Source organism: Bacillus sp. SIMBA_031, assembly GCF_046535225.1.
GTDB lineage: Bacteria > Bacillota > Bacilli > Bacillales > Bacillaceae > Bacillus > Bacillus velezensis.
On the sequence record NZ_JAWRXC010000002.1, the window covers coordinates 112,229 to 342,914 of the forward strand.

The 230,686-nt window shown below is 45.6% G+C and carries 236 protein-coding genes, 1 other RNA gene, 12 pseudogenes and 5 other annotated features (2 of these 254 cut by a window edge); of the genes and pseudogenes, 44 read left to right on the top strand and 205 right to left on the bottom strand.

All coding sequences use genetic code 11. From position 1 onward, the window contains the following. Positions 1-269, top strand: the final stretch of a protein-coding gene (gene nhaC / locus SB724_RS07330) for a Na+/H+ antiporter NhaC (RefSeq protein ID WP_410570633.1). Its footprint begins 1,096 nt before the window's first position; 269 of the gene's 1,365 nt are visible here — the last part of the coding sequence; its start codon lies off the left edge, out of view; it ends in the stop codon at positions 267-269. 75 nt (positions 270-344) lie between these two features. Here nhaC and SB724_RS07335 read toward each other — a convergent pair whose 3' ends face one another. From SB724_RS07335 to rpmG, 3 genes are all read right to left on the bottom strand, one after another. Next, positions 345-518 carry a hypothetical protein gene (locus SB724_RS07335; protein ID WP_007408311.1) on the bottom strand — a complete coding sequence of 58 codons (174 nt, stop codon included), beginning with the start codon at positions 516-518 and terminating at the stop codon, positions 345-347. A gap of 70 nt (positions 519-588) precedes the next feature. After that, positions 589-1,143, bottom strand: a complete 555-nt coding sequence (locus SB724_RS07340; protein WP_410570636.1) for a 5-formyltetrahydrofolate cyclo-ligase — start codon at positions 1,141-1,143, stop codon at positions 589-591. 78 nt (positions 1,144-1,221) lie between these two features. Beyond that, a complete protein-coding gene (gene rpmG, locus SB724_RS07345) occupies positions 1,222-1,371 on the bottom strand; it encodes a 50S ribosomal protein L33 (protein WP_003153056.1) in 150 nt (49 codons plus the stop codon). Positions 1,372-1,717: 346 nt separating this feature from the next. Here rpmG and SB724_RS07350 point away from each other — a divergent pair, with 346 nt between their 5' ends. Both SB724_RS07350 and SB724_RS07355 read left to right on the top strand, forming a co-directional pair. Continuing rightward, positions 1,718-2,071, top strand: coding sequence for a hypothetical protein (locus SB724_RS07350; RefSeq protein WP_003153047.1), 354 nt, complete (start codon positions 1,718-1,720; stop codon positions 2,069-2,071). Then, entirely contained in the window at positions 2,068-2,532 is a 465-nt protein-coding gene (locus tag SB724_RS07355; RefSeq protein ID WP_007408308.1) for an endolytic transglycosylase MltG, read from the top strand. Before SB724_RS07350 ends, SB724_RS07355 begins: the two co-directional genes overlap by 4 nt. A gap of 99 nt (positions 2,533-2,631) precedes the next feature. On the opposite strand, the gene pstB (SB724_RS07360) is transcribed toward SB724_RS07355, so the two are convergent. The 9 genes from pstB (SB724_RS07360) to SB724_RS07400 form a co-directional block, all read right to left on the bottom strand. Beyond that, positions 2,632-3,414: a phosphate ABC transporter ATP-binding protein PstB gene (gene pstB, locus SB724_RS07360; RefSeq protein ID WP_410570638.1), complete on the bottom strand. Its 783-nt coding sequence runs from the start codon at positions 3,412-3,414 to the stop codon at positions 2,632-2,634. 11 nt (positions 3,415-3,425) lie between these two features. Then, positions 3,426-4,232, bottom strand: a complete 807-nt coding sequence (gene pstB / locus SB724_RS07365) for a phosphate ABC transporter ATP-binding protein PstB (protein ID WP_044802551.1) — start codon at positions 4,230-4,232, stop codon at positions 3,426-3,428. An 18-nt stretch (positions 4,233-4,250) separates the two neighbouring features. After that, complete coding sequence (gene pstA / locus SB724_RS07370; RefSeq protein ID WP_007612597.1) at positions 4,251-5,135, bottom strand: phosphate ABC transporter permease PstA; 885 nt, start codon at positions 5,133-5,135, stop codon at positions 4,251-4,253. Then, the gene (pstC, locus tag SB724_RS07375) at positions 5,135-6,064 is read right to left on the bottom strand and encodes a phosphate ABC transporter permease subunit PstC (RefSeq protein ID WP_012117997.1); all 930 of its coding nucleotides are present in this window, start codon (positions 6,062-6,064) and stop codon (positions 5,135-5,137) included. Before pstC ends, pstA begins: the two co-directional genes overlap by 1 nt. A gap of 48 nt (positions 6,065-6,112) precedes the next feature. Next, a complete protein-coding gene (locus tag SB724_RS07380; protein ID WP_410570641.1) occupies positions 6,113-7,015 on the bottom strand; it encodes a phosphate ABC transporter substrate-binding protein in 903 nt (300 codons plus the stop codon). Between the two features lie 155 nt (positions 7,016-7,170). Beyond that, positions 7,171-9,318 (bottom strand): penicillin-binding protein 2A, encoded by a 2,148-nt coding sequence (pbpA, locus tag SB724_RS07385; RefSeq protein ID WP_410570643.1) that lies wholly within the window; start codon positions 9,316-9,318, stop codon positions 7,171-7,173. Between the two features lie 101 nt (positions 9,319-9,419). Next, the gene (locus SB724_RS07390; RefSeq protein WP_007612614.1) at positions 9,420-10,709 is read right to left on the bottom strand and encodes an MFS transporter; all 1,290 of its coding nucleotides are present in this window, start codon (positions 10,707-10,709) and stop codon (positions 9,420-9,422) included. 119 nt (positions 10,710-10,828) lie between these two features. Then, positions 10,829-11,434, bottom strand: coding sequence for a superoxide dismutase SodA (gene sodA / locus SB724_RS07395; RefSeq protein ID WP_410570645.1), 606 nt, complete (start codon positions 11,432-11,434; stop codon positions 10,829-10,831). A 165-nt stretch (positions 11,435-11,599) separates the two neighbouring features. Continuing rightward, entirely contained in the window at positions 11,600-12,082 is a 483-nt protein-coding gene (locus tag SB724_RS07400) for a DUF456 domain-containing protein (protein WP_015240226.1), read from the bottom strand. 161 nt (positions 12,083-12,243) lie between these two features. Here SB724_RS07400 and SB724_RS07405 point away from each other — a divergent pair, with 161 nt between their 5' ends. The 3 genes from SB724_RS07405 (at position 12,244) to ispG (ending at position 14,650) form a co-directional block, all read left to right on the top strand. Next, a complete protein-coding gene (locus SB724_RS07405; protein WP_012118003.1) occupies positions 12,244-13,005 on the top strand; it encodes a DUF1189 domain-containing protein in 762 nt (253 codons plus the stop codon). Positions 13,006-13,096: 91 nt separating this feature from the next. Beyond that, on the top strand, positions 13,097-13,399 hold the full coding sequence (locus tag SB724_RS07410) for a LysM peptidoglycan-binding domain-containing protein (RefSeq protein ID WP_025285006.1): 303 nt from the start codon (positions 13,097-13,099) through the stop codon (positions 13,397-13,399). 132 nt (positions 13,400-13,531) lie between these two features. Next, positions 13,532-14,650 (top strand): flavodoxin-dependent (E)-4-hydroxy-3-methylbut-2-enyl-diphosphate synthase, encoded by a 1,119-nt coding sequence (ispG, locus tag SB724_RS07415; protein ID WP_410570939.1) that lies wholly within the window; start codon positions 13,532-13,534, stop codon positions 14,648-14,650. A 34-nt stretch (positions 14,651-14,684) separates the two neighbouring features. Here ispG and SB724_RS07420 read toward each other — a convergent pair whose 3' ends face one another. Next, positions 14,685-15,062 (bottom strand): DUF308 domain-containing protein, encoded by a 378-nt coding sequence (locus tag SB724_RS07420; RefSeq protein ID WP_087920773.1) that lies wholly within the window; start codon positions 15,060-15,062, stop codon positions 14,685-14,687. Between the two features lie 133 nt (positions 15,063-15,195). Here SB724_RS07420 and SB724_RS07425 point away from each other — a divergent pair, with 133 nt between their 5' ends. Further along, entirely contained in the window at positions 15,196-15,777 is a 582-nt protein-coding gene (locus SB724_RS07425) for a nucleotidase (RefSeq protein WP_007408297.1), read from the top strand. Positions 15,778-15,807: 30 nt separating this feature from the next. Here the strand turns inward: SB724_RS07425 and zur are convergent, their stop codons facing one another. Continuing rightward, positions 15,808-16,218, bottom strand: coding sequence for a zinc uptake transcriptional repressor Zur (gene zur, locus SB724_RS07430; protein ID WP_003153018.1), 411 nt, complete (start codon positions 16,216-16,218; stop codon positions 15,808-15,810). Positions 16,219-16,341: 123 nt separating this feature from the next. Beyond that, positions 16,342-17,223: a YitT family protein gene (locus tag SB724_RS07435; RefSeq protein ID WP_007408296.1), complete on the bottom strand. Its 882-nt coding sequence runs from the start codon at positions 17,221-17,223 to the stop codon at positions 16,342-16,344. Positions 17,224-17,341: 118 nt separating this feature from the next. Between SB724_RS07435 and SB724_RS07440 the strand changes: the two genes are divergently transcribed. Next, positions 17,342-17,596, top strand: coding sequence for a DUF2624 domain-containing protein (locus tag SB724_RS07440; RefSeq protein WP_410570649.1), 255 nt, complete (start codon positions 17,342-17,344; stop codon positions 17,594-17,596). 32 nt (positions 17,597-17,628) lie between these two features. On the opposite strand, the gene SB724_RS07445 is transcribed toward SB724_RS07440, so the two are convergent. Together SB724_RS07445 and SB724_RS07450 are read right to left on the bottom strand one after the other, a co-directional pair. Beyond that, a complete protein-coding gene (locus tag SB724_RS07445) occupies positions 17,629-18,522 on the bottom strand; it encodes a deoxyribonuclease IV (protein ID WP_410570651.1) in 894 nt (297 codons plus the stop codon). Between the two features lie 11 nt (positions 18,523-18,533). Further along, positions 18,534-19,850 (bottom strand): DEAD/DEAH box helicase, encoded by a 1,317-nt coding sequence (locus SB724_RS07450; protein WP_410570653.1) that lies wholly within the window; start codon positions 19,848-19,850, stop codon positions 18,534-18,536. A 165-nt stretch (positions 19,851-20,015) separates the two neighbouring features. Between SB724_RS07450 and vrrA the strand changes: the two genes are divergently transcribed. Both vrrA and SB724_RS07460 read left to right on the top strand, forming a co-directional pair. Beyond that, positions 20,016-20,711, top strand: a complete 696-nt coding sequence (gene vrrA / locus SB724_RS07455) for a VrrA/YqfQ family protein (protein ID WP_410570655.1) — start codon at positions 20,016-20,018, stop codon at positions 20,709-20,711. A 122-nt stretch (positions 20,712-20,833) separates the two neighbouring features. Continuing rightward, complete coding sequence (locus SB724_RS07460; RefSeq protein ID WP_029326068.1) at positions 20,834-21,778, top strand: 4-hydroxy-3-methylbut-2-enyl diphosphate reductase; 945 nt, start codon at positions 20,834-20,836, stop codon at positions 21,776-21,778. Positions 21,779-21,798: 20 nt separating this feature from the next. On the opposite strand, the gene SB724_RS07465 is transcribed toward SB724_RS07460, so the two are convergent. The 25 genes and pseudogenes from SB724_RS07465 to rpsU all read right to left on the bottom strand — a co-directional run bounded on the left by SB724_RS07465 (position 21,799) and on the right by rpsU (position 44,782). Continuing rightward, positions 21,799-22,920, bottom strand: a complete 1,122-nt coding sequence (locus SB724_RS07465) for a Nif3-like dinuclear metal center hexameric protein (protein WP_015240228.1) — start codon at positions 22,918-22,920, stop codon at positions 21,799-21,801. Then, positions 22,913-23,617 (bottom strand): tRNA (adenine(22)-N(1))-methyltransferase, encoded by a 705-nt coding sequence (locus tag SB724_RS07470; protein ID WP_265972408.1) that lies wholly within the window; start codon positions 23,615-23,617, stop codon positions 22,913-22,915. The genes SB724_RS07465 and SB724_RS07470 overlap by 8 nt, the downstream gene beginning before the upstream one ends. Positions 23,618-23,742: 125 nt before the next feature. After that, entirely contained in the window at positions 23,743-24,105 is a 363-nt protein-coding gene (cccA, locus tag SB724_RS07475; RefSeq protein ID WP_003152999.1) for a cytochrome c550, read from the bottom strand. Positions 24,106-24,454: 349 nt separating this feature from the next. Then, positions 24,455-25,576: an RNA polymerase sigma factor RpoD gene (rpoD, locus tag SB724_RS07480; RefSeq protein WP_003152998.1), complete on the bottom strand. Its 1,122-nt coding sequence runs from the start codon at positions 25,574-25,576 to the stop codon at positions 24,455-24,457. Between the two features lie 192 nt (positions 25,577-25,768). After that, entirely contained in the window at positions 25,769-27,580 is a 1,812-nt protein-coding gene (gene dnaG, locus SB724_RS07485; protein WP_007408290.1) for a DNA primase, read from the bottom strand. A 21-nt stretch (positions 27,581-27,601) separates the two neighbouring features. Beyond that, entirely contained in the window at positions 27,602-28,108 is a 507-nt protein-coding gene (locus SB724_RS07490) for a YaiI/YqxD family protein (protein ID WP_007612647.1), read from the bottom strand. Between the two features lie 255 nt (positions 28,109-28,363). Beyond that, positions 28,364-29,176, bottom strand: coding sequence for a pyruvate, water dikinase regulatory protein (locus SB724_RS07495; protein WP_003152991.1), 813 nt, complete (start codon positions 29,174-29,176; stop codon positions 28,364-28,366). A gap of 25 nt (positions 29,177-29,201) precedes the next feature. Then, positions 29,202-29,840: a transcriptional regulator CcpN gene (ccpN, locus tag SB724_RS07500; RefSeq protein ID WP_003152989.1), complete on the bottom strand. Its 639-nt coding sequence runs from the start codon at positions 29,838-29,840 to the stop codon at positions 29,202-29,204. 100 nt (positions 29,841-29,940) lie between these two features. Continuing rightward, positions 29,941-31,980, bottom strand: a complete 2,040-nt coding sequence (gene glyS, locus SB724_RS07505; protein WP_410570659.1) for a glycine--tRNA ligase subunit beta — start codon at positions 31,978-31,980, stop codon at positions 29,941-29,943. Then, positions 31,973-32,860 carry a glycine--tRNA ligase subunit alpha gene (glyQ, locus tag SB724_RS07510; protein ID WP_003152984.1) on the bottom strand — a complete coding sequence of 296 codons (888 nt, stop codon included), beginning with the start codon at positions 32,858-32,860 and terminating at the stop codon, positions 31,973-31,975. Before glyQ ends, glyS begins: the two co-directional genes overlap by 8 nt. Before the next feature lie 301 nt (positions 32,861-33,161). Continuing rightward, positions 33,162-33,929 (bottom strand): DNA repair protein RecO, encoded by a 768-nt coding sequence (gene recO / locus SB724_RS07515; RefSeq protein ID WP_265971268.1) that lies wholly within the window; start codon positions 33,927-33,929, stop codon positions 33,162-33,164. A 36-nt stretch (positions 33,930-33,965) separates the two neighbouring features. Continuing rightward, a complete protein-coding gene (locus SB724_RS07520) occupies positions 33,966-34,109 on the bottom strand; it encodes a YqzL family protein (protein ID WP_007408286.1) in 144 nt (47 codons plus the stop codon). A gap of 155 nt (positions 34,110-34,264) precedes the next feature. Beyond that, positions 34,265-35,170 (bottom strand): GTPase Era, encoded by a 906-nt coding sequence (gene era, locus SB724_RS07525; protein ID WP_007408285.1) that lies wholly within the window; start codon positions 35,168-35,170, stop codon positions 34,265-34,267. Beyond that, positions 35,151-35,561 (bottom strand): cytidine deaminase, encoded by a 411-nt coding sequence (locus tag SB724_RS07530; protein ID WP_003152976.1) that lies wholly within the window; start codon positions 35,559-35,561, stop codon positions 35,151-35,153. Before SB724_RS07530 ends, era begins: the two co-directional genes overlap by 20 nt. Positions 35,562-35,684: 123 nt before the next feature. Beyond that, complete coding sequence (locus SB724_RS07535) at positions 35,685-36,059, bottom strand: diacylglycerol kinase family protein (RefSeq protein WP_015240233.1); 375 nt, start codon at positions 36,057-36,059, stop codon at positions 35,685-35,687. Continuing rightward, complete coding sequence (gene ybeY, locus SB724_RS07540) at positions 36,040-36,513, bottom strand: rRNA maturation RNase YbeY (protein ID WP_003152973.1); 474 nt, start codon at positions 36,511-36,513, stop codon at positions 36,040-36,042. The genes SB724_RS07535 and ybeY overlap by 20 nt, the downstream gene beginning before the upstream one ends. Next, the gene (locus tag SB724_RS07545) at positions 36,514-38,646 is read right to left on the bottom strand and encodes an HD family phosphohydrolase (protein WP_007408284.1); all 2,133 of its coding nucleotides are present in this window, start codon (positions 38,644-38,646) and stop codon (positions 36,514-36,516) included. A gap of 80 nt (positions 38,647-38,726) precedes the next feature. Then, positions 38,727-39,686: a PhoH family protein gene (locus tag SB724_RS07550; RefSeq protein WP_007408283.1), complete on the bottom strand. Its 960-nt coding sequence runs from the start codon at positions 39,684-39,686 to the stop codon at positions 38,727-38,729. Further along, positions 39,650-40,874, bottom strand: a pseudogene (yqfD, locus tag SB724_RS07555) (sporulation protein YqfD). The gene SB724_RS07550 and the pseudogene yqfD overlap by 37 nt, the downstream one beginning before the upstream one ends. A 17-nt stretch (positions 40,875-40,891) precedes the next feature. After that, entirely contained in the window at positions 40,892-41,173 is a 282-nt protein-coding gene (gene yqfC / locus SB724_RS07560) for a sporulation protein YqfC (protein WP_003152966.1), read from the bottom strand. Positions 41,174-41,229: 56 nt separating this feature from the next. After that, complete coding sequence (locus tag SB724_RS07565) at positions 41,230-41,664, bottom strand: hypothetical protein (RefSeq protein ID WP_410570663.1); 435 nt, start codon at positions 41,662-41,664, stop codon at positions 41,230-41,232. Between the two features lie 27 nt (positions 41,665-41,691). Continuing rightward, entirely contained in the window at positions 41,692-42,684 is a 993-nt protein-coding gene (gene floA / locus SB724_RS07570; protein WP_174738115.1) for a flotillin-like protein FloA, read from the bottom strand. Between the two features lie 24 nt (positions 42,685-42,708). Further along, positions 42,709-44,025, bottom strand: a complete 1,317-nt coding sequence (locus SB724_RS07575) for an NfeD family protein (protein WP_410570665.1) — start codon at positions 44,023-44,025, stop codon at positions 42,709-42,711. A gap of 122 nt (positions 44,026-44,147) precedes the next feature. Beyond that, positions 44,148-44,594, bottom strand: a complete 447-nt coding sequence (locus tag SB724_RS07580) for a GatB/YqeY domain-containing protein (RefSeq protein WP_007408278.1) — start codon at positions 44,592-44,594, stop codon at positions 44,148-44,150. Positions 44,595-44,608: 14 nt separating this feature from the next. Further along, complete coding sequence (gene rpsU / locus SB724_RS07585) at positions 44,609-44,782, bottom strand: 30S ribosomal protein S21 (protein WP_003152957.1); 174 nt, start codon at positions 44,780-44,782, stop codon at positions 44,609-44,611. A 171-nt stretch (positions 44,783-44,953) separates the two neighbouring features. On the opposite strand from rpsU, the gene SB724_RS07590 reads away from it, so the two are divergent. Continuing rightward, entirely contained in the window at positions 44,954-45,880 is a 927-nt protein-coding gene (locus SB724_RS07590) for a Na/Pi symporter (RefSeq protein ID WP_265971263.1), read from the top strand. A gap of 39 nt (positions 45,881-45,919) precedes the next feature. Here SB724_RS07590 and mtaB read toward each other — a convergent pair whose 3' ends face one another. The 12 genes from mtaB to gpr all read right to left on the bottom strand — a co-directional run bounded on the left by mtaB (position 45,920) and on the right by gpr (position 59,840). Further along, positions 45,920-47,275 (bottom strand): tRNA (N(6)-L-threonylcarbamoyladenosine(37)-C(2))-methylthiotransferase MtaB, encoded by a 1,356-nt coding sequence (gene mtaB / locus SB724_RS07595; RefSeq protein WP_045208275.1) that lies wholly within the window; start codon positions 47,273-47,275, stop codon positions 45,920-45,922. Next, on the bottom strand, positions 47,275-48,045 hold the full coding sequence (locus SB724_RS07600; protein WP_410570669.1) for a 16S rRNA (uracil(1498)-N(3))-methyltransferase: 771 nt from the start codon (positions 48,043-48,045) through the stop codon (positions 47,275-47,277). Before SB724_RS07600 ends, mtaB begins: the two co-directional genes overlap by 1 nt. 22 nt (positions 48,046-48,067) lie before the next feature. Then, a complete protein-coding gene (gene prmA / locus SB724_RS07605; RefSeq protein WP_014418413.1) occupies positions 48,068-49,003 on the bottom strand; it encodes a 50S ribosomal protein L11 methyltransferase in 936 nt (311 codons plus the stop codon). Positions 49,004-49,026: 23 nt separating this feature from the next. Next, positions 49,027-50,154 (bottom strand): molecular chaperone DnaJ, encoded by a 1,128-nt coding sequence (gene dnaJ / locus SB724_RS07610; RefSeq protein ID WP_003152895.1) that lies wholly within the window; start codon positions 50,152-50,154, stop codon positions 49,027-49,029. Positions 50,155-50,340: 186 nt separating this feature from the next. Continuing rightward, a complete protein-coding gene (dnaK, locus tag SB724_RS07615) occupies positions 50,341-52,179 on the bottom strand; it encodes a molecular chaperone DnaK (protein ID WP_007408273.1) in 1,839 nt (612 codons plus the stop codon). 24 nt (positions 52,180-52,203) lie between these two features. Continuing rightward, entirely contained in the window at positions 52,204-52,779 is a 576-nt protein-coding gene (gene grpE / locus SB724_RS07620) for a nucleotide exchange factor GrpE (RefSeq protein ID WP_003152892.1), read from the bottom strand. 59 nt (positions 52,780-52,838) lie between these two features. Then, positions 52,839-53,870 carry a heat-inducible transcriptional repressor HrcA gene (gene hrcA / locus SB724_RS07625; protein WP_003152889.1) on the bottom strand — a complete coding sequence of 344 codons (1,032 nt, stop codon included), beginning with the start codon at positions 53,868-53,870 and terminating at the stop codon, positions 52,839-52,841. An 80-nt stretch (positions 53,871-53,950) separates the two neighbouring features. Next, positions 53,951-55,090 carry a radical SAM family heme chaperone HemW gene (hemW, locus tag SB724_RS07630; RefSeq protein WP_410570672.1) on the bottom strand — a complete coding sequence of 380 codons (1,140 nt, stop codon included), beginning with the start codon at positions 55,088-55,090 and terminating at the stop codon, positions 53,951-53,953. A gap of 59 nt (positions 55,091-55,149) precedes the next feature. After that, a complete protein-coding gene (lepA, locus tag SB724_RS07635; protein ID WP_045208281.1) occupies positions 55,150-56,985 on the bottom strand; it encodes a translation elongation factor 4 in 1,836 nt (611 codons plus the stop codon). 132 nt (positions 56,986-57,117) lie between these two features. Continuing rightward, on the bottom strand, positions 57,118-57,456 hold the full coding sequence (locus SB724_RS07640; RefSeq protein ID WP_007408270.1) for a YqxA family protein: 339 nt from the start codon (positions 57,454-57,456) through the stop codon (positions 57,118-57,120). A gap of 16 nt (positions 57,457-57,472) precedes the next feature. Further along, positions 57,473-58,666: a stage II sporulation protein P gene (gene spoIIP / locus SB724_RS07645; protein WP_265971259.1), complete on the bottom strand. Its 1,194-nt coding sequence runs from the start codon at positions 58,664-58,666 to the stop codon at positions 57,473-57,475. Positions 58,667-58,733: 67 nt separating this feature from the next. After that, positions 58,734-59,840 carry a GPR endopeptidase gene (gene gpr / locus SB724_RS07650; protein ID WP_007408268.1) on the bottom strand — a complete coding sequence of 369 codons (1,107 nt, stop codon included), beginning with the start codon at positions 59,838-59,840 and terminating at the stop codon, positions 58,734-58,736. A 202-nt stretch (positions 59,841-60,042) separates the two neighbouring features. On the opposite strand from gpr, the gene rpsT reads away from it, so the two are divergent. Next, positions 60,043-60,309, top strand: coding sequence for a 30S ribosomal protein S20 (gene rpsT / locus SB724_RS07655; RefSeq protein WP_003152876.1), 267 nt, complete (start codon positions 60,043-60,045; stop codon positions 60,307-60,309). A gap of 16 nt (positions 60,310-60,325) precedes the next feature. Here the strand turns inward: rpsT and holA are convergent. Next, positions 60,326-61,367, bottom strand: a pseudogene (holA, locus tag SB724_RS07660) (DNA polymerase III subunit delta). A 39-nt stretch (positions 61,368-61,406) separates the two neighbouring features. Next, a pseudogene (locus SB724_RS07665) lies at positions 61,407-61,558 on the bottom strand (hypothetical protein). A 40-nt stretch (positions 61,559-61,598) separates the two neighbouring features. Here SB724_RS07665 and SB724_RS07670 point away from each other — a divergent pair. Then, the gene (locus SB724_RS07670; protein WP_003152870.1) at positions 61,599-61,733 is read left to right on the top strand and encodes a YqzM family protein; all 135 of its coding nucleotides are present in this window, start codon (positions 61,599-61,601) and stop codon (positions 61,731-61,733) included. Positions 61,734-61,751: 18 nt separating this feature from the next. On the opposite strand, the gene SB724_RS07675 is transcribed toward SB724_RS07670, so the two are convergent. The 3 genes from SB724_RS07675 to SB724_RS07685 all read right to left on the bottom strand — a co-directional run bounded on the left by SB724_RS07675 (position 61,752) and on the right by SB724_RS07685 (position 65,354). Continuing rightward, the gene (locus SB724_RS07675) at positions 61,752-64,103 is read right to left on the bottom strand and encodes a DNA internalization-related competence protein ComEC/Rec2 (protein WP_410570675.1); all 2,352 of its coding nucleotides are present in this window, start codon (positions 64,101-64,103) and stop codon (positions 61,752-61,754) included. Continuing rightward, positions 64,104-64,673, bottom strand: coding sequence for a ComE operon protein 2 (locus tag SB724_RS07680; protein WP_003152868.1), 570 nt, complete (start codon positions 64,671-64,673; stop codon positions 64,104-64,106). Between the two features lie 66 nt (positions 64,674-64,739). Continuing rightward, on the bottom strand, positions 64,740-65,354 hold the full coding sequence (locus SB724_RS07685) for a helix-hairpin-helix domain-containing protein (RefSeq protein ID WP_410570677.1): 615 nt from the start codon (positions 65,352-65,354) through the stop codon (positions 64,740-64,742). Between the two features lie 58 nt (positions 65,355-65,412). Between SB724_RS07685 and comER the strand changes: the two genes are divergently transcribed. Next, positions 65,413-66,234 (top strand): late competence protein ComER, encoded by an 822-nt coding sequence (comER, locus tag SB724_RS07690; RefSeq protein WP_012118027.1) that lies wholly within the window; start codon positions 65,413-65,415, stop codon positions 66,232-66,234. A 68-nt stretch (positions 66,235-66,302) separates the two neighbouring features. On the opposite strand, the gene SB724_RS07695 is transcribed toward comER, so the two are convergent. The 8 genes from SB724_RS07695 to SB724_RS07730 are packed head-to-tail and all read right to left on the bottom strand — an operon-like array spanning position 66,303 to position 71,308. After that, complete coding sequence (locus SB724_RS07695) at positions 66,303-67,040, bottom strand: class I SAM-dependent DNA methyltransferase (protein WP_265971256.1); 738 nt, start codon at positions 67,038-67,040, stop codon at positions 66,303-66,305. Beyond that, entirely contained in the window at positions 67,037-67,393 is a 357-nt protein-coding gene (gene rsfS, locus SB724_RS07700; RefSeq protein WP_007408260.1) for a ribosome silencing factor, read from the bottom strand. Before rsfS ends, SB724_RS07695 begins: the two co-directional genes overlap by 4 nt. Positions 67,394-67,416: 23 nt before the next feature. Further along, a complete protein-coding gene (gene yqeK, locus SB724_RS07705) occupies positions 67,417-67,971 on the bottom strand; it encodes a bis(5'-nucleosyl)-tetraphosphatase (symmetrical) YqeK (RefSeq protein WP_061860724.1) in 555 nt (184 codons plus the stop codon). After that, positions 67,961-68,530, bottom strand: coding sequence for a nicotinate-nucleotide adenylyltransferase (locus tag SB724_RS07710; RefSeq protein WP_007408258.1), 570 nt, complete (start codon positions 68,528-68,530; stop codon positions 67,961-67,963). The genes yqeK and SB724_RS07710 overlap by 11 nt, the downstream gene beginning before the upstream one ends. 10 nt (positions 68,531-68,540) lie before the next feature. Beyond that, positions 68,541-68,831: a ribosome assembly RNA-binding protein YhbY gene (gene yhbY / locus SB724_RS07715; protein WP_003152858.1), complete on the bottom strand. Its 291-nt coding sequence runs from the start codon at positions 68,829-68,831 to the stop codon at positions 68,541-68,543. After that, on the bottom strand, positions 68,825-69,667 hold the full coding sequence (aroE, locus tag SB724_RS07720; protein ID WP_003152856.1) for a shikimate dehydrogenase: 843 nt from the start codon (positions 69,665-69,667) through the stop codon (positions 68,825-68,827). Before aroE ends, yhbY begins: the two co-directional genes overlap by 7 nt. Before the next feature lie 19 nt (positions 69,668-69,686). After that, positions 69,687-70,787, bottom strand: a complete 1,101-nt coding sequence (gene yqeH, locus SB724_RS07725; protein WP_254003298.1) for a ribosome biogenesis GTPase YqeH — start codon at positions 70,785-70,787, stop codon at positions 69,687-69,689. A 2-nt stretch (positions 70,788-70,789) separates the two neighbouring features. Next, complete coding sequence (locus SB724_RS07730; RefSeq protein ID WP_007408254.1) at positions 70,790-71,308, bottom strand: YqeG family HAD IIIA-type phosphatase; 519 nt, start codon at positions 71,306-71,308, stop codon at positions 70,790-70,792. A gap of 357 nt (positions 71,309-71,665) precedes the next feature. Between SB724_RS07730 and sda the strand changes: the two genes are divergently transcribed. Further along, a complete protein-coding gene (gene sda, locus SB724_RS07735; protein ID WP_003152850.1) occupies positions 71,666-71,806 on the top strand; it encodes a sporulation histidine kinase inhibitor Sda in 141 nt (46 codons plus the stop codon). Between the two features lie 132 nt (positions 71,807-71,938). Here the strand turns inward: sda and SB724_RS07740 are convergent, their stop codons facing one another. The 3 genes from SB724_RS07740 to SB724_RS07750 all read right to left on the bottom strand — a co-directional run bounded on the left by SB724_RS07740 (position 71,939) and on the right by SB724_RS07750 (position 73,684). Further along, entirely contained in the window at positions 71,939-72,073 is a 135-nt protein-coding gene (locus SB724_RS07740; protein WP_254894354.1) for a hypothetical protein, read from the bottom strand. Between the two features lie 75 nt (positions 72,074-72,148). Next, positions 72,149-72,880 carry an SGNH/GDSL hydrolase family protein gene (locus SB724_RS07745; RefSeq protein WP_045208461.1) on the bottom strand — a complete coding sequence of 244 codons (732 nt, stop codon included), beginning with the start codon at positions 72,878-72,880 and terminating at the stop codon, positions 72,149-72,151. Between the two features lie 69 nt (positions 72,881-72,949). After that, positions 72,950-73,684, bottom strand: a complete 735-nt coding sequence (locus tag SB724_RS07750; RefSeq protein ID WP_007612700.1) for a polysaccharide deacetylase family protein — start codon at positions 73,682-73,684, stop codon at positions 72,950-72,952. A 234-nt stretch (positions 73,685-73,918) separates the two neighbouring features. Here SB724_RS07750 and SB724_RS07755 point away from each other — a divergent pair, with 234 nt between their 5' ends. Beyond that, complete coding sequence (locus SB724_RS07755; RefSeq protein WP_410570682.1) at positions 73,919-74,545, top strand: TVP38/TMEM64 family protein; 627 nt, start codon at positions 73,919-73,921, stop codon at positions 74,543-74,545. A 38-nt stretch (positions 74,546-74,583) separates the two neighbouring features. Here the strand turns inward: SB724_RS07755 and SB724_RS07760 are convergent, their stop codons facing one another. Together SB724_RS07760 and SB724_RS07765 are read right to left on the bottom strand one after the other, a co-directional pair. Continuing rightward, positions 74,584-74,961, bottom strand: coding sequence for a GNAT family N-acetyltransferase (locus SB724_RS07760; RefSeq protein ID WP_101669818.1), 378 nt, complete (start codon positions 74,959-74,961; stop codon positions 74,584-74,586). Next, positions 74,927-76,177 carry an MFS transporter gene (locus SB724_RS07765; protein ID WP_410570684.1) on the bottom strand — a complete coding sequence of 417 codons (1,251 nt, stop codon included), beginning with the start codon at positions 76,175-76,177 and terminating at the stop codon, positions 74,927-74,929. Before SB724_RS07765 ends, SB724_RS07760 begins: the two co-directional genes overlap by 35 nt. 458 nt (positions 76,178-76,635) lie before the next feature. Between SB724_RS07765 and sigK the strand changes: the two genes are divergently transcribed. After that, positions 76,636-77,358, top strand: a complete 723-nt coding sequence (gene sigK / locus SB724_RS07770) for an RNA polymerase sporulation sigma factor SigK (RefSeq protein WP_007408248.1) — start codon at positions 76,636-76,638, stop codon at positions 77,356-77,358. Between the two features lie 61 nt (positions 77,359-77,419). Here the strand turns inward: sigK and SB724_RS07775 are convergent. The 6 genes and pseudogenes from SB724_RS07775 to SB724_RS07800 form a co-directional block, all read right to left on the bottom strand. After that, positions 77,420-77,605 (bottom strand): annotated as a pseudogene (locus SB724_RS07775) (DUF2634 domain-containing protein); the annotation flags it as partial. A gap of 100 nt (positions 77,606-77,705) precedes the next feature. Further along, positions 77,706-78,404: an aspartate/glutamate racemase family protein gene (locus SB724_RS07780; protein WP_410570687.1), complete on the bottom strand. Its 699-nt coding sequence runs from the start codon at positions 78,402-78,404 to the stop codon at positions 77,706-77,708. A 94-nt stretch (positions 78,405-78,498) separates the two neighbouring features. Continuing rightward, positions 78,499-78,768, bottom strand: a complete 270-nt coding sequence (locus SB724_RS07785; protein ID WP_265972406.1) for a DUF2577 family protein — start codon at positions 78,766-78,768, stop codon at positions 78,499-78,501. A gap of 55 nt (positions 78,769-78,823) precedes the next feature. Beyond that, positions 78,824-78,942 (bottom strand): annotated as a pseudogene (locus SB724_RS07790) (recombinase family protein); the annotation flags it as partial. 139 nt (positions 78,943-79,081) lie between these two features. After that, positions 79,082-79,224, bottom strand: a pseudogene (locus SB724_RS07795) (class II fumarate hydratase); the annotation flags it as partial. Continuing rightward, positions 79,214-79,321: a winged helix-turn-helix transcriptional regulator gene (locus SB724_RS07800; RefSeq protein ID WP_076982971.1), complete on the bottom strand. Its 108-nt coding sequence runs from the start codon at positions 79,319-79,321 to the stop codon at positions 79,214-79,216. The gene SB724_RS07800 and the pseudogene SB724_RS07795, both read right to left, overlap by 11 nt. A 217-nt stretch (positions 79,322-79,538) precedes the next feature. On the opposite strand from SB724_RS07800, the gene SB724_RS07805 reads away from it, so the two are divergent. The 3 genes and pseudogenes from SB724_RS07805 to SB724_RS07815 form a co-directional block, all read left to right on the top strand. Continuing rightward, on the top strand, positions 79,539-80,381 hold the full coding sequence (locus SB724_RS07805) for a sialate O-acetylesterase (RefSeq protein ID WP_410570689.1): 843 nt from the start codon (positions 79,539-79,541) through the stop codon (positions 80,379-80,381). After that, on the top strand, positions 80,378-80,905 hold the full coding sequence (locus tag SB724_RS07810; protein WP_007408246.1) for a PadR family transcriptional regulator: 528 nt from the start codon (positions 80,378-80,380) through the stop codon (positions 80,903-80,905). The genes SB724_RS07805 and SB724_RS07810 overlap by 4 nt, the downstream gene beginning before the upstream one ends. Positions 80,906-81,407: 502 nt before the next feature. After that, positions 81,408-81,526: pseudogene (locus SB724_RS07815) on the top strand (sigma factor-like helix-turn-helix DNA-binding protein); the annotation flags it as partial. A 3-nt stretch (positions 81,527-81,529) separates the two neighbouring features. Here SB724_RS07815 and SB724_RS07820 read toward each other — a convergent pair. Together SB724_RS07820 and SB724_RS07825 are read right to left on the bottom strand one after the other, a co-directional pair. Continuing rightward, positions 81,530-81,658: pseudogene (locus SB724_RS07820) on the bottom strand (recombinase family protein); the annotation flags it as partial. Positions 81,659-82,037: 379 nt separating this feature from the next. Next, positions 82,038-83,273, bottom strand: a complete 1,236-nt coding sequence (locus SB724_RS07825) for a cytochrome P450 family protein (protein WP_410570692.1) — start codon at positions 83,271-83,273, stop codon at positions 82,038-82,040. A gap of 456 nt (positions 83,274-83,729) precedes the next feature. Here SB724_RS07825 and SB724_RS07830 point away from each other — a divergent pair, with 456 nt between their 5' ends. Then, on the top strand, positions 83,730-84,290 hold the full coding sequence (locus SB724_RS07830; RefSeq protein WP_265971243.1) for a TetR/AcrR family transcriptional regulator: 561 nt from the start codon (positions 83,730-83,732) through the stop codon (positions 84,288-84,290). A 162-nt stretch (positions 84,291-84,452) separates the two neighbouring features. On the opposite strand, the pseudogene SB724_RS07835 reads toward SB724_RS07830, so the two are convergent. The 3 genes and pseudogenes from SB724_RS07835 to SB724_RS07845 all read right to left on the bottom strand — a co-directional run bounded on the left by SB724_RS07835 (position 84,453) and on the right by SB724_RS07845 (position 86,154). Continuing rightward, positions 84,453-85,127, bottom strand: a pseudogene (locus SB724_RS07835) (response regulator). Positions 85,128-85,163: 36 nt separating this feature from the next. Further along, positions 85,164-85,478 (bottom strand): sensor histidine kinase, encoded by a 315-nt coding sequence (locus tag SB724_RS07840; protein ID WP_410570694.1) that lies wholly within the window; start codon positions 85,476-85,478, stop codon positions 85,164-85,166. Further along, a complete protein-coding gene (locus tag SB724_RS07845; protein ID WP_265971242.1) occupies positions 85,426-86,154 on the bottom strand; it encodes a sensor histidine kinase in 729 nt (242 codons plus the stop codon). The genes SB724_RS07840 and SB724_RS07845 overlap by 53 nt, the downstream gene beginning before the upstream one ends. A 203-nt stretch (positions 86,155-86,357) precedes the next feature. Here SB724_RS07845 and SB724_RS07850 point away from each other — a divergent pair, with 203 nt between their 5' ends. The 3 genes and pseudogenes from SB724_RS07850 to SB724_RS07860 all read left to right on the top strand — a co-directional run. Beyond that, positions 86,358-86,513: a hypothetical protein gene (locus tag SB724_RS07850; RefSeq protein WP_265971241.1), complete on the top strand. Its 156-nt coding sequence runs from the start codon at positions 86,358-86,360 to the stop codon at positions 86,511-86,513. A 3-nt stretch (positions 86,514-86,516) separates the two neighbouring features. Next, complete coding sequence (locus tag SB724_RS07855) at positions 86,517-86,687, top strand: hypothetical protein (RefSeq protein WP_265971239.1); 171 nt, start codon at positions 86,517-86,519, stop codon at positions 86,685-86,687. A gap of 543 nt (positions 86,688-87,230) precedes the next feature. Next, positions 87,231-87,686, top strand: a pseudogene (locus tag SB724_RS07860) (SMI1/KNR4 family protein); the annotation flags it as partial. A 424-nt stretch (positions 87,687-88,110) separates the two neighbouring features. Here the strand turns inward: SB724_RS07860 and SB724_RS07865 are convergent. The 5 genes from SB724_RS07865 to SB724_RS07885 all read right to left on the bottom strand — a co-directional run bounded on the left by SB724_RS07865 (position 88,111) and on the right by SB724_RS07885 (position 93,478). Continuing rightward, positions 88,111-89,025, bottom strand: coding sequence for an LCP family glycopolymer transferase (locus SB724_RS07865; RefSeq protein WP_410570697.1), 915 nt, complete (start codon positions 89,023-89,025; stop codon positions 88,111-88,113). Positions 89,026-89,101: 76 nt separating this feature from the next. Then, positions 89,102-89,938 (bottom strand): polysaccharide deacetylase family protein, encoded by an 837-nt coding sequence (locus SB724_RS07870; protein WP_265971235.1) that lies wholly within the window; start codon positions 89,936-89,938, stop codon positions 89,102-89,104. A 274-nt stretch (positions 89,939-90,212) separates the two neighbouring features. Then, positions 90,213-91,325, bottom strand: a complete 1,113-nt coding sequence (locus SB724_RS07875; protein ID WP_410570942.1) for a WD40 repeat domain-containing protein — start codon at positions 91,323-91,325, stop codon at positions 90,213-90,215. Continuing rightward, positions 91,322-92,770 (bottom strand): HAMP domain-containing sensor histidine kinase, encoded by a 1,449-nt coding sequence (locus SB724_RS07880; RefSeq protein WP_265971233.1) that lies wholly within the window; start codon positions 92,768-92,770, stop codon positions 91,322-91,324. The genes SB724_RS07875 and SB724_RS07880 overlap by 4 nt, the downstream gene beginning before the upstream one ends. A gap of 3 nt (positions 92,771-92,773) precedes the next feature. Further along, entirely contained in the window at positions 92,774-93,478 is a 705-nt protein-coding gene (locus SB724_RS07885; protein WP_080130360.1) for a response regulator transcription factor, read from the bottom strand. Positions 93,479-94,218: 740 nt separating this feature from the next. Here SB724_RS07885 and SB724_RS07890 point away from each other — a divergent pair. The 3 genes and pseudogenes from SB724_RS07890 to SB724_RS07900 all read left to right on the top strand — a co-directional run bounded on the left by SB724_RS07890 (position 94,219) and on the right by SB724_RS07900 (position 96,174). After that, positions 94,219-94,701, top strand: coding sequence for a stress response protein YvgO (locus SB724_RS07890; protein ID WP_265972402.1), 483 nt, complete (start codon positions 94,219-94,221; stop codon positions 94,699-94,701). 139 nt (positions 94,702-94,840) lie between these two features. Beyond that, a pseudogene (locus SB724_RS07895) lies at positions 94,841-94,973 on the top strand (phage terminase large subunit); the annotation flags it as partial. A 313-nt stretch (positions 94,974-95,286) separates the two neighbouring features. Then, entirely contained in the window at positions 95,287-96,174 is an 888-nt protein-coding gene (locus tag SB724_RS07900; RefSeq protein WP_410570700.1) for an AraC family transcriptional regulator, read from the top strand. A 196-nt stretch (positions 96,175-96,370) separates the two neighbouring features. Here SB724_RS07900 and SB724_RS07905 read toward each other — a convergent pair. The 10 genes and pseudogenes from SB724_RS07905 to SB724_RS07950 all read right to left on the bottom strand — a co-directional run. Beyond that, positions 96,371-97,009, bottom strand: a pseudogene (locus SB724_RS07905) (isocitrate/isopropylmalate family dehydrogenase); the annotation flags it as partial. A 259-nt stretch (positions 97,010-97,268) separates the two neighbouring features. After that, the gene (locus SB724_RS07910; RefSeq protein ID WP_263612078.1) at positions 97,269-97,805 is read right to left on the bottom strand and encodes an ATP-binding protein; all 537 of its coding nucleotides are present in this window, start codon (positions 97,803-97,805) and stop codon (positions 97,269-97,271) included. A 164-nt stretch (positions 97,806-97,969) separates the two neighbouring features. Continuing rightward, entirely contained in the window at positions 97,970-98,188 is a 219-nt protein-coding gene (locus SB724_RS07915) for a hypothetical protein (RefSeq protein WP_031378922.1), read from the bottom strand. A gap of 98 nt (positions 98,189-98,286) precedes the next feature. Then, complete coding sequence (gene tet / locus SB724_RS07920; protein WP_410570703.1) at positions 98,287-99,663, bottom strand: Tet(L)/Tet(K)/Tet(45) family tetracycline efflux MFS transporter; 1,377 nt, start codon at positions 99,661-99,663, stop codon at positions 98,287-98,289. Positions 99,664-99,696: 33 nt separating this feature from the next. Beyond that, a complete protein-coding gene (locus SB724_RS07925; protein ID WP_134816631.1) occupies positions 99,697-99,759 on the bottom strand; it encodes a tetracycline resistance efflux system leader peptide in 63 nt (20 codons plus the stop codon). Between the two features lie 112 nt (positions 99,760-99,871). Further along, complete coding sequence (gene satA, locus SB724_RS07930) at positions 99,872-100,393, bottom strand: streptothricin N-acetyltransferase SatA (protein WP_029326061.1); 522 nt, start codon at positions 100,391-100,393, stop codon at positions 99,872-99,874. 161 nt (positions 100,394-100,554) lie between these two features. Next, positions 100,555-101,055 carry a DinB family protein gene (locus SB724_RS07935; RefSeq protein ID WP_265971226.1) on the bottom strand — a complete coding sequence of 167 codons (501 nt, stop codon included), beginning with the start codon at positions 101,053-101,055 and terminating at the stop codon, positions 100,555-100,557. A gap of 217 nt (positions 101,056-101,272) precedes the next feature. Next, positions 101,273-101,551 carry a DUF2651 family protein gene (locus tag SB724_RS07940; RefSeq protein ID WP_307773981.1) on the bottom strand — a complete coding sequence of 93 codons (279 nt, stop codon included), beginning with the start codon at positions 101,549-101,551 and terminating at the stop codon, positions 101,273-101,275. A 231-nt stretch (positions 101,552-101,782) separates the two neighbouring features. Continuing rightward, a complete protein-coding gene (locus SB724_RS07945; protein ID WP_410570706.1) occupies positions 101,783-102,586 on the bottom strand; it encodes an HAD-IIB family hydrolase in 804 nt (267 codons plus the stop codon). Between the two features lie 32 nt (positions 102,587-102,618). Next, positions 102,619-103,431: a Cof-type HAD-IIB family hydrolase gene (locus SB724_RS07950; RefSeq protein ID WP_410570708.1), complete on the bottom strand. Its 813-nt coding sequence runs from the start codon at positions 103,429-103,431 to the stop codon at positions 102,619-102,621. A 235-nt stretch (positions 103,432-103,666) separates the two neighbouring features. Here SB724_RS07950 and SB724_RS07955 point away from each other — a divergent pair, with 235 nt between their 5' ends. Further along, positions 103,667-104,392, top strand: coding sequence for a MurR/RpiR family transcriptional regulator (locus tag SB724_RS07955; RefSeq protein WP_410570710.1), 726 nt, complete (start codon positions 103,667-103,669; stop codon positions 104,390-104,392). A 95-nt stretch (positions 104,393-104,487) separates the two neighbouring features. On the opposite strand, the gene manA is transcribed toward SB724_RS07955, so the two are convergent. From manA to SB724_RS07985, 6 genes are all read right to left on the bottom strand, one after another. Further along, on the bottom strand, positions 104,488-105,435 hold the full coding sequence (gene manA, locus SB724_RS07960; RefSeq protein ID WP_410570712.1) for a mannose-6-phosphate isomerase, class I: 948 nt from the start codon (positions 105,433-105,435) through the stop codon (positions 104,488-104,490). A gap of 14 nt (positions 105,436-105,449) precedes the next feature. Further along, a complete protein-coding gene (locus tag SB724_RS07965; RefSeq protein WP_410570714.1) occupies positions 105,450-107,408 on the bottom strand; it encodes a fructose-specific PTS transporter subunit EIIC in 1,959 nt (652 codons plus the stop codon). 152 nt (positions 107,409-107,560) lie between these two features. Then, entirely contained in the window at positions 107,561-109,513 is a 1,953-nt protein-coding gene (manR, locus tag SB724_RS07970; protein WP_410570716.1) for a mannose transport/utilization transcriptional regulator ManR, read from the bottom strand. A gap of 229 nt (positions 109,514-109,742) precedes the next feature. Continuing rightward, positions 109,743-110,660 (bottom strand): MBL fold metallo-hydrolase, encoded by a 918-nt coding sequence (locus tag SB724_RS07975; RefSeq protein ID WP_410570718.1) that lies wholly within the window; start codon positions 110,658-110,660, stop codon positions 109,743-109,745. A gap of 46 nt (positions 110,661-110,706) precedes the next feature. Further along, positions 110,707-111,189 (bottom strand): Cys-tRNA(Pro) deacylase, encoded by a 483-nt coding sequence (gene ybaK, locus SB724_RS07980; RefSeq protein WP_038459314.1) that lies wholly within the window; start codon positions 111,187-111,189, stop codon positions 110,707-110,709. Between the two features lie 67 nt (positions 111,190-111,256). Then, entirely contained in the window at positions 111,257-112,141 is an 885-nt protein-coding gene (locus SB724_RS07985) for a LysR family transcriptional regulator (protein WP_410570721.1), read from the bottom strand. A 124-nt stretch (positions 112,142-112,265) separates the two neighbouring features. On the opposite strand from SB724_RS07985, the gene SB724_RS07990 reads away from it, so the two are divergent. Next, the gene (locus tag SB724_RS07990) at positions 112,266-113,474 is read left to right on the top strand and encodes an MFS transporter (RefSeq protein ID WP_265971218.1); all 1,209 of its coding nucleotides are present in this window, start codon (positions 112,266-112,268) and stop codon (positions 113,472-113,474) included. 149 nt (positions 113,475-113,623) lie between these two features. Here SB724_RS07990 and SB724_RS07995 read toward each other — a convergent pair whose 3' ends face one another. The 7 genes from SB724_RS07995 to SB724_RS08025 all read right to left on the bottom strand — a co-directional run bounded on the left by SB724_RS07995 (position 113,624) and on the right by SB724_RS08025 (position 120,594). Beyond that, complete coding sequence (locus SB724_RS07995; protein ID WP_410570723.1) at positions 113,624-116,785, bottom strand: bifunctional cytochrome P450/NADPH--P450 reductase; 3,162 nt, start codon at positions 116,783-116,785, stop codon at positions 113,624-113,626. A gap of 27 nt (positions 116,786-116,812) precedes the next feature. Continuing rightward, positions 116,813-117,379 (bottom strand): TetR/AcrR family transcriptional regulator, encoded by a 567-nt coding sequence (locus SB724_RS08000; protein ID WP_014418456.1) that lies wholly within the window; start codon positions 117,377-117,379, stop codon positions 116,813-116,815. A gap of 209 nt (positions 117,380-117,588) precedes the next feature. Continuing rightward, positions 117,589-118,128 carry a class I SAM-dependent methyltransferase gene (locus SB724_RS08005; protein ID WP_265971216.1) on the bottom strand — a complete coding sequence of 180 codons (540 nt, stop codon included), beginning with the start codon at positions 118,126-118,128 and terminating at the stop codon, positions 117,589-117,591. A gap of 172 nt (positions 118,129-118,300) precedes the next feature. Next, a complete protein-coding gene (locus tag SB724_RS08010; protein WP_265971215.1) occupies positions 118,301-118,456 on the bottom strand; it encodes a hypothetical protein in 156 nt (51 codons plus the stop codon). Between the two features lie 172 nt (positions 118,457-118,628). Continuing rightward, positions 118,629-118,769, bottom strand: coding sequence for a YrzI family small protein (locus SB724_RS08015; protein ID WP_003152787.1), 141 nt, complete (start codon positions 118,767-118,769; stop codon positions 118,629-118,631). A gap of 389 nt (positions 118,770-119,158) precedes the next feature. Further along, the gene (locus SB724_RS08020; RefSeq protein WP_007408225.1) at positions 119,159-119,959 is read right to left on the bottom strand and encodes a formate/nitrite transporter family protein; all 801 of its coding nucleotides are present in this window, start codon (positions 119,957-119,959) and stop codon (positions 119,159-119,161) included. A gap of 266 nt (positions 119,960-120,225) precedes the next feature. Beyond that, positions 120,226-120,594, bottom strand: coding sequence for a Na-translocating system protein MpsC family protein (locus SB724_RS08025; RefSeq protein WP_007408224.1), 369 nt, complete (start codon positions 120,592-120,594; stop codon positions 120,226-120,228). A gap of 306 nt (positions 120,595-120,900) precedes the next feature. On the opposite strand from SB724_RS08025, the gene fdhF reads away from it, so the two are divergent. Both fdhF and SB724_RS08035 read left to right on the top strand, forming a co-directional pair. Continuing rightward, a complete protein-coding gene (fdhF, locus tag SB724_RS08030; protein ID WP_087920802.1) occupies positions 120,901-123,843 on the top strand; it encodes a formate dehydrogenase subunit alpha in 2,943 nt (980 codons plus the stop codon). Positions 123,844-123,860: 17 nt separating this feature from the next. Next, complete coding sequence (locus SB724_RS08035) at positions 123,861-124,352, top strand: helical membrane plugin domain-containing protein (protein ID WP_130570754.1); 492 nt, start codon at positions 123,861-123,863, stop codon at positions 124,350-124,352. Between the two features lie 39 nt (positions 124,353-124,391). On the opposite strand, the gene SB724_RS08040 is transcribed toward SB724_RS08035, so the two are convergent. The 5 genes from SB724_RS08040 to SB724_RS08060 all read right to left on the bottom strand — a co-directional run bounded on the left by SB724_RS08040 (position 124,392) and on the right by SB724_RS08060 (position 128,178). Continuing rightward, complete coding sequence (locus SB724_RS08040; RefSeq protein ID WP_007408222.1) at positions 124,392-124,622, bottom strand: YrhC family protein; 231 nt, start codon at positions 124,620-124,622, stop codon at positions 124,392-124,394. 83 nt (positions 124,623-124,705) lie between these two features. Further along, positions 124,706-125,848 (bottom strand): bifunctional cystathionine gamma-lyase/homocysteine desulfhydrase, encoded by a 1,143-nt coding sequence (locus SB724_RS08045; protein ID WP_410570728.1) that lies wholly within the window; start codon positions 125,846-125,848, stop codon positions 124,706-124,708. Position 125,849: 1 nt separating this feature from the next. Beyond that, a complete protein-coding gene (locus SB724_RS08050) occupies positions 125,850-126,773 on the bottom strand; it encodes an O-acetylserine dependent cystathionine beta-synthase (protein ID WP_410570730.1) in 924 nt (307 codons plus the stop codon). 47 nt (positions 126,774-126,820) lie between these two features. Next, on the bottom strand, positions 126,821-127,516 hold the full coding sequence (mtnN, locus tag SB724_RS08055) for a 5'-methylthioadenosine/S-adenosylhomocysteine nucleosidase (RefSeq protein WP_007612774.1): 696 nt from the start codon (positions 127,514-127,516) through the stop codon (positions 126,821-126,823). A 20-nt stretch (positions 127,517-127,536) separates the two neighbouring features. Then, positions 127,537-128,178: a class I SAM-dependent methyltransferase gene (locus SB724_RS08060; protein WP_088461162.1), complete on the bottom strand. Its 642-nt coding sequence runs from the start codon at positions 128,176-128,178 to the stop codon at positions 127,537-127,539. A 183-nt stretch (positions 128,179-128,361) separates the two neighbouring features. Here SB724_RS08060 and SB724_RS08065 point away from each other — a divergent pair, with 183 nt between their 5' ends. Further along, a complete protein-coding gene (locus SB724_RS08065; RefSeq protein ID WP_265971206.1) occupies positions 128,362-128,565 on the top strand; it encodes a YrzA family protein in 204 nt (67 codons plus the stop codon). Between the two features lie 39 nt (positions 128,566-128,604). Here the strand turns inward: SB724_RS08065 and SB724_RS08070 are convergent, their stop codons facing one another. From SB724_RS08070 to SB724_RS08130, 13 genes are all read right to left on the bottom strand, one after another. After that, positions 128,605-129,321 (bottom strand): YrrS family protein, encoded by a 717-nt coding sequence (locus tag SB724_RS08070; protein ID WP_014418462.1) that lies wholly within the window; start codon positions 129,319-129,321, stop codon positions 128,605-128,607. Positions 129,322-129,384: 63 nt separating this feature from the next. Beyond that, positions 129,385-131,139 carry a peptidoglycan D,D-transpeptidase FtsI family protein gene (locus SB724_RS08075; protein WP_410570733.1) on the bottom strand — a complete coding sequence of 585 codons (1,755 nt, stop codon included), beginning with the start codon at positions 131,137-131,139 and terminating at the stop codon, positions 129,385-129,387. Between the two features lie 53 nt (positions 131,140-131,192). Next, positions 131,193-131,666, bottom strand: coding sequence for a transcription elongation factor GreA (greA, locus tag SB724_RS08080; protein WP_003152766.1), 474 nt, complete (start codon positions 131,664-131,666; stop codon positions 131,193-131,195). Positions 131,667-131,919: 253 nt separating this feature from the next. Continuing rightward, positions 131,920-132,555, bottom strand: a complete 636-nt coding sequence (gene udk / locus SB724_RS08085) for a uridine kinase (RefSeq protein ID WP_003152763.1) — start codon at positions 132,553-132,555, stop codon at positions 131,920-131,922. A 6-nt stretch (positions 132,556-132,561) separates the two neighbouring features. After that, positions 132,562-133,830 (bottom strand): peptidase U32 family protein, encoded by a 1,269-nt coding sequence (locus SB724_RS08090; protein WP_007612788.1) that lies wholly within the window; start codon positions 133,828-133,830, stop codon positions 132,562-132,564. Positions 133,831-133,847: 17 nt separating this feature from the next. Next, positions 133,848-134,777, bottom strand: a complete 930-nt coding sequence (locus SB724_RS08095) for a peptidase U32 family protein (RefSeq protein WP_007408214.1) — start codon at positions 134,775-134,777, stop codon at positions 133,848-133,850. 6 nt (positions 134,778-134,783) lie between these two features. Continuing rightward, positions 134,784-135,437, bottom strand: a complete 654-nt coding sequence (locus tag SB724_RS08100; protein ID WP_007612793.1) for an O-methyltransferase — start codon at positions 135,435-135,437, stop codon at positions 134,784-134,786. 151 nt (positions 135,438-135,588) lie between these two features. Next, positions 135,589-136,680, bottom strand: a complete 1,092-nt coding sequence (gene mltG / locus SB724_RS08105) for an endolytic transglycosylase MltG (protein ID WP_410570736.1) — start codon at positions 136,678-136,680, stop codon at positions 135,589-135,591. 110 nt (positions 136,681-136,790) lie between these two features. Next, on the bottom strand, positions 136,791-137,072 hold the full coding sequence (locus SB724_RS08110; protein WP_003152751.1) for a DUF1292 domain-containing protein: 282 nt from the start codon (positions 137,070-137,072) through the stop codon (positions 136,791-136,793). 13 nt (positions 137,073-137,085) lie between these two features. Next, complete coding sequence (gene ruvX / locus SB724_RS08115) at positions 137,086-137,502, bottom strand: Holliday junction resolvase RuvX (protein ID WP_003152750.1); 417 nt, start codon at positions 137,500-137,502, stop codon at positions 137,086-137,088. 8 nt (positions 137,503-137,510) lie between these two features. Continuing rightward, positions 137,511-137,777, bottom strand: a complete 267-nt coding sequence (locus SB724_RS08120; RefSeq protein ID WP_012118070.1) for an IreB family regulatory phosphoprotein — start codon at positions 137,775-137,777, stop codon at positions 137,511-137,513. A gap of 84 nt (positions 137,778-137,861) precedes the next feature. Beyond that, positions 137,862-140,498, bottom strand: coding sequence for an alanine--tRNA ligase (gene alaS, locus SB724_RS08125; RefSeq protein WP_410570738.1), 2,637 nt, complete (start codon positions 140,496-140,498; stop codon positions 137,862-137,864). A gap of 80 nt (positions 140,499-140,578) precedes the next feature. Further along, positions 140,579-140,786: a binding site (T-box leader), on the bottom strand. A 43-nt stretch (positions 140,787-140,829) separates the two neighbouring features. Further along, on the bottom strand, positions 140,830-141,891 hold the full coding sequence (locus SB724_RS08130; RefSeq protein WP_007612803.1) for an AI-2E family transporter: 1,062 nt from the start codon (positions 141,889-141,891) through the stop codon (positions 140,830-140,832). Between the two features lie 220 nt (positions 141,892-142,111). On the opposite strand from SB724_RS08130, the gene SB724_RS08135 reads away from it, so the two are divergent. The 4 genes from SB724_RS08135 to SB724_RS08150 are packed head-to-tail and all read left to right on the top strand — an operon-like array spanning position 142,112 to position 145,070. Continuing rightward, complete coding sequence (locus SB724_RS08135; RefSeq protein ID WP_265971197.1) at positions 142,112-142,840, top strand: amino acid ABC transporter ATP-binding protein; 729 nt, start codon at positions 142,112-142,114, stop codon at positions 142,838-142,840. A 20-nt stretch (positions 142,841-142,860) separates the two neighbouring features. Then, entirely contained in the window at positions 142,861-143,688 is an 828-nt protein-coding gene (locus tag SB724_RS08140; RefSeq protein ID WP_007408208.1) for a transporter substrate-binding domain-containing protein, read from the top strand. Positions 143,689-143,744: 56 nt separating this feature from the next. Then, positions 143,745-144,395 carry an amino acid ABC transporter permease gene (locus SB724_RS08145; RefSeq protein WP_265971195.1) on the top strand — a complete coding sequence of 217 codons (651 nt, stop codon included), beginning with the start codon at positions 143,745-143,747 and terminating at the stop codon, positions 144,393-144,395. A gap of 18 nt (positions 144,396-144,413) precedes the next feature. Then, on the top strand, positions 144,414-145,070 hold the full coding sequence (locus SB724_RS08150; RefSeq protein ID WP_032873869.1) for an amino acid ABC transporter permease: 657 nt from the start codon (positions 144,414-144,416) through the stop codon (positions 145,068-145,070). A 35-nt stretch (positions 145,071-145,105) separates the two neighbouring features. On the opposite strand, the gene SB724_RS08155 is transcribed toward SB724_RS08150, so the two are convergent. The 8 genes from SB724_RS08155 to cymR all read right to left on the bottom strand — a co-directional run bounded on the left by SB724_RS08155 (position 145,106) and on the right by cymR (position 151,871). Then, complete coding sequence (locus SB724_RS08155) at positions 145,106-145,237, bottom strand: YrzQ family protein (RefSeq protein ID WP_003152741.1); 132 nt, start codon at positions 145,235-145,237, stop codon at positions 145,106-145,108. 21 nt (positions 145,238-145,258) lie between these two features. Further along, positions 145,259-145,450 carry a hypothetical protein gene (locus SB724_RS08160; RefSeq protein WP_003152738.1) on the bottom strand — a complete coding sequence of 64 codons (192 nt, stop codon included), beginning with the start codon at positions 145,448-145,450 and terminating at the stop codon, positions 145,259-145,261. A gap of 12 nt (positions 145,451-145,462) precedes the next feature. Continuing rightward, the gene (locus tag SB724_RS08165) at positions 145,463-145,921 is read right to left on the bottom strand and encodes a PRC-barrel domain-containing protein (RefSeq protein ID WP_025649674.1); all 459 of its coding nucleotides are present in this window, start codon (positions 145,919-145,921) and stop codon (positions 145,463-145,465) included. 118 nt (positions 145,922-146,039) lie between these two features. Further along, positions 146,040-148,418, bottom strand: coding sequence for an SF1B family DNA helicase RecD2 (gene recD2 / locus SB724_RS08170; RefSeq protein WP_017418224.1), 2,379 nt, complete (start codon positions 148,416-148,418; stop codon positions 146,040-146,042). 18 nt (positions 148,419-148,436) lie between these two features. Continuing rightward, the gene (locus SB724_RS08175) at positions 148,437-149,057 is read right to left on the bottom strand and encodes a tetratricopeptide repeat protein (RefSeq protein WP_265972401.1); all 621 of its coding nucleotides are present in this window, start codon (positions 149,055-149,057) and stop codon (positions 148,437-148,439) included. A gap of 87 nt (positions 149,058-149,144) precedes the next feature. Continuing rightward, entirely contained in the window at positions 149,145-150,260 is a 1,116-nt protein-coding gene (mnmA, locus tag SB724_RS08180) for a tRNA 2-thiouridine(34) synthase MnmA (protein ID WP_012118077.1), read from the bottom strand. A 36-nt stretch (positions 150,261-150,296) separates the two neighbouring features. Continuing rightward, positions 150,297-151,436, bottom strand: coding sequence for a cysteine desulfurase family protein (locus SB724_RS08185; protein ID WP_265971193.1), 1,140 nt, complete (start codon positions 151,434-151,436; stop codon positions 150,297-150,299). Between the two features lie 18 nt (positions 151,437-151,454). Beyond that, positions 151,455-151,871: a cysteine metabolism transcriptional regulator CymR gene (gene cymR / locus SB724_RS08190; RefSeq protein ID WP_003152730.1), complete on the bottom strand. Its 417-nt coding sequence runs from the start codon at positions 151,869-151,871 to the stop codon at positions 151,455-151,457. Positions 151,872-152,065: 194 nt separating this feature from the next. Between cymR and SB724_RS08195 the strand changes: the two genes are divergently transcribed. After that, positions 152,066-153,334, top strand: coding sequence for a replication-associated recombination protein A (locus SB724_RS08195; RefSeq protein ID WP_029326053.1), 1,269 nt, complete (start codon positions 152,066-152,068; stop codon positions 153,332-153,334). Positions 153,335-153,449: 115 nt separating this feature from the next. On the opposite strand, the gene SB724_RS08200 is transcribed toward SB724_RS08195, so the two are convergent. From SB724_RS08200 to SB724_RS08220, 5 genes are all read right to left on the bottom strand, one after another. Further along, a complete protein-coding gene (locus SB724_RS08200) occupies positions 153,450-154,214 on the bottom strand; it encodes a tRNA threonylcarbamoyladenosine dehydratase (RefSeq protein ID WP_044801633.1) in 765 nt (254 codons plus the stop codon). Between the two features lie 71 nt (positions 154,215-154,285). Beyond that, positions 154,286-154,477, bottom strand: a non-coding RNA gene (ssrS, locus tag SB724_RS08205) — 6S RNA. Positions 154,478-154,539: 62 nt separating this feature from the next. Then, on the bottom strand, positions 154,540-156,318 hold the full coding sequence (aspS, locus tag SB724_RS08210) for an aspartate--tRNA ligase (RefSeq protein ID WP_007408199.1): 1,779 nt from the start codon (positions 156,316-156,318) through the stop codon (positions 154,540-154,542). 14 nt (positions 156,319-156,332) lie between these two features. After that, on the bottom strand, positions 156,333-157,607 hold the full coding sequence (gene hisS / locus SB724_RS08215) for a histidine--tRNA ligase (protein ID WP_224182143.1): 1,275 nt from the start codon (positions 157,605-157,607) through the stop codon (positions 156,333-156,335). 63 nt (positions 157,608-157,670) lie between these two features. Continuing rightward, positions 157,671-157,901 (bottom strand) — a binding site (T-box leader). A 60-nt stretch (positions 157,902-157,961) separates the two neighbouring features. Further along, entirely contained in the window at positions 157,962-158,132 is a 171-nt protein-coding gene (locus SB724_RS08220) for a YrzK family protein (protein WP_003152722.1), read from the bottom strand. Positions 158,133-158,262: 130 nt separating this feature from the next. Between SB724_RS08220 and SB724_RS08225 the strand changes: the two genes are divergently transcribed. After that, on the top strand, positions 158,263-159,825 hold the full coding sequence (locus SB724_RS08225; protein ID WP_410570745.1) for an N-acetylmuramoyl-L-alanine amidase family protein: 1,563 nt from the start codon (positions 158,263-158,265) through the stop codon (positions 159,823-159,825). A gap of 25 nt (positions 159,826-159,850) precedes the next feature. Here the strand turns inward: SB724_RS08225 and dtd are convergent, their stop codons facing one another. The 8 genes from dtd to SB724_RS08265 form a co-directional block, all read right to left on the bottom strand. Beyond that, complete coding sequence (gene dtd / locus SB724_RS08230) at positions 159,851-160,294, bottom strand: D-aminoacyl-tRNA deacylase (RefSeq protein WP_007408194.1); 444 nt, start codon at positions 160,292-160,294, stop codon at positions 159,851-159,853. A 12-nt stretch (positions 160,295-160,306) separates the two neighbouring features. After that, positions 160,307-162,511 (bottom strand): GTP diphosphokinase, encoded by a 2,205-nt coding sequence (gene relA / locus SB724_RS08235; RefSeq protein ID WP_003152716.1) that lies wholly within the window; start codon positions 162,509-162,511, stop codon positions 160,307-160,309. A 157-nt stretch (positions 162,512-162,668) separates the two neighbouring features. Continuing rightward, a complete protein-coding gene (locus SB724_RS08240) occupies positions 162,669-163,181 on the bottom strand; it encodes an adenine phosphoribosyltransferase (protein WP_003152714.1) in 513 nt (170 codons plus the stop codon). Between the two features lie 5 nt (positions 163,182-163,186). Next, positions 163,187-165,547, bottom strand: a complete 2,361-nt coding sequence (gene recJ / locus SB724_RS08245) for a single-stranded-DNA-specific exonuclease RecJ (RefSeq protein WP_410570748.1) — start codon at positions 165,545-165,547, stop codon at positions 163,187-163,189. Between the two features lie 55 nt (positions 165,548-165,602). Further along, on the bottom strand, positions 165,603-165,929 hold the full coding sequence (locus tag SB724_RS08250; protein WP_014418528.1) for a LapA family protein: 327 nt from the start codon (positions 165,927-165,929) through the stop codon (positions 165,603-165,605). Positions 165,930-165,992: 63 nt separating this feature from the next. Continuing rightward, positions 165,993-166,490, bottom strand: a complete 498-nt coding sequence (locus tag SB724_RS08255; RefSeq protein ID WP_101670095.1) for a cation:proton antiporter regulatory subunit — start codon at positions 166,488-166,490, stop codon at positions 165,993-165,995. Between the two features lie 130 nt (positions 166,491-166,620). Beyond that, a complete protein-coding gene (secDF, locus tag SB724_RS08260; protein ID WP_410570750.1) occupies positions 166,621-168,840 on the bottom strand; it encodes a protein translocase subunit SecDF in 2,220 nt (739 codons plus the stop codon). A gap of 36 nt (positions 168,841-168,876) precedes the next feature. Next, complete coding sequence (locus SB724_RS08265) at positions 168,877-169,173, bottom strand: post-transcriptional regulator (RefSeq protein ID WP_003152702.1); 297 nt, start codon at positions 169,171-169,173, stop codon at positions 168,877-168,879. A 114-nt stretch (positions 169,174-169,287) separates the two neighbouring features. On the opposite strand from SB724_RS08265, the gene spoVB reads away from it, so the two are divergent. Next, positions 169,288-170,844, top strand: a complete 1,557-nt coding sequence (gene spoVB, locus SB724_RS08270; RefSeq protein ID WP_007408188.1) for a stage V sporulation protein B — start codon at positions 169,288-169,290, stop codon at positions 170,842-170,844. A 7-nt stretch (positions 170,845-170,851) separates the two neighbouring features. Here the strand turns inward: spoVB and SB724_RS08275 are convergent, their stop codons facing one another. Continuing rightward, the gene (locus SB724_RS08275) at positions 170,852-171,508 is read right to left on the bottom strand and encodes a DUF421 domain-containing protein (protein WP_224182138.1); all 657 of its coding nucleotides are present in this window, start codon (positions 171,506-171,508) and stop codon (positions 170,852-170,854) included. Between the two features lie 166 nt (positions 171,509-171,674). Between SB724_RS08275 and SB724_RS08280 the strand changes: the two genes are divergently transcribed. Continuing rightward, positions 171,675-172,061 carry a TIGR04086 family membrane protein gene (locus SB724_RS08280; protein WP_003152697.1) on the top strand — a complete coding sequence of 129 codons (387 nt, stop codon included), beginning with the start codon at positions 171,675-171,677 and terminating at the stop codon, positions 172,059-172,061. Between the two features lie 51 nt (positions 172,062-172,112). On the opposite strand, the gene yajC is transcribed toward SB724_RS08280, so the two are convergent. The 13 genes from yajC to nadB all read right to left on the bottom strand — a co-directional run bounded on the left by yajC (position 172,113) and on the right by nadB (position 183,031). Continuing rightward, a complete protein-coding gene (yajC, locus tag SB724_RS08285; RefSeq protein ID WP_007408187.1) occupies positions 172,113-172,373 on the bottom strand; it encodes a preprotein translocase subunit YajC in 261 nt (86 codons plus the stop codon). Between the two features lie 30 nt (positions 172,374-172,403). After that, a complete protein-coding gene (gene tgt, locus SB724_RS08290; protein WP_014305500.1) occupies positions 172,404-173,549 on the bottom strand; it encodes a tRNA guanosine(34) transglycosylase Tgt in 1,146 nt (381 codons plus the stop codon). Between the two features lie 27 nt (positions 173,550-173,576). Beyond that, positions 173,577-174,605, bottom strand: a complete 1,029-nt coding sequence (gene queA / locus SB724_RS08295; protein WP_003152692.1) for a tRNA preQ1(34) S-adenosylmethionine ribosyltransferase-isomerase QueA — start codon at positions 174,603-174,605, stop codon at positions 173,577-173,579. Between the two features lie 25 nt (positions 174,606-174,630). After that, positions 174,631-174,831 (bottom strand): DUF2905 domain-containing protein, encoded by a 201-nt coding sequence (locus SB724_RS08300; protein WP_003152687.1) that lies wholly within the window; start codon positions 174,829-174,831, stop codon positions 174,631-174,633. Continuing rightward, entirely contained in the window at positions 174,824-175,828 is a 1,005-nt protein-coding gene (gene ruvB, locus SB724_RS08305; protein WP_003152685.1) for a Holliday junction branch migration DNA helicase RuvB, read from the bottom strand. The genes SB724_RS08300 and ruvB overlap by 8 nt, the downstream gene beginning before the upstream one ends. Positions 175,829-175,838: 10 nt before the next feature. Next, the gene (gene ruvA, locus SB724_RS08310; RefSeq protein ID WP_007612848.1) at positions 175,839-176,444 is read right to left on the bottom strand and encodes a Holliday junction branch migration protein RuvA; all 606 of its coding nucleotides are present in this window, start codon (positions 176,442-176,444) and stop codon (positions 175,839-175,841) included. Between the two features lie 135 nt (positions 176,445-176,579). Further along, complete coding sequence (locus SB724_RS08315; protein ID WP_410570754.1) at positions 176,580-177,089, bottom strand: BofC C-terminal domain-containing protein; 510 nt, start codon at positions 177,087-177,089, stop codon at positions 176,580-176,582. A 131-nt stretch (positions 177,090-177,220) separates the two neighbouring features. Beyond that, positions 177,221-177,340 (bottom strand): hypothetical protein, encoded by a 120-nt coding sequence (locus tag SB724_RS08320; protein WP_007612850.1) that lies wholly within the window; start codon positions 177,338-177,340, stop codon positions 177,221-177,223. Positions 177,341-177,471: 131 nt separating this feature from the next. Further along, positions 177,472-178,065, bottom strand: a complete 594-nt coding sequence (locus SB724_RS08325) for a YhcN/YlaJ family sporulation lipoprotein (RefSeq protein WP_014721606.1) — start codon at positions 178,063-178,065, stop codon at positions 177,472-177,474. Between the two features lie 147 nt (positions 178,066-178,212). Next, the gene (gene safA, locus SB724_RS08330) at positions 178,213-179,403 is read right to left on the bottom strand and encodes a spore coat assembly protein SafA (protein ID WP_410570756.1); all 1,191 of its coding nucleotides are present in this window, start codon (positions 179,401-179,403) and stop codon (positions 178,213-178,215) included. 127 nt (positions 179,404-179,530) lie between these two features. After that, positions 179,531-180,634 carry a quinolinate synthase NadA gene (gene nadA, locus SB724_RS08335; RefSeq protein WP_072589414.1) on the bottom strand — a complete coding sequence of 368 codons (1,104 nt, stop codon included), beginning with the start codon at positions 180,632-180,634 and terminating at the stop codon, positions 179,531-179,533. 1 nt (position 180,635) lies between these two features. Further along, positions 180,636-181,484 carry a carboxylating nicotinate-nucleotide diphosphorylase gene (gene nadC, locus SB724_RS08340; protein ID WP_410570759.1) on the bottom strand — a complete coding sequence of 283 codons (849 nt, stop codon included), beginning with the start codon at positions 181,482-181,484 and terminating at the stop codon, positions 180,636-180,638. Continuing rightward, complete coding sequence (gene nadB, locus SB724_RS08345) at positions 181,466-183,031, bottom strand: L-aspartate oxidase (protein WP_265971180.1); 1,566 nt, start codon at positions 183,029-183,031, stop codon at positions 181,466-181,468. Before nadB ends, nadC begins: the two co-directional genes overlap by 19 nt. Before the next feature lie 106 nt (positions 183,032-183,137). Between nadB and SB724_RS08350 the strand changes: the two genes are divergently transcribed. Both SB724_RS08350 and SB724_RS08355 read left to right on the top strand, forming a co-directional pair. Then, entirely contained in the window at positions 183,138-184,289 is a 1,152-nt protein-coding gene (locus SB724_RS08350; protein ID WP_072589417.1) for an IscS subfamily cysteine desulfurase, read from the top strand. Next, positions 184,286-184,828 (top strand): transcription repressor NadR, encoded by a 543-nt coding sequence (locus tag SB724_RS08355; RefSeq protein WP_039063359.1) that lies wholly within the window; start codon positions 184,286-184,288, stop codon positions 184,826-184,828. The genes SB724_RS08350 and SB724_RS08355 overlap by 4 nt, the downstream gene beginning before the upstream one ends. Positions 184,829-184,853: 25 nt before the next feature. Here SB724_RS08355 and pheA read toward each other — a convergent pair whose 3' ends face one another. From pheA to SB724_RS08455, 20 genes are all read right to left on the bottom strand, one after another. After that, entirely contained in the window at positions 184,854-185,711 is an 858-nt protein-coding gene (gene pheA, locus SB724_RS08360) for a prephenate dehydratase (RefSeq protein WP_003152668.1), read from the bottom strand. Positions 185,712-185,724: 13 nt separating this feature from the next. Then, positions 185,725-186,168: a transcriptional regulator ThrR gene (thrR, locus tag SB724_RS08365; RefSeq protein ID WP_007408173.1), complete on the bottom strand. Its 444-nt coding sequence runs from the start codon at positions 186,166-186,168 to the stop codon at positions 185,725-185,727. A 53-nt stretch (positions 186,169-186,221) separates the two neighbouring features. Next, positions 186,222-187,508 (bottom strand): GTPase ObgE, encoded by a 1,287-nt coding sequence (obgE, locus tag SB724_RS08370; RefSeq protein WP_007408172.1) that lies wholly within the window; start codon positions 187,506-187,508, stop codon positions 186,222-186,224. A 31-nt stretch (positions 187,509-187,539) separates the two neighbouring features. Then, positions 187,540-188,118 carry a sporulation initiation phosphotransferase B gene (locus SB724_RS08375; RefSeq protein ID WP_259424333.1) on the bottom strand — a complete coding sequence of 193 codons (579 nt, stop codon included), beginning with the start codon at positions 188,116-188,118 and terminating at the stop codon, positions 187,540-187,542. Positions 188,119-188,435: 317 nt separating this feature from the next. Further along, a complete protein-coding gene (rpmA, locus tag SB724_RS08380; protein ID WP_003152662.1) occupies positions 188,436-188,720 on the bottom strand; it encodes a 50S ribosomal protein L27 in 285 nt (94 codons plus the stop codon). 12 nt (positions 188,721-188,732) lie between these two features. Then, entirely contained in the window at positions 188,733-189,074 is a 342-nt protein-coding gene (locus SB724_RS08385; RefSeq protein WP_012118103.1) for a ribosomal-processing cysteine protease Prp, read from the bottom strand. Positions 189,075-189,076: 2 nt separating this feature from the next. Then, positions 189,077-189,385 carry a 50S ribosomal protein L21 gene (gene rplU / locus SB724_RS08390; RefSeq protein ID WP_003152660.1) on the bottom strand — a complete coding sequence of 103 codons (309 nt, stop codon included), beginning with the start codon at positions 189,383-189,385 and terminating at the stop codon, positions 189,077-189,079. 13 nt (positions 189,386-189,398) lie between these two features. Then, positions 189,399-189,472: a sequence feature (ribosomal protein L21 leader region), on the bottom strand. 58 nt (positions 189,473-189,530) lie between these two features. Next, positions 189,531-190,397 (bottom strand): M50 family metallopeptidase, encoded by an 867-nt coding sequence (locus SB724_RS08395; RefSeq protein ID WP_103526720.1) that lies wholly within the window; start codon positions 190,395-190,397, stop codon positions 189,531-189,533. Beyond that, the gene (locus SB724_RS08400) at positions 190,390-191,193 is read right to left on the bottom strand and encodes a peptidoglycan DD-metalloendopeptidase family protein (RefSeq protein ID WP_410570763.1); all 804 of its coding nucleotides are present in this window, start codon (positions 191,191-191,193) and stop codon (positions 190,390-190,392) included. The genes SB724_RS08395 and SB724_RS08400 overlap by 8 nt, the downstream gene beginning before the upstream one ends. 127 nt (positions 191,194-191,320) lie before the next feature. Then, on the bottom strand, positions 191,321-192,124 hold the full coding sequence (gene minD, locus SB724_RS08405) for a septum site-determining protein MinD (protein WP_003152655.1): 804 nt from the start codon (positions 192,122-192,124) through the stop codon (positions 191,321-191,323). Between the two features lie 2 nt (positions 192,125-192,126). Further along, a complete protein-coding gene (gene minC / locus SB724_RS08410) occupies positions 192,127-192,807 on the bottom strand; it encodes a septum site-determining protein MinC (RefSeq protein WP_003152653.1) in 681 nt (226 codons plus the stop codon). A 53-nt stretch (positions 192,808-192,860) separates the two neighbouring features. Next, entirely contained in the window at positions 192,861-193,379 is a 519-nt protein-coding gene (mreD, locus tag SB724_RS08415) for a rod shape-determining protein MreD (RefSeq protein ID WP_007408167.1), read from the bottom strand. Further along, positions 193,376-194,239 (bottom strand): rod shape-determining protein MreC, encoded by an 864-nt coding sequence (gene mreC / locus SB724_RS08420; RefSeq protein WP_007408166.1) that lies wholly within the window; start codon positions 194,237-194,239, stop codon positions 193,376-193,378. The genes mreD and mreC overlap by 4 nt, the downstream gene beginning before the upstream one ends. Before the next feature lie 30 nt (positions 194,240-194,269). Beyond that, a complete protein-coding gene (gene mreB, locus SB724_RS08425) occupies positions 194,270-195,283 on the bottom strand; it encodes a cell shape-determining protein MreB (RefSeq protein WP_003152647.1) in 1,014 nt (337 codons plus the stop codon). Positions 195,284-195,374: 91 nt separating this feature from the next. Then, a complete protein-coding gene (radC, locus tag SB724_RS08430; RefSeq protein WP_007408165.1) occupies positions 195,375-196,070 on the bottom strand; it encodes a RadC family protein in 696 nt (231 codons plus the stop codon). 31 nt (positions 196,071-196,101) lie between these two features. Further along, positions 196,102-196,671 (bottom strand): Maf family protein, encoded by a 570-nt coding sequence (locus tag SB724_RS08435; RefSeq protein ID WP_012118105.1) that lies wholly within the window; start codon positions 196,669-196,671, stop codon positions 196,102-196,104. A 140-nt stretch (positions 196,672-196,811) separates the two neighbouring features. Further along, the gene (locus SB724_RS08440) at positions 196,812-197,813 is read right to left on the bottom strand and encodes an SPOR domain-containing protein (RefSeq protein WP_410561366.1); all 1,002 of its coding nucleotides are present in this window, start codon (positions 197,811-197,813) and stop codon (positions 196,812-196,814) included. 126 nt (positions 197,814-197,939) lie between these two features. Next, positions 197,940-198,692, bottom strand: coding sequence for a prepilin peptidase (locus SB724_RS08445; protein WP_044801615.1), 753 nt, complete (start codon positions 198,690-198,692; stop codon positions 197,940-197,942). A 139-nt stretch (positions 198,693-198,831) separates the two neighbouring features. Further along, a complete protein-coding gene (locus SB724_RS08450) occupies positions 198,832-200,124 on the bottom strand; it encodes a bifunctional folylpolyglutamate synthase/dihydrofolate synthase (RefSeq protein ID WP_410570766.1) in 1,293 nt (430 codons plus the stop codon). A gap of 58 nt (positions 200,125-200,182) precedes the next feature. Continuing rightward, positions 200,183-202,825, bottom strand: coding sequence for a valine--tRNA ligase (locus SB724_RS08455; RefSeq protein ID WP_014418550.1), 2,643 nt, complete (start codon positions 202,823-202,825; stop codon positions 200,183-200,185). A 58-nt stretch (positions 202,826-202,883) separates the two neighbouring features. Beyond that, positions 202,884-203,105 (bottom strand) — a binding site (T-box leader). Between the two features lie 172 nt (positions 203,106-203,277). Here SB724_RS08455 and SB724_RS08460 point away from each other — a divergent pair. Next, a complete protein-coding gene (locus tag SB724_RS08460) occupies positions 203,278-203,469 on the top strand; it encodes a hypothetical protein (RefSeq protein WP_007612879.1) in 192 nt (63 codons plus the stop codon). Positions 203,470-203,483: 14 nt separating this feature from the next. Here SB724_RS08460 and ysxE read toward each other — a convergent pair whose 3' ends face one another. From ysxE to hemA, 8 genes are all read right to left on the bottom strand, one after another. Next, entirely contained in the window at positions 203,484-204,506 is a 1,023-nt protein-coding gene (gene ysxE, locus SB724_RS08465; protein ID WP_410570945.1) for a spore coat protein YsxE, read from the bottom strand. Positions 204,507-204,539: 33 nt separating this feature from the next. Continuing rightward, entirely contained in the window at positions 204,540-206,339 is a 1,800-nt protein-coding gene (locus tag SB724_RS08470) for a LysM peptidoglycan-binding domain-containing protein (protein ID WP_410570768.1), read from the bottom strand. Positions 206,340-206,471: 132 nt separating this feature from the next. Continuing rightward, complete coding sequence (hemL, locus tag SB724_RS08475) at positions 206,472-207,761, bottom strand: glutamate-1-semialdehyde 2,1-aminomutase (RefSeq protein WP_032873800.1); 1,290 nt, start codon at positions 207,759-207,761, stop codon at positions 206,472-206,474. A 28-nt stretch (positions 207,762-207,789) separates the two neighbouring features. Further along, entirely contained in the window at positions 207,790-208,764 is a 975-nt protein-coding gene (gene hemB / locus SB724_RS08480; RefSeq protein WP_015240312.1) for a porphobilinogen synthase, read from the bottom strand. Positions 208,765-208,769: 5 nt separating this feature from the next. Then, positions 208,770-209,549 (bottom strand): uroporphyrinogen-III synthase, encoded by a 780-nt coding sequence (locus SB724_RS08485; RefSeq protein WP_265971164.1) that lies wholly within the window; start codon positions 209,547-209,549, stop codon positions 208,770-208,772. Further along, positions 209,539-210,480 (bottom strand): hydroxymethylbilane synthase, encoded by a 942-nt coding sequence (gene hemC / locus SB724_RS08490; RefSeq protein ID WP_007408155.1) that lies wholly within the window; start codon positions 210,478-210,480, stop codon positions 209,539-209,541. The genes SB724_RS08485 and hemC overlap by 11 nt, the downstream gene beginning before the upstream one ends. Positions 210,481-210,514: 34 nt before the next feature. Beyond that, positions 210,515-211,345, bottom strand: a complete 831-nt coding sequence (locus SB724_RS08495) for a cytochrome c biogenesis protein (protein WP_007408154.1) — start codon at positions 211,343-211,345, stop codon at positions 210,515-210,517. A 7-nt stretch (positions 211,346-211,352) separates the two neighbouring features. After that, positions 211,353-212,720 carry a glutamyl-tRNA reductase gene (gene hemA / locus SB724_RS08500; RefSeq protein ID WP_003152628.1) on the bottom strand — a complete coding sequence of 456 codons (1,368 nt, stop codon included), beginning with the start codon at positions 212,718-212,720 and terminating at the stop codon, positions 211,353-211,355. 193 nt (positions 212,721-212,913) lie between these two features. Between hemA and SB724_RS08505 the strand changes: the two genes are divergently transcribed. Next, positions 212,914-213,405 (top strand): hypothetical protein, encoded by a 492-nt coding sequence (locus tag SB724_RS08505; RefSeq protein ID WP_101670110.1) that lies wholly within the window; start codon positions 212,914-212,916, stop codon positions 213,403-213,405. A 32-nt stretch (positions 213,406-213,437) separates the two neighbouring features. On the opposite strand, the gene yihA is transcribed toward SB724_RS08505, so the two are convergent. The 13 genes from yihA to ilvB form a co-directional block, all read right to left on the bottom strand. Continuing rightward, positions 213,438-214,025 carry a ribosome biogenesis GTP-binding protein YihA/YsxC gene (gene yihA, locus SB724_RS08510; protein ID WP_007612895.1) on the bottom strand — a complete coding sequence of 196 codons (588 nt, stop codon included), beginning with the start codon at positions 214,023-214,025 and terminating at the stop codon, positions 213,438-213,440. Next, positions 214,022-216,346: an endopeptidase La gene (gene lon, locus SB724_RS08515; RefSeq protein ID WP_410570772.1), complete on the bottom strand. Its 2,325-nt coding sequence runs from the start codon at positions 216,344-216,346 to the stop codon at positions 214,022-214,024. Before lon ends, yihA begins: the two co-directional genes overlap by 4 nt. 198 nt (positions 216,347-216,544) lie before the next feature. Continuing rightward, positions 216,545-218,203 (bottom strand): ATP-dependent protease LonB, encoded by a 1,659-nt coding sequence (lonB, locus tag SB724_RS08520; RefSeq protein WP_007612897.1) that lies wholly within the window; start codon positions 218,201-218,203, stop codon positions 216,545-216,547. A gap of 149 nt (positions 218,204-218,352) precedes the next feature. Beyond that, the gene (gene clpX / locus SB724_RS08525; RefSeq protein ID WP_007612899.1) at positions 218,353-219,615 is read right to left on the bottom strand and encodes an ATP-dependent protease ATP-binding subunit ClpX; all 1,263 of its coding nucleotides are present in this window, start codon (positions 219,613-219,615) and stop codon (positions 218,353-218,355) included. Between the two features lie 271 nt (positions 219,616-219,886). Next, complete coding sequence (tig, locus tag SB724_RS08530; protein ID WP_003152618.1) at positions 219,887-221,161, bottom strand: trigger factor; 1,275 nt, start codon at positions 221,159-221,161, stop codon at positions 219,887-219,889. 216 nt (positions 221,162-221,377) lie between these two features. Beyond that, positions 221,378-222,382 carry a DNA damage checkpoint antagonist DdcA gene (ddcA, locus tag SB724_RS08535; protein ID WP_410570774.1) on the bottom strand — a complete coding sequence of 335 codons (1,005 nt, stop codon included), beginning with the start codon at positions 222,380-222,382 and terminating at the stop codon, positions 221,378-221,380. Positions 222,383-222,499: 117 nt separating this feature from the next. Beyond that, on the bottom strand, positions 222,500-223,099 hold the full coding sequence (gene leuD, locus SB724_RS08540) for a 3-isopropylmalate dehydratase small subunit (RefSeq protein ID WP_007408146.1): 600 nt from the start codon (positions 223,097-223,099) through the stop codon (positions 222,500-222,502). 15 nt (positions 223,100-223,114) lie between these two features. Beyond that, positions 223,115-224,533, bottom strand: a complete 1,419-nt coding sequence (gene leuC, locus SB724_RS08545) for a 3-isopropylmalate dehydratase large subunit (protein ID WP_265971158.1) — start codon at positions 224,531-224,533, stop codon at positions 223,115-223,117. A 49-nt stretch (positions 224,534-224,582) separates the two neighbouring features. Next, positions 224,583-225,680, bottom strand: coding sequence for a 3-isopropylmalate dehydrogenase (gene leuB / locus SB724_RS08550; protein ID WP_410570776.1), 1,098 nt, complete (start codon positions 225,678-225,680; stop codon positions 224,583-224,585). 20 nt (positions 225,681-225,700) lie between these two features. Continuing rightward, positions 225,701-227,257 (bottom strand): 2-isopropylmalate synthase, encoded by a 1,557-nt coding sequence (locus SB724_RS08555; RefSeq protein WP_007612906.1) that lies wholly within the window; start codon positions 227,255-227,257, stop codon positions 225,701-225,703. Beyond that, the gene (gene ilvC / locus SB724_RS08560; RefSeq protein ID WP_003152600.1) at positions 227,244-228,272 is read right to left on the bottom strand and encodes a ketol-acid reductoisomerase; all 1,029 of its coding nucleotides are present in this window, start codon (positions 228,270-228,272) and stop codon (positions 227,244-227,246) included. Before ilvC ends, SB724_RS08555 begins: the two co-directional genes overlap by 14 nt. A gap of 22 nt (positions 228,273-228,294) precedes the next feature. Beyond that, positions 228,295-228,813 (bottom strand): acetolactate synthase small subunit, encoded by a 519-nt coding sequence (gene ilvN / locus SB724_RS08565; protein ID WP_003152598.1) that lies wholly within the window; start codon positions 228,811-228,813, stop codon positions 228,295-228,297. Then, the gene (gene ilvB / locus SB724_RS08570; RefSeq protein ID WP_410570779.1) at positions 228,810-230,534 is read right to left on the bottom strand and encodes an acetolactate synthase large subunit; all 1,725 of its coding nucleotides are present in this window, start codon (positions 230,532-230,534) and stop codon (positions 228,810-228,812) included. The genes ilvN and ilvB overlap by 4 nt, the downstream gene beginning before the upstream one ends. 119 nt (positions 230,535-230,653) lie before the next feature. After that, positions 230,654-230,686: a binding site (T-box leader), on the bottom strand (it continues 219 nt past the right edge of the window).

Here is a 230,686-nt window from a genome sequence, read left to right on the forward strand (position 1 = left end):
TTGCGACAGGTGAGCAGTACTTGTCGATTTTAATTCCGGGTCAATCTTATAAACCTTTATATGACAGGCTCAGCATTAAGCGGATTCACCTCGCGCGGTCGCTTGAGGACGGCGGAACATTGATCAACCCGCTGATTCCCTGGGGAGTAAGCGGCGCTTTTATGGCAAGCGCTTTAGGGGTTTCCGTCATCGACTACCTGCCGTTTGCCTTTTTCCTGTACATTTCTCCGATGGTCTCAATTCTGCTCGGTTTCCTGAAAAAAAGCTGACAATACGAGAAAACCTGCCGTTTTTTACCGGCAGGTTTTCTTATGCAAAAAATCCCGCTGAAAAACGGGATTTGTTTAAAATGCCTGCTGAATGAATTTGTTTCTGATAAACGGTATTTTTAAAAAGAAATGAATGAATGACCGTCTTATCCCCGGCTGGCTGAGCACGCTGTTCATCAGACGGTAGCGGTTTTGGTAAACGGCTAAAACAGATACGGCGCATAATGAGTAGATCAACAATTTTTTCATCTTATCCCTCCTGCCCCTATCGTTTGTCAAACAGCGAGAATTATTCCGGTGCAAGAAGTTTTTTATGCGATTAAGCGATGGTTTCAGATTCAGTCACGATCATATCGACCGGAATATCGTGGGGCATGCGGGGAATGCTGTCTGTCAGCTGGCAGTCAAAGAGAATCGACACGGTACGGCCTTTATAACCGGACAGGTACCGATCATAATATCCTCCGCCGTATCCGATTCTGAAGCCTTCCCGATCAAAAGCCACGCCGGGCACAATCACAAGGTCAATGTCATTTTGGGCGGCTTTTTCCGTCAGGCTCTCGATCGGTTCACTGAGGCCCGCATAAACGGTTTCCAGCTGATCATACGCAGAAAATGTACGGAACTCCATCGCTCCCGTCTGCGGAAAGCATTTTGGGATACAGACTTGTTTTTTCTCTTTCCAGGCCTGTTCAATAATCGGCCGTGTCGGAATTTCCAGGCGTGTCGAGATGGTAACGGCGATCACGCGGGCCTGTTTCCATTCTTTTGAAGAAAACAGTGTTTCACGCATGCTGCGGCATTTTTTCTCCCATTCACTTTCTGTCATGTCAGAAAGCTTTGCTTTGATATCGGTTCTGATTTGTGCTTTCACGTTTCTCAAACCTCCCTGAAAGACAAAAAAGCCAGAACTTTATTGAAAGCTCCAGCTTTTTCCGCTGTTTTAAACAGCTTATTTTGTTTCACGGTGTAACGTAGATTTTTTATCACGTGGGCAATATTTTTTAAATTCAACGCGGTCCGGATTATTGCGTTTGTTCTTTTTAGAAATATAGTTACGCTCACCACATTCAGTGCAAGCCAAAGTAATATTAACGCGCATTATTTTCCCTCCAAACTAAATATCATTTACTTATTCAGACTTATATATAATACCACTATAATGGACGGAATGCTAGAGTGATTTACATGAAATGTTGTTTAAGTGCAGAAAACATCAGTTTACGCTTCTGATCCTCTGAATGAGCTTGCGTCAGATGAAGGGAAAATATGACGAAACAGGACAAAAAAGGGCTTTCTGATGCGAAATCTATAGAGAAATAACCGTTTGCTCCCCGAATAAAAAAGATTTTCTGACAAAATTCCGTTTTTTTCTCTATTTCCTTTAGAATGGCGGCGTTTTATGGTATAAAAAAGAAGGGCAAATTAATAATAGAAGGTGATGAAACGTGGAAATTGCTATTATTGCGTTGTTTATCGTCAGTATAGCGCTTATTGCATTCTCATATTCTCAAAGAGATCCGATGAAAGATGTGGAACAGGAGCTTGAAACGCTTCAGCTTTCCGCCATGCAGGAAATTTACAAGCTGAAAAAGAAAATGACGGTGCTTGAAGAAGAATTGCTGGAAACCAACCTCGTGATCCGCAAAGCCAAAAGCAGCGGCATTAACCAAAAAATCGCCAAACAAATCATTTCAAAATATAACAACGGAATGTCTGCGGAAGCCATCGCAAAAGCGGAGCACGTGTCTGTCGAGGACGTCAATACCATTATTAAAGATAATGAGAAGGTGCTCGTATGACAAAACGGGGCATTCAGGCTTTTGCAGCAGGCATGATTTTAGCGACGGCCGTCCTCGCCGCTGTCTTCTACTTGACTGACCATGACCAGGCAGCCGCCGTTAAAACCGAAAAAACAGCATTGACAGAAAAAGAAGTAAACAGCTACCTCGACGATCAGCAAAAAGTCTCCGTCAACCGGGATGACTATCAAAAACTGCTTGATTCTAAAGAAAAATCGTTAAACAATGACCAAAACACAGACGCCAAAAAGAAAAAAGTAACATACAAACTGACGATTAAAGACGGAATGAGCACTGCTGATGTATCATCCATTCTTGAAAAAGAAGGGATTATTCCTTCAGCGAAGGACTTTAATGATTACGTCATTGACGCAGGCTACCATAAAGAAATCCGCGCCGGCCATTTCAAAGTCGACTCAGATATGAGCTTTAAAAAAATCGTTAAAACATTAACCCGCTAAAAAAGCTTGCAGGCATCGTCCATTCAGATGGATACGGCCGGCAGGCTTTTTTAATAAGCAATATAAAACGGACCCGGTCAATGGCCGGGCCCGTTTTTTTCATCCGAATTTTCCGGTGATATAATCATTTGTTTTTTGATGATCCGGCTGAGAAAATATTTTGCCCGTATCGCCCCACTCTACCAGTTCGCCCATATAGAAAAACGCGGTTTGATCAGAGACCCTCGCAGCCTGCTGCATGTTGTGCGTCACAATGACGATTGTATACTTTTCTTTCAATGTCAAAATCAGCTCTTCTATTTTCCGCGTGGACACGGGATCAAGAGCAGACGTCGGTTCATCCATCAGAAGGACGTCCGGTTTTGTGGCGAGCGCCCTTGCGATGCACAGCCGCTGCTGCTGACCGCCTGACAGTGAAAGCGCCTGCTGGTGAAGGCGGTCTTTCACTTCATCCCAGAGCGCAGCTGCCTTTAAAGATTCCTCGGCGATTTCAAGCAGTTTCTTTTTATTTTTTTCGCCGTGAATTCTCGGACCGTACACGACATTCTCAAATATCGACTGGGGAAACGGATTGCCTTTTTGAAACACCATACCGATCTGTTTTCTTAACTCTGCCGCATCCGTCTTTTCTTTCAGCAGATTGCGCCCGTTATAGATCATGTCGCCTGTCACTTTGACATTCGGGGCCATTTGCAGCATTAAATTTAATGTTTTAATAAAAGTGGATTTCCCGCAGCCGGACGGACCGATGATCGCAGTTACCTTCCGCTCCTCAAAACCGATCGTAATGTCTTTTAAAGCCTGATGGGCTCCGTACCATACGTTCATGCCGTGAATATCAAATAAATTATGTGTGTGCACCGCTTCCTTCACAAGGCTCACAGTCCTTCCCCCTATCCGAACTTTCCGTTAATGTAGTCATCTGTCTTTTGCGCTTTAGGACTCGTGAAAATTTGTTCTGTCTGCCCGTATTCCACCACTTCCCCGTTTAAAAAGAAAGCCGTTCGGTCAGACACCCTAAGCGCCTGCTGCATGTTGTGCGTAACGATAATAATCGAATAATCTTTTTTCAGTTCTGTCAAAAGCGTCTCGATTCTGGCGTTTGAAATAGGGTCCAGAGCTGAAGCAGGTTCATCTAAAAGAAGCACGGCAGGTTTCATCGCAAGCGTACGGGCGATGCAAAGGCGCTGCTGCTGGCCGCCTGATAACGACAGAGCCGATGAATGAAGCCGGTCTTTGACTTCATCCCAAAGCGCAGCCTTCGTTAAGCTTTCTTCGACCGCATCATCCAAAACGGCTTTTCTGCGTTCACCCGCATACTTCAGCGCATGTGTGATGTTATTGTAAATGGATTTCGGGAATGGATTCGGTTTTTGAAACACCATACCGATCTCCCGTCTGAGAGACACGACATTAATCGCTTCCCCCAAAATATTCAGCCCTTCATAAAGAATCTCTCCCTCGCTTCTTGCCGAAGGAATGGCATCGTTCATTCTGTTAATCTGTCTCAAAAATGTTGATTTCCCGCAGCCGGACGGACCGATCAGAGCCGTCACCGCATGTTTTTCAATATCCATGTTTACATCTTTAACCGCTTGTTTTTCACCGTAATAAATTGATAGATGCTTCACTTCCAAAATTGAAGACTCCGGCGAACGCTTTGTCTGTTCCGCTTGTTCCCTGATGATGTAATCAATCATGTTTTCGCCTCTTTCCGATTAATTTGCCGTAAGCTTTTTATAAATGACAGACCCGAGCCATCTTGCACAAAGGTTAAACAAGAGCACCGAAATCACCAGCACCGCCGAGCCGCCGTTTGCAATCGCTTCGGCGTCAGGGATGATTCCCTGCGTATTGACACTCCATATATGAACCGCCAGCGTCTCAGCCGGCCTGAAAATGTTGAAAGGAGATGCTTCAGAAAACGGATTTAAATCGGTAAAATTCAGCCGCGGCGTTGTCAATCCCGCTGTAAATAACAATGCGGCCGCTTCTCCGAATACTCTTCCTGATGCGAGAATGGCTCCGGTTAAAATCGAAGGAATCGCACTCGGAATCAGCACCGTTTTGACGGTATGCCATCTCGATACGCCTAAAGCGAGAGAAGCTTCTTTCAGCTCCTTAGGAACTGCAGTGAGCGCGCCTTCTGTCACCCGGACCATAACGGGAAGGTTAAAGACCGTTAATGCGAGCGCGCCTCCGATAATCGTGTAGCCCCATCCGGTCAGATTTACAAACATCAGCATGCCGAACATCCCGATGACAATGGACGGAAGCGAAGACAGCACCTCAATACACGTTCTGATAAAATCGGTGATTTTATTTTGGGGCGCATATTCAGCCATAAAGACGCCGCCCCCCACACCAAGCGGTATCGTGATCAGCATGGTGATAAACAGAATGTAAAAGGAGTTAAAAAGCTGATCCCGTATTCCGCCGCCTGACGCAATGGCGCTCGATTTTGACGTAAGAAAATGCAAGGAGATTTCAGAGACGCCGTGAATGAGAATGTACAAAAACAATCCTGCCAAAATCGCCGCGATTACAGCGGCGCATAACCCGAATACACCGGTGGCCAATTTATCCGTTATTTTCCGGTTCATTACACTTTCCTCCTAGATGACAAGTAGCGTATGAGCAATATAAACAGAAACGACATGATGAGAAGAACAAGCCCCATAGACCATAACGTATTATTTTCAATACTGCCGTATGTGGTATGGCCCATGTTTAACGTGATAATCGTCGTTAATGTTCCCGCCGTATCAAGCAGGCTTTCCGGCAGAAGCTTTGTATTTCCGATAACCATCTGTACGGCGAGTGCTTCTCCAAACGCTCTTGCCATCCCGAGCACGACAGCGGTCAGCAATGTCGGAAACGCCGCCGGGATAAGCACCTTTCTGATTGTCTGCCACCTCGTCGCACCAAGCGCATATGAACCGTCGCGAAGATGTTTCGGAAGTGACGCAAGCGCATCAGCGGAAATCGATGTAACAGTCGGCAGAATCATTACCGAGAGTACGATCGTTCCCGCCAAAAGGCTGTGACCCGTTCCGCTTGATTTAAATGAGCCGATAAACGGAACCAATACTGTAAGACCTATGAATCCATAAACGACGGACGGAATGCCGACAAGCAGCTCAATGACCGGCTGCAGCACCTTTTTTCCCCAAGTCGGCGCAATTTCCGTCATAAACACGGCACCCGCAATACCGAGGGGCGCCGCGATCAGAGCGGACAGAACCGTGACCGCAAATGATCCGAAAATAAAAGGCAGCGCGCCGAACTCAGGTTTTGCCTGAGTTGGATTCCAATTCAGACTTGTTAAGAACTCAATCGGGCTTACACCATTTACAAAAAAAGATTGCAGCCCCTTTATGCCGAGAAAAATTGTGATCGCCGCTGATGCCGCAATGATAATCGCGGCACACACAGACACAATCACCCTTCCGCGGACTTCATCCATTTGCCTGTTTTGTTTTGAGCTTATTAAGCGTTCGCTTACAGACTCTTTTTCTCTGTGATTTATCATTTGTTTACACTCCTATAAGGAAGAAGAGGCGGGGAGCCCGCCCTCCCCTCAGCTTTGCTTGCCGTTTGCGTCACGTGTGACTTTCATATCAGAGATCGGAATGTAGCCCTGATCTTTTACGATACTTTTCTGTACTTCATCGCTGTTCATATAGTCAAGAAACGTTTTTGTAAGGCCTGACGCTTCACCTTTCGTATAAGAGTGCTCGTAAGCCCAAATCGGATACTCGCCTGTGACGACGTTTTTCTCTTCCGGTTTGATGCCTCCGATCGATAAAGGCGTTACTTTATCATCGTTTATATAAGAGAATGCCAGATAACCGATAGCTCCCGGCGTTTCCGCAATGATTTTTTTGACTGTATTGGAGGACTCCTCTGTAATGCCCTCAGCAGGATCTGCTCCGTCAAGCGCGTATTTGACGAACGTAGCGCGCGTTCCTGATGAATCAGGACGGTTCACAAGTGTAATTTTTTGATCTTTACCGCCAAGCTCTTTCCAGTTTTTAATTTTTCCTGTAAAGACGTCTGTCAGCTGTTTTTTGGTTATATCCTTTACGCCCGCACCGGGGTTGACCGCAGCCGCCATCGCCACTACCGCGACTCGGTGGTCTTTTAGGGCTTTTGCATCAATGCCTTCTTTTTCTTCAGCAAAGACATCTGAGTTGCCGATTTGCACTGCCCCTTCAGACACTTGCGAAAGACCTGTTCCTGAACCTCCCGCTTGCACCTGCACATCAGCATCCGGATGTTTTTCCATAAACTTTTCCGCCGCTGCCAGTACTAACGGCTGCATGGCTGATGAACCAGAAATGGTTAAAGAACCTGATGCTTTTTTATCCTCACTTGCAGATTGACTGTCTGTCTTGCCGCTTTCCTTTGCATTTCCGCATGCTGCAGCAACAATCATAACAGCAGCCATCAGAAGCATAAGCATCCATTTGTTTTTTTTCATTTCCTGAATTCCCCCTGCATTTAATGTGTAATTTGTCCTACAGGTCTAGAGTAAAGGGTTCTTGTAAAATGCGTATAAATCAAGTGTTAAGGTTTTGTAAATCCGGATGTTTTTTTGTATAAAAAAAACGCTCACAGATTGTGAGCGTTTTTCTGTTAGTGATTTGTATTGCCGTTTTCAGCGTCTTCCTGAATTTTATCTTCGTTTTTCTGCTTCGTATTATTATCTTCTTGTTTCTTTTTCAGCTCAAAGTATTTGTCCAGAGCTGCTCTTCCTATATCATCCGTAATCGAATATCGATCGCTGTAATTAATATAGGCCCAAGGAACGACTACAGAAATAGCCACTTCCGGATTATCTGCAGGTGCATACGCGACAAGAGTCGTGTTATATGTTGCTTCACCCGTCTCTGATTTGTCCGGACCGTCATAGAAAGATTGCGCGGTACCCGTTTTACCGGCAGGACTGTAAGTCGCAGTCGCAAAATCAGTTGCGGCTGTCCCTTTTGTCATGACGCGTCTGAAACCTGCCTGCACTTCTTTAATGTCTGCATTATTCATATCAATCTTGTTCAGTACTTGGGGCTGAACAGACTCTACAACGGCTCCGATTCCTTTTTTCGAATCAGGCTGCCTGACCTCTTTTACAAGCTGAGGCTTCAAACGATAGCCTCCATTGGCAATTGTAGATACATACTGCGCCATTTGCAGCGGCGTAAACGTATCATACTGTCCGATGGCAAAGTCTAACAGAAGACCGGAAATTCGCTGTGACCCTTGGTACCCGGTCGCTTCATTCGGAAGATCAATCCCCGTCTTAACTCCGAGTCCGAACTGATTGAAGTAGTATCTGAAAGTATCGAATGCCTTCATATCAAGCGGCAGGGACTGGCCTTTTTTGTACTCCCCTTTACCGACGGCAATCGCCGTTTTGAACATGAACACGTTTGATGATTCCTGAAGCGCTTTTTGGATATCTACGGGACCTAAATTCGTCCATGATTTTTTCGGGTTTTTACTTCCCTTGAAATACATAGGTTCATCCTGAAAAACGGTGTTCAAATTAATCGCGCCCGTCTGCAGTCCCGTCAACACCGTCGCTCCTTTGACCGCCGATCCCATTGCGTAGGAGGAAGTCATTGCGCCGAGGGCATAATCATTAATTTTGTACTTTCCATGGTCATTCGTAATCTGTTTGCCGGCCATCGTCAGCACTTCTCCGTTTTTCGGGTTCATCATGACGACGAAGGCCCGATCAAGAAGCTTCGTGCTCGGTCTCGCTTTTGCCGATCTTAAATTTTTCTCAATGATTTTTTCAACGGATTTCTGCAGGTCCATATCAATGGATAAAACAAGGTCTTTGCCGGCCTGTCCTTTTGAAATCACTTTGCTGCCCGTGACATTTCCGGATGAGTCGGTTAAGTTCTGCACTTTCTCTTTTTGACCCTGCAGCAGGCTTTCATATTGATATTCTAAATAGCTTTTTCCGACCCTGTCATTCCGGCTGTAGCCGAGTGACAGATAGTGATCCAGCAGGTTGGACGGAAGACCTTCGTTCGAACTGGATACACTGCCGAGCAATGTCCGGATCAGGCTTTTATAAGGATAAGACCGTTCCCAGTCAGACGTCACGTCAACTCCCGGCAGTTCATCTAAATGTTCGCTGACGACGGCCATTTCTTTTGCCGACACCCCTTCATTTTTGATGTATTGAGGCGTCAGGGAGTAGCCTGAATCCATCTGCCTTTTGATCGCAAGGATCTGCATGTCTTTTGAAGTAAGCTCATTCAGCTGTTTGTCTGTGATGCGTTTCAGCTGAAGCTGGTATAAATCATCGTCAGACAGTTTTTTGTCTTCAGCTTTTTGCTTTTCTTCGGCCGTAATCAGTTTTTTCGCTTCATCAGGCCTCGTTAACATCCAATAGTCTTTTTTATCCCGCTCAGTCACCTTTTTGGTGCTTACCTTAATCATACCCGACAGTTTTTTTGCGATTTTTAAACGCTGTGCCTGGGTGGTTGAGGCTGAACGTGTATATGTAATCGCATTTAATGCTTTATTCGTTACGATGGGATTTAGGTTCCGGTCGTATATTTTCCCTCTCGGAACCGCCGTGCTGACCTCAGACTCCTCCTGCTTATTGGCGGCGTTTTTATAATCATCACCCTGAACGATCTGCTTGATGCCAAGCTCGACGATAATCCAAGTGAAAATAAGAAACGCGGCCAAAAACAAAAAATTAAGCCGGATCGGCAGTGATTTTTTCTTTTCTTTGTTTACAGCTATTTTCTTTTTATTTCTCCTCATGACATCACCTTTTCTTATTTACAGAAAGAAATGACACCTTCTGTTCAGGTGCCATTTTTCATTCTAAAGGTTTTTTCGATATTTTTCTACAGATAACCCTTTTATCTTTCTCCTTTTATAAAATTCGGTTCCGCCGCCTGTTTTTGTCGGTCTTCTTCTACTGTTTCATCAGAAGTTTCCGTATCCAGTTTGATGTCTTTTATAAAGTAATAAATCAGCGGATGGCCGGCTCCGAGCAGCACGAGCGCCGCCGGTATTCCCACTTTTTCCTTGAATAATGTAACGATTACAAGGAAACAAAGGATGGAAACGATCCGGCCCGCATTTAAAAATAACTCCCTGAGCACAATGTATTCAATTCTGGCTTTTCTGGCAAGCCGCGCCCGGCCTATCACATCATATGTAAGCGAGACATACGGCACGAGCAGAACTGGATAGCCGATCGCAATAAACACTCCGTACAAAAGGAGCGTCGTGAAGCTCATTTTAAAAATGATGAGAAACAGGGCGCCGTACAAGATCAATCCGCCGATAAGAATCGCCTTTTTCCGCGCTCTTTTTTTGATGAGCCTTGATGCAAAATAATAGGCAAAAAAAGAAACCGCGGAATTGACGAGGCCGAATGTTCCGAGCGCCAGCTCACTGTTTGTCGCAATGAATACAAATACGCTGATTAAAAAAACAAAAATCCCTTCTCTCAAGCCTTGAAAAAAGTGCGCGTTGGTAATCCGGCGCCAATTCAGATTCGTGTGGCGCTCATCAAAAACTTTTTTCAGCATAAACCGGCCTTTCGACTCCCTCCGCTTCAGAAAAAAGCTCATGACCACGGCAAGGGCAAATAAGCCGAGCGACAGGCTGAAAATGATTGTATAACCCGTATTGTTTTCAAGTCTTGAAATGACATATCCGGCCACAATCGGACCGATCATGCCCGCCGATGAAGACAAAATGCCTAAAAACCCGTTAAAAAAATCTCTCGTTTCCGGTTCCGTGATTTCGAAAGTCAGCACATTAAAAGCTAGCCAGTAAAAGCCGTATCCAACTCCGAGCACGGCCCCTATCAAAACGAGACGGGAAGCCGCAGTTTCTCCGGCAAGCAGCACACTTAAATAAAAAGCGGCCAAAAAGATAACGCCGAACCTGAGAATAAACACCCTGTCAATTTTTTTAGCCAGCCGGCCAGCCAGCAGAAAGGTAATCGGCTGCATCGTTACGACCGACAAATTGTATATGGCCAAATCAATAAATTTTCCCGACTGCTTCCACAAATACACGTTGACAAATGTATTTGACAGCGCGATGCCCAATGAGTAAAGGCCGCCAATCGTCAATAACAGCAGCAGCCCTTTATTTATTTCGATGTCGCCGATAATTTTTTTTATTTTGCTCATCATTGACTCCCCTTTACTACACATTAGTTTGTCTCACTCAAACTGAGATATGTAAAAGGAATCAAAGTCAATAAAAAAACAAGGCCTCCCGCGGGAGACCTTGTGATCATTCAACTCAATTATTTTGCTTCGCTGTAAAGACGGGCAACTTCATCCCAGTTCACAACATTCCAGAAAGCTGAAATGTAATCAGGACGGCGGTTTTGGTAGTTCAGGTAGTAAGCGTGCTCCCAAACATCAAGACCGAGAACAGGTGTTTTACCCTCTGAAAGCGGTGAATCTTGGTTTGGCGTGCTTGTAATTTCAAGTTTGCCGTTGTTTACAACGAGCCAAGCCCAGCCTGAACCGAAACGGCCTGCAGCTGCTGCCGCGAATTTTTCTTTGAATTGATCGAAGCTTCCGAACGTGCTTTTGATCTCTTCAGCAAGCTCATCAGTCGGTTCGCCTCCGCCGTTCGGAGATAAAAGAGTCCAGAATAAAGAGTGGTTTGCATGTCCGCCGCCATTGTTGCGGACTGCCGTGCGGATGTCCTCCGGCACTGCGTTCAAATCAGCAACAAGCTCATCTACAGATTTCTCTGCAAGCGCTGATCCTTCGATCGCTTTGTTGAGGTTTGTCACGTATGTGTTATGGTGCTTCGTATGGTGAATCGTCATCGTTTCCTTATCGATATGAGGTTCTAAAGCATCATAAGCGTAAGGCAATTCTGGAAGTTTGTAAGCCATAATTTTTTCCTCCTTTAAATATATGTACTGAAATGCCGCTTAACGCGAACTTTTCTAATCTCAATGTAACAAAAGAAAGCGTGGTAATCAATGAAAAAGCTCACAATCCGGCGATTCCAGCAGACATATTACACTTTATCCGTTCACGGCCGAAATTAAACCTTTCTAAAGCACCGTCCATAAGAAATATCCGATCATAAAGAGCTGAATGACGCCTTTTGCCGCCACGCTTGTTAAAAAGCCGATTAACGAGCCGAGCCCCACTTTTGCCGCGGACTTGATATCCTTTTGATGAACAAACACCTCAGCGCAGAGAGCACCGATAAACGGGCCTAATATAATGCCCGCCACGGGAATAACGAAGGGCCCGATCAATAATCCGATCGTGCTTCCCCAGATTGCCGCCCTGCTTCCTCCGTACCTTTTAACGCCAAGTAAATTTGACACATAGTCAGCTGCGAATAAAACGGCCGCAAATACCGCCTCAATGAGCCAAAACAGGTAAGAATAAGGACTGAAGGAAAACAAAAATCCGTAGAGAAGAAAACCGGCCACAATAAAAATAACGCTTGGAATCACCGGATATACAAGTCCGATAAAAGCAATGACGAAGACCGCAATGATAATCAGCCAATACAAAACACTCATGACAAAAACACCCTCCTTTGTTTTGCGGGCGATCACCGCTTCCCGCTTTATCTTATTATGTATGATTCCTTATCACCGCTTTAAATACTCTCACTTGTGTTCATCCCCTGTGAACGATACAATAAGCAACATATACCAGTTTAGGCTAGGAAGTGAAGAGGTTGAACATATTTACGGCTTTATTGAAAAGTACATACTCTCCGGCGGATATTGCAAAAACACGGTTTCAGGGGATAGGAAAAGCGATCCTTTATGTATTTTTGCTGTCTGTCCTTTTTACGCTGCCAAGCGCTTATTACCTTTGCTCCGGCACCGTAAACTCAATGAACGGTTTCAAAACCGTGTTAAAGAAAGATTTCCCTGATTTCAGCATTTCAAACGGAGAATTGCAGACGAAAGCTTCCGCCTCTAAGGAAACGGAAGCGAACGGCTTTGTCATCGTGTTTGATCCGACAGATGCTTACGGCGCGAAACAAATAGCGGCGAAACAAAACGCGATCGGCATTTTGAAAAATAAAATGGTGCTTGCTGTAGACGGACAGGCGACAGAAATGAATTATTCGCTGATGCCTGCTGATATCACAAAAAAAGAAATCATATCAGCATTAAACCAAAATAAAACAATGATCGTCACCGTCCTGTCCGTTTTGCTGTTCATCATGACAGCGGCCGGCAAATTCATTGAAGTATCATTTCTCGCCGTCATCGGCCTGATATTGAAAAATGCGCAAAGAAAGACATTGAATTACCAGCAGCTCTGGAAGCTTTCGGCTTATTCCATTACACTTTCGACCATATTCTTTACGATCATGCGCGCGCTTGTTATTACAGTGCCGAGTGAATTTTTAGTGAATTGGTTTGTAAACTTTATCATCCTTTTCCTCGTCTTAAAAGAGATACCGCCAAGAAAAACAGCTGTGTAACAAAGACTGCCCCCGGCGGTCTTCTTTTTTGTCATGAACAAAATGGGACAAGCATACAATGAAGTAAAAATGTATGCGGGAGGCGGTTGGAATGAAGCGGCTTACTTTTGTATTCGGCAGTTTATTTGTGATATTCATTATCTTTTACGATCTTAAAATCGGCACGATCCCTTCTCAAGACCTTCCAGCATACGCAGCGGCGGCACAGCCAGCAAAACAGGAAGCTTCATACAGAACGGTTACGGTCAAAAAAGGCGATACGGTGATGTCGATAGTCGGCGCACATAAAGCGCCTGATGATATTGCACAAGATTTTGAAGCGCTGAATCCGAATGTAAAAGCAAACGCCATTCGGGCAGGCACCGCTTATAAATTCCCCGTCTACCGCAATTAAACGTTAATTTCTTGTCAGTTCGGCAAATACACTGTTACAATATAACATGTAAATAGAAGTTGCCTGACATGTAAAAGGCTCAGCCTGCAAAAGCGGTAACTACAATTAAGGAGCGATTGACAAGTGAGTGAAATCACACATCGTACAAAAACGCGTCCCGTCAAAGTGGGACCTTTAACAATAGGCGGAAATAACGAAGTCGTTATTCAGAGTATGACGACGACCAAGACACACGACGTAGAAGCAACAGTTGCGGAAATCAGCCGTTTAGCCGAAGCCGGCTGCCAAATTGTCCGGGTGGCATGTCCGGACGAACGCGCCGCTAACGCGATTGCCGACATCAAAAAACAGATTTCCATCCCTCTCGTTGTCGATATTCATTTTGACTACAAGCTTGCATTAAAAGCAATTGAGGGCGGCGCCGACAAAATCAGAATCAACCCGGGTAACATCGGCCGGCGCGAAAAAGTGGAAGCCGTCGTAAAAGCGGCGAAAGAAAAAGGTATTCCGATCCGGATCGGTGTAAACGCGGGTTCTTTGGAAAAACGCATTTTAGAAAAATACGGCTATCCGACTGCTGACGGAATGGTTGAGAGTGCGCTTCATCATATCAAAATCCTGGAAGACCTTGACTTTCATGACATCATCGTCAGCATGAAAGCGTCTGACGTCAATCTCGCCATAGAAGCATACGAAAAAGCGTCAAAAGCATTTGATTATCCGCTCCACCTCGGAATTACAGAATCGGGCACGCTGTTTGCCGGAACGGTAAAAAGCGCGGCCGGACTCGGAGCGATTTTAAGCAAAGGAATCGGAAACACGCTCCGGATCTCTCTGAGCGCCGACCCGGTTGAAGAAGTAAAAGTAGCCAGAGAACTGCTGAAATCATTCGGTCTCGCTTCAAACGCGGCTACGCTTATTTCATGCCCGACATGCGGACGGATCGAAATTGATCTCATCAGCATCGCAAATGAAGTGGAAGAATACATTTCTAAAGTCAAAGCGCCGATTAAAGTAGCGGTTCTCGGATGTGCCGTTAACGGACCGGGTGAAGCAAGAGAAGCCGATATCGGGATTGCCGGCGCGCGCGGCGAAGGACTTCTGTTCCGCAAAGGCCAAATCGTCCGCAAAGTCCCTGAAGAAACCATGGTCGAAGAGCTGAAAAAAGAAATTGACAAGCTGGCAGAAGAACACTACGCAAAGCTTGAAGCGGAAAAAGCAAAAGCAGAACAAGAAACACAAAAAGCTTGACGGATATTCCGCCAAGCTTTTTTTTTGCGTTGTGTTAAAAAAACGGTGTAATGAAGATGCCGAGCACAAGGGAAACAATACCGATTCCCATCGCCCATCCGCCTAAAGCGCCTGCTCCTCTTCTTCTGGCGATATAGCCGACGATAATGCCGCATGCCCCTAATAAAACAGGGAGCACAAACAGGGAAATGATAGAAATAGCCAATGCTGCATACCCTATCCCCCGGCCTTCACTTACTCCGTCCCGGTTATCATCACGGTCTGCTGCCCGGTCAGAAGCACGATATGGCTCTGAGATTTCAGCCGCTGTTTCTTCTGAATAAACATCACGCGTGATATCGGTTCCTTCCGATCCATGATCCACATAGTAGTCGTTGCCTTTTCGATTTTCGTAATCGTATGCCACCTTCAATTCCCCCTTTTTCTTTTATGAAAGGAGCTTTTTTAGTTTCCGCGTTTTTTACGGATTCATGTTTGCTAAACTTTTCTGGTATTGTTAATTGTTTATGTTACACTTGAAGGGATGAATTTATAGGAGTGTGGACATGTTACGGTTAGGTATAGATATTGACGGCACAGTTACGGCACAGGATACATTTGTCCCTTATTTAAACCGCTCATTTCATCTTTCCATTACCTTGGATGATATGACTGATTATGATCTGACGAAGCTTTTGAACATTACAGACGAGGAATTTTGGGAATGGATGAACGTTCATGAAGCAGCCATATATAAAGAAGCGAAGCTCGCGGAATTTGCCAAGCAGGCACTGGACGGACTGAAAGAAGAGCACCGTCTGATCTACATTACGGCAAGACGCGGCCACTTAGAAGATGTTACGCTGGACTGGTTTGCAAACCGGGACATTCATTACGATCACATTGAGCTTGTCGGAGGCCATCACAAAGTGGAAGCCGTCAAAAAACACGGCATTGATTTATTTTTCGAAGATCACCACGGCAATGCGACAATGATCGCAAAAGAAGCAGGCATTCCGGTTATCCTTTTTAACTCCCCATATAATCAGCTCCCCATCGATTCCAATATTATCAGGGTGCAGAATTGGCTTGAAGCCGTCGCCTGGATTAATAAAAACAAACACAGCTTCCAGCATGTCAAAAGCTGAAAAAAACCTCCTGTATAAGCAGGAGGTTTTTTATCGGCACGCCGGACAGGTGCCGTAAATTTCAAACTTATGGCCGCTGATTTCATACCCTTCCAAATCATCGTGCAGCTTATCCATCGGACAGGACTCAATTTCCTTCGTTTTCCCGCAGGTTAAACAGATAAAATGGTGATGATGATGGGTATAAGAGCATGTAAAACGGAACAGTTTTTCTCCGGAAAGCTCCGTCGTTTCCAAAATGCCGAGTTCTTCATATAACGAAAGATTTCTGTATATGGTATCAAAGCTCAGACCCGGATAGTCGTCATTTAATGCGGCAAGCACGTTTTTGGCGGTCAGATATTTATCAGAATCAGCAAAAAGCTGCAGCATGTCTTCTCGCTTACTCGTATATTTATACCCTTTTTCTTTCAGCAGGTTCAACGCTTCTTGTACGTTCATGAGGACCTCCCCTTTACAACACGGTATCGCTCCAAAAAGAAAATGGCAGCTGTCTGAACAGCAGGCCATTTTCTTATGATGTATCAAATTATACCTATAAAATGATGAAAAGTAAATGAAAGCCTAGTGAATCGCGGTTTTGAACTTACCGCCTCTCGTTTCATGGGTATTCATGATCGTAATAAAGGCGTTTTTATCAATTTCAAACACAATGGATTTCAATTTAGTCACTTCAAGCCTTGTCACGACCGCGTAAATGACTTCTTTGGTTTCATCTGTATATCCGCCTTTTCCCTGAAGCTTGGTGGTTCCCCGTCCAAGCCGGTGCAATATAGCATCTGAGATCTCAGCATATTGCTCTGCAACAATAATGACCGCTTTTGTTTCATCAAGCCCCTGGATGACGGCGTCAATCGTTTTCATGGCAATATAATAAGTCATGAAAGAATACATTGCCTGCTCCGGACCGAACACAAAACCGGCCCAAATGAAAATAAACACATTGATGAGCATAACGAATTCCCCGACTGAAAAGGGCAGCTTTTTCGTGAGAAGGATACCGAGGATTTCAGTACCGTCCATCGAGCCTCCGTTTCGGATGACAAGGCCTACCCCGAAACCGAGCAAAAGCCCGCCGAATACCGTCGCCAAAATAGGCTGGGTTGTAATGGCCTCCACATGGTGCAATGAGGATTCAATCAGCGCTAAACCGACGATTCCGATAACAGTAGAGATGAGAAATGTTTTTCCGATATATTTATATCCGAAAATCATAAATGGAATGTTGAGTAACACAACGAATAAGGCGAAATTGAGGAGGGGATTGGACATAAAGAGGTGGTCTAAAATTAATGAAACACCGATAATGCCTCCGTCGATAAAATTATTAGGGACCAGAAACAATTCAATACTTACGGCGGCTGAACCCGCCCCGATCAGAATCATAATGACCCTGAAGATAAAGTGTAAAAATGATTCTCTTTTATGCTGTTTATTTGGGGTCATAAAATCTCCTTTCCTATAATAACTATTTTAAACAGTAAGCAACTTTATTTTACCATTAAAAGCTGTAACATTTTAATGATCTGCTCAATACATTATGTCTAAAGAGGTGAAAGTATCGATGATTTTAATACAAAGAATTATTTTGCAGCGGCTCAATCAAGTCACTGCGGACGATCTGCTGAAATATTCCAAGCAATACGGAATCAGCATTACAAGAAGTCAAGCGGTTGAGGTAGCGGCTCTGATGCACGGAAAAAACATTAATATTTTTGATGAACAGGAGCGGCTGCGCCTGCTGAAAAAAGTGGAAACGATAACCTCAAAAGAAACGGCGCGGAAAGTTGACGAACTTTTCAATCAATTCTCAGGGTAAGAAAGGAGGGACACCCGCCCCTCCTTTCTTTCTTATTGAGCTGATATTTTTTCAAGAAGCTCCTTATCAAACTGCTTTTCTTTCAGCATTTCGATTTCAAAACGGTACGGCGGCTTCTTATTTTTCTTGTCTTCGCCTACATACGGTGTTTCGAGGATTTTCGGAATATCGGCAAGCTGCTCGTGATGAACGATGTACTGCAGAGCGTCAAAACCGATCTCTCCGAACCCGATATTTTCATGGCGGTCTTTCCGGGCGCCTTTAATATTTTTACTGTCGTTAACATGAAGGACTTTTATCCGATCGATGCCGACGATTTTATCAAACTCGTTAAGAACACCGTCAAAATCATTAGCGACATCATACCCGGCGTCATGGGTGTGGCAAGTGTCAAAGCAGACGGATAGATGTTCATTATGCGTGACTCCCGCAATGATCTCGGCCAGCTCTTCAAAGCTTCTCCCGCATTCTGATCCTTTGCCCGCCATTGTCTCCAGCGCAATCTGCACGTTTTGCTCGGGAACAATCACTTCGTTTAAACCTTCAATGATTTTTTTGATGCCCGTCTCAGCCCCAGCTCCGACATGCGCTCCTGGATGAAGCACGATCTGTCTCGCGCCGATCGCTGCCGTTCTTTCAATTTCAGAACGCAGAAAATCAACGCCCAGCTCAAATGTTGCCGGATTTGTCGTATTTCCGATGTTAATGATGTACGGCGCATGCACGACAATCTCGTCGATGCCGTTTTCCTTCATATGGGCGCGGCCCGCTTCGATATTCAAGTCTTCAATTTTTTTGCGGCGCGTGTTTTGGGGAGCGCCCGTATAGATCATAAATGTATTCGCCCCGTACGAAACAGCTTCCTTGCTTGCGGCAAGGAGCATATGTTTTCCGCTCATTGAGACGTGTGAGCCTATTATCAGCAACCCGATTCCCCCTACTTTCCTCTGTTAGATTTGTTTCTTCTCTGCTTCTTTTTAATTTTTTCCATTTCGTAGCTCATTTTCTTTTTATAGCCCGGCTTTACTTTTTTCGGCTTTTTCACGAGGCGTTTCGCAATTTGGTCAGCCTCATTTGCCGTCTTTTTGCGATTTTTACGGCGGTGGCGGTCATCGCCTTTCTTCCATTCGCCGTTTACAAGCTCCGCATAGTCAAACACAATGCCCATCTTTTCGAGTCTTACGAGCGCATCTTCGTCAGAAAGCTCATAAATGGTCAGTGCTTGGCCTGATGAACCGGCGCGTGCAGTTCTCCCGACGCGGTGAACATAAAAATCCAGATCGTCCGGAAGCTCGTAGTTGATGACGTGGCTTACGCCTTTAATGTCAATTCCTCTAGCCGCAAGGTCTGTCGCAATGACATAAGTGAACTCCAGATCATTAATCTGCTTCATTACCTTTTTGCGCTCACGCGGCGTTAATCCCCCGTGCAGAAGACCGACCCTCATTCCTTTTTCAGTCAGGTATTTCGCAATATGGTCAGCCGTGTTTTTCGTATTTGCAAACACAATGCCCAGATAAGGATTCAGATGAGACATCATATCAAAAAGCAGTTTGTCTTTATTACGCTGTTTAGAAGGAACCAACACATGTTCAATCTTTTCGGCTGTGATTCTTTTCGGCTCAACATGCGCGTACTTCGGATTTTCCATATACTTTTTCAAAAACGGCTTCAGCTTTTCCGGAATCGTAGCTGAGAACACTAGCATCTGAAGTTCTTCCGGCATACGGGATCCGATGTAATCAACGTCTTCTAAAAAGCCCATGTCAAGCATCAGATCAGCTTCGTCAATGACGAGAGACTGCGCTTTATAGACGTTCAATGCCTGCGCCTTAATCAGATCCGCGATCCGGCCCGGCGTTCCGACGACGAGATGAGGCTGTGTTTTCAGCTTATCAATTGATTTTTGCTTGTCCGTCCCGCCGATGAAGCATTTTGTCCGGATCGGCTCATCTTCCGCACCCTGTGTGATTTTGAGCGCTTCCTGATGAATCTGATTGGCAAGCTCTCTCGTCGGCGCCGTGATAACAGCCTGTACCGTATCAGAACCCGGATCAATCCGATTCAGAATAGGCAATAAATAGGCGTGGGTTTTCCCCGTCCCCGTCTGAGACTGCCCGATCACGCTTTCGTTTTTCAGTACGGCAGGTATCAGACGCTTTTGAATATCTGTCGGTTCATAAAAACCAAGGCGGTGAACTGCATCTATAATAAACGGTTTTAAGTTGTATCCATCAAATTTAGTTTCTTTCATTTTTCCCAGCTCCTTAAAGCGGCACATTCTGTGTCCATCATCACATTATAACCGATTTTACTTAAAAACACCATGTCTTGGGGGAATCCTGTTTTCGAGACAGAAAAGCAAATGCCCCCTCCGATGCATATTGTAATAGCAGAGAGACAGAAAGGAGGTACAAGTATGTTTCCACAGCAGCCGATGAGAAATATGGCGCAGCAGGGACGGCCGTTTATGAATCCGCGTATGATGATGGGAGGAAGACCGGCATTGCCGGGCCGGCAGCTGATGCAGCAGGGACGGCAGCTTTTCCCTCAGCAGCAGATGGCCGGAGCGGGCTTGAGAAACGCAGGCACGGGCGGCGGAGGGGGCTTAAAAGGGATGCTTTCCCGTTTTTTACCCGGTTCAGGAGGAGGAAGCGCTGCCGCGTCGGCACCGGCGGCGGCCAGCGGAGGAGCAGGTGCAGGACTGCAGGGAATACAGAACCTGGCAAGTCCGGCATCCCTGTCGAGCATGCTCGGCAACGTTCAGAAGGTGCTCGGCGTGGCGCAGCAGGTTACGCCGATGATCCAGCAGTACGGTCCTTTAGTACGGAGTCTGCCCGCCATGATGAAGCTTTACAGCCAATTAAGCAGCAGTGATGACGAGAATGAATCTGACGAGACAAAAGAAACAGACGAACAGGACAAAAAGGATGAAGCTGAAAAAACAGATGAAACAGAAGATGAAACCAAATCAGACGCCTCATCCAAAACATCAAAGAAGACGTCTGAAAAAGCATCCGCTTCAAAAGAAAAAGACGCCGCACAGGCGGACTCAGCGGAACAGCCGCGTCCAAAAAGAACATCGGGCAGATCAAAGCCGAAATTATATATTTAACATTCTTTGATATCTCACGAAAGATTAGCTATAATGAGATCAGAAGAATGCAAGATTTGAGCCGTTTAACTACGGCTTTTTATATTGCCTCTACACTCACTTTTGATAGGAGGACATCTACATTGGACGTTATCAAAATATCGCCGCGCGGCTACTGTTACGGCGTTGTTGATGCCATGGTCATAGCCAAAAACGCGTCACTCGATAAAACACTGCCAAGACCTATATATATACTGGGAATGATTGTTCATAATAAGCATGTCACAGATGCGTTTGAGGAAGACGGCATTTACACGCTTGACGGCACAAACCGTCTGGAGATTTTAAAGCAGGTGGAAAAAGGAACCGTTATTTTCACGGCTCACGGGGTATCTCCGGAAGTAAGAAAAGCCGCTGAGGAAAAAGGGCTTGTTACGATTGACGCCACATGCCCGGACGTCACGAAAACACATGACTTAATCCGAAAAGTAAAAGCTGAAGGCTATCACGTCATATACATCGGTAAAAAAGGCCACCCCGAGCCTGAAGGAGCCGTCGGCGTCGCTCCTGAAATCGTTCATCTCGTTGAAACAGAGGAAGACGTGAGAAATCTCGATATTCAGGCTGAGAAATTAATCGTTACAAACCAAACGACAATGTCCCAGTGGGACGTCCACGATATTATGGAATCAGTCAAAGAAAAGTACCCGTACGTGCAATACCATCAGGAAATCTGCCTGGCCACACAGGTTCGTCAAGAAGCTGTATCAGAGCAGGCAAAAAAAGCGGACTTAACCATTGTTGTCGGTGATCCGAAAAGCAATAACTCCAACAGACTGGCGCAAGTGTCAGAAGAAATCGCCGGAACAAAAGCCTACCGAATCGGAGACATCAGTGAACTGAAGCTCGAATGGCTGAAAGACGTCAATACCGTCGCCGTTACCGCAGGCGCATCAACACCGACACCGATTACAAAGGAAGTCATCCGCTTTTTAGAGCAGTTTGACCACAACGATGAATCGACATGGCAGCTTGAACACAGTGTGCCGCTTAAAAAAATCCTTCCGAAAGTAAAAATAAAAAACTGAGGCCCGAGGCCTCAGTTTTTTTATAAGAAGGTAAATGGGTTTGTATCTGTTTCGGAAGCGAAAATGCGCACATCATAGTTTTTCTCTCCGGCCATTGCCGTAAGCTTCTCAGCCGTGCCTTTTCTCATGATCTTTTCAGCATAATGCCCCGGGTCCACGACGTTTAATCCCATCATCATCGCATCATGCGCTACATGGAAATAAAGATCGCCCGTCACGTAAACATCTGCACCCTTCCGCTTTGCCTGATAAATATATTTATTTCCGTCACCGCCAAGAACCGCGACTTTTTTCACCTTGCTGTTTCGCTCTCCGACCATCCGGACTCCGTTAACGTCAAACTTTTCTTTCACAAACAGCGCAAACTCTTCAAGCGTCATATCTTGCTGAAGTTTTCCGATGCGGCCGAGCCCTTTTTCAAGCGGAGACTGCTCCACCGGATAAATATCATATGCCACCTCTTCATACGGATGGCTTTTTTTCAGCGCTTTTACGACGGTTTTCTCCATACTTGCCGGAAAAACGGTCTCAAGTCTCACTTCATGGACGAGCTCCAGTTCTCCCGTCTGTCCGATAAACGGTTCTGCCCCGTCCAGCGGCTTAAAGCTGCCGATTCCCTCAGAGGAGAACGCGCAATGGCTGTAATTGCCGATATGTCCCGCTCCGGCGTTGCCAAGTGCAGTTCTTACAGCTTCTTCATAGTCTTTCGGAACATATACGGCAAGCTTTTTCAGCGGGTCCGAATATGTCGGGACGAGCACCTCTGTGTCTGTCAGGCCGAGAGCTTCGGCAAGCAGATCGTTCACACCGCCGTCCGCTACATCAAGATTCGTATGAGCCGCATATACGGCAATATCATGCTTTATACATTTCTCAATCAGTCTTCCGCCAGGCTGATCAGTGGTGATCTGTTTAAGCGGCCGAAAAATCGGCGGATGGTGGGCGATAATTAAGTCAACTTTTTTCTCAATGGCTTCATCTACCGTTTGTTCCAGAACATCCAATGTCACCATGACATTTTTCACCGGCTTATTCAATGTACCGATCTGCAGACCGATTTTATCTCCTTCCACCGCAAAAGCCTTCGGTGAAAATTGTTCAAACAGCTGGATGATTTCCTGTCCGTTCACATGTTTAGGCATGTCCGATTACCTCCTTCAGCAGAGAAATCCGCTCTTTCAATTCAGCTAATTTTTCATAATTTTCATGCTTTGCGCTGCGGCTGATCTGTTCATAAATTTGTTCAGTATGCTTAAGTTCCTGGCTCCATTTCCGAAGAAACACTTCATTCCTCTCTTTTAATAAAAACGGACCCGCAAGCATTCCGGCAGCCATCGGCACGTCCCGATACGGCGCATCACGGTCGCCAGTTTCCGCAACGAGGATTTCATAACACTTTCCGTCTTCTTCGAGAATCACTTCATCAATCAGTTCATAGCCTTCCTGATACAGCCACTCTCTTATATGAACGGCATGAATATTCGGCTGCAGAATCAGCCGTTCACGCCCCGTCAATTTCGTTTTTCCGGACTCCAAAATATGAGCGATCAGCGCTCCGCCCATGCCAGCGATTGTAATGGCGCCGGCTTCTCCTTTTTCAAGGACGCTCAGCCCGTCACCTTTCCTTACGGAGATAAGAGTGCTTAAGTCCAGTTTTTCCACCTGCTGTTTGGCGGATAGAAACGGTCCGTCTGTAATTTCACCGGCGATTGCCCGGCTTGCCAAATGATTCAAAACGGCATAGCAAGGAAGATACGCGTGGTCCGATCCGATATCAGCAACCAGGGCACCCGGAGGGATATATTCCGCCACAGACTGCAATCTTTTAGATAACTTCATTTCATTCACAATATCACAACTTTTCTCAGGTTCTTTTTCCTTTACTATCATATAAAAAAACCGCCCGGAATCCAAGCGGCGGATAGAGTTTTTCATATGTCTTTTATATAGGGACCGGTAAAGCTTTATTTAATGTCAGAAACCCATTTTGCCATGTCATCCAGCTTTTCGGCCGGCACAAGGCCCGCGGGCATCCCGTTGCCGCCTTTTTCAATTTTTGTTTTAATCTCAGCGACATCTTTTCTTTTGCCGACGCCTTTTAAGTTCGGCCCTGACACACCTTCATAGTTTTCCCCGTGACAGGTGATGCAGTTCGCTTTATAAATCTCTTCAGGTGAAGCGTTTGCAGTTTCCTTCTCGGCATTTTTGCTTTCACCGCCGCTTGCGATCTGATGCGCATCTCCATTGCCTTTTACAGCTAAAAAGAAAGTCAGCCCTATTCCCAGCACTGCAATGAGCAAAAAAGGAATCAGCGGATTCCACTTCATATCTCCATCCCCCTTTTTCATTCTCCCCCTATGTAAACACTTCTAATTCTAACTTATTTTTACAAAAAGTAAATGGTCTTGCTCAGCAATTTCAGTGATTTCACAATTTATACAAAAAGAAAAATAACTGTTTTGTTTATCACAAAATTATCTTTATTCTATTGTATAATGAATTGTATACGCTTACAATAAAGAATATAAATAAACTTATCTCATTTTCCCCCTTTCAGGACATGCCGCATTTTTTCCGAACTCATTTGCAAAACATATGCTTATCCAGTAAAATAAAGGTATATTATCCATATATCTTATACATAAAAAAGAACGGATCAAAAAGACCCGTTCCATTCTATTCGAGAAAATCCTTCAGACGTTTGCTTCTGCTCGGATGTCTCAATTTGCGAAGCGCTTTTGCTTCAATTTGGCGAATACGCTCTCTCGTTACTCCAAACACTTTGCCGACTTCTTCCAAAGTTCTTGTGCGTCCGTCATCCAGACCGAAACGGAGACGCAGCACGTTTTCTTCACGATCTGTCAACGTATCCAGCACATCTTCCAGCTGTTCTTTTAAAAGCTCATATGCCGCATGATCCGACGGAGATGTCGCTTCCTGGTCTTCGATGAAGTCACCGAGATGTGAGTCGTCTTCTTCACCGATCGGCGTTTCTAAAGAAACAGGCTCTTGAGCAATTTTTAATATCTCACGGACTTTTTCAGGCGTAAGATCCATGTCTTCAGCAATCTCTTCCGGTGTCGGCTCTCTGCCAAGATCCTGAAGAAGCTGACGCTGAACCCGGATTAATTTGTTGATGGTTTCCACCATGTGAACCGGGATACGGATTGTTCTCGCCTGGTCAGCGATGGCGCGTGTAATCGCCTGTCTGATCCACCAAGTCGCATACGTACTGAATTTATATCCTTTACGGTAGTCAAACTTCTCGACTGCTTTCATGAGACCCATGTTTCCTTCTTGGATCAAGTCTAAGAAAAGCATGCCGCGGCCGACATACCGTTTAGCAATGCTGACAACTAAACGAAGGTTTGCTTCAGCCAGTCTGCGTTTAGATTCCTCGTCACCCTCTTCAATTTTTTGAGCGTAGGTGATTTCTTCTTTAGCAGAAAGAAGATTTACCCGTCCGATTTCCTTAAGGTACATGCGGACTGGATCATTGATCTTTACACCAGGCGGTACGCTGAGGTCATTAAGGTCAAATTCTTCTTCGGCTTTGGCAAGCTGTTGAATATTAGGATCTTCCGTTTCTTCATTTTCACTAATTAATTCAACACCTTGTTCTCCTAAAAATTCATAATACTCATCCATTTGGTCTGATTCAATTTCAAAGCTGGACATGCGTTCAGCAATTTCTTCATATGTTAAAACGCCACGTTTTTTTCCAGTTTCAGTAAGCTGCTCTTTTACCTGGTCTAATGTAAGTTCTGTTTCTGTTTCGTGGGTTTGTTTATCAGCCATTATGGATCCCTCCTTCCAAAGCTTGCAACGAATTCTAAAAGCGGTATGTTTCTTATCCGCCCCGGAAGCCTTCTCTCTTTTTCAGCATGCAGGGCTGCGGATAATAAATGACAATTCATGATGAGGTTAAGCGATCTATTTGCTCCTCCGCAAGGAATCATTGCCAATCAGAACGCAAGCCTCTTTTTGGTGTTACTTTAATGATCGGTTCAATGCAACAATTTCTTGAGCCAGAGACGCAGCTTTCACGAAGTCTTTCTGCCTCTCCGCATCCGCTCTTTCTGCTTCTTTTTCCTTTATCATTGACCATTTTCGGTGATCCAACACTTTTTTTACGTAATCGGATAACTCGGCCTCTGAGAGCTCCTCGTTTACTTGGAGCATCCCTATATCTGAAAGCAGCTGGCTGATTTCCTCATCCTGCATTCTCGCCATAAGATGCTGCGGCGTCATGTCAGCGCCCTCTTCATATACAGCGTACAGGTATGCTGCCAGCGCACGATGTCCGTCAATGTTAAATTCAAAGCCGACACGCTCAATCACTTTCTTTATGACGTTTCGGTCTCTCAGCATATGAGCGAGCAGAAGTCTTTCCGCGTTCTCATAGGCGGGACGGAGACGGCGCCGTTTCGCTTTTGTCGTCACCCGGGCCCGTCTTGTCTGCGGTTCGGCGTTTTTGTCGCCGGGGGCGTTTTGTCTGGCGTAGATGGAAAGCTGTTCCGTCAAAGATTCTACCGAAAGAGAAAATTCTGAGGCGAGCTGCTTCACATACATTTCCTGCTCAAGCGACCCGGAAAGAGCGCTGATTTCTTTCAGCACCTCTTTCATGTAAGCGAGCCGGTCTCCTTCGTCAGATAAGTTTTTCCCTTTGCGGAAATACTGCATTTTAAAAGCCATGACCGTAACGCTTGCATCAATGATGTCGGTCCGGAATTTTTCTCCGCCCCGGGTTCTGATATAATCATCAGGATCAAGCCCGTCAGGCAGCATGCTTACTCTTACCTTACAATCGGCTTTCTGGAGCAGGCCGGCCGCTTTCAGCGTAGCTTCGTACCCGGCTTTATCCGAATCGTAGCAGAGAATGACCTCCTGAACATTTCTTCTGAGGATTTTCACATGCTCTTCGGTGAGCGACGTCCCCATTGTGGCGATACTTTCTTTTACGCCTGAGCTGACGGCGGATATGACGTCAGCGAATCCTTCAAACAGAACGGCTCTCTCCTCTTTCCTGATCGGCAGGCGCGCCTTATGAAAGTTATACAGCAGCTTAGATTTATGAAACAGCGGCGTTTCCGGGCTGTTCATATATTTCGGCTGCTGGCTTCCGAGCGCCCTTCCTGAAAAAGCCGCCACGGCTCCGTGGTGATCATGAATGGGAAACATAATTCTGTTTCTGAAACGGTCAAAATACCCGCTGCCGTCTTCCCTTCTGATCAGCAGACCCGCTTTTTCCATCAGTTCTTCCTCAAAACCGCGCTTTTTCAAGAATTTCGTCATGAAATCCCAGGAATCCAGCGCGTAGCCGATTTCAAACTCATCTATGAGCTCTTTCGTAAAACCCCTTGATAAAAGGTAATCTAACGCTTCCTGGCCTTCCTTTGTATTTATTAGCAAATGATGGTAAAATTTCTTCAGAAGCTCGTGGGCTTCCGCCATCTTCTGCTCTCCGGAAGATTCAGGCCTGGATGCAGAGTGAATCGTTATATCATCAGGGAAATCAATCTGATATTTATCCGCAAGGTGAGAAACAGCTTCCGTAAATGAATAGCCTTCCATCTGCCGTAAGAAAGAGAAAACGTTCCCGCCCGCACCGCATCCGAAGCAATGAAAGATCTGCTTATCGCTGGAGACGGAAAACGAGGGCGTGTTTTCCCCGTGAAACGGACAGAGCCCAAAGTAGTTGCGGCCTTGCTTTTTCAATTGGACATAATCACCTATGACTTCAACAATGTCTGCTGACTGCTGCACCTGATTAACTACTTCATCTGGTATGCGGTTTCCCATCTTATAACACTCCGTCGTACATTATTCGATGCTTTGATTTGAAATCCCTTCATCATTCGACAGGATTTTTTTAAGCAGGGTAACAAATCGATTCCGATCTTCTTTATTTAATTTTTTAGGTCCTTTGGAATGAATGCCGCTTCTTCTCATTTTGCCTGACATATGACGGCTCATCAGAGCGAAGTCAATCGTGTCTTCAGTATAAGAACGGCCCCTTTCCGATAAGACGGCAATATTTCTGTTCAGCAAAAGAGATGCTAAACCGATATCCTGCGTGACTACGACGTCTCCCGATCTCACATGGTTTGCGATATATAAATCTGCCGCTTCTTTATGAGGATCAACGTATACCCAGTTCTCGTCTTTGCTTCTGGAAAGCTGGTAGTGTTCAAATGATGCGACGAAAATAACCCGAACGCTGTATTGCGATGCAATGAGCATTATTTCCTCTTTTACGGGGCATGCGTCTGCATCGACAAAAATCGTCTTTTCTTTTTCATTTAGAAGACTAATTCTCCATCCCTCCATCAATCTCCTGCATAAAAACAAGCGAAATCGCATATGCTCCATGACTGCGGATCTATTTTGAGCTTTGTCGAAAAATTTCCGGGAGTTATTCTTGACATCTTACCCATAATAGTTTATTCGTATCACACGAAGCTTAAACCTAAAAATAAACATTTTATCACAATTTTTTATTATAATACAAACTTCGTGAAGATGCCATCCTTTTTGTTTATTCCCTATTTGCATACCCAAAAACCCAGGATAAAGCGTCCTGAGTTATCGGCCCTTTGTTTTGAGATGATGAATGATGTTCGCTGTTTCCTCGACCGCTTTATTCGAAACGTCAACGACTTGGCAGCCGATCCGGTCCACGATTTTCTCAAAATACTCCAGCTCTTCTTTAATTCTGTTGATATTGGCGTAAATGGCTTTGTCATTTAAGCCGAGAGATTTTAACCGTTCTTTTCGTATATGGTTCAGTTTATCAGGGCTGATTTTTAAGCCGATGCATTTTTTCGGATCAACGCTGAACAGTTCTTCCGGCGGATCGACTTCAGGAACGATCGGCACATTGGCCACTTTCAGACGCTTATGGGCAAGATATTGTGATAATGGGGTTTTAGACGTTCTGGATACTCCGAGCAGGATGATATCGGCTTTTAAAATGCCTCTTGGATCCCTGCCATCGTCATATTTGACGGCAAACTCGATCGCCTCGACCTTTTTGAAATAATCTTCATCAAGCTGGCGGACGCGGCCCGGTTCATATTTGGCGGTCAGACCGTAAGCCGATTCCATTTTATCGATGAGCGGACCGATAATATCGTAATACAGCACATTCGCTTTTTCCGCTTGTTCAACCAGGTATTTGCGCATTTCAGGAACAACGAGCGTAAAACAAATAATGCCGCCGTCCGCTTTGGCGAGAGACACGACTTCATTAATGGTGCCGATATCTTCCACATAAGGTATTCTTCTGATATGCGTATCATCGGCTGAGCCGTTAAACTGGCTGAGCGAGGCTTTTACAACGAGTTCGGCGGTTTCTCCGACTGAGTCTGATACTACATAAATGATGCGATTGTCCATGTTATCCCCCCGTTAGTTTTCAAGCTTATATGATTTCATTTTCTGATAAACTGACAAGTATCTTAGTCATATTCGTTTTGGTAAACCGGCCGATGACCTCAAAGCCTTTATCCGTATCTTTAATAACGGGCAGGGCATCGATCTGTTTTTCAATTAAATACTTGGCGATGTCCATCACATAATCGTCACGCCGGCAGACGGCGATATTCGGCATTCTTGTCATGATAATATGAACCGGTATTGAGGCAAGTTCCTGCTGGCCGATGCTCGCCCGCAGCAAATCTTTGCGTGACAGCACACCGACTAAGACAGCATCACGATCTACGACAAATAACGTGCCGACATCTTCTAAAAACATGGTGCAGATGGCATCGTATACCGAGACATTCTCATTGATGACAACAGGGATCGATTGAAAATCTTTCACTTGCAGCTTTTTCAGTTTATCCGCAAGCAACTGATTTCCCGTTTTCCCCGTATAAAAATAACCGACCCGCGGACGGGCCTCTAAGAAGCCTGACATGGTGAGTATGGCCAAGTCCGGCCGCAGCGTAGCCCTCGTTAAATTGAGCTGTTCTGCGATATGCTCTCCGGTAATCGGGCCGTTTTCCTTTACAATCTGTAAAATTTGTTCTTGCCGTTTATTTAATTCGATCGTACTCACCACCTTTATGGAAGGGTTTCTTTATCTATGTTTTCATTCTGTGATGTTTATGTAAAAGGGGAAAAGACGATTGCCGATCACACAGCAACCGTCTTTTTCTTTATTTTACAATAAGATGATTCATATTAGCAAAAGACTTGATCACATCTGCAAGAGCGGTCATTTGCGCTAAACGGTTGGTTTTTAATGCTTCATCGTCCGCATTTACCATCGTGTGATTAAAGTAGTCTTCAATCGGCTCCTTTAATCCGCTGAGCACATCAAGCGCCTGTTCATAGTTTTTGGAGGCAAAGCTTTCCGCGACACTGTCTTTTGTTTTTTGATAAGCGTCAAACAGCTTTTTCTCCTGTTCATTTTCAAACAGATCCGGCTTGATATCGCGGCTCTCGCCTTTTTTGCTGATAGAGATAACCCGGCCGAGTGATTCAGCCGTTTCTTTAAAGCCGGGTGCGCCGAGGTGCTTCTCAAGCACTCTTGCCTTATGAACGGCTGCATACGGCTCAAGCTCTGTGCTGTCCAGAACGGCTTCAATAACGTCATGACGGATGTCTTCAGCGTTTAAGACGTATTTCAGACGCTGTGTAAAGAAATCATGGAGCTCATTTTCTTTTTCCGTTTCTGTCAATGACAGCAGCTCTTTAAACGAAATGCCCCAATTGCGGTCGATCAGAATGGAAACGATGCCGCTTGCCTGACGGCGCAATCCGTACGGATCCTGAGAACCTGTCGGAATTACGTCAATGCTGAAGAAGGAAGCAATCGTGTCCAGTTTATCAGCTAAAGCCACGACCGCGCCGGTAAAGGTTGAAGGCACTTCTCCCCCGGCCGCTCTCGGCATATAGTGCTCATTGACAGCGGCAGCGACGGCATCATCTTCACCGAGCATGCGCGCATATTTTTCTCCCATTACGCCTTGAAGCTCAGGGAACTCATAGATCATATGTGTAACCAGGTCAAATTTAGAAATCTCTGCGGCGCGCTTCACAAGTTTTTGCGACTGTTCATCCGCTTTCAGACGGACAGCAAGTTTGCCCGCAATGGCGGCCACTCTTCTTACTTTATCTCCAAGGGAGCCGAGCTCTTCATGGAAAACGATATTTTCCAGTTTCTTCACATTTTCATCAATGTTCAGCTTTTGGTCTTCTTTGTAGAAGAACGCAGCATCTGAAAGCCTTGCTCTCAGCACTTTCTCGTTTCCGCGGGCAACATTTTCAATTGCATGGCTGTTCCCGTTTCTTACCGTAATAAAATGAGGCAGCAGATTCCCGTTTTCATCTTTTACCGGAAAGTAGCGCTGATGCTCTTTCATTGTTGTTACAAGCACTTCTTCAGGGATAGAAAGAAATTCGGATTCAAAAGATCCGTAAAGCGCTGTCGGGTATTCCACCAGATGGTTGACTTCGTTCAGCAGATCCTCATCGATCGGAATATTCCATTTCTTCTCGGCCGCAAGCGCGTCCAGCTGGCTTTGGATCATTTGTTTGCGTTCTTTCGGGTCAGCAATGACGCTTTGTTCTTTCAGCAGCTTTTCGTATGATGCCGGTGCATCAACGGATACTTCTTGGCCGAGAAAGCGGTGTCCCTGCGTGTTCCGGCCCGTCTCTACATTTGTGATTTCAAACGGAATGACATCTTTTCCAAAGAGAGCGGCAATCCATTTGATCGGACGGATATAGCGCAGATCCTGCGTGCCCCAGCGCATGTTTTTCGGAAAATGCATTCCGGCAATCAAATTTTCCAGCTGCGGTAAAAGTGTTTTCGTCTCTTGTCCCGCCTGGAATTTTTGAACGAAGACATATTCCGTGCCGTTTACATCTTTTATATACAGGTCATCCACTCCGGCGCCTTGGCCTTTTGAAAATCCGATAGCGGCTTTTGTCCAGTTTCCGTCAGCATCCTGAGCGATTTTTTTCGCCGGGCCTTTTGCTTCTTCCTGAATATCAGCCTGTTTTTCTGCTACGTCTTTTATATATACTGCCAGACGTCTCGGCGTATTAAAAAGTTTCACTTCGCCGTGGGCGATATTTTTTTCAGCCAGCCACTCGGTCAGCTTTTCACCGAGCTGCACCATGCTGTCATGTAAAAACCGCGCCGGCATTTCCTCGAGTCCGATCTCTAAAAGCAAGTCTTGTTTACTCATGGGAAGAGCCCTCCTCTTTAAGCATTGGGAACCCTAATTTTTCCCTTTCTTCATAATACGTTTTTGCCACTTTTCTCGCTAAGTTGCGGACACGGCCGATATAACCCGTCCGCTCCGTCACCGAGATCGCGCCTTTTGCATCGAGCAGATTAAATGTGTGAGAGCATTTCAGCACATAATCATAGGCCGGATGCACGAGCCCGTTATCCATTTGTCTGATCGCTTCTTTTTCATAGGTGCTGAACAAATGGAAAAGCATATCCACGTCAGATGTTTCAAAAGTATAAACGGAATGCTCATATTCAGCCATCATAAATAAATCTTTCACAGTAAATCCTGACGTCCATTCAAGATCAAAGACGTTTTCTTTATCCTGAATATATGACGCGAGACGTTCAATACCATATGTGATTTCAACGGATACCGGTTTACATTCAATTCCGCCCACCTGCTGGAAGTATGTAAACTGAGTAATTTCCATCCCGTCAAGCCATACTTCCCAGCCGAGACCTGCACAGCCTAAAGACGGGTTTTCCCAGTTGTCTTCTACGAAACGGATATCATGTTCAAGCGGGTCAATGCCAAGCGCACGCAATGAATCAAGGTAAAGCTCTTGAATGTTATCAGGCGACGGCTTGATAATGACTTGGAATTGGTGATGCTGATAGAGCCTGTTCGGGTTTTCACCGTACCGTCCGTCCGCAGGCCGTCTGGACGGCTCAACGTAAGCCACTCTCCACGGTTCCGGCCCGATGCTTCGTAAAAATGTATACGGGCTCATTGTGCCTGCGCCTTTCTCCACATCATACGACTGCATGAGCACACAGCCTTCATTCGACCAGTGCTTCTGCAAGGTTAAAATCATATCTTGAATGTTCATTTCAAGCACCTCCACTTTCTCCATTCTTTTACAAGTGCGGCGGCAACCAAAAAACTCCCGTCTCTATGCTTGCCGGCCGCAAACATAGGGACGAGAGTTCTCCCGCGGTTCCACCCTAGTTGCTGAGGATGTGAATCACTCAGCCTCTTTTTAAAGGGTTGCTCGAGAATGCCTTTCGTTGCGCGCTCATCCTTAGCTTACACTGCCCTAAGGTCGCTTGTATGAGTTGGACGCAAGTACTTCTTTCTGTCACTGCAACATATTTTATAATAAATGATCATATAAAAAGATGGGCAGAATGTCAACTTTTGTTTTCATCCAAAAGGTTCTTCATGCTTTCCATCTGATCTAAAAACCGTTTTGACTTTAAATAAAGTCCTGAATATTCCTCGTAATACAGATCAATGACCCGTTTAATTTCGTTTTTGGTTTCCTGTTTTAACGAGACGCTGCCGAGCCTTCCGATATCAAAGTAATAAAAAAGCCTTAGCAGCCTTGCCGTTTGCGGCGACATCGGAACTCTGTACGGATCCTTTTCAAAGCAGCGGTGGCAGATAAACCCGTTATCTCTTATCGAAAAATGAAACGTCCCTTCCCCGCTTTTGCAGTGGACACAATGATTCAGCTCCGGATACAGCCCCATGACGCCGAGCATTTTCATCTGCACGATGGAGGTGATCACGTCCGGGTCAGTCCCGTCATTCAGCCTCTTAAAGGATTCGAGAATCAATTCGAATAAATAGGGGTTCGGTTTCTTCTCTTCCGTTCCTTTGTCAGTGAGTTCAGCGATAAAAGCGGCATACGCCGTCAAAAATAAATCTTCTCTGATCGTTCTCATGCTGAGAATCATTTCACCCTGCTGGAGCGTGCCGAGTCCGGATGTTCTTTGCATTAAAAATGACCCGTACAAAAACGGCTGGCTGACTGCTGACAGCCGGCTGGCTGACTTCCTGGCGCCCCTTGCCATGACGCCTATTTTGCCGTGTTCCCTCGTCAGCAATGTCACGATTTTATTCGTCTCCCCGTAGTCATTCGTACGGAGCACGATTCCTTCACATTTAGTCAGCATTTCCGCACCTTCCAACAACGGGAGGGGCCAAGAGGTTTACAAAATTGGAAAATCAATTCGGGCTAGCTCATCTTCCGGTTCTTCGGGTCTTTCCAGGTTCTCTTTTTCCAGTTCTTTAAAAAGAAGGTACGTATCAACACTTCCTGTTTGAGAAAATACGTTCCAGGTAAAATTCAACACAAAAAACCCACCTTTCATCATTAAACTAGCTGTGCAATCCAAATTCTTACCCTTATCTTGACCTGATGTCCTCCTTTTCATGTTAAACAAATTTTGCTAACGAATCCCTGCTTCTGTGAGGTAATCTCACACCTCAGGCATGCGCCTTAGATGAATTAATATTCATCCTCTTTAAAGCCGAAATCACGCAGCTGAGACATTTTATTCCGCCAGTCCTTCTGCACCTTCACCCATAATTCCAGGTAAACGCGTGAGCCCAAAAGAGCTTCAATATCAGCCCGCGCTCTTTTGCCGACTTCTTTCAGAAGCGCTCCTTTTTTGCCGATGACAATGCCTTTTTGAGAATCCCGCTCGACCACAATGGTGGCGGCGACATGGACGGAGCCGTTTTCCTGCCCTTTAATGGACTCGATGGCGACAGCGATGCTGTGCGGCACTTCTTCCCTTGTCAGATGGAGCACCTTTTCCCTGATCAGTTCAGAAATAATGAACCGCTCGGGATGGTCAGTCACCTGATCGCTCGGATAGAACTGAGGCCCTTCCGGTAAATACGCTTCAATCTGCGCGAGAAGGGTTTCGACGTTGTTCCCTTCCAAAGCTGAGATCGGCACGATTTCCTTAAACGGATAGCGCGTACGGTACTCATCAATTAAAAGAAGCAGCTGGTCAGGGTGGATCTTATCAATTTTGTTTACGATCAGAAAGACCGGCGTGGACGTCTGTCCGAGCTTTTCAATGATAAACTCGTCGCCTTTTCCGTACCCTTCTTCGGCGTTAATCATAAATAACACCAAGTCAACTTCTTTCAGCGTATTCTGCGCCACTTTCATCATAAAGTCGCCAAGCTTGTGCTTTGGTTTGTGAATGCCCGGTGTATCAATGAAAATGGTCTGCGACGTGCCGGTTGTCAGCACCCCTTGGACTTTATTTCTTGTCGTCTGGGGTTTGTCGCTCATGATGGCGATCTTTTGACCGATGACCCTGTTTAAAAAGGTAGACTTTCCTACGTTCGGTCTTCCGATGATAGATACAAATCCTGATTTAAAGCTTTCGTTCGTCATGTAAATCCTCCGATGAAAATGCGCCCGGCAATAATTCTTCCGCAGTCATTTCTTTTATTTGTCCTTGTAAGTTGGTCAGAATAACAAGCATATCCTTTGAGCACAGCTCGGAAATTACTTGCCTGCAGGCTCCGCAAGGCGAAACCGGTCCCGGAGTATCCGCAGCCACGGCGAGCATCGCAAATTCCGTATCCCCCTCGGAAACAGCTTTGAATATCGCCGTGCGTTCAGCACAGTTGCACATGCTGTATGCCGCATTTTCAATGTTGCAGCCTCTGTACACTTTTCCGTCTTTGGTAAGAAGAGCGGCTCCCACTCTGAAATTTGAATACGGCACATACGCTGTGTCCCGCGCTTTTAATGCTTCTGCAATCAATTCTTGTCTGTTCATGTGTACTTAATTCCTCTCTTACCTTTATCCTGTATGATACCGCTGTCACTTTTATTTTACATAATTATGATTGGTTTTTCACGCCCATTTTTGGCAATGTAAAATAATTGTAAGAATCTTCTGCTAACATATCTTCGGCAAGAAGATGAGTAAACCAATGATACACGATATCACGGCAAAGACGCAAACGGCTCCGGCGGCCGCGTCCTTTGCCGCTTTTGCGAGCGGGTGATACTGATCGGTAACTAAATCCACAACATGCTCTATTGCCGTATTTAAAAGCTCCAAAGCAAGCATTCCTCCGATCAGCATCAAAACAACGGCCCATTCGGCTGTGCTCAGCCCGGTGAGAAAACCGCAAACGATAACGGCGCAGGCCGCGGTAATATGAAATTGAAAATTCCGCTCTGACCGCGCCGTTTTCCAGATTCCCCTCCATGCATGGACAAAGCTCTTCAGGAACCTGCTCCACTCGTTTTTATGATCTCGTGAGTCCATACTCATCCAGCAAATCCTTTTGCTTTGAAAACATTTCTTCCTCTTCTTCTTTTGTCATGTGATCATAGCCAAGCAAATGCAAAAAGCCGTGCACGGCCAGAAAACCGAGCTCTCTCATAAATGAATGGCCGTACTCTTCCGCCTGCTCTTTCGTTCTGTCTGCGCTGATGATAATATCTCCTAAAACAGGCGGCATGTCGGCGCCTACGATTTCAACCTCATCTTCGCCTTCTTCTTCAAGCGCAAACGAAATGACGTCAGTCGGAGTGTCTTTTCCCCGGTAGTCTCTGTTGATTTCTCTGATTTCCTCATTTGTCACAATCGTGACCGATACTTCAGCCTGGTCCTGAACGCCTTCTTTTTCCGCCGCGAATTGGAGCAGCTTCTCCACTTCTTGGAGCGCATCAGCTGAGACGCTGTTCGTTTCATCAACAATATCTATGAGTAAACCCATTTATTTCACCTTCTTCGTAGCCTCCGGATATTCAATCCGGGAGTGGAAAATTCCTTTTAAAGTCGCACATAGTGTTTTTGCGATCGTATCCAGTTCTCGGAACGTGAGATCACATTCTGAGAATTGTCCGTCCTGAAGCTTATCGGATATAATTCCCCGCACCAGTTTTTCGATCCGCTCGGGATTGGGATTATGCATGGAACGGACGGCGGCTTCAACGCTGTCGGCCACTGAAATAATAGCCGCTTCTTTCGATTGCGGCTTCGGCCCCGGGTAGCGGAACTCTTTCTCTGTAATCTGGTCGCCCTTTTCTTTCGCTTTATAATAAAAGAATTTTAAAAGGGACGTTCCGTGATGCTGCTCCGCGATATCCACAAGCTCTTTCGGAAACTTATAGCTTCTGAGCATATTCGCACCGTCTGTCGTATGTGCGATAATGATATTTTTGCTGAGCTGCGGAGACAGCTTGTCATGCGGATTATCCATATTCATCTGATTTTCAATAAAATATTGCGGACGTTTCGTTTTGCCGAGATCGTGATAATACGCTCCGACCCGTGCTAAAAGACCGTTTGCCCCTACGGCTTCACAAGCCGCTTCCGACAGATTTGCCACCATGACGCTGTGATGATATGTACCGGGTGTTTCCGTTAAAATCTTTCGAAGCAGGGGATGATTCGGATTAGACAGTTCAATCAGCCTCATTGTTGAAAGAATGCCGAATCCCGTCTCAAAAAACGGCATCAGACCGATAATCAAAACGGATGAAGCAAGTCCCGAGACGACCCCCATCAGCATCAGCGTTCCGATTTCAACCGGTGACAGCGCCGTATTTTGTATTAATAAAAGCGACAGCACGATAATCATATTAATAAATGAGACGAACAGTCCCGTCTGCAATATTTTTGATCTCGCATTATGTTTTCCCAAAAACAGAATGCCTGAAATGCTGCTGATTAAATAGTAAATGCCGATGACGTAATTAAATGTTCCCGTCACACCCTGATTAAACATCATACTGCCGCAGATCGCCAGAATGATGCTTCCTAAAATGGCGAGCCTTTCATTGAGCAGCAGCCTGATTAAAATCGCGCCGGCGGCGATCGGCACAAGATAGCCGATATTGGTGTATTCAATCTTCTGAAAGAGACTGACGACTTCCATAATGACGAGAATAAGCGTTGTAATGATAGAAAACAACAAAAGAGATTTATTTTTCAGCTTAAGCTCCTGCTGCTGTTTCTCAAAATAGTAGACAAGCGTGGCGATAAACAGCCCGATCATCAGAAGCAGACCGCTGATCGGTTTTAACAGGTTGGAATTATTCAAAAGACCCGTCAGTTCAAGCTTCCTGTATACTTCCCGGTCGATCAGGTCATTCTCTTCCACGAGAACCTGTCCCTGTTTGATCTGTACCGGCTGGACGCTGTCTGACGCTTCCTGGCGTTTTTCATCGGTCGCTTTCGGATCAAATACGTAATTCGGGATGACCGCGTATTTTCCGATTTCAGTCGCAGCCGCTAAATATTTTGACGGCACAGAAGCGCTTTTCAGCTCTTTTGCGACCTTATCCTTCGCTTCAGCAAGCTTTTCAGAAGGAATTTCACTGCTCATCACCGTATTCACCGCGGTAATAACGGAATCCCTCACAAATGAGAAATCTTCATTGTTTGCATGGAGAAGCGATTTAATGGCATCTTCCGAGACGGATTCATTGACATCCTGTGTCAGCTTGTTTTTCACCGATTTTACCAGTGATTTTTCCGAAGGTGACTTTTTGTCTTTTTCCGCATCTTTTTTCACTTCGCCGATGCTGTCAAAAATGGAAGTGATCAGGTCAAGCCGGTTGTCGGTATAGCCTTTTTTCAGAGTGTATTGATCTTCCACCGCATCTTCGGCCGCCTGCTTTTTCGATTCCGTCGCCTGCTGATCTTCCACTGTGGCGGGCGCGTAAATCGTCTTATCACTGACTGCAAACAAATCCAAATTAAGTGATTCAGGTTTTACATGAATAAAGAGCAAACCAAACATGATCGCTGAAAGCAGCAGGTACAGCAGCACATGGGCTGAGCGGGCATGTCTGAAACTGCGGAACCGTTCCCGGGCGCTTTTGCCCTTTCCCTTCTTTTTCAAAACAAGAACCTCCTCCCTGAAACATCAGGAACACATCATATAAAAATGACCCGATAACGGGAGATCGGGTCATTTTTGCATTACTTTTGCTTATCATAAGCTTCAATAATTTTTGCAACAAGCGGATGCCTGACCACATCTGTCTGGTCAAGTTCAATCACGGAGATGCCGTTTACGTCCTTCAGCATATCCTTCGCCACTGCAAGTCCCGATGTGACGCCTTTCGGCAGGTCAATTTGGCTTACGTCGCCCGTAATGATCATTTTAGAGCCAAAACCCAATCTCGTCAAAAACATTTTCATTTGAGCGGGAGTGGTATTCTGGGCTTCATCAAGAATCACATACGCGTCGTCAAGCGTCCGCCCTCTCATATAGGCAAGCGGGGCGATTTCGATAACCCCTCTTTCCATAAGACGCTCCGTATGGTCGCTTCCGAGCACATCATGGAGCGCGTCATACAGCGGGCGCAGATAAGGATCTACTTTTTCCTTTAAATCTCCGGGCAGAAAACCGAGGCTCTCGCCGGCTTCCACAGCGGGTCTTGTTAAAATGATTTTTTTAATGTGGCCGTTTTTTAAAGCGTGCACCGCTTTTACGACCGCCAAATAAGTTTTGCCGGTTCCCGCCGGCCCGATGCCGAACACCATGTCGTTTTTCTTCATCGCCGCCACATATTCTCTTTGGCCGATGGTTTTGACACGGATCGGTTTGCCTTTTGCCGTTTTCGTTATTTCCTCTTCATACATGCTTTCAAAATAGTCCAGTTCATCTTTTTTTGCCATTTTCACGGCATACAGCACATCACGTTCCGAAATCTCGATCCCCTTGCGAATTAAAGTAAGGAGCGAGCCCAATAATCTGTCAGCGATCTCAAATGTTTCATCATTCCCGGAAACGTAAATGGTTTCACCGCGTGTGATGAGGCTAATGCCCAGATCCTTCTCCATTAAATGTAAAAAGGCATCTTGGCTGCCGAACAAAGAAAGTGCTTCGTCCGGGCTTTTCAGTTTGTGATTAATCGCAAGTAAATGTTCTGCCATTCTTTAGTCTCCCTGAACAATAGGTGTGGTTTGAACGATATCTTCTATAACTTGGTAGAGAATAATCAACTTTACTTTACCATTCTCAACGGATTGGTGCAAAACTTTTTCACTTTCCACCTCTCCGCTGCCGTTTAATCGCTTTTCTACATCTTGTCTTCCCATTTTGATACCGGCCTGAACCGCTTCGCCTTTCGTATAAGTCCGCACGGATGTTTCACTTTCTCTTGTCTGTTCTTGAACGTAAGAAACCGGAAGCTTCATTCCCAGAAATTGAAACGGATGCTTTTCTTCCTCTGTTTTCGGATGTTTCAACGGCTTCTCATTAAATTCAAAGCCCCAAAAAGGCACGCCCCATGATCCGAAAGACAGCTTGTGCTTCGTCCTTACTTTACCCGTATATAGCGTAAATGATGTTTCAAGAGGCACGGTTACTTCTGACTTGTACCATGTTTCTCCGTAAATTTCCGCTTTTGAGGCGACTTTCCGGTCTTCATTTCCGATCAGTCCTGAGACGAGGAGCTGTCCTTTGTCAACATGATCGTTCACAAAAGCCATCGGCTGCCCCTTTTGCACGAACATCCTTTTGATGACCGCCTTCTTTTTGGCAACGATATGGCGGGGGCTCACGTACTTTTCTTTTGTCGGTTCGTTTTTTTCGACCACTTTCATATGAAGGGCTGTCCCGTTCAATTCCACACCGACCCACGTAATATTATCGATACCGTTTGTTAATGATTTTTGAATTTTCTCCGGCGTCATCATTAAAAATTGCAAACGGCCTTTTTTTACACCGATTTCTTCAAGGTGCTTTACCATCTGATGCTCGGTCTCTGGCTTGGCCCCTTTAATATCAATTTCCCAAATCATGTTGGACAAAAGAAACAATATAACAAAAAATATCACAAATCCCGCAGTGAAACCCAGATTTAATTTTGATTTGAGAAGCAGAAAGGGAAGACCCTTTCTTTTTGTAAAGCTTGCTTTGCATTCATGTTTTCTGATGACTCTTCTGAAAGCATGTACATCTTGAAGCTGAATCATCAGCAGAACACAGTCTTGCTTTTTTTTCACCGCAAAGATGGCGATTCCGTTTCTCGTGCATTCATTCAGCAGCCGTTCAATCCCTTTTCCTTTGACTTCCATTTGGACTTTACCCGAAAAAAATGACAGCCATTTGTTTTTCACATTATTTCCCCCCGGCTTTATGAATCGACATATCGTACGTGATCTATCGTGCCTTCCAAAAGGATTTCCTCAGGAAGGATTGCCTTAATGACCAAGTTTTTTCCTGATATGATACACTGCCCCTGCTTGAGCATCAGCCTGACTTCTTCTTCGCTGAACAGCAGGAGGCCTCTGTGATTCTCTATGTAGATATGAAGTCTGCCGACCATCGTAATACGAGGCAGATCCATCATAACGTCCGGGGGAATTTCCAATGCTCTTGTCAGCCATGCCTTTACACGATTCTTTCTTTGCCCCATAAAAAAAGAACCCCCTTTCATCTCATATGTATGATTTGAAAAGGGGTTCTAACACTTTATTTTTTACCGATGTTCCGCATGGTCCGGTGCGGTTTTTTTGCACGGGGCGGACCCAAAACCTCACTGAATATAATGCCTTGGACCGCAGTTTCTTTATTTATTTTGAGGGCTGATTTCTTCAGAGACGCGTTTCGTGCGCGTGGGGATGCCAGCTTATGTTCAAGCCCGTTAAACATCTGCTCCGTCTCCGCTAGGCGCTGTTCAGCTTCCCTTCTTTTTTGCTCAAAAGGGTTCTCTTCTGAAACGGCAGGCAATTCTTCCGCTTCCGGCTTATGCTCTTTCTGCGGCTGTTTTTGATCCTGCTTTTTTGCCTGATTTCCGGGACGTGTACCCGGCGGACGTTTATCATCTTTGTTTTTCTTGCCGAATATTGCCGATATAATGCCGATGACGGCGGCAATGACGAGCGGATTTGTCAGAATCTCGTGCATATAGCGGCTCCCTCCTTAATAGAGAGGTTATTGTTGGTCTTCATCTTGCTGGTCATTCGTCAGCTTGCCGATAGAATCCCTCATGTCCGTATCCGCGTCGATATTTTTTATGTTCATATAGTCCATGACGCCGATGTTTCCTTCACGCAACGCTTCTGCCATCGCAAGCGGCACTTCGGCTTCTGCTTCCACGACTTTCGCACGCATTTCTTCTACGCGAGCGCGCATTTCCTGCTCTTGGGCGACCGCCATGGCGCGGCGCTCTTCGGCTTTGGCCTGCGCAATGTTTTTGTCTGCTTCTGCCTGATCCGTCTGAAGAATCGCTCCGATGTTTTTGCCGATATCAACGTCGGCGATGTCAATCGAAAGAATTTCAAATGCGGTGCCTGAATCCAGCCCTTTGCCAAGTACGGTCTGCGATATCATATCAGGGTTTTCAAGCACTTTTTTATGATTCTGTGATGAACCGATTGTCGAGACAATCCCTTCTCCGACACGGGCGACAATCGTCTCTTCTCCCGCTCCTCCGACAAGGCGCTCGATATTGGCCCTTACCGTGATTCTGGCTTTTGCTTTTACTTCAATTCCGTCCATGGCGACACCCGCGATAAACGGTGTTTCAATGACCTTCGGGTTGACGCTCATCTGTACGGCTTCCAATACGTCACGCCCGGCCAGGTCAATGGCTGCGCAGCGTTCAAATGTCAGCTCAATATTGGCGCGCTGTGCCGCAATCAGGGCATTGACCACCCTGTCGACATTACCTCCGGCCAGATAATGGCTTTCGAGCTGATTTGTTGTTGCGGCAAGGCCGGCTTTGTGCGCTTTAATTAACGGATTGACAACGCGGCTTGGTATGACGCGCCGCAGCCTCATCCCGACCAAAGTAAAAATGCTGATTCTGACTCCTGCCGCAAGCGCCGAAATCCATAGCATCACCGGTACAAAGGTGAAGAATATGGCTAACACAATAATGGCAGCAGCAACTAATGCTAAAATCGCCAAACTTGACAGTTCCATCTAATTCCTCCTCAAGGTTATCATCTATATTTCTCTCACGACAATGCGTGAGCCTTCCGCTTTCACTACTTTCACCTGTCTGTCTTTTTCAGTGAATGATCCTTCCGAGACGACATCCAGACGTTCATCATCAATAATGACGGTGCCTGACGGTCTGAGGGCTGTAGCGGTAATGCCGACTTTTCCCAACAGTTCCGTCCGGTTCTGATTTGAAACATAACCGCTCTCCGTGCTTGTTGAATCAGTTAATATTAATTTTTTAAAGAATTTCATTCGTTTCCCCAACACCCTTGTTAATATGATAAAGGCTGTAATAGACACAGCAATGGCGATCAAGAGAGAAACCGCCATTACGGTAAAGCTGCCCGCAGCGAGAAAGAGGCTCGCGATGACGCCTGCAATACCGATAAGACCGATTATGCCTCCGGGCAGGAATATCTCTAAAAGGATAAAAACGAAGCCCGCGCAAAATAAGAATACGCTGTCATAGCCGGCGAATCCGGCAGCGATATGCCCGGTGAAAAACAGCAGCATGGCCGTCAGTCCGACGGCACCCGGTATCCCGAGGCCCGGCGAGAACAATTCAATGGTCAAACCAAGCAAAGCAAGCGTTAATAAGACGGGGACAACAAACGGATTTGTCAGCCATCGGCCCAGTTTGCCGACGAAACCTTCTTCTGCATGGTGAACATCCGCTTTGTCAAAACCGAGCTTTGTATATAAAGCATCAAGGTCTGAAACCGTGCCCTCCGAATATCCGACTTCCTTAGCTTTTTCAGCTGTCAGTGTCAGCAGTTTTCCCTTTGGGGCGCCCGCTTCCTTTGCATTAATGGCGGGATCTGCCATGGCCAGGGCGTATTTCGGATTTCGGTTGTTTTTAACCGCTGCGTCCTCCATTTCTGCATGCCACAGTGATTGGGCCTTTTTGTCCGCCGCGTTTCCTTTTCCGTCGATGATGGCTGCGGCACCCATTTTTCCGCCCGGCGCCATATAGATTTCATCTGCCTGAAGCGCTATATACGCTCCCGCAGAAAGCGCCCGTTTATTAACGTAAGCGGTAACAGGCACATCCGCGCGGCCGATGATATCCGCAATATCCAAGGCTGATTGAACGGCGCCTCCCGGTGTATTGATGTCAAGAATAATGTGTGACGCGCCGGACTCCTTCGCTTCTTTGAAAGAACGCGATAAAAACGAGGCGAGCCCCTGTTCGACATTTTTCTCAACCGGGATGACATAAACCGATGGGTGATCAGCTTTCGCGTTCAATTGAACCCCTAATAAAGATAATACAAATAAGCCCAATAGAGCAACAGCAATTCCGGTTTTTTTTCGGAACAAGGCAAATATACCCTCCTTCCCGTTTCGTTCTTCTTTATATACGTAACAAATGTACTTTAGTTTCATTTTTTTATGTATAAAAAAAGACATCTCTCAAGGAAAGATGTCTTTTTTCTTGTCAATTAAGATAATTGACTGCTGACAAGTCTGTTAATTACGCTGCCGTCAGCTTTACCTTTTACTTTAGGCATAATAGCACTCATCACTTTGCCCATGTCCGCTTTGGAGCTCGCACCGACTTCAGCGATGGTTTCATTTACGATTGTCTGCAGCTCTTCTTCAGAGAGCTGCTTCGGTAAATAAACTTCTAAAATGTCCAGCTCTTTTTGAACTTTATCTACTAAATCTAAACGATTAGCGTTTGAAAATTCATGGAGGGAGTCTTTACGTTGCTTAAGTTCACGAGATAGGACAGTAAGTTCCTCATCCTCGGTCAAACTGTCTTTCTTAAGCTTAATTGCTTCGTTTTGAAGTGAAGCTTTCACCATTCGAACGACAGTCAGTTTGTCTTTCTCACGGCTTTTCATATACAGCTTCATATCTTGGTTAAGTCGCTCAAGAAGACTCATAAATCCACCCTCTTTTAGAATTTGCGTTTTCTAGCAGCTTCTGACTTTTTCTTGCGCTTTACGCTAGGTTTTTCATAAAATTCGCGCTTTCTTGCTTCTTGCAAAGTACCTGTCTTTGATACACTGCGTTTGAAGCGACGAAGAGCATCTTCAAGCGATTCGTTTTTTCTAACGACCGTTTTTGACATTCTCTTTCCCTCCCTCCGAATACACCAATCGACTACCTTTAAAAAGATACATATATAAACATGTACTTTGACATTATAATATAAGCCATCAGTCAGGTCAACTAAGCGAGCTCACTTTTCCGTCATGAATAAGGCTGCTTGTCTATATAATGATGGAAAGGGGTGTTTCGTTTGATTATACTGATTCTCTTTACCGCACTTATCCTGGTTTTTTTACTCGGAATGAGCCTGCTCAGGCAGGGGCTGATCGCATTAACGTATTCAAAAATTGAGAAAAGCCTGCTCTTATTTACCGACCACCCTTTGAAAGCTTTTCTCATAAGCATCGTGTTCACTGGTTTTCTTCAGAGCAGCTCAGCCTTCATGGTCATTGTCATCGGCTTTGTCAGTGCGGGCGCTTTATCTTTTAAACGGACCATTCCGATGATTCTCGGCACGAATGTCGGCTCAACGTTTACGACGGAGTTTTTAGCCATCAAGATGGATGTGCTCATTTGGGTGCTTTTTATCGGAGGCCTTGTGTTTATCCTCCTCCGTAAATATCCGTTCAGGCAGATCGGCATAAGCTTCCTCGGTCTCGGCATCATCTTTTTTTGCATCACATGCTTCAGCCGGCTCGCCGTTCCGCTGACAGAAATGAAGGCGGGGGCGGAGGTTTTGCGACATGTGAATGATTCGAGCTGGTCCGCTCTTTTTATCGGTATGATATTGACCGCAATCATTCATTCAAGCTCCGTCTGCATCGGCATTTTGATGAGTTTTATGAACGAAGGGGTGATCGGCATTGAACAAGCGGTCAGCGTCGTTCTGGGATCTAATATCGGGACATGCGTCACGGCCGTCATGGCTGCTGTTTCAGGCGGTTATGCCGCCAGACAGACCGCCGGTGCTCACGTTGTGTTTAATATTCTCGGCGTGCTGCTCGTATTTCCCTTCCTGTCCGCATCAGCAGGTTTTACGGAGCGCCTGTCTGATGATCCCGCGCAGATGATTGCGCATTTCAGCCTGTTATTTAACGTAGTCACCGCCCTATTGTTTCTGCCGTTCACACATTTGTTTTACCGGCTGATTGACAGGCTGATTCCTCCGAAACCTTAAAAAAACCGATGCGGGAAGGCACCGGTTTTTTTAAATATGTTATGAAGACATGCGCATGTTTCGGGTCATTTCATCCTCAACGACGCGGACGAATTGTCCTTCGTTATACGGATAACCCGCTTTTTGAATTTTGACTTTGACAAGTTTGCCGATTAGATCTTCCGTGCCTTTGAAGACGACTTTCATGTAATTGTCCGTATAGCCGACGAACATGCCGTCTTCATCAGACTCTTTAAACGCCTCTTCCGGAATGATTTCCAGAACCTCTCCTTCATAATCGGAGGCGTATTCTTTGGCAAGCTGGTCAGACAGCGCGATCAGCTTATGCACCCGTTCGTTTTTCACGTTCTCGTCAACCTGGTCTTCCATTCTGGCCGCAGGTGTTCCGGTGCGTTTGCTGTAAGGGAATACGTGAAGCTCTGAAAACTTATGTTCTTTAATGAACCGATATGTTTCCATAAATTCTTCTTCCGTTTCACCCGGGAAACCGACGATGACATCAGATGTGACGGCCAGACCCGGCAGCGCTTCTTTCAGCTTATTTAAACGGTCCGCGAAAAATTCCATCGTATATTTGCGTCTCATCCGTTTCAGAACGGTGTTTGATCCTGACTGAATCGGGATATGAAGGTGGCGGACGATTTTATCAGACGCATCCAGCACTTCAATTACTTCATCAGTGATTTGGCTTGCTTCAATAGATGAAATTCTGATCCGCTTCAGTCCTTCTACACGTGTATCAAGCTCGCGGAGAAGCTTGGCGAAATTATAATCTTTCATATCTTCGCCGTAGCCGCCCGTATGAATCCCCGTCAGGACGATTTCTTTATAGCCGGCATCCACCAGCTGCTGCGCCTGTTTAATGACTTCTTCCGGATCGCGGGAACGAAGCAGGCCGCGCGCCCAAGGGATAATGCAGAACGTACAGAAGTTGTTGCAGCCCTCTTGGATTTTTAACGACGCTCTTGTGCGGTCAGTAAAAGCGGGAACATCCAGCTCTTCAAACACGCGTGCTTTCATAATATTGCCGACGCCGTTGATCGGCTGGCGCTCTTCCCTGTACTGCTCAATGTAACCAAGCATTTTTTCACGATCCTGCGTGCCGACGACGATGTCAACACCCGGGATGGCCATAATTTCTGCCGGAGAGGTTTGCGCATAGCACCCTGTTACGCAGATGACGCCGTCAGGATTTTGGCGGATCGCCCGTCTGATGACTTGACGGCTTTTTTTATCTCCCGTGTTTGTTACCGTACATGTATTAATGACATATACATCTGCTGTCTGTTCGAATTCTTTTCGTTCATAACCCGCATCTTTAAACAGCTGCCAGATTGCTTCTGTTTCATAATGGTTGACCTTGCAGCCAAGGGTATGAAAAGCAACAGTTGCCATTACTGATCACCTCTTAATAACTCTGTATGATAGGAAACTGCGCTTAACGCGTAAAGAGGCGCAGTTTCAGTCCGTAAAATTCTCGGTCCGAGGCCGCATAAGACGGCGCCTTTTTCTGAAAGCTGATGAACTTCAGACTCGGTCAGACCGCCTTCAGGGCCGAATACGATTAAAAGAGACGAACCTTGCGGAAGGCTTTTGAGCTCCGCGGCGAAAGCGCCCGTTTCTCCCTGCTTTGATGACTCCTCGTATGCAACGACACATTTATCGACATTCTCCGTCATTTCAAGCAGCTGCCGGAACGTATGAACGGTTTTCACTTCGGGAATTTCATTGCGGTACGATTGCTCCGCCGCTTCCTTCGCGATTTTCGCCCATCTCTCCCGTTTTTTCTTTGCCTTTTTGTCGTCTAGCTTAACGACGGATCTGGCGCCTTGAAAAGGGATGAACATACTTGCCCCCAGCTCGGTCCCTTTTTGGATAATCCATTCAAGCTTATCGCCTTTCGGAAGGCCGCTTGCGATCCTGATCTTCAAAGGCAGTTCACGGTTTTCACCCGTCCACTCAGCAATGCTGCATGATATATGATCTTTAGAAACCTCTTTAAGCAGGCAAAACGCTTCATGGCCGTCTTTCGAACAGCAGATAATCCGGTCTCCCGCACTCATTCTCATGACGTTCGCTATATGGTGGACGTCTTCCCCCGTGATTTGAAAATCAGGAGTTTCGTCCATCTCCTGCTTCGTGAGCTCGATAAAATATCGTTGCATACGCTGTGACACCTACTAACTGTTATTTTTTCGCGATGATGCTGACCCAATCTTCCATAGACAGAATTTCTATGATGGTAAAGCCGGCTTTTTCCAACGCTTCTTTTACTTCCTGTTTTTTCTGGCCGATAATGCCTGAAGTAATAAAATGGCCTCCGTCTTTGAGCAGGTCGTACGCCTGTGATGTAAAGCGGAGAATCACTTCTGCCAAAATATTTGCGACAATGACATCATGTTCGCCCGTGATGCCGTCTAACAAATTGTTCTGCTTCACTTCGGCCGTATCACTCACTTTGTTCAATTTCACATTCAGACGCGCGCTTTCAACAGCGACCGGATCAAGGTCATACGCATGAACCGATTCGGCCTCAAGCATGGCGGCCGCGATGCTTAAAATTCCTGAACCGGTGCCGACATCAATGATACGGTCGCCTTTTTGAACGATACGCTCAAGCGCCTGAATGCACAGAACTGTTGTCGGATGCGTTCCCGTACCGAATGCCATACCCGGGTCCATTTCGATAATCAGTTCATCTGTATGAACAGGTGTATACGTTTCCCATGTGGGAACGATCGTGAACTTTTCAGAAATTTTCACAGGATGATAATACTTTTTCCAAGCTGTCGCCCATTCTTCTTCATTAACTTCAGAAATGGTGATTTTATTTCTGCCCAAATCAATGTCGTACAAAAGCAGATTATTAATCGTCTCTTTAATGCCGTCCACCGTTTCGCCGAGGAAACTGTTGATCGGCAGATACGCTTTGACAATGACACCCTCATCGGGGTAATCATTGGGGTCGAGCTGGTAGATTTCCCCGTAAACATTCTCACGCTCTTTCATTAAATCAAGCGGATCTTCGATGACAACCCCGCTCGCACCAGCTTCATGCAAAATATTTGAGATGGGTTCGACCGCTTCATGTGTTGTGTGAATGCTGATTTCGGACCATTTCAAAACTACCAACTCCTATCCAATCATTACTCGCCTTTAAATGCGCGTTTTACTTTGTCAAAGAAACTCATTTCTTGTTCATCCGGCAGGTTTCCGCTGACTTCAGCGAACTCGCGGATGATGTCTTTTTGTTTATCTGTCAGATTCGTCGGTGTGACGACGCGGACGACAATGTGCTGGTCGCCTTGTCCGTAGCCCCGGACGTTCTGAACGCCTTTGCCTCTTAATCTGAATTTCGTGCCGGTTTGTGTGCCGGCAGGTATTTTCAATTTCACTTTTCCGTGAAGCGTCGGCACTTCCACTTCGTCTCCGAGTGCCGCTTGGGCAAACGTTAACGGCATTTCGCAATAAATATCGTCTCCGTCGCGCTCAAAGAACTCGTGGGCGCGCACATGGAATACGACAAACAGATCTCCCGCAGGCCCTCCGTTTACGCCCGGTTCACCTTGGCCCGGAACGCGCAGCTGCTGTCCGTCATCCACACCGGCAGGAATCGTGACATTGATTTTTTTCCGTTTTTTCACTTTGCCCGTGCCGCCGCAGTCAGAACACTTGTTTTTGATGATTTTTCCTGTTCCTTCACAGTGGTGGCAGACTCTTCGGTTAACCACTTTGCCAAACGGCGTGTTCTGTTCGACGTTCAGCTGGCCTGAACCTCCGCAGTGCGAGCACGTATCCGGCTTTGTTCCCGGCTTCGCGCCAGACCCTTTACATGTTTCGCAATTCTCTTCGCGCGGAATTTCAATGATCGTTTCTTTTCCGAAAGCCGCGTCTTCAAATGACAGGGTCATTGTATACTGCAGATCCGCGCCTTGCCGCGGCGCATTCGGGTCACGGCGTCTCGTGCCGCCTCCGAAGATGCTTGAGAAGATGTCATCGAAACCGAAGCCGCCGAAGTCTCCGCCGCCTCCGAAACCGCCGCCGAATCCCTGGTTAGGGTCTGTATGGCCGAATTGGTCATATTGAGCGCGTTTTTGGTCGTCTGAGAGCGCTTCGTACGCTTCTTTTACCTCTTTGAATTTTTCATCTGCTCCGGATTCTTTATTGATATCAGGATGATATTTTTTTGAAAGCTTCCGATAGGCTTTTTTGATTTCATCCTTTGAAGCGCTCTTACTTACCCCAAGCACTTCATAGTAATCACGCTTACTCATCTCGCTTCACTCTCCCGAATTTCTCACATAAATTAGATTGTATCATTTTGAATTATGTTTTTTCAATTCCTTTTATCCCGGGCAAGAAAAAAAGTCAAAGCCAAGAGATGCCTGACTTTGACTTTCTGTCTGTTGAATCAGAATATGCTGTGTGTTCTTCCGCCTATAGCCTATGCGGGAAAGAACTTATTTTTTCGTTTCGTCGTCTTTTACTTCTTCGTACTCCGCATCGACAACGTTGTCATCCGCTTTTTTACCTTCAGCGTTTGCTCCGCCTTCAGCCTGCTGCGCTTTCGCCGCTTCTTCGTAAAGCTTCATAGAAAGCTCTTGAACGATTGTTTGAAGTTCATCTTTTTTCGCTTTGATGTCTTCAATTTCGTTTTTCTCGATAGCGGCTTTCAGCGCATCTTTCGCGTCGTTTGCTTTTTTCACTTGCTCTTCGTCCACTTTGCCTTCCAGATCTTTTAATGTTTTTTCCGTTTGGAACACAAGCTGGTCAGCTTCGTTGCGGACTTCGATTTCTTCTTTTCTCTTCGCATCAGCGTCAGCGTTTTCTTCCGCTTCTTTTACCATGCGTTCGATCTCATCATCAGAAAGACCTGAAGAAGATTTGATTGTAATATTTTGTTCTTTTCCTGTGCCTAAGTCTTTCGCTCTTACGTTTACGATACCGTTTTTGTCAATATCGAAAGAAACTTCGATTTGCGGTACGCCGCGCGGTGCAGGCGGGATATCAGTAAGCTGGAAGCGGCCGAGCGTTTTGTTGTCGGCAGACATCGGGCGCTCACCTTGAAGAACATGGATATCAACAGCAGTTTGGTTATCAGCTGCAGTTGAGAATACTTGAGACTTGCTCGTCGGAATTGTCGTGTTGCGGTCGATCAGTTTTGTGAACACGCCGCCCATTGTTTCAATACCGAGAGAAAGCGGTGTAACGTCAAGAAGAACAACGTCTTTTACGTCTCCCGTGATGACGCCGCCTTGAATTGCAGCACCAAGCGCTACAACTTCATCAGGGTTTACGCCTTTATGCGCTTCTTTACCCGTTTCTTTTTTGATTGCTTCCTGTACGGCAGGAATACGTGTAGATCCGCCGACAAGGATAACTTTGTCGATTTCGCTCGCAGAAAGATCCGCATCTTGAAGAGCCTGACGGACAGGAGCCATTGTGCGCTCAACAAGGTGAGCGGAAAGCTCTTCGAATTTAGCGCGGGTCAGTGTCAGCTCAAGGTGAAGAGGACCTGCTTCTCCCGCCGTGATAAATGGTAAAGAAATTTGTGTAGATGATACGCCGGAAAGATCTTTTTTCGCTTTCTCAGCCGCATCTTTCAAACGCTGAAGCGCCATTTTGTCTTTTGAAAGATCAATCCCGTTTTCTTTTTTGAATTCTGCTACGAGATGATCGATGATGACTTGGTCAAAGTCGTCCCCGCCAAGACGGTTGTCACCGGCAGTTGAACGGACTTCAAACACGCCGTCGCCAAGTTCAAGAACAGATACGTCAAACGTACCGCCGCCAAGGTCGTAAACAAGAATTGTTTGGTCTTCGTCCGTTTTATCAAGTCCGTATGCAAGCGCTGCTGCAGTCGGCTCGTTGATAATACGCTCTACTTCAAGACCGGCGATTTTACCGGCATCTTTTGTCGCTTGGCGCTCAGCATCGTTGAAGTATGCAGGAACCGTGATAACGGCTTTTGAAACTGTTTCACCGAGGTAGCTTTCAGCATATGCTTTCAGATGCTGAAGGATAATAGCTGACACTTCTTGAGGCGTGTAGTCTTTTCCTTCGATTTCCACTTTATAGTCAGTACCCATATGGCGTTTAACAGACATGATTGTGTTAGGATTTGTGATTGATTGGCGTTTCGCCACTTCCCCTACTTGGCGCTCGCCGTTTTTAAATGCAACGACTGACGGAGTCGTACGGTTTCCCTCAGCGTTGGCGATGACTGTAGGCTCTCCGCCTTCAAGCACTGCCACACATGAGTTTGTCGTACCCAAGTCAATTCCGATTACTTTACTCACTTTGAATTACCTCCTGCTATGTAGTTATTGATTCACTTTTACCATTGAAGGACGGATGACGCGATCCTTCAGTTTGTAGCCTTTTTGCAGTTCTTCGATAACAATATTGCTGCCGAAGTTTTCATCTTCCACCTGCATGACGGCTTGGTGAAGGTTCGGATCAAATTCCTGACCGACAGCTTCGATGGCCTCTACGCCTTCTTTTTCAAGTGCGTCCATCAGCTGGCGGCGGACCATTTCCATACCTTGCAGCAAGCTTTTTGTCTGCTCGCTTTCAGCTTCTACCTGTAACGCCCGTTCAAAGTTGTCGAGAGCCGGAAGGATTTCCGTTACGACGTTTTGAGAACGGTATTTCTGAGCAGCTTCCATTTCAAGGCGGCTGCGTCGTTTATAGTTTTCAAAGTCTGCTTGAACACGCAAAAGCTTGTTTTCTTTTTCATCAAGCAAACCCTGCAATTCATCAATTTGGTGCTGAAGGGCTTCTTCCTGACCTGCCGTTTCTTCATGCTGCTCTTGTGAAGCGGCTTGTTCTGCCTGTTCTGTCACTTCTTCTTGTTCTGCTGCTTCAACCTGTTCTGCGGTTTGTTTTTCTTCTGACATTGTGTTCACCTCCCTCAAATGCTGTAAAAAGATGACTGAAAATGATTGCCAAAATTCCCTTATTCATCATACAAACTTGTGAATGCTTTTGACAAGTCCGAAGTCACGTGCTGCAGCAGGCTGACGACTCTTGAATAATTCATGCGCGTCGGCCCGATAATCGCGATTGATCCGATCTGTTTCGTATCAACTGTATAGGTGGCCGTGATTAAGCTGCAGTTTTCCATTTCTTCGTAGTCGTTTTCTTTCCCGATTTTGATTGAAATCCCGGCTTTTGATGACTGAAACAGCTTCAGAACATCCTGCTCTTTTTCAATTAAAGATAAGAGCGAGCGGACCCTTTCAATATCATGGAATTCCGGCTGATTCAGCATGTTGATCTTTCCGCCGAAAAACAATTTCTCAACGTGTGCCGCCGGATGGAATGTGGAGCGGAGCGATTCAAGTATGCTGTCATAGTTGGCGATATGCTGCCTTAAATAGGTGACAACCTCTTTGAAAATGCGCTCATTCAGTTCGTCCATCGGCACGCCCGCTAATCGATCGTTTAATATATTGACCAGTTTTTCAATATCGGCCAAATCTACTTTAGCCGGGAAATTGATGGTGCGGTTTTCGACATGCCCCGTGTTCGTGACGAGGATGGCGACCGCCTTATCCGGCTGGATCGGAACGATTTGAATCTGTTTAAGATAGTTCTCGCTCAGCGTCGGCCCGAGGACAATCGATGTGTAGTTTGTCAGATCGGACAGGATTTGCGCTGATTTTTGGACTGTTTTTTCCAGCTCGAAGATTTTTTCTTTAAATATCGAGTGAATTAAATCCAGATCGGTTTTTGTCAGCTTGACGGGTGACAGCAAATGATCGACATAATACCTGTACCCTTTTTCCGACGGAATCCGTCCTGAGGATGAATGGGTTTTTTCAATAAAGCCCAATTCCTCCAAGTCAGCCATCTCGTTTCTGATCGTTGCAGAGCTGAATGTAATCTCGTCTTTTTTTGAAAGAGTTCTTGATCCTACAGGCTGCGCTGATTGTATAAAATCATTAATGATCACTTGCAGGATCAACAGCTGACGATTTGTTAACATCATCATCACCCCTGTTAGCACTCAAGGTCAGCGAGTGCTAATTCTATATCAAAAGTAACAAACCAAAAGAAAAATGTCAATTATAACTCACCCAAAAAAGCGCCAAAAACCTCATTTCCTAATAATTTGCCCTCATGCGTTAATGCAACCGATTCTTCCGTGTCACAGATCAGGCCTTTTTCGGTTAAATCTTTGAGAACATCGGAAAACAGTTCGTCGACCGAGCGTCCGAATTTATCGAGAAAAGCTTGCTTTTGTACGCCGGACATTTTTCTGAGACCGAGGAACATTTCTTCTTCAATCTGCTCCTCACGTGTCACCTCGTGCGTGTCACGATAAGGCAGCCCCTTTTCTTCGATGAGCTGCATGTAATGTTTCACAGGCCCGGCGTTGACGGTGCGCGTGCCGCTGATATATCCGTGAGCGCCTGCGCCAAAACCGAAATACTCTTCATTGCTCCAATACGTCAGATTATGCTGCGACTCGTATCCGGGCTTTGCAAAGTTACTGATCTCGTATTGACGGATGCCCGCTTCACTCATCTGCCTCATGACCGTTTCATACATCTCGGCCTCTTGTTCTTGCGCCGGGAGATGCAGGCGGCCTTTTTGCATTAAATTATAAAACACCGTTTTCGGCTCTACGATCAGCGAGTAAACGGAATAGTGCTCCGCATCAAGAGACAAAGCCGTTTTGACGGAATTGTCAAGATCGGCCAGCGTCTGCCCCGGCAGGCCGAACATCAAATCAAGACTGATGTTGCCGAAGCCGAGAGCCCTCGCACGTTCAAAGGAAGTGAATACGTCCTTTTGTTTATGCACTCTGCCGATTTTTTGTAAAAGCTCATCTTCAAAGGTTTGAACACCGAAGCTCAGCCGGTTGACACCGGCATTTTTCATGATTTTTAATTTTTCCGGGGACAAATCATCCGGATTCGCTTCCGCGGCAAATTCTATGAGTCCGTCAGAAGGCTTCAGCACGCGGTGAATGGAATCCATCAATTTTTCCAGCTGGACGGGTGAGAGCGATGTCGGCGTGCCTCCCCCGATAAAGATCGTACGGAGATCAGGGCGTCCCGTCCGTTCTATTGTATTTATCATTTCCTTTTCGAGTGAGTTTAAGTACTCATCGACAGGCTGGCTCTGAATAAAATATTTATTGAAATCGCAATAGTGGCAGATATGCTCACAAAACGGAATATGAATATAAGCTGATTTCATTTTGAAACACCTTCTTCTTTACAGAAAGAAGCCGCAGCGCGGGACTGCGGCGGCTTCCGTTATTTTTTCGGGCTGTCATCCATTTTAAGAACGGCCATAAACGCTTCCTGCGGCACTTCTACTGAGCCGACCTGCTTCATCCGGCGTTTTCCTTCTTTTTGTTTTTCAAGAAGCTTCCGTTTCCGCGAGATGTCTCCTCCGTAACATTTTGCAAGGACGTTTTTCCGCATGGCCTTAATGGTTGAGCGGGCCACGATTTTCTGTCCGATCGCTGCTTGAATCGGTACTTCAAAGTGCTGGCGCGGAATGAGCTCTTTCAGTTTTTCTACAATTACTTTTCCGCGTTCGTACGCGTAATCGCGATGCACGATAAATGAAAGGGCGTCGATTTTTTCTCCGTTCAGCATAATGTCCATCTTGACAAGTTTAGACGGTTTGTAGCCGATCAGTTCGTAATCAAAGGACGCGTAGCCTTTTGTGCTTGATTTCAGCTGATCAAAAAATTCATATACGATTTCCGCTAATGGCATGTCATAGACAATGCTGACACGATTTGCGTCTAAATATTGCATGTCGATAAAATTGCCGCGTTTTCCTTGGCAAAGCTCCATCACCGCACCGACATAATCGTTCGGCACCATCATTGTCGCTTTTACATAAGGTTCTTCCACCCGCTCTATTTTTTGGGGATCAGGCATGTTTGACGGGTTATCCACGATGACCTTTTCGCCGTCCGTCATATATACGTCATAAATAACGCTCGGCGCGGTCGTAATAAGATCAATTTTAAATTCCCGTTCAATCCGCTCTTGAATGATCTCCATGTGAAGCATTCCTAAAAAGCCGCAGCGGAAACCGAAGCCGAGGGCTTGTGACGTCTCCGCCTCGTATTGAAGAGATGAATCGTTCAATTCAAGTTTTTCCAGAGCCTCGCGCAAATCATTATATTTGGCTGTGTCAATCGGATAAAGTCCGCAGTATACCATCGGATTGAGTTTGCGGTAGCCCGGAAGCGCTTCTGCCGCAGGCTTAACCGCGCTCGTGATCGTATCACCGACACGGGTGTCGCCGACGTTTTTGATTGCGGCTGTCAAATAGCCTACGTCACCGACTGTCAATTCGTCAGCCGGCTGCGCTTTCGGCGTGAAGACGCCGACTTCGATGACTTCAAACTCTTTTCCGGTTGCCATCATTTTAATTTTCTGGCCCGGTTTGACCGTTCCTTCTACGACTCTGATATACGCGACGACTCCGCGGTACGCGTCATAAAGCGAGTCAAAGATGAGCGCTTTCAGCGGAGCTTCCGGGTCTCCCGCGGGAGCCGGCACTTTTTCTACGATCTGTTCTAAAATGTCTTCGATGCCGATGCCCGCTTTCGCTGAAGCGAGGACGGCGTCTGAAGCGTCAAGGCCGATAACGTCCTCAACCTCTTGACGCACACGTTCTGGCTCTGCGCTCGGAAGATCGATTTTATTAATGACAGGAAGAATCTCAAGATCATTATCAAGCGCCAGATAGACGTTCGCCAATGTCTGCGCTTCTATTCCCTGAGCCGCATCAACAACGAGAATCGCGCCTTCGCAGGCAGCCAGGCTTCGCGATACTTCATATGTAAAGTCGACGTGTCCGGGCGTGTCGATGAGATGGAATATATATTCTTCTCCGTCTTTTGCTTTGTATTTCAGCTGAACGGAATTTAATTTGATGGTAATTCCCCGTTCGCGTTCAAGGTCCATTGAATCAAGCAATTGTTCTTTCATTTCCCGCTGGGTGATCGCCGATGTTTTTTCTAAAATCCGATCCGCCAAGGTCGATTTGCCGTGGTCTATGTGGGCGATGATGGAGAAATTCCGGATTCTTGACTGCCTCTCTAAACGCTTTTCTTTATCTGTCACAATCTATCACTCCTACTATTAAACGCAAAATACACTAGCTTAGATTATATCAATAGGATTGTAAACATTCAATTAAAACAAGAAAGAGAAAAGCTTCCTTTAAGGAATCATCCGCTTTTCTCTTCATCAATGCTAACGGTTCAGTTTCGAAACCCACTCATACATCGCCTGCGCCGAGTCTGTCACGGTATTTGAAAGGGTTTCCCCGGCTTTTGAAAACAAGTTGAAGGTTTCCGCCTGTTCCAGCTGTTTTTGTTTTTCTTCCAGATCTTTCGCAGTAACGGTTTGCCCCAAAATGGAAGCTTCTTTTTCCTGTCCTTCTCCGCCGCCGAGCGTGAATGCTCCTTTTAAGGAGGGATCTTTGTATCCTTTCATATCAAGCATTCCGCTGTTTGCCTGCTGCATGCCGAACAATACGCCGAAAAACATGACAATGGCGATCAGCAGGCATTTGCCGGTAAAACGGATCATTCGAATCACCTGATTTCTATTGTTTTTTCTTCTCTCCTGATTGCGAGCTGACCTTTTCTGCATCCCAGTACAGTTCGCTGAACACATCGGCCGCGGCATCTGATGCGCGCCTCAGTTCTTCAAGATTGTTATCCACGCCCCCGAATTCCAGCAGAAGCGACCGGTCGTTTAAATCTTGGTTGTACACTCCATTATCTCCCGGAGAGCCTTTTGATAAAACACCGACGCTTAAGCCGGGGTATTTTTTCTCCATCAGCTTATGAAGTTCACTTGCGAGTTTATAGTTTTCTTCAAAATTAGCGCTTTTTTTGCCGACGACGATGGCGACTCTGGCATAGCTTTTTCCTTTGATGTCGGCTGTCGTATTTTTCTTGCGGCGGGAATCCCGGTGAATGTCTATGGTATATTGCAGGTTTTTATTTTTGGTGAGCGCGCTTTTTACGACCGGCCTTGATTCGTCGTAGCTTCGTGCATAATTTAAGCCGTCTTTGTTCAGGCGGGCCTGAATGTCGGTTTTATCTACGGTCGCTCCTACACCTTGCGCTTCAAGCGCTTTTCCGAACATATCTCCGACAAGCGTGACATTGGCCTTCGAATGGCGGGCGTTATCCGGATTTGTTTCCCCCTTTAACAGAGGAAGATAGGATTCGGTATTATGAGTGTGGTAAATAAAAACGACTTTTTTGCTGCCTGTTGAATGTTTCGGCGGCGCCGTTTCTTCTTTTTTCGTTTTGTTTTCGATTTCTGCCAGGTTCACTTCTTTTTCTTTTTCCATCACCTTTGACGGCGGCGGAGATTCAGCCGGCATATTCGTATAATCCGTCCCCTGCCCCGCCAGAAGGATCTCCGTATCATATTGGGCAAATCCCGGCAGCTCACGTCCCAAGAAACTCCGCGGGTCTTCCATATTAATGCTTGTCGCCAGTTTTAAGGAAAGCCGGGACAGCTGAAAAGAGTCTTTTTCAGGAAGCTCTGAGGCGAAATAATGATTTTCCATGCCGAGGAGGTGTGCAAACGCGTCACCCGGAAGTTCTCCGGCAATTCCGTGAAGAGAATCCGAAGAAAGCCTCAGTTCAGGGCGAAGCGATGTGAGCACACCCGATAATACGAAAATAACGATAAGGCTTGTCATAAACAAAAACATGCCCTTGAGCGCATTTCCACCGTTTACTGCAACGACAATTTGACGGTTTCTGCGTTTTTTTCTCATGATTTGAATCCCTCCAGCGCTTGTCTAGTAATTACTCTATGAACAAGCTAGAGGAGGTAGAACCATTTTAATGATTATAAGAACCTTTGTTATCTTGTGACACTTTTTCATGAAGGGCGGTGTTTAACCCGTTTGCAAGCACGTTCGCCATATCATCAATAAAGGTGTCAATCTCCTTCGGCGTGACCATCAGATTATGGCCGAGCGGAGAAAGCACTTCGTGAATCAGCTGGCGTTTTTCGTTTTCGTCCAGCGTGCCGACAATACCGAGAAAGGATTGGCGTTCTTTTTCTCCGGGAAGGTCTTCGTCTGTCAGCACCTTCTTTTTGCCGAAGTTCATTCCGGCGGGCACCAGAGATCTTGACGGGCTGTCATCTTTCATCTCTCTGCCGAAATGTTTTAATATATAATCCACCGTATCGCTTGCGATCGTAACCGCATCAACAACAGTCGGTACCCCGATTGCGATGACGGGAATGCCGAGCGTTTCCTTGCTTAATTCTTTTCTCTTATTGCCGACGCCTGATCCCGGGTGAATGCCCGTATCAGAAAATTGGATGGTCGTGTTCACCCTTTCAACGGCTCTTGCCGCAAGAGCGTCTACCGCGATCACAAAATCCGGCTTTGATTCTTTGATGACACCTTGAATAATATCGCTCGTTTCAATTCCCGTTAATCCCATCACACCGGGAGCAAGCGCGCTGACCGGCCTGTACCCTTCCTGCACATTTTCAGGCTGAAGCCTGAACAGATGCCTTGTCACAAGAAGGTTTTCGGTCACGAGAGGGCCGAGCGCATCCGGCGTCACATTCCAGTTGCCGAGACCGACGATCAAACAGCTTGCATCCTTTGGAATCTTTAATGCCGATAGATAGGCGGAAAATTCCTCGGCAAACACTTCCGTTACTTTTTCCTGCATGTCAGAGTCGTGTTCCCGAACCCCTTGAGCCTCGATCGTGACATAGCGTCCCTGCTTTTTCCCCGATAGCTCGGCGCCTTCTTTGGTAATATCGACGGTTCTGACTTTAATGCCGCCCTTGTCGCGTTCTTTTTCAATAAACCCGTTTATTTCTTTTTTCTGACCGGCTTGTCCGTCTTTTACTGCCTGTTTCGTTTCTACCGCTAAATCCGTCCGTATCAGAAATTGATTGACATCCAGTTCGTTGTTTTTCACAGGGAAGACCTCCTTCAATCATCGTGGTACATAGTGTGGCCATTTACAAAACGAATCATGCGAATTTACCCATCAACGAAAAATACTTTACATTTATATTGCAATCTAAAGTTCTGTTTGATAGAATACAATTTGTTCTATTGTGAAGAAGATTTAACCTTAAGACACTGTGCTACAGGTTGTATCTTAGGAGGTGAAACACATGCCAAACATTAAATCAGCGATTAAACGTACAAAAACAAACAACGAACGCCGCGCTCATAACGCGACAATCAAATCTGCTATGCGTACTGCAATCAAACAAGTTGAAGCTTCTGTTGCTAACAACGAAGCGGATAAAGCGAAAACTGCTCTTTCTGAAGCAGCGAAACGCATTGATAAAGCAGTGAAAACAGGTCTTGTACACAAAAATGCCGCAGCTCGATACAAATCTAGACTTGCGAAACAAGTGAACGGACTTTCTGCATAATACAAAAACGATCCCTTTAACGGGGATCGTTTTTTTCATTCAGTCCGGAGAAGCTCAAGGAGAAAGAGCTCCAGCAAAAGCTGCTTGTCCTTTTTCCCCGTTTTCATTTCATAATCCATCACTGCGAGTCTTTCTATAATACGCCGCAGCTCTTCTTCAGAAAAAAGCCTCGCCTGATCCATCGCCAGCTTTACCCGGAAGGGGTGGACCTTTAAGTTGGAAGCGATTTGCTTTTGGCCGTATCCTTGTCCTGCAAAATACTTTGTCTGCATAATCAGACGGAATTGGTTGGCGATCAGCGCCATAATTTTGATCGGTTCTTCGTTTTGTTTTAAAAGATCATAAAATATTTGAAGACTTTCCGTCCGTTTTCGGTTCACGATTTTGTTGATCAGCTCAAAAATATTCTGCTCCAAACTTCTTGCGACGAGCTCCCGGACATCTTCAAGCGTGATCTCATGTCTGTCACCGGTGTAGGCGGAGAGTTTTTGTATTTCCTGATATATGGAAGACAGATGGCCGTTTGCAAGCAGAACCAAATGCTCGGCAGCTTCTGTATCGATCGTTTTATTTTCGGATTTCGCCAGATTAATCGTAAAATCAGTCGTCTCCTTTGCATTCAGCTCCTTAGCTTCAATCATAAGGGCTTTTTGCTTCAGCGCTTTCGTCAGCTTTTTCCGTTCGTCCAGCTTCTCATACGGAGCCACAATCACAAAGACCGTGTAAGGTGCAGGCTCCTTCAGATAAGTCTCCAGAGCGGCTGTATTATGCTCTATTTTTTCTTTCTTTTTTTCCCCTGTTAAAAAAGACGGGTTTTTTACGATGACCAGCCGCTTCTCTCCCATAAACGGAAACGTTTCCGCATCGGTTACGGCCTGGTCAAGCGGATCTTCTTCAAGATCAAAAACAGACAGGTTAAAATCCTTTGTCTCCTCATCAACGACAGCTTGTCTGATCCGGCTGACAGTCTCTTGGAGCAGATACGTTTCTTTTCCGTATAAGCAATAAACGGAGCGGACATCCCCTTTTTTCAGGGCTTTCCAAACATCAAATACCATGATCGTATGACTTCCTCTCTTTCTTGATCCCCTTCTATCCTAAATTGAGTTCGGCAAATAGTAAAGAGGAAGCTTTAAGGACAGCTTCCTCATTTATAATAAACGCCTGATTCACAAGCTCCCGGGTCTGCTTGTAAAAAGGCGATAATCACAAGAACAGAAAACGTTACCATCACTTCTAGATTTTTCAAAACAATTCCAGTATACTTAGGGAAGTCAGGAGGGATGAAATTGAATGATTTTGAAAAAAACGTTCAAAGCAAACGAAATGATGCTGTTGACTCAGCTGTCGGTTTTGTCGTGTCCTTCGGATTTTTCGCCTTTTTGTTCGTGATGGCAACAGCCATCCATCTTATCGGCTCTTAGCCGCATTCCGGGCTGCTGTCAATCGGCAGTCTTTTTTACTTCTTGCGCCCTGGTTTCTTCTATATCATATGGAGGAAAGACGGAAAACGTTCCGGCGCCTTTTTTAAATCTGTATTGAATCGTTCCGCTGACATCGGTGCGAAGCACATTGACAGAGTACGCCTTCAAACGATCCAGCACTTCTTCATGCGGATGATGGTATCGATTCTCTTTTCCTGCTGAAATCAGCGCTGCTTCCGGCTGAAGCTGCTTCAAAAAGGCTTCACTCGTTGAGCTTTTGCTGCCGTGATGACCCGCCTTCAATATATCAGCCTTCAGATTCGGATACGTTTTCAGCACTTCCGTTTCGCCGTCCGATTCTAAATCTCCCGTCAAAAGCCAGCTCACTCCGCTTAAAACCGTCCAAAGCACCAATGACGAATCATTTTTACTCCTTCCGTCAGACGACTCCGGAGACAGCACCTGAAACTGAAGATCACCGGCTGTAATGGTGTCGCCCCGCTTTGCTTCGGCAACGGGAATGTTGTTTTCTTTCGCCATATTTAATATGTTCTGATCTTTCGGTTCTTTTACGAATCCCACGGGGACAATTAACCGTTTGACTCTATGATTTTTGATTAACACTCCGGCTTCCCCGATGTGATCTTGATCCGCATGGGTTAAAATCAGCGCATCCAGCTTTTTCACCCCTTTTCCGTTTAAAAACGGAATCAAAACCTTCTCGCCGATAGAATACGGGTGGCGTTTTTCTTTCCATGATTCTCCGGGATAAGAAATCACTCCCCCTGTATCAACCATTACGGTCCCTTTGCGGTGCGGCGCGCTTATAAACAGTGAGTCTCCCTGCCCGATATCAAGCATATCCGCTTCTCCCCATGGACTGAAATACGGACGGCATATTAAATAAGCCAAAACCGTGCAGAAAAAAAGAGCCGATTTCCTGAGTTTTAAAAAACCTCCCTTTTCCAAAGCCGCAAAAAGCGTAAAAACGGAAACCGCAAGCAGAAGAAGGGAAACAAAGTCAGGCTTTGACACAATCATAGTAAATAAATCAACGGATGCCGCATATGTAATGAAATCATGTACAGGCTTCATCACAAGGTCGAACATATCAAACAAACATTCTCCCATCTGCCTTGAAAGTAAAAGAAGAAGGAAACCGATGACAGAAACCGGAATGACAAATAACGTATAAAATGGCACCATCACCATATTCATCGGAAAACTGACAAGTGAAATCTGCTGAAAATGATAGAGAAGAAACGGAAGTGAGCTGAGCTCCGCAATGAATGAAGCCATCGCAAGCCCGGCAAGTCTGCTTTTCCCCGCTTTCTTTAAAATGGAGGATGACAGAATTAAAGAGGCGCTTACCGCAAAGGAAAGCTGGAAGCCCGCCTGCCAAAGGAAGTAAGGATTAAACAGCAGGAGCATCAGATAAGACAGGGACAATGCAGCAGAGGAATGAATGCCGCGTTTAACAAGAGTTCCGGCGATATAAAATCCCAGCATGAGGGATGCGCGCAATACGGATGGAGCGGCACCGCTCAGCAGCGTATACACCGGCAAAAACAACAGCAGCAAAATTCCCGCTTTTTCTCTTGTCAGCCCGATTCTGATCAGAGCATAAAATAATCCCGCCGTAATAAGACCGACATGCATTCCGGAAATCGCCATTAAATGAACGACTCCTAAATTTTGATATGCACTCAGTATATCGTCCTCTATAGAAAATTTTTCACCTAAGGTCAGCGCTTCAACAATTCCGGCGGAAGATTCAGGCACGTGATTCCGAATGATCGAAATCAAATTTTTTCTGATGTTCAGCAGTTTAAACAGCGGCTGTTTGGATTTTTCACACTGCTGAATGGAAGTCACGGAAAATAACCAGTGAATCTGCTGAGAGTAAAGATATTCCTTATAATCAAAACCTCCAGGGACCGTCGCATGTGCAGGCTGTTCCAGAGAGCCTGTAAACGTGCAGCGCATCCCCGGTTCAAGCTGTTCAATGAGTCTCTTTTCCTCAAGAGACCGGATTTTGTACGAAGCCGCCCATTTTTCCTTGTCATGTGTACGGATAACGGCTGACATTTTCGCTCCGTCAACCTTCGGAATATTAGTGATGACGGCCTGTTCAGTATAACTGCCGGCCTGATACCGCGTTACATTCGCAGCGTCACAAACCGTATAAAGAAAGAAATAAAGACAAAAAGAAACGAGGCAGACGATAACCGGAGCATGCTGCTTTGTTTTTACGATAATAAAGAGAAGATACAGAAGAAAAAGGAGCAGAACCCAGAAGATATGAGCGGCGGCAATTCCCGCAGTTGCAGAAACCGCCGCCAGAGGCAGAAGAAGGTATTTATATTTCATTTATACGTAACTGGTAAACAGCTCATTGGCCTGTTCATGAATTTTTTTCAGTTCATCTGCCTTAACCCCCGCATCAGATAATTGCTGAATCAGACCTGCTACAAAAGACAATTTTTCGCGGTTTTTCAGATCGATGATCATTTCATCAAGTTCGACCTGCTCCACCTTGACTCCAGCTTGGCTGAACAGCTCTTTTGCATAAGGCTGTGTTTTGTAATCTTCGGCATAATAAACCGTTTTGATGCCTGCCTGGATAATTGATTTGCAGCATTGAATACAAGGATAATGCGTCACATAAATTTCGGCGCCCTCCGTCGGAACACCGAACTTAGAACATTGCAGAATCGCATTCATCTCTGCATGTATGGTCCGCTGGCAATGATTATCTATTAAAAGGCATCCTTCATCAGCGCAATGGACGCCGCCGGCGATTGAGCCGTTGTATCCGCCGGCAATCATCCGCTTATCTCTGACTACGGTTGCCCCGACTGACAGTCTCGGGCATGTGCTTCTCAGCGCCAGCAAATGGCTTTGCGCCATAAAATATTGATTCCATGAGATTCGTTCCACAAGTGTTCCCTCCAAAAAGTCTTGTTGCTTTTCTAAGTTTACATAGATTTAAGCAGAACCGTCAATTCACTTTACTGTAATGGAAGTTTTTATCCGCTCAAATGACTTTTCTCCAAAGCCTGATACATTCATCAAATCTTCAGCAGTCTGAAACCGTCCTTTTTCTTCTCGGTAGGCGATAATCGCTTCCGCTTTTTTCTGCCCCACCCCGGAAATCGCCTGAAGTTCGTCCAGAGATGCCGTATTGATATTGACAGCTGCATTCTCCTTTTCACCCACTGCTGTTTTCGGGCGATTCTCCTCTTCGCCTTCACTCGGAATATAAACAATCGTCCCGTCCTGCAGCTGCTCTGCTAAATTAACGTTCAATTCATCCGCCTTTTTCTTCAGGCCGCCGGCTTTTTCAATGGCTTGAGTCACTCTGTCTCCCGCTTTCATTTCATACACGCCGGGATTTCGGACCGCGCCTTTCACATCAATCATAATCTTGTCGTCTGCGGTGTCTTTTTTGTCCGCGACGGATGCTGAGGCTGTTTGGCCGAGCACGGACTGCTGTTTGACCGGCTCTTCCTTTTCAGAACGAAACAGCCAAATGCAGATAAAAACCGCCCCTGCTACAAGACAAGCGCCCAGAATTTTCAGGTTCCGCCGCAGCCGCTCCGTCATCATCGCTTTCGTCATATTGCATTGCCTCCCCGCATAAGGTTTAGAGGATTAAGGGAAAAAGGAGGGGAATTCATTGAAAATAGGCTTTATCGGCACCGGAAACATGGGAACGATCCTGATTGAATCGTTTATCGAATCAAACGCTGCCGATCCCTCACATATCACCATCACAAACAGAACAATCGAAAAAGCATTAAAACTAAAAGAACGTTTCAGCGGCATCCATGTCACCGAGGATCAGGAAAAGCTCGTACAGGAAAATGAAATAATATTCATTTGTGTAAAACCGCTGGATATATATCCTTTGCTGAAGAAACTCACACCGCATTTACGGAAAGATCACATTTTAATCTCCATTACCAGTCCCGTTCAGACGGATCAGATTGAACATACGGTTCCGTGTCAGACGGCCCGCGTCATTCCGAGCATTACGAACCGCGCCTTGGCCGGCGTCTCGCTTGTTACGTTCGGCAAAAGCTGCAGCGAGTCTGCAAAAGCGGATATTCAAACGCTGTTCACTCATATCTCAAAACCTGTAGAAATCAGCAGCGGCATTACAAGAGCGGCGTCAGACATTGTCAGCTGCGGGCCCGCTTTTATGAGTTATCTCGTTCAGCGCTTTATTGACGCGGCAGTGGAAGAAACGGACATCACCAAAGAAGAAGCAGTGATTATGTCGACGGAAATGCTTGTCGGTCTCGGAAAGCTTCTGGAAACAGGGCATTACACGCTTCCCGCCTTGCAGGAAAAAGTATGCGTAAAAGGCGGCGTCACCGGGGAAGGACTGAAGGCTCTCGAAAGCGGTGTTCAGGATATGTTCAACCGTGTCTTTCAGCGTACACATGACAAATACGATGAAGATATATCGTTAGTGAAGAAGCAATTTCACGTGTAACTGAGTATGCCATAAAGTGCTTTATCTCGCCAATCGCAAAAAACGCATTTTAAAAACCATCGTTCCGTTTAAACGATGGTTTTTGGTTTGCCTGCCGTGAAGAAAAGACGTTCAGACTCTGTTGAAGGAGGCCGGTCTGTAAAATCAGCCGTCACCTTCTTCAGTTCAAATCCGGTCTCTGCAAGCATTTGTTCATATTCTTCAATGTAAAATGTTTTTTGCTCATGCGTCTCGTCATAACGGTCATAAGATTGTCCGTTCCATACGAAAAAGGACATATCATGGATGACAGAAAGCTCTTCATCGCCGGCAAAGCTTTGCCAGATATAGCTGATCTCCTCATCCTGATCCGCATGGGTGCTGTCCGGAAAAAGCTCCGTCATTTTATATGGGGAATGGACGTCAAACAGAAGCAGGCCGTCCTCCTTCAAAACTCGAAAAACACTTTTGAAGGTGCTTAAGACATCATTTTTCGTTTTTAAGTAATTTAGGGAATCACAGCAGATGACTACAGCATCAAACTGTTCTTCAAAACCGGAAAGCTCTCTCATATCCTGCTGGAGAAAAAGAATCGGCTTTCCCGTTTTTTTCTGCTGGGCACAGCTCAGCATATCTTCACTCAAATCAATCCCCGTGACTTCGCAGCCTTTTTCAGCAAGCCTGATGGATATCTCTCCTGTTCCGCAGGCAAGATCAAGCACCCTTCCCTTTTCCGGAAGAGACGCTTCGATCCAGCCCGCCCATTCATCATACGGCGCATGTGACATTAACTCGTCATATACGCCGGCGAAGCCTTGGTAAATCATGAGTTCAAGCCGAGCTCAAGCTCTGCGAGCGGCGCGTCGCCCCATAGCTTTTCAAGATTGTAGTAGCTTCTTTCATCTTTATGGAAAACGTGGACAATAACATCGCCGAGATCAACTAAAATCCAGCGGGCCTCATCAAACCCTTCCATCTTTTTGACATCAATGCCGTTTTCTTCTGCCTGATCTTTAATTTCACGCGCAATTGCCTGAACCTGCTTATCAGAATTCCCGTGGCAGATTAAAAAGTAATCCGCTATAAGTGAGATTCCTTCCATGTCCAGCGCTAAAATATCTTCTGCACGTTTATCGTCGCATGCTTTTGCCGCGATTTTTAATACGGAAGCTTGATTCATTCTTCAAATTCCTCCTGTCAATTTTAAGACACCAGCCAATTATAGGTTGCAAACGTCTCCGGAAAGACCGGCTGGTTTTTTTTCATCAGAAATATCATTGTATTTTTCATTGCTTGTATGAGCGCTTCGTTCAGATCCGTTTCCGCCAGACGGCGCACCTCTTCCACTCCGGGAAAATGGCGGCCGGGTTCAATGTAATCCGCAACGTAAATGACTTTGTCTAAAAGCGTCATTCCGGGACGCCCTGACGTGTGATAGCGGATTGCATCCAAGATCTCAGGATCAGTGATCCCCGCTTCTTTCTCAGCCAAATACGCTCCCACAGGGGCATGCCACAGCTCGGCATTGTAATCCAAGAGCTCAGCCGGCATTTTTTCCCGCACGATGATCTGCTTCATTTCTTCTTTCGGCCGGAATTTCGCATAATCATGAAAAATGGCCGCCATTTCCGCTTTTTTCGGGTCTGCTCCGAACCGGCCTGCGAGAATAACCGCCGTATCTGTCACGCCGATTGTGTGGATGTAGCGATGCTCGGTCAGCTGTTCTTTGACGCAGGCAAGTGCTTCCTCACGATTCATATAAATCATTCTCCTCTATATACTGCCTCACTTTATCCGGCATTAAGTATTGCGTCGGCTTTTTTGCTTTGAGACGTTCTCTCAGCATCGTTGACGAAACGTCAAATTCCGGAACGTCGGCAAAAAGCAGCGGGTACGGGGTCTCAATATGATACCCCGGACGCCGCACTCCGATAAATTGAATGAGCGTGAGCAATTCGTCCAGTTTGTACCATTTCGGCAGATATTCAATCATATCCGCCCCGATAATAAAGAAAAGCTTGTCGTTCGGGTGCCGCTCCTTCAGTAAACGGACAGTATCATAGGTATAAGAAGGGCCTTTCCGGTCCATTTCCGCAAGCTCAAGCTTAAAGCCGGAATTCGAGCTGATGGCAAGCTTCAGCATCTCCACCCGGTGCCGGCTGTCTGTAAAGTCTTCATTCTGCTTATGCGGAGGGATTTTATTGGGCATAAACCAAATCTCATCGAGCTCCGCCTGATGAAGGACTTCATTAGCCATCAGAAGATGTCCGTTGTGCGGAGGGTCAAATGTGCCCCCGAATATTCCGATTTTCTTCATGTTAACCACCTTACGGAAGCTCGATTTGTTTATTTTCCTTTGATTCCTTATACAATACGATCGTATTTCCGATCGTCTGCACCAATTGTGAGCGGCTGCCTTTCACAAGGGCTTCTGCGACATCATTTTTATCGTCTTCGCAGTTTTGAAGCACGCTGACTTTAATCAGCTCTCTTGCTTCTAAAGCCTCGGCAATCTGTTTCACCATGTTTTCGTTGACTCCGCCTTTTCCCACTTGAAAAATAGGCGTTAAGTGATGCGCTTTTGAACGCAAAAACCGTTTTTGTTTTCCTGTTAACATTGTGTTCCTCCTAGTTTTCCTTCAACAATCGCTCTCATTAAGCCGCTGTCAGGCTCCTGTTCCGTCCACAGCTTGAAAGACAGTGCGGCCTGTTCCACAAACATGCCGACACCGTCAAGGGTTGTTAAACCTCTTTTTTCAGCTTCTTTTAAGAACGCCGTTTGAATCGGGTTGTATACGATATCACAAACGATGGCGCCCGTTTTGGCCCGTTCCAATGAGAGCGGCACGGCATCCGTTTTCGGATACATGCCGACAGATGTTGTATGAATAATGACGTCATATTGTTCAAGCTGATTTTCAGCTTCTTTTAAAGTAAGGGCGCGTTTCTGCTGAAAAGAGGGAGCAGCCGCAATCAGACTTTCTGCTTTTTCCGGCGTGCGGTTGCAAACGTCAAATTGTTTCGGCTCTCTGCGGACGATCGTCGTAAAAATCGCTCTTGCCGCTCCTCCCGCCCCAATCATAAGGATGGAGAGCTCTGATATCGGTTTGTCCAATACTTTGACTAAGGATTTATAAAACCCATCTCCGTCAGTATTATACCCGATGAGCCTGTCTCCCTCTCTTTTGACGGTATTTACGGCCCCGAGTACTTTCGCGCTTTCATGTATTTCATCCAGATGCTCCATGATCGCGACTTTATGCGGGACTGTGACGTTCACTCCGCAGATGCCAAGCGCCTTGATTCCGTTAACGGCGTCCTTGAGATGATGAGGTTCCACCTGAAACGCAAAATACTGCCCGTTGATGTTCTTATCTTGCAAAGCCGCGTTATGAATATCGGGTGACATTGAATGCCCGATCGGATTTCCGATTACTCCGTACAATTGTTTCATGCTCCCTCTCCCCTTCTCTCTATATTAATGAACGGCGGACAAATACGTGTACGCCTTTCGGAGCGTATGCCGTTATTTTTTTATCTGCTTGCTGCACCGTGACCCAGCCGAGACCGGAAAAAACGATATCCGTCTTTCCTTCTTTAATCGAAAACGTGTGGGGCGTAAGCTCCGGAAATTCATCCAAATGATCTTTTCCGGGCGGGGTAAGCAGTTCTCCCGCATGCTTTTCGTATAAGGCATCAGCATTTTCAAGCTTTGTTCTGTGAATCATCAATTCATTCGGCATATAGCAGACAAACGCCGTTTTATCGCCTGATACATAGTCAAACCGGGCAAGCCCGCCGAAATAAAGCGTTTGTTTTTCATTCAGCTGAAAAGTGCGCGGCTTCAGTTCTTTTTTCGGTGCCAGCACCTTTAAGTCACGCTTGTCCACGTAATGCGCCATCTGGTGATGGTTAATGATTCCCGGCGTATCATAAAGCGCAGATCCGTCATCGAGCGGGATTTCAATCGCGTCAAGTGTCGTGCCCGGAAATTGAGAGGTGGTAATAATATTCTCTTCCCCTGAGACCTCTTTAATAATCCGGTTGATAAATGTGGATTTGCCGACATTGGTACAGCCCACCACATACACATCGCGGCCTTCGCGGTAATGTTCAATGGCGTCAATGACTTCCTTCATCCCTTGTCCGCGGGAAGCGCTGATTAAAAAGACATCAAGGGGTTTTAAGCCGTATTCTTTCGCTTCGCGTTTCATCCATTGAACGAGGCGTTCCCGTTTTACGGATTTCGGCAGGATATCGGCCTTATTACCGACAAGAATAATCGGATTACCGCCGACAAAGCGGTTCAGCCCGTTTATCCAGCTTCCGTTAAAATCAAAAATATCAACGACTTTGACAATAAGAGAGTCAGTATCGCCGATTGTGTGCAAGATATTTAAAAAGTCATCATCCGTTAATGAAACATCTTGAATTTCATTGTAATTTTTCAGTCTGAAGCAGCGCTGGCAGATGACATTCTCTTTCGTGAGCGATGCCTTTGGCGCGTATCCGAGACCTTGTTTATCCTCGGTCTGGATCGTTACTCCGCAGCCGATGCAAACAACCTTTTCCATTTCTAATCCTCCCACTGAATATGGCCTTTACGTTTCAAAGAACTCAATATTCTCCGTTCAATCCGGCGGTTAAAGCGCGTCATGACTCCGTCAGAGGAAGCGACAGGCACGACGAGGATCGTATGATACCCGTTTCTGTTTCCGCCGAGAACATCAGTAAGCAGCTGATCGCCGATGACCACACAGTCTTCTTTTTTCAGATCCATGCTGCTGACGGCTCTTTTAAAGGCGCGCCCCATCGGTTTTCTTGCCTTATAAATAAACGGTATGCCAAGCGGCTCCGAGAATAATTTCACTCTTCGTTCATTATTATTGGAGACGATCGTGACTTTAATGCCGTGCTCCTTCATTTCTTCAAACCACTCGATTAATCGAGGTGTCGCACTCGGTCTGTCCCACTCCACAAGCGTGTTGTCAAGATCTGTAATAATCCCTTTCACATTGCGTTCTTTGAGCTTTTCCGGTGTGATATGAAATATATTTTTCACAAATTCGTCAGGTAAAAAAAACTTTTTTAACAAAACCCGCACCCTTCCTTTTCTTTCTATCATCTATATGTCGAAACCTGTCAGATTTAAAAACAAAGTCGGACTCAGTAAAAAAATTTCGACAAAAATTGGGTTTCTTCACCAGTTGTGGATAAAATTACACACATTATCCACTCTTATTACATCCGGATTTATCCAGATTATAAACAAGATACTAACAAGTTATCCACTTACGAGTGTGGATAACAGAACGATTGTTCTTATTTGTATTTCATGGTAGATTAAAGATAACCTCACCATGATTGAAACGCAACCTTCCATCATATGCTTGCGTCTGATGATTGATTACAATTGTAAGGAGGTGCCACTCCCATTAATTGGGTCCCCGGCATGAGAAAGCTTTCTGATGAATTACTAATAGAATCTTATTTCAAAGCCAATGAAATGAATTTGAGCCGTGAATTTATCGAGTTAATTGAAAACGAAATCAAAAGAAGATCGCTCGGACACATTATTTCCGTTTCTTCTTAAACAGAAAAAAGTTCCCGGGCGAATTTCCTTTTTTTACTCAGATGACTGATATTATATCACTTCGGTTATGCGCATTACTACCACTTTCAACAAAAAACACCCCTAAAATAGAGGTGTTTAAGAGGACGGCTGCTATATATTGAACCAATACAGACCGCCCAGGACGAGAATGACGACGAGCAGCACAACAAAAAATGCGTACCAGTACCCCGCATTCACCCGAGGAGGCGGGCATACAGGATGTTGCGGAGGGAAACCGCGGTTCATAGCAATCGCCTCCAAAAAGATGTTTTTTCTACAGCCTATGAAGCAGAAGCAAAACGGTTTAGGCAGCTGACGGCGTCAGCGTTCCAAAACCCGCCCATTTTTTATGCCTTCAATTAAGATTCTGGCGCCTTTTGGCGTCATATGATTTCCGGAAGGATCTATCAGTCCGGATTGGATCAGCGCCCGGTCTGTATCTTTGCCGCCGTCCGCGCGTATAAAGTGTTTCCAGTTATCCACCAGCGGCACTTTCAACTCAGCTGCAACCTGCCTCGTAACGCTGTTATAGGAATTATGCCATTTTCTCGCACCGCCTTTTTCTTTAAAGGCTGAGGCTTTATATCTCGAATAGTAATAGAGATGATGCGTTCCGTTTCCTTCTATAACCGGGATGCACGTCATTAAAATCGGCTTTATGCCGTGATTTCTGCTTTCGTTTATGAAATAAGTCAGGTTTTCTTTAAACCGTTTCTTTGATACCCGCGGCTGATCGCCCGTCAAAATGCCCGCATCATTTGTTCCGAACATGATAAATAAATATTGGGGCTTACGCTCCAGCACATCGCTTTGAAAGCGCAGGCGCGCATCCTCAGTCGTCTGGCCGCCTATTCCCGCATTTATAACCGTAAGACGGCCGCGTTCCGCTGTTTTTAAAATATTTACCCACTGCTGCGCCTTCGGATAATCACGATAATCCCAGTTGGAACCGCGCGTATTGCTGTCGCCGAATGCGACAACACTTTTTTCTTTGCCCGCGGCGCATCCTGATAACAGACAGATTATCGTAATAAAAAGAACAGCAAACTTCATTTTCTCTCCCCCCAAACCTTACCTCCTATGGTACACATCTCTTTGGCGGCTTTCAACGCGGCGCTCTCTTTACTGGATATGAAAAGGACCGGAATCCTGTCCGATCAAATCCGAAACCTTAACAAACGTGTAGCCCTGCTTTTTCAGCTTGGGAATGATTTCTTTCAAAGCCTCAACCGTCTGGCGCCGGTTTCCTCCGCCATCATGCAGAAGAACGATATCTCCATCTCTGGCATGTGAAACAACGTGCCTGACGATTTTTCCTTTCCCGGGCCTTTTCCAGTCTCTCGGGTCTTGGTTCCATGACCACATGATGATATGATAGCCCTCTTTTAAGATGCTTTTGAAAGCCGTATGATTCAGCGACCCTCCCGGCGGGCGGAATAACTTGTCTCCTTCCGGCTGAAGCGATGTGATATGATGCGCGGAGCTGTGAAGCTCTTGTAAAATGTCTTTGCGTTTCAGACGGTGAAAATAAACATGGTTCATCGTATGGTTGCCGATTTCATGCCCTTCTTCAACGATGCGTTTTGCCGTTATGGGGTATTTGTCTATACGGCTCCCGACACAAAAAAAGGTTGCTTTAACATTGTGCTGTTTCAGCACGTCTAACACAGCCTCCGTATAGACAGGATGGGGGCCGTCATCGAAGGTTAAAGATAGTTTCTTTTTTTCAGACCTTATATCCCAGTACACGTTTCCCGTTTTCTCCATGTCACTTCTTTTTAAAGATTTCGCATCGGCGGACACGGCAGTGAGACTCGTGAGGACGCATATCATGATGATCAGATGAAAGCATCTCAACGTTTACACCTCCAGTAAACACTACTGTTAACGTGTCCCCTTTTATAAAAAATCATTCTCTGCATCAAATGATGCACATCACCCGCTTCCCGCTTGTTTTTGTCCAAATCCGGGTGCAGCCTTTTCTCATCAAACGGCAAATGCTGATAAACAAATACGCTTATCGGACAGCTTATTTTAATAGAAGGAGATAGATTTGTGCTGTATACTAAATGAAAAGAGGTGAACGTGCAGATGATAAAAAAGGGATTCAGTCTTGCCGTCATCATTGCTGTCGTGATGATCGGCTTTATGCAAAAAGACGTCTGGCTCAGCATGATTCGCGCGGGCGGCATGTACGCCGTGCTTATGAGTATCCTTCTGGTCGCAGCTGACGTATTTTTTCCGATCGTTCCATTCGCCATTATCGCGGCCTTAAACGGAGCGGTTTTCGGGATTGTAAACGGGGTGTGGATTACATTGTCAGGCGCGATGCTCGGAACAATGGCATTGTTTTTTCTCGTCCGTTACGGATTCAGAGACTGGGCCAGAAAAAAGCTGATGGCTTACCCGGCCGCAGCCCAATATGAAGATTCATTTCATCAGCACGCGTTTACGGCGGTGCTTTTCGGGCGGCTGATTCCGATTATACCGTCGCTTGCCATGAATACCGTCTGCGGGCTGAGTAATATCCGATGGCCGATCTTTTTTTCTGCGTCGGTGCTCGGCAAAATTCCGAACATTGTGATCGTGACCGTCGCAGGCGCTTCATTTACAAGCAACAAACTGCTGTCTTTCGGGATTTACGGAATGTATATGCTCGTCTTAATGGCGGTCATTTATAAGAAGTTTCCCGGACTTTTAAAAACAACGAAAAAATGAAGCGCGTACCGCCCCCTATTCCGGCGGTACGGCTCCTCTCATTCTGAACCGACCACTACCATATTTTTCTTTCTGTAAAATGACAAAGCCGCTCTGAAAAACTGCCTCACGTATTGATGCAGTTTCGTTCCGCAACCCCTTCCCCTCTGCTGCTCAGTCATATAGTAAAGGTGCACATAACCGATTTTTTGGCTGCGGTAAAATTTGATGGAAGCTTCAAGCTGTCCGATCGGCTGCCCGTTATGAAAAAGCAGCATAAAACCGTCGGGAAAGCATTTGATTTGGGATGACAGCCACCTGAGATATTCATCCTTATTAAAATGATCCGCCGTGCCAAAGCTGACGAAAAACGAATCCTCACGAAATGAAACGGCCGTCTCTTTATGTTTGTTTAAATTGATCCGCTTGAAATACATCAGGAGTCCTCCTTTTTGCGGCCGCAAATAAGAACGAGCATAAAACGGCTGCCAACGCCAGCATAACAGCAGTGCCTGCGATGACGATGCCGCGGACGGAAGAACTGACAGAAGCCGCTCCGAAAACCGCCGTTACTACTATAATGAAGACGGCTTCGATTAATGAATAAAAGCTCCCCACTCTCCCCATGATGTCCACCGGAACATTCTTTTGATAAAACGTCAGAAAGCCTGTATTGGCAAACGCCAGAAAAAAAGCGAGAAGGAAAAATCCGAAAGCAGCCGTCCAAAAAACGTCAGAAAACGCATAAATCATATATCCGGCCGCTGTGAATAAAGAGCCCATTCCCATTAATAAAGAAGCCGGTATTTTAAAGAACACATTGACAAGCGCCCCCGCAATAATGCCTGCCCCTGAGACACTGACGAGAAAACCGTAATCGGCATCAGTCAGCTGAAGAACCTCTTTTGCAAAAGCGGCTTCAAGCGAATCAAGCGCGGATAGCATAACGTTCATGACCAGACTGAATAAAAAATAAATGATCATGACGTTTCGCGCCGTTCGGCTGAAGCGATAGACGAGCTTCCAATCTTCTTTGTAAACTGCCAAAGAAAGCTTCTGTGCGGGAGAATGTACGTGAGGCTCATTTTCAAGGTTCGGCAGCATCATCGTGATGAAACCGGACAGCACTAAAGCCGCCGCATTCAACCAAATCGCAAAAATCGGCGTGCCGACGATAAAAAGCAGCCCGGCCGCAGCCGGCCCGAGGAGAAAAGCCCCTGATTCCGACAAAGCCCTTAGTGAATTGAATCGTTTTCTCCTTTCAGCCGGAATAAGCATCGTCACATACGCCATGGAACACGGACGAAACATCGCATTGGCCATTTGAATCAAAAACACGATACAATAAATGGAAAACAAAGACCGTACAGTAAACATCAGCGGCAGAACGGCAATGAATGCAGCCCGGATGAAATCAAGCGACATCATCATATTCCGTTTGTTACACCGGTCGATGATGCTGCCAGCCCACCCATTTGTCATCAAAACAGCCGCAGGCCTGATCAAATAAAGGATGGAAACCGCAAAAGCAGACTCCGTTTCTTTTAAGACAATAAGATTAAGAGACAAAAAATAAATCCATTCACCAATATTTGCTATCCCGATTCCGGTTAACAGAAGCATCGGGTACCGCCAAGACTTCAGGTTTTTCATCTTATCCCTCCCTTAGAAATAAAAAACGCCCTCAAGACAATAAAGTCTTGAGGACGGGAAACAGCCCGCTATGCCACCTCAATTCGGTTTGGTGCCGGCCTTGCCGGGTACAAAGCTTACTCGGTAACAGGAGTATCCGCCGCATCATCCTCGTTTTTCATGATTCCGATGCGAAGCTAAGAGGTTTGTTTCAACACATCCATTCATACTCCTTCACAGCTCCCGGAGCTCTCTGTCATGAATGATATCTGTCTACTCGTCTCTTCAGCGCTTTTCAGTTATGTTCTTTTCGCCCTTACTTTTTTTAACAATATACAGGCTCAATCAGCAAAAATCAAGAGGCTGTAAGAAATAAAACCCGATTTTGATTAATTTCCCTGTACAGACACAAACAGCCCTACCGACACATACAGTTACATATAGGCGATTGCCTACATAACTTTGTGGAGGTGAGGACGGTGACAGGTGTTTTTGCAGCGCTCGGGTTTATTGTGAAAGAACTTGTGTTTTTAGTATCATACGTGAAAAATAATGCCTTTCCACAACCGCTCTCAAATAATGAGGAGAAAAAATACTTAGACCTTATGGCTGAAGGAGATGAACACGCCCGCAACATGCTGATCGAACATAATCTCCGTTTAGTCGCCCATATTGTGAAAAAATTCGAAAACACGGGAGAGGACGCAGAAGATCTGATCTCCATCGGTACAATCGGGCTGATCAAAGGAATTGAAAGCTATTCAGCCGGAAAAGGCACGAAGCTTGCCACATATGCCGCACGATGTATTGAAAATGAGATTTTAATGCATCTGCGCGCATTGAAAAAAACGAAAAAAGACGTCTCCCTTCATGATCCGATCGGCCAGGATAAAGAAGGGAATGAAATAAGCCTGATCGATGTCCTCAAGTCGGAAAGCGAAGATGTGATCGACACTATTCAGCTCAACATGGAACTTGAAAAGGTCAAAAAATATATCGACATTTTAGACGACCGCGAAAAAGAAGTCATCGTCGGCCGCTTCGGGCTTGATTTAAAAAAAGAAAAAACGCAGCGCGAGATCGCAAAGGAGCTCGGCATTTCAAGGAGTTATGTGTCGCGGATTGAAAAACGCGCATTGATGAAGATGTTCCATGAGTTTTATCGAGCGGAAAAGGAGAAGCGGAAGAAGAAGGGAAAGTGAGCGAAAAGCCGGATCTGACATCCCGGCTTTTTCTAATATATCTTTTTCAATCATGACTTTAAACAGAATATGCGTAGCGCTCAGTATGAAGGGATAAATATACAAACTGTTTAATCGCGTCAAGGCCTGTGAAGAATTCATTTGTGATACGGCCATTTTCAAAATCTATTTTGTAGGTTTGAGAGGTCCCTATGACTTCGCTGTCATCTTCAATATCATCAAATTCAATTTCTGAGAAAAGGGACATGATAAGATCACTCCTATAACGTTCCTCCATTTATTGATTGAATGAACCATAATAAAAACCGCTCCTAAAGAGCGGTTTTAAAATATAAGAAATAATCATTCTAAGAAAAAATTGAAAGGGATTTATTTACTGCTTTTTGAGCATGGATTAAAGTCGTATCAAATAATGGCACTTTTGAATCCTCTGCCTTTACTAATAGTCCAATTTCAGTGCATCCAAGAATAATTCCTTCTGCTCCTCTATCCACCAAATTATTTATGATCTTCTTATAAATGTTTTTGGAAGACTGTTTAATTTCACCCAGACATAGTTCTTGATAAATAATATTATTTATTAATTCTCTTTCATCATCATCAGGAACAATGACATTAATATCATGAGACGCAATACGTGATTTATAAAAATCTTGTTCCATCGTATATTTAGTACCAAGCAATCCTACTGAGCGAATGTCTTGTCTAATAATTTGTTCTGCAGTTGCATCGGCAATATGCAAAATAGGTATAGTGATCATTTCTTGGATATATCCAAGAACTTTATGCATAGTATTTGTACATATTACAATAAAATCTGCACCTGCTTTTTCTAATGATTTTGCAACTTGACCTAAAGCTTCACCTGCTTTATCCCAAGCTCCTATGGATTGATAATGTTCAATTTCCTTAAAATCAACACTGTATAAAAGGCATTTTGCCGAGTGAAGCCCTCCTAACTTCTTTTTTATTTCTTCATTGATAATTCGATAATACTCAGCTGAAGATTCCCAACTCATTCCGCCAATAAGACCAATAGTTTTCATAACCCACCTCGGATGAAATTTTTCAAAATATTATAGTTATTCTATAGCATAGATTAGGTCTTTACAATTATTTATTTTTTCAGGATTATTATCATTAAATTTTATCGAGAATAAAAAATGATTGTCCGCCTTTTAAGGAGAAAACCATCAAATTCTCACCCATTTTCAGTTCTTCATCTTCTCCAGAGCGCAACCGTTTAGGAATAATAATCAAATCAGCAGGTATTATTAATTTGTCATTTTCATTAAGCCTTATTTCAATAGATGAAACGGAAATCACTTCAGCCGGCATAATATCCACCGGTGACTCACATTCAATAAAGTCAGAATATAGAAAAAGAGATGTGACAGTTATGAAAATCATTTTTCTCATTCGTTACTGCATTTTGATATCAAATGACTTGACTTATAAGTCTTTAACTTGCGTCCTCTCTCAAACGATTCAACGCCGGACGCTCTAAAAAGCTCCTCAGAAAATCCTTCACAGGCATATTTCAGTCCCTGCTTTCTTTATGTAGACCTCGATCTGGCTGCCGATGCTCGAGCCCTTGTTCCTCGGTTGATAACCTTACAGCTAATGGCTATCATCCTGAAGTTTGTCCTACTGAGGTGATTTTCAACGGTGGAAAAAAGAAAAACTAGTTACTGATTAGTAACTAGTTTTTATCTTAAAAGATTCAAATATTAGGTTTCAGATTTTCTGGTTTAACCATCTCATCAAATTGTTCTTCCGTTAAAATGTAAGTTGCACGCAGTCTTTTTAGCATTAACCCTTCCTTATGAACAAACTTGGAATTTTCGAATAATTTTCATACCCGATAAGGTTCTAATTCTCTAAGTTTTCGTATCAATATCCTCTGTGTAATCCATGGGATTAACCTTTTAAGTTCATTAATCCTAACTGTTTTATTAGACAAAGCTTACAGATCGAATTTCATGGCGCCTATCGATTTTGCAATTTCTGGATCTTGGTACGACCCGAAAAGACTTTCTCCTTTATCAAGGGTGGAAATTTTTTCGATATCCTCTAAGCTCAACAAAAAAATAAAACCTAGTTGAAACTTTACAAGACAAGCTGAATGGACTATAGTCTAATTAGACTAAAATATTGATGTAAAGAAGTGAAAAAATTAGATGATAAAGTCTTTTTTAATGTTGGGGCAGTCGAATATGGCGGGCCGTGGATTTTTGAATGAAGTAGACCCTATCTATAATGAAAAAATTAAAATGCTGCGCAATGGACAGTGGCAAATGATGACAGAGCCGATTAATTACGACCGTCCGGTTTCCGGCGTTGGCTTGGCGGCATCTTTTGCAGATGCTTGGTCGAAAGCTCATCCCGATGAAGAAATTGGCTTGATCCCTTGTGCGGAAGGTGGCAGTTCATTGAATGACTGGCATCCGGAAGGCATCCTTTTTCAGCATGCTTTGTCCGAAGCCCGCTTCGCCCTCCAGTCCAGTCAAATTTGCGGAATCCTTTGGCACCAAGGTGAGAGTGACAGTTATCGTTCGCTGCATGAAACTTATTACGAGAAATTAACTCTTATCATCGAGACGCTAAGAAACGAGTTGAAACTTGATGAGGTACCGTTGATTATTGGAGGGCTTGGTGACTTTCTTGGGAAGACTGGTTTTGGACAGCACGCGACTGAATTTCGACAGGTTAATGAACAATTGCTGCGTTTTGCCAATGAACAACATAATTGTTATTTTGTTACTGCGACAGATTTGACTCCGAACCCTGATGGCATTCATTTAGACGCAGCTTCACAACGCAAATTCGGTTACCGCTATTTCGAGGCTTTTTCGAAAAAGCACCATATCCTGAAACCCATTTCGGGAGAGGAGCAATCACTGAAAGTGAATGGTGACTATTCTAAAACAGAACAGATTTACCTTCATAGTATGGATTTGGCTTCGGGTAAAATCACGTACGCGGAATTTGAGGCGCGGATGGCGAAGGTGATGAAACCATGATTCCCTTACTTATCCTTGGCTTGCTCATCCAAAACCCCGGAGCTCACGGCTATGAACTTCTGGCTTTAATGGAAAAACGTCATTACAAATACATTGTTAACTTCACGAAAGGTTCATTTTATTACAATCTGCAGCAACTTGAAGAAAAGTGTTTGATTGAACAGATTCAGCAGAAACCCTCAACCAGCGGGCGTGAAATCCGTAACTTTAACGTCACAGAATCGGGAAGGGCAGAATTCGAGAAATTAATGATCAAATACGGGACCAAATCGGAATATGTGAACCTGCAATTTTATGGGGCGTTACTCTTTGCTGATGAATTCGATAAAAATAAATTACTGGATCTGATCCAATCACAAATCGATCAGACTAAAACTCGAATCGAACTCCTTGATGAATACCTGTCCATCACTCAAGAAATTCCCGGCACAATCAATTACTTTCGCCGTATGAACGAAAATTCCCGTTCACATCACTTGGTTAATTTAGAGTGGTTCGAAAAATTGAAAGCAGAAATAGAGTGAGCTATTGCATAATAAAAAATGCAATGTTACATATATAAGAAGATGAGTTACCTACATATAAAACCTGTGTCGCAGATATCTAGTAACATCATTGATACAGGTTTTATACTCCTTCTTTAATTAAACCAGTAATAGGGTTGTCAACACTTGCCCCAAACAAGAGCAAGTGAATCTGCTGCGTGTTCTTCTTTTTTCAATCCTTCGTATTAATAACCACTTTTTACACCTATTTAGTATTCAAATAAGTCAACTGATTTTTCTCCTTCTTCCGCTAAACTGCTGCTTTCGTCGAATAAGTAAAAGTGATCTCCCTTAAAGAGGAATCACTTCCTCTAATTGAACAAGCAGTGAAGGTGAACATCGTTCTCGACATAACTAAAATTTTTTATATACCTCTGCGTAAGCAACTTTCAATTGATTGATATTAAACCCCTCCAACAAGAAAACTCCGTTTAACAATCCATTTCATTTGGATAACCCTTCACCTTTTGGACTTTTTCCCCGCGAAAAGGAAGTCATCGTCGGCCGCTTCGGGCTTGATTTAAAAAAGAAAAAACGCAGCGTGAGATCGCAAAGGAGCTCGGTATTTCAAGAAGTTACGTGTCGCGGATTGAAAAACGTCATTGAGGCATCCTTCCTCAGGCCATTCAAAGCCGGACGTTCTAAAAGCTCCGCAGAAAATCCATCAACGGCATACTGCAGCACATCCTTAGTCCCTGCTTTCTTTATGCAGGCCTCGATCTGGCTGTTAATGCTTGATCACTTGCTCGGCTGCCCCCCCATATATTACCACCACCCTGGATCTTTTTCCTTTAGAGTTTTATTAAATATTGACAGCATTTGTCAGCTTGCGGTCCCTCGATGATTATTACCTTCATAAAATGCATATTGCTATGTAATAACTGTTTGTCCTGGGTTATTTTAAATTAGGTGAAAAACAAATAAAAAAACACCGATAGTAGGAAACCATTGGTGTTTGCAAGACATTTTCACGCCCAGTAAGCTTAAAACTTTGTTTTTGAAAAACTATATAAACTAATATTTTTTTATGTTGATTGCAACAGTTTAATGATTTAGTTTTATTGAGGAGTAAAAACGACATAAGTTTGAAGATTACATGTCCACCAAAAGATTAAAAACTGACCGGCAGTTCTTCGAGTGCTCTCATCAGAAAATTCCCTTTCCATTTAATTTGTTCCTTTTCACCTTTTATCTGTATATTTGGACAGCGGCGTAATAAGGTGGAAATAGCAATCTTTGCTTCTAACCGTGCAAGCTGTGCACCAAGGCAAAAATGGCTGCCGTGACCAAAAGCAATGTGACGGTTGTTCTTTCTTTCAATATCAAATATGTCGGCATTTTGAAATATCTTTTCATCACGGTTTGCTGATGCTAAGGAAATGATGATCACGTCTTTCCGTTTAATCTCCTGCCCATGCAGTATAAACGGTTCGGCCGTCCAGCGAATCGTCGTTAACTCAACAGGGCTGTGAAACCGCAATGCTTCTTCTATAGCTGAATTCATCAAGGCCGGCTGCTGACGGAGCTTCTCTAGTTGATCATGGTGACACATCAGAGCATATGTCATATTGGTGATTAAGTTTACAGTTGTTTCATGACCTGCAACGATAAGCAGCACAATCATCGAGTACAATTCTTCTGTACTTAATTGTGTGCTTTCACTTTCCGCTTGAATTAATGCACTGATTAAATCTCCTGCAGGCTCGCTCCTTTTTTTACGAACTAAGTATTCCAGATATTCAACAAATTCCCCTAACAAATGGTCATTCTCCTGAAGTCTTTCAGGGGCATCTGAAAAATCAATGATCGCTTGCGACCAAACTCTGAATTTTTGACGGTCTTCTAGGGGAATGCCAAGCATTTCACTTATCACGATAATCGGCAAAGGAAACGCATAATCGTTTACCAGGTTCATGAATTTGCTGGGCTGTACTTTATCCAATAAAGAATCTGCTATATGTTGGATTCTGTCTTCCAACTGCAAAATCATCCGATGAGTAAATGCTTTCTGAACAAGAGTCCGCAAGCGATTGTGATCAGGGGGATCTGAATTAAGCATATGCTTTGTTAAAGGCTCTTCATTCTTCAATAGAATAGGATGTTTCTCTTCTTTTGCGGTAATTACATTTTCATAGTTTTTCTTTAATTTTTCGTTCTTTAATAAATGTATTGCATCATCATATCTCGTTATGAGCCAGCCTTCCCCCAGAGTTCCTAAAGATAATGGGTAGAGAGGGTGTGATTTTCGAGAATCTTTATAAAAATCATATGCTTCATCTTTAAATGCTCTGGAAGACAATTGACTTTCCGTCAAAATGGTTACACTCTTTTTCGGTTTTGAAGACATTCATTCAACCTCCATCTTCATAAGTGTTATGATCATCTTTAAATATCAAAAGAGAAATCTAATTATATGTTTGAAGGACTTTTCTTTTAAAACCCCAACAACAATTTCACCATTCTGAATACCAGCAAAACAGAAATGCTTTTTAAAATATGCTTTTGTTAGTACTTTATGCATTTCAAAAATAAATGAACGATCTTTTTTCGTATTTTACAGAAAATCCATAGAAGGATATTGATTGAAAGATTCATAAAATAGCCTTGCCACTTTGTTTAATTCATCAGCTCTTGCTTGTCGATAAAGAAACATTGATACACCTCCTTTTCAAATAAACATTTTTCGACTCCTGAACACATGTTCATTATAATGGTAAGAAAATTTGAGTATCAATCTGCAATTTAGCTGTACATGTACATTAATGAACATGCAAAGCTAAATTGTATATTAACGGAGGACACTATGGGGGACAGACGCTCAATCAAGACAAAAAGTGCTATAAAACATGCCTTTTTAAAGTTGCTTCTAGAAAAAGAAATCAACAAAATAACTGTTTCCGACTTATCTAAAAAAGCCGATATAGGACGAGGCACCTTTTATCTTCACTACAAAGATGTTTTCGACTTATATGAGCAGATCGAAGACGAAATATTTGAACAGCTAGGAAGCATTTATGACGCATCTTTTCCAAGTGATGATCCAATGAACATGCTGACCTTTATAGAAAAAACTACAGAATACATATATCAAAACGTCGAAATTTTCACATTGTTAACAAAACCAAAAATGAATGTCCTTTCAATCAACAAACTTAAAGCGTTTTTCAAAACGAAAATGATTGAGGAATTGAGCGTGATACGACAATTTGCAAAATCCATTACGGAAACCGAGAAATTTGAAACAACATTTATCGTTTCAGGTGTAGTAGGAATTATAGAGGAATGGATTAACAACGGGATGATACAAACACCTGCTTGTATCTCCAGTATAATTCATCAATTGTTATTAAAATTTGAAGATTAGCATGCAAAAAGGTAACGAATTGTCTATTGAATATATTTTTTCGTCTTTAATGCGGTTATTGTAAGCCTTTTGTTTCTTGACAGATTTTAAACACACAAAAAAATACCAAGGGGCTCAAAACCTTTGGTATCATGGTGATTAAATTTAAATAACATCTTTCAATTATTCAACTACCCCTTTTCGTATGGCAAATACTACGGCTTGTGTACGATCTTCAACACCAAGTTTTTGAAAAATGCGATGGACATGTGTCTTTACTGTCCCTTGTGAGATATGAAGAATGTCCGCAATTTCTGAATTTCTCCGGCCGTAAGCCATTTGCTGCAATACATCGGTTTCGCGTTCAGTTAAGGGTTCGGGCAAGTCTGAAGGTTTGGTATCATTTTGTTCATTATTCCTATCTTCACTAATAGCTTGTGCAAGTGCCTTACTAGCCATTGCTGTTCGGTAAATCGCTTGACCTTGGTTAACCCAACGAATACCATCTAGAAGTTCTTTCGTATCGGTATCCTTTAATAAATAACCAACAGCACCGGCTCGAATGCCATCAAATACATAATCTTGGACATCGAATGTTGTAAGAAGCACCACTTTGATATAAGGCATTTAATCAAGAATGTTATAAGTAGCTTCTATGCCTGTCCCATTTGGCATTTGAATGTCCATAAGGACCACATCAGGATTCGTTTTTTTTGTAATCTCTATCGTTGTTTTCCCATCAGCTGCTTCACCAACAACTTCCATGTCTGCTTGTGAATCAATGATATATTTTAAAGCCTGACGGACAATAGGTTGATCATCAGCCAGTACGATTCGAATCTTATTTTTTTCATCCATTTCCTATTTCCTCCCACAAAAGAATAAACTCATTTTTTACGGATTATGTATATCATGATGTGACCTTTTTTCAATTGGGAGTGTTATCTCAATACAAAGACCATGCGGTTTCACTGAAGTAAATGTACACATCCCTCCATGATGTTGACAACGTTCTATCATTCCATTTAACCCGAACCCTGCTTCCAACGGCACCTCATCCACATAGTCCCCATTATCAGATACCTTTAAAATAATTTCATCATTCACTTCCTCAAGGTGAATTGTAACCGATGTGGCATTTGAGTGACGTAAAATGTTAGTCAGGGATTCTTGCAGTGTGCGGTATAGTACATACAATACTGGTTTCATTGGGCCATTCGGAAATTTTTGATTCCTGAACAAAATTAAATTGAATTGAAGAGCGACCTTGAATTTGAGATACGAGTCCTTTTAATGCGATAATCCCGAGACCCATTTCGTCGCTTGACCATTCTCTTACTGAAATACGAACTTCAGCCATAGCTTGCCTTGCTATCTGAAGTAATTGTGTGGTTACTTCAGATGCCCTTTTCGGTTCATCCGGCAGCATAATTTCAAGAGCCTGCAGCTGAACGATTAAGGATGTAAGCTGGTGGCCAAGACCATCATGAATTTCACGAGCAAGCCTTATACGCTCTTCTAAAGCTGCATATTTCATGGAATGCATAGCAGCTTCCTGCAGTTCAGCGTGTGCTTCTTTTAACTCTTGATGCGCCTTGTTTATTTCTTGCAGGTGTAATTCCTTCATTCGATAAGCATTTTTCCAAATCTTACGAATTAAGACCACTATTGTAAGCAAGGGCAGAATAGAAGATAAATACTTGTACTTATCATAAACCGTTGCCAAAATCCAAACTAATGGACATAACAAAGTTGCGTCAGTTATCCCATATACATCATTCAAAATTAACTCTATTGCTATAATCAAGAGCGAAATAACAGCATATTTTATTCCGCTCCACCATGTCTCCCGTGCCCATAGTAAAACGAAATATAACAGTATCATTAAAGAAAATCCAATGACAGCCTCAAATACTTGATTCGTGAATTCTTTATACAACACATATAACAAAGCAATGGTTGCAATTTTTTAGCATTTGCCCAAAAGTACAATAGGAAGCTTGCCTGTTAGTACGTTTTGTTTATTCGATTTTAAAATTAAAATAAATAAGAATTCTTATAGAATTTCCCCCTAGGAGGAGATCTCCAATGAAATCAATTGATCTCATCATTGAAGCACTCAATAGAAAAGGGATCCTAACTGAAAAAACATTTAAAAACCGATATTCTAAAATTTTTAAAAAAAGAAAAAGTTTTATAAAGAAACGAATCAAGAGGGTTTTGAAGGAAAAGAAAAGAGGATAACGTATGTATTGGACTTTAGGTAGCTTATTTTATCTCCTCATCGGTACTTGTATTTTCATTAGAGTCATTAGGAACAGCCAATCAAGTTCTTGGTTACTTTTAATATTAGCAGCTCCATTTATTATTTTTGGTTACCCATACTTCTTTTTACAGCAGCTTCTTGCTAAACGATAAATTGTTACGTCTTATCTAAATGCAATGTTGACAGTATTCTTATTAATTATTTGAAAACAACGTTTCAATTTGAATTTTATGGAATTCCTTTCGCTAAAAACAAACCAGCTGGCCCTGCACCAATAATAGTTTCATTGTGCATGTATTTTTCCTCCGATTGTTTGATTAGACTTAACACTTCATATCATATCAAAAAACGCCTAAAACCCCGTAGTATTCCACAAAGGGATTATAATGAAGATTTGTGTCATCGGCCATAAAGAATCCCTTTTTATTCTCAGTCATTTAAAAGCTGACCTTATGTTCATCTTTTGTCATTTTGGCCAAAACAGTTCCGATCCCAGGGCACCATGTTAAAAAAACTGCTGCAATACCCAACCCTATCTTTTTTATATTCACTCCCCTCCTTCCAAATCATACAACATTGGGGAAATGTTTTCCTTTTAAAATTTTTTGGCATTAATATAGGTATATCTACTTTAATGTCGAATAATATATAGCTATGCGAACTATACCCCGGCATTGCTTTAAGGAGGAAAAACAGTGCATCATTTTTGGGAAGCAACTGAAGAAGATCCTTATAAACTTGATAGTGTAACTGAAGATATGATCAAACACACCGAAAACAGGTTAAATATCATTCTGCCTGAGTCGTACAAGAAGCTTATACTCAAGCAAAATGGAGGAATGATAAATTACAATGCATTCCCCACAACTGTGCAGAATTCGTGGGCAGAAGATCATATTGAGTTTGATTACCTGCTAGGGCTAGGTGAAGACCCAGGAATTTTAGACAGTTCATACCTAATAAAGGAATGGGATTTACCCGAAAATGTTCTCCTTATTCATGGAGACGGACATACTTGGACAGCTATGGATTATCGAGAAACAAACTCAAACCCTCCAATTCACTACTTCGATGTGGAAACTGATCAGGATTTCAAACTAGCAACCTCGTTTGACGAATTTTTGTCAAAACTGTATTTGCATCATTACGATATGGACAAGATATAACAATGAAGAAACAGAAATTCACAATGTATCTGAGTCAATAACTCCTTCAACAGTCAAGGCGATCCGTGAAAAAGCCGGCTTCAATGAGAGCTTCGAGCCAACTCCAAAAGCAGACTCAATTCTTGTTATGCCTTCAATTTCTTTCTTTTTTGGCGACTACCGATTTTCTCGTAAAGTTCTTGGAGTCGCAGAATCGTTAGCTCTTTAAAAACGAGATCATTTCGTAACATTCATTGTTCTCCTGCTAATTACTTAGTCCGAATTAAAAACCCAACGAAAAACGAAAGAAAACGTTGGAATTCAAACAAAAAAACGGCGCATTTCCCCGCCAATGGGACAGTTTTTTGATCATATTAAAGAGCAGCTTAAAGCAGCTGCTCTTTTGTGAGGGTATTATAACTAGATATTTTTAAGATTTTAAATTTAATTGCTTTCTAAGTTTTTTTGATAATTGGTTTCTCGTTTCATCAGTTACAACATGATACCATAAGTTATCTATTCTTTTATCTTCACCTTTTATTTCTAGCTGTTTAATATTTTTCACGGCTTCTTTATAGGAATTTTGGATATCAATCATTTTATCCATTGTTAAGTTAGTTTGAATATTGTCTTCTAATGCAGCTAAAATTCCTTGATAGTTTTTTAATGAATTTAATTTTGTGCCTTCATGAATCATTTGGTTAATGATTTCACGCTGCCGCTGCTGACGGCCCAAGTCCCCGCGTGGATCTTCTTTTCTCATTCGTGCATATTTAAGGGCAACCTTTCCATCAATGTGCTGTTTCCCTTTTGGTATATGCACACCTTCAAGGGTGAAAGGAAATTCATTATTTACCGTTATCCCGCCAATAGCATCCACAATATCTTTAAATCCCTCCATGTTTACTTTGATATAGTAATGAATTGGAATATTTAAAAATTGTTCGACAGTTTTTACGGAACCTTCTATTCCCTCATAAGTATATGCCGAGTTTATTTTGATATTAGTATTCTTCGATTGCATGAATAATCTGGTATCACGCGGAATACTTACCATTGTTGATTTTTTTGTAATTGGATTAACAGTTAATACAATCATGGAGTCAGTGCGTCCTTTATCACCTGGGCGCTCATCTACGCCCAGCAAGAGTATTGATATGGGATCGTGTTTATTAACAACATTTTGTGACTTGGAATCCCTATCCAGAGGCTCATACATGTGACTGACCGATTTTGCTACAGTACGGTAAATAGTGTAGTAAGTCAGTCCTCCAACCGTTAACAATAGAGCTAGAATAAACAGTATAATATTTTGCATTTTCAGTTTCCTTCTTCCGATTTTCATCCATAATTCCTTTCATAATGAAGAGTTTAAAAATGTAAGTATTGACAGTTCTTTATTATCGCTTATCTTGCGAAATTCAGTTGAATCTGAATTGAACCGGTTTTATTGAATCATTAATTGCTTTCATTTCGTAGCCGTTATCTTTGAAATACTTTAATAATTCTTCCAAGTAAGCTGCGGTAGTTGGTTTTTCATGCATTAACACAACAAGAGGTTCTTTCCCTACTAGGTTATTTACTTGTTGGATTGTGTTCTTTACCATTTCTCCATGAGTGTACTTCCAGTCTTCTGAATCAACTGTCCAATCCCAGAGATCAAACCGGTCACGCTTCACTACCTCTCTAAATGGACCAGTAATGTAAGGTTTTGATCCGTAGGGTGCTCTTATCAAATGTGATTTAGTTTTGGTTGTTTCTTTGATAAAGTTAAGCGTATCGTTCATTTCCTTTTCAAAACTCTCAGGGGATTTATAGATTTCGGATACTTGATGCGTCACACCGTGAGACCCGACAGAGTGACCGTTTTTCACCATTTTTCTCACAATATCAGTATTTTGCTCGATGTTAGGCTTTAACATAAAGAACGTCCCTTTTGCATTGTATTTATCGAGCAAATCCATGATTTTCTCTGAAGCAGCTGGGTTTGGTCCATCATCAAATGTTAAATAGACAACCTTTCCGATTTCAGCTGATGTTTTTTGTCCTTCCTTTTTCTCTGCTGCATTTTTGTTCTTCTCTTTGTGTATCTCCTCAGAAGAGGCTTTCCTTTCTTTTAATGAATCTAGCTTAGGACCAGCCATGGCATTCCAGGAAAGGCATACTAAAGTTATACAAAGTATAAGAAATACACAAAAACCTACTCCTAATAATCGTTCCATTCGCAATTTATGTTTGCTTTTGGGTGAATTCGGCATTCTTCCAACTCCTCATTTGCAATAGTTTCTTTAACTAGTCACATAGACAAAACGTCAATGGACAAGCTTTGATAGAAATGAATCTTTTATTAATATAAATTGAGGGTATCGCAAAAGTTTGATCAACTTGTAAACAAAATGTCACAAAAAAAGATACTTACAAACTGCAATTTTTTTGCGTGCAGGAAATATAAAGGAATGTAATCCTTTGCAGATAATAAAAAAACCCGATTTCTTTAAACAGAAATCGGGTTTTTGAGACTCTACATCACAATTATTTAAAGGCTATGATATATGATGAGTTTTCCGAAGAGAAATACAGGTCTTTATCATTAATGAGCAGGTTTTTGCCATCAGGACTCCAATACATTTCTGACGGACTGGTACCGTGGTATATTGGTTCTGCATTCAGGATGTTTTTTCCTTGCAGTCTTCCTGCATAAGTGTTGTCTTTGCCATATAAAGAGTAGGCAATTCTTTTTCGATCATTTGACATTTTGAAAACATCCACATTTTCAAGCAGAACAGAGAGCTCACTGTTTCTTAAATCGTATTTGCACAACGTTCCTCCGGTACCTAAAAATAAAAATTGGTAATTGTTTAACCAAACAGGTTCGCCATAACTAGTTTGACGTTTGTTCTTAATCACGATCCCATCATTGGTTATGGTGCCTGTTATAATGCGTTTTTGTTGCCCATGTAACATTGTAAGCAGCAAATGACATCTGTCATCTGAAATTGATGCTGCAATAAGGGACTCTTTTTCATCTAAATCATTCAATGGATATGTTTTGAGAGTTCCAGAATCCGTATTATACACATTGACCGCGGCCTTTCCATTTTTCGCAGGATCAATGACAATATAACAAATATCTTTACCGTTATTTGACCATGAAATATCTTGTACATAGGCACCCTTGTTAGAAGAAAAGCTGGCTATTTTCTTTTTGTTTCTGTTCGTCAGTGACATTAGATTTAATGTGATCCTATCCGTTGAAATCGTTAATCCGACAGCGTTTTTCCCATCGGGAGACATTTTTATGTCAGCAGTGTTGCTTTCAATGGTTTGAAGAGTTTCAGGTTTTTCAAAGGGGAAAGAAAGGCGCTGAATAGGATGCGATGCTAAACGTTCAGTTGTGTCATTCCCTTTGAAATAACCAACCACAGTGTTTGACGCAGACCATCCAAGCAACTGGTCAACCTTGGGGAGACGATATATTTTCTTAACATGAAAGGAGCCGGACTTCTGAACCTCAGTCTGATTCTCTTCCTTGTTTGGAATGATAATGGTTTCAGATTGCTTTCTCACATTATAACTGGCCGCAAAAATGACGAAAATTAATATTAGCCCTGACCATATGATAAGTTGTTTGGTCTTCATGATTATTTCTCAACCTTCATATAAGCTAATTCGATACTTATAATTGTATTATTATTTTTATAGAACATCTTGATTGTTCCCCCATGCTCCTCTGCAATTGTTTTAACTATACTTAATCCCAAGCCTAGACTTCCCTCTTCCGCAGCCTTTCGGTTAATTGAATAAAAAGGCTCCATCACTTTTGTGTATTGGTTATCTTCATATGGATCACTTGGATTCTTGAATATGAAAAGAACCTGATCTCCAACAACTTTTGCCGTAATAGTGATTGCTGAATTCGATAAACTGTATTTGATCGCATTGTCCAGAAGGTTTATAAAAAGCTGGCGCAGTCTATTCATTTGACCATATACATAGAGGTCTTCTTCAATTTCAAACCTGATTTTCTTTTTATATCGCCCTGCCCGAAATTTCATAGATTCACATACATCTTTTAATATCGATCCTGCATCTATCCTATTAAATTGATCTTTAGATGTTTCTCGGGATACCTCAAGGAGTTTTATGACCAAATTGTGCAGCCGCCGGCTTTCTTCCACAATATGATTCATTCCTTTATTAAAAAACTTCTGATCTGATGCACCTTTTTGTTTTATGATTTCAGCATATCCCTGTATGGAAGTCAAAGGTGTTTTTAACTCATGGGTCATATTGTCAAAAAAACGTTTTTCCTGTTCGTTAAGTTTTCTTAACCTGTCCCTATCTTTTTCAATCGTTAAGATTTGATCTCTAATTTTGGTAACCATATCATTAAAATTAATCGTAAGCTGTCCAATTTCATCTTTTCTATGAAAGTGGATATCCACATCCAATTTTCCCTGTTTGACTTTTGAAGTAGCCCCTGTCAGCTTAACGATTGGAATCGTGATATGTCTCGAGAGGATATAAGAGAATAGAAACGCTGCAACAAATATAGCAAGGGCAATATAAAAAATAATATTTAAAATCTCTCCGCTTTGTTTGTAAAGCAAATTAAAATTTTTGGAAATGCGTAAAATGCCGACTTTTGTACCGTCAATGACAACTGGAAAAGAGAAAAACACTTCTGCTTTATTTTGGTCATGAGTGATATGGTAAGCATTCTTGCCGTTAATCGCTTTTTTAAGATCCTCATCAGCACCTTGTGAAAAAACGGTTTTATTAGAAGAAGACAATAAAGTGCCATTTACGGTATAAACACCTATATTGTTTCCTGTTGAATGAGTTAGACTTTCCACTATTTCATCGGCCATATCACCGAAGTAAAGTTCGTTGTTTTTATAATGATTGATTAAAAATGCCTGGTTGATATACACGATACTGTTTTTTTTCAAGTCTATTAAATCTGAGGTCACAATCTTTTCATTGCTTGACCAAATCACGCTTTTGACCGTTTGGTTGAGTACAAGGAAAGAAAGAGAGAAAATCAGAAAGAAACCAATAATGAATTTACCCTTAATGGTATGTAACACTCTCTATTCCTCCTGTTTCTCAAATTTATATCCGATACCAAACACTGTTTTAATCAATCCGCTTGCGTTCAGTTTCTTTCGGAGCCTTTGTATATGAGTGTCTACCGTACGTGTATCCCCGGCAAAGTCATACCCCCAGATGAATTCCAACAGCTCAGAACGTGTGAATATTTTCCGCGGATGGTCAATCAAGGTCTTAAGCAGATCAAATTCTTTAGGAGTCAAATCAACAATGTTCCCGTCTTTTTTTACTATTCTTTCATCTGGGATGATCACAATATTTTTAAACTGAATATGATTTTCGTTAGCCGTTTCTTGATTATTTACGAGGTCAGCTTGTTCAAGGCGCCTAAGTATCGTTCGAATTCTAGCGGTAACTTCGCGCAAATCAAAAGGCTTTGTAATATAATCATCAGCTCCAAATTCCAACCCAAGTACTTTATCAGTGATATCTGACTTTGCGGTGATCATAAGTATAGGGATATTATAGCGATGAGTCACTATTTTACAGATGTCCAATCCGCTGAAATCTGGCAGCATCCAATCGAGCAGCAGCAGATCGGGTTTGAATTGATCTATTTTTTTCATCCCTAAAGCCCCGGTGGCTGCGGCACACGTTTGAAAACCTTCTTGTGAAAGCCCGTATGAAAGGAGATCAGCTATTGCTTCATCATCTTCAATGATAAGTATTTTAGTGTCATGTAACATTTCATTCATTCCCTATTCATGGTTAGTTTAAATTTTAGTTTATTATAACACCCTTTGAAGAGAGTTCATTAATAACTTGGAATTATACAAGAATTGTCAATGTCATTTCCGATACTTGTAACCTGCCAGGCAAGTGCTGATTGTTTAAACGATGAAACAGTGGTAGATCTGTACAATGTAAAGAAAATAGATAAAAAAAGAAAAGGGGGAGGGCCAACGAGTGTGGAAAGGATGGAAGGAGAAAGATGATGATCAAGCTGATCTTGTTACTACATACACTATAGAAGAATTAGAGAAAACAAAAATGGTCAATGATAAAGATCTATGAGGAAGGCAATTAGCGATGCAAAACCAAAACAATTTTAATTTTAAATCACTGAAAATGAATCTTTTTGACCGCATTGAAAACAATTGTGATATCTTCTTACAAAGTATTCTGGAAAAGTGAAATTTATACTATTCAATCTATCAAATAAGACCCGATTGATTTATATGACCTATCTATCTGACCCGTTTTATAATTTCTTTCCCTTCCAGTTATATGATTTCTGACCGAACAGAAAATACTCATTTTTCATCATTATTCCAAACGAGAAACTTTATATACTTTTGTTCAAGGAAAGGGGGGGCATAAAGCAGGAAACGAGAAATAAGTTGTCTGTTGTCGGCCTATGGATCTCTAAAAATCTCAAGGAGGAATTGAATTGAATAAAAAGATAATCACATCCGTCACCGCTCTGATGCTCGCTGCTTCCAGTCTGCCTGCTTTTGCCCACGCTAAAGAAAAAGAGGCTGAACCCACTGTTACATCAACACCGGCCGTTAAACAAACAATGAACCTTAATCAGCCTAAGGCCGGAACTGGCATACCTGGTGTTAATTTCAATGTGAATCTTGACGTCCTCGGCATAGCAAATGCAATCCAAGGTGCTGTTGTGCAGAACGCAAACCGACCGGGTTTTGTCAAAAACATGATGGAATCTACTTTTTACTCTGCGGGACAGAAATATAATGTCATGGTATTTAATTTGGCCCAGAATTACGAAGATCACTTCAGAGGCGTCAAATTCTATGGATCTGCCGTTCTTAATGGAGTGGTATACGGGATCTGGGTGTTTGAAGATGGGGAATTCACCAACCAAGGAGATGGCGGCTGGGATAACTGGGCGTTCAGAGGCTGGTTTGACAGAGATGGCAAACATGTCACATTTTATAAACCGTAAAAAGTCAAAAAGGTGTGCAGCTGATAAAGTTGCACACCTTTTTGATGTTTTGCTGAAAGTAAATTTATGTGCCGATCAGTCAAATAAAGTTCCTTATCAACAAGTAAGATTTATATGTAGTCTAATCTGTACGTCTTTTGAAGTAAAGTATGAGGCATTCAAGGAGCTGTTAGGACGTCTTCGTTACTCAACGTTGTCGCTTCACATTTTCAACAAATCCAGTCGGAGAGGACAATTGGACTTTTAAACATTTCTTTAAGGATGATAAGGAGCTCTATAAGCATATTGGGTGTTGCTGCCTCTATCCTAGCTTTAGGTATCGCCTGCCTTGATTTATTTTTTCATTTGATCAGATACTTTGAAAATGACAAGCTGCCTTCTTGTTGGTGCACGGATATCTTTGATCTTTTCATGCATTGGATTTACCGCTTCAATGAAACCCAAGCAGTTATTAGGTGGTTTTCTGTACAAATACAGGTGAATAACTTAATTTATTACATATAAGTTATCCTGCAAAACTGTGCACGAAATGTCGGATAGATACATTTCGCTCCTGTTATTCTTTTGGTAAAGGAGGTCAAATAAATGGATTCGCTTAAAAGGATGAACAGCGCATTAACGTATATCGAAGAAAACCTCACGAACGATATTGATTTCAAAGAAGCATCAAGGCTTGCTTTCTGCTCTGAATATCATTTTAAAAGGATGTTTTCCTTCCTTACAGGTATTTCATTATCGGAATATATTCGCCGCAGACGTCTTACTCTTGCAGCTTTTGAACTTAAAGACAGCCGCGTAAAGGTGATTAATCTTGCAATAAAATACGGGTATCACTCACCAGATTCTTTTGCACGAGCATTTCAAAATCTGCATGGCATAAGACCATCAGAAGCTAGACATAATGGCCATTCACTTAAAGCTTATCCGCGAATGACATTCCAGTTATCAATCAAAGGAGGAAATGAAATGAACTATCGCATTGAAGAAAAAGAGGCATTTCGCATCGTCGGCATTAAAAAAAGAGTCCCTATTTTGTTCAAAGGCGTGAATCCTGACATTGCATCGATGTGGGAAAGTTTAGATGAAGCAGCAATCAATCAACTTAAAGAGCTTTCTAATGTAGCGCCTGTAGGACTCATTAGTGCATCCACGAACTTTTCTGAAGGCCGGACAGAGGAAAACGGAGAGCTTGATCACTATATTGGCGCAGCCACAACGAAACATTGCCCAAATCACCTATCACAGCTTGAAGTCTCTGCCTCAACATGGGCTGTATTCGAAGCAGCCGGATCATTTCCGGATGCACTGCAGGAAGTATGGGGGCGGATTTATTCCGAATGGTTTCCATCGTCACATTATGAACAAATTGAAGGCCCAGAAATCCTGTGGAATGAGCATAAAGATGTAACATCGCCATCTTTTAAAAGTGAAATTTGGATACCCATTTCAAAAAAGCAATATATCTTACAATGAAATTAGACGAATTGAAGGTTTTAAGGAAGGGGTCTCATCCCTTCCTCTTTAAGTTACTAACCCGATCTGCAGCATTATTGATACCACTAATCTACGAATTGAGTTTTTTAATGAGCAGAGCCGTTCTTACTGAAAATCTAAATTGAGGTGTCCTATTGCGTTTTGATGATCTGCTTCTCACCTCTTATTTTCCGCCTTAACGTCCGATCCTTTCTGCAATTGCTTCTGCAAAGTCGGACGTTGATGATTGACCGCCAAGATCTCCTGTTTTAATTCCTGCCTTCACGGTTTCCCGAAGTGAGTTTTCTATTAATTCCGCTGCTTCTTTCAGTTTTTTATCACGATACTGTGTACTGAGCATTCAAACAACATAGCAATTGAAAGTATAATACGATAGGATTCGCAATATTTTCCCTGCAATGTCAGGTGCTGAACCGTGAGCAGCCTGGGCCATTGCCTGCTTTCCCATTTGTATTAATTGACAGTGCAAGCCCCAAGCTGCCGACGAACTAAATGTACCGTCATTGCATCAATATGATAATCATCCACTTCAGGGTATTGTTCCGGCATTTCTCGGCACGTATTCAAAAAGAGTCCCGAGCCATGTAACCTTCTTACGGCGTTCCATCGCACTTTGAAAGGCTGCATGCGCAATACGTGTAATCGCCTTTTTAGTGAAAACTCCAGTCAATACAGCCACTTCCGGGGTTACCTGCCATTCCCCTAAACCGATATACATATTTCGGCCAGCGTAAAAGCCTTCCGTATTTTCACGGTAAATGACCAAATTAGCTTTCCCTGCAATACTTTTCATTCCAGGTATTGTCTTTGCCGGCGGCAATGGCTTTTCACTCAATGGTAACCAGCTTAAACCTGGACAGGTTTCAGGGTGTATCTACTCATTGGAGTTCCGTTTCTTGCAACTTAACCAAAAACTTCCTTACAAAGAACAAATCACTTCTCTATTGTGGGATGCTGCCGAAAATAAATGACTTCACAACAGAGAAACTGAAAGCGGTATAAAAAAACAGCTCCGTTAAAATGGCCGGAACCGTCTTTGACTTTTGGATTTTGCAGTTATCTCCATCGTTAGTTTAATTAGAATTCAGATAATCCAAGACACGATCAACTCTTTCATTGACTGAGTAATCTCCTTCAATTTTTAACAATGGACAAGATAAATCTGCCATCCAATGTTCGTGTAAAGCTTTGCTTCTAACTTCCATTCCGGCATTATCATATAAAGAAGCCCACTCTAAAAATGTTTTTGATTGTTCATATTTACTGCCGCCGTCTAACACTTCGTTTCCATAACGGTGAAATTCCCTATGCCTTAATCTCTCAAGCCGTATATCCTGCGGAATCCATAAGAAGATGACAAGGTCAAAATAACTTTTTAGATCATCGCCCCAGCCGCACACTGCGCCAGAAAGAATCCATTTCTCATTTATTGTCAAGTCTTTTTCAAGCAACTTTCTTCTTTCAGGAATTTCTCTTTTCTTAGTGAATTTATCTGTCCAATAGTAATCATCAGTATCAAGATGCGTATGAGGCAAATGCTTTGATAATGCAACTCCCAATGTTGAAGTTCCGACTCCGGAGGCTCCCAGTATGTGAATCTTATTTTTCATAGTTCCCTCTCCTTATGAAGCAACGAAACTCCCTGTCCGCTGCACAAGGTTCTTACTATTGTTTTAACATAAATCCCCAAAAACCTTTACTTTGTCAGGGGAATCCAAATGCGTGTTAAAACCATACTGCTTACGAACTTCATGGTCATTTTCAAACAGAATGACTAACTTTCTCTCCGGCCTATTTTAATATCCTCATACACTTTCTCAAAAGTCTCGATTGGCAGTGAAAACTTGGTTGTTTTCTCGTTACGATAATTGATCATGATCTCAATTTGATTATTTTTTTGTTCAAACTCAATAAGTGCATTCTCCCATTTATCTCTGATTGAAATGATACAATTTCCATTTTTCTTTTCCTTTTTCTTATAAATGTAATTCACTTTAACTCCCCTTTCATTGATCGACAAAAGGTTTCGGAATAAGGAAGCTCCTCAAAAAAAGGATCAAAACTTTTATCAAGTTTGATCCTTTTCCCTTTTTAGTCATTTCTTTGCGAACGTTTATAGACATTCACGGTTACCAGCCAGCTCATAACGATGATTCCTGCAAAAAGAATGAGCATATTACTGTACAAATAAGCGGAATGATCAGCGTTAACAGGCAGCAGCCTTTGATCCAGCAAGCGGACCGATAATAAACCGCCTGCAATCGAAATACCCGTCCCCTCTGATAAAAAGCTTGTAAAATTAAGCAGACTCATTCCGGCGCCGGCTTCCTTTTGTTTCAAACTGCCAGACACAATTGTAGATATAACCGTTTTTGTGAAGGAGAGCCCCCCAAAAACAAAAACGATTATAACGGTCATGAGCCAAGGTGTCGCATCTATGAAAAAGGCAGCGATTAAAAAACTGGAAGACACCAATGCAATCCCAATGGTCAGCACATATAAAGAACCTTTCCGATCAACAAGCCATCCTCCAATGTAACCGAAGATGATGACGCTCATCGTCCCGGGGAACATAATCCCGCTTCCAATTGCCGCAGTACTTAAATGGTGAACATCTTTCATCATATAAGGAACCATAGACACAAATCCTGCAGCAGTGCCAAATATCAGGCCTCCGCAAAGGACGCCCATCATAAACAAGACATTTTTCCCCAGTGCAGGGTCAACAAAGGGATTTTGAGTTTTCCTAATATGTTTCACAAATATCAGGAAAGCCAGAATACTGATGATCAGAAAAGATAGTCTATATGACGTTGTAAACAGCAGAAAAAATACGATGCCTGCAGACATTAATATAATCCCCGTCATATCAAAGCGCCCGCTGATTCTTTCTTCCTTTTCCAGCAGTTTCATCAGGAATGGAACGGTGATAACTGTTGCTGTCGGAATAAGCAGCAAATATGACCAGTGAATATAATGAGCGATCATTCCGCCAATAGCTGGTCCGGCACCTTCCCCCATTGCCACCAGCGACCCGATCAGACCAATTGCTTTACCCCTGTTTTCTTTCGGAATATAGCGTACTACTGCAACCATCACAAGAGCCGGGAATGCGGCTGCACCAGCCCCTTGAATAAATCGGGCCAGAATGAGTACAGGAAAGAAAGAGTGTCCGACAAATCCAATGATCGATCCGAAGCCATTTACCATAATTCCAAATAGGAGCAGCTTTTTGATGCCCAGTTGATCTGATAACTTCCCATACAGAGCAGTTCCGATGGAAAAGGTTAACATAAAGGCCGTGTTCACCCAGTTTGCACTCGCCGGCAGTTTATGAAAATCGTTGGCGATATCAGGTAATGAGACGTTCAAAACCATTTCATTTAATACGCTGAAAAATGACAAAACACAAAGCCAAATGAACACTTGGTTGTGCCGTAAAGCTGACTGTGAATAAGGCGTATTCACAATTTTCCCTCCATTAATGAGGGCAGACGCAGTTTATAGGGCCATTGATACGCTTCCCTCTTTTAATTGTACCCTGTTCATTTTTTTGCACTTCATCCATAACTCCCCCTGCATTGATTGATATACCTTATTATAAATCTTCAAACCGATGTTTTGAATACTTTGCGACCACACCCGCTAAATGACGAAACATCAAATACTGTTATCTTTAAAATTTACAGTACCAAAAAACCGCAATTTCATTTGCTGTTGAAAAATTGGAATAAAGCATTGTATCGACCGCTCCTATGACAAAGTTATTTTTGGCATAAAAATGACAAGCTGAAACATTAATATCTTGTGTTTCAAGCATAAGACCGCATAAATGATTCTCCTTTGCCCACTCAATCGCTTTATGTAATAAAGCCGTCCCGACACCATTTTTTCTATAATCTTTTGCAACGGCAATGTCTTCAATCAGTGCGTATCCATTCCAATTAGAACGAAGCTTACTCCGGCCGACACAGTCGTTCTCTGCGTAATAAAAAAAGACAGCTTTATCCTCTTCTTCAATATAACTGACATCAATGTCTTCATCGTCATATTTTTTGACATAAGGTTCAGCAAATTTCTCCTCTGTATATGTCCAAACATTGTCCTCAAATGAAGGGATGATTCTCCCTGAAACAACGAAAGGTTCGTTTGGTTTATTGAAGTCTTTCATATTGAATCGCGTCATTTTAGTTATCATCATAATCACCTTTCTGCATTTATTGACCTTAATTTACATCTTTTGAACTCTTGATTCGTCTGCATGTCATGGATACCGGTTTAATCACTCTAAGACTAAAACAAAAAAGATACCAACATCGATTGGTATCATCTATTCATTCGAGCCCTTACAACAACATTCTATTTCGGAGCTTCCAAACCGAATGTTGCCCATTCCTCTTTTGCCGGACCATAAATACCCGGAACAGGTAAACCTGCTTGTCTCATAAGGACAGTCATTTGTCCTCGATGATGGTTTTGATGTTGAATTAAAAACATCAAAAGTGAACCATTCGGCAATTGCTGACCAATAAAGTTGACACATTCTTGAAGTGTATCGTCAGTCCATTGCGTTTTTAACGCCTGTACAAATGCATTACTGGCTTGATGATAACTCTCAGCAATAAACCGCGCCGATGCAGGAACAGGATAATCTTCAGCCGGAGCGTGAAATGTTAAATCTGTGTTTGAGGTAATGATGTGAATGGCAGCGACAGTATGCCATGCAATACGGCCTAAAGTCCAATGTTGTGAAGTGATTTCTTGTTTAAGTGATTCATCAGTCAGATGATTCAGCAGTTTCTGTGTCGCATCGGCTTCGAACTCCCAAGATTTCAAAAAATGGTCTAAGGTTTGAAACATAAAAATCCTCCTTATCCTTTCTTGTTTTTCTATGTATCTACAGTTCAATTATAGTGCTCCGCTTAGTTAAAAAAGAACAAAACGATAGACAGACATTTTTAACAGAAAGCCCGATCTGACAACAACAGACAAAAAATAAGAACATAACGGATAACTCTATCCTTCTTTTTCTTCAATCGACAAAAAAAAGATAGCTGTTCAAACAGGATTCTTCTGTCTAATATTTTCGCTTTGCAAAAGTCCATATCGTCTTAGTGATTGAACCGGAGACAAAACAGCTCCCCGTCATCATAGCCACCCATATGAAAAATGTCGGCTCGGCACCTATTACAATAAACATGAATATCAAGGACAAAATGAAGACAATAACAACCATCATCCATACTTTTTTAAAGATGAAATACCCTAATATCCCTAACAGAAAAGAAGCTGCCGGAAGAAAAATAAGAATGATATACGCGGGACTCAACAGCGGGCTAATACAAACACCTCCCAATTTATTTAAAAACGAGGAAGTTCCTGCTTTTTGTCTGATATGAAGTGATTTTTTTCATCTTGATATTATGCCGTTTCATTCATTTTATACATATTATACCAATACCATCGAGTCAAATATAGATATTTATTCATTTTTAACATATTTTAGGTAAATCAGGATTGAATTAAAGTCTGAGGATAGCCCGCTTTTTCTTTCCCTAGTAAGTCCTGCCGCATTGGCTTTAGCCCATCATTGTTTTTGCAGCGCTAATATTCTCATAATCGTGTGCATGACGTTGCTTTCCTCATTTGATTTGATGACAAAGTGCGCCGCATCTTTTATTTCGTCAATGGCATTCTTAACCGCAAAGCTGTAGGATGCCGCTTCCATCAATTCTTTGTCATTGCGGCCGTCACCGAACGCCATTGTTTCATCAGCCGAAACCCCTATTAATCGCTGCAGTTCTTGTACTGTTGTTCCTTTATGTATTCCGATATTTGATATGTCCATCCAGGTATCCTCTGATGCTACGATATATAATTGGTGAAAAAATTCATGCAGCTTTTCTCTCGTTTCCGGACAGTTGGCGTCGGGATCATGAACCGTAATCTTGATAAAATCGTCTTTTATCTCAGTAAAATCAGTTATTTTCGTTACATGTGCATAAGAGGCATTTACATATATCATCTCACTTTCAGACAGATTTTCTTTTACGATCGCGCCTTTTTTTGTGCATGCGATAATGCTATGCCCGCAGCTGATTTTTTCTAAAGCGCCTATAATTGACAGTCCCGCTTCATTGCTGATCAAAGATTCATATACGAACTTGCCGTTCTTTTTTATACGTGTGGCACTGTCTCCTAAAATCCAAAAATCTTTCGCATCTTCTCCGAATAAAGCTTCCACCCTTTCACACTGCTTCCCGGTGCAGATGGCGAAAGCGACATGCTGTTCCTCCATTACTCGTTTTGTCTTTTCAAATAACGTTCTGTCAAAATCGCCTTGATTATTTAAAAATGTACCGTCTAAATCAGTAATCACTAATTTAATCATCGTTCAGCACCTCCGCAGTTAAAATGTCTATTTCAGACAAAGGGTTTTTCACATTTGAGAATGGAATCAATCGCATTTAAGACCCCTTCTTCATTGTTTGATTGCGTGATATGCGCGGCAGCCTGTTTAATGCTTTCCTGCGCATTATCCATAGCGACTCCGTATTTCACGGCAGACACCATCTCCAAATCATTGCCGCTGTCTCCGAAGGCCGCGCATTCTTCATCATTTATCCCCCATTGTTTCTGGAGAAGCTTAATCCCGCTTGCTTTATGAAGCCCCGGTATGATCAGATCTATGTCACCGTGCCCGCTTGATACAGGCGTGACGAAAGACCCGATGGCGTCTTTTAAATGCCTCAGAAGTGCGGAACAATGTTCGGCGGGAAAGCTGATGGAAAATTTTAAAATGTCATCATCGATGTTTTCAAAATGCGGCACCCTTTTTAACACATAATAATACTTACTGGCATGCAGATATTCATCTTCACTGGCATTTTCATGAATATACGCGCTTTTTTTTCCGCAGACAATGACGTTTTTCACCTCATACTGCTCTAAAGCACGGATCACTGCTTTTATAGTGTCTTCAGACATGTTACCCGCGAATAATTCTTCTCCGGCATTCACGACGAAAGCGCCATTCTCGGCAACGAAAGCGATTTCACTTTCGATCTCCGAAAAAAAGGATGTAAGCTGCGCATACTGGTTTCCGCTTGCTACGGCAAATTTAATTCCCCGCGCTTTTAATTCACGATACTGATTCATAAAACGCTCTTTGTTATATGCCATTTCATCATTCAAAAACGTTCCGTCCATATCAACCGCTATCAGTTTGATACTCATATTGTCCTCCTTTTTTCGGCCGCTTTTGTCAGCGGCCCTTGAAGAGATCATACATAAAGCGTATGAACGAATTATATCCGCAGTTGTTTTGACCGTAAATCGTTGGCTGACGTCTTGTTTTGAATGACACAAAAAGTGATTTGTCACATGAAAATAACACTATGTTTCTTTTAAAAATGATATGTTACGATGAGATGTACATTCACCATTCTCATAAAAAGGAGAATCCCCCTGCATGTTCACACACAAAATGATTGCTTCATTTAACGAGCTTGAAACTTCTTTATACAACTACATCTCCCAAAACAGCGAGAAAGTCGTCTATATGCGCATCCGTGAATTGGCAAATGAAACCCATGTATCTACGGCTTCTATTTTACGTTTCTGCAAAAAAATAAACTGTGAAGGGTTTTCAGAGTTTAAGGTGAAGCTGAAAATGTATGCGGAGGCAAATAAAAAAACGATTTTAAAGAGTCCCCATCATTCCGTTGCCGAGTTTTTTGAAAGAACAGTAAGCGGAGGCATGGAAGAAAAGCTGAAGGAAGCAGCTGCCCTTGCGGCCGATGCAGAAAGCGTCATTTTTATCGGAGTGGGAAGTTCAGGAATTCTCGCCGAATACGGAGCCAGATATTTTTCGTGCTTAGGGAAACTTTCAATGTATATTAAAGATCCTTACTTTCCGGCCCATTCCCATTTCCGCCATAACAGCATCACGATCGCATTATCGGTTTCAGGTGAAGGAGATTCTACGGTGACTCATCTGAATCAGCTGAAACAAGAAGGAAGCCGGGTCATCAGTATTACAAATCATAAACATTCAACCATTGCCAAAATGTCCGATGTGAATATTTCATATTACGTGACGGAAGAATGGGTTGAAAATGCGAATATCACCACCCAAATCCCCGCTATGTACATACTTGAATCGATGGCTCGGGAGATATACAAATTGAGAGAATAAATTCAGGAACGAAAACACTGATACGCTGGAAATTTCGGTATTTTTGCAAAAGTGATGAGGAACCCTTCTCTGATGCTAGAGAAGGGTTTTGAGGATCACAGATGAGACACAATACAATTTGCATGGCCTGCCAGTTTATATTCTCCCAAACCGGAAGGCAGGAGAATATGATCTCCTTTTCTAAAGGGATATTCATGCCCGCCTGCAATCATTATTCCGTCTCCTTCGATCACGCTGACAAGAAGGAAGGGATGATGCTGGAATAGATTTGCTTCACCTTTTACAACCCACTTTTCGACTGAAAAATAAGGACATTCTATTAAAACAGCTGCCAGCAGATCATCTGTTTGTTTATAGTGAACGGTCGGCCGTTCACGGACAGATGGAATGTCTATCACGTCTATACTTTTTTCCAGATGGAGCTCGCGCAACCTGCCGTCCGCATCTTTTCTTCCGTAATCATACAATCTGTAAGTCGTATCTGAATTTTGCTGCGTCTCTAAAATAAGTGTGCCCTTTCCAATCGCGTGAACGGTGCCGCTTGGAACATAGAAGAAATCTCCCGGCTTTACCTTAACTCTGTTCAAGAGCCCGTCCCATTCTCCGCGCTCAATCATGGATATCAGTTCTTCTTTTGTTGTTGCGTTGTGGCCGAAAATGATCTCCGCATCTTTTGCACAATCAATGATATACCAGCATTCGGTTTTTCCAAGTTCTCCGTTTTCATGCATTTTGGCAAAGTCATCATTCGGATGCACCTGGACGGAAAGGTCTTGGTCCGCGTCCAAAATTTTTGTAAGAAGAGGAAAACGGTTTCCTTCAAGGTTTCTGAATAAATCTCTGTGATGCTCCCACAATTCACCGAGCGTACATCCTTTATACATGCCGTTTCGAACTGTGCTCTGTCCATTTTGATGAGCGGCGAAGGCCCAGCACTCCCCTGTCCGCTCGGACGGAATATTATAGTGAAAATCACGCAGGGCGGCGCCTCCCCAAATTCTTTCTTTGAAAACCGGATTGAAAAATATCGGTTCAGTAGACATGATCATCCCCCGCTTTATTCGATTTCTTCCAGAAGCTCATACGCCTCTTCTTTTGTCTGAACGGCGAGCAGCCTTTCCCGATAGCTGTCATCCATCAGTTTTCGGGATAACATCTGCAATATTTTCAGATGCTGATTTCCGCCGCTTTCCTTAGGTACGGCAATCATAAAAATCAGTTTTGCATCAGAACCATCAAGGCTGTTCCAGTCAACACCCGAACGTCTTATTCCGAATGCGACACCCGGCTTTTTGACGGCTTCAGACTTTCCGTGCGGAATGGCGATATTCATACCTATCGCCGTGGTTCCCTGCTGTTCCCGACTCAAAATGGCCTGCTTAAATCCGCTGTCAGACAGCAGCATACCTTTACGGGACATTTTCTCGATCATTTCATCGATAATGTCATCCCTCGTTTCGCCGGATAAATGCGGTTCAATCAAGTCCGTACTGATAATGTCAGTCAGTTTTTTGATTTCGGTCATCCCGGCTTTTCGGCTGTCAGCCTGAGATGGTTCCTTTGTTTCTTTTGCCGCTGCAGCTTCATTTGGTGCAGCAGACGGCAGCACCTCGCCGGGCGCGGGGGATTTCGCCATATCTTTCTTCAGTACATTAACCAACAGAGCGGTGACAAGAGAGCCTGCTGTTACAGCGATAAAAAACATCAATACATGATCTACTGCTCCAAGTACAGCAACGATGGGGCCGCCGTGTGCCACTCTGTCCCCCACATGGCCGATCATCGCTATCACCGAGCCGGTCATAGAACCCGCCATAATACTCGGGATCACTCGAAGGGGGTCTTGGGCCGCAAATGGAATAGCTCCTTCCGTGATACCGAAAAGGCCCATCGTAAATGAAGCTTTTCCCATTTCTCTTTCTGCGGCGGCGAATTTTCTTTTTCCTAAAAACGTTGCAATCCCAAGCCCTATCGGCGGTATACAAATGGAAACGGCAATCGGGCCCATAATTTCATAATTTCCTTCTCCGATCATTGCCGATCCGAAAAGAAAGGCCACCTTGTTTACGGGTCCTCCCATATCAAAGGAGATCATCGCTCCTAAAATCAATGCCAGAAGAATTGAGCTCGAACCTTTCATTCCCGCAAGCCAAACCGTTAATGATGCGAAAATATGAGCGACGGGGGCGCCGATCAGAAATACAAACGCCAAACCGACGATCAGTGAGGCAAACACCGGAATAATAATGATCGGCATAATCGGCTGTATTGCTTTAGGAACTTTACATTTTTTGATTCCAAGCGCCGCGTATCCCGCCAAAAATCCCGCAATGATTCCTCCGAGGAATCCTGCGCCGCTTGCACTGTCGTAAAAGCTGCCGGATGCCGCAATATATCCGCCGATCATTCCGGGGACAAGACCCGGCTTATCAGCGATGCTGAACGCGATGTACCCGGCTAAAATCGGGATCATGAATGAAAAAGAAGCACTGCCGATCTGTTCAATCGTTTTCCAAAAAGACTCGTCCGGAATGACTAAGCCCTTTGGTGTTTTTTCTCCTCCAAGCGTCAATGCAACCGCTATCAATAATCCGCCGACAACAATGAAAGGAACCATAAAAGAAACGCCGTTCATTAAATGACGGTAAATCGGGTTTTGTTTTTTGCCCTGCTGACTTGCGGATTCAGCTTTTGAAGCAGATTGATAGACCGGCACTTCACCGCTAAGCGCTTTTTGAATTAATTCTTCCGGTTTGCGGATGCCTTCCTGAACCCCGACAGCCAGCAGCTTTTTTCCCGCGAATCGGTCTTTGTTCACCGAACGGTCCGCCGCGATAATGATTGCGTCTGCTTCCCGGATTTCCTCTTCGGTCAGCCTATTTTCCACCCCGATTCCGCCCTGGGTTTCCACTTTGATCTCAACGCCTAATCTGCCGGCTGCTTTTTGTAAATTTTCAGCAGCCATATACGTATGGGCAATGCCGTTCGGACATGATGTAATCGCTAACAGTTTCATATAAATCCTCCTTTGCAGTCTGAATTTCAAGATCTTGTCTCAACTTTATACTGAAATCAGCCTGTGATAAGCGCGTTTTTTTACCATAAGTTCCGGAAATAACGGCATTTTTCCCTATAAACAGAAAAAAAGCAGGGAGCCATTCCCTGCTTTTAATAGTTTAAATACGATAAAAACGTCATTACATTTTTTTCTTCCGTCAGTTTTTGAATAAGTGCCGGCTGCTCGCTAAGATAGGAAAGCTCACTGAATAATTGCTTTACCTTGTTTTGATCTTCGTGTTTGACGGCAAGCATAAAAACGAGCGACACCTTTTCCGTCCCCCACTCAATCGGCTCTTTTAAGGTGGCGATTGCAATGGCTGATTGTTTGATATATTTAGAGTTCGCGTGAGGGATGGCAATACCCGCCCCGATATTTGTCGCCGACATTTTTTCTCTCATTACTGCATGAATGCCATACTCTTTTTCTACATAGCCTTTTTCATATAAAGCCTGCGCCAGCTTTTCAATGACCTGATAACGGTGCTCTGTCTCTTGCTGTAAAAAAACGAGAAACGGAGTCGTGTCGTTCAGCATTTTAAACGTTTTTTGCTCCCGGCGGTGTGATGTATCAAGCTGTTGCATAAATGCGCTGAGCTTCTTTTCATCAGCAGACTCCAAAAGCGGTGATACGACAATATGAGGGATCGTTACATTTCCAAGCCCTATCGTAGAAATGACGAAATCTATATCTTTATGCTTTTTGATATACTCTGTCAGCTCCGCTTTTGCGATACAGTCTTTTACCGTAATGTGATGAAATTTGCGTTCAATTTTAGTCCGCAGCAATTGCGACATGCCAATGCCCATATGGCAGACGATGATCGTCCTTTTAGGGTTATGACTGCTTCGGCGCAGCCGTTCGATCGCTGCCTGAAAATGCAGCGTCAAATATGCCGCCTCTTCTTCAGGAATACAAAGATCAAATGTTTGATTGATGTCTTCTAAAACGTCAATGATAAGATGAAACAAATAAGGGTACATTTTTTTGATGTCGTGAAGCATGGGGTTTGAAACAGAGAGATCATAGCTCAGCCGCTTCAACACCGGATCGAGATGAATGTTCAATCCGTTGATCAGTTCCTGGTCTTTATGAAAATCCAGCATTTGCAGTTCTGAAACACAGTTGATCAAATGCCTGACGACTTTGGAAAACTCAGAATCTTCAAGATCAAGCTTCTTTTCTTGCTGCGATGGATAGCGGACTTTCCCGCCTATTATATGTAAAGTTAAATAGACGGCTTCTTCCTCAGGAAACCGTATGGCAAATACCGGCTCAAGCCGTTTTAAACAAGCCAGTGTCCATTCATATTCTTTCTTCTTTTTTACCGCGTCCAGCTGTCTTGCAGAAATGGCGACCGGCTGTTTCATTTTGATACGGCGGATCGTCAGCAATGTATGCAGCAGCAAACTTTCAAATGTTTCATCCGTAAAATAGATAGAATGGTTTTTTTGTAATAACTTGATTTCTTTTCTCACAAAGTCCGCTTCATGACTTAAAAACTTACTTTTTATAAATTGGCTTGTAAATTCCGCATTATCAATCAAATCTGAAATTCGCGCCAATGCTTTTCTTTTGTTTTTTTCGTCCCCTTCAATCTTTAAACCGAGCCGCTGTTTAGATACCAGCGTGAGATCAAATCGCTTCAGCCACTCTTCAACCGCACTTACATCCTTTTTAATCGAAGCTCTGTTTACAAAATGCTGTGCGGCAATTTCTTTTGCGGAAACGGGCTTTGAATTCATTAATAAATCATAAGCGATGTGAAGTATTCTTTCTTCATCGGTCTTGTGCCTGCATGTAAAGTGCTCATTATAAATTTGCCGGCTTAATCGTGACCTTTCCTGTTCAGATATATGTAAATAGACGCCTAATCCCGGTTTGCGGATCAGCTGAGCTTGAGCATGTTCATTCAGGAAATCTTCAATCGTTTTCAAATCATTCCTGATCGTTTTTTCAGAACAGCGGACCCTGTCTGCAAAATCTTGCACAACTAAGTAGTCATCAGGTTCAGATAACAACAGATACAAAATCTTTTTCTGCCTTGAATTCATGTATTTCATCTGTTTTTCTATCCTTCCTGTTCGTTTCTGCTGGAGCAATTGTGATAGGTTAAATATACTGCGCATACGAAACCGTTTTCATTTTATAGTGAAACAAAAGAGTAAAAAGTTTTGTTTTTTACCGCAGGTTCCGGAAAAATCATGTTTTATACAGAGGCTGTTCACCTTTTATTGACAGCAAAACACCAACCGTCTTTAAACGATTGGTGTCGGCAGCGAAAACCTGCTGTTACAGCCAAAATGTTTCGCCAAGCGCTAATGCTTTCAGGTTTTCAGGAGGTAATGCAAGCCGGTCCCACTCGCCGTGCAGTCTGCTTAATGCTTCCGGGCCTGTATCATCAGCAAGCCGGAATGCCCCGTAATGCATGGGAATGAAACTGTCAGCCTTCAGCTCCAAAAACGCTTTCACGGCGTCTTCCGGATTGATATGTGACACTTGCATAAACCATTCCGGTTCGTATGCCCCGATCGGCATCAGAGCCGCCTTAATACGAAACCTCTTTCCGATTTCTTTAAAGCCTTCAAAATAGCCTGTATCTCCTGCAAAATAGATGGATTCGCCGTTTTCGCTTTCTATGACCCAGCCTCCCCAATGAGAGGTATCGGTATCCCAAAGCGTTCTCCGTGTCCAGTGCTGGGCCGGAACAAATGATATATTCACCCCCCGCATTTCAAAACGATCCCACCAATTCATTTCATGAACGTTTTTGCGGCCTTTTTTGTTGAACAGCTTTTTCAATCCCGCAGGCACGTAAAAATCCGGGTTTCCTCTCAGTTTTTTTATACTCGGAAAATCAAGATGGTCATAATGCCCGTGTGAAATGAGCACGGCATCAATGTCAGGCAGTTCGCTCAATTCATATCCCGGCTCTGTCAGCCGTTTTTGAAAACCCATCCGCCGCGCCCATACAGGGTCGGTCATTATGTTAAGCCCCTGTATTTGGATCAGAAATGAAGAATGGCCGATCCATGTTATGGCGGTTTCCGTCCGATTGACGGCAACATCACGGACATCCCTAGTGACCGCTTTCGGAATGTTCTCGCTTAAGTCTTTACTTTTTTCTCTTCGTTCTTTCATCCATTTCCACATGTCCCTGAATCCATGTTCATTCTTCACGCCATTCAAGTTTTCATATCTTTTTTTCATTATCATTCTCCCTTGACACGTGTATTCCATTAGATTCATCGGACATTTATACAATGTCTGTAAATACCGCCCCGCTTGCTTCGGCTAAATCTTGAGGCGCTGCTTTCAGCTGCATTCCGATTTTCCCCGCACTGACAATCATAAACTCCAGTGTTTCAGCGGATCTATCAATAAAAGTCGGAAACCTTTTTTTCATTCCGATCGGAGAGCAGCCGCCGCGCATATAGCCGGTCACTCCTAAAAGGTCCTTCATGGCAATCATTTCTATTTTCTTCTCACCTGCCGCCTTCGCAGCCTTTTTCAGATTCAGTTCTTTTGCAACGGGAACGACAAAGACGTAATAACGATCTGTTCCTGCAGATGCCACTAAGGTTTTATAAACATATTCGGCAGCGTATCCGATTTTTTGTGAAACGGAAAGACCGTCTGCGGGCTGTCCCCCTTCTGTTTTGTAACCTAATAGCTCATAGGGAATGTTTTGCTGCTCAATGATACGGACAGCATTTGTTTTCACTATTTTTTTCGCCATGGTTTTCCTCCGTTTTCTGTATTTCTGTCTGCTTTATTTTCAACTTCGATTTTAATAAAATGACCGCTCAGTTGCGTGCTTTGTAATACTCAAGTGCAAACTGTTTAAAACGCTCAGCAGCGGGAGAGAGAGCATAGTTTTTCAGCTGGGCTAACGCTATGGTGCGTTCGCATTGGTAATCTGCAACCGGAAGAAAAACGACCGGAAAGTATGAATGCTCCGCGGTTTTCGGCAGCACTGCAGCCCCCAGACCCGCGGCGGTCAGCCCTAATATGGTTGACACTTCCTCTCCTTCAAATGCGAGATGCGGGTGTATATTCAAATCCCGGCACATCAGATCAAACATATACCTCAGTCCGTATCCCGGTTTAAAACCCACAAAATCCTCGTCCTGCATCTCTTTCATTTGAATGCTTTTATTTCCTGCAAGCGGGTGGTTCTCAGGTAGCACCGCATAAAGAGGCTCTTTCTCCAACACTGTCCATTGTAAAAGCTCGCTGGGAAGCGGCGGGGAGGTGAGACAGATATCCGCATCTCCCGTTTCCACCATTTTGCGAAGCGTTTCATTTGCGCCTTGATAAAGCCGGAAGGTCACGTTTGGGTATAGCTTTTTAAATTCGGCAATCAGCTGAGGCATTAAGCGCAGCCCGAGTGTATGAAGAAAAGATACAGATATTTCGCCGTGTTCCAGGCTCATATTCTTTTTCACTTGTTCAACGCCTTCATTTAAAGCTCGTCTCGCTTGTTTTGCTTTTATTAAGAACTGCTCTCCGTGCCTTGTCAGCCGGACGGCTTTTGTCTCTCTGTAAAATAACGGCGCGCCTAATTCTTCTTCGAGCCTGATAATCGATCGGCTTAATGCAGGCTGAGAAATCATCCTTTCTTTTGCCGCATTTGTGAAATGCTGATGAGTTGCCGCCGCAATGAAGTTGTCAATTTGATGAAGCTCCATTTTCTCCTTCTCCCCTTTCTTCATAACCTACACGCATTAATTCTATAGTTATTATAAATTAGACACATTGAAATGAAAAGCGTACGATACATATATAACCAACAGTGAGAAAAGAGGGACATTCATGACGTTTATTCAGCCTCATACAAAGGCTTACAGAAAGGCCAGCTTGGCTCTGTTTATCAGCGGCTTTGTGACCTTTGCCACGCTTTACACGACACAGCCGCTTATGCCTTTGTTTTCGGAAGAGTTTCATATTTCCGCTGCGGCTGCCAGCTTAACTTTATCCATCTCAACAGCCGTTTTGGCATTTTCATTATTGGCCGCCGCTTCGTTGTCTGACGGATTCGGCAGAAAAAAATTAATGGTGCTGTCGTTAACAGCTACATCTGTTTTAGGTCTATTAACAGCGTTCAGTCCGACTTTTCCGGCGCTTTTGGCGATGAGGGCGCTGCTCGGTATTTTCCTGGCAGGCGTTCCGGCTGTCGCTATGACATATGTAGGCGAGGAGTTTGATCCGAAGGGCCTCGGGAAAATGATGGGCTTGTATATCAGCGGCACAAGCATCGGGGGAATGAGCGGCAGGCTGTTAACGGGGCTTCTGACCGATGTATTCGGCTGGCGGCCCGCGCTTGCCATCATCGGCATTCTTTCTATTGTATTAAGCTATTTGTTTTGGCGTTTTCTTCCGGCTCCGCGCCATTCGTCTGAGCGGCATGCGGGCGTAAAAGCGGCATGTAAGGAATACGGAGCGGTCCTGCACCGCAAACGGCTGCTTTTGTTAATATCTCTGGGATTTATATTAATGGGGAGTTTTGTGACATTATATAATTATATCGGCTTTCATTTAATGGCGGCTCCTTACCATTTGTCGCAGACTGTGATCGGTTTTATTTTTATTGTCTATCTCGCGGGAACGTTCAGCTCGGTCTATATGGGGAAAAAAGCAGATCTTTTCGGAAGCGCGAAAATGATTAAGATTGCGATTTTTGTTATGCTTGCCGGCGCAGCGGTGACACTTTTGCCCCAGCTTGCGCTTAAAATCGCGGGGATTGCCGTCTTTACCTTCGGCTTTTTCGGCGCGCATTCGATCGCAAGCGCCTGGGTCGGCCGCGCAGCCGGTGATCATCGCGCGCAAGCCTCTTCATTATATCTGCTTGCATACTATATCGGTTCAAGTGTGGCCGGGTCTTGCGGCGGTTTCTTTTGGACGCATTTTCATTGGATCGGTATCATTTCATTTATTTCGGTTTTGCTATTGCTGTCTTATCCGGTTTTATTTCTGGCGGAATTCAGAAAAAAGGGACATAGCCGTCTGCATGTAAATCAATAAAAACATTAAAGATTTGTGTCTTTTGTCCGATACTAAAGATAAGGCCGGCACGATACTCCCTATAACTATTCCTTTTGATTCAGTAGATTTCAAATATCGTGCCGGCTTTCTTCAATTAAAAAACATTCTTCAGTTGTCTCACTCTTCTGTTACATACCTGCCCAAACATCTTTCGCATATCTTCCTTCCGCCTGCAGCTGTTCAAGCCACTCCAAGGAAACTTTTGAATCAGTGTTATGCACCTTTTCATACGCCTGAAGCAGTACATTTTCCACGGCCGGAGCCATTTTGCTTCCGTCACCGCATATATAGAGATGGCCGCCTTGGTCAAGAAGAGCAATAATTTGTTCAGCCTCGCGAAGCAGAACATCCTGTACATATACTTTACAGTCCTGATCTAACCTGGAATACGCCCGGCGCACGGTGACAAGGCCGTTTTTCTCCGCATGGTCGAATTCATTTTTGTACAGATCGTCTTGTTCAGGATGTCTGCAGCCGAAGTATAAATGAGCTTCGCCCAGGCTGTTACCGGACATTTTTTCGGCAGCACGCGCCTGGATAAATCCCCTGAACGGCGCAATTCCTGTGCCTGCTCCGACCATAATGAGAGGCGTTTTCGGATTTTCAGGCAATGCGAAACCCGACTGCGGCGAGCGGATGAAACAGACGGCAGAATCGCCATTCTGTAATCCGGCTAAATAGTTCGAAGCCACGCCCCGGTATTCCCCACGGCCGCTCCATGCCGGAGCCGTCACAACGCCGACCGTGATACTGAGCTCCCCGCTAGTTGCCTTCGGTGAGCTTGAGATTGAATAATAGCGCGCCTTTAAGGACGGCAGAAGTTCTAAAAAGCGCTCAAACGGCAGTTCACATGCAGGATAATCTTCCAGCAGGTCCAGCATGGTCATTCGTTTTTTCAGCACGTTTTCTTTATATGCCGTATCATCAGAATAAAGATGCTCCAATTCTTTTTGATGCGGCGGGCACACGGTATGTGCGGCAAGTTCGCGAAGCTGGGCTCTCGTTGCCGGCTCCTGCAGCTCTACATAGGACGCCAAGAGCTCCGGCGCATTAACCGGCCGGTCCATCGGCAGATGAGGCAGCTGCCGGCCCTTGATCTTAAAGTGCTGGTTCGGATCAAGACCGAATCGGCGAATGACACGGCTGATCAGTTCCCCGCTGTTTTGCGGAAGCACCCCGAGATGATCTCCTTCCTGATACGTTTCTGTTTCGGGGAGACGCAGCTCAATATGCCGGACTGAGCGCTTGCTGCTTTCGGTATGAAGCTCTTTGTTTGTGATGACCTCCGCCTCAAATGCTTTGTACGTTTTGGCAATCGGCGTCTCGGCTGCTTCACTTACGTATTCGATTGATAACTGTGATTTGTTTGTCTGTTTTGGAGCGGCCTCTATATGAAAAGCCTTCATGATGTCCTTCCAGAATGAGTCTTCCCAGGCTTCCTGACTGTACTCAAAATCATCGGCATTGTCGCCCTCCCCGATAGAGGTCAGCCGTTTTGCCCCTTTTTCTTCAAGCACTTTGTCTATCAGGCGGGGGATCCTCTGGTAAGTGGCGGCCCAGTTGCGGTCTCCGCAGCCGAAAACGGCGTAAGAAACACCCTTTAATTCCTGATCTTCAAGGGTTTCCATCCATTTCACAAAACCCGCCGCATTATCAGGCGGCGCCCCGTTATAAGAAGCCGTAACAATAACGACCGCGCCTTTTACAGGCAGTTTCCCGGCATAATCATCGAGCGGGCCGGTTTCAGTTGAAAATCCTTTGCTTCTTCCGATATCAGCCAGCTCTTCCGCGATTCCTTCCGCAGTTCCTAAATTTGATCCGTAAAGAATGAGAAGCGGTGTTCCGTGGGACGGGATTTCTTTCGTTTCTTCTTTGTGACCGCTTCCTTCAGCTTTATGGTTTTGTACGGGCTGATGATTGGACACGTCCTTGTTTTTCACACGGATTTTAAAATCACCGGGTTTAATGGTTAGAGCTTCTTTAATCGTAAGCTCATAATCAGTATGATCAATCAGTTCAAAGTGTTTCAGGACAAGGCCGAGCACCATTGTCGCTTCCTGCAGGGCAAACTGCATCCCGATGCATGCGCGCTGTCCGTTTCCGAACGGCTTATACGCATCAGCCGGAGTGGCCGCGGGATCGCTGAACCTTTCCGGACGGAATGACTCGGCATCTTCTCCCCACGCGCTTTTATCCCGATGCAGCTGCGGAGTCAGAATCGTCACCGGCTGTCCCTTCGCAATCGGATATTTCCCGCCGAGAACCGTATCTTCCTTCGCGTACAGAGAAAATGCCGGGGCAGTCGGATACAGCCGCAAAGTCTCGTTTAGCACCATGCGGATATATGTCAGCTGCTGAATCTGCTTATATTCAGGGGTCTCTCCCGTCAGCACCCGCTCGGCTTCCTGAACAGCTTTTTTCAATTTATCTTTATTTTTCAGCAGGCAGTATATCGCAAAAGAAAGCAGCCCGCTTGTGGTTTCATGCCCAGCGATCAAAAAGGTAATGATTTGATAACGGATATTTTCATCATCCAGCCTTTCCCCCGTTACAGGGTCTTTCGCTTCAAGCATCAATGCTAAAAGGTCAGACAGATTCTCATCCGGATTTTCCCTCCGCTCAGCGATGATCCGGTCTACAAGCGAATTCATCTCTTCAATATCCTGCTGGAACTGATGTCTCGTTTTGATCATCAGCTTGTCCTGCAGGCTGTGTCTCTGCGATTGGCGCATTGCCTCCTGCAGCGCACGAAGCATACTTGTGATAAAAGGATGCTGTGTGTCGCGGTAAAAGCTGTTAAAGCGGTAATGAAATCCGCACAGGCCGATTGTATCCAGCGTCAGGCGCGTCATATCTTCGGCAACGTCAATTTCTTCATTCGGATTTAATCTGCTCCACTTCTGCACGAGCTGCATGGCAATATCCAGCATCATTGAATGATAGCCTTTCATCGCCTTCTGGCTGAAGCTCGGCAATAAAATCCGATGCGCTTTCTGCCAGTTCTTTTCGTGAGTCCAGCTCGTAAATAGTCCGTCACCGCCAAACTCACGGACTTTCAGCAGAGCTTTGCTGAGGTTTTTGTCAAATCGCTTTTCATCACAGACTTCTGCCGCAAGCTCGCGGCCTGATACGAAGACCCCGACAGAGCTCGGAAATTCAAAACGAAAGATCGGGCCGTATTCTTCGGCAATTTTCCAAAGCGATTGTGACAGTTTTTCTTTTTCCAAGTGAGGGAGATTTTTCAGAGGCCCGTATGTTTTCGGCTGCGGTATAGCGCTTAGCTGTTTCATATCGATCTTCCTTCCTTCGGCGTATAATTAATGAGTTCTGATGGCATCCCAAGAACATTGTTCCAATTCTTTCAGAAACGGTTTTGTTATTTCGACGCTTCCCGTCCGGACAAGCTGATAGAGTTTGAGATATGCCCCGAGCAGCAGCGCCATCAGCACATTGGACGGCAGATTGCGGAGCACGCCTTCAGACTTGCCGCGCTGAAAAAAGACGTCAAGCATCTGTGTTATTTCATCAAGAAGCTTACGGCTCGTTTCATTCAGAAAGTAGGCGTCCTTATTCGTTTCAAGAAAAAACAATGCATACTCACTTTCCTTCGTAAAATCAATCAGACAATAAAACAGGTGATGAAACCCTTCTCTTACAGATATCCCCTGAAAGTCTGTTTTGACTTTTTTCATAAAACGCTGCGCACTTTCCTGATACAGTACGTTCACAAGTGTCTCTTTACTGTCAAAGTAACGGTAAATTGTGCCGGTTCCGACATCGGCCTGAGCGGCAATCATCGGAATCGTCGTGGCGTCAAATCCTCTATCTGTAAACAAAGTAAGCGACGCTTTCATAATGAGTTCAACCTTGTTTGAAGCTGTCATTTCATCCCCCTTTCTAAATGCGGAATGAATATTCATTCCGTTTGTTCAAAATATTTAAAATGTACGGTCATCTGATTACCATTGTATAAGAAAAAAACTTTTTTTAATATAAAATATATGTGAAATAACCAAAAATAAGGAAATATGCCCAATTTCACAAAAAGAGCTGCAGTGACTTAAGCAGCTCTTTTTATTTCCCAAGAAATATTCTATTTAATGGCAGTAATAAAATGGAATGAATCTCTGCTGACAACTGAAATGTCTCTGAAATGCTGATCATAGAGCACCCCAATCACATCCTTCTCACTCATCCGCGAAGGTTTCAAAACCATATAGAAACACCCGTCAATTTGAAGAACGCGGTACACTTCTTTACATGCTGTCCGGTAATCGCTGACTGTTTCAGCAGTATGTAATGAGAAGACTTTATGAAAGCTGCGGTCGCGGAACGGTATGCTTTCCGGCCTTCCCTGCTGAATGTTTCCGAGCCCGGCTTTTATAACCGAACGGTTTGCGCGCTGTGTTTTCCGTATTTTACGTTTCGATGTTTCTATGCTTTTAAGACTGCCCTTTTCAAGCTGTCCGATGATTTGTTTAAACATTGAGCCGTTTCCGGTCCCGATTTCCAAAATGCGGTCGTATTCCTGTATGTCCATCAAGATTTGCTGAATGACTGACTCTGCCGGTTCTGATGCAGCAAAGTATTTCGCGCGCATTCGTTTTAATGCTGAAGATGTATGTTGCAACATTGTATAACACCCGCTTTTCCATTCCTGTGATTTATTATTCAGAAATAATATTACCTCGTATTAGTATGAGGTACTAACTAGACGCACTTCTCTTCATGAACGTTTCGATTTATTTGAAATTTATATTTGTTTTCATAAAAAAAAGACGGAAAACGTAGGTTTTCCGCCTGCTCTAGTACCAATAATACGGTGCTATATATCTTGTCTGCCGGGAAAGCGCCGCCATTCTCTGCCGGCGATACGGGTTGCCGTAGCCGTGTTTAAATGAATGGGGCATTGACGTATACCCGTGCCCGATGGATGGAATTCTGTTCTGACCGCCTTGCATGCTATCACCCGCTTACCAATTTTTCTTTCTTTACCATGGTATGCAGGCCGTCTGCGACGTGACAGCAACATCCTCGCTAAACCTGGTCCTTCTCCATTGTGTAATGATTCAGCAGTTCAATTCTGAACATGATGATCTCCTCCTTCTCCTCCGTTTTGGCCCTTCGTGTCCGTTAGTTCATATAAAAATGTTTCAGCTGGCGTTCTTTCGCTTCATTATAAAACTCTTCGACCTGCTGTTCTCGTTCATACTCTTCCGCACTTTTAAAACGCTTTGAAATGGTCAGTGTTAAAAAGAAAAGATTGATGGTCATTATCGCTCACCCCCTTTCAATATCCGCACAAGCGAAAATAACCCGCAGCAAAGTTCATATGCGCTGCGGGCAGACTAAATCCGCAGACAAAAGAAGACGGTGCTTCTTTCCCTGCGGGGAGCTGCGAATGTCCTGATACTCCGAAATTAACGTGCTTGACGGGCAGAGGTTAAGGAAGGACACGAACTCTTCCACAGGCTGAATCGGTTCAATTGTAGATTTTGATTGCCGTTTAACGTCGTCATGTGATTCAACCTCCCTTTGCTTTTTTCTTACTTTGTAAGTATATCCATCAGCTTCCATTTTGTAAACATTTTTCTCAAGATTTGGACGGAAAATGTGCTGGCATTCCGCTTCAATTGTCCGTGTTTTCCGGCATCTTTATTACCTCAGGAAACTCTTTTCATCCCTTGCTTTTTCTGATCTTTTTTTGAATATGCAATAAAATAAATAAGGCCGACAAACACTGCCCCGCCGATGACATTCCCGATAAAGGCCGGAATGAGATTGCCAATCAGATCACCCCACGAAAAAGAACCTGCAAAAATCGCAGCCGGGATGATAAACATATTGGCTACAACGTGCTGAAAACCAATTGCGACAAACGCCATAATCGGAAACCATATACCCGCGATTTTTCCGGCTCCGTCTTCCGCGCCGAAAGAAAGCCAGACGGCCAAACAGACAAGCCAGTTACAGCCGATCGCCGAAACAATGACTTTTCCAAACGGCATATCCAATTTGCCTTGTGCGACCGCAATCGTTTTTTCCAAATACGGTCCTGTTTCGGTTAATCCGACAACATGTCCGAAAAAGTAAGCGACAAACAGTGCGCCGACAAGATTCATCAACGTCACGATCACCCAATTTTTCACTAATGCACCGGCGGATATTCTTCTGGAAAACAGCGCCATGGATACCGACATCATATTTCCCGTAATCAGCTCCGCGCCGGCAAGAACGACGAGCACCAATCCGATGGGAAACACGGACGCCCCGATTAAACTCGACAGGCTTCCCCATTCTTTCGGAAGGTCGCCGATGACACGGATATCAAGCAAATAACCGAGTGCGATAAACGCTCCTCCCAAAAATCCTAATACAATCAGTGCTGAAAGCGGTGAATGCACCTTTTTTACCCCTGATTCGACCGCAAGCTCCGCTATTTCGTCCGGTTTACGAAAAGCCATAATAACCCCTCCATTTATCATTTCAGCCCGCAGTTTCCAAAGACGCCTAACAAAAAAGGCAGCATTCAACTAACCCGTCTGAAAAAACGGGGTTTGAATGCTGCCTAACTTGTATGCATACCCATACAACAATATCAAGCAGAATGAAAATATGCGGTATAGAATATGTACAGATCATGCACACATTCCATAAAAAATCGTCCTTGGGCCACTGCTGGCAGTTCATATCATATCAAATGTGACAATTTCGTGTCAATTGAATATTGTCAGCTTTTGATTTCTTCTTTATGCTCTTCAATTGAGCGGTCAAAGACAAACACCGATACGGCAATATTTTCCTCTATTTTAATATCTGAAAACAGATGCACCAGCTTTGCTCCGATGAGCTCTTCCATTCCGTCAGGCGTTTGTTTTGAATACAGTTCCTGAATTAAGCTGGTCCGCGCCGCATGAACCATTTCTCTTCCTTCAGGCGTGCGTGCGATAAACTGCTCACTTGCGCTTAGATTGCCGTAAAGTGTAGATACCGCCATGTTATCCACAAAAACGGTGTGAATTCGTTCAGGCCCCTTTCCAAATAATTCTTTGCGCAATTTCCGGATAATATCGTTAAATTCATGAATTTTTTTAGACATATTGTCCCCTCCGATTTTAGCCTATGAAAGACATTCCCGGTTCCCCTTTGTGACATTTCACCTGGTTAAATTTTTCCTTTCGTATTGTATTATAATAAATATCACCTTATAATAAAAGCAGTGAAGATGGATTTGTAATAGGAAACGTGTTATGAGTCTATCGTTTTATACAAATAGGATTGGTCTGTTAGTAAGACTTGCTAGTGAACTATTCCGCCATGCGTATTTATACCGTTCTCCGGACAGGAGGCCGGTATCTATGTGCATGGCTTTTTTTCGAGTTTACAAGATGGAGGGGAATTGGAAGTGACAGACGTTCAGTCTATCCGTGTCAAAATTGACGGCACGGAGTATGAAGCACCAGAGGGGTCTAAGATTTTAGATATTTTAAACCAAAACGGAATTGAGATTCCGCAAATATGCCATGTACCGGAAGTGGATCCGATTCAAACATGTGACACCTGTATTGTTGAAGTAAACGGGAAATTGCAGCGCTCTTGTTCCACGGCTGCAGAAAACGGGATGTCCATCTCGCTTACGTCGGGAAGGGTAAAAGAGGCTCAGACAGAGGCCATGGACCGCCTGCTCGAGAATCACCTGCTTTACTGTACGGTATGCGATAACAACAACGGCAACTGCACACTGCATAATACAGCGGAAATGATGGGAATTGAGCATCAGAAATATCCGTATACGCCGAAAGATGATTCAAAGTGCGCGGTTGATATGTCTCACCCGTTTTACCGCTATGATCCGAACCAATGCATCGCCTGCGGCCAGTGTGTGGAAGTGTGTCAAAACCTTCAGGTGAATGAGACCCTTTCAATTGATTGGGAGCGCGACCGCCCGCGGGTCATTTGGGATGAAGGCGTCGCCATTAATGAATCATCCTGCGTCAGCTGCGGCCAGTGTGTCACTGTCTGCCCTTGTAACGCACTGATGGAAAAATCAATGCTCGGCCAAGCCGGATTTATGACAGGAATAAAAGAAGATGTCATGGAACCGATGATTGATTTAGTAAAAAATGTTGAACCCGACTATACAAGCATCTTCGCCGTGTCAGAAGTGGAAGCGGCTATGCGCGATAAACGGACGAAAAAAACAAAAACAGTCTGCACGTTCTGCGGCGTCGGATGCTCTTTTGAAGTATGGACAAAAGGACGTGACATCCTTAAAATTCAGCCTGTTTCCGATGCTCCGGTTAACGCGATTTCCACTTGTGTGAAAGGGAAATTCGGCTGGGACTTCGTGAATTCGGAAGAACGGATTACAAAACCGCTTATCCGGAAAAACGGCGCATTTGTTGAATCGTCATGGGAAGAAGCTCTTGATCTTGTCGCTTCAAGACTCGGTTCGATCAAGGCCGAACACGGAAATGGTTCTGTCGGCTTTATTTCTTCTTCTAAAATTACGAATGAAGACAACTATGTCATTCAAAAATTGGCGCGCCAAGTATTTGAAACCAACAACGTGGATAACTGCTCACGCTACTGCCAGTCACCGGCAACGGACGGCTTATTCCGCACCGTCGGAATGGGCGGTGACGCCGGCACAATTAAAGATATCGCAAAAGCGGGCCTCGTGCTCATCGTCGGCGCCAATCCGGCGGAAGGACATCCGGTTCTGGCCACACGCGTGAAACGCGCCCATAAACTGCACGGCCAAAAACTGATTGTTGCCGATCTGCGCAGAAATGAAATGGCTGAACGGTCCGACCTCTTTATCAGCCCGAAACAAGGGACTGACCAGGTCTGGCTCATGGCAGTAACGAAATATATGATTGACCAAGGCTGGCACGATCAAGCGTTTATTGATGAAAATGTCAACTACTTTGATGATTATAAAGAAACGCTGGAAAAATACACATTGGAATATGCGGAGCGCATCACCGGACTTTCTCAGGATACGATCATCCGTATTGCCGAAATGATTCGTGATGCTGACGGCACTTGTGTTCTTTGGGGCATGGGCGTTACTCAAAATACAGGCGGCTCTGATACATCAGCGGCGATTTCCAACCTGCTGCTTGCCACAGGAAACTACCGCCGTCCGGGGGCCGGAGCCTATCCGCTGCGTGGACATAACAACGTTCAAGGCGCTTGCGATATGGGAACTCTTCCAGGCTGGCTTCCGGGGTATCAGCATATTACCGATGATGCGGCACGCGCTAAATTCGAAAAAGCTTACGGTGTTGAAATTGACGGCAAGCCGGGTCTTGATAATATCGAAATGCTCCATGCGATTGAAGAAGGAAACATGAAAGCCATGTATCTTGTCGGTGAAGATATGGCGCTCGTCGATTCAAACGCCAACCATGTTCATGACATTTTATCCAGCCTTGATTTCTTTGTTGTGCAGGATATTTTCCTTTCAAGAACGGCGCAATACGCGGATGTCATCCTGCCTGCGGTTCCATCTCTTGAAAAAGACGGAACATTTACAAACACAGAGCGGCGTGTGCAAAGATTGTATCAGGCGCTTCCGACACTCGGCGATGCAAAACCCGACTGGTGGATTATTCAGGAAGTCGCCAATCGTTTAGGCGCTGATTGGAATTACACGCATCCTAGCGACATTTTCTCAGAAATGGCGAGCCTTTCTCCGCTGTTCGGAAAAGCAAGCTACGACGTCCTTAGCGGTTGGAACAGCTTCCTGTGGGGAAGCTTTACGGGAGAAAGCACTCCGCTTCTTTATGAAGACGGCTTTAACTTCCCGGACAAAAAAGCCCGTTTTGCGCTGAGCGATTGGGTGGAGCCTGCTGTATTCCCTGAAGAATATGACCTGCATATTAACAACGGACGGATGCTTGAACATTTCCACGAAGGAAACATGACAAACAAGTCAAAAGGCATTCAGTCTAAAGTTCCGGATGTATTTGTTGAAGTATCGCCGGAGCTCGCGGCTGAACGCGGAATTTGCGACGGGACAATGATCCGGCTCGTCTCTCCTTTTGGAGCGGTTAAATTGAACGCGCTTGTGACAGACCGCGTCCGCGCAAATGAGCTTTATCTGCCGATGAACTCTACAGATAAAGATTCTGCGATTAATTTCCTGACCGGGCCTGCGTATGATTCACGGACACATACACCTGCCTATAAGCAGACAAAAGTCCGCATGGAAGTGCTCGGTTCCTGTGATACTCCGCCGCTTCCGAAAACGAATCCGCGGAACAAAAAACGTCATCCGCAAAACGGTGTGGAAGCTCAGCGAAAATGGAACCGTCCGGGCTATGTGCACTTAACTGATTAAGGAAAGGAGGAAACATTATGGCAAGCCCAATTACTGAAATTCAAAAAGAAACGAAAACAGAGGAACAGCTGAAAGCTGAAAAACTGGAAGAGCTGAAGACGCTTCTCGCAGAAAATGAAGAAGCCGTCGCGAAAACGATGTCTATCATGGCAGAGCTGAATAGCTTGGGCATTTTTGATGCCGCCGGCTATATGCTCCAGGCAAAAGAGGAGATTGCCAAAATCGCACTCGGACAGATTTCCCGGGAACCTGTCACCAATCTCCTGAATACGATGATGGCCGCGGGAGGCGCGCTGTCAAAAGCTGATCCCGAATTTATGGGCAGACTTTTAGAAAGCGCCATGGCCGGGACGGATCAGGCGCAAAGATTTTTAAAAGAGGACAGGAAAGTCAGTATGTTTGAACTGATGAAAGCCGTCAGTGATCCTGATATTAACCGCGCGCTCGGCTTCGGGCTGCAGTTTTTAAAAGGAATGGGAAAAGAATTACGTGAAACCCCGTCTGAATAAGAAATGAAAAAGCCATTGTCAAAAGACAATGGCTTTTTTTTATTCTTCGGCCTCTTCCAGCCTCTTTTTATAAATAAGTGAACGGTCAACGCAGAAATAAGCGCCCGCTAAAAATACACAATCCGTTACAAACATCAGCATTTTCTGGCCCGCAGTCAGCCCTTGTCCGGGAAGAACCGCGCCGATATAAATGAAGGTGCTGACTGCAAGCAGAATAAATGCGTAATGCTTAAAATCTTCTATTAATGATTTCAGTCTTTTCTTCTCCATATAAGGTCACCTGCCAGTTTTATAGTCTACCAACATTATAATACAAGCTGACAGCCGACAGAGAATGTAAATCTATCCATTCTTTATAAAAGTGAATCAAGCGCCTGTTTCACATCCGCCGTTAAATCCTCAGTATCCTCAATACCGACTGAGATCCGTACGAGCCCGTCGGTAATGCCAAGCGCAAGCCGGCGGTCGCGCGGGATCGAAGCGTGCGTCATTCTGGACGGCACGGAGATTAAGCTTTCAACCGCTCCTAAACTTTCCGCGATCGTAAACAGGTTCAATTTTTCTAAAAACGCGTCGACGCGTTCGCTGCTGCCGACATCAAAGGAAATCATTCCGCCGAAACCGGAGCTTTGCGCTTTTGTCAGCTCATGGCCCGGATGTTTCGCTGATCCCGGATAATAGAGCGTTTGAACGGCATCATGCGCTTCAAGCAGCTCGGCGATTTTCCCGGCGCTGTGATTGATGGCATCCATTCTGAGTCCCAGTGTTTTAATGCCTCTCATTAAGAGCCATGAATCCTGCGGTCCTAAAACGCCGCCTGTTGAGTTTTGCACATAATGAAGCTTTTCACCGAGCTCTTTATCAGCCGTGACGACTAAGCCGCCGACGACATCGCTGTGGCCGCCGAGATATTTTGTCGCGCTGTGCAGCACGATGTCCGCGCCGAAGCTGAGCGGCTGCTGGAAATACGGCGTGTAAAACGTATTATCGACGATAAGCAATACGCCCGCTTCTTTTGCGATGTCAGACATCTGTTTGAGGTCAGTCACTTTCAATAGCGGGTTTGTCGGTGTTTCGATATAAATGGCTTTCGTATTCGGGCGAATGGCCTTTTTGACTTTTTCTTCACTGCTCGTATCAACAAAGTCCGCTTCAATGCCGAAGCGGTTCAGCACGCCTGTCATCACCCGGTAAGTACCGCCGTAGACATCATCCGTCAAAATAACATGATCGCCGCTGTCAAACAGCATCATGACGGCAGTAATCGCAGCCATGCCTGAGCCGAACGCATATCCTGCCGCACCGCCTTCAAGCTCCGCAATTAAGCTTTCAAGCGCCGTCCGCGTCGGATTGGCCGTTCTTGAATATTCATAACCCGTGTGCTCGCCCGCTTTCGGCTGCCGGTACGTGCTTACTTGATAAATCGGTACGGAAACCGCTCCTGTTTTTTCATCTCCCGTAATTCCTCCGTGCACCATCAGCGTTTTTTTCTTCATTTTACTGACCTCCTTGAAAAATGTTTTTGCTTATATATCGATCGCTGCCATCAGGGAAAATAGTGACGATATTTGATCCGGCGGGCGCTTTTTTCGCTTCTTCTAGCGCTGCATAAAGAGCCGCCCCTGAAGAGCTTCCGATTAAGAGGCCTTCTTTCTCGGCCGCTTCTCTGACAAGCGAAAACGCCGTATCGTCTTCCACCGTGTAAATGGCGTCAAAATGGTTCTCGTCCATATAATCCGGGATAAACTCCATGCCGATGCCTTCCGTTTTATGGGCATGCGGCTCTCCTCCGTTCAGGATCGAGCCTTCCGGTTCAACGATCACCGTTTTGACGGCAGGATTTTTCTCCTTTAAATAAGCTGCCGTACCAGCAAAGGTGCCGCCGGAACCCGCTCCTGCGACAAAAGCGTGGATATCCCCGCCGAGCGCGTTCCATATTTCGGGCCCGATCGTTTTATAGTAAGTCAATGGATTTACTCGGTTTTTAAATTGCAGAACGGCATAAGAATTATTAATCTCTCTCTCCAGTTCAACCGCTTTTCGAATGGCTCCCTGCATGCCTTCTTCTCTCGGCGTATGCACGATGTCCGCCCCGAGAGCTTTCATAATTTGCTGCTTTTCTCTGCTGAAATGCTCCGGGACGCAAAAAACGGCGCGAAGCTGATGCTTTCTGGCGCACAGAGCGAGTCCGATCCCGGTGTTTCCGGCAGTCGCCTCAATGATAACGCCGCCCGGTTTCACCTTTCCAGTGCGAAGCGCATCTTTAATGAGCATCCCGCCCAGCCTGTCTTTAATGCTTCCGCCCGGATTCATCATCTCAAGCTTAGCATAAACCGCTGTTCCCTCCGGTATATCAAAATGCTTGAGACGGAGCAGCGGTGTATTTCCGATCAGTTCTGTAATATCTGTTATCACGTTCAATATATGTCCTCCTCCTGGAAAAGCGGAGGAGAACGAGAATCCCCCGCTTAGTGAATTCGTTTGATGACATTCAGGACAAGCTCAGTTGAATGAACGGCAGCCTGTTCTAAAAATTTATCAAATGAAACGTCAGATTCTTTTCCGGCAATATCAGATAAAGCTCTGATGACAACAAAAGGCGTTTTGAACTGGTGGCACACCTGTGCGACAGCCGCAGCTTCCATCTCAACCGCGTACAAATCCGCAAATTTGGCGCGTACGTCTTCAACCCGCTTCGGATCATTCATAAAAGAATCTCCCGTAGCGATTGTGCCTTTGGCGACTTGAATGCCGTTCAGTTCAGAAACCGCTTCCTCAGTAATGCTGATCAGCTTTTCATCAGCTTTGTATGCTGCCGGAAGACCCGGCACCTGTCCGTATTCATAGTCAAACGCCGTCACATCCACGTCATGATGGCGGACATCTGTTGAGATGACGACGTCGCCTACATTCAATGTATGATGAAAACCGCCCGCTGAGCCTGTGTTAATCACATAATCAGGTTTGAAACGGTCAAGCAGAAGCGTCGTGCTGATCGCCGCGTTGACTTTCCCGATACCTGATTTCAGCAAGATGACTTCGATGCCTTCATAGCTGCCAGTTGTAAACTCACAGTGAGCGATCATCTCTTGTTTTGCGTCTTTCAGTTTGCTTCTTAAAATCGTAACTTCCTCTTCCATTGCTCCGATGACTGCCAGTTTCATTTATACACAATCCCTTCGATTTACCGTTTAATCGCCTCCATTATCCAGACAAAGTCATTTTGCTGCGTAAACCGCGCGGCAAATCCCTCTTCTGAAAAGATGTTTTTCATTGTCGCGAGTGTCGGATAATGTTCCGTCTTTAAATCGTCCGCTAATTGATGATAGCCGTTTCGGCTTGCTTTTTGAATGGCTTCATCATAAGCTTCATGATCTTTAAAGACTGTATCGGCAAACACTATTTTATCATGCTTCTGAAGGATTGCGCCATACTGCTTTACAGCCGTTCGCTTTTCTTCATCGGTTAAATGATGAAAGGCGTACGAGCTGACGATGGTATCTATTTGAAAAGGCGGAGCGGGAAACTCCAGAAAATCTCCGTCACTGAACACGGCTTTGTCAGAAAGCTTGTCAGCCGCCAGTTTTCTCATTGACGGAGACGGTTCTACACCAAACACCTTTTTGTTCGCGGCGGCTAATTTCGCCGTTAAATTCCCCGTTCCCGGTCCGAACTCTAAAACGTTTGAACCCGAAAGTGCGACAATGCTGTCAAGAATGTTGTCATATCCTTTAAAAACAGCAGCATATTGTCTGTCAGCCCCGTGCACTGTGGCGTCATAAGTCGCTGCCCAATCTTCAAATAAAGGAATAAATTCACGGCCCATATTTTTCACTCTCCATAATTTATAATTCCTATAAGTATAGTATGGATTAATCGTGGAACAGTTCCTATCCTATCACAAAAAAGAATGGAAGGGTACTAAAATACTTTGGGATTATTGCGCAATTACGGCAGAAAGGCTTATACTTTCATTGACTCAGAAGAAAAATCAGGAGGATCTGTACTGATGAATTTTCAATTGGATTTAATCAAAGATAAAGTAGAATTTTTCGAAGCGGCATCTTTGCAGGAGCTTGAAAAGAAAATAAACGTTCAGATTGAAAACAACCAGGCGATTATGCTTCGCGTCCGTTCCGTATCCCATCAGGTGACGGCCGTTGACGGCAGAGTCCTTTACAGCGCGTCGGTGCATTTTTCAGCTGACGTATGACAGAAAAAAGCAGCTGAATAATCAGCTGCTTTTTTGCGGTTATTTTAAGGTTTCTACTTTTGTCGGCTTCCAGCCTTTTTTGTCTTTCCAAGTGATGGTGACCTGATACTTTTTGCCGTTCGTTTTGTCTAAAACTTTACCCTTCGCATCTTGCGGACTTCCATTGTTTCCGAGCCACAGCACTGTCATGTGATCTTTTGACACGCCCGTTGCGTAAGAGATGGCGTCAAGCATTTCGGCCCAGTCTTCAGAGCTTGAGTCATACGTCGCCGCATGTTCTCCCGTCTGCTTTGTGCCGACCGCTTTCCATTTTGGGTTAACAATTGTTTTCTCGACATCGCTTGATGAACCGCCCTCTGTTATTTTTGCGCCTTTAAAAGGATCGCTTGAATCAGAGTCTTTTTTGCTGCTGTCATCACTTTTCGATGAATCATCGTCTTTTTTGCTGTCAGAGTCTGAAGATGAATCAGATGTGTCCTTATCCTGTTTATCTTTTTTGTCATCGTCTGATGCCGTATCTTTTTTGCTGTCTTTTATGTCTTCATCCGATGTCTGCTTCGTCTTGCCTGATGCAGGTGTTTCCTGCTTCTGGCTCGTGTCCGCTTTTTCGCTCACGTCGCCCGACGGACTGTTGATGAAGAGGCTGACGGCAACGACGACAATAAGAATAGATACGATAGCAATTAAAATGTTAAGCACCATATTTGCTTTTCTGCGCTTATCACGGTTTTCAAAACGAGATTGTTTATTGCTCAATCATTCTGCACTCCTTTATCCCTCTTGCTCAGCATATATTTTAACATGGGCTGAGCGGTTGTTCTATGTCTGATTTATTTCATTTTCATGTACCTTTTTAACAATATCATAAAACACTGTATTTGTCAGAGCCTTATCCCCCGGCGTGTCCATGTGCAGCACCACGAGAGCGTATTTCGGCTTGTCCGCGGGAAAGTATCCCGCAAACCATTTGTGGTAAAGCGTCTGTTTTTCTTTTGTGAACATTCCCGTCTGGGCCGTTCCCGATTTGCCTGCTATCTCATACGGCAGATCCTGAAACCTTCGGCCGGTTCCTTTCGGTGAGGTGACGACTTCTCTGAGAATTTTTTGAAGCTGCTGCGCCGTATATTTGTCGATGTTTTCCCCTTTTAACGGCTGATCTTTGAATGACGCCATCGTCGTTTTGTTTTTGTATTCAATTTTGTCCGCGATTTTGACTTGTTTTTTTTCACCGCCGCGCGCGATCGCCGCCATCATATTGGCGACTTCAAGAGGCGTGACTTTCACGTTTTTTTGCCCGATCGCCGTCTGTGCGACGGCTTTTTTTACGGTTTTGTCTTTGTCATCTCCCCAAATGACCCCGCTTTTTTCATTATACAACTGCCTGAATCCGTCTTCCCGGTACAGCTTGCCTTCCCAGCCCGCCCGCTGGGTGAGACCGAGTTTTTCCGCCATGTTTTCAATAACGGAATCATCTTTTTTGATCAATTTTTCCGCAAGACTTGTAAACGTATAATTGCAGCTTTGGGCAAAGCTTTCTCCAAAACTGAGCGTGCCTTTGTCATCCCCCGGCTCTCCGTACAGGTTGAGATTGCAGTTAAAGGATGTGCCCGGCTTCACTTCGTTTTGTTCTATTGCGGCTGCGGCGATCACCGTTTTAAATACTGATCCCGGATAAATCGGCGTCAGCATGTAATTTTGCAGTGTCTGCTGCTTTGACATGTCGGCGTCAGGCTTTGAGACCATTCCGAGCACACTGCTTTTTTCAATGTCTAAAAGGACGGCTCCCCCCTTTTTTAACCCGCGGTCTTTCAATACATCTTCCATTGCTTTTTGAATATTGCGGTCGATGGAGGTTTTGACTTGCAGCGGATAAAACGCGTTTGCTTCAGCCGTATATTTGACGTCCATTCCGAATAAAGGGTTTCCCCTTCCGTCGACATGATACAAAAGTTTTGTGTCCTGATCCGCAAGTAAAAACTCATCAAACGTCCGCTCCATCCCGCTTGTCCCGATTTTTGCCGTGATCGGCAGTTCCTTCCTGCCGGGGTATTTCTTTTTCAAAAGCTCAGGGTCCTGGTTTGTCGCGCCAAACAAATGAGCGGCTATGTTTGTTTCTTTGCTGTCTTTCATATATACGCCGTAAATGCCTGGATATTTCAAAGAATTGATATTTGACACGGATTGTTTCGTCAAATGTTTTATTTTTCTGCTGTTCAGGATCACCGGTTTTTTTGCTTCCGTGAGCAGCTGCCTGAGCTCCCCCTGTTTCATTCCGAGAATGTCTGATACCCGGTCAACCGGCCAATCCTGCGTCACGAGAAAGGGAAACAGTATGACCGCAGGCTGCTTTTTTCCGGTCAGTTCTTTGCCGTTCCGATCAAGAAAAGAGCCGCGTCCGTCTGAAATAAGGACTTCTTCCGTCCGCTGCTTGACGCTCTCCTGAATCAGATTAATATTGGATTTTGAAAAAGATTCTGTGAAAAACAGCTGAATTTCAGCCAGCCTCGCAAGCAGAAAGAAAAACACGAGCAGAAAACAAATCATGGCCGCTTTCAGCCTTTTTGATACGATCATAAAAAAACACCTCATCCACATTTTGGACGAGGTGTTTCATTGTTAAACAGATCTTATGAAATTTTCACAATTTTCACGAGCATTTCTCCGCCCGGCGTCTGAACTGTCACTTCTTCGTCCACTTTTCTGCCGAGCAGGCTTTTGGCGATTGGCGAGTCGTTTGAGATTTTCCCTTCAAACGGATCAGCTTCAGCGCTTCCGACAATCGTGTAAGATTCTTCTTCACCGTCCGGCAATTCGATAAATGATACGGTTTTTCCCAAACCGACTACATTTGAACCGCCGTCGTCCTCGATGATTTTCGCATTGCGGATCATGTTTTCAAGCGTCGTGATGCGCCCTTCCACAAATGCCTGTTCTTCTTTTGCAGAATCATACTCAGAGTTCTCTGACAGATCTCCGAAGCTTCTTGCGATTTTAATGCGTTCTACTACTTCTTTACGTTTAACCGTTTTCAATTGCTCTAATTCTTGTTCAAGTTTTTGTTTTCCTTCGTGAGTCATCGGAAAAACTTTTTCTTGTGCCATGTTCCTTCACTCCTTGGTGGTTGTCCCTCAACAATAACGTGTGATTATGTATGAGAGCATAAACGAAAAAATCAAGAATGAGAACACAGGGCAGTCCTCGTTCTTCTCTCCCATATAGGTACTGTTTATCTTAAACTGAATATGTGTTTTCTGCAAATGTTTCGGTTTATAAACAGGGAAAGAAGGGAACTGTCTCATTCCCTTCCAGCCTATACATAATATGGTCTGAGTTATTTATGTCTATGCTATGGTATTACAAAATTGCATTTTGTTCAAGGATCGTTTGAATCTTCGTGACCATCAGATCAATCGCGACGTGGTTTTGCCCGCCTTCCGGAATAATGATGTCCGCGTAGCGTTTCGTCGGTTCAACAAACTGATTGTGCATCGGTCTGACGACGGACACATACTGCTCAATGACAGAATCGATTGAACGGCCTCTTTCGTTAATATCTCTCATAATCCGTCTGATGATACGGAGATCCGCGTCCGTGTCGACATAAAGTTTCATATCCATGAGGTCGCGAAGTCTTTTATCTTCGAGAACGAGAATGCCTTCCAGAATAATGACATCTTTCGGCTCAACCGGAATGGTTTCCTCAGAACGCGTATGCAGTTTATAATCATAAATCGGCTTTTCTATCGGCCGGTAATTCAAAAGCTCTTGAATATGCTCGATTAAATAGTCATTATCAAATGCGAGCGGGTGATCATAGTTTGTGTTCAGCCTTTCTTCAAACGGAAGATGGCTTTGGTCTTTATAATAAAGGTCTTGCTGGATCATTAAAATCGAGTGTCCTTTAAACTGTTCATAGATGGAACGGGTGACGCTTGTTTTTCCTGATCCGGAACCTCCTGCGATGCCTATAACTACAGGACTCTTACCCATTGGTGATTACTTCCCCTTTCTCATCATGTTGCTCGGATAAATCTTTTTGTCTACTTTAAATGTAACGATTTGCAGGGGATGGCGGGCAGCATCAAGCTCGTTTCCGTCTTCGTCCCAAATAGTGCCGATTGTGAATGTGAAATTGTCGATTTCAGGACCGAAAAATTCCACTTCGTCACCTTGTTTAAAGAAATTGCGCTGCTGGAGCGTCACCATTTGAGTTTCCTCGTTATACGCGAGCACGAGACCGGCAAAATCAAATGTTGTTTTCTTTCCGTGTTCACCGAACATCTGCTCTTCATACCCGGGCGTGCCTTCAAAGAAAGCAGGCGCGGTATCCCGGTTTGCACATTTGTCCAGCTCATCCAGCCATTCTTTTTGAATGACAAAGTTTTCAGGATCAGCGCAGTATGCGTCGATGACTTTGCGATACACGCTGACAACCGTCGCAACGTAATGAATTGATTTCATCCGGCCTTCAATTTTCAGGCTGTCGATGCCCATCTCGATCATTTGCGGAATGGATTCAATCAATTTTAAATCTTTCGGGCTCATCGCAAACGGAGCGTCTTCTTCGCCATAGAGCGCGACCGCGTTTGCACCGTCTGTCTGATACAGGTCATAATCCCAGCGGCAGGACTGACAGCAGCCGCCGCGGTTGGAATCCCGGGCTGTCATGTGATTGCTCAGCACGCATCGGCCTGAATAAGCGATACACATGGCGCCGTGGATAAAGGTTTCAATTTCAATATCCACCTTTTCCTTCATTTCTTTAATTTCCAGTCCGCTCGTTTCACGGGCAAGCACCACGCGGTCAAGCCCTTCTTCTTTCCAGAACTGCACCGCTTTCCAGTTGGAAAGGGACTGCTGTGTGCTGAGGTGAATTTCTACGTCCGGGGCCACTCTCCGGCATGTTTCAATAATCAGCGGATCAGCGACGATAATTCCGGCAACTTTTGCGTCTCCCAACGCTTTTAAGTATTCTTCCAGACCGTCCATATTTTCATTATGGGCGAAAATGTTTGTTGTCACATATATTTTTGCCCCGTATTTTTTGGCAAATTCTACGCCCTCTGCGATTTCTTCTATTGAGAAGTTATCCGCATTTGAGCGGAGTCCGTATTCCTGTCCTCCGATAAAAACCGCGTCCGCTCCGTAATGAACGGCAATTTTTAATTTTTCAAGGTTTCCTGCCGGAGCAAGGAGTTCAGGTTTTTTCGTAATGACGCGTTTTCCGTTTACGACTTTGGAAATGGTTTGATTTACGGCTGTCATCCGTTGCACCCTCCTTTTTAATAGACCGTTTCTTTAAAGAAGAATCCTGTGTCGATGCTTCTGTTCACAGGCTGAATGCTTTCAATCCGCTCTATCCAGCTCTCTTTTTTCTCTTCGTATGTCTCTCGGCTTTCGAAGCACAAATCGATTGCTTCTCTGTACATGCGGGTCACTTCAGTTAAGTATTCAGGAGACTTCAAAACTCCGTCGATTTTAAAAGAATCGATGCCGGCGTCCATCAGGTCCTCTAATTCATCAATCATGCACACATCGTTCGGGCTCATGATGTGCGTGCCGTTTTCATCTTCAAAAATCGGGTATTTATTGCCCCGTTCCTTGTCATGCAGAAACATCCCCGCTTCTTTTTTCTTCTGTTCGATGTCCATGACTTTACCCTGGTATTCGAAGTAATGGCCCACTAAAGAACGCTTCGATTGGAACATGCACGTCATGCCGTGGATTTGAATTTCAATTTCCACTTCGGCGTTTTCTTTTATGTCAATGATGCTGTCCATATTTAATTCCTTAGCCAGCACTGCCCGCCGTGCGCCTTTGCGTCCCCAGTAATTGCAGGAATAGTAGTTGGTTCCCGTTGTTTCCGTGCTCCAGTGCAGTTTAAGCTCGGGAGCCGCTTCACGCGCCGCCATTAAAACGGCCGGATCACCGAAAACAGCCGCATCAACGCCGGCCTCCTGCAAAAAGGCAAGATAGCCGTTCAGCTCGTCCACTTTTTCGTTGTGAAAAATAGCATTGACGGCGGCGTACACTTTCGCGCCTTCCTGATGAGCTGTCTTTACGGCTTCTTTTATATCTTCTCTTGAAAATTCACCGGCCAGTCTCAGGCCGTATCTCTGTTCTCCGACTAACAGGGCCGTTGCGCCCGCTTGAATGAGCGGAAGAATATCCTGTACAGAAGTCGGAGTCACCAAAAGTTCAGGTTTTTTCATGATCCTTCACCTCTTCTTTTTACTGATGGCGATGCCGTCTCCGACCGGCAGTATGACCGTTTGATAGTCAGGCCGGTCCATCAGCCATTGGTTATATTGATCAATTTTTTCAACAAGCTTCCGTCTTCTTTTCGGCTCAATGTCCGAGTGATTTTGTGCCACCAGCCCTTTAAACAGAACATTGTCCGTAAAAATGACTCCATCCGGCGCAAGCATCGGTTCATAGAGCTCAAAAAAGTTCGTGTACTGGCCTTTGGCCGCGTCGATAAAAATGGCATCATAAGGAGCCGTGACACGGACAGACTCAGAAAGTTCCAGCGCATCCCCGTGCATTACGTGAATCCGGTTTTCCATTTCAAAGTCTTTTATATTGTTCACAGCTTCTTCATAGCGTTTGTCGTCCCGTTCAATCGTGTAAATATTCGCATCCGGAAGCTCAAGCGCCATCCGTATGGCGGAATATCCGATTGCCGCGCCGATTTCCAAAATGTTTTTCGCCTGTTGAATCGACAGCATTTGAAGCAGCACTTCAATGCCCGCTTCTTCCATAATCGGAACATGGTGCTCCTTTGCATAGGCTTCAAGCTTTTTCACTTTATCAGGCCGAGGCTTCAGCATCGCGTTTATATACTCGTTTATTTGTTCATACCGATCATTCACGGCAAACAGCCTCCGTTCTAAAAAGGAGTGCCCCTGACGAATCCGCGGGGACACTCTCTTAAGACACTTCTTTATCCATAAGTAAACAACCCGATATATTTTATCATAAAACCTTTCAGAATGGAATAAAAGGAGAGCTTTTGCCCTCCTTTTATTCGCTGTCTTTTTTGGAAATATACTTTTCCTTCGCTTTATTATGGTCTTTTAATGTTTTGGTGAAAACGACCTCGCCGTTTGATTTTGCAAGGAAATAAAGATAATCCGTTTTGTCAGGGCGGAGAGCCGCTTCCCATGATGAATCACCGGCATTTGCAATCGGTCCCGGCGGCAGCCCCTTATGTTTATACGTATTAAACGGAGAATCAATTTTCAGGTCTTTGTAGTAGACCCGGCTTTTATGCTTACCGGCCGCATATAATACCGTCGGGTCAGTCTGCAGCGGCATTTTTTCTTCGAGCCTGTTGTAAAAAACGCTGGCGATTTTGTGACGGTCGGCTTTGGCGGTGGCTTCTTCTTCAATAAGTGATGCCATCGTCAGAGCGTTATGGACGGAAAGTTTCTTTTTTTCCAGTTCAGATTTATACGTTTCGATACGGGTGTTTGTTTCCTGAACCATTGCCGTCAAAATCGTGTCAAGCGATGCATCCGGATCATTAAACGGATATGTGGCCGGATACAGATAGCCTTCGAGCGGATGCTTGAGCTTCTTGTTTGAAAGTGCGTCCGTTATCGTATCAGGAAACTGTTTTTTCAGTTTGCCGATGAATGTTTTGTCATCCAGTTTCGCCATGATCTCTTCTTTTGAATATGATGTTTCTTTTGCGATCGCATCCGCAATCTGTGTAAGCTGTTTTCCTTCAGGAACGGAGATCTGAAAGGCATATCCCGTTGATCCCGCGGTCAGTTTTTTGATAATCGTATCCGCATCCATTCCTTTATTCAGGTGGTAAAATCCCGCCTGAAACCCGGAAGCGCCTTTATACTTCACATACAGCTGAAATGCTTTTTTGCTTTTGATGACATGCTGATCCTCAAGAATTTCAGCGATTGCCGAAACGGAAGAACCGCTCGGAATATTAATATTGACTGCCGTTTTGCTGCCTTTGTCAACCGGGGACAGCAGAGATTTCCCATAGAAAAAAGCACCGCAAATGATGATAAGCAGAGCGATCACGGAGGACAGTATTATCGTCGTTTTTTTGTTTTTACGCGGAAATGAATTTTTAGTCTGATTGATATTCATACAAGTATTTTCCTCCCAACAGCTCTTATACTACATGATTCATGTGCATTCGGCAATTTATTACAAAAAAAAGCCGAAGCGCATATGCGCTCCGGCTTTTTCCGTTCATTTTATTCTTCATCTTCTTCCGCTAAAAACGTGTTAAGCGTTTCTTCGATCATTTCCCACTCTTCATCGGTTTCAATCGGCATCAGTTCGCCGTCTTCACCGTTTTCGTTCGGTTCGAAACTTGAAGCGTGAATTTCGATTTCATCATCGTCTTGAGCATCAATCGGATAATAAAGTACGTAAGATTTGTTGAATGTGTCGTTTTCAAATGTAAACAGCACTTCGCAAAGCTGTTCGTTGCCTTGATCATCGACAATTGTAATGTGTTTTTCGCCGTGTTCCATTTCTTTTCACCTCTTAGTTTAAACTGTCCAGATATCCTTGAAGGATCATGACAGCCGCCATTTTATCAATGACTTTTTTTCGTTTTTGCCTGCTGACGTCAGCCGCGATCAGCATTTTTTCAGCCGCCATCGTCGTCAGACGCTCGTCCCACAGCACAACAGGGACATTGTACGCTGTTTCAAGCAGTTTCGCAAATGTTTGGCTGGCTTCGCCTCTCGGACCGATCGTCCCGTTCATGTTTTTCGGAAAACCGAGCACGATCTTCTCTACATTATAGTCTTTCATCAGCTCGGATAAACGGTCCAGACCGTAATCTCCTTCAGCCTCGTTTATTTTTATCGTCTCAATGCCCTGAGCGGTCCAGCCCATTTCATCGCTTAAAGCTACGCCGAGTGTTTTCGTTCCAAGATCAAGTCCCAATATTCTCATGAATGTATTTACGCCTCTTTATGCTGTTCTAGATAGGATTTTACCAATTCCTCAATTAATTCGTCACGTTCCAGTTTGCGAATTAAGTTCCGGGCGTCGCGATGCCTAGGAATGTATGCAGGATCTCCAGACAGCAAGTATCCGACAATCTGGTTGATAGGATTGTACCCCTTTTCCTGAAGCGCATCATATACCGTATTCAGCACTTCTTCGACGTTTGTTTCAGCAGAATCATCGGAGAAATTAAATTTCATCGTTTTATCAAACGAGCTCACCGTTTTGCACCTCTTTCCCAAATTCGCAGGCAAAGTTCAGCCTGAGGTCCTCATCTTATCATCATTCTACACTAGTTGAAAGGATTATAAAACGGATTTTATCCAATCTTCCGCAGATGCCAGCGCCTCTTCCAATTTTTCAGGCTGCTTTCCGCCGGCCTGCGCCATGTCCGGACGGCCTCCGCCTCCGCCTCCGCAGACTTCAGCCGCTTGTTTGACCATTTTGCCGGCATGAAGGCCTTTTTCGATCAGGTCTTTCGTCACGCCTGCTGAAAGGTTGACTTTCTCGTTTTGCACGGCGCCGAGAATGATGACCGCAGAACCGAGCTTCGCTTTCAGATCATCCACCATAGTGCGAAGGTGGTTCATGTCTTTCGCATTTACTTTTTCAGCCAGCACTTTTACGCCGCCGATGTCTTTTACTTTAGACAAAATGGCTCCGGCTTCCACATTGCCAAGTTTGCTGAGCAATGATTCATTTTCTCTTTGCGCTTCCTTCAGCTCCGCTTGAAGAGACTGAATTCGCTTCGGTACGTCTTTTACGTTTGATTTCAGCTCGTCCGCAGCGTGCTGCAGAAGGCTGAGCTGGCTGTTCATTTCCTGATAAGCGCCTTTTCCTGTTACGGCTTCGATTCTTCGCGTCCCTGCGCCGATCCCTGATTCGGATACGATTTTAAACAGACCGATTTCTGCCGTATTCGTGACATGGCATCCGCCGCAAAGCTCAAGGCTGTAATCTCCGACTTGTACGACGCGGACGATATCGCCGTATTTCTCGCCGAATAGGGCCATTGCGCCCATTTCTTTCGCTTCATTGATCGGTTTCAAATCAATCGCTACCGGAATGCTCTCCCAGATTTTTTCGTTGACGATTCCTTCAATGCGTTCAAGTTCTTCTTTCGTCACTTGACCGAAATGAGAGAAGTCAAAACGCAGACGATTTTCGGTAACGAGTGAACCCGCTTGGTTGACATGTGTGCCGAGAACGTCTTTCAGCGCCTGGTGCAGAAGGTGGGTTGCCGTATGGTTTTTCACCACGCCGCTTCTCATTTGATCTTCAACTTCAGCCGTCACGCTTGCGCCTTTTTGAATCGTGCCGCTAGCCACCGTGCCTTCGTGTACATGCTGACCGTTCGGAGCTTTTTTCACGTCTTTAATGGTTACGACAGCCTGCTCGCTTCTCAGCACTCCTCTGTCACCGATCTGTCCGCCGCTTTCAGCATAGAAAGGCGTTTTGTCAAGAAGGATTTGGACGGTATCCCCTTCATGCGCCTCACTGATTAATTGCCCGTCATGAAGGAGCTCGATCACCTTCGCTTCAGCTTTTACGGCACTGTAGCCGACAAATGTGCTTTCTGCGGTAATGTCGCGCAATGCCCCACCCTGAACCTGCATGCTTCCTACATCTTGGCGCGCATTTCTCGCCCGTTCACGCTGTTTTTCCATTTCGGCTTCAAAGCCTTTATGGTCAACTTTCATTTGCTCATCTTCCGCGTATTCCTCCGTTAATTCAACCGGGAATCCGTATGTATCGTACAGTTTGAATACGTCTTTTCCGGAGATGATGCCGCTGCCTTTTTCCTTCTCTTTCTTTATCACGTCGGATAAAATGGCCAGACCTTCGTTTAATGTTTCGTGGAAGCGCTCTTCCTCCGTTTTGATGACTTTGGCGATAAACTCTTGCTTTTCTTTCACCTCCGGATAGAAAGCGTCCATAATTCCTGCAACAGTCGGTACCAGCTCATACATAAACGGACGGCTGATACCGAGGGTTTTCGCGTATCGCACTGCCCGGCGCAAGAGGCGTCTCAGTACATACCCGCGCCCTTCATTTGAGGGCAGAGCTCCGTCGCTTACCGCAAATGCGACCGTTCTGATATGATCGGCGATCACTTTAAAGGCCGTATCCTTCACTGCATCCTTTCCGTAAGCATCTCCGGAAATGCGCTCTGTTGCTTCAATAATCGGCATAAACAAATCAGTGTCAAAGTTTGTCGGGACGTCCTGAATCACGGAGACCATCCGTTCAAGCCCCATGCCCGTATCAATGTTTTTCTTCGGAAGCGGTGTGTATGTGCCGTCCGGGTTGTGGTTGAACTCTGAGAATACCAGGTTCCATACTTCAAGATAACGGTCATTTTCGCCGCCCGGATACAATTCAGAATCTGACGGGTCATTGCCGTATTTCTCGCCGCGGTCATAGAAAATTTCCGTATTCGGTCCGCTCGGGCCTTCGCCGATATCCCAGAAGTTCCCTTCCAGACGAATGATTCTTTCTTCCGGAACGCCGATTTTTTCCGCCCATAGCGTATAAGCTTCTTCATCCTCAGGGTGAACCGTTACAGACAGCAGCTCCGGATCAAAGCCGATCCACTTTTCGCTCGTTAAAAACTCCCATGCCCACGTGATGGCTTCTTCTTTAAAATAATCACCGATGGAAAAGTTTCCGAGCATCTCAAAGAACGTGTGGTGGCGCGCCGTTTTCCCCACATTTTCAATATCATTTGTTCGGATTGATTTTTGCGCGTTTACAATTCTCGGATTCTCCGGCACAACGCGGCCGTCAAAGTATTTTTTCAGCGTCGCAACGCCGCTGTTGATCCATAATAAAGACGGATCTTCATGCGGAACCAATGAGGCGCTCGGTTCCACGGCATGGCCTTTTTCTTTAAAGAAATCTAAATACATTTGACGCACTTCAGCAGAAGTTAAGTGTTTCATCTATATTCCTCCTTATCACTACCCGAAATTCTCTTTTGCGACAGCAAAAAAGCTCTCTCCCTATGCAAACCATGCGTTCACACAGGGACGAGAGCTGTCTCGCGGTACCACCCTGATTACAGGCCGAAAAAGGCCTGTCACCTTTCATCCCGTAACGCAGGACTGCGGCAGCCTTTAACTGCACTCAGGATTAGCTTCCGCCGATCTTCTGCTGAAGCTCCTTTCAGCGTATCGGAGCTTCTCTCTTAAACAGGGCTTCGGCGTACTCATATCCGTCACTCGAGATTCGTATGTATTCTACTCGAAATTATAGCCAAGCAGAACCCGAATGTCAATGTTCCGTCCTGATCCGCAAAAAGTGTATGGCCGTCACTTTTAAAACGGCTGCCGCCGGTACAGCGAGAATCATGCCGGGAATGCCCGCGAGCTCTCCTCCGGCAAGGAGCGCCAGCATGATCACGACGGGGTGCATTCTGAGACTGCGCCCGACAATAAGCGGGCTCAAAATGTTTCCTTCTATAAATTGCAGAATAAAAATCGTGACGATTACGATGATCACAGCTTTAGCAGAAATCGCCAGCGAAAGGAGCAGCGCCGGTACAGCGCCGATAAACGGACCGAAATACGGGATGACATTCGTAATCCCGATGGCAAGACCCAAAATCAGCGGGTAAGGAAGCCCGAACAGCCAAAATGAAACGCCGGCTATTAACCCGAGCAAAAAACAAACGAGAAGCTGACCGCGGATGTAATCACCGAGAGAGTCGTCCACATCCCGCAGAAATTCACTCCCCCTTTTCCTCCAGGACTTCGGCGTCAAATACCAGACTGTCTTTTTCATGACGTCTATATCCTTCACCATATAGAACACGAGAAAAGGAATCGTCGCCGCGATCAGGATATAATCAAGCACGAAACGGATGCTTCTGATCGTGCTTTCAATCGTGCCGGCAAGAAACGTTTCTGTCTGCTGAATCATTTTGTCCATCCGATGGTGCATGCCGTCAGGCCAATGATCCGTGTGATTATGCAGATGCTTCAGCATACTGTTGTAGTTTTTGGCAAGACCGGGAATGCTCTCAGACAGATCCTGCAGCTGTTCAATTAAAACAGGAACCCCTTTATAAACCCCCCAGCCGATTCCGCCGAAAAACAGGCAATAAATCAGAAGCAGGCTTAAAGTTCTAGGCATCCCTTTTCTATGAAGCCATTCAGTAATCGGAAGTAAAAGATAAGCAATAAATACTGCGATGAATATAGGAATAAAGAGAGATTTTATAACAAGCCAAATGGGAGACCATAACATATCGAGCATGCAAAAGACATACACTGTTAACAAAACGAGCAGACATACAGCCGTCCACATTAAGAGCTGCAGCGGTTTTTGAAGCATGACGTTTCACCTCTTGCTTTATCTTTTGACAGAAAGCCGGAATTATTCCCCTTTCATAAACTCCGCCTTATGACGCAGACCTCTTGACGGAAATAATTATCAGAAATTACGAAATAACCTAAATAATATTCATAAAAATCTGTATAACCATCGTAATGTGTTAAAGGATTTCAAAAACTGTCCAGTCAATATGACTCATGTTTTTTTAAGGAGGATGGCCATGATTTCATTTCAGGATGTAAATAAGCACTACGGACATTTCCACGTGCTGAAAAACATTAATCTGCACATTAAAAAAGGGGAAGTCGTCGTTATCATCGGACCTTCAGGATCGGGAAAAAGCACGCTTCTCCGCTGCATTAATCAGCTGGAAACAGTTGATGGAGGCGCCTTAACGGTAAACGGCGTCTCCATCCATGACAAGAAAACGGATATAAATCAGGTCCGCCGCAATATCGGCATGGTGTTTCAGCATTTTCATCTGTACCCGCACAAAACCGTTCTGCAAAACATCATGCTCGCACCGATCAAAGTGCTTAAGGAATCAAAAGAAGAAGCAAAAGAAACGGCCTTATACTATTTGAAAAAAGTCGGTATACCGGAAAAAGCGGACGCTTATCCTTCACAGCTTTCGGGCGGCCAGCAGCAGCGTGTCGCCATCGCCAGGGGGCTTGCGATGAAGCCCGAAATTATGCTGTTTGATGAACCCACATCCGCGCTTGATCCGGAAATGATCGGGGAAGTGCTGGATGTCATGAAAACACTCGCAAAGGAAGGCATGACCATGGCAGTCGTCACACATGAAATGGGATTCGCAAAAGAAGTGGCGGACCGCATCGTGTTTATCGACGGCGGAGCCATCTTAGAAGAAGCTGCACCGGCTGAATTTTACGAAAGCCCCCGTGAAGAGAGGGCGCGTTTATTCTTAAGCCGTATTTTAAATCACTGAAAAGAAACGGAGGAGCGCTTATGTCACGCGTAACAAAATGGTTGTCATTCGGATTGATATCACTGCTGGCCGTCTTTATGCTGGCAGCCTGCGGAGGGAAAGAAACGTCCGGGGATTCAAAAGGAACGGGAAAAGACACGTTAGCCTCTATTAAAGACAGAGACAAAATCATCTTCGGCGTCAAAACCGACACGAGGTTATTCGGGCTGAAAAACCCAAGCTCCGGTGATATTGAAGGCTTCGATATTGATATCTCAAAACAGCTCGCAAAAGATATTCTGGGGGATGAGAAGAAAGCGGAATTTAAAGAAGTGACGTCAAAAACGAGAATTCCGATGCTGCAAAACGGCGATATCGATGCCATCACCGCCACGATGACGATAACGGATGAGCGGAAAAAAGAAGTTGATTTCTCAGATGTTTATTTTGAAGCCGGGCAATCCCTGCTCGTCAAAAAAGGAAGCAGCATCAAAAGCACCGAAGACCTGGGAAAAGGCTCAAAAGTATTGGCGGTAAAAGGCTCTACTTCCTCACAAAACATCAGAGAAAAAGCGCCTGACGCCTCAGTGCTGGAATTTGAAAATTACGCCGAAGCGTTCACTGCGCTTAAAGCGGGACAGGGAGATGCGCTCACAACCGATAATGCGATTTTATACGGCATGGCAGATGAAAATAAACAATATCAGCTGACAGGCGAAACCTTCACCGATGAACCTTACGGAATCGCCGTCAAAAAAGGCCAATCCGGACTCATCAAGGAAATCAACGCCTCTTTGAAAAAAATGAAAGCCGACGGCAGGTACGAAAAAATCTATAAAAAATGGATTAAAGAAGAACCGGCAAAATAGAAAGGACCGCGGGATGAGCAGCCATGCTCATCCCCGTTTTATAAGGAGTGACATAGATGAACTTTTCAATTTTAACGGAAAACTTCGATATGTATATGGACGGTTTCCTGCACACATTGCTTGCGAGCTTCGTCGCGCTGGCAGGCAGTTTTGCGCTGGGCGTTCTGATCGCAGTCATGAGAATCACGGCTTTCAAACCCCTTCAATGGATCGGCACTGCGTATGTGGAATTTATCCGGAACATCCCGCTTCTCCTCATCACATTCGTTTTTTATTTCGGACTTCCGAACGCCGGGCTGAGACTGGACGGCTTTCAGGCGGGAACGATTGCGCTGACGATTTATACGTCCGCCTTTATCGCAGAAGCCATCAGAGCCGGAATTCAGACTGTCTCCAAAGGGCAGATGGAAGCGGCCAGATCGTCAGGCTTCACCTACAGTCAGGCGATGAGATATATCATTCTTCCTCAGGCCGTAAAAATCGTGATTCCCCCGCTCGGAAACCAATTTCTCAACCTTGTCAAAAACTCATCAATACTCGGAGTGGTGGCGGGACTCGATTTGATGTATCAGGCGGATCTCGTTTCCTCAAGCACTCTTGTCGTGTTTGATGTCTATATTTTCGTCGCGCTTTTTTATTTGATATTAACGATCCCGCTCAGCATCGGGGTTCACTATTTGGAAAGACGTCTCGGAAAGAGTTATTAGAAAAGGAGAGTGAAAAACATGGATTTTAGCGGCGCCTATACACCTGACCATCTGCTGTTTTTATGGGACGGCTTTTTGGTCACACTTTATGTTGCGCTGATCTCCATTGTCCTGAGTTTTATTTTCGGGCTTGCCGCCGGCACTTTGCGCTATGCGAAAATTCCTATCGTCTCGGGCAGTATAGCGGCCATTGTGGAAACCATCCGCAACCTGCCGCTGTTATTAATCATTTTCTTTACGTTTTTTGCCCTTCCGGAAATCGGGATCAAACTGGAAATTACCGCGGCCGCCATTACGGCGCTGACGATTTTTGAATCGGCCATGCTGTCAGAAATCATCAGAAGCGGTTTGCAATCCGTTGACAAAGGACAGATTGAAGCGGCGCGTTCTTCAGGACTGACATACACGCAGACTCTTTTTCTCGTCGTCATGCCGCAGGCGCTCAGGCGTATGGTTCCTCCGATTGTGAGCCAGTTTATCTCCTTATTAAAGGATACGTCACTTGCGGTCGTCATCGCTCTGCCCGAACTGATTCATAACGCGCAGATTTTAAACGGACAAAGCGCTGACGGAGGATATTTTTTCCCGATCTTTCTGCTAGCGGCCCTGATGTATTTCGCGGTCAATTACAGCCTGTCTCTCGCAGCCAGACGGCTGGAAGCGAGACAAACGTAAAAAGGATACTTCCGGAGAAGTATCCTTTTTTCTGCTTAAAACATTTTCATGACTCGTCTTCTCATCCGTTTCATACCTTTTTTATTCAGCATATCGGACTGAGAAGCCATACGATACATAACGGCTCCAGCTCCTAAAGCCAACAGAGAGGTCATTGTTCTGCCCATCGCGCGTATCTCCTTTCAACTTTAAAAATTGATACTGCGTTCGTCTTCAGAAAACAAATCATCAAGACTGCTTAACGTGCCGTCTTCCTCTACTTGATGTGTCGCAATTTTGCCTTTGGCCACCGTCAGCTCAATGAAGCAGCCCCAACAATAGTATTGGTTTACGCCGATTTTGCCGATATCTTTACTTTTGCAGTTCGGACATACAAGCACAGACTACACCTCTTATCCGTTCAGGACGATGCCTTCTTTCCCCGCTTCAATAAGCGTATCGGCGGCGCGGCGCACTTGGCGTCTGCCAGCCAGATCTGAAAAGAAGCCGTCCGAGAGTTCATATGCTACGATTATGCCCCTGTCCAAACAAAAGTATACATCTTCCAGCAAACCGAACATTTCACCATCGGGCGATTTCACCGGCTGCATTTTAATCTGTTCAAAGGTGAAACAGCTCTTCGGCAAAGGCTGCAAATGAGCATGACCGGCAGCTACGGCTTCTTGTTCCATCTCTTTTATATCACTTGCCTCTAAAAAAAGATGGCGGTTGTGAAACAGGCGTTTCTGCTCCAGCACGAAACCGAGAAACCGGCCGTCCAGAGAGAAACATACATCCGATATCATCCCGAGACTGCGCCCGGTGTTTTCGTCATATACTGTTCGTCCTTCAGCTGCATGGCATGTTCTCAAAGTGTGATCAACCACCTTTTGTTGAACACGTATAGGTTTTGCCAAGAAGCCGGGCAGCATACTTTGAAATGACTTCCACAGGCGAAAACCCGGCGCATGTTTATGCTCCGGGTTTTATTTACGCTTTTTCTTCCATAAAGTCAAACGGCGTGATACCTTCCATTCCGATGTTCGCATCATATACACTGAACGGCAGCTCTTTTTGCAGGGCGGCCAGTTCCGCATCCATCTCTTCAGTCTGCTCTGTGAGCCTGTTTTTAAGCGACGTCTGTCTGACGGTGGCATCATTGTTTTTGACGCCCCATTCAAGCGCTTCTTCTTCTCCGCAAAGAATCAGAAATTTTTTCGCTCTTGTTATGGCGGTATAAAGCAGATTTCTCCTGAGCATTCGATAGTAGCCTTTGACGACAGGCAGGACGACAATCGGGAATTCGCTTCCCTGCGACTTATGAATGGAACAGCAGTAAGCGTGGGTAAACTGGCTGAAATCCTTTTTCGTAAAGGTGATTTCGTTGCCGTCAAACGAGACGACGACCATGTCTTCTTTTTCCGTATTTTCTTTGGCATAAAAAATGGACACGATTTCGCCGATATCGCCGTTAAACACATTGTTTTCCGGCTGGTTGACAAGCTGCAATATTTTATCGCCCGTCCTGTAGACGACATCACCGAATTTCAGCTCCCGCCTTTTTTCTTTCGGCGGATTCATGATGTCTTGAAGAAGCATATTCAGCTCGTTAATTCCCGCTTTTCCCCTGTACATCGGGGCAAGCACTTGAATATCCCTGGAGGTATACCCCTTTTTTAACGCGTTCGAGACGACCTGATCCACGACTTCTTTAATCTGTGAAGAATTACAGCGGATAAATGAGCGGTCCTTAGTCGGCGCGGTCAGCCCCTTTGGAAGTAGTCCTTTTTTCATATCATGCGCAAGTTCCACAATGGATGATCCTTCAGCCTGACGGTAAATATCTGTCAGGCGCACGGTCGGCAGCACCTCAGAAGCCAAAAGGTCTCTCAGCACCTGCCCCGGTCCTACTGAAGGAAGCTGGTCTTCATCACCGACGACAATGAGCTGAATGTGCTTAGGAAGCGCCTTAAACAAATGGCTGGCGAGCCAGATATCGAGCATACTCGCTTCGTCTATAATGATCAGTTTCCCTTCAATCGGCTGATCTTCATTGTAGGTAAAGCCTTCAGCGCCATTCCAGCCGAGCAGCCTGTGAATCGTAACAGCCGGCAGACCCGTAGATTCGCTCATCCGTTTTGCGGCTCTTCCCGTCGGCGCGGCAAGCAGCACCGGGAACGTCTCGTCTTTTTTATAATCACCGGGGTCAAGCGATACTCCGTGCAGTTCACTGTATAATTCCACGATTCCTTTAATAACGGTCGTTTTCCCCGTCCCAGGTCCTCCGGTCAGTAAAAGCATGGGTGAAGACAGCGCTTTTTGAATGGCATCCTTTTGGCTTGGTGCGTATTGAACATTCATCCGTTCTTCCAGTTCACCGAGCGCAAGCAGAAATTCCGATTCAGGAAATTGATCGGCATACTCCGTCTGAGCCGCAATGTCGAGCACGCGTTTTGCGACATTTTGTTCCGCGTAAAACAAGGACGGAAAATAGCAGCGTTCTCCTTCAATGACGATATCCTTACTCTCCCCGAGGGCGATGATGCCGTCAGCCGCATCCATTTCCGTGACGCGGCCGCCTTCAGCTGACTGATTCAGAAGCGTTTGCGTATTGATAATCAGCTGCTTTGTCTCTATGTACGTATGGCCTTCTGAAAGACAGGTCGATTCAATCGTATATAAGATTGCCGCTTTGATCCGCTCCGGGTGGTTTCCTGACAGACCCATTTTTCCGCCCAGCTCGTCAGCTTTCACAAAGCCGATGCCTTCAACGTCTTTTACAAGCTGATAAGGATTTTCCTGAATTTTCTCCAGGGTTTCCGTTTCGTAGGCCTGATATATTTTCATTGATAGCTGGGGCCCGAAACCGTATTGGTTCAGAGAGATCATAATCTGCTCAAGCCCCTGATGCCGCTGCAGCTCTCCGGCAAGCTTATCCGCTTTCTTTTTCGACATTTTCGGCACATCGTAAAGCACCGACGCATCCGTCAAAATTTTATTGAGCGCGCCGTCTCCGAGCTTTTTGACGATTTCTTCCGCCGTTTTTTTTCCGATTCCTTCAAACAGATCACTTGATAAGTAGTGAATGATCCCTTCTTTTGTGGTCGGAATTTCTTTTTTAAAGTGTTCAGCCTGAAATTGCAGGCCGAACTTAGGATGCGTGGCGGTTTTTCCGTAAAATGTGTAGGTCTCATCTTCTTGCAGCAGAGGGAAGTAGCCCGTTACGGATACGACCTTGTCTTCGATCGCCTCAGACGTTTCTGCAACTTTGACTTTCAGCACTGTATACAGGTTGGTGTCATTATGATAAATGACCGTATGAATGACGCCTTTTACATACGGCTGTTCTTCGATGTTCAGCTGATCCACGAGCCTTCCCTCCTTTTGTTATGACTGGGTGATAAGCTGTTTCGCATGAAGCGCAAGCATATGATCAGGCTGTATGCCGATTGCGCCTTCCAGCATCTCAAGCGCCTTTTCACGATTTTCTTTGTACGCGTAAGCGACTCCGGCATTATAAAATGCGTCCGCGTGGCTTGGGTCCTGCTCGATCACCGTCTCAAACTGCGCCAGAGCTTCATCCAGCATTTCTTCATTTGCGAGGCACATTCCGAACTGGAAGCGTGCTTCCGTGTCATTTTCGTTTAATTCAACGGCACGCTGCAAATACGGCAGTGCAAGCTTCGGCCGCTCTAATTTAACGAGAACGGTCCCCAGCATATAAAACAAATCTCCGTTTTCCATTCCGGAGCGAAGCGCTTTTTCAAACATATCCTTCGCTTCGGGAAACGATTCTTTCATCACATATACGTTTCCCGCACCGTAATAAGCGGCTGCCGCCGAATTGTCCAATTCGAGCGCTCTGTTATAGAATGCAAGCGCCCGTTCGAGTTCGTTCACAGAAGAAAGCAGATTTGCGAAGTTGATATACGGCACCGGATCTTGCCCGTTTTCCTCAATCGCTTTCGTAAAGGCCTCTGCCGCTTTTTCAAAATCGCCCTCCTGCATGGCGTCAATCCCGATTTTATTATAATCCATTTTTAACTTCCTTTCGCTAAAAAACCCCAACATGCGAGTTGAGGTTTTTTACATGTGTTATACGTACCACAGTTTTGTTCCGTCTTTATAAACGTCGTCTATCGTTCCGCCGCCGAGGCACTCTTCTCCGTCATAAAAAACGACGGCTTGTCCCGGCGTAACGGCGCGTACCTGCCCGTCAAAAATGACTTCCGCTTCATCATCACCCGTCATTTTCACCGTTACTTTGTGATCTTCCTGACGGTAGCGGAATTTCGCCGTGCATGTCATTTCGCCGCCGTCCATCAGACCGGGACGCGTCCAGCTGACATTTGTCGCCGTGATCTTATCGGAATACAGAAGCGGATTATGGAATCCTTGATCAACATACAGAATGTTTTTTTCAAGATCTTTACCGACGGCGAACCACGGCTCGCCGCTTCCGCCGATTCCAAGACCGTGGCGCTGTCCGATTGTATAATACATCAGACCGTCATGACGCCCTTTTACTTCTCCGTCCATTGTCATCATATCGCCCGGCTGAGCGGGGAGATATTGGCTGAGAAACGTTTTGAAGTTGCGTTCGCCGATAAAGCAGATTCCCGTGCTGTCTTTTTTCGCAGCTGTCGCAAGTTCCGCTTCTTTGGCGATTTCCCGTACGCGGCTTTTTTGCAGATCACCGATCGGGAACATGACTTTGCTGAGCTGTTCCTGATTGAGCTGATTCAGAAAATAAGTCTGGTCCTTGTTTTCATCCAGGCCGCGGAGCATGCGCACTGTACCTGCGCTTCTGTCCACGCGGGCGTAATGGCCCGTCGCAAGATAATCCGCGCCGAGTGACAGAGCATGATCCAAGAAAGCCTTAAACTTAATTTCTTTATTGCACATGACATCCGGATTGGGGGTTCTTCCGGCTTTATATTCATCAAGGAAATATTGAAATACCTTTTCCCAATATTGCTTTTCAAAATTGACGGCATAATACGGAATTCCGATCTGGTTGCAGACCCGGATGACGTCTTCATAATCTTCCGTCGCCGTGCAAAAACCGTTTTCGTCCGTATCATCCCAGTTTTTCATAAAGATTCCGATTACATCGTAGCCCTGCTCCTTCAGCAGAAGGGCCGCCACGGAAGAGTCCACGCCGCCGGACATGCCGACTACGACTCTTGTATCCTCCGGCCGTTTTTCCATTTGCATTCACTCCATTAAAAACGTAAGTCCGCCGTTTTAAGCAAGCCGTTTAACGACGGCGGCAAGCTTTTCGGCGGCTGTTTCGATTTGTTCCACCGTATTGCCGAGGCCGAAGCTGAGGCGGATTGACGAAGTCAGCCTGCCGCTCTCACTTCCGAACATGGCCGTAAGCACATGGGACGGAAGAACGGATCCCGCTGTACAAGCAGATCCGCTGGAGACGGCAATGCCTTCCATGTCAAGATTGACCAGCAGCGCTTCCACCGGCACACCGGGAAAGTAAAGGTTTAAAATATGAGGCAGGCATTTCTCGGCATCTCCGTTCACCTCCGCTGTTACGCAGGATTTTTCCAGCGTGCTCATGATGATGTTCTTAAACTCCTTATACTTCGCTGTTTTCTCTTCCCTCTCACGGTTTGAAAGGACGACCGCTTCTTTTAAGCCGGCGATGCCCGGTACATTTTCCGTCCCCGCGCGGCGCTTTCGTTCCTGCTCTCCCCCGAGAAGAATCGGTGACAGCTTCACCTCTTGATTTACATATAAAAAGCCTGTCCCTTTAGGCCCGTTAAGCTTGTGACCGGAAACAGACAGCATGTCAATTCTGCTTTTTTTCACGTCAATCGGCATATAACCGAATGCCTGGACGGCATCTGTGTGAAAATAGGCCTGATGCCCGCTTAACAGCTCTCCGATTTCGTCAATCGGCTGAATGGTTCCGACTTCGTTATTGCCATACATGACGGTAACAAGGATTGTATCATCACGGAGCGCTTCTTTCACCTGATTTGCACTGATCCGTCCTGAAGGGCCGGGGATAAGGTATGTCACCTCAAAGCCGTCTTCTTCCAGCTTTTCGCAGGCGTGCAACACAGCATGATGCTCAACAGCGGTCGTAATGATATGCTTTCCTTCATTCTTCCGGGCGGCAGCCGTTCCGAAAATCGCTAAATTATCAGCCTCCGTGCCGCCGCTTGTGAAAATAATTTCCTGTTCTTTCGCACTGATTTCGCGCGCGATGTCCGCTCTCGCTTCATCGACCCATTTCCGGGATTCTCTCCCGAATGAATGAATGCTTGACGGGTTGCCGAAACTGCCGAAGAAATGGGGCTTCATCTCTTCGAGCACACGCTCATCCATCGGGGAAGTCGCGGCATGATCTAAATAAATCCGTTCCATTGTCTGTACACCTCTGGTTTAAATATAGAACATATAAGCTTCCTGCTCGCCGTCCGTGTAGCTCGCAAGGTCTTCTAACGTCGTGCTGTCCAGCACGTCTTTTACAGCGTCGCGGATGCGGATCCATAACTCCCGCTTGGCAGGCTCTTCATCCTCAAGCACTTCTACCGGGCTGATCGGCCCTTCCAGCACTCTGATAATATCTCCGGCCGTTATCTCTTCAGGCTGGCCCCCGAGCACGTAACCCCCGTAAGCGCCTCTGATGCTTTTTACGAGTCCGGCGTTTCTGAGCGGTGATACAAGCTGTTCCAAGTAATGCTCAGAAAGGCTGTTTGTTTGGGCGATGCTTTTGAGCGACGTCGGACCGTCTCCGTGCTTTTTCGCCAATTCAATCATAATGGTGAGCCCGTATCTTCCCTTTGTCGATATTTTCAATATGAACACCCCAGTCAATTCTAATTGTTAATTTATACAAGTAAATGGATATGAATAATCTGTTTAGTATCTTATAGACCAACTGTTATTATAACATAACTTATCCTAATTTTCATTGAAACACGGGGCCCGCCGCAATTCGCTTTTCTAATCGTCCGTTTTCCGTTACCCTGTATATGTAAGGAGAGATGTACATGAAACCACTGGCGTATCGGATGCGGCCTGCCAATATCGAAGACATTATCGGCCAGGAACATTTGGTCAAAGAAGATAAAATCATCGGCAGAATGGTGCGTGCAAAGCACTTATCATCCATGATCCTGTACGGACCGCCGGGCATCGGAAAAACATCCATCGCCACAGCGATCGCAGGATCGACAAGCATCGCATTCAGGAAATTGAATGCCGTCATTCATAATAAAAAAGACATGGAGATTGTCGTACAGGAAGCGAAAATGTCAGGCCAGGTCATTTTAATCCTTGACGAAGTGCACAGGCTTGATAAGGGAAAGCAGGATTTTCTGCTGCCCTATTTAGAAAACGGCATGATTATTTTAATTGGCGCGACAACCGCCAACCCTTATCATGCCATTAACCCGGCCATCAGAAGCCGGACCCAGATATTTGAGCTTGAACCGTTAACACCCGATCTGATCAAGCAGGCATTGAAAAGAGCGCTCACAGATGAACACCGGGGACTCGGTTCTTACAGCGTTTCGGTGGACGACGACGCGATGGATCATTTCGCACAAGGGTGCGGGGGAGACGTCCGCTCCGCTTTGAACGCACTGGAGCTTGCCGTGCTCTCCACAAAGGAATCAAGCGACGGCACGGTCCGGATTACACGGGAAACAGCGGAAGAATGTCTGCAGAAAAAAAGCTATACTCATGATAAAAACGGCGATGCGCATTATGACGTCTTATCCGCCTTCCAAAAATCGATCCGAGGCTCGGACGCAAACGCCGCCCTTCATTATCTGGCCCGTCTGATCGAAGCCGGCGATCTTGAAAGCATATCAAGAAGGCTTCTCGTGATCGCCTATGAAGATATCGGCCTCGCAAGCCCGCAGGCAGGCCCCCGGGTGCTGAGCGCGATTCAGACCGCAGAACGGATCGGCTTTCCGGAAGCGAGAATTCCGCTGGCCAATGCGGTAATCGAATTATGCCTCTCGCCAAAATCAAACTCCGCCATCTCAGCCGTTGATGAGGCTCTCAAAGACATCAGGACGGGTAAAATCGGCGATGTGCCGAAACATTTAAAAGACGCCCACTATAAAGGGGCCCAAGAGCTCGGACGCGGGATCGGCTATCAATATCCTCACGATTTCGAAAACGGATGGGTCGAACAGCAATATTTGCCCGATCCGTTAAAAAACAAGCAATACTATAAACCGAAACAAACGGGGAAATTTGAAGCCGCCATAAAGCAAGTGTATGAAAAACTGATGAAGCAGAAAAAATAACCGGACAAGGACACCCTATGTGTTCTTGTCTTTTTTGATACCAGCCAAAATCTTTCGTGTAAACGGCGGATTCAAATAAAAAAACAGCCTTTCCTGAAGAAGGCTGTTTTTCTTTTTATTTATCTTTAACCCGTTTAATGTCGATGTCCTTTAAGAGCTCCATGACAACATGTCCGCCCATAATCAGACCGGCCACTGACGGAACCCAGGCGTTGGAAGACGGCGGCATTTGCGCTTTGCGGATTTTCGCTTCATCATTCCCGACTTCTTTTCTGACGTCTTCACGGATGACGATCGGGCTTTCATCAGAAAAAATGACCTGTACGCCTTTTTTAATGCCCTCTTTGCGAAGCCTTGTGCGGACGACTTTGGCAATCGGATCGGTATGGGTTTTTGAAATATCAGCAATCTGAAAGCGTGTCGGGTCTGTTTTATTCGCCGCTCCCATGCTTGAAATCAGCGGAACATTCCGTTTCAGACATTCTTTCATCAGATGAATTTTATAATGAATCGTATCCGACGCGTCAATGACGTAATCAAGCGGATACTCAAAGAACTGCTCATATGTCTCTTCTGTATAAAACATTTTTAAGGCAATGACATCGCAATCCGGATTAATATCCGCGATCCGCGCTTTCATCAAGTCTGTTTTCGGCTGTCCCACCGTCGACAAGAGCGCATGCAGCTGGCGGTTTACGTTTGTAATGTCAACATCATCTTTATCGACAAGCACGATCCGCCCCACTCCGGACCTCGCCAATGCTTCGGCTGCGAATGAACCGACTCCGCCGACGCCGAGAACGGCCACCGTGCTGTTTTTTAACGTGTCCAGCCCTTCTTTTCCAATCGCTAGCTCATTTCTGGAAAACTGATGTAACAAGAACCTCACTCCACATTCTGGTTTTATAAACTCGGCTTGTCAAAAAGCCGCTGGTTTTAGCGCACAAAAAATAAAGTCCCAATTGTGCCGTTGCAGCTTTCCTTCGTTTTGAACCCGCTCTCAGCAGGTGGGTGCCCTTTTTTAAATCTTGTAAGTCCTCTTAACGAATGAAAAGAGGCATGTACGCCATTTAAAAATGCGGGCTCCCAAATCAAAAAAATGTTCGGTCAAAACTAGGTGTACAACTAACACATCAGGACTTTATTTAACTTGTCAAAATCATATCACAGCAGATTTTGATTTTCAAGAAACAAACTGCTGATCTTTACTGTTTCACTTTTCTTTTGACAGAAAGGTGAAGTTCTTCAAGCTGGGCGTCGCTCACTTCGCCGGGCGCTTCCGTAAGAAGGCAGCTTGCGCTTGCCGTTTTCGGGAAAGCGATCGTATCTCTTAAGTTTGTGCGGCCTGCAAGAAGCATAACCAAACGGTCTAAGCCGAGCGCGATTCCGCCGTGCGGAGGGGCGCCGTATTCAAAGGCTTCAAGAAGGTATCCGAATTCCTCCTCCGCTTCTTCTTTTGTAAAGCCGAGAAGCCCGAACATTTTTTCCTGAACGTCTTTTTCAAAAATACGGATTGAGCCTCCGCCGAGTTCATAGCCGTTTAAGACAAGGTCGTAAGCCTGCGCTTTCATATCTTCAGGCGCCGTTTCAATCAGGTCAAGATCTTCACGGACAGGCATTGTAAACGGGTGGTGAGCCGCATAGAAACGGCCTTCTTCCTCGTCATGCTCCAGTAACGGCCAGTCCACAACCCACAGGAAGTTGAAAAGGCTTTCGTCAATCAGGCCGCGTTCTTTGCCGAGCTTTAAGCGAAGCGCGCCGAGGGATTGAGCCACAACCTCAAACTTATCAGCGCCGAACAGGAGCAGATCGCCTTCAGAAGCATCAAGCGCTTCAGCCAGTTTTGCCTGCTTCTCTTCATCAAAGAATTTCGCAATCGGGCCTTTTACGCCGTCAGCTTCAACTTTCACCCAAGCGAGACCTTTCGCGCCGTAATTTCCGGCAAATACGCCGAGCGCATCGATATCTTTTCTGGAATAGTCGCCGGCAGCGCCTTTGACATTGATCGCTTTTACAACGCCGCCGTTTGCCACGGCTGATGAGAACACCTTAAATTCAGTATCTTTCACTATGTCTGACACGTCCGTCAGCAGCATGCCGAAGCGGGTGTCAGGCTTGTCGGAACCGTAGCTGTTCATCGCTTCTTCATATGTCATTCGCGGAAGCGGAAGCGGTACTTCAACACCTTTTGTTTCAAGCATGACTTTCGCCATCATCTCTTCCGCCAGAGCCATGATGTCCTCTTGACTCATAAAGGACATTTCGATATCAATCTGCGTAAATTCCGGCTGGCGGTCGGCACGCAAGTCTTCATCGCGGAAGCAGCGGGCCACTTGATAATACCGTTCAAAGCCCGACACCATCAGAAGCTGTTTAAAAATCTGCGGCGATTGCGGAAGGGCGTAAAATTCTCCTTCATGCACCCGGCTCGGCACTAAGTAATCACGGGCGCCTTCGGGAGAGCTTTTTGTTAAAATCGGTGTTTCAATATCAAGAAATCCGTTTTCATCCAAGAAATGGCGGATGGATTTTGTGACTTGATGCCGCATTTGCAATGTTTGAAACATCGCCGGGCGGCGCAAATCCAAATAGCGGTGTTTTAACCGGACGTCTTCAGAAACGTCAGCCGCCTGGTCACTGATCGGAAACGGAGGCGTTTTCGCCGTACTGAGCACCGTCACCGCTTCAGCTTTGATTTCAATTTTACCGGTTTTCAGGTTGGGATTCACCGTGCCTTCTTCACGGGCAGAAACCGTGCCTTCGATATCAAGCACATATTCGTTTCTGATTGCTTCCGCTGCGGCAAGGGCTTCCTTCGATACGTCAGGGTTGAACACGACTTGTACAATACCCGAGCGGTCACGCAAATCAATGAAAATCAAGCCGCCGAGATCGCGCCGCTTCTGCACCCACCCTTTCAGTTTGACGGTTTCGCCAATCGCTTTTTCAGTTATCTCGCCACAATAATATGTTCTTCCAAACATAGCGTTCCTCTCCTTCACTGCTTTTGATCTGCCTTTAACACTTGTATCAGCTCGTCTAACACCACTTCACGCTGCTCTCCTGTTTCCGCATCTTTTACATTGATTTTATTTTGGGCAAGCTCATCTTCCCCTAAAATCGCAATAAAACGTGCGCCGAGACGGTCAGCCGTTTTGAATTGGCCCTTCATCTTTTTATTTTCATAATCGATTTCACTTGAGATGCCCGCTTCTCTCAGTTTGTACACGAGGGAAACGGAATAATCCTTCGCTTTTTCTCCGAGCGTCACGATGTAGCAGTCAATCCCCTGATTGACGGGAAGCTCTGTTTTCTCAGCGTCAATGGCTGCCAGCAGACGTTCGATGCTCATCGCAAATCCGATACCCGGCGCTTCAGGTCCGCCGATCTGTTCAACAAGCCCGTCATAGCGGCCCCCGCCGGCAAGGGTTGTAATCGCTCCGAATCCTTCGGCATTGCTCATAATTTCAAAAGCGGTATGGTTATAATAATCAAGCCCTCTGACAAGGTTCGGATCTATTTCGAACGGGATGCCGAGATCGTTTAAGTATTGTTTTACTTTCTCAAAATAAGCGGCTGATTCTTCATTTAAGTAATCAAGAATGGACGGAGCCGTTTTCATCAGTTCATGCTCTCTGTCTTTCTTGCAGTCAAGAATTCTGAGCGGGTTTGTGTGCAGGCGCGACTGGCAGTCTGAGCAAAATTCTCCGATGCGCGGTTCAAAATGTTTGACGAGCGCTTCCCGGTAGAATTTGCGGCTCTCCTGGTCACCAAGGCTGTTCAGCACAAGCTTGACATGTTTCAAACCGGCTTTACGGTAAATACTCATCGCAAGCGCAATGACTTCTGCATCCACGGCCGGATCTTTGGAGCCGATCGCTTCAATTCCGAATTGATAGAATTGGCGGAAACGCCCCGTCTGCGGACGTTCGTAACGGAACATCGGTCCGACATAATAAAGCTTCGTCGGCTGCACCGGGTTCGCAAATAATTTATTTTCATTGAACGCGCGGACTGCGGCAGCCGTTCCTTCCGGCCGAAGCGTCAGGCTTCTCCCTTTACGGTCTTCAAACGTGTACATTTCTTTCTGCACGATATCTGTAGACTCACCGACGCCTCTTGCGAACAATTCCGTATGTTCGAAGATCGGCGTGCGGATTTCTTTATATTGATAAGTGCGGCACGTCTCCCTCATAATTTGTTCGACGAACTGCCATCTGTCTGATTCACCCGGCAGTATGTCCTGTGTGCCTCTTGGAATGTGATATGCCATGTTACAGGCCTCCTTAATGTCTTTCTTCAAATAAAAAAACTCCCGTTCCTACTATACATGTATAGTAGGGACGAGAGTTATACCCGTGGTGCCACCCTAGTTGGAATGCCGAAGCATCCCCGCTCTGACCTTTAACGCAGGTTCACGTCCGCTGCCTAATGACTTGAAAGCGTTCAGCAGGGAACCTCCGGAGTGTTGTTTCGAGAAAGATGCAGTGCGGATCCGCTTTCAGCCCGGGACGGTTCCTCTCTTCTCCATGCATTCTGACCTACTCTTCTCCATTATCGGTTCAAAATCGTTATCATGACTTATGTACATCAATTTCTATTATAATAATGGGATTGCACTCCCCTGTCAAGTTTTATTCCGTCTGTTTTTCCTTGCGACCGCTTCTTTCGATAAGAGACCGAACTCCGTCGCCGTCTCTTCAAGAAAACCCGCCTTTTCTCTGTCGCTCTGATCACTGAAGTGCAGATTTCCTTCCGCATCGTGCAGCGCGCGTCCCATTTTTGGTTGATATTTCATGATTTGCACACCTTTTCGCTGTATTTATGACTAGTATAAACAAACCATTTTATTTTTATTTAACATTCAGCAAGGAAAATACGATATTATACAAGAATGTATTTTAGTTAGTTCAGAAAGGAGGACAGCCATGAAGAAGAGAACTCTTGCTCTTATTTTATGCGGCGTCATCATCACAGCGCTTCTTCCGTCATTCCACACCGCAATCGCCGCAGAGGGAGAAGCGGTCATCGCGACAGACAAGATCAATGTCAGAGGCGGTCCCGGCCTGAGCTATGGAATTAAGGCTGAAGTAAAAAAAGGGGAAAGATACCCGATCGCTAAAGAAGAGGGAGACTGGGTGCAGCTTCAGCTGAGCCCCGGTAAAACCGGATGGGTCGTTTCCTGGCTGATATCAAAAACAGCCGGGGGAGCAGACAATTCATCCGCAACAAGCGGAACGGTCACTTCGACCGATCCTGACCTCCGCATCAGAAAAGGCCCGGGGACATCTTATGAAGTCATCGGCAAACTTCCGCAAGGCGCACATGCATCCGTGCTGGACAAGAACAGCGGATGGGTGAACATTTCTTATCAAGGCACAACCGGATGGGTTTCTTCCGAATACGTCACCGCGGACAGCGGCGGATCGGATACGAAAGCAACTTCGGCCCGAAGCGGGTCAAAAAACGGGACGGTCGGCGTTTCTTCATTGAATGTCAGAAGTGCAGCGTCACATGATTCAGCGATTATGACTAAATTATCACGCGGAACAAAGGTTTCCATTTTAAGTGAAGACCACGGCTGGCTGAAAATTGAAGCAAACGGGCAAAAAGGCTGGGCAGCAAGCCACTACATCATAAAGGATTCTGACTCATCGGACAGCGCATCCGGCTCGGGAGACGGTTCTGCGGGCTCAGGCTCCTCGAAAAAAGTGTATATTGTTTACGGCGGCACCAACTTAAGGAGCTCGGCCTCGACTTCCGCTTCTATCGTAAAAAGAGCAGATAAAGGCGCAGCCTACCCGATTGTCGGCTCAAGCGGCAAATGGTATGAAGTCCGGCTTGAGAACGGACAAACCGCATATGTGGCAAACTGGGTCGTACAAACGTCAAAAAGCGGTGAGGAAACAGGCGAAGCACCTTCTCCCAACACGTCAGGCGGCAGCGGCTCACTTAAAAACAAAACGATTGTCGTTGATCCCGGACACGGAGGAAAAGACAGCGGAACGATCGGCTACTCCGGAAAGTTTGAAAAAAACGTAACCATTAAAACCGCTAAGCTGCTGGCCCAAAAATTGCGGGCATCCGGTGCAAACGTGTATATCACCAGACAGGATGATACTTTTATCAGCCTGCAGGCCAGGGTCTCAACGTCCCATTACCGGAATGCGGATGCCTTTATCAGCATTCACTATGACAGCTATGCCGATACGTCAACGAGAGGAAGCACGGCTTATTATTACAGTCCGTCTAAGGACCGTCAGCTTGCCTCAGACGTCCATTCTGAAGTAGTGAAGCGTTCCCCTATCCCGGATCGCGGCGTTCTGTTTGGAGATTATTACGTCCTGAGGGAAAATAAACGGCCTGCCATGCTGTATGAGCTCGGCTATCTCAGTCAACCGCAAGAAGAAACAATCATACATAGCGGCTCTTACCAGGAAAAAGTGACAGACGGAATTGAAAGCGGATTGGAACATTATTTTCAATCATAAAAAAAGCTGCCGAACGGCAGCTTTTTTATTGTTTAGAATCCATAATCAATGTAATCGGCCCGGAATTCGTCAGCTGAACATCCATCATGGCTCCGAATATTCCGGTTTCCACTTTGACTCCTTTTTCCCGAAGGAGTTCGTTCCACTTTTCATAAAGGAGCACTGCCTGATCCGGTTTAGCCGCATTCATAAAATTCGGGCGTCTCCCTTTCTTCGTTTCGCCGTAAAGCGTAAACTGGGAAACGGATAAAATCTCCCCGCCCGTATCCAAAAGCGATAAATTCATCTTGCCGCTTTCATCATCAAAAATCCGAAGATTCACGATTTTATCCGCCAAGTAAGCGGCATCTTCTTCTGTATCTTCATGAGTGATGCCGACAAGCGCCATAATGCCGGGTCCGATCCGGCCGGCGACAGCGCCGTCAACCGTCACACTTGCTTCTGTTACACGCTGAACAACTAATTTCATAGCAAGCTCCTTTTAGTTCATTACCCGCCGGACTGAATAGATGTCTCTGATCTGCTTAATCCGCTCGACCACTTTGTGCAGATGATTGATGTTTTGAATAAAAATCGCCATATGAATCGTAGCGACTTTATTGCGGTCGGATTTGCCGGAGACAGAGGAGATGTTGGTTTTCGTCTCATTTACGGCTTGGAGCACCTCATTTAAAAGCCCGAGACGGTCATACCCCAAAATCTCAATCTCAACGTTATATTCTTTGCGTCTTTGAACCTGTGATTCATGCTCCCATTCAACGGGGATCAAACGTTCCTGCGCTTCATTCGTTTTGACGTTCGGACAGTCATCCCGGTGAACGGATACACCGCGCCCTTTTGTAATAAAACCGACGATATGGTCGCCCGGCACCGGGTTGCAGCATTTCGACAAGCGGACGAGAAGGTTGTCAATGCCTTTTACGCGCACACCCGCTTCCCGTTTTCTCCCTTGCGGATAATGTTTCGGCTCGGAAGTGACTTCCTGAACGATTTTTTCCTGCTCTTCCTGGTCACGCAGCTTCCGTTCTTTTTCGGTGAGCCTGTTGGCCACCTGAAGAGCGGTAATGCCGTTATACCCGACCGCCGCGTACATATCCTCTTCATTTGAGAAATTGAACTTGTCGGCAACTTTTTGAAGATTTTCGAGTGTTAAAACATCTTTCACTTCAAAATCAAGATTTTTAATTTCTTTCTCGACAAGCTCACGGCCTTTTTCGACGTTTTCTTCACGGCGCTGTTTCTTAAAGAATTGGCGGATTTTGTGTTTCGCCTGGGACGTCTGCGCCAGTTTGACCCAGTCTTGACTCGGACCGTATGAATGCTTGGACGTCAGAATCTCGACGATGTCGCCCGTCCGGAGCTTATGGTCAAGCGTCACCATTTTTCCGTTCACTTTCGCCCCGATTGTTTTGTTGCCGATCTCCGAGTGGATTCTGTAGGAAAAATCAATCGGCACAGAGCCTGACGGCAGTTCAATGACATCGCCTTTTGGCGTAAATACGTATACCATGTCAGAAAACAGATCGATTTTCAGCGATTCCATAAATTCTTCCGCATCGGTAGACTCGTTTTGGAATTCAAGAATTTCACGGAACCAGGACAGTTTTTTCTCAAATGTCGCTTCTTCGTTTGCAGCCTTGCCTTCTTTATATGCCCAGTGTGCGGCCACCCCGTATTCAGCGATCTCATGCATCTCAAACGTTCTGATCTGCACTTCCAGCGGATCGCCTTTAGGCCCGATTACGGTCGTATGCAGCGACTGATACATATTCGGCTTAGGCATCGCAATATAATCTTTGAATCTGCCCGGCATCGGCTTCCAGCACGTATGAATAATGCCGAGTACGGCGTAGCAGTCTTTAATGCTTCCGACAAGAATACGGACAGCGAGCAGATCATATATTTCATTGAACTGTTTATTTTGCAGCGCCATCTTGCGGTAAATGCTGTAGATGTGCTTCGGACGTCCTGAAAAGTCCGCTTTGATATTCACTTCTTCGACGCGTTTTTTCACTTCATTGACAACCTCTTCGACATAAAGTTCGCGTTCCGCGCGCTTTTTCTTCATGAGGTTGACGATTCTGTAATATTGCTGAGGATTCAAATAACGGAGAGCGGTGTCTTCAAGCTCCCATTTGATTTTAGAAATCCCGAGCCGATGGGCCAGCGGAGCGAAAATTTCCAGCGTCTCATTTGAAATTCTCCGCTGCTTTTCCTGCGGAAGATGCTTTAACGTCCGCATATTGTGAAGGCGATCCGCCAGCTTGATCAATATGACTCTGATATCCTGAGCCATAGCGACAAACATTTTTCGATGGTTTTCCGCCTGCTGCTCTTCTTGAGATTTATACTTAATTTTACCGAGCTTCGTCACGCCGTCGACAAGCATCGCCACTTCTTCAGAAAATGCTTCCTTCAGGTCGTCGAGGGTGACATCCGTGTCCTCTACCACATCATGCAGAAATCCGCCCGCAATTGTGGAAGGGTCCATTTCCAGATCGACGAGGATCCCCGCCACCTGAATCGGATGAATGATGTACGGCTCACCTGATTTGCGGTACTGTTCGCGATGCGCGTTTTGCGCATACAGGTAAGCTTTCTCAACAAACGCAATCTGCTCCTCCGGCAGATAAGTGCGCGCTTTATCTATTACTTGCTCGGCAGTCAATACTTGTTCGTTCGCCATGGAATCACCTTTTTTAAATGTAAACTGTATTAGTTTATTATCAAGAAAAAAACGAGAGATGTAAAGGGCAGAAGTTCAAAACACCTAAAGAATCTGTCAGGATGATGAAATAATAGGAAAAAAGCACCCTGACACGAGTGCTTTTTTCCATATGCGGTTAATATTTCATTAATGTTAAAATATCGTAATCGTCAAGCTTGTCTCTGCCATCAAGGTAAGAAAGCTCGATTAAGAACGCAATACCGGCTACGACGCCGCCCAGTTCTTCGACTAGCTTAATCGTTGCTTCGATCGTGCCGCCTGTTGCAAGCAAGTCATCAGTAATCAGCACGCGCTGTCCCGGCAGAATCGCATCTTTATGAATTGTCAGTACGTCTTTTCCGTACTCCAAACCGTAATCGACTTTAATGACCTCACGCGGAAGTTTTCCTTCTTTCCGAACCGGCGCAAAGCCGACTCCGAGAGCGTATGCAACCGGACAGCCGATAATAAAGCCGCGCGCTTCAGGCCCGACAACTAAATCAATTTCTTTTTCTTTTGCATATTCAACAATTTGGTCAGTGGCGTAACGGTATACGTCGCCTTTGTCCATCAATGTCGTAATATCTTTAAATTGTACGCCTTCTTTCGGGTAATCGGGCACAATTGTTACGTATTTTTTAAGATCCATCTGTTCTATGTCCTCCTCGTACTTTCATAAGCTTCTGAACCTTGGTTCATCAGCTTATTCAGCCATTCCTTCAGCTCATGGGCTGCGGAATAATTGAGCTTCTGGTCTAATTCCATCAGCTGCTGTTTTACCTGATAGGTTTGCGAATCTGCCAGGTCGCGTTTTTTCGCGCCGCTCACGACAGACAGCACACCATCTTCTATTTTAACAAAACCGAGATCAAAAAACACCTTTGTCATGAAATTGATTGTGTCAATTGACCATCCTCTGTGTCTCGCAAGCTCTGAACCATGCTTGCCGAAGTCAAAAGCGCCCCTTTTCAAGAGAAATGCGTAAAACCACTTGAAATCATTCCGCGATGGAAATGAGGACAGGAAATGTTCTTCATGATTGATAAAAACAAAATAAATCCGTTCCGGCTTCTTTCCGTCAAGCAAATGCTGCAGACGATCCGCTGACGGCGGCACATCCAGAAAAACGGCATATTTCCCGTCAAGCTGGAGAGCTTCCGCCTCGGATTCCGAAGTGATCCCGGCAAGCTCGCCCGACAGCTCTTTTTCACGGAGCTGATGAGCGGTTTTTTCGTTAAAGCTGATGAGCACCCGTTTTTCCTTCGGCAGCGCGGTGACCGTGTCTTCCCACGTCCGCTTGCCCCTGATATCAAAAAGCTGCCATTCCGGCACCGCAGCATCTTTAATCATCAGCTGGGGCTTCTTTCTGTTGTTCCATTCATTAATGGACATCTCGCCGACAATGGAAATCGTTGATCCGGGGACAACTCCGGCTTCAAGCTCTCCTTTGTTAAAGCCGACGCAGTCAAGGACGGCGGAATCACTTTTCACCGTCATTTTCACGTGGTTTTTATTCGCTCCGATCAGGCGCACATCATCAAGCACGGCATTTTTCACCATCACATGCGGTTTAGGGTTAAGCATGCCGAACGGCGACAGCATATTCAATTCTGTAATGCTTTCAACGGTTATGTCTTCAACGCCGCAGACAAGATCAACCTCCTGAACGGGAATAAAATCCTCTTCCGTAAGGGTTTCTTCAGCCATTTGATTCAGCCTGTCCCTTAATTCCGCCACATCTTCAGCCTTCAACGTCATTCCTGCCGCCATCGGATGCCCGCCAAAATGAGGAAGAATGTCTCTACACTGTGAAAGGCTCGTAAACAGGTTGAAGCCTCTGATGCTTCGCGCCGACCCTTTAGCGATTCCCTGCTCCTCATCTATCCCAAGCACAACAGCGGGCCGGTAAAAACGTTCAGCCAGCTTCGATGCGACAATACCGACGACTCCCGGATTCCAGCCGGCTTTTGCCACTACAATGGCAGACGGGTTTCCGCCTTGCTGCTGAACCATTTCAACAGCCTCTTCGGTCATGGTTTTCACCATTTTCTGCCGCTCTTTATTCAGCCGATCAATATCCGAAGCCAGTTCCTCCGCTTCAAACTGATCTTCAGTCATCAGCAGGTGCACGGCGGGATCGGCCTGTTCTATTCTTCCGACGGCATTGAGCCTCGGCGCGACCTGAAATCCGATCGTTTCCTCATCAGCTTGTCCGATATCTCCGCCGGAAAGCTTAATCAGAGCTTTGAGGCCCGGCCGATTTGTCGTCCTAAGCCTTTCGATTCCGAGTGACGCAATTAATCTGTTTTCATCATGAAGAGGCACCAGATCTGCAACCGTACCGATTGCCGCCAAGTCCAGCATAGCTTCCGGCAAAGAACCCGTAAGCGCGTGGGCAAGCTTAAACGCCACACCGACGCCGGCCAATTCTTTAAACGGATAGCCGCATCCCGGCTGCTTCGGGTGGATGATCGCAAATACGTCAGGAAGCTCGGGTCCCGGCTCATGGTGGTCGGTAATAATGACGTCTAAGCCCAGCTCTTTTGCGACTTCAGCTTCATGGACGGCGGCGACTCCCGTATCCACTGTAATGATCAGCGAAAATCCCCGCTCTTTTATGGAGCGGAAAGCTTGTTCATTCGGGCCGTAGCCTTCTGTGAAACGGTCGGGAATATAAAAGTCAACGTCCGCCGACAGCTGTCTGAGTGCCGTCAGCATCACCGACGTGCTTGTAACGCCGTCTGCATCGTAATCTCCGTAAATCATAATCGGTTCCCCTTGAGAAACCGCCAGTTTTATCCGATCAACTGCTTCCCGCATTCCCTTTAATTCATACGGGTCATAAAAGTCTGCATCCTTTGTATGTAAAAACAGCCTTGCGCTTTCGGCAGTATCAAAACCTCTTTTTACAAGCAGTGATGCCACAAGAGGTGTTATGTCCAATTGTTCTGTGAGTGATTTGACTTTTTCCTGATCCGGCTGCTGGATTTCCCAGCGCATTTTTGACGCTAACATAAATTCACCCCTCAACCACCCTATTATACTAGAGCGGACTGAGGGGTTTCAAATGTTATTCTGATCCTTTTTTCTCTTCAAGCATTTCTTCCGGCGGCGCGGCTGTTTTTTGGCCGTCCGAATCAGCCGTCAATTCACCTGCGGATCTGTTTTCTTTCCGCAGCATTTTAATTTCGCGCTTCAGTTTCATCACTTGAAAGATACCGGCTGAAAACACGATCAGCGCTCCCATTAACACAGAGCCTAAAATGACTAAAATCAGCGGCCATTCAGCGGTTCCGAACAGATAATCAACCTCAACCGCCCGCACGTTAATGACAGCAAAGATGGCGACAATCAAAGTAAATAGTAAAGCGAATATAATAGTCCATTGTTTATTCATGCGTCTGCCCCCAATTGTTCATTCTTATCTTTTCCCCCATTTTCCCGGGAGTAAACCCCGGTCTCAGGAAATCCGCGCCGTTAACTGCTCGCGGACCAGCTTTTTCAGTCCGCTTCTTTCTCCCGATATGACGAGGGTGTCCCCTGCTTCAATTACGGTATCAATGCCGGGGCTCAGCTGTTTTTGCCGGTTTTTCTTTACGATCGCAATAATCTGGACGTTGTAATGTTTCTTGGTCTCCAAATCTCCGATTGTACGGCTGACAGCCGGTGCATGAGATTCGGCTTTAAACCACTCAATGACGAGGTCATCAAGCGCGACTTCCACAGATTCCAGCGCTTTCGGCTTATACGTCATCCCGCCTAAAATAGCGGAAATCTGCCTCGCCTCTTCGTCGTTAAATTCAACGGATGCCAAGCATTCGTCATGATCATTCTCATCGAAGTAATAGAGCTCTTTTCTGCCGTCATCATGAAGAATAATACTGATTTTATCGTGATTTTTCGTAATGACTTCTACTTTCTGGCCGATGCCCGGAAGCTCCGACTCACGAACGTTCATAAGAACCCTCCTACATGTTTTTACAATGATGATTGATTATGTAAGCGTATGTCATTATAGCAAATGCAGGTTTTAAGTTCAATGCGGCCTGAAAAAACAGGCTGCCTTCCGGAAGACAGCCTGTTTCCTTTTACTCTTCGATTGATTTTTTCCCTTTAAATTCTTTTCCTTTCCATACAAGCCACAGCTGCGCGGCGATGTAAAGAGAGGAATAAACGCCCGTCAATAAACCGACCAATAAGGCGACGGAGAAGTTTGTAATTGACGATGAGCCCAAAATGAGCAGCACGACGACAACAATCACAACGGTCAAGACCGTATTGATCGAACGTGTAAAGGTTTGCTGCAAGCTCAGATTCACGATATGTTCCAGATCGGCAAATGACTTCGGCTTACGTTTTTTCATCTGCTCACGTATCCGGTCAAATGTAACGATCGTATCATTTATCGAGTAACCGATTATGGTGAGAATAGCGGCGATAAAGGTGACATCGACCTCCAGCCTGGCAATGCTGAAAAACGCGATGATAAAGAAAGCGTCATACAGCAGGGATACAATTGCGGCGACAGCCATTCTGTACTCGAAACGGATTGACACGTAAATAATGATGCCGATTGATGCAATGGCGACAGCATATAAGGCATTACGGGCCAGTTCTTTTCCGACTGTCGGCGATACCGTGCTGACGTTCGGTTCAGATCCGTATTTGTCCTTAAAGTACGTTTTGATTTCAGCGATTTTTTCTTTAGATGGCTCTCCGACAAACCGGGCCGCGGCAACATGGTTCTCTTTACCAGAAAGCACGATGTTTTCCGGTTCCATGCCGAGAGAGTCAAAGTCTTTTTCCACCTGCTGCGCCGTCAATGCATGATTGCTCTGCACGTCAATCCGCGCACCGCTTGCAAAATCGATTCCCAGGTTAAGCTTAAAGACCAGTAAGATGATAATTCCCGCAATGGTTACAGCGCTTGAGAAAATAAAGAAATATTTTCGCTTGCTCGTGAAATTCCATTTCTGGAATGACGTATGCGGTTCAGTATTTTCGTCGGTCTTTTGAATGTCCATAATATGTTTTTTCTTGACGCCGAACCAGCCTTTTTTCCGGTCAAGCCATCTGCTTTCCACGAGAAGGGAGAGCAGGAATCTTGAAAGGAAGACAGCTGTAATAAAGCTTGTCAGAATTGACAAAATCAGCATCGTCGCAAACCCTTTTACAGAGCTTGTCCCGAAAATAAAGAGCACGACCGCTGCGATGATCGTTGTGATGTTCGCATCGAAAATCGTCGCGAATGACCGTCTGTTCCCTGAACGGAAAGCTGAGCGGACGGATTTGCCGAGTTTCAGTTCTTCTTTTATCCGTTCATAGGTGATGATGTTGGCGTCAACCGCCATCCCGACACCCAAAATGAGCGCCGCAATACCCGGAAGCGTCAGTACCGCCTGCATCCAGTCGAACACTTGAAGCGTAATATATACGTATACAGAAAGCGTAATTACCGCTATGAGTCCAGGCAGTCTGTAATAAAGCAGCATAAATAAGAAAACAATTGCAATACCGATGATGCCGGCCTCTACCGTATCATGCAAAGCCTGCTGTCCGAATTGCGCCCCTACTGAAGTAGAGTATTTTTCGGTCAGCTTCACAGGCAGCGCGCCCGCGTTTAAAATATTGGCCAAGTCCTTCGCTTTTTGAACGGTAAACTGGCCTTCAATCGTGACATCCTTCGTGTTTAATTCCTGGCTCACATTCGGAGCGGATACATATTTCGGATGTTTTTTGCCGACTTCTTTTTTAAATGAATCGCCTTTTTGGTAATCAAGCCAGATCACAAGCTGATTATTAGGAGCCATTTTCTTGACTTTTTTCGTCACTTCTCCGAACTTATCCGCATCCTTCAGCTTAACGCTGACAATCGGTTCGTTCGTCGTCGGATCAAAGGTTTGCTTCGCGCCGTTTTCCACGAGATCAGAGCCGTTTAACAGCTCTTTATCATTCGTATCCCTGAACGAGAGCTGCGCTTCCGTTGACAGAATTTCGCGCGCCCTGTTCTGATTCGTGACGCCCGCCAGCTGTACGCGGATGCGGTTATTTCCTTCAATCTGAATGTTCGGCTCGCTTACGCCGAGAACGTTAGCCCGGCGGTTCAGCGCCTGCACCGTGCTGACGAGCACGTCTTTTGTGATTTTATCGCCTTTTTTGACGGGCTGCACATCGTACAGAACTTCAAACCCGCCGCGTAAATCCAATCCTAACGTAATATTATTGGCAGCCGGTTTTGTAAAATACCCCAGCCCTGTGCCGATCAATAATACGATCAGGAAAAACGCAATCAAGCGTCCTTTTTTCATTATGTATTTCCTCCTTAAACCTATGCCGTCAAATCATTATCTCAGCAGTTCATCTAAAGCTTCCTGACCCTCATCGCTTTCCAGCCAATTAGACGACTTAAAAGCTTCAACGGTTGCATAGTTCATAAAATCGCCAATTTTAACTGATAAAATATTGCCGGCCAATTCATGCAGCGGCAGTTCCTTTTTCTGTTTCCACTTTTTATGTATTAAGTATGACCATAAACTCTCGTGCTCAACATCATCGTATCCGAGGATTTTGAACTCTTCAAGTTTACTGTACAAGAAAGGCCGCAAATGATCTTTGTACATTTCGGCGGGATGTTTCTCCACTGGGCGCTCGCTCCTTTTTCATTTTTCTCGAAGACTTGTCATGCTCGGACGACATCGGCGCATATCTTTATTGTATATGATTCCAGGTAGTTTGAGAAGGCAGGGGTTTATAAAATGGCAAAACAGACTTTTTTAAGGGGCACTCTTATTCTCATCGCAGCCGGGATGATTACGAGAATGCTCGGCTTTGTCAACCGGGTGGTTATCGCCCGGTTTATCGGTGAAGAAGGGGTCGGTTTATACATGATGGCTGCCCCGACATTTTTCTTGGCCACCACTTTGACTCAATTCGGCCTCCCCGTTGCCATCAGCAAACTTGTCGCTGAAGCAAGCGCGCGGGGGGACCGGCAGAAAATGAAACACATTTTAGTGATGTCGCTTACCGTCACCGGGATATTAAGTCTCATCTTCACGCCGCTGTTTTTATGCTTTGCGCCGATTATGTCCGAAACGATGCTGACGGATCAGCGCACGGTTTACCCGCTTCTGGCGATTACGCCTGTCGTACCGATTATCGCGATCTCCAGCGTGCTGCGCGGTTACTTTCAGGGAAGGCAGAATATGAACCCGCTGGCGTTTTCCCAAGTGCTTGAGCAGATCGTGCGGATTTCACTTGTCGCAGTCTGCACGACGGTGTTTCTGCCGTACGGGATTGAATATGCCGCAGCCGGAGCTATGATTTCGTCTGTCATCGGGGAGCTTGCCTCTCTTATTTATTTATTCATTTGTTTTAAAGCAAATAAAACAATCAGAATCAGAAAACAATTTTTCAAGTCGATTGCAAATGGAAAAGAAACCTTCCGCCAGCTGATGAGCGTGTCGCTCCCGACAACCGGAAGCCGCTTCATCGGAAATTTATCTTGGTTTTTTGAACCTATTGTCGTCGCGCAGAGCCTTGCGATTGCAGGAGTGGCCACCGCTGCCGCCACCAGCCAGTACGGGGAGCTGACCGGATTTGCCATGACGGTTTTGACGCTGCCCAGCTTTATAACCTATTCTCTGTCAACGGCGCTTGTTCCTGCGATTAGTGAAGGGATGGAGCAAAAAAAGCTGCAAGTTGTCGAATACCGTCTGGAACAGGCGATGAGGCTGTGTCTTTTAAGCGGAGGCATTTCGGTGGTTATTTTATTCTCTTTCGCTGATGAACTGATGTCCGTCATGTACGGATCAACTAATGCGGCGGTATTTGTTAAAGTGATGGCGCCGTTTTTTCTGCTTTACTATTTTCAGGGGCCCCTTCAGGCGGTGCTGCAGGCTCTCAATTTAGCCGGGGCCGCCATGATGAACAGTTTTATCGGCGCCGCTGTCAAAACCGGCCTAATTTTTGTTTTGGCGACCAGGCCTTCCTTGGGCATCATGGGCGCCGCACTTGCGATTGTAACGGGGATGGTCCTTGTCACCCTGCTGCATGCGGCCACCGTAAGCAAGGTGCTTCCGATCAGCATTAAAATAAAAGAATACGCGCTCTGTTTTGCCGTCATATTCATTTGCGGTTATGTCAGCCGCATCATCAAACACGCCGTTCATTTTTCAGGGTCAGAGGCTGTTAATCTCACAGGCTGGATTGCAATGACCGCGATTTTGTACATAGCGCTTCTTCTGTTATTCAGGCTGATTAAAAGGGAAGAGCTGATCCGGATTCCGGTCATCGGCAAGTTCGTGACGCGGTAAAACCCATTTATGGCTCCCCTTTTTCATCTTTAAGATCAATAAAAAAAGCGCCGTCCGTAAACGTGCAGAATGATATAACCGAAAGATCGCGATATCCTCTTTTTGCTAAATTTTTTTCGAGCCAGTGTTTATCTTTCCCGATTCTGTCCAGGTGCTCGTTCTGAATGACCCCGTCAACGATAAGCGATGTTTCCATCTGCTTATCCTTATTGTTTTTCTTTTTGACGATCGACAGTTTGCCTGAAGACTCCAAAATGGCGTATGACACGTCAGAGATTCTATCGATGTTATTTTCCCTCAGCTGCATAAGAAGATCGTCAAAATTGTAGCGTTGCGATCTCATCGCCCGTTCATCAATTTTTCCCTGTTTTATAATAATGGTGGGTTTGCCGTCAAGCAGCTGCCGTATTTTTTGGCTTTTGAGCGAAATAAAAGCAAGGCTTACTTGAATAATCATTAAAACGACAATCGGCACAATTGTATGCAAAAGCTTATCTTTTACATTTTCAATTGCCAATACGGCAATCTCGGCAATCATAATGGAGACGACAAGGTCTAAAATGCTCAGTTCTCCGATTTCCCGTTTTCCCATCAGTCTGAAAATCACAAGAATGATAAAATAAAGCACAATCGTACGAAACGTAATAACGAAAATATCTTCCATATCGCACCTCCAACGGTCATAGCATTTGCCATCGGCTCTGAATTATGTAAGAAACGGGCTGAACATCATGCATTTACGTCTAATTCGAACATTCAGAGAATACATTTAGAAAAAGACGGGCTCCGGCTTGTCATATATCAGGCCGCAGAGCGGAGAGGAGATAAAAATGGAAGAAACGAAACAAGTGGGAAGAGGCGTCTTGTACGGCTTAGTGGCTATCTTTGCGGTGATGCTTCTTACGAGTTTGGCGATTTCGCTTTTACTGACGGTTACCTCAATGGAAGAATCATCTTTCAGCTGGCTGATCACCGCGCTTTCCTTTCTTTCTTTATTTGCGGGCGGTTTTATATCGGGCGGCAAAGCGAAGGAAAAAGGCTGGATGATCGGAGCGTTAACCGCCGTCTGTTTTTCATTAATCATCTTGCTGTTTCAATATTTAGGGTTCGGAAAAACGTTTACATCCGGTCAGCTTTTGTTTCATCTCGGCTTTTTGGGAGTCAGCATGCTGGGCGGCATTTTCGGAGTGAATTTGAAAGGAAGCAGATCAGCGTAATAAAAAAAGAGCGGAGAATCCGCTCTTTTTTTGTATGTATGAGCTTCGCTGTTATTCAGCGGAAGCTTCTCTGATTGCGCGGCGGTCAAATGTTAAACGGGTGTTATCACCTGTTTTAATGACGACCTTGCTTTCATCAATTGAATCAACAGTGCCGTGCAATCCTCCGATTGTCACCACTGTATCCCCTTTTTTCAGCTCTTCCTGCATCTGGCGTACGGCCTTCTGCTGCTTTTGCTGCGGACGGATGAGCAGGAAATAAAGCACTGCAAACATTAAAATAATAGGAACGATTGTGCCTAAAGTACCCATCTGTTTCCCTCCTTTCAAGAATGGTTTTATTTAGAAGCTTTTCGCATTTGGCTTATTATAGCCGTAACGCTCAAAGAACTCTTCTCGGAAATCACCAAGACGATCCTCCCGGATGGCTTGTCTGACCTGCTCCATTAAGTGTAACAGAAAATGAAGGTTATGGTAAGTTGTTAATCGAATTCCAAACGTTTCATTACAGCGGATCAAATGTCTGATGTAAGCGCGGGAGTAATTTTGGCATGTATGGCAGCTGCACTCTTCGTCAATCGGACGGAAATCACGCTCATATTTGGCGTTTTTCATATTCAGACGCCCTTCATTCGTAAACACCGTGCCGTTTCGGGCAATCCGGGTCGGCAGTACGCAGTCAAACATATCCACGCCGCGGATGGCGCCGTCAATTAAGGCATCCGGTGAACCCACACCCATTAAATATCTCGGCTTGTCCTTCGGTAAAAGCGGAGTTGTAAACTCAAGCACTCGGTTCATGACGTGCTTCGGCTCGCCGACAGATAATCCGCCTATGGCATAACCCGGAAAATCAAGCGAAACCAAGTCTTTTGCACTTTGTGTCCGCAGATCTTCGTATTCTCCGCCCTGTACGATTCCGAACAGCCCCTGCTCATCTGAGCGCCCGTGCGCCTCCAGGCAGCGTTCCGCCCAGCGGCTGGTCCGTTCCACAGAGCGTTTCATGTAATCATACTCTGCCGGATACGGCGGACACTCATCAAACGCCATCATGATATCAGAGCCGAGGGCGTTTTGAATTTCCATCGCTTTTTCCGGAGATAAAAACAGCTTGTCTCCGTTTAAGTGATTGCGGAAATGAACGCCTTCTTCTTCTATATTACGAAACTTGCTCAATGAAAAGACCTGAAAACCGCCGGAATCCGTTAAAATCGCGCGGTCCCAGTTCATAAACTTATGAAGCCCGCCCGCTTCTTTTACAATGTCGTGTCCCGGGCGGAGCCATAAATGGTACGTGTTGCTTAAAATAATGCCCGCATCCATAGATTTCAGCTCGTCCGGAGACATCGTCTTTACCGTAGCAAGCGTGCCGACCGGCATAAATACAGGCGTCTCAAAGGAGCCGTGGGGCGTATGGACTCTGCCCAGGCGCGCTCCCGTTTGTTTGCATTCCTTTATAAATTCATAACGTATCGGTTGTTCAGCCACTTTGTATGAGGCCTCCTGTCATTCAAATTAGATAATCAGCATGGCGTCGCCAAAGCTGAAGAAACGATATTCCTCTTCTACCGCATGACGGTAGGCGGAAAGAACATGCTCTCTGCCGGCAAGCGCAGAAACGAGCATAATAAGCGAAGATTTCGGCAGATGAAAATTGGTGATCATGCCGTCAATCGCTTTAAATTCATATCCCGGATAAATGAAGATGGACGTCCAGCCGCTTGAAGCTGTAAATACGCCGTCATGCTCGCCGGCAATGGTTTCCAGGGTACGCGTTGATGTCGTCCCGACCGACACAATGCGCCCACCCGCCTTTCTGACCTCGTTTAAAGAGGCGGCGGTTTCTTCCGTCATTTCATAAAATTCCGCGTGCATGTTATGCTCTTCCACATCATCCGCACTGACCGGGCGGAATGTGCCGAGTCCCACATGAAGTGTGATAAATTCAATCCGCACACCCTTTTGCTTCAGCTCGTCCAGAATCTCTTCCGTAAAATGAAGTCCGGCCGTCGGAGCTGCGGCAGATCCGATTTCTTTTGAAAAGACGGTCTGATACCGTTCTTTATCATCAAGCTGCTCTTTAATATAAGGAGGCAGCGGCATTTCACCGAGTGATTCAAGCACTTCGTAAAAAATCCCGTCATACCGGAATTCTATTTTTCTGCCTCCGTGATCAAGCTCCTCTGTGCAGACCGCTGTCAGCCGGCCGTCGCCAAATGTCAGGACCGTTCCTTTTTTTACGCGTTTCGCCGGCTTTACGAGCGTTTCCCATGTATCATTTTCTTCCTGTTTTAATAACAGAAGCTCCACTTTCGCTCCCGTATCTTCTTTTGTGCCGAATAATCTTGCAGGCAGCACACGGGTATTGTTCAAGACGAGGCAATCCCCTTCATTAAAAAAGCTTACAATCTCTTTAAATGAACTGTCCGTCAGCCCGCCCGTCTGTTTGTCGAGCACCATCAGCCGCGATGCGTCACGCTCTTTCAGCGGCACTTGGGCAATGAGGCGTTCAGGCAGTTCAAAATCAAATAAATCGACTTTCATCATTTCACCTTAATTCTGTCTATTGTTATTTCATTCTGCCGAAAAAATTAAGCAGAATGGATAGTATCACACTGATCACAATACAAGTGACAACGGGAAAGAAAAATGTAACATTTCCCTTCTTAACGAAAATATCTCCGGGCAGCCTTCCGACAAAGTGCCAGACTGCGCCGGCAATAAGCAAAACGGCACCGAGAACCATGAGAACCTTCGGAAAGTCAGTCACGGGCGGGCGCCTCCAATCGAAAATGTTCATACACAGCGGGAGTCACGACCCGTCCCCTCGGCGTCCTCTGGAGAAATCCGATCTGCAGCAGATACGGTTCGTACACATCCTCTATTGTATGCGGTTCTTCGCCGATTGTCGCGGAAATCGTATCAAGGCCGACGGGACCGCCGCTGAATTTTTCGATCATGCCCATCAGCAGCTTATGGTCGATATGATCGAGGCCGAGCGCATCGACTTGAAGACGTTCGAGCGCGTCGTGAGCGATTTCTTCCGTGATGCGGCTGTCGCCGAGCACCTGGGCAAAATCTCTCACCCTTCTGAGAAGCCGGTTTGCAACCCGAGGCGTTCCCCTTGACCGTCTGGCGATTTCCAGAGCCGGAGCTTCTTCGATATCCACTTCAAAAACGTCAGCCGTTCTTGACACGATATCTGTCAGCTCTTCCTGCGTATAGTATTCAAGGCGCGACAGCACCCCGAACCGGTCTCTGAGCGGTGCGGTCAATAATCCGACCCTTGTCGTCGCTCCTACAAGCGTAAAAGGGGGAAGGTCGAGACGGACGGAGCGGGCGGACGGGCCTTTTCCAATGACGATATCAAGGCAGAAATCCTCCATCGCCGGGTACAGCACTTCCTCAATTGAGCGGTTCAGCCTGTGAATTTCGTCAATAAACAGCACATCCCCTGGTTCGAGCGCCGTCAAAATGGCTGCCAAATCTCCCGGTCTTTCGATGGCGGGACCTGACGTCGTCCGCATCTCCACACCCATCTCATTGGCCACGATAGACGCAAGCGTTGTTTTCCCGAGACCCGGAGGCCCGTATAAAAGAACGTGGTCCAGCGTTTCCTGCCTCATTTTCGCCGCATCGATAAACACGCGCAGATTTTCTTTCACCTTCTTTTGGCCGATGTACTGGGCAAGATTCTGCGGCCTGAGGCTTTGCTCGATTATTGATTCATGGCTGTCTGCTTCACTTGAAACGAGCCGTTCATCCATGAACATCACCTTACTTTAATAATTTTTGCAATGCTTTTTTCACATATTGATCTGTTGAAAGCGACGTTTCCTCTTTTAAGTGAGGAAGCACTTTTTTAATTTCTTTTTCGGCGTAGCCGAGAACCCGGAGCGCTTCAAGCGCCTCGTCAAGCGCCGTTTCAGCCTCTTGTTTTTCAATGCGCGCTTCATGATTGAACAGGTTGTCAATCATTTCAGGCACGACGTCGGCCAGTTTGCCTTTCAAATCAAGAATAATCTGCCGCGCCGTTTTTTTGCCCACACCCGGAAATTTCACCAAAAAGGCTTCATCTTCCTGTTCGATCGCTTCGATGACGGCTCCGGGATCACCGGAACCGAGGATGGCGAGGGCCCCTTTAGGCCCGATGCCGGTGACGTTCAGCAGCTTTGTGAAAAGCGCTTTTTCTTCCCGGGTTGAAAAACCGTACAAAGAAAAGGCGTCTTCTTTTATATGATGATACGTAAAAATGGTCTCTTGATTGCTTACCTTATAAATAAACGGATTCGGAGTGAAGACCTGATAGCCGATTCCGCCGTTTTCAATCACGATGTATTGGGGAGATACGTAATCAATCGTCCCCTTCACGAATTCAATCACACCTATTCACCTCTTTGACTGCTTATCATTGTAACACAAAAACAGCCAAAGTCTTATAGAAAAGTTAACGTATGTTCGCTTTGACACCTTCCATTCAGAAAAAAAAAGACATGTGTCACATGTCTTGCGTCAAAGTCAGCCGCTGTAAGTCTTAATATGATCGATCACGCTCTCAAACTCCGCTTTTGTCCTGTACGGTATGCCGTGTTCCAAGTGCTTTTGCAATCGGCTTTCCAGCCTTCCTATATCAATCTGGAAGAAAGACTGAATCGGCTCAGCCAGCGATCCGGGACAGCCGTGAAAAGTGGAGATGACGCCTCCGTCCGTGACACCGATATAACCGTTAACCTTACTGAGCGGAGAAATGTCATCAACATGCTTACGGAAAAGGACGAAGCCTTTTTTCTGCTCAACGAGCGTCCAGCCGGCGTATGCGGCCCAAAAATCCTCCATCGCTAAAACGGTTTCATCCGTATGTTCAATGCCGACATCACCGTCAAGATAGACCTTTTCCAGCTGGACATGCACCCGAAGCGGCCCGTAATGCTCAACCTCCGCCCCGTATGCGCCTTTTCCTCCGCAAATCAGGACCGCAGCTGATAAGATAAGCATAAACAATAGACGAGCACCGCAAATTCGTTTCACCAATAACACCTCTTTATTCAATCAAACTCTTGATGCTAGTTTGACCAAAGATGCCGATGCTTAATCGTTTTCTTTCATTTGTCTGTTCCAGCCGAAAAAAAGCAGCCTCTATATGAGGGCTGCCTCGATGATTATGCCCGGCCGGCTGAAATCAGTTTCATTTGTCCGGGCGTCAGTTTGAGCCGGTATCCCCTTACGGTCAGATACACAGTTTTTGCTCCGCGGCTTTTGTCATGCTCCGTTTTTTTCATCCCGGCCCTCCGTTACGTTTTATTACCTTTATGTTAACACCGCAATATAAAGAGCGTTTTAAGAATATGTAAAGAAATGATGAAGCACTATCCATAAAAATACTGCCGGATGAAATCATCCGGCAGTCCGTTTAACGGCTGTTTCTGTTCATGTCTTGCAGCTTTGTAAAAGTAGCGTTGTCGGTAAACACTTGAATTGTACGGCCGTCCGCGAACTTTTTGGCCGCATGTTTGACATGTTTATCATCATTTTTCGTAAAAGGATGATTTGTTCTGACGGCAATGACGACTCTCGTGTCAGTCACGATGACCTGACTATCCTGTACGCCTTTTACTTTTTTCACGCGATTTGCAACTTTTGCCGCCAACCTGATGTTTTCGGCGTTGTCATACCCATTATAAGACATTGCTGCCGGCGGCGTATTGACATTTCGGCCGTTATATGTGCCGTCCGTCGTTAACGGAACCCCGTCATTAGGCGCGTACTGGTCGGACACGTTTGTCGTATTATGACGGCCGTTTCGGTTTTCCATCATTTCAGAAACGGGTCCTTGATGGTCCATTCCGTACTGGCCTCTGCCGTTACCATTATCATTCGAATAATATCCGACCGGACGTGTTGACTGATTGTAGCGTCCGTCATTCATGGCATTATTTGCTCCGCATGCCGTTAAGCTTGCCGTCACGGCTAAAACGCCCGCGATCGTCATCAGTTTTTTACCCAATGGAAAAACCCCCCGTGGATTCATCGCTGTTTGAGCGTTTTCCGCTCATGTTTAGGATGTGCGGCGGGCGGCGGGTTTAAGCTTGTCAGTTATGTCCATTCCTCAGTTGGACATAAAAAAAGGAACGACATACATCGTCCCGAAACATTAATCTTCTTCTTCCTCCGGCCGTCCGAATACTTGATTTGGACTCGGCTGATTCGGCGCGACATTAGGATTTGCTCCGCCGTAAGGCATAAAATGTCCTGCGTTTGCACCCATATTCGGATACGGCTGCACAGGCATATTTGCGTGATGGTGATGTGAACCGTGGTGGTGATGATGGTGATGATGTGAATCATGGCAGCCGCAATCATCATCCTTATATTTTCCATCATGATGAGGTGCGTTTGCGTAATGTGACGAATATCCGCCGTAATACGGCATTTGACCGTAAGGAGCACCGCCGAAACCAGATGCAGAACCATCATAATGCTCTGCATTTTCATGGGCCTGGTTTTCATATTCACCGTAACCCGCTTGCGGCCCAAATCCCGGATGATGGAATCCGTACGGTAACGGCATCGGCATGACCGGAAAGCCTCCGAAACCTCCTCCAAAACCGCCGAAACCTCCGCCTACCGGGAAGCAAGGGTGGCATAATCCAGAACCCGGCAGCATCGGTGTCACCGGAACCGGACAAGGACAAGGCATGCACGGCATCGGGTAATGCATAAAAGGCGGTTCAACGGCCGGCATATTCGGAAACGGGACATTCGGAATGTTTGGCATATTCGGCAGATGATAAGCGGCGTTTTCTTCTTCCATCTTTCCGGCTTCAGGCGCCTTTGGCATATTCGGGTAATTCGCGTTTTCCATGTTGATCATTTCCTCCTGTTGTGGAATGTTATTGTCATGCTCTTTTTCTTTCGGCTCGACAAAATGTGTCACCGGTTCCTCCGGCTTAGGAGGCGACCACGGCTGAAACAGCTGATTGGACGGGTAATATTGGTTCATATCAGCTTCCGGCAGCACATTTTCATGCTTTTCAGAGATTGGCGGCACATACGGAATTGACGGCTTTGGTTCTTCCGGTATGGTGTCTTCAATGTCCACAACTGATTTCGGTTTTTCTTTGGCATATGGATGCTCATGCTTATGCGCAGACGTTCCGAAGCCGGCCTTAGGTTCTTTCCTGACCGGAACGGCTTCTGAAGGCACCTTTATCTTCATTCCAGGCATAATTAAGTCTGGATTGCTAAGCTGATGATTCAGTTTTTTTAGCTCTTCAAGATCAACTCCGTATTTTTCAGCTATTTTCCAGAGCGAATCGCCTTTTTGAACGATATGAATTTTCAACGTTTTCCCCTCCTATGCACAAAACGTGAACGGTACATTTGTCATTACAATACGTTTCTTCACACTATATGCCGGTGGACTGGGCATGATGATAAAAAATTTTGGGAAGGAGGGGAATTTTTTATAATTACGTATGACTCAACATTCTGTTCAAAGCACGAAGCGCTTCTTCCCGAACCGCTTCCGGAACTTTAATGACACCCTTCGGCTCGCCTTTTTCAAGCTGCTCAAGCGACCACAATAAATGCGGCAGGTCGATTCTGTTCATTGTCAGACACGGACACATATCGGGATTCAATGATTCAATCTGTTTATCCGGATGCGATTGAATGAGGCGCTGAACAAGATTCATTTCCGTGCCGATCGCCCATTTGCTTCCCGGTTCAGCCTGTTCGATCGTATCAATAATGTATTTGGTAGACCCGCTGTCGTCACTGAGCGAGACCACTTCCCGCGAACATTCCGGATGAACAATAATGCGGATGCCGGAATCCCGCTGCCGCAGCTGAGAAATATTTTCCGCTGTAAACTTTTCGTGTACGGAGCAATGCCCTTTCCAAAGGATAACCTTAATGTTTTCCGGATGGTCAGTAAGCAATCGGTTCTGCACCGGGTCCCATACAGCCATTTCTGTCAGCGGAATGCCGAGGTCATAGGCCGTATTTCTGCCTAAATGCTGATCCGGTAAAAATAAAATTCTCTCTTTTTGTTTAAAAGCCCATTTCAGCACACTCCGGGCATTCGAAGAGGTGACGGTCGCTCCCCCGTGCCGTCCGACGAATGCTTTAATTTCCGCCGTCGAGTTAACATATGTTAACGGAATGATGGTGTTACCGTACAGTTCTTGAAGCTCTTGCCATGCTTTGTCCGTCTGCTGAATATCTGCCATATCAGCCATCGAGCATCCGGCGCGCATGTCGGGCAAAATGACGGTTTGGTTATCATCAGTCAGCATATCAGCGGTTTCCGCCATAAAATGCACGCCGCAAAACACAATATATTCCGCCTCTTTATTTTTTTCTGCCACTTGAGCAAGCTGCAGGGAGTCACCTGCCGTATCGGCGAATTGTATTACTTCGTCTTTTTGATAGTGATGCCCCGGAATGAACAGACGCTTTCCGAAAGCCCGTTTAATGGCGGCGACCCGCTTTTCCATTTCTCCGGTGCTCATGTCTTTATAATGGCTCGGCATCATTTCGGCTGATGCAGTTAGCACGTCAAAAATAGACATCTTAAAAATCCCCCTGTTCCGCAGCCTCAACATCCATGCTGATGTCGGCGCTTTTTACTGAATGAGTCAGAAATCCGAGTGAAATATATTGGACGCCCGTTCCTTTATAAGCGGGCAATGTGTCGAGCGTTATGCCTCCGGATGCTTCCGTTTTGATATGGCCAGGTGTCATGTCTGCAAAACGCCGGACGGACTCAGGCGGACAGTTGTCAAACATAATAACGTCTGCGCCCGCTTCTATTGCCTCAAGCAGCTGCTGTTCGGATTCGATTTCGACTTCCACCGCAAGCATCTGCCCCACCGTTTTTCTTGCCCGCTCCACGGCCGCCTTTATCGATCCGCAGGCGGCAATATGATTATCTTTTATCATGATGCCGTCATATAAGCCGAAGCGATGATTAAAGCCGCCTCCGACCCGAACGGCGTATTTTTCCAGCATTCTGAGCCCGGGTGTCGTTTTTCTCGTATCACAAATCTTAATGGACGGATCATCAAGACGCCTTTTGGCCTCATCCGTCATTGTCGCAATGCCTGACATTCTTTGTGTGAGATTCAGAATGACCCGCTCCCCCGTAAGAAGAGCCGCCGCCTGGCCTTCCATTTCAGCGAGCACGTCTCCTTTTTTCATCCGTTCTCCGTCTTTTTTCAGGGAGCGGATGCGGATATCATCGTGTAAAAGCTTCCATCCTTCACGGATAACGGCTTCTCCGGCAAACACGCCGTCTGTTTTTGCGATGATTCGCGCTTTACATTGCTGATCAGAAAAAATCGCTTGTGACGTCGCATCACCCGTTCCGATATCTTCCTGAAAAAAATGAGTCAGCATTTGTTTCAGCTGCAGAATGTCCATAGTTCCCCAATCCTTTCGTTTTTTCTGATAACTGTTCCAGATGTTGAATGAATGATTTGTTTTCCATGCCACTCTTTCTCCGTCCCGGGAAAATCAGCGCGAAAATGAGCGCCCCTGCTTTCTTCCCGAATAAGGGCTGAGGTCACAACAAGTTGCGCAGTCTTCCATAAGCAGGATAGCTCGGCTTGTTCTATTGTGATATCCTTCACATTTATATGACGCACAGATACGTTGTTAAGCCAGGATGCCAGCGCCTGCATGTTTTCTTTATCCCTGACGATGCCCGCTCCGGTTGTCATTTTGGCTTGGAGCACATGAAGCGTTGTGTCCGGCACTTCTAAGATGACGTCAGATTTCTTCGGGGTTTTTTTATATCTTCCGTTTAACGGCGTTTGAGTGATATGTTCAGCACATCGTTGCCCGCTTGCCAGCGCTTCCAGCAGTGAGTTGCTCGCAAGGCGGTTCGCCCCGTGCAAGCCTGTGCAGGCGGTCTCGCCTATGGCGTACAAATCAGGCACGGACGTTTCCCCCCAGGTATCGGCTTTTACTCCGCCCATTAAAAAATGCATTCCGGGTGCTACAGGAATCCCGCTTTCAAGATCAACACCGGCTGTTTGACAAATACCTGTTATGGTCGGAAAACGTTTCTTAAAATCGGCTATTCGGCTGCAATTTATAAAAACAGGATTTTCTTTCCTCATTTCTTCATAAATCGCCCGTGAAACCACATCCCGGGGCGCCAAATCTTCAAGCGCGTGTCTGCCAGCCATGATCCTGCGCCCGAAGCGATCCGCTAAATATCCGCCTTCTCCTCTCACTGCTTCAGAAATCAGGCCGTACACAGTCCCGTTTTTCACAAGGAGGGTCGGGTGGAACTGGGTGAACTCCATATCCGTGATCTCAGCTCTAGCGCGGAAGGCAAGAGCGATGCCGTCTCCCGTTATGGCGGAATCATTTGTGTGATATTGGTACAAACTGCCGCAGCCGCCTGATGCAAGCACTACACAATCCGCTCTTCTGTAAGAAACAGTCCCTGAAGCATCCTTTACGGCAACGCCTGCGCATCGTCCGTGTTCAATCAGCAGATCAACAACCGTCTCGTGTTCAATGATCCGTATGCCGTCCCTCAGCTGCTGAACCAGAAACTCAACCAACATCCGTCCGGTCGCATCTCCCCCGGCGTGCAGAATCCTCCTTTTGGAATGAGCGCCTTCCCTGCCGAGACAAAACGTTCCGTCCGACTTCGTATCAAAAGGGAAATGGCCTTCTATCAGCCTGTTTATCATGCTCTGTCCGCTTTTCAGCAAATGCCGCACGGCTGTTACGTCATTGTGTCCGCATCCCGCATACAGTGTATCGTTCACATGGGATTCTATAGAGTCATCTTTTGCGTATGAAACAGCAATCCCGCCTTGAGCATAATGCGAATTGCTGTTCGATACGTTTCTCTTTGTGATGACGGTCACTTGGTATGATGGAGGAAATGAGGAAGCACAGGCAAGGGCCGCCGTCCCCGAACCAATGACGATAATTGTTTTTTCAGACATACATCACCCTCCTGTTATATTTATACCTGTCTTGACACCTATATTTACACAACGATAAAATAAACTCAAGCTTTTTTTTAACATAAACGGATAGGAGACGGGCTGTATGATTTATCTTGATTACGCGGCGGGAGCGCCTTTAAGCAAAGAAGCCGCGAAAGTCTTTCAGCATCTCAGCACAGAGGTATACGGCAATGCAAGCAGCCTTCATGACGCCGGAGGAAGAGCGGCGGACGTGCTGGAATATTGCAGACATTCTGCAGGAAAATTGATCGGCGGAGCGCCAGACGGCATTTACTTTACAAGCGGCGGAACGGAAGCGAACATCTTGGCCGTCCAATCATTGCTGGACGGTCTGCCCGATTACAAAAAACATTTTATTACGACCGCAATGGAACACCATTCGATCCATAATGCCGCGGCGTTTTTAGCTGATCGGGGAATTGATGTCACCATCATATATCCAGACGAAAACGGCCTTATAACCGAGGACATACTGGCGGCTCATATCCGTCCTGACACGGGGCTCGTTTCCATACAGCACGCCAATTCAGAAACCGGCCTCATCCAGCCTGTGAATCGTCTGGCCGCTTTTCTTCACCAGAGAAACATTTTGCTTCATTGCGATTGTGTTCAAAGTTTCGGCAAACTGCCGATTGATGCGGATCAGGCGGGAATCGACGCCCTTTCCGTCTCCGGTCATAAAGTATACGGCCCGAAAGGCACCGGGGCTGTTTACATTCGGCCCGGTGTCAGCTGGAACCCGGTTTATCCGCATACCGTGCATGAAAACGGGTTCAGGCCCGGTACGGTGAATGTGCCGGCCATCGGCGCTTTTACCGCCGCTGCGGAGTATGCAGTGAAACATATGGAGGAACACCGTGAGCATGCTGACAGGCTGAGGAATTATTTGTATGACCAAATTCGGCGTCAAGGCCTTCCCATTTCATTTTCAGAGGAAGAAACCGGCGGTGAATGCCTGCCCCACATTGTCGGGTGTTTTTTTCACTCCTTTGAAGGACAATATATTATGTTAGAATGTAATCGTAACGATATTTGCATCTCAACCGGGAGCGCATGTTCCGCCGGCAGCCACGGCCCTTCTTCAGCTATGAAGGCGCTGAGAAAAACCGAACGGGAAGCGCGGCAGTTTTTCCGGATCTCATTCGGAAACGAAACAACATGTGAACAGCTCGATATGCTGATACATACATTTACGGCGCTATGGGAGCAAAAGAAAGGAGAATCAGCAATTTGACAGAAGGAACGAAGCTTACTGGGGAGAAAAGACGCGACATGCTGCTTCATTGGCTGAAAGAAGCCGGCTCGCCATTAACAGGAGGCGAATTGGCAAAAAAAGCAAATGTCTCAAGACAGGTGATCGTGCAGGACATATCACTCTTGAAAGCAAAAAACGAGCCGATCATCGCGACGAGCCAAGGCTACTTATACATCAGCATGAATGCCGGCGGCGGAAATAACGCCGAACGGATTGTCGCCTGTCTGCACGGCCCGGAGCGGACGGAAGAAGAGCTTGAACTCATTGTCGATGAAGGCGTCACCATAAAAGACGTCATTATTGAACACCCCGTATACGGCGATTTAACCGCCGCCATAAGAGTCAGCACACGGAAAGAAGTCAAACAATTCATGGATCACATTAACTCGACAAATGCCGCTTACCTTTCACAGCTGACCGGAGGCGTGCACCTTCATACGTTAAGCGCCCCGACAAAAGAGCGGATTGACCAAGCCTGCCAAGCGCTGGACGACGCGGGTATTTTAATAAAAGATTAAAAAAAAGCCCCCTGAAGGGCTTTTTTTATATCGAATATGATTGATATGTTCCCAGAAGCTTGACCCGGCAGCCGAGGGCTTCCATCTCTTGAACGGCACCGGGAATGAGAACCTGATCCATCGCCTGTTCAATATCAATAATAAAGAAATAGTTGCCGAGACCCGTTTTTGTCGGGCGCGATTCGATCTTTGATAAATTCAGGTTTCTCCATGAAAAAGCGGACAGCACCCTGTGCAGCGCACCTGATTGGTCATCTTGGGGAAGCGTTACCATCATCGTCGTTTTCGGCCGTGAAGACAGTTTCGCATTCACTTCGAATGAGACGTCTTTTTCAGGCGAAAGAATGACAAATCTCGTGTGGTTGTCCTGATAATCCTGAATATCCCGCTTCACGATGCTCAATCCGTATGTAGCGGCGGCCATTTCATTTGCAATCACGCCGATCGGAAGGTCCGAATGCTCACTGACATACTTGGCAGCCGCACCTGTTGACTTCGCATACTCATAAGGAACGGACGAAAAATGCCGGTGAAGAAATTTGTGGCATTGCGCAATCGCATGGGAATGTGAATAAATTTTCTCAAGCTTTTTCCACTCATTTTCTCTCGAAGGGTGAACGAGCAGATGCTGGTGAATCGGCAGCGTCATTTCCCCCACGATCGCAAGAGGCTGCTCATGAATCAAATAGTCAATCGTTAAGTTAACCGAGCCTTCCAGCGCGTTTTCCAAAGGAACAAATGCAAGATCAACTTCTCCCGCAACCGCCGCATCCATGCATGCCGGTATTGTTTGATAAGGTGCTTGTGTCACGCTGTTTTGAAAGCAGGAACTGACTGCTAGATGTGTAAATGTGGCTTCTGGCCCTAAATAACCGACTTTCATGTCTCTTCTCTCCTTACGCGCCTGACCCTAAGATCTCAACTTTTTCTATAAAATCAAATTTTCTCAGTTTATTCATTAACGTATGAATGTTTTCTTCCATTGCGGACGTACTGATTGAGAGCGTGACATTCGCCCTGCCCTGAAGCGGAATCGTCTGGTGAATGGAAAGCACGTTGCTTCCTGAGTCAGCCACCGCCTGCAAAAGCTGGGATAACGCGCCTGACCGATCCTCCAAATGAAAGAAAAGTGTGATTATTTGTTCTTTAACCATCGTGTAAAAAGGGAAAACCGCATCTCGGTATTTGTAAAAAGCGCTTCTGCTTAAATCAACTTTCTGCACGGCATCTGCAACCGATTCAGCCTTTTTTCTGTCCAGCAGCTTTTTGACTTCAAGGGTTTTCCGCATCGCATCAGGCAGAACGTCTTCACGCACTAAATAAAATGTCTCTTCTTTCACCTGCACCCCTCCCTTTTACATCAGAGAGCCTGCATTGCAAGCTCTCCGTTTTTTTAATCAATAAATTCAAATTCAAATTCCAGAAGCCGAATGATATCGCCGTCTTTAGCACCGCGTTCTCTGAGCGCTTCATCAACGCCCATACCGCGCATCTGTCTTGCAAAACGCTTGACGGATTCGTCACGGGAGAAGTCAGTCATTTTAAAGAGGCGTTCCAGACTGTCACCTGAAAGCACAAACGCGCCGTCCGGATCACGGGTAATGTTAAATGGAATTTCTTCGTCTTCCATCGTATACATCACGCGGTTTTCCGCCAGTTCTTCTTCATCATACAGCGGGAATTCAGGCGTTGTTTCCAGCTGATTGGCGACTTCAAACAGAAGATCGCGGAGCCCTTCTCTCGTCACCGCGCTGATCGGGAAGACAGGGTGATCATCCTGAAGCTTTTCTTTAAACGCTTTAAGATTTTCAGCCGCTTCGGGCATGTCCATTTTATTCGCAACGATAATTTGCGGACGCTCCGTCAGCCGCAGATTATATTCACTGAGCTCCTGATTAATGGTCACATAATCCTCATACGGATCACGGCCTTCCATCGCTGACATGTCAATGACGTGAACGATGACACGCGTCCGTTCGATATGGCGGAGAAATTGGTGGCCTAAGCCGACTCCTTCGTGCGCTCCTTCAATCAAACCGGGCAGATCCGCCATGACGAAGCTTCTTCCGTCATCCGTTTCCACCATGCCCAGATTCGGAACAAGCGTCGTAAAATGATAATCGGCGATTTTCGGCTTTGCCGATGAAACGACAGACAGAAGCGTAGATTTTCCGACGCTCGGGAAGCCGACGAGACCTACGTCTGCAAGCACTTTCAGTTCAAGCACGATATAGCGCTCTTTTCCGGGCTCTCCGTGCTCTGACAGCTGCGGTGCCGGGTTGGCCGGTGTCGCAAAGCGGGTATTCCCGCGTCCGCCGCGTCCGCCTTTTGCGATGACGGCGCGCTGCCCGTGCTCAGTCAGATCGGCAATGACCTGTTTTGTATCGTCATCCGTTACGACTGTGCCGGGCGGAACTTTAACAACCATATCGTCCGCATTTCTGCCGTGCTGGTTTTTAGACATGCCGTGCTCGCCGCGTATCGCTTTGAAATGCCGCTGGTACCGGAAGTCCATGAGCGTGCGCAGTCCTTCATCAACCTCAAAAACGACGTCGCCTCCATTACCTCCGTCACCGCCGGCAGGCCCGCCTTTCGGCACATATTTTTCACGGCGGAACGCAACCATTCCGTTACCGCCGTCGCCGCCTTTTACATATACTTTCACCTGATCTACAAACATAATATCCTCCGTTCTAAACCGTAAAAAACCGCTAGTTCATTCCAATTTCGGCCACACATTCATGGCCGGTCAGCTCAAATTGCATGACATCAAAGTTCTCATGCCGGGATTTGCGAAATTCATCAAACACATCTGCATTTGCAATCGTTCCATGAAAATCGAGATATACAATAAGCTGTCTGTCAGGGTGATCCGTCTGCAGCGATACGGTCAGATGATTTTCACTTTCATTGTTTACCGCCAGACCGAACAGATGAAACAGTTTTCTCATCAGGTTCGACAGCTTTTGATCATATGCCGATAAATCTTTAATTTCTCCGAGCACTTCGTATTCGAGCCTCATATAACGGGACTTCCAATTAAATGTAAGAAAGTCAAACGCCAAGTGCGGGGTTTTCAGGTTTGAGAGCTTTGATTCGTGCTTTGCATCTATGACCATTTCGTCAATAATTTCAACGACCCTGTCATACTTCTGCAAACTTAAGTTTCCTTTTATCAGCTGCAGCTTATTCATCCAATCATGACGGAAATGGCCCATTAATTGGATCAGCTCATTGATCAGAGCCGCATCGCTTACAGGTTCTTCTTGTTTCTTCGATACATCCTTCATTTTCGCACTCCCAATCGTTTAATTTCTTTTTAGGAGTCTTGATAAGTGTGTACTATGAATTATAACAGAGAAGGCTTTGTTAAAAAAACACTTGTTTTTCCTGGTTCATCATGTTCCTTTTTCGGATCGCATACAATGCGGATGCCAGGCAGAAACATTTTTGGTATCACTGCTTGGGGAACATATCCAGTGGGTATGGGAAGCTGATGTCCTCATTCAAGGCGGGGTTCACTCACGCATCCTCTGCTTTTCATTCTTGATGTTACTCCGCTTACTGCAAAAAAAACTCCAGTCAACGACCGGAGTTTTTTGTGTCATTATTGAGCTACAGGATATACGCTCACTTTTTTGCGGTCACGGCCGAAACGTTCGAATTTAACAGTTCCGTCGATTTTAGCAAAAAGAGTGTCATCTCCTCCGCGGCCCACGTTTTCACCTGGGTAGATTTTCGTTCCGCGTTGACGGTAAAGGATAGATCCGCCTGTTACGAATTGACCGTCTGCACGTTTAGCGCCTAAACGTTTAGATTCAGAGTCACGTCCGTTCTTTGTAGAACCTACACCTTTTTTAGAAGCGAAAAACTGAAGATCTAATCTAAGCATGTAACTCACCTCCTATATTTGGTTTGCAGTCAACCGTAAGTGTTCACTGTAATCCCGCTCGATCGTTTCAAGAGAAACAATCATGCCTTCAATCAGCAGCTGCGCTTTTTGCAAAGCTTCCTGATCAGCGGCTTCAGGGAATTCAAAGTAGAAATAACCCCCGTCCTCGCCTATATCAAGAATCGGTTCGAGAGGAGCCAGCGCGATAACCGCATTGACCGCTCCGAAAACGACAGCTGTGACCCCGGCGCATACGAGATCTCGTCCATGTTCAGCAAAATCGGCATGTCCCGTCATTTCAAAGGACAAAATGCCCCCGTCATTCCGGGATCTTCGAATTGTTGCCTCAATCATGCTTACGCGTTGATTTTTTCGATTGTCAATTTAGTATAAGGCTGACGATGACCTTGTTTTTTATGAACATTTTTCTTTGGCTTGTAACGGAAAACAGTGATTTTTTTCGCACGGCCTTGTTTTTCAACTTTAGCTGTAACTGTCGCGCCTGCAACTGTTGGGTTGCCGACTTTCACGCTGTCTCCGCCAACAAACAATACGTCTTCAAACGTCACTGTTTCACCTGCTTCAGCAGCAAGTTTTTCGATGTAAACAGTTTGACCTTCTTCAACTTTGATTTGTTTTCCGCCTGTTTTAATGATTGCGTACATTCTCTGCACCTCCTATTAGACTAAGACTCGCCAGCAACAGGGGGCTTTAAAGCTCTTATCACCTGTCCCGAGCGGTTGTAGCATTGGTGCTACATCCATAACATTAAAAAATATATCAGAACCAAAAGGATATGTCAATCTATTTCTAGTAAGGCAGCAGCAGGTCTTCCATAGAGGAATCTGTCCGTTTATCGGCAAAATACGCATGAAGCACTTCATTTTCATCGAGTTGGCTGAGCTTTTCGCCGGCTTTTTCAATGATAATGGGGTGCTTGCATCCCCGTTTGAATTCGGCCATGACATGCTTTACTTTGGCATCGGCCGCGACCGTCAAAGGATGCAGCATGGCAACATCGCGGTTTTTGCCGTAGTATCTCTCCAAAAGAAACCTCAGCTGAATATAGTGCCGCTTCCGGTATTCATCCCATAAAGAAGCGGCGAGAAAGACGAACAGCACCCATGCGCTGACCTGAAGGGGGACGGCCAGCACAATCCAGCAGCAGAGCAAAAGCGCGGAAACGGCCGATGTCTGCAGGCTGAGGAGATGCGCTTTTTGAAAAGCCATTTGTTTAGAAAAGTATAAAAACACAAACTTTCCGCCGTCAAGCGGCCAGATCGGCAAAAGATTGATGAAAAGAATGGAGAGATTATAAAAGGTAAACATCTCAAATGTCTGCTCACTTGCAAAACCTGACATGAAAAAGAGCCAGGCTGCCGCCTGAAGCCACACATGCTGAAGCGGGCCCGCCAGGATGACCGCGAATTCCTCTTTAAGCGGCCGGTTTCCATGCTCCTCCACCTCAACCGTTCCGCCGAAAGGGAGCAGAAAGATTCGTTTAATGCGCCACGAAAAAAACACAGCCAGAGCAGCATGCCCCAGCTCATGAACGGATACGACCAGCAAAAGACACAGCAGCGCTTTGATGTGCCCCGTCATAAGACCAAGCCCCATGATAATCCAAAGAAAAGGATGGACATGAACTTTGAAAAGGAGGCTGAGCCATTTATTCATCAAAAGTGATCACCTGGATCGGATCTATGAATTTATCGCCATCCTGGATCGCGAAATAGTACTGGCCTTTACTTTTATCGTTGGGCTTGATCGAACCGATCTTTTTCCCTTTATCGACAAAGTCGTACAATGAAACGTTAACATCTTTTAGCCGGCCGTAAATGCTGCTGGTATTGTCGGCGTGCTGCACCTTCACCGTCAGCCCTGTTTTTTTATCTTTGCTCACTTCCATAATGTAGCCTTCTTTTACGCTGTCAATGGCTTCACTGGCAGTTTCGACGACGACGCCCTCTCCGTTATTTTGAAAGTCCTGCTGGATTTTCCCCGCGGCAGGAACAGCCATATCCTGACTGACCGCCACCTGACCGTCCTTCTTTTTCGTTCCCGGCGTAAGAAAAGCGAGCGGGTTTCCGAAGGAAGATACGAACCAATTGCTTACGGCAGCAAACTGAAATTCTTTTTGAAAGGTTTGTGCGATCGCCGGTTTGATCTGACTCAGCGGCTGTTTGTCAGTTTTATAGGCAATAGCGGAGATCAGTACGAGACAGGCGGCCAGCAGGCATTTTAAAATAATAGAATGAGCGCTGATCAATGGATGCCGTCCGTTAAATTCGGGCGGGTGTTCCGTTTGATATTCGTAGTCCGGAAGAAGTTTGTGCTTTTCCTGCTCCTTGACCGTCTGCCACGCGGGAAAATTCTGCGTTTGGGCGTTTTGAACGAAAGTCCGTTTTGATTCAGGCCGCTGTTTTCTTCTTTTGGCCAGTCTTTTTCTAATTTCATCAGCTCTGTGACTCATCGCCATCATCCTTTGCAATCGTTGGGTTTGTACATCCTATGTCTTGTCCATTGCAAATATGCGCTCTTGAAAAACAAAAAAGACCTGATAAGCTGGGCTTCATCAGATCTTTGTATTCTGGTATATATTATGAACGCACGCCGAAAAATGACTTGATTTTCGCCATCATCCCTTTTTGCTGCTCTTCAAGCACCTGCAAAGGAACGGATTCTCCTAAAATGCGCCGGGCGATATTGCGGTACGCAATGCTGGCGCGGTTTTTGGAATTCATGGCAATCGGTTCGCCGATATTTGAAGCCCTGATCACCTCATCATCGTCAGCAACGATTCCGAGGAGATCAATAGACAGATGATGAACAACTTCATCCACATCCATCGTGTCACCGTTTTTCACCAGGTGATTTCTGATGCGGTTCACGATAAGGCGCGGCGGTTCGATATCTTCCTGCTCCAAAAGTCCGATAATGCGGTCAGCGTCCCGCACCGCTGATATTTCCGGCGTCGTCACAACAATCGCCTTATCAGCTCCGGAGACGGCATTTTTATAGCCTTGTTCAATTCCGGCCGGACAATCAATAATGACATAATCAAATTCCTGCTTAAGCTCCTGCACAAGCGATTTGATCTGCTCAGGGACAACAGCCGTCTTGTCGCTTGTCTGGGCAGCCGGCATTAAATGAAGCAGATCATCAAAACGTTTGTCTTTGACAAGCGCCTGATGCGTCTTGCATCTGCCTTCAATTACATCTACTAAGTCGTAAATAATTCTGTTTTCAAGACCCATTACGACATCAAGGTTGCGCAGTCCGATATCTGTGTCTACCAAACAGACGCGCTTCCCTAAAATGGCTAAGGCGGTACCGAGGTTTGCAGATGTTGTTGTTTTACCTACTCCGCCTTTTCCCGAAGTTATTACGATAGCCTCACCCAATTTCACATTCCTCCCTCAAGCCTTGTTAGATCAGGTCTTAAATGAGCCAATTGCTGAAGGCGTTCAATGACCATATTTCCGTCAGTATCTAAATAAGCACATTCCATGTCGTTCCCTTTTTGAATGTGGTCTGGGGAGCGATTTAACACGTGATTGATCCTCAATTGTGTCGGCATCATTTCTGATGCGGCGATCACAGCCCGGTTATTTCCGTTATAACCCGCGTGGGCAATCCCTTTTAATGAACCGAGAACAAATATATTTCCTCCGGCTCTGATCGTACCGCCGGGATTCACATCTCCGATTAAAAGCAAATCTCCCGTCACGTGAAGCACCTGGCCCGAACGGACGATTTTGGAAACAGAAACAATTTCCTGCTCCTCTTTCATCCGCTGCGCTTCTTCTTTGGCGATGACTTCACTGTCAATTGAATGCACGACTAAATCTTTCTTTGACGCGATCAGATCAGTCAGCTGCTCTGCCTGTTCCTGATACAGATACCGATGCCCGAGTTTAATATGAACACTGATTTTTTGGCCTTTGCCATCAGTATATTGTTCAATCGACAGCATGTTTTGAAGACCATCGAGAAGCTCATCAAAAGAACACGCATCATCCAGATGCAATGTTAAGCCGTTTTTTGTTCCTTTTATTGTTACATATTGCTGCTTTTTGGTCTTCATCAATGTTCACCTCAACAACATACTCTTTTCGTCAAAAAAAGATAAAATCCTTTTTACTCATCTCTTAATTCTTTCTTCAGACTTATATAAAACAGCCTGAAGGGCAGGACTAATATAACGGCTCCCGCAATATTCAGCAAAGCGGTGGGCAAGAACCGCTGAATGACAAAATCGTTAAACGTCATTGTGCCGCTGCGGATTAACGTCTGAATGCCGTAAACGTAAAATTCAAGCACGCATACGCTCAGCACCGCGACCAAAATGACCATCAGGGCGTTTGTCTGAAGCACTTTAAACGCTTTGGCCGCCAGATAGCATAAACCGGCAAAACCAAACATATAAACGCCTAAAACACCCGTATAATTAATGTCATAAAGAAATCCGAAAATCAAACCGTAGATCACCGCATGCTTTTGGTTGATATAAGCGGACATAAAAATCAGCGCAAGCAAAAGAAAATGCGGAACGACCTGCTGCTCGACGGAAACGAAAGGAAAACGCACCAGATCCGTATAGATGCTTTCCGCACAAAAGACCAAAATCATAATCAAAGGGAGAAGGAAACGTTTCACGATCCTTCCTCCCCTGTTGCTACGCTTCGGTTCACGACGATGACATGGTCAAGATCGTACAGGTCGGCAGCCGGTTTCACGTAAGCGATTTTCGTCAGGCCGTAAGCATCTGATTCTACATCGGTCACTTCCCCGACCGTCAGCCCTTGAGGAAATACGCCGCCCGTCCCGGATGTCTCCACGAGGTCGCCTTTTTTCACTTCGCGTTTTTCATCCGGCTCAAGGATGGTCATTTTCAGGGTCTGTTTCTTTTTATCATACCCTTCAATTAAACCGTAGCCTTTGCTTCCCTTTTTGCCGGAGATTTTGGTGGCCACTCTGTTATTGCGGTCAACATCGCTCAGCAGCTGAACGGCGGATGTGAAACTGTTGAGTCCGCTGCTTTTGATCTTCCCGACCAGCGCACCCTTTTCGTTCGTGACAGCCATGTCTTTTGCCACTTTCTGCTTCGTTCCCTTATTGATCATGATCTGCTTGTACCATTGATCAGGGTTTCTGGCGATAACGGTCGCTAAAATCGGATCATAGTCGGAAATTGATTTGACATGTCCGAGTTCATCACGCAGCTTCTTGTTTTCATCTTTGAGTTCTTGGAGCTTCGCTTCATATTGTGTCTGTCCGTCCAGCTTTTGTCTTAAGCGTTCGTTTTCCTTGTACGTGTTTTTCAGGTCTTTTATGTCCCCGAAGAACCCTGCAAAATATTCGGCAGGCGTGTGAAAAATGTTTTGAAATACTCCCGTCGTATCACCGATCAGCTTTTCAGGCCAGGTGGTATTACGGCCGTTCTTCAGCGAGAATCCAATCATAGCCACCAATATGATAATACACAGAAGTAATAGCATTAACCGTTTGTTCGGCATCGTGATACACCTCTTCTATTTAACTCCTGATTATCTTGTTTTTCCTTTGAAAAGATGGATATGCTCCAGTGCTTTTCCAGTGCCGATCGCAACACAATCCAGCGGATCTTCAGCGATAAGAACAGGCATTTTCGTTTCGTCGCTGATGACTTTGTCGAGATTGCGAAGCAGGGCGCCTCCCCCTGTTAATACAATACCTCTGTCCATAATATCAGCGGCCAGCTCAGGCGGTGTTTTTTCAAGCGTGCTCTTCACCGCGTCAACGATTGAGAGAACTGTATCACGAAGTGCATTTGCAATTTCCGTTCCCGTGATTTCGATCGTTTTCGGCAGACCTGTCAGAAGATCGCGGCCGCGGATTTCCATTGACGCATTTTCTTCACCGGTTTCTGCTGAACCGATTTCCATTTTAATAGCTTCCGCCGTACGGTCACCGATCATCAGATTATATGTTTTTCTGATATAGCTGATGATTGAGTCGTCCATTTCGTCACCGGCTACGCGGATTGACTGAGACGTGACAATGCCGCCTAAAGAAATGATCGCCACTTCAGTTGTTCCGCCGCCGATATCAACGACCATGCTGCCCGTCGGCTCCCATACCGGAAGATTCGCGCCGATTGCTGCCGCAAACGGTTCTTCAATCGGATAAGCGTCACGTGCGCCCGCTTGTCTTGTCGCGTCGATGACCGCCCGTTCTTCAACGGCCGTAATACCTGACGGCACACACACCATAACGTAAGGCTTTCTCGCAAACAATCCTTTATTTTTCACAGCCTGATTAATGTAGTATTTCATCATTGTCGCAGTTGTTTCATAGTCAGCGATAACGCCGTCTTTCATCGGACGGAGCGCAACCACGTTGCCCGGAGTTCTTCCGATCATGTTTTTCGCATCGTTACCGACCGCAACGATGGACTTCGTATCCGTTTGCAGAGCAACGACAGACGGCTCTCTCACTACGATTCCTTTTCCTTTAACAAACACAAGCGTATTCGCGGTTCCCAAATCTATACCAAGGTCTCTTGTACCAATTCCGAACATATGTATGTATCTTCCTTTCTTAAAGCAAAAATACCCTAAAGGGAAAAACTCATAAAATCTATTATATCTTAAATCAACGAAAAAAAAAGTGTTACAAATATCCTTTTTCCTTTAAACTCACAAATTTTTTGTCACCAATGACCAAATGATCCAGCAGCTCGATGCCGATTAAATTTCCGCACTCAAAAAGCCGCCTGGTTACCTCTATATCTTCCCTGCTCGGTGTAGGATCTCCTGAAGGATGATTGTGAACACAAATGAAGGACGCGGCGGATCGTTTGAAAGCTTCTTTAAACACCTCCCGCGGGTGGACAATAGATGAATTCAGACTTCCGATAAAAACGGTGCGTTTATGAATGACTTGATTTTTGGTATTTAAATATAAACAGACAAAATGCTCCTGGGATAAAAAGCGCATATCCTCCATCACATACTTCGCCCCGTCTTCCGGAGAGCGGATGACGCAATGCTCCCCGGCGGATGTCTTATGAATGCGGCTCCCCAGCTCAATTGCGGCAAGAATCTGAACGGCTTTCACCGTGCCGATTCCGGGAATGCTGGAAAGCTCCTGGGCAGAGGCGCCTTTTAACAGTCGCAGCCCGTCAAACGTCCGCAGCAGCCGGTGAGCGAGGTTCATGACGGACTCATGTTTCGTTCCCGTCCGCAGCAGGATGGCGAGCAATTCATTGTTAGAGAGATGTTCGGCTCCGAAGTGCAGAAGCCGCTCTCTCGGTTTTTCTTTTTCGGGGAAATCTCTTAATTTTAACGGCAGATCACGGATGATCAACCCCTCCTTGTTCCCCTTCCCGGTTTGAACATCAAGCTTTTATATTAAATTCTTTCAAGGCTCTCATTGTTTTAGCGACAGGAAGCCCGACGACAGAATAAAAATCACCGTCTATTTTTTTCACTAAAAGCGCGCCTTTTCCTTGGATGCCGTATGCACCTGCTTTATCCATCGGTTCTTTTGTTTCAATGTAGAGCTGTATGTCGTCTTCACTGAGCGGCCAAAACGTCACTTCCGTCGTGTCACAGAACGTTTCTTTCCGGTCATGCGTCTGAATGCTGACCGCCGTAATGACTTGATGGCTTCGGCCGGAAAGCCTCCGCAGCATGTGTGCCGCTTCTTCTCTGTCATGCGGTTTGCCGAGGCATTCGCCGTCTATGCACACCATCGTGTCAGCCCCGATAACGACTGCATCGGGATTTTCGGCCAATACAGCACCGGCTTTTTGCTCGGCCAAACATTGGACGTTTTCTTCCGGCGAAAGGTTTCGATTTAATTTTTCTTCCGTGCGGCTTGCAATAATGCTGTAAGGAATCTGAAGAAGATTAAGGAGTTCTTTTCTTCGCGGAGATTGTGATGCGAGTATTAAGCGTTTTGTCATGATTGTCATCCTTTCAGGGTTTGCTTAAGAAAAAAAGATACTTGTCTATCCTACCAAATCAAACGGGCAACCACAATTTCAGAAAAATAACTTTTTGATGACAAAATAAAAAATCCCGCCGGATGACGGGAAATGAGATACTATTTTACAACACTTAAAAGCTCTTTTTGGGCTTTCCAGCCGGATTCCGAACCCGACGTTTCCAGTTCTTTCAGCGCTTGAAGCACGGCCTCTTTCTGCTTTTTGTCAGCGGCGTCTGCGCCATCTGCCGCTTTTGCCGCTTCAGCCACTTCCGTTTTTGAAAGATCTTTGCCGGTAATCGCTTTGGCGGAGAGCTCAGATGCCTGTTTAAAAGAGTCTTCCAGTCCTGAATCGACAGCAAAGCTGAGCTCTTTTCCGCCCCAAGCCTCAAAATCATGGTCTATCAGTGTCTGGCCCAATTGCTGTGATAAGGTTTTTTCCGCGGCAAGCCCGGCGATCACATAAGTGTACCCGTCTTCTTTTGCCAAAGAAACGGCCGAGTATCCTTTTTCAGTCAGCTGGTCAACAAGCGTCTTCGCTCCTTTTTCTGATGAAAATTTTCCGGCCTGCACCGCATATGTTTTATAGTTTCCCTCTGAAGATTCCGCATCTCCTGTGCCGGCTGTTTCAGATTTGTCTTTAGAAACATCTCCCGCTTTCACCGTCTGCCCTTGTGAACCTTTGTCAGCTGATGCTGGAGCGGCGGCTTCTTTACTTCCCGACATATTTAAGGCGACAAGGCCGAGACCGGTGCCTAAAACAGCCGCAACGGCAATTGTCGTGACCGCTTTTTTAACTGGAGAAGACGGCTGCTTTTTTTTCGGAAAATGAGGGCCTGTTTTTTTCTTCTTGTATGGCGGAACGACTTTCGGGTCATCTTCAAATACCTCAGAATTCTTCTCATGGTCCCAATTGAAATCTTCTTCTTTCGGATCTTCATGGGATGCGGCGGTCTCCTGCTCCGCCTTTTTTGTTTCTTCCCAATTTGAAAATGTGACGGCCTTCTCCCCGCCTTCTTTCACATCATCTTGTCCATACATCGTTTCTTCTTGTCCGTTAATGGTTACTTTAAGAGCATTGTTTTTGGCTTTGCTGTGCTTTTTGCTCTTCCTTTTTTTCAACGTCTCTTCCCCCTTGCATTCGTCTTGGCCGTACCTTGAACTGATCATGGTTCACACTTTAGCATAGGCGTAAAAAAAAAGAACAAGACTTTTGTCGTCTTGTCCAAAAAACGTTCGCCAAATTTTTCAAGCCCCGCCTGAAGCGAGCTTGATGTAAAACGAAAACAGCTCTTCACCGTATAAATAACTCAAAGCACTCCCGGCTGAGATGGCCGGCGCAAACGGAAATGGCTGCTTTTTACCAAGCCTGCCCCGGGCTGCGGCGCACATGCCGTATACGGCTCCGATCATAACGGAAAGAAAGAATGCAATGAGCACGAGCTTCACGCCGAGCGTCAGACCGATCACCCCAAACAGTTTCACATCACCTGCGCCGATGCCTCCTTTACTGGCAAACATGATAAAAACAAGCAGAAAAAATCCGCAAACGGCTCCGGCAAACCCTGCATACCATGAATCCAGCGGAGAAAACATACGGCCGGCGATGAAAAGCGGAAGAAAAAACAGCAGAACTTTGTCAGGAATCAGCATATATTGCAGATCCGTCATAGTAACAATCATGAGCAGAGACAGAAATAACAGCGCGACTAACAGTTCTTTTGAGAAACCGAAATGAATGCCTGCAGCCGTGAATAAACACGCCGTCCAGCATTCCGCCGCCGGATACATAACCGACAGCTTTGCACGGCAGTTTCTGCATCTGCCTCTTTGCAGAATATAAGAAACGACGGGCACAAGCTCCCCCCAGGAGAGCGGCAAGCGGCAAAACGAACAGGCTGAACGCGGCGAAACAACCGAGATTCGAAGCGGGATACGGCACGCTGCTGTATAAAAAAAAGAACCGAAAATCAAACCGAGAAAAAACAGAATCAAAAGCACTCAGACCACACCTTTACTATCAATCTGGCTCAGATTATAGCAAAGAAAAACAACCTGACTGAAATGGCTGAAAATATATTTTCAGCATAAAAACACCCGGCAAAACCTGAAAAGGGTCTGCCGGGCATCCGAGGGGCTGTCAGATAAGCCACTTTCTCATTTCTGAAATAAAATATAAGGAACCGGTAATGATGATGACATCATCCGCCCCGTCTTTTTGATCTATCCATTCTTTCACACTGTCCGGGTTCTCATCGAAGCTCTTATCCGCTAGACTGCTTGCGTTATAAAGGGCTTCGGCGCTTGAAGCACGCGGAAAGTCAAATGATACAAAGTGAATAGAGTCCGCTTCGTTTTCAAGCTTTTTAATCATTTCCTGATACGGTTTGTCTTTTAATGCGCTGAATACGACATGGACGTTTTTACCAGCAAAGCGCTGCCTGATCGTTTCTGTCAGTGTGTCAACGCCTTCTTCGTTATGTGCGCCGTCCGCAAACACTAAAGGGCGGCTTTGAAGACGTTCAAACCGGCCCGGCCACGATGCTTTTTTCAGGCCGTTTCGCATTGCTTCTTCAGAAATGGCTGCGGCACCCAGACGATTCATCCATTCAGCGGCCAATATCGCCAATGCCGCATTCTGCCTTTGGTGAATGCCGATCAGCGACGTTTGAATGTTTTCATAGCATTTCGTTTCCGTTTCCAGCGAAAAGCTTTCACCGGACGGAAGCGCCGCTTCATTAAACAGTCTGCACGTTTTATATAGTGACTGATACGGAGCCTGCTTTTTTTCGGCTTCTGCTTCAATAACGCCGAGTGCTTCCGGCTGATTGACGCCCGTAATGACCGGAATGGAATTTTTAATGATACCGGCTTTCTGCCCGGCGATCTCCTCGATGGTATTGCCTAAAATCGCCATATGGTCATGTCCGATACTTGTAATGACCGACAGGAGCGGTTTCACAATATTGGTTGAATCAAATGTGCCGCCGAGCCCCGCTTCAAAAATGACAAAATCGATATCAGCCCGCTTCGCAAAATATAAAAATGCACACGCTGTAATGATTTCAAATTCTGTCACCGTTCCGGAATCGGTCTTATCGAGTTCATCCACTATCGGTTTTATGTCATTAACGAGCGTTCTCCATTCCTCATCAGAAATCGGCGTGCCGTTGACGCTGATACGCTCATTAAACGTAATGATGTAAGGCGATGTGAACGTGCCGACCGTATAACCGGCTTCTTGAAGCACGGAACGGATAAAAGCGACGGTCGATCCTTTGCCGTTTGTGCCCGCCACATGAATAGCGCGAATGTTCTTTTCCGGGTGTTCCAGTTTTTCCATCAGCTTTTCCATACGGAGAAGGCCCGGCTTAACGCCGAACTTGAGTCTGCCGTGAATCCAGCTGATCGCTTCTTTGTACGTATTAAACAATGAAATCCCCTCTTTTATACGACAAGGCGGTTTCTTAGGAAACCGCCCCGCTGTTTTATCAGCCTTTCAGCTCTGCAATCCGCTGCCGGACAGCTTCGCGTTTTGCCGTGTAGTCTTTCTCTTTTCCGCGTTCTTCTTCAATGACATGTTCAGGAGCTTTTTTAATGAATCCTTCGTTGCCGAGTTTTTTCTGAACGCGTTCGACTTCTTTTGTCAGCTTGTCGAATTCTTTTTGCAGACGGGCGATCTCCTCATCAATGTTAATCAGCCCTTCAAGCGGCAGAATGACTTCCGCTCCGGTGACGACCGCTGTCATCGCTTTGTCTGCCGCAGTGATATCCGTCCCGATTTTCAGCGTGCTCGGATTCGTAAAGCGTTCAACGTAAGAACGGTTCTTCTCAAGGCGGCCGGCAATGTCTTCCGTAGATGTTTTAATGTAAAGCTCAACCTGCTTGCTCATCGGCGTGTTGACTTCGCTCCGGATATTGCGGACAGAACGGATTAATTCAACGAGCAGTTTCATATCCGCCGCTGCCTCTTTATCCGTATGTTCCGGCACCGGAACCGGCCAAGAGCTGATCGTGATTGACTCGCCTTCATGAGGAAGATGCTGCCAGATTTCTTCCGTTAAGAATGGCATAAACGGGTGAAGAAGACGCATCGTCTGGTCAAGCACGTATGCCAGAACAGAACGGGTTGTTTTCTTCGCCGCTTCATCTTCCCCGTACAGCGGAAGCTTCGCCATTTCGATATACCAGTCGCACACATCGTCCCAGATAAAGTTGTACAGGTGGCGTCCGACTTCACCGAATTCATAACGATCCGCAAGCTGTGTTACGTCTTCTATCGTTTCATTCAGTCTTGTGAGGATCCACTTATCAGCAACTGATTTTTCACCGGACAGATCAAGCTCGTCATACGTCATGCCGTCCATGTTCATTAATGCAAAACGGGAGGCGTTCCAAATTTTATTTGCGAAGTTCCATGTGGATTCCACTTTTTCATAGCTGAAACGGAGATCCTGTCCCGGTGAACTTCCGGTTGCCAGGAAATAGCGCAGGGAATCCGCTCCGTACTTGTCGATGACATCCATCGGATCCACGCCGTTCCCAAGGGATTTACTCATTTTTCTGCCCTGCTCGTCACGGATTAAGCCGTGAATCAGCACGTCTTTGAACGGACGCTCGCCGGTAAACTCAAGACCTTGGAAAATCATCCGGGATACCCAGAAGAAAATAATGTCATATCCCGTTACAAGAACATCGGTTGAGTAATACCGCTTAAAGTCTTCAGCGTTTTCATCAGGCCAGCCCATTGTAGAAAACGGCCAAAGCGCGGAGCTGAACCATGTATCAAGCACATCTGAATCCTGTTCCCAATTTTCGCTGTCTTCAGGCGCCTCAAGGCCGACGTACACTTCTTTTGTTTCTTTGTGATACCAAGCCGGGATGCGGTGGCCCCACCACAGCTGACGGGAAATACACCAATCACGGATATTTTCCATCCAGTGCAGGTACGTTTTCTCGAACCGGTCAGGAACGAAGTGAACTTTCTCTTCTTTTGACTGAAGGTCAACCGCAGCATCGGCCAGCGGCTGCATTTTGACAAACCATTGTGTGGACAGGTACGGCTCAACAACGGCGCCGCTTCTCTCACTGTGGCCGACAGAATGCATATGGTCTTCGATTTTAAAGAGAACGCCGGATTCCTGAAGATCTTTGACGAGTTTTTTGCGGCATTCAAACCGGTCCATGCCGTTATATTGCAGCGCTTTTTCATTCATTGTTCCGTCTTCATTCATGACGAGAATCCGCTCTAAATTGTGGCGGTTTCCGAGTTCAAAGTCATTCGGATCATGGGCAGGCGTGATTTTAACGGCGCCTGATCCGAATTCCATATCAACATAATCATCGCCGACGATCGGAATTTCGCGGTTTGTAATCGGCAGAATCACCGTTTTGCCGATTAAGTGCTTGTAGCGCTCATCTTCAGGATGAACCGCGACAGCCGTGTCGCCAAGCATCGTTTCCGGACGGGTGGTCGCGATTTCAATTGAGCCTGAACCGTCTGCTAACGGGTAGCGCAAATGATAAAACGCGCCCTGTACGTCTTTATAAATCACTTCAATATCGGATAAAGCCGTTTTTGTGGCAGGATCCCAGTTGATGATATATTCGCCTCTGTAAATCAAGCCTTTCTCGTACAACTTGACGAATACTTCCCGCACGGCTTTGTTCAGCCCTTCATCAAGAGTGAAACGTTCACGTGAATAATCGAGTCCGAGTCCCATCTTGGCCCATTGGCTGCGGATGAAATCAGCATACTCTTCTTTCCACTTCCATGTTTCTTCTAAAAACTTTTCACGGCCGAGGTCATAACGGCTTGTGCCCTGTTCACGGAGTTTCGCTTCGACTTTTGCCTGAGTGGCGATGCCGGCGTGATCCATGCCCGGAAGCCAGAGCACGTCATAGCCCTGCATGCGTTTCATACGCGTAACGATATCTTGCAGCGTCGTATCCCACGCATGTCCGAGGTGCAGCCTGCCCGTCACATTCGGCGGCGGAATGACGACAGAATACGGCTGTTTCGTTTGATCGCCGCCCGCTTCAAAATATTTTCCTTTCAGCCAAAAATCATAGCGACCTTTTTCAATCGCAGACGGATCATATTTTGTCGGCATTGTTTGTTCATTTGTATCCATGATAACCCTCCAGCATGTTTAGAAATGGCTGAGCAACTAAAAAAGAGCCTTCATCCTGATAAAGGACGAAAAGCTCTTTCGCGGTACCACCTTTTTTCATGAACAGATTTGTTCATGCACTTAAACGGATAACGGGTGCGGCCCGAATTTCTCTACTGTATGTTCAAGAAATTATGCTCCCGGGCGACCTTCCAATGAGACGGCATAAGAAGCCTTTCAGCACAGTAGCTTCTCTCTCTTCATGCGTCTTTCTTGTACTCTTCCCGTTCAAAGCAGGTGTATTTATATCAGCTCATGATCTTATTTATTATGTTCTTTATTATAGTAAAAGTGTTTTTGATTCGTCAATCATCTTTTCCAAAAACCGCTGCTGTCATACATAAATGGGCATGCACCCCGCCCTTTCCCTTACATACGATACATAGAAAGGCGAATGTGAGGAGGAATTGCCCGTGAGAAAAAAATTCAATTCTTATTCGCTCCCCCAGTGGGCCAGACAGGTCCGCCTTGTATCCGCGCAAGTCATAATCCCGATTACGATCTTTCAGGGGATCAGGACGATTTTCTTTCCGACGACTTTTGATGTCCTGCTGCTTGCCATCCTGCTGTTTTTAGCGTGCGCCCTGCATTTGGAATGGATATAAAAAAACGAGTCCCGTTATGAAGAGGACTCGTTTTCCGCTTTTATTTTTTTCTCCCGTTCAATCTGATGAACCTTCATGAGAAAAGGCTCAACATTTTTCATCTGCCAAAACGCTCTTAATAATTGCGTGCACTCTTCTTTTTCAGAGCCCCTTTGGCCGGTCTGATACCGTTTCAGCACTTTGTACATGGCGGATGGATAAGCCATATAGCTGAGAAATAGGCTGATTTCCGCTTCACGGAGCGGGAATGATTTGTGATACGTATAAAACCAGTCCAGACATTCCGGGCATGCTTTCGGATAGCTTCTGAACATTCTGGAGTAAAAGCCGAGCAGGTCATTTTGCGGAGGGCCCAGCGCAGCTTTCTCGAAATTCGTGAAAAAGCCCGATCCCGCATCATTATACAGAAAGTGGCGGCTCGATAGGCTGCCGTGATTGATCACCGCTCTCGTCTTGTCATGATCCTTTGCCGCGTCAAACCATTCTTCCAGACGTTCCAGAGCAAAATTGACGGCGGAAACCGTTTCTGTAAGATACGTAACAGCCTGCAGTTCAAAAGGTGAAAGATACCACTCTTTTTCCGCCCGTTCGGCGAATTGTTCATAGACAAGCTTATCATTTTCCCAATCTCTTTTCGTTGCTTCATAAAAGCCGCTGATATCTTCAGTCCGGATTTGGATGTCCCGCACAGTCGCAGAATGGAGCTTCGCGACCTCTTTAAAAAGGTAAACATGTTTTTGATCCCGTTCCTCTTCCTGATCGTACTGAAGCCAAGGCATTAAATAATAAGAATTCTCCGTCTGTCTTCCCGCAAAAAAATCGCCGGCATACGTTCGGCAGATCGGCACAAATGATCGGTAGCCTTTCTCCTCAATCTCAATCATAAGATCCGTAAATTCACCGCTGCGGGCCGGCTTGAGCTGTTTCAAAGCAAAAATGCCGTAGTTTGAGTAGACCTTCCAAACATGCGGGCTGACAGGCTCAATATACTCAGCCGCCAGCCCGTATTCCTGAAGCACTGATTGGACTGCTTCCATTCCATTCACCACATTTTTACGGCCTCTTTGTGCTTACGCATGGCTGTTATTATATTCAGGTATATACAGAAGCTGACCTTCTTCAAGCTCGTCATCAAACGATAAAGCATTCGTTCTGATGAGCTGCTGGGATGTTATGTCATATCGTTCACACACCCGGTCGATAGTATCTTGCTGCTGTACGATACAAATTTTCATTCTTGAAAACTTTTCTTCTTCCCTTGTAAATAATTTTGTCAAGTAATGAGAGTTGTCATTTTCCTTCTGCTCGGTTCCCGGTGCCGCTTCTTCATTCTTTCTTTCAGGTTTAAGCGGCTCAGGCTGTTCAGCTTGCGCCGGCTCCTCAGGCGGCAGTTTGGAAAACTGAAAAGACAAATCGAGAGGCTTCCCGGTTTCCTCCTCCGGCGGCGCCATCTTCCTTACCTCAATTTCGAACCCTTCTTCATCATGAGCCTCTTCTTCAAGCAGCTTAGGAGCGTTGTAAAACTCCTCTTCCTGCCGTTCCGGAACGAACTCGCGATAAACGGGCGCCTGCTCTTCTTGAAAAACCGCAGGCTCATCTTCGTCTTCTGCCGCCTCATGATCGCTCTGACGGAGAAGGGGCTCGGCCTCTGGCTGCTCTTCTTTTTGAAGGAAGGGCTGTTCCGCAATTTTTGGTTTTTCTGCATGCGGAGTCAGAGTGAACGCAGGGAAAACCGGTTCTATATCATCTTTTGGCTCTTCCTGCACTTCTGCTGAATCATCCTCAAATACAGGTTCATTCCTCACAGCCGACATGATTGCAGGCTCCTCAGCTTCTTCCCGCTCTTCTTCGTGTTGGAAGGAAACAGGAGGAGGAGGCTCAGTAAATGAAACAGGTTTCGGCACCTCTTCCTGCTCCCTCAGAATCGGGGCAGTCTCCTGCTCTTCTTCTTCCCGTTCCCTCAAAATCGGGGCTGCTTCCTGCTCTTCTTCCCGCTCCCTCAGAATCGGGGCAGTTTCCTGCTCTTCTTCCTCCTGCTCTCTCAGAATCGGGGCTGCTTCCTGCTCTTCTTCTTCCCGTTCCCTCAGAATCGGGGCAGTTTCCTGCTCTTCTTCTTCCCGTTCCCTCAGAATCGGGGCTGCTTCCTGCTCTTCTTCTTCCCGTTCCCTCAGAATCGGGGCAGTCTCCTGCTCTTCTTCTTCCCGCTCCCTCAGAATCGGGACTGCTTCCTGCTCTTCTTCCTCCAGCCTGATTAAAGGCGGGATTTCTTCCTCGTTCTTCTCGGTTTCTTGTGCTGCTTCTTCTGATACAGTCAAAGGTATTTCAGGCTCATGGCGTATCATTAATTCCGGTTCGTTTTCGTCCTCAGAATGATGTCCGGCAAGATTGATCATTTCTTCTCTGGCAAATTCAGGCGCCACGTACAAAGGGATCTCCGGCTCTTTTGGCTCGGATTCCTCAAGCAGCCCTTCAATTGCCAAATCAGCTTGAATGGTTAAGATCCTTGAATCCGTCAGCTGATAATCAAAGGCATCGATAAATACGAAAACATCATTGAGGTGGCTCACTTTATTTTTCGGAATCGTAATGTCCACCGGGAAACAATGAATGAGCTCGGCCGTGCCATCCTCCCTCGCCCTCACTTCCTCTACATGCCTCAGCTCCCTATCAAGCTCTTCAAAATGACTGCTGTGATCTATGTTGTACTCGCCAGTAAGTTCTAGTGATCCTTTAATTGAGACATAATCATTTACTTCCTGCACCCTGATGTCAGGGTCTAATGAAATCGAAAGTAATTCAGAAACTTCCTGTCCTTTTTGGAAACAGATTGATTCTTCAACAGAAAATTGCAATCGGTGATTATGCGGCAAGTTCATATCCTCCTTTCATCTAATCCATACAATTAGATGTCACTAAAGGTGTATGCCGCAATCCGGGGAAATATGATAATGGAGGCATTGAAAAAAGCCGATACAAGTCTTGCTTGCATCGGCTTTTCTGTATCAGCGGCTGATCGCCTGGAACACTTTCTCAGCGGCTTGAATGGTATTTTCAATATCCTCCATTGTATGCGCAGTGGAGAGAAACAATCCTTCAAATTGAGACGGCGGCAGAAATACGCCTGCGTCAGCCATCCCTTTATAATATTTAGCAAACAGCTTTAAATCAGAAGATTTGGCTGCTTCATAGTTAATGACAGGCTCATTTGTGAAAAAGAAGCCGATCATTGAACCCGCCCGGTTAAACGTGTGCGGAATGCCATGTGCTTCAGCTGCTTTTGAAATGCCTTCTTCAAGCATATCGCCTTTTTTCACAAATTCTTGGTAAGATTCAGGTGTGAGCTGCTGTAACGTCTCAAGTCCCGCTGTCATGGCAAGCGGATTTCCTGACAATGTTCCCGCCTGGTAGATCGGACCGCTCGGCGCGATTCGTTCCATAATATCAGCTTTTCCGCCATACGCACCGACAGGAAGACCGCCGCCGATGACTTTGCCGAGACACGTTAAGTCAGGCGTCACGCCGAAATACCCTTGCGCACAGTTATAATCCACGCGAAAACCGGTCATGACCTCATCAAAAATGAGCAGCGCGCCATACTGTTCCGTAATGTCGCGAAGTCCTTGTAAAAAGCCTTCCTGCGGCGGAACAACGCCCATATTGCCTGCTACCGGTTCAACAATGACCCCGGCAATATCTTCACCGTACTCCCGGAATGCGAGTGCAACGCTTTCCAAGTCGTTGTATGGAACGGTAATCGTATTCATCGCTATTCCTTCCGGCACGCCCGGGCTGTCCGGCAGGCCGAGTGTCGCCACTCCGGATCCCGCTTTGATCAGCAGCGAATCACCATGGCCGTGGTAACAGCCTTCGAATTTCAAAATTTTGTTGCGGCCGGTATATCCTCTTGCCAGACGCAGGGCGCTCATTGTCGCCTCTGTGCCGGAGCTGACCATCCGCACGATTTCAACAGACGGCACACGGTCAATAACCAATTTGGCCAGTTCGTTTTCCACTTCAGTAGATGCCCCGAAACTTGTCCCGTTCTCGGCTACTTTTTTCAGGCTTTCAACGACCCGGTCGTTCGTGTGGCCCAAAATGAGCGGCCCCCAGCTCAGGACGTAGTCGATATATTCATTGCCGTCAATATCAAAAATTTTCGATCCTTTTCCGCGCTGCATAAAGATCGGGTCCATATCAACTGATTTAAACGCGCGCACCGGGCTGTTCACTCCGCCCGGCATCAGTTTCTGCGCTTCTTTAAAAGCGGCTTTTGATTTTTCATAGCTTCTCATCTGCCTCAGCTCCCGTCAAATGAAATCGTTACTCAGCAAGCCATTTTGCTGCGTCTTTTGCATGATACGTCATAATCAGATCGGCTCCTGCACGTTTCATGCTTGTTAAAATTTCCAGCACCATTTCTTTTTCTTTAATCCAGCCGTTTTGGGCTGCCGCTTTCACCATGGAATACTCCCCGCTCACATTATATGCGACCAGCGGCAGGTGATGGCGGTTTTTCACATCACGCATAATATCTAAGTATGACATAGACGGTTTGACGATTAAAAAGTCAGCGCCTTCTGCCGCGTCTGATTCAGCCTCACGGAGCGCTTCCAAGCGGTTGGCCGGATCCATCTGATATGTTTTTCGGTCTCCGAACTGCGGCGTGCTGTCAGCCGCGTCGCGGAACGGGCCGTAAAATTCACTTGAATATTTCACGGCATAAGACATGATCGGAATATTCGTGAATCCTTCTTTGTCGAGCGCTTCCCTGATCACTGTGACAAAACCGTCCATCATATTTGAAGGAGCGATGATGTCTGCGCCTGCTTTGGCCTGGCTGACGGCTGTCTGCGCCAGCAGCTCAAGCGACTCGTCATTGAGGATTTCTCCGTCTTTTACGACGCCGCAATGGCCGTGATCCGTGTATTCACAGAGACATGTATCAGCGATTACGATCATTTCAGGATAATGCTTTTTAATTTCAGCAATCCCTTTCTGCACAATGCCGTGATCATGAAAAGCCTGGGTTCCGCAGGCATCTTTTTCTTCCGGCACGCCGAAAACGATGACCGACTTAATGCCGAGCGATATCAGCTCAGCCATTTCATCCTTTAACAAATCGAGTGATACATGATAAACCCCCGGCATGGAAGGAACTTCTTTTTTTCCTTCGAGCCCTTCAACGACAAATAACGGGTAAATAAAATCTGAGGGGTGAAGACGTGTTTCTTTTACTAAATCTCTCATCGCAGCGTTCGCGCGCAAACGGCGGTGTCTGTTAAATGTTTGATTCATCATTATCAATCCTTTCCCGACATGCTGCACATGACGTCCAGCATGCCTTCAATCGTATAAGTGTCAGGCACATGGGATGAGATCCCGTATTCCAAGAGCGCTTTCTCTGTCAAAGGGCCGATGCTGATATAGCTCGCACCGCTGTTTTCCCACGCTTTTTCTCCGTCTCCGACAGCGTGCATAAACGTATGCACCGCCGATGAGCTGGTAAACGTAATAAAATCAAAATGAGAGCGGGATGCAGCCCGTCTCAGCTCGTCCATGCCTTTTTCATCCTGAATGGTATTGTATAACACCCATTCCCTTATTTGATAGCCAAGCGGCTCAAGCTCCGCTTTTATGACATCGCGTGATAAATTGCCCCTTATCACTGAAATGGGTTCGGCAGCTGATGCGTGCCGTTTTAAAGTATCAGCCAGACATTCCGCCACATACTCGTCAGGCATCGCATCCGTCCGGGCTCCCCGCTCTTTCAGGGCGCGCGCAGTCTTTTCACCGACGGCTGCGATTTTTTTCCGTCCCGAAAGCGCAAGACCGTGCCGATCAAGATAGGAAAAAAAGAACCGGACACCGTTTACGCTTGTAAACACAAGCCAGCCCGGCTCAGAAAGGTCTTCCCGCAGACTGTCCGCACATTCATCCGGGAGCGCTTCCTGAAAAGCGATCAGCGAAGCGGAAACAGCCGTTCCGCCAAGCGCCTCCACTTTTTTTCGGAACGGTGCGGCCTGTCTTTTGTTCCGGGTGACAAGCACGGTCTTTCCTTGTAAAGGAAGGTCATTTGCCATCCTGATCGAGCTCCTGTTTTACACTGTCGATTAATGCTTTGGCTCCTTTTTCAGACATCATCGCCGCACAGCGTTTTCCGATTTCTTCCGGGTCATGTCCCGCCGCTGTTTCTTTATAAATCGTCTTTCCGTCCGGAGACGCGACAAGACCGACCAATTCAACCTCATCCCGGTCATTGACGGACGCATACCCGGCTATCGGCACTTGGCAGCCGCCTTCCATCGCGTGTAAGAAAGCCCGTTCGGCTGCCACCGTGCGCTGCGTATACTCATCGGTAAATTGCGCAAACAGCTTCAAAAGCTCCTCATCCGACTCTCTGCATTCAATGGCAAGAGCGCCTTGGCCGACCGCAGGCAGACAGCGGTCCGGTTCGAGAAATTCAGATACGACATCATCTTTCCAGCCCATTCTCGAAAGCCCCGCAGCCGCTAAAATAATAGCATCGTAATCTTCCGTTTCAAGCTTTTGAAGTCTCGTATCGATATTGCCTCTGATCCACTTAATTGTAAGGTCAGGGCGTTCAGCAAGAATCTGGGCGCTTCTTCTTAAACTGCTGGTGCCGATGATGCCCCCTTCTTTTATGTCGTCCAGCTTTTGATGCCCCTTTGAAATCAGCGCATCACGCGGATCCTCACGTTTCGGTATGCAGCCTATGACAAGACCCTCAGGCAAAACGGCGGGCATGTCTTTCATGCTGTGAACCGCCATATCAATCTCCTGATGCAGCAGCGCCTGTTCAATCTCTTTGACAAACAAACCTTTGCCGCCCACTTTTGACAGCGTAACATCGAGGATGCGGTCGCCTTTTGTGACAATCTCCCGGATTTCAAAGTTATAGGAAGGGTTCAATTCCTTCAATTTGTTAATCACCCATTTTGTCTGGGTCATAGCCAGTTTGCTCCGTCTGGAACCTACCTTAATCGTTCTCATTTTCTTTCCTCCCGAATCTGTTTGGGCGCGTGCGTTAACTGAACCAATGGAATTGCGACAAGCTTCCGAGCAGGAAGTAATTAATCATCAGCACGAGAAAACATGCTGAATTCCATAACGCCGCCACTTTTCCCTGCAGTTCCTTAATCATTCTGATATATAAATAGTAGCTGTATAAAAGCAGCACAATAAACGAACCGAGCACTTTTGAATCAAACCAGTACAGCGTTTCCAGCGACACATACGCCCAGATCACGCCTAATATCAGGCTCAACAGCAGCATCGGAACCCCGATGACATTTAAAACGTAAGCCATATAATCAAGTTTTGACAAATCTTCAATTCTCAACAGCCATTTTCCCCACTTTTTCTTCTTTAATAAAGAATATTGAAACTGGTAAAGAAGCGAAAAAACAAAAGAAAGGGAAAAAGCGCCGTAAGACAGAATCGCCATTGTAATATGAATGACCAAAAGCTCTGAGACCAGCTGGCCGGAAAAAGCGGCCGAATGCTGATCCGTCGGTGAAAACGTATGGATCGCAATCATCGAGAAACCGATGACATTCGTGAAAAACACGATAAAATCAACGCGCAGAATCTGCGTGACCACAAGTGAGAGCGTGACAAGCACCCACGCATAAAAGTAAAGGGCCTCTGTAATATTCAAGACCGGAAATCTGCCCGTCTGCCACATGAAATAAGAAAGATAGACGGTTTGCAGAGTCCAGACAATAGAAAGCAACCAGAAGGCCATTTTCCCAGCCTTCCGGTTGTGTTGAAGAAAATCTATAAAGTAAAAAAGGACGCTTACTGCATAAATAACAATTGTCGCTTCATTAAGTCTTGCCATTGCTGTATCAATCATACAGCCCTCACTCACTTACAAGCGGACGTAAGCCCGTTTTTGCTTCTGCCTTTTGAAACGAATGAACCGTCTGGCGGTTATCCAGGCTTTTGTCCAGCTGGCGGCCGGCCTCTTCCTCAATATCGAATATCTGCATAAACAGCTTCAGCTTTTCATCTGAATCCGCTTCAGCCGCAAGCTCTTTCGCTTTCAGAATCGGGTCGCGCAGCATTTGGTTAATGATGCTTTTCGTATGTTTGCTGAGAAGTTTTTTCTCTCTTACCGTCAGATGAGGCAGCTTGCGCTCAATGCTCTGCATCGTATCGGACTGGATGGACAGCGCCTTTTCACGCAGCGCCGAAATGACCGGCACGACGCCGAGCGTATTAAGCCACTGCTTAAACTCAACAATTGCCGCTTCAATAAACAGCTCGACTTTTTCAGCGGTTTCACGGCGTTCTTGTAAGTTGGCTTCAACGATTCCTTCAAGGTCATCAATATCGTACAGAAAAACACCTTCAAGATCGTTCAGCGCCGGATCGAGATCTCTCGGCACAGCGATATCCACCATAAATAACGGACGGCCTTTCCGCTGTCTGCCCGCTCTCTCCATCATTTCTTTAGACACGACGAAATCACTTGCGCCTGTCGAACTGATTAAAATATCAGCTTCAGCAAGTGCATGTTCAAGCTGGTTTAAGCTGCGCGCTTCTCCGGAGAAACGGTCAGCGAGCGCTTTTGCCTTCAAAAACGTTCTGTTGATGACCGTTACTTTGCCGATACCCTGACCGTGCAGGTTTTCTGCGGCGAGCTCGCCCATTTTTCCCGCACCGAGAATCAAAATGTGCTTATTTGACAATGAGCCGAAGATTTTTTTCGCGAGTTCAACTGCGGCGTAACTGACGGAAACGGCATTGGCGCCGATATCGGTTTCGGCATGCGTGCGTTTGCCGACGGTCACCGCCTGTTTAAACAGCTCATTGAAAATGGTGCCGATCGTCTTTTCTGCCTGCGCCGTTTTAAAGCTCGAGCGGACCTGGCCGAGTATTTGCGTTTCTCCGATGACCATGGAATCCAAACCGCACGCCACACGAAATAAATGCTCGATCGCCGCGTCGCTCTCATAAAATTTCAGAAACGGAGACAGCTCTTCTTTCGGCAGCGAGAACCATTCGGATAAAAATGTTTTTATATAATAACGGCCGGTATGAAGCTGGTCGACCACCGCATATATTTCGGTGCGGTTGCAGGTTGACACGATAATGTTTTCAAGAACGCTTTTTTCTTCTTTTAAACGGAGCATCGCTTCTGCAAGCTCATCCGGCTGAAAACTTATTTTTTCGCGTATTTCAATAGGGGCGGATTTATAATCTACTCCCACAACAAGAATATGCATCGCTTTCATGCACCCCCGTACATCGCAATTTATTTATAATCATTCTAACATAGAATTTATTATTTATAATAATTATAACATAGTTTCTTCGGGAAAATGTGAACAGATTTCAAAAATGTTATGCTATAGTATAAAAAGCTCGTTTCCACTTAATCATCATACTAAAAATCCTTTACTGCGGGTAGGTGACAGGATGAAAAAAACATCAATTTTATTACCGGGACTTCTGCTTGCCGCTTCATTATTCGCATGGCTTCAGAGCGGACAGGTTCACCTGTTTGAGAATCAGGGGGAATGGCCGGTGCTCCTTATGCTTTTGGGCGCCGTGCTCTTGTATCAGGGCAAAAAGGAAGCGGCCGGGCCTCACGTCCTGATCGGCATGCTTCTTTTCGGCATAGGTTTACACTTTTTCGCCAAACCTGAGCTCTCATGGTGGCCGGGAGATTTTGAAATGATTCTCTTCGTCTTCGGATTCTCCTTATTTGCGGCAGCCAGAAAAGAATATGTATACGAAGCGGCTGCCATGATTGGTTTTTCCCTCTTTTTATACTTCTTTAAACAAATTACGGCGTGGCTGGAGTCCGTCCATATTCCGACGGAACACTTCAAAACATACTGGCCGTATGTTTTCATCGGAATCAGCCTTTTATTATTGTTTATCAAGCGGAACAAAACTATACGATAAAACCCAAAACGCACTGCGTTTTGGGTTTTTCATTACCGGCTGATCATTTTTTTAATGGCTCCCCATGCTTCATCTTTGCCTTTTTTCGTTTCAGAGGAAAATAAAATCAGCTCATCTTCAGGATCCATATCAAGCGTCTGTTTGACAACCTTTAAGTGCTTGTCCCATTTTCCTTTTGGAATCTTATCCGCTTTTGTCGCGATAACGATGACGGGAATGCCGTAATACTTCAGGAATTCATACATGTTCACGTCTTCAGCAGACGGCGCGTGCCTGAGGTCGACAATCTGCACGCAGGCTTTCAGCTCTTCACGGGTCGTCATATAGGTTTCAATCATTCTCCCCCATGCTTCCCGCTCGCTTTTGGAAACTTTCGCAAATCCGTACCCGGGAACGTCGACAAAATGCAATTCATCATTGATGATGTAAAAGTTTAGGGTCTGTGTTTTCCCCGGTTTTGATGACGTTCTGGCCAAGTTTTTCCGATTGATTAATGAATTGATAAAAGATGACTTTCCTACATTTGATCTTCCCGCCAGCGCGATTTCCGGAAGCCCCCCATTAGGGTACTGTTCGGGTTTGACCGCGCTGATCACGATTTCTGACTTTGTGACTTTCATTTCTTCTCTCCTACTAAGGCATGTTCCAAAACGTCATCCAGGTGAGAAACGAATATAAACTTCAGTCCTTCTCTGACGCTTTCTGGAATATCCTCTATATCTTTTTCGTTATCTTTAGGCGCAATAATAGTAGTCAGGCCCGCTCTGTGCGCGCCGAGCGCCTTTTCTTTCAGTCCGCCGATCGGAAGCACGCGGCCCCGCAGCGTGATTTCTCCCGTCATACCGACTTCGCGTTTTACCGCACGGTTCGTTAATGCTGAAACGAGCGCCGTGGCCATCGTAATTCCGGCAGAAGGGCCGTCTTTCGGCACCGCTCCTTCAGGGACATGGATATGAATGTCATACTTCTCATGGAATTTCGGGTCGATTCCGAACTGTTCCGCTTTCGAGCGGACATAACTGAAAGCGGCCTGCGCTGATTCCCGCATGACATCTCCAAGCTTCCCGGTCAAAATCAGCTTTCCTTTTCCCGGTGACAATGACACTTCGATTGACAGCGTATCTCCGCCGACCGTCGTATACGCAAGCCCCGTGACAACCCCGATTTGATCTTCGGTTTCCGCCTGTCCGTATCTGAATATCCGTTTTCCGAGATAGTCGGCCAGATTTTTCTCTGTAACGGTAATGCGTTTTCTCTCCTCAGACACAATGGCTTTCGCAGCCTTTCGGCAAATGGCGGCAATCTGGCGTTCAAGCGCTCTCACGCCGGCTTCCCTCGTATAGTAGCGGATGATGTCCGTAATCGCCTGATCCCGAATCTGCAGGTTGCTCTTTGTGAGCCCGTGCTCTTTGATTTGTTTCGGAAGCAGGTGGTCTTTCACGATCTCCAGCTTTTCGTTTTCAGTGTAGCCTGACAGGCTGATAATCTCCATTCTGTCTCTGAGAGGTCCCGGTATGGAAGCAAGGTTATTCGCAGTCGCGATAAACAGCACTTTCGATAAATCGAACGTCTCTTCAATATAGTGGTCGCTGAATGTGCTGTTTTGTTCCGGATCCAGCACCTCAAGCATCGCCGAAGACGGATCGCCTCTGAAATCAGACGACATTTTGTCGATCTCATCCAGGAGAAAGACCGGATTTTGTTTGCCGGCTTTTTTCATCCCCTGTATAATACGGCCCGGCATCGCTCCGACGTATGTGCGCCGGTGCCCGCGGATTTCAGACTCATCGCGCACTCCGCCCAGTGAAATTCTCACAAAACGGCGCCCCATGCTCGTACTGATTGATTTTGCAAGAGATGTTTTACCGACTCCCGGAGGTCCGGCCAGACAAAGAATCGGCCCTTTCAGCGTTTTCGTCAGCTGTTTCACGGCCAAATACTCCAAAATCCGCTCTTTCACTTTCTCTAAGCCGTGGTGCTCTTTATCTAAGATTTCCCCGGCTTTTTTAATATCAAGTTTATCTTCTGTTTCATCCGACCACGGAAGGGCGATGAGCCAGTCAATATAGTTGCGGATAACAGAGCTTTCCGCTGAGCTTGACGGCACTTTTTCGTAACGGCTTAATTCCTTAAGCGCCGTTTCTTTGACACGCTCAGGCATGCCTGCTTCTTCTATCTTTTCCGTGAGCGACTGAACTTCGCCGGTTTTTCCTTCTTTGTCGCCAAGCTCCTTCTGAATGGCTTTCATCTGTTCACGCAAGTAGTATTCCTTTTGAGTGCGTTCCATCGAACGTTTGACGCGTTGACCGATTTTTTTCTCAATCTCCAGCACTTCTTTTTCATTATGAATGGAACGGATGACCTTATTCAGACGTTCTTTAATATCCGCCGTTTCTAAAATGTCCTGCTTGTCCTTTAATTTCAGCGGGAGATGAGAAGCGACGATATCCGCCATTCTGCCGGGCTCTTCAATATCAGTCACAGCCGCATACGTTTCTGCGGAGATTTTTTTAGAAATTTTTATGTACTGGTCAAAATGGTCCAGCAGCGTCCGCATAAGCGCTTCGTCTTCCACGTCTTTTGAATCATCCTCATGCATCAGCTGTATATCGACCGAAGTATAATCTTCGAGTTCGGTGTATTCAAGGATCTGCGCCCGCTGAATTCCTTCTACAAGCACTCTGATCGTACCGTTGGGCAGCTTCAGCATCTGTTTAATTTTTGTATAAGTGCCGACGGCGAAAATATCCTCTTCACCCGGTTCGTCTATCGAAATATCCTGCTGAGTGGCTAAAAAAATCATATGATCATGCATCATTGCCTGTTCAAGAGCCTGAACCGACTTGTCACGGCCTACATCTAAATGTAAAACCATTGTCGGGTATACCAATAAGCCTCTTAAAGGGAGGAGCGGGATGCTGCGTTTTGTATCTTCTGCCATGTGACTGACACCTCCGTGACTTTAGTATGAACCATTATAATACAACTTTTTCATCGTTGTACAATTCCGGGATCGGGCAAAATCGGCTTATCCGCCTGCCCTGTATATAAAACAGTCTCTTCGTAGTATACCCTTTCTTTCTGTTCTGAAAAAGGAAAAGATGTCCTCCATAAAAAAACCCCATTATAAAAATGGGGTTTATACGGATTCTTTATTCATTTGGATATCAAACGGTTTTTGTTCTGAAGGAGGGTCAACCAATATGACGTCCAGCACTTCCTGGAACGTTTTTACCGCTTTAATGGTGATTCCGTCTATTCGTTTCAGAATGGACTGCTGATTTTCATATGGGATAATGACCGTTTTTGCTCCGGCCTGTTTTGCGGCTTTAATTTTCGGAATGACGCCGCCGATCGGTTTGACAAGCCCCGTCAGGCTGATTTCTCCCGTCATCGCCACTGTATGGTCGATCGGGATGCGGTGAATCGCAGAAAAAATCCCTGCGGCCATCGCGATACCTGCTGAAGGTCCGTCAATCGGGCCTCCGCCCGGAAAATTGACGTGAATGTCATAGTCTGAAGGTTTGATGCCCATTGTGCGCAGAACCGTCAGAACATTTTCTACAGATCCCTTCGCCATGCTTTTGCGGCGGATCGACTTCGATTGGCTGCCGATGCTTTCTTCCTCTGCAATTCCCGTGATATTCAGGCTTCCTTTGTCCTGTGCAGGTGTGACATTCACTTCGATTTCCAGCAATGCGCCGCTGTTCGGCCCGTAGACAGCAAGTCCGTTCACGATGCCGACTTGCGGTTCATCGGCGATTTTCTGCTCATTTTTAGGTGTAAGCTGACTGGAATGAACAACCCATTCTATATCTTCTGTCGTAATTTCTTGTCTGTCCTCAGTCACCGCCATGCCGGCGGCGATCTGGATCATATTGACGGCTTCACGTCCGTTTCTCGTATATGTGGTCAGCACACTGAGAGCTTCGTCAGAAATCTCTTTCTGAATTTTGTCGGCTGCTTTTTTCGCAACGATTTTAAGTTCATCCTTTTCCAGCTCGCGGAAAAATACTTCAAGACAGCGCGAACGGATGGCCGGCGGAATTTCATTCGGCATTCTCGTTGTCGCTCCGATCAAACGGAAATCTGCCGGAAGCCCATTTTGAAAAATATCATGAATGTGATTCGGTATTTGCGTATTTTCTTCACTGTAATACGCACTGTCTAAAAATACTTTTCGATCTTCAAGCACCTTCAGCATTTTATTCATCTGAATCGGATGAAGCTCGCCGATTTCATCAATAAACAATACCCCGCCGTGAGCATGGGTCACAGCCCCCTGTTTCGGCTGCGGAATGCCTGCTTGGCCCATCGCACCCGCTCCCTGATAAATCGGATCATGCACTGAACCGATAAGCGGATCGGCAATCCCCCGTTCATCAAACCGCGCGGTCGTCGCATCAAGTTCAACAAAAACAGCCTGCTTTTGAAACGGTGACTGTTTATGTTTTTTCGCTTCTTCCAATACCAGCCGCGCCGCAGCCGTTTTTCCGACTCCCGGAGGACCGTAAATAATGACGTGCTGCGGGTTCGGTCCGCAAAGCGCTGCTTTTAACGCTTTAATTCCGTCTTCCTGGCCGACAATGTCCTGAAAGCTTTTCGGCCGCACCTTTTCTGATAAAGGTTCTGATAAACTGATGGCGCGCATTTTGCGCAGCTGTTCCATTTCTTTTTTTGATTCTTTATCTATCGTCACTTTTTGTGTACGCTGGTTTTTGAGCAGATTCCAAAAGTATAATCCGATGACTATCCCGAAAAACAGCTGTACAAATAATGCGATCCCTGTCCAACTCATGCTGGTCCCTCCTGAAAAAACGATTTATGTATCCAATTCATTCCTCTGTCCGCTAGTATCTCCCAGCTAAGCCCGGAATAAACATTTTCAGAAGGGTCAGGACAAGAAAAAAACCTCCTGATCAATTCGAGTCAGGAGGTTTTGTCATGTTATGCTGATGTTTTATCTTGGCCGACAACTGTGCCGTCTTTTAATACAAGACGCGGTGCTTCACCGTCTGCGACTGTCGCTCCGGTAATGACACATTTTTCAATATCATCGCGGGACGGCAGATCAAACATGACGTCAAGCATGATGCCTTCAATGATAGAACGCAGGCCGCGTGCGCCTGTTTTTCGCTCGATCGCTTTTTTCGCAATTTCAGATAATGCCTCGTCTTCAAATTCAAGCTCGACATCATCAAGTTCTAACATTTTCTGGTATTGTTTGACGAGTGCGTTTTTCGGTTTAGTCAGAATTTCAACCAGTGCCGTTTCGTCAAGCTGCTCAAGGCTCGCAATGACAGGAAGACGGCCGATGAATTCAGGAATCAGACCGAAACGGAGCAAGTCTTCCGGAAGAACTTTAGAAAGCAGTTCTTCTTTTTCCAGGTCTGCCGCTTTATTATCTGAGCCGAAACCGATGACTTTTTGTCCGAGACGGCGCTTGATAATTTGTTCAATGCCGTCAAATGCACCGCCGCAAATGAACAGAATGTTCGTCGTATCGATCTGGATGAACTCCTGATGAGGATGTTTGCGTCCTCCTTGAGGCGGCACGCTTGCAACCGTTCCTTCAAGAATTTTCAGCAGCGCCTGCTGAACGCCTTCGCCTGATACGTCACGTGTAATGGACGGGTTTTCAGACTTTCGCGCTACTTTATCGATTTCATCGATATAAATGATGCCTTTTTCCGCTTTTTCCACATCATAGTCCGCTGCCTGAATCAGCTTGAGGAGGATGTTTTCTACGTCCTCACCGACATATCCGGCTTCAGTCAGAGATGTAGCGTCCGCGATCGCAAACGGCACGTTCAGAATACGGGCAAGCGTCTGGGCAAGAAGTGTTTTCCCGCTTCCAGTCGGTCCGATTAAAGAAATATTACTTTTAGAAAGCTCGACATCATCCACTTTACTGTTGGAATTGATGCGTTTGTAATGGTTGTATACCGCAACCGCAAGTGATTTCTTCGCCTGATCCTGTCCGATGACATATTCATTCAGAATCTCGCGGATTTCCTGCGGCTTCGGAACGTCTTTAAATTCGACTTCTTCTTCCGTACCAAGCTCTTCCTCTACGATTTCTGTACAGAGCTCAATACATTCGTCGCATATATATACACCCGGTCCTGCAACCAGCTTACGAACCTGATCTTGCGTTTTTCCGCAGAACGAGCATTTCAATTGTCCTTTTTCCTCGTTGAATTTAAACATTCTTTCACCCCTTAATCTTGTCTCACTTTTTCTTTTACCTGAAGGGCAAAAGAAAACGGTTCTTGCTACGATCGAGTATGTATTGCATTTTACCATACTTTCCAGTAAGACGGTAACAATGTGTTTCGCACTTGCACATTCTATATGTATGACGAAAAACAGCCCGGCAATGACTATCTTGCCCCAAGAAAAAGAGTTATATCATAATTGTACAAAACAAGGCACGAATTAATCGCGCCCTGTTTTATTATGTCTATTATTATGAACCATATTAACGGTTTTCTACAAGAAAATCAATTGCTTTTCGAACTTTTAAATCTTCTTTCATCGCGTCAGTTGAACCGATTGCCTGCTTGATGTTTTCAACCGGCATGTTGTAAGCTTCAGCCATTTTAGTCAGCTCAGCTTCAACTTCTTCGTCTGTTACTTCAAGGTTTTCAGCTTGAGCGATCGCTTCAAGAGTCAGGTTTGATTTTACGCGTTTTGCGGCATCTTCTTTCATTTGCTCTTTTAACGCGTTTTCGTCTTGGCCTGAGAATTGAGTGTAAAGCTCAAGGTTCATGCCTTGCATTTGCAGACGCTGTTCGAATTCTTTCAGCATGCGGTCAAGCTCAGTGTCGATCATCGCTTGAGGAACATCAGCTTCAGCGTTTTCAGATGCTTTCAGAACAAGCTCTTCACGCAATTTAGCGTCAGCTTCGTTTTCTTTTGCTTCTTCAAGGCGTTTTTTTGTTTTCTCAGTTAATTCAGCAAGCGTTTCAACTTCTTCGTCAATGTCTTTTGCGAATTCGTCGTTAAGCTCAGGAAGCTCTTTCGCTTTGATTTCATGAATTTTCACTTTGAAAACAGCTGGTTTTCCGGCAAGCTCTTCAGCGTGGTACTCTTCAGGGAATGTTACTTCAACATCCTTTTCAGCGCCTGCTTCAAGGCCTGTTAACTGCTCTTCGAAGCCCGGGATGAATGAACCTGATCCTACTTCAAGTGAGTAGTTCTCAGCTTTTCCGCCTTCAAACGCTTCCCCGTCAACGAAACCTTCGAAGTCAAGAACGACTGTATCGCCGTTTTCAACAGCGCCTTCTTCTTTCACGACAAGCTCAGCCTGACGCTCTTGAAGCGCTTTAAGTTCGTTTTGTACATCTTCGTCAGTAACGGCAGTGTCATCTTTTTCGATTCCTAAGCCTTTGTAGTCGCCAAGTTTCACTTCCGGTTTTACAGTCACTTTTGCAGTGAAAATCAAGCTTTCGCCTTTTTCGATTTTTTCAACATCGATTTCAGGGCGGTCTACAGGCTCAATGCCGGCTTCTTCAACCGCTTTAGGGTATTCTACAGGAAGTAAAATATCTAAAGCATCCTGGTAAAGAGCTTCAACGCCGAAACGCTGTTCGAATAAACCGCGGGGAACTTTCCCTTTGCGGAATCCAGGAATAGAAACCTGTTTTACTACTTTTTTAAATGCATCATCAAGAGCTGTTTTAAACGTATCCGCATCAACTTCAACCGTTAATACGCCTTCGTTGCCTTCTTGTTTTTCCCATTTTACAGACATGTGTTTCCCTCCAAAAATCTATTCAGGTTGTGTCGGTCTTCCATTCTAAAGCAATCCGCGGCTTTGTCAAAGAAAAAACCGCTTTGAGTCAGAATCATTATGTAATGAACTGGCAGCCTGTCCAACCGTAATTCTCATTTCAGTTAAACCGCTATACATAAATACAACCACTATATTATAACATAACGCCTACCGCTTTCAACTATATGGCGTGATTTACAAATAAGAAATTTCTTCAATATCCTTAATCATCGTGCAGGCTTCTTCGAGTTCGCGGCTGTCAAACTCGTACATCATATGAAGTTCCTCCGGCTCAATGTCAATGCCGTGCATCTCGTAACCGACCTTATGAAGCGCCGCCGCCCATAAATCAGCGTTCAAAAACTTCGGCATAAAAGGGTGCAGGACGTACAGATGCCTTCTCCACAGCTCCTCGACGGCAGCGTATAATGTAGGGTTTTCATTGCCGAGCGTTTCATCAAGCACCCGGAGAACGCGGTGCAAAATCGGAGCCGCATCAGGCTGAACGGTTTCACTCGGTATCGCGGTCATTGAATCGCCGAATTTTGTAATATGGATCGGCTTGCTGTAGTCATGCTCCGCCATCAGCGTCAAAATCATCGTCTTGATAAGCGGATGAGCGCCCGGATCTTGAAGAATCGTTTTTAAGAGACCCGTGTATTTTGCAATATTGCGGTCTTTGAGAGAATGAATCAGATTCATTTGTTCAGCGGGGCTGTTCAGCACTTTTTCCGCATCAAGAATGTCCTCGTATTCCTCCTCCCACGCTTCATCCTGCTGATCGGGATCGGTCATTTTGCGGCTGAATTCGAGCAGCCGGTAGAATTGCTCCGCACTTTCTGCGGGCAGCTGGTTTTCTTCCAGCACAGCTTCAATTGTGCTTTTGACTTCTTCATATTGTTTCAGCTGAATTAAAATGGTCATGTACACCTGCAGTACGGTGAAATAATGGCCGTACCCTTCATTCAGCATTTTCTCGCAAACTTGTTTTGCTTCTTCCAATTCCCCGAGTTCCAGAAAACAAATCGCCATGCCTAAATGTACGTCGGACTCGGTATCGCCGTGGCTTACCGCCTCTGAGAACAGTTCGAGGGCCTCCTGATACTGTTTATCCTTCATGGCGGCCATCCCTTTATCAACCAAGCGTTCTTTCAGACGGGGGAAAGGAATGATATCAGCTTTTTTCTTGTCATGCGTCATACTTTATTTCCTTTCAGGCGCTATTTTGTTCAAGTGTATCAACACGCGTCAGGAAACACAAGAAAGGATGGCGCGCACGGTGAAAAAAGCCGCCGGACAGATGCCGGGCGGCTTTTTTCAGGCTTGAAGCCATGAACTTCTTTTCGATTCAAACTGCTGAATGTCGTCCTCCAGCAGAAGCGTTAATGAAATTTCATCATAACCGTTAATCAGCATTTCCTTCCAGTGCGGATCGACTTCAAATGAAATCTCTTTTCCTTCACTGTCGTGAATGAGCTGGTTTTCCAAGTCAACCGTCATGTTAAGAGACTGATTTTCATATTGACCGGCGAGTTTTTTCCACTGATCATACGGCATACGGATGGGAAGCATACCGTTTTTAAAACAGTTTTGATGAAAAATATCGGCAAATGACGGAGCAATGATGATTTTGAAGCCGTAATCATCCAGCGCCCAAGGAGCGTGCTCACGGGATGATCCGCAGCCGAAATTCTCTCCGGCAATTAATATGGATGCGCCTTCATAGACTTTGCGGTTTAATTCAAATTCAGGATCAGGCTCACCGTTCTCAAGGTATCTCCAATCAAAAAACGCGAATCTGCCGTATCCTGTTCTTTCAATTCTTTTCAAAAACTGTTTCGGAATAATCTGGTCCGTATCGACGTTGATCCGGTTTAAGACAGCCGCTTTTCCCGTATGCGTTTTTAAAGGTTCCATCTTTTCGCGCACTCCTTACACAACTGTTTTTTCTTGATAAAACTTTCTTACATCGACGAAATGCCCGTGAATGGCCGCCATTGCCGCCATCGCCGGACTGACAAGGTGTGTTCTCGCGCCTTTTCCCTGCCTGCCTTCGAAGTTGCGGTTGGAAGTGGAAGCGCATCGTTCCCCTTCAGGCACGACATCATTGTTCATACTGAGGCACATGCTGCAGCCTGATTCTCTCCATTCAAAGCCGGCCTCGAGAAACACGCGGTGCAGCCCTTCTTCTTCGGCCTGCTGTTTCACGCTTTGAGAACCCGGCACCACAATGGCTCTGACGCTGTCGGCGACTTTTCGGCCTTTGATCATATCTGCAGCCTGGCGAAGATCGGTCATCCGCGAATTTGTACAGGAGCCGATAAACACATGCTCGACTTTAATATCTTCAATTTTTTGATTCGGTGAGATTCCCATGTATTGGTACGCGCGGATGGCTTCTTTTTTACCGTCTTCAGAATCAATCGTTTCCGGCGCCGGTATTTGGGCATCGACCGGGAGAACCATGCCGGGATTGACGCCCCATGTTACCATTGGAGAAATCTCGCTGCCGTCTAACACGATGGAATGATCGTATACGGCGCCCGGATCGGTTTTTAACGCTTTCCATTCTGCGGCGGCTTTGTCAAACTCTTCGCCTTTAGGCGCGTATTTACGGTTTTTACAATATTCGATCGTCGTGTCATCAGGAGCGATCAGTCCCGCCCGTGCTCCCGCCTCTATTGACATATTGCAGACGGTCATGCGTTCGTCCATAGACATGTTTCTGAATACTTCCCCGGTGTATTCAATGACATATCCAGTACCGAATTTCACCCCGTATTTTCCGATGACCGACAAGATGACATCCTTCGCGGTCACTCCTTTTTGGAGCGTTCCGTCAACGCGGATTTCAAGCGTTTTCGGCCGCTGCTGCCACAGTGTCTGAGTGGAAAGAACATGTTCCACCTCACTTGTGCCGATACCGAAGGCAAGCGCTCCGAACGCGCCGTGAGTCGATGTATGGCTGTCTCCGCAAACGATCGTTTTCCCCGGTAGTGTCAGACCAAGCTCAGGTCCGACTACGTGAACGATCCCCTGGTCTGCGCTGTGAAGATCCGCAAGACGGACGCCGAACTCCTCGCAATTCCGTTCAAGCGCGGTTACTTGGCGCTTTGCGACTTCATCTTTAATGTCAAAACGGTTGACGGTCGGAATATTGTGGTCCATCGTCGCGAATGTGTTCTGCGGCCGTCTGACCTTTCTTCCCTTCTGCCTTAACCCTTCAAACGCCTGAGGAGACGTCACCTCATGAATTAGGTGCAGATCAATATAGAGAAGGTCGGGTTTTCCTTCACCGCTTTTTACAACATGCCGATCCCAAATCTTTTCGATGATTGTTCGAGGCATCATCTTTGTTTCCTCCCTCTACCTATGAACTAAGACCGCTTTCTTTAAAGCGTCACACTATAGATTTTGTATTCGAGCCGGCTAATGCGGCTTTTACTTTTTTAGTAATGTCATGCGTTCCGGCATATTGGCCGTCCCGGGCGATATCACGTGTACGGCTGCCGTCTGCAAGCACCTTTGCGACCGCCTTTTCCACCGCCTGAGCTTCGTTTTCAAGTCCGAAAGATGTTCTCAAAAGCATCGCCGCTGATAAAATCGCCGCAAACGGATTGGCCATCCCTTTACCGGCGATGTCAGGCGCAGATCCATGCACGGGTTCAAACAAGTGAAGACCTGAACTTGATAAACTGGCTGACGGCAGCATGCCGAGCGAGCCTGTCAGCATGGAGGCTTCATCGCTTAAAATATCTCCGAACATATTCTCAGTTACGATGACGTCAAACTGGCTCGGAGCGTAGATGAGCTGCATCGCGGCATTATCGACAAGCATATGTTCAAGCGTCACGTCAGGAAATTCTTTTGCGATTTCCTCTGCGGTTTCCCGCCACAGCCTGCTTGAAGAAAGCACATTCGCCTTATCAACGGACGTCACTTTTCCTTTTCTGCCGGCAGCCATCTTAAAAGCTTCTCTGACAACGCGTGCGATTTCTTCTTTCTTATAAAAAAGAGTATCGACCGCTTCCTTTTCTCCCGCTTCATTGACATACTGTCTGCTCGGTTCTCCGAAATAGAGGCCGCCCGTCAGTTCCCTGACGATTACAAAGTCGACGCCGCTGATATATTCTTTTTTCAGCGGAGACGCCTCAGACAGGCTTTCAAATACGGTCACGGGACGCAGATTGGCAAACAGGCCGAGTTTTTTTCTGATGCCGAGCAGGCCTTTTTCCGGTCTGAGCTCCGGAGGATTTTGGTCCCATTTCGGTCCGCCGACTGCCCCGAGCAGGATGGCGTCGGATCTTTCACAAAGAGCCACCGTCTCCTCAGGAAGGGGGTTTTGATGGGCGTCAATGGCCGCTCCCCCGATCAGTCCGTTTTCAAATTCAAATTCATGTCCGAATTGTTCGGCAACGCTTTTCAATACATCTGCCGCTGATTCCGCCACTTCCGGTCCGATTCCGTCACCGGGAAGCAAAGCAATGCGTTTTTTCAAATCAAACGTTCTCCTTTCTATTACGAGCCGACCGCAGTCTGTCTCTTTAATCCGTCTATATTGCAATCCAGCACCAATTGCCGGTTCACGGCGTTCAAATATGCTTTTGCAGAAGCTTCCAGAACATCCTGCGCGATTCCCCGCCCTGATGATTCTTTTCCGTTCACGGTCACTCTGACGTAAACCTGAGCCAGCGCGTCTTCGCCTTTCCGGTTGGATTGGATGCGGTAGTCTGTCAGTTCAATATTTTTATCGATGCAGCGCCCGAGCGTATTATAAACGGCTTCTACGCTGCCCGCCCCCGTTGCCGCCTCTTGCATCAGCTGTTCGTTTTCCTGATTTTTTAAAGAGACTGTTGCAGTCGGCACCTGAGACGTCCCGTAATGCACTTGCAGAGACAAAAATTCATAGCCGATTTTTTTGTCTGTCACTTTTTCTTCTAAAATAAGAGAAATCAAGTCATCATCGGTGATTTCTTTTTTCTTTTCGGTCAGTTCTTTAAACATCGTAAAATATTTATTGATTTCATCACTATCAAACTGGAATCCAAGCGTATTCAGGCGGTCTTTGAACGCGTGGCGCCCGGAATGCTTTCCGAGTACAAGTGCATCAGCAGTCACGCCCACAAGTTCCGGTGAAATGATTTCATATGTTGATTTTTCTTTCAGGAAACCGTCTTGGTGAATGCCGGACTCATGTGCGAAAGCGTTATCTCCGACGATTGCTTTGTTGCGGGGAACGGCCATGCCCGTCAGTTTGCTGACAAGATCACTCGTCCGCTTCAATTCATGAAGATTGAGAGATGAATCGGCTTGATGCGCGTCATTTCTGACATGAAGCGCAACGGCGATTTCCTCTAGTGCGGCGTTCCCGGCTCTTTCTCCTATGCCGTTAATGGCGCATTCAATTTGATCAGCGCCGTTCTCAATTGCCGAAAGTGAGTTGGCAACCGCCATTCCGAGATCATCGTGGCAATGGGCTGAGAGCTTTACCCGGCTGATATTCGGAACGTGTTCCTTCATATATTTAAAGATGTTTCCGTATTCAGCCGGCGTCAGGTAACCTACAGTGTCCGGCAGGTTGATGACGCTCGCGCCGGCATCAATCACTTTTTCTACGATTTCAGCCAGAAACGGAAGTTCTGTGCGGCATGCGTCTTCTGCTGACCATTGAACGATCGGAAAGCGTTCTTTTGCATACTTCACCATTTCAACCGCTTTTTCCTTAACCTCTTCCCGCGTCATTTTCAGCTTATGCTTCAGATGAATGTCAGAGGTGGCGATAAAGATGTGAATCCGCGGGCTGGCCCCGTCTTTCAGCGCTTCCCAGGCTGCGTCGATGTCACCTTTGACAGATCGGGCAAGCCCTGTTACCGAACAATTTTTAATCGTTCTTGCGATTTCCTGCACGGCTAAAAAATCACCTCGGGATGAAGCGGGAAATCCCGCTTCAATAATGTCCACCCCGAGTCTTTCAAGCTGCTTGGCTATCGCCAGTTTCTCCCGGGAATTGAGGTTGACCCCGGGGGATTGTTCACCGTCACGAAGGGTCGTGTCGAAAACATTAATTTTGCGCAACGGAGACCACCGCTTCCTTCTTTTTGCCTTGTTTGACAAACGGCATCATTTCACGAAGCTGTCTGCCGACCTTTTCAATCTGATGCTCGTTTTCACTTGCATTGATCGCATTGAAACGAGGACGGTTCACTTGGTTTTCCACGATCCATTCTTTCGCGAATGTACCGTTTTGAATATCCGTTAATACTTGTTTCATCGATTCTTTTACCTTTGCATCGACTACGCGCGGCCCTGATACAAAATCTCCCCATTGAGCCGTATCGGAGATAGAGTATCTCATGCCCGCCAAGCCTTCTTCATACATCAAGTCTACGATCAGCTTCAGTTCGTGCAGACACTCGAAGTATGCGAGTTCAGGCTGGTAGCCGGCTTCTGTCAGCGTTTCAAAACCCGCTTTGACAAGCGCCGTTAAACCCCCGCACAGAACAGCCTGCTCACCGAACAAATCCGTTTCCGTTTCTTCCTTAAATGTTGTTTCAAGAACGCCCGCACGCGCTCCGCCGATTCCTTTTGCATAAGCAAGAGCCGTATCTTTCGCTTCGCCTGATACATCCTGATAGATGGCAAACAATGCCGGTACGCCTGCGCCTTGTTCATATGTTCTTCTGACAAGGTGTCCCGGCCCTTTAGGAGCGACAAGGAAGACATCTACATCAGCAGGAGGCACGATCTGATGGAAATGGACGTTAAATCCGTGTGCGAATACCAATGACTTGCCCGCCGTCAATTCATCTTTGATTTCAGCTTCATATACTTTTTGCTGCTGTTCATCCGGAAGAAGAACCATAATGATATCAGCCTGGGCAGCCGCTTCTCTTACCGAAAAGACTTTATGACCGTCTTCTTGGGCCTGTGTAAATGATTTGCCTTGTCTGACGCCGACAATGACATCAATTCCGCTTTCTTTTAAGTTCAGCGCGTGTGCATGACCTTGTGAACCGTAACCGATAATTGCTACTTTTTTACCCGCCAATACGTTCTCTTTGATATCACCGTTATAATATACTTTTACCATTTTAATCTCTCCCTTTTTTGTGTTATACAATTGAAATTGTTTTATTGGATGACGCCTTCTGCTGGGTTCCCCTCGCAAAAGCCGTTGTGCCCGTTCTCGCGATTTCTTTAATGCCGTAAGGTTTGAGAAGCTCTATGAGCGCTTCGATTTTATTAGATTCGCCGGTAACCTGAACGACGATGCTGTCTCTTGAGACATCAACGACGGAAGCTCTGAACGGCTCAATGATTCCATTGATTTCCGTTCTGGCCGACGGTGCGGAAACAACTTTGATTAATGCCAGCTCACGCTGTACAATCGATTGGTTTGTAATATCCGTCACTTTCAGGACGTCAATTTGTTTGTTAAGCTGCTTTGTCAGCTGCTCTACGTCATTTTCGCCTTCCACATGGACGACAAATGTAATCCTTGAAACACCGCTTGTTTCCGTGTGGCCTACAGTGATGCTTTCGATATTATAGTGTCTTTTTGTAAACAGGCCGGTGATCCGGTTTAATACTCCCGAGCGGTTGACCACCGTTAATGTGATAATGCGTTTCAAGGTTTCACCCCCACCATTTCATGAAGTCCTTTACCCGGCGCAATCATCGGGAATACTTTTTCGCTTTTGGCGACCCGGACGTCAATAACGACCGGTTCTTTTGATGAAAGCGCCTTTTTAAGCTCTTCTTCCGCCTCTTCTTCCGATGAAATCCGGACGCCTTTAATGCCGTAGGCTTCTGACAATTTGACAAAGTCAGGCTGCGCCGAGAATTTGGATTCAGAGTAGCGTTCTTCATAGAAGATTTCCTGCCACTGTCTGACCATGCCCAGACATTCGTTGTTCAAGATAACCACTTTGACAGGAAGATTCAGCTGCCGGATGACATCTAATTCCTGAAGGGTCATCTGAAAACCGCCGTCTCCGAGGATGGCAACGACCGTGGCGTTACGATCAGCCAGCTGCGCTCCGATAGCCGCCGGAAGGCCGAAGCCCATTGTGCCGAGCCCCCCCGAGGTCACCCACTTATCAGCCTTTCGAAAAGGATAAAACTGAGCCGCCCACATCTGGTGCTGGCCGACATCCGTCGCCACAATCGCCTCTCCGTTTGTGAATTGGTGAATATACTCAATCAGCTTTTGGGGTTTCAAGCCCTCTTCTCTGTTGTCTGTATACCAAAGCGGATATTCTTCTTTCCATTCTGAAAGCTGCTGTTTCCATTCCTCTGTCTGTCCCTGTTTTCCGTTTTGCTTCAATAATTCCTGAAGGACGATTTTACTGTCGCCGACCACCGGAATCTGCGTTTCAATAATTTTTCCGATTTCAGCAGGATCAATATCGATATGCGCTACTTTGGCCGATTTTGCAAAATGCTTCAGATTTCCGGTCACACGATCATCGAACCGCGCTCCGATGCTGATCAACAAGTCACAGTGGTAAAGCGCCATGTTCGCTGTGTATGTGCCGTGCATCCCCGCCATTCCCAGAAATAGAGGATGGTCTGCCGGGAAACCGCCCAGACCGAGAAGCGTGTGGGCTACAGGAATTTGCTGCTGTTCGACATAATTTTTTAAATCTTCTGAAGCTTTACCGTGCAAAACACCCGCTCCGGCTAAAATAACCGGCTTTTTCGCACTGCTGACAGCTTCCACGAGCTTTCGGATCTGCAGATAGTTAGGCTCTTTTACCGGCTGATAACCCGGAAGGCTGATCTCGTGATCATATCTGAATTCCCCTTCAAATGCTGCGACATCCTTCGGTATATCAATTAATACCGGGCCCGGTCTTCCCGTCGTGGCGATATGAAAAGCCTCTTTAATCACACGGGGGAGATCTTCCGGACGGCGGACTTGGTAGCTGTGTTTCGTAATCGGCATCGTAATTCCTAAAATGTCGGCTTCCTGGAAAGCGTCGCTGCCGATGACCGAAGTGGCCACCTGCCCGGTAAATACTACGAGCGGCAGTGAATCAATCATCGCATCCGCAAGACCGGTAACTAAATTTGTCGCGCCGGGTCCTGAGGTTGCAATCACAACCCCCGGCTTTCCGGAGATCCGCGCATACCCTTCTGCCGCGTGAATCGCGCCTTGCTCGTGGCGGGGCAGGATGTGGACCAGCCCTGATTGATACAGTTTATCGTAAATCGGAAGGACGGCTCCCCCCGGATAGCCGAAGATCATCTCGACATTTTCTTTCTTTAGTGATTCAATCAGCATCAGAGCCCCGTTCATTGTTTTTGTACAATCGGCAGACAAAGAATCCGCCTGTACATTTGTGCCCATTTTCAGTTCCTCCTTTTCAATGTTCCCTTCTAAAATCCAATTCATAAAACGCAGCGCCGGCTGACGCAAATAAAAAAGCCTTCCCACCCACATTCAGCCAAGCATTTCATGCGATAGCCAAAAGGGGCGAAAAGGCTTTGCTCTCCGCGGTA

Coding starts and splice junctions, on each gene's coding strand:
- SB724_RS08095 (WP_007408214.1), bottom strand. CDS start 134,777: ATGAAAAAACCTGAACTTTTGGTGACTCCGACTTCTGTACAGGATATT.
- SB724_RS08075 (WP_410570733.1), bottom strand. CDS start 131,139: ATGATCGTATCAAAAAGGCTGAAAGCGGCCATGATTTGTTTTCTGCTC.
- alaS (WP_410570738.1), bottom strand. CDS start 140,498: ATGAAACACTTAACTTCTGCTGAAGTGCGTCAAATGTATTTAGATTTC.
- SB724_RS08150 (WP_032873869.1), top strand. CDS start 144,414: ATGGATTTTAGCGGCGCCTATACACCTGACCATCTGCTGTTTTTATGG.
- SB724_RS08065 (WP_265971206.1), top strand. CDS start 128,362: ATGAATTTTCAATTGGATTTAATCAAAGATAAAGTAGAATTTTTCGAA.
- aspS (WP_007408199.1), bottom strand. CDS start 156,318: ATGTTTGGAAGAACATATTATTGTGGCGAGATAACTGAAAAAGCGATT.
- pstC (WP_012117997.1), bottom strand. CDS start 6,064: ATGATAAATCACAGAGAAAAAGAGTCTGTAAGCGAACGCTTAATAAGC.
- mtaB (WP_045208275.1), bottom strand. CDS start 47,275: ATGGCAACTGTTGCTTTTCATACCCTTGGCTGCAAGGTCAACCATTAT.
- SB724_RS07740 (WP_254894354.1), bottom strand. CDS start 72,073: ATGAACCGCGGTTTCCCTCCGCAACATCCTGTATGCCCGCCTCCTCGG.
- SB724_RS07985 (WP_410570721.1), bottom strand. CDS start 112,141: ATGGAGCTTCATCAAATTGACAACTTCATTGCGGCGGCAACTCATCAG.
- SB724_RS08145 (WP_265971195.1), top strand. CDS start 143,745: ATGAACTTTTCAATTTTAACGGAAAACTTCGATATGTATATGGACGGT.
- SB724_RS07440 (WP_410570649.1), top strand. CDS start 17,342: ATGATTTTAATACAAAGAATTATTTTGCAGCGGCTCAATCAAGTCACT.
- obgE (WP_007408172.1), bottom strand. CDS start 187,508: ATGTTTGTAGATCAGGTGAAAGTATATGTAAAAGGCGGCGACGGCGGT.
- rpsT (WP_003152876.1), top strand. CDS start 60,043: ATGCCAAACATTAAATCAGCGATTAAACGTACAAAAACAAACAACGAA.
- leuD (WP_007408146.1), bottom strand. CDS start 223,099: ATGGAACCTTTAAAAACGCATACGGGAAAAGCGGCTGTCTTAAACCGG.
- recJ (WP_410570748.1), bottom strand. CDS start 165,547: ATGTTAGCGTCAAAAATGCGCTGGGAAATCCAGCAGCCGGATCAGGAA.
- hrcA (WP_003152889.1), bottom strand. CDS start 53,870: ATGTTAACAAATCGTCAGCTGTTGATCCTGCAAGTGATCATTAATGAT.
- SB724_RS08495 (WP_007408154.1), bottom strand. CDS start 211,345: ATGATTGATACAGCAATGGCAAGACTTAATGAAGCGACAATTGTTATT.
- mtnN (WP_007612774.1), bottom strand. CDS start 127,516: ATGAAACTGGCAGTCATCGGAGCAATGGAAGAGGAAGTTACGATTTTA.
- SB724_RS07910 (WP_263612078.1), bottom strand. CDS start 97,805: ATGAAAAATAAGATTCACATACTGGGAGCCTCCGGAGTCGGAACTTCA.
- yihA (WP_007612895.1), bottom strand. CDS start 214,025: ATGAAAGTCACAAAGTCAGAAATCGTGATCAGCGCGGTCAAACCCGAA.
- SB724_RS07900 (WP_410570700.1), top strand. CDS start 95,287: ATGGATTCGCTTAAAAGGATGAACAGCGCATTAACGTATATCGAAGAA.
- SB724_RS08455 (WP_014418550.1), bottom strand. CDS start 202,825: ATGGATACAAATGAACAAACAATGCCGACAAAATATGATCCGTCTGCG.
- nadB (WP_265971180.1), bottom strand. CDS start 183,031: ATGTCTGAAAAAACAATTATCGTCATTGGTTCGGGGACGGCGGCCCTT.
- rpmA (WP_003152662.1), bottom strand. CDS start 188,720: ATGCTTAGATTAGATCTTCAGTTTTTCGCTTCTAAAAAAGGTGTAGGT.
- SB724_RS07490 (WP_007612647.1), bottom strand. CDS start 28,108: ATGGAGGGATGGAGAATTAGTCTTCTAAATGAAAAAGAAAAGACGATT.
- SB724_RS08060 (WP_088461162.1), bottom strand. CDS start 128,178: ATGGGCCGTGAATTTATTCCTTTATTTGAAGATTGGGCAGCGACTTAT.
- ysxE (WP_410570945.1), bottom strand. CDS start 204,506: ATGGAAGCAGTCCAATCAGTGCTTCAGGAATACGGGCTGGCGGCTGAG.
- SB724_RS07855 (WP_265971239.1), top strand. CDS start 86,517: ATGTATTGGACTTTAGGTAGCTTATTTTATCTCCTCATCGGTACTTGT.
- SB724_RS07955 (WP_410570710.1), top strand. CDS start 103,667: ATGTTCACACACAAAATGATTGCTTCATTTAACGAGCTTGAAACTTCT.
- ruvB (WP_003152685.1), bottom strand. CDS start 175,828: ATGGATGAACGGCTCGTTTCAAGTGAAGCAGACAGCCATGAATCAATA.
- grpE (WP_003152892.1), bottom strand. CDS start 52,779: ATGTCAGAAGAAAAACAAACCGCAGAACAGGTTGAAGCAGCAGAACAA.
- relA (WP_003152716.1), bottom strand. CDS start 162,511: ATGGCGAACGAACAAGTATTGACTGCCGAGCAAGTAATAGATAAAGCG.
- SB724_RS07435 (WP_007408296.1), bottom strand. CDS start 17,223: ATGACCCCAAATAAACAGCATAAAAGAGAATCATTTTTACACTTTATC.
- SB724_RS07825 (WP_410570692.1), bottom strand. CDS start 83,273: ATGTCTTCAAAACCGAAAAAGAGTGTAACCATTTTGACGGAAAGTCAA.
- dnaJ (WP_003152895.1), bottom strand. CDS start 50,154: ATGAGTAAGCGTGATTACTATGAAGTGCTTGGGGTAAGTAAGAGCGCT.
- SB724_RS07685 (WP_410570677.1), bottom strand. CDS start 65,354: ATGACGAAAGCGATGATGACGGAGCGGCTGCGGCGGAACCTGAAAATT.
- SB724_RS07870 (WP_265971235.1), bottom strand. CDS start 89,938: ATGCCGAATTCACCCAAAAGCAAACATAAATTGCGAATGGAACGATTA.
- SB724_RS07745 (WP_045208461.1), bottom strand. CDS start 72,880: ATGAAGTTTGCTGTTCTTTTTATTACGATAATCTGTCTGTTATCAGGA.
- mnmA (WP_012118077.1), bottom strand. CDS start 150,260: ATGGAAAAACGGCCGGAGGATACAAGAGTCGTAGTCGGCATGTCCGGC.
- SB724_RS08505 (WP_101670110.1), top strand. CDS start 212,914: ATGAAAAAAACATCAATTTTATTACCGGGACTTCTGCTTGCCGCTTCA.
- SB724_RS07990 (WP_265971218.1), top strand. CDS start 112,266: ATGACGTTTATTCAGCCTCATACAAAGGCTTACAGAAAGGCCAGCTTG.
- SB724_RS08240 (WP_003152714.1), bottom strand. CDS start 163,181: ATGGATCTTAAAAAATACGTAACAATTGTGCCCGATTACCCGAAAGAA.
- SB724_RS07530 (WP_003152976.1), bottom strand. CDS start 35,561: ATGAACAGACAAGAATTGATTGCAGAAGCATTAAAAGCGCGGGACACA.
- SB724_RS07890 (WP_265972402.1), top strand. CDS start 94,219: ATGCTCGCTGCTTCCAGTCTGCCTGCTTTTGCCCACGCTAAAGAAAAA.
- rpoD (WP_003152998.1), bottom strand. CDS start 25,576: ATGGCTGATAAACAAACCCACGAAACAGAAACAGAACTTACATTAGAC.
- aroE (WP_003152856.1), bottom strand. CDS start 69,667: ATGAAACAATTGTACGGAGTAATCGGAAATCCGATCGGGCATTCAATG.
- clpX (WP_007612899.1), bottom strand. CDS start 219,615: ATGTTTAAATTCAACGAGGAAAAAGGACAATTGAAATGCTCGTTCTGC.
- SB724_RS08485 (WP_265971164.1), bottom strand. CDS start 209,549: ATGGCAAATGACCTTCCTTTACAAGGAAAGACCGTGCTTGTCACCCGG.
- SB724_RS07470 (WP_265972408.1), bottom strand. CDS start 23,617: ATGAAGTTATCTAAAAGATTGCAGTCTGTGGCGGAATATATCCCTCCG.
- SB724_RS07785 (WP_265972406.1), bottom strand. CDS start 78,768: ATGATTTTCATAACTGTCACATCTCTTTTTCTATATTCTGACTTTATT.
- yqeH (WP_254003298.1), bottom strand. CDS start 70,787: ATGGAAAAGGTTGTTTGCATCGGCTGCGGAGTAACGATCCAGACCGAG.
- yhbY (WP_003152858.1), bottom strand. CDS start 68,831: ATGTTAACAGGAAAACAAAAACGGTTTTTGCGTTCAAAAGCGCATCAC.
- ybeY (WP_003152973.1), bottom strand. CDS start 36,513: ATGGGTTTACTCATAGATATTGTTGATGAAACGAACAGCGTCTCAGCT.
- SB724_RS08225 (WP_410570745.1), top strand. CDS start 158,263: ATGAAGAAGAGAACTCTTGCTCTTATTTTATGCGGCGTCATCATCACA.
- SB724_RS08020 (WP_007408225.1), bottom strand. CDS start 119,959: ATGGCTTTTCGTAAACCGGACGAAATAGCGGAGCTTGCGGTCGAATCA.
- yqeK (WP_061860724.1), bottom strand. CDS start 67,971: ATGAATCGTGAGGAAGCACTTGCCTGCGTCAAAGAACAGCTGACCGAG.
- era (WP_007408285.1), bottom strand. CDS start 35,170: ATGACGAACGAAAGCTTTAAATCAGGATTTGTATCTATCATCGGAAGA.
- lonB (WP_007612897.1), bottom strand. CDS start 218,203: ATGAGTTGGACAGGGATCGCATTATTTGTACAGCTGTTTTTCGGGATA.
- SB724_RS08255 (WP_101670095.1), bottom strand. CDS start 166,490: ATGAACGTTCGTGAGTCGGAGCTTCCGGGCATCGGCCAGAAAGTAGAA.
- SB724_RS07380 (WP_410570641.1), bottom strand. CDS start 7,015: ATGAAAAAAAACAAATGGATGCTTATGCTTCTGATGGCTGCTGTTATG.
- pstA (WP_007612597.1), bottom strand. CDS start 5,135: ATGAACCGGAAAATAACGGATAAATTGGCCACCGGTGTATTCGGGTTA.
- nadA (WP_072589414.1), bottom strand. CDS start 180,634: ATGTCTATTTTTGACGTGCTAACTGCATCAGCCGAAATGATGCCGAGC.
- SB724_RS07410 (WP_025285006.1), top strand. CDS start 13,097: ATGAAGCGGCTTACTTTTGTATTCGGCAGTTTATTTGTGATATTCATT.
- SB724_RS07845 (WP_265971242.1), bottom strand. CDS start 86,154: ATGATACTGTTATATTTCGTTTTACTATGGGCACGGGAGACATGGTGG.
- SB724_RS07580 (WP_007408278.1), bottom strand. CDS start 44,594: ATGAGTCTTCTTGAGCGACTTAACCAAGATATGAAGCTGTATATGAAA.
- SB724_RS07390 (WP_007612614.1), bottom strand. CDS start 10,709: ATGAGCAAAATAAAAAAAATTATCGGCGACATCGAAATAAATAAAGGG.
- ddcA (WP_410570774.1), bottom strand. CDS start 222,382: ATGACGCATGACAAGAAAAAAGCTGATATCATTCCTTTCCCCCGTCTG.
- glyS (WP_410570659.1), bottom strand. CDS start 31,980: ATGAGTAAACAAGACTTGCTTTTAGAGATCGGACTCGAGGAAATGCCG.
- SB724_RS08220 (WP_003152722.1), bottom strand. CDS start 158,132: ATGAAATATCAACCAAAAATGGGACGCGCGCTGCACGATGCGGAAGGA.
- pheA (WP_003152668.1), bottom strand. CDS start 185,711: ATGAAAGTCGGTTATTTAGGGCCAGAAGCCACATTTACACATCTAGCA.
- udk (WP_003152763.1), bottom strand. CDS start 132,555: ATGGGTAAGAGTCCTGTAGTTATAGGCATCGCAGGAGGTTCCGGATCA.
- SB724_RS07865 (WP_410570697.1), bottom strand. CDS start 89,025: ATGAAAATCGGAAGAAGGAAACTGAAAATGCAAAATATTATACTGTTT.
- recO (WP_265971268.1), bottom strand. CDS start 33,929: ATGCTGACTAAATGTGAAGGAATCGTGCTCCGTACGAATGACTACGGG.
- SB724_RS07950 (WP_410570708.1), bottom strand. CDS start 103,431: ATGAGTATCAAACTGATAGCGGTTGATATGGACGGAACGTTTTTGAAT.
- SB724_RS08350 (WP_072589417.1), top strand. CDS start 183,138: ATGATTTATCTTGATTACGCGGCGGGAGCGCCTTTAAGCAAAGAAGCC.
- SB724_RS07695 (WP_265971256.1), bottom strand. CDS start 67,040: ATGATTTACCAAGGCTTCGCCGGCGTATATGACGAGTTAATGTCACAT.
- floA (WP_174738115.1), bottom strand. CDS start 42,684: ATGGAACTGTCAAGTTTGGCGATTTTAGCATTAGTTGCTGCTGCCATT.
- sodA (WP_410570645.1), bottom strand. CDS start 11,434: ATGGCTTACAAACTTCCAGAATTGCCTTACGCTTATGATGCTTTAGAA.
- vrrA (WP_410570655.1), top strand. CDS start 20,016: ATGTTTCCACAGCAGCCGATGAGAAATATGGCGCAGCAGGGACGGCCG.
- minC (WP_003152653.1), bottom strand. CDS start 192,807: ATGAAGACCAAAAAGCAGCAATATGTAACAATAAAAGGAACAAAAAAC.
- nadC (WP_410570759.1), bottom strand. CDS start 181,484: ATGGACATTCTGCAGCTGAAACAAATGCTGACTCATTTTTTTCAGGAA.
- mreB (WP_003152647.1), bottom strand. CDS start 195,283: ATGTTCGGAATTGGTACAAGAGACCTTGGTATAGATTTGGGAACCGCG.
- SB724_RS07755 (WP_410570682.1), top strand. CDS start 73,919: ATGATAAAAAAGGGATTCAGTCTTGCCGTCATCATTGCTGTCGTGATG.
- SB724_RS07850 (WP_265971241.1), top strand. CDS start 86,358: ATGAAATCAATTGATCTCATCATTGAAGCACTCAATAGAAAAGGGATC.
- SB724_RS07965 (WP_410570714.1), bottom strand. CDS start 107,408: ATGAAACTGTTAGCGATTACATCATGTCCGAACGGCATTGCCCATACG.
- sda (WP_003152850.1), top strand. CDS start 71,666: ATGAGAAAGCTTTCTGATGAATTACTAATAGAATCTTATTTCAAAGCC.
- SB724_RS07805 (WP_410570689.1), top strand. CDS start 79,539: ATGATAAAGTCTTTTTTAATGTTGGGGCAGTCGAATATGGCGGGCCGT.
- zur (WP_003153018.1), bottom strand. CDS start 16,218: ATGAACGTACAAGAAGCGTTGAACCTGCTGAAAGAAAAAGGGTATAAA.
- ilvC (WP_003152600.1), bottom strand. CDS start 228,272: ATGGTAAAAGTATATTATAACGGTGATATCAAAGAGAACGTATTGGCG.
- SB724_RS07450 (WP_410570653.1), bottom strand. CDS start 19,850: ATGAAAGAAACTAAATTTGATGGATACAACTTAAAACCGTTTATTATA.
- SB724_RS08040 (WP_007408222.1), bottom strand. CDS start 124,622: ATGGAGAAGAAAAGACTGAAATCATTAATAGAAGATTTTAAGCATTAC.
- SB724_RS08045 (WP_410570728.1), bottom strand. CDS start 125,848: ATGAAGAAAAAAACGCTGATGGTGCACGGAGGAATTACGGGAGATGAA.
- ybaK (WP_038459314.1), bottom strand. CDS start 111,189: ATGGCGAAAAAAATAGTGAAAACAAATGCTGTCCGTATCATTGAGCAG.
- SB724_RS08035 (WP_130570754.1), top strand. CDS start 123,861: ATGGCAAGCCCAATTACTGAAATTCAAAAAGAAACGAAAACAGAGGAA.
- SB724_RS07945 (WP_410570706.1), bottom strand. CDS start 102,586: ATGATTAAATTAGTGATTACTGATTTAGACGGTACATTTTTAAATAAT.
- SB724_RS08250 (WP_014418528.1), bottom strand. CDS start 165,929: ATGAATAAACAATGGACTATTATATTCGCTTTACTATTTACTTTGATT.
- rsfS (WP_007408260.1), bottom strand. CDS start 67,393: ATGAATCAAGCTTCCGTATTAAAAATCGCGGCAAAAGCATGCGACGAT.
- SB724_RS07975 (WP_410570718.1), bottom strand. CDS start 110,660: ATGAAAAAAAGATATGAAAACTTGAATGGCGTGAAGAATGAACATGGA.
- SB724_RS07760 (WP_101669818.1), bottom strand. CDS start 74,961: ATGTATTTCAAGCGGATCAATTTAAACAAACATAAAGAGACGGCCGTT.
- ruvX (WP_003152750.1), bottom strand. CDS start 137,502: ATGAGAATATTGGGACTTGATCTTGGAACGAAAACACTCGGCGTAGCT.
- SB724_RS07995 (WP_410570723.1), bottom strand. CDS start 116,785: ATGAAACAGCTAAGCGCTATACCGCAGCCGAAAACATACGGGCCTCTG.
- SB724_RS08005 (WP_265971216.1), bottom strand. CDS start 118,128: ATGTTGCAACATACATCTTCAGCATTAAAACGAATGCGCGCGAAATAC.
- SB724_RS08280 (WP_003152697.1), top strand. CDS start 171,675: ATGGAAGAAACGAAACAAGTGGGAAGAGGCGTCTTGTACGGCTTAGTG.
- manR (WP_410570716.1), bottom strand. CDS start 109,513: ATGAAATACATGAATTCAAGGCAGAAAAAGATTTTGTATCTGTTGTTA.
- yajC (WP_007408187.1), bottom strand. CDS start 172,373: ATGGGTACTTTAGGCACAATCGTTCCTATTATTTTAATGTTTGCAGTG.
- hisS (WP_224182143.1), bottom strand. CDS start 157,607: ATGGCATATCACATTCCAAGAGGCACACAGGACATACTGCCGGGTGAA.
- pstB (WP_044802551.1), bottom strand. CDS start 4,232: ATGATTGATTACATCATCAGGGAACAAGCGGAACAGACAAAGCGTTCG.
- SB724_RS07830 (WP_265971243.1), top strand. CDS start 83,730: ATGGGGGACAGACGCTCAATCAAGACAAAAAGTGCTATAAAACATGCC.
- SB724_RS08135 (WP_265971197.1), top strand. CDS start 142,112: ATGATTTCATTTCAGGATGTAAATAAGCACTACGGACATTTCCACGTG.
- SB724_RS07465 (WP_015240228.1), bottom strand. CDS start 22,920: ATGCCTAAACATGTGAACGGACAGGAAATCATCCAGCTGTTTGAACAA.
- spoVB (WP_007408188.1), top strand. CDS start 169,288: ATGGCAAAACAGACTTTTTTAAGGGGCACTCTTATTCTCATCGCAGCC.
- SB724_RS07495 (WP_003152991.1), bottom strand. CDS start 29,176: ATGGACAATCGCATCATTTATGTAGTATCAGACTCAGTCGGAGAAACC.
- ilvB (WP_410570779.1), bottom strand. CDS start 230,534: ATGGGCACAAATGTACAGGCGGATTCTTTGTCTGCCGATTGTACAAAA.
- rpmG (WP_003153056.1), bottom strand. CDS start 1,371: ATGCGCGTTAATATTACTTTGGCTTGCACTGAATGTGGTGAGCGTAAC.
- SB724_RS07675 (WP_410570675.1), bottom strand. CDS start 64,103: ATGAAATATAAATACCTTCTTCTGCCTCTGGCGGCGGTTTCTGCAACT.
- SB724_RS07335 (WP_007408311.1), bottom strand. CDS start 518: ATGAAAAAATTGTTGATCTACTCATTATGCGCCGTATCTGTTTTAGCC.
- SB724_RS08435 (WP_012118105.1), bottom strand. CDS start 196,671: ATGACAAAACGCTTAATACTCGCATCACAATCTCCGCGAAGAAAAGAA.
- dnaG (WP_007408290.1), bottom strand. CDS start 27,580: ATGGGAAACCGCATACCAGATGAAGTAGTTAATCAGGTGCAGCAGTCA.
- rplU (WP_003152660.1), bottom strand. CDS start 189,385: ATGTACGCAATCATTAAAACAGGCGGAAAACAAATCAAAGTTGAAGAA.
- yqfC (WP_003152966.1), bottom strand. CDS start 41,173: ATGGGGCAAAGAAAGAATCGTGTAAAGGCATGGCTGACAAGAGCATTG.
- SB724_RS08000 (WP_014418456.1), bottom strand. CDS start 117,379: ATGACAGCTTCAAACAAGGTTGAACTCATTATGAAAGCGTCGCTTACT.
- SB724_RS07885 (WP_080130360.1), bottom strand. CDS start 93,478: ATGTTACATGACACTAAAATACTTATCATTGAAGATGATGAAGCAATA.
- SB724_RS08385 (WP_012118103.1), bottom strand. CDS start 189,074: ATGATTGAGGCAACAATTCGAAGATCCCGGAATGACGGGGGCATTTTG.
- leuC (WP_265971158.1), bottom strand. CDS start 224,533: ATGATGCCTCGAACAATCATCGAAAAGATTTGGGATCGGCATGTTGTA.
- SB724_RS08275 (WP_224182138.1), bottom strand. CDS start 171,508: ATGGAAGATATTTTCGTTATTACGTTTCGTACGATTGTGCTTTATTTT.
- SB724_RS08130 (WP_007612803.1), bottom strand. CDS start 141,891: ATGCTTCAAAAACCGCTGCAGCTCTTAATGTGGACGGCTGTATGTCTG.
- pbpA (WP_410570643.1), bottom strand. CDS start 9,318: ATGAGGAGAAATAAAAAGAAAATAGCTGTAAACAAAGAAAAGAAAAAA.
- SB724_RS08195 (WP_029326053.1), top strand. CDS start 152,066: ATGAAACCACTGGCGTATCGGATGCGGCCTGCCAATATCGAAGACATT.
- SB724_RS08015 (WP_003152787.1), bottom strand. CDS start 118,769: ATGACCATCAATCTTTTCTTTTTAACACTGACCATTTCAAAGCGTTTT.
- tig (WP_003152618.1), bottom strand. CDS start 221,161: ATGTCTGTAAAATGGGAAAAACAAGAAGGCAACGAAGGCGTATTAACG.
- satA (WP_029326061.1), bottom strand. CDS start 100,393: ATGATAACTAAAATGACGCGATTCAATATGAAAGACTTCAATAAACCA.
- SB724_RS07600 (WP_410570669.1), bottom strand. CDS start 48,045: ATGCAACGATATTTTATCGAGCTCACGAAGCAGGAGATGGACGAAACT.
- SB724_RS08400 (WP_410570763.1), bottom strand. CDS start 191,193: ATGAGTCACAGAGCTGATGAAATTAGAAAAAGACTGGCCAAAAGAAGA.
- spoIIP (WP_265971259.1), bottom strand. CDS start 58,666: ATGAGAAAAAAACGCAGAAACCGTCAAATTGTCGTTGCAGTAAACGGT.
- SB724_RS07565 (WP_410570663.1), bottom strand. CDS start 41,664: ATGCACGAGATTCTGACAAATCCGCTCGTCATTGCCGCCGTCATCGGC.
- SB724_RS07780 (WP_410570687.1), bottom strand. CDS start 78,404: ATGAAAACTATTGGTCTTATTGGCGGAATGAGTTGGGAATCTTCAGCT.
- hemB (WP_015240312.1), bottom strand. CDS start 208,764: ATGAATCAAACATTTAACAGACACCGCCGTTTGCGCGCGAACGCTGCG.
- SB724_RS07640 (WP_007408270.1), bottom strand. CDS start 57,456: ATGATCCGTTTTACCGGCAAATGCCTGCTGATCGCCATTGTCATGTTT.
- cccA (WP_003152999.1), bottom strand. CDS start 24,105: ATGAAGTGGAATCCGCTGATTCCTTTTTTGCTCATTGCAGTGCTGGGA.
- hemA (WP_003152628.1), bottom strand. CDS start 212,720: ATGCATATTCTTGTTGTGGGAGTAGATTATAAATCCGCCCCTATTGAA.
- SB724_RS08320 (WP_007612850.1), bottom strand. CDS start 177,340: ATGAAAAAAACGGAGCATGACAAAAGCCGCGGAGCAAAAACTGTGTAT.
- secDF (WP_410570750.1), bottom strand. CDS start 168,840: ATGAAAAAAGGACGCTTGATTGCGTTTTTCCTGATCGTATTATTGATC.
- SB724_RS08395 (WP_103526720.1), bottom strand. CDS start 190,397: ATGAATAAATGGCTCAGCCTCCTTTTCAAAGTTCATGTCCATCCTTTT.
- dtd (WP_007408194.1), bottom strand. CDS start 160,294: ATGAAATTAGTTGTTCAGCGTGTAACAGAAGCAAGTGTGACGGTTGAC.
- SB724_RS07710 (WP_007408258.1), bottom strand. CDS start 68,530: ATGAAGAAAATCGGAATATTCGGGGGCACATTTGACCCTCCGCACAAC.
- rpsU (WP_003152957.1), bottom strand. CDS start 44,782: ATGTCAAAAACGGTCGTTAGAAAAAACGAATCGCTTGAAGATGCTCTT.
- SB724_RS07810 (WP_007408246.1), top strand. CDS start 80,378: ATGATTCCCTTACTTATCCTTGGCTTGCTCATCCAAAACCCCGGAGCT.
- SB724_RS08155 (WP_003152741.1), bottom strand. CDS start 145,237: ATGGGCAGAACAATGACCTCTCTGTTGGCTTTAGGAGCTGGAGCCGTT.
- SB724_RS08025 (WP_007408224.1), bottom strand. CDS start 120,594: ATGTCTAAAAAAATTCATGAATTTAACGATATTATCCGGAAATTGCGC.
- SB724_RS08140 (WP_007408208.1), top strand. CDS start 142,861: ATGTCACGCGTAACAAAATGGTTGTCATTCGGATTGATATCACTGCTG.
- SB724_RS07935 (WP_265971226.1), bottom strand. CDS start 101,055: ATGTTTCAAACCTTAGACCATTTTTTGAAATCTTGGGAGTTCGAAGCC.
- SB724_RS07425 (WP_007408297.1), top strand. CDS start 15,196: ATGTTACGGTTAGGTATAGATATTGACGGCACAGTTACGGCACAGGAT.
- manA (WP_410570712.1), bottom strand. CDS start 105,435: ATGTCTACTGAACCGATATTTTTCAATCCGGTTTTCAAAGAAAGAATT.
- SB724_RS07840 (WP_410570694.1), bottom strand. CDS start 85,478: ATGAAACCAGTATTGTATGTACTATACCGCACACTGCAAGAATCCCTG.
- SB724_RS07355 (WP_007408308.1), top strand. CDS start 2,068: ATGACAAAACGGGGCATTCAGGCTTTTGCAGCAGGCATGATTTTAGCG.
- glyQ (WP_003152984.1), bottom strand. CDS start 32,860: ATGAACATTCAAGATATGATTTTAACCTTGCAGAAGCACTGGTCGAAT.
- hemW (WP_410570672.1), bottom strand. CDS start 55,090: ATGAAATCAGCTTATATTCATATTCCGTTTTGTGAGCATATCTGCCAC.
- queA (WP_003152692.1), bottom strand. CDS start 174,605: ATGAAAGTCGATTTATTTGATTTTGAACTGCCTGAACGCCTCATTGCC.
- SB724_RS08010 (WP_265971215.1), bottom strand. CDS start 118,456: ATGCAAGGCGGTCAGAACAGAATTCCATCCATCGGGCACGGGTATACG.
- SB724_RS08375 (WP_259424333.1), bottom strand. CDS start 188,118: ATGAAGGATGTATCGAAGAAACAAGAAGAACCTGTAAGCGATGCGGCT.
- hemC (WP_007408155.1), bottom strand. CDS start 210,480: ATGAGAACGATTAAGGTAGGTTCCAGACGGAGCAAACTGGCTATGACC.
- SB724_RS07535 (WP_015240233.1), bottom strand. CDS start 36,059: ATGGACTCACGAGATCATAAAAACGAGTGGAGCAGGTTCCTGAAGAGC.
- mltG (WP_410570736.1), bottom strand. CDS start 136,680: ATGAATATCAATCAGACTAAAAATTCATTTCCGCGTAAAAACAAAAAA.
- mreC (WP_007408166.1), bottom strand. CDS start 194,239: ATGCCGAACAAACGGTTAATGCTATTACTTCTGTGTATTATCATATTG.
- SB724_RS07400 (WP_015240226.1), bottom strand. CDS start 12,082: ATGAGTGTTTTGTATTGGCTGATTATCATTGCGGTCTTCGTCATTGCT.
- SB724_RS08175 (WP_265972401.1), bottom strand. CDS start 149,057: ATGCAGGAGGGCGATTTTGAAAAAGCGGCAGAGGCCTTTACGAAAGCG.
- SB724_RS08185 (WP_265971193.1), bottom strand. CDS start 151,436: ATGGAACGGATTTATTTAGATCATGCCGCGACTTCCCCGATGGATGAG.
- lon (WP_410570772.1), bottom strand. CDS start 216,346: ATGGCAGAAGATACAAAACGCAGCATCCCGCTCCTCCCTTTAAGAGGC.
- SB724_RS08110 (WP_003152751.1), bottom strand. CDS start 137,072: ATGGAACACGGCGAAAAACACATTACAATTGTCGATGATCAAGGCAAC.
- SB724_RS07765 (WP_410570684.1), bottom strand. CDS start 76,177: ATGAAAAACCTGAAGTCTTGGCGGTACCCGATGCTTCTGTTAACCGGA.
- hemL (WP_032873800.1), bottom strand. CDS start 207,761: ATGAGAAGCTATGAAAAATCAAAAGCCGCTTTTAAAGAAGCGCAGAAA.
- greA (WP_003152766.1), bottom strand. CDS start 131,666: ATGGCACAAGAAAAAGTTTTTCCGATGACTCACGAAGGAAAACAAAAA.
- SB724_RS07550 (WP_007408283.1), bottom strand. CDS start 39,686: ATGGCAGAACATTTACTTGCGATTAATCACAAACTGAAAAGCCCGGAC.
- SB724_RS08090 (WP_007612788.1), bottom strand. CDS start 133,830: ATGACAGCCGTAAATCAAACCATTTCCAAAGTCGTAAACGGAAAACGC.